Here is a 225,815-nt window from a genome sequence, read left to right as displayed (position 1 = left end):
GCGCACGTCGGCCGCCGTATCCACAAAGATCTTCAGCGACATCATCTTGCGCAAGTCGGGGTCGAACAGCGCAAACAGGCCTTCAATCACGATCACCGGCGCCGGGTTCACCACCACGGTGGTGGGCGCGCGGTTGTGCTTCACGAAATCGTAGGTGGGCATGTCAATGGCTTCGCCGCGGCGCAGGGCCTGCATGTGCTGCACCATCAGGGGCCAGTCGAAAGCGTCGGGGTGGTCGTAATTGGTTTTGACGCGCTCTTCGGGCGAGAGATGCGTCTGGTCGCAGTAGTAGTCGTCCTGGTACACCACCGAGGCCATCTCGGGGCCGATGGACGCCAGTACCTGGCGCGTTACCGTGGACTTGCCACTGCCACTGCCCCCGGCAACGCCGATCACGAAAGGTTTGTTATTGGTTTTAGGCATGGGTGAACTGGTTCCGTGACGACAAAGCGCGCTATTTTACGAGCGGGGCCTATGGGCCCACTGCAAGTAGCCGCGCGCTTACCTCGGCGGCATCGGGCGCTGTGAACTGCATGTTGTGCTGGTCAGTGAGCGGGCCCCCTCCGGGCTCCATGCCGCCGGCCGCGTCGTAGCCCATAGCCTTGAACTTCCAAACCGCGCCAATCTTCTTGAGCGAACCCACATGCGCACCATCTGCCGTGTGCACGGCCAGTACCTCGGCGTTTACGGGCAGCAGCTGTAAAGGGCCGGGCACAGGGCCATCGGGCAGGTGGATGAACTTGGGGGTTATGGACATGATGAGCAGTTGATTATGAATAAAAAGTGCCGTTAGCGCCCATGGAATATGCGCGAGCAGCTACCAAAAGCGTAGCAAATTTACTCACGCCTCAAGCCTCAAGCCTGCCAAACCCCGAACCCGGCGGAATGCAGGTCTATGGCGACTTCTATTTCTTTGTCTACCGCGTCGTCGTAGCTCATGGGGTTAAAGCCTTCGTACAAGTCGGGCAGCAGGCGCAGGCCGTATTGCTGGGCGAAGCGGTTGGCCTGGATGCCGGCTTTGTGTTTGTCGAAGCGAACATCCGGGTCCAGCCCGGTCATGCCCACGTACACGCAGGGCTTGCCTTCCACATAGCCCGGGTTGTTTTTGCGAAAGCGTGGCTCCAGCAGCACCTCTTTGTGCAGCTCAATCACATAGACGTGGTGGTGCTTGCGGCGGGCCATGGGGCGGGTTGCTTTTGCGCCGTTACAGCACCCAGTGCGTTTGCAGCATCTGCGCGGGGGTGCGTGGCTCGTCGGGGTCGGTCACCAGGGTGATCTGCCAGCCACCGTCTGCGGCTTGGGCGGCAATGCCCTCAACCTTGGGGGCGCCGGCCAGCAGCTGCAGCTTCACCTGACCATCTGGCGTGACGATGCCAATGGCGGAGCCTACGCAGGCGCCGTCGTGGTAGCTGTCGTCGGTGCTTTCGGCCACGGCGCAAAAGGCCCAGGCGCCGCCGTGCAGGGGCGTGCCATCGGTCAGGCTCAGGGGCACACCGGCTACCTCGCCCAAATCCATGGTTTGCACATGGTGGGGGGCGGGCGGCTGGGGCTGCAGGCCTGCCAGCCAAGGGGCGATGTGGCTCCATTCGTAGCGAATGCACGCGCTCAAGGCGTTGCCCTTGTTGCCCCGCTGCAGCAAGAGCAACTCGTTGCTCAGCACAAAAGCGCCTTCAATATTCAGGTCTGCAAACCGCTCGCGCAGCGGCGCATACAGCGGCGCCAGATCGATGGTGTCCACTTGCCCAAGCGGAGTTCCCTGCGCATCCAGCGGCAGCAGCACCGCGGTTTCACGCTGCGGCTTGGAGCCAGACCCCAAGGCCAGCAAGGCCCCGTGGGTGTGGCCGGGCAGAGGCGGCAGTTGGGCCAGGGTTTCGAGGTCGGGCTTGGCTTTTTTGCGCGCGCCCTTGTCGTGCGGCAAGTCGCCCTCCAGCAAGCGCAGCAGCGCGCCGGGGGCGTGCATGGCGCTGCTGTCAAACACGCCCAGGTGCACCTCGTCGTCGGCCACCACATACAGGCGCTCGCCCACGCGCACCAGGCCGCTGGCCGCACTCAAATGCGCCACACCACGGGGGTGGTCTGCCGGGTTAAGCGTTAGCTGGCGCAGCAGCTGTGGGGTGAGGGTGGGGCTACTGATTTGGGGCATGCGGCAGTATAGAGCGCACCACCGCGAAATCTAAGCAAAATAGGCCTCTAGCGCTTGTGGAATATGCGCGAGCAGCTACTAAAAGAGTAGCAAGCCTGCTGCCGAAAACCTAAAACGAAGACCCCGGTTCGCTCAGGAAAGCCAGCTCCTCGGGCGTGGAGGTCCGGCCCAGGATGGCGTTGCGGTGGGGGTAGCGGCCGAAGCGGTCGATGATCTCTTTGTGGCGCAGCTCAAAGCGCAGGGTGTCTTCCATGCCCGGCTGCGAAAACAGGGCCACGGCTTGCGCGTGCACCAGCGCGGACTCGCTGTGCATGTAGGGCATGTAGGCAAAGCTGCGCTGTGCCAGGGGCAGGCTGCGGTCCTGCCCACTGGCCACCAGCTCTTGCGCCAGCACCAGGGCCAGCGCGTCCTGCGCAAAGGCGCGGGCGGTGTCGCGGTACACATTGCGCGAGAACTGGTCCAGCACCAACACCTCCGCCAGCCGCCCCTCCGGCGTGGCGCGCCAGGCAAACAGCTCACACCGCGCCGCAGCTTCCAGCGTGGCGCCGAAGCGGGTGCGGATGGCTTCGTCCAAGGCAGCGTCTTTGGCGAAGTGCTGCTTGGGGGTTAGCTCGGTGAACCAGAAGTGGAGGATGGATTGGGGGGCCATTTGGTGCAAAGTGGAATCAGTAAGTTGCGCCTAATGGAATTTATTGACCAGCGGCTACTTGATTTTTCTTCTGTTGAACTTCTCCGTACAACAGTGCGAGTTCCTCATCTAGCGTGCGGGCCTCCGCGGAAAGTTGGTTAAGCCGCTCTATGGTGATCTGTTTTTCTTCGTCCTTCGAGCTTCGAAGCTCGATCTGCAGAAGCATTTGACCTTCTGCATTCGTATACACGTGCATCATCGGGCCGTTGTGTGCAACAAGATTACGGCTAGATGCCAACCCCTTGAGTTTCTTGAATGCTGCTTGAACGCGATTCTGCATTTCCGGTACAAGCCCAATTTCTAAAACCAGTGACTCGGCAACTGGTGCTCTTGAGTTGAGCATCAGGTCACTGGTAGCTCTACTTAGGCGATCGGAACCGAAAGTCTTGATGTACTGGTAAGTCCAGTATTCATAACTTGTGAACTGGACCATGAAGCGACCTATCGCGAGCGCCCATTCGTCCATCATTTCTTGATGCTTTGTGTAATCGACGGTGAATGGTTGTTTGGCCATACGCTTGATCGTAATTTGACTCGTCGCAAGAGTTTCCGCCACGCTTGGCAGTATCTGTCTGCAAGGTGCCACTTATCTACTTGGGGTGAAAGAAAGTCAAAAACAAAGGCCAGCACCGACGGGCGGTGTTGGCCTTCCTGGTAGCTTTTGGGTAGCTTACTTCCCCCAAGAATCCTTCAACCCCACCGCCAAGTTAAACACCGGCTTGTCCGTCTTGTGGTCCACGCGGTCGGCCACAAAGTAGCCGTGGCGTTCAAACTGAAACTTCTGGTCGGGCTGCGCGTTGGCCAGCGATGGCTCCACGATGGCGGTCACCACCTTCAGGCTGTTGGGGTTCAGGCTTTCCAGGAAGTCTTTGCCGCCCGCGTCGGGCTGGGCGTCGCTGAACAGGCGGTCGTACATGCGCACTTCGGCGTGCACGCCGTCGGCCACGCCCACCCAGGTGATGGCAGCTTTCACCTTCACCAGGTCGGCGCCGGGGGTGCCGCTCTTGGTGTCAGGCACCACGGTGGCCAGCACTTCGGTGATGACACCATTGGCATCTTTGGTGCAGCCGGTGCACTCGATCACGTGGCCGCCCTTCAGGCGCACCTTGTTGCCGGGGAACAGGCGCTTGTAGCCCTTGGGGGGCACTTCTTCAAAGTCTTCACGCTCGATCCACACCTCTTTGCCGATGGTGAAGTGGCGCGCCGGGCTTTCGACGCCTTCGGGCGGATGGGGCAGGGCGGGCAGGCTGCACGCGTCCAGATAAGCGTCGCCGCCTTGTGCGGCAAACACTTCGCCCCAGTTGGTCAGCACCAGCTTCACCGGGTTCAGCACGGCCATGCCGCGGTGGGCGGTGTTTTCCAGGTCTTCGCGCAGGCAGCCTTCCAGGGTGCTGTAGTCGATCCAGCTGTCGCTCTTGGTCACGCCAATGCGCTCGGCAAACAGTTGGATGGCGGCGGGCGTGTAGCCACGGCGGCGCAGGCCGACGATGGTGGGCATGCGCGGGTCGTCCCAGCCGCTGACCTTGCCTTCGTTCACCAGCGCGGCCAGCTTGCGTTTGCTGGTAATCACATAGGTGAGGTTCAGGCGGGCAAATTCATATTGCTTGGGCGCGGGGGCAGCCAGCAGGCCGCTCTCGCACAAGCGGTCCATCAGCCATTCGTAAAACGGGCGCTGGTCTTCAAACTCCAGCGTACAAATGCTGTGGGTGATTTGCTCCAGTGCGTCCTCAATCGGATGCGCAAAGGTGTACATGGGGTAGATGCACCAGGTGTCGCCCGTGTTGTGGTGCGTGGCGCGGCGAATGCGGTAGATGGCCGGGTCGCGCATGTTGATGTTGGGGCTGGCCATGTCGATCTTGGCGCGCAGCACCATCGATCCATCTTCATGCTTGCCGTCGCGCATTTCGCGGAAGCGGGCCAGGTTCTCGGCAGGTGTGCGGGTGCGGAATGGGCTGTCCACACCGGGCTTGCCAAAGTCGCCACGGTTCACGCGCATTTGCTCTGGCGTTTGCTCGTCCACATAGGCGTGGCCGGCTTCAATCAGCGCCTCGGCGGCGCGGTACATAAAGTCAAAGTAGTCGCTGGCCTGGTAGGGGGCCACGCTGTAGTCGCCCTGGCTGCCGTTCCAGTCAAAGCCCAGCCACTTCACCGCGTCGATGATGCTGTTGACGTATTCGGTGTCTTCTTTTTCGGGGTTGGTGTCGTCAAAGCGCAGGTGGCACACGCCACCGTAGTCGCGCGCCAGCCCGAAGTTGATGCAGATGCTCTTGGCGTGGCCTACGTGCAGGTAGCCGTTGGGCTCGGGCGGAAAGCGGGTGCGGATTTTGGCGGGGTCGGGCTCGCCGGCAGCGTGGTGCGCGGCGTCGCCGGGGGTGCCTGCCCAGCGGCGTTGGGCGTAAGTGCCTTTTTCCAGATCAGACTCGATGATCTGGCGCAAAAAATTGCTGGGCTTGACGGAATCAGTAGCTGTGTTCGCGGGGGTGGGGGTGCTCATTCGGTGATTTTAGACGCCGCATCTGCGCCGCCTGGGTTCCGCCGTGCGGCAGGGGTGTGCAGTGTCGGGGTGGATGTCTAAAATCGGCGCCACAACAATGATTTCTGCCCTCACAAGGGGCGCAACGTATGGCACACATCTCGGGTATCGCGGACAGCGCGGAGCTGACAAAACACTTCGCAAGCTTGTATGAGCACTCTCCGCTGCATGTGGTGCTGTACGACCCGCAAGACATGGTGCGCTATGCCAACCCCGCGCATTGCACCGATTTCGGCATGGCGCGAGATACGGTGATGTCGTGGTCCGACATGATGCGCCACAGCTACCACAACAAAGTGGGCGTCGCCATCAACACCGACGACCTTGAGGCCTGGCTGGTGTCTGCCAAGGCCCGCCGGGGCAAGCTGCCGTTTCGCGCCTTTGAGACCGACCTGCGCAACGGCCGCTGGATGTACATCACCGAGACCATGGACGACCAGGGCTGGATGCTGAGCGTGGGCTTTGACATTACCGCCCTGCGCGCCAACGACCGGTCTTTGCGCCAGGCGCGCGATGGCGCTTTGCGTGCCGCGCAGGTGGACACCCTCACCGGGGTGAGCAGCCGCGCCCACGTGCTGGAACAGCTGGATTTGCGCCTGAACCAGCTGCGCAGCACCCAGCAGCCTTGCGGGCTGGTACTGCTGGACCTGGACTACTTCAAGAAGATCAACGACACCTACGGCCACACCGCGGGCGACGAGGTGCTGCAACGCTTCTCACGACTGGTGGTGGGCACGCTGGGCCGCAACGACGGCTTCGGCCGCATTGGCGGAGAGGAGTTCATGCTGCTGTTCCCCATGGTCACCCCGCCTGAAATGGAGGCCAAGGTGCAGGGCATTCTGGAGCTGGTGCGCGAATCTTCGCCCCTGCCGGAGCTGCCCCGCTTTCACCACACCTGTTCGGCCGGCCTCACCATGTTGGACCGTGCCCTGAGCGCGGTAGAAAACATCCGCAACGCAGACCGCGCACTCTATGCCGCCAAGGGCGCCGGCCGTGACCGGCTGATGTGGGCCTGAGCCCGTTTTGGTCCTTTGCCGCTCAGGGTGAGGGCGGAACAATCTCGCGCACGGAGGGCAGCGCAAAGTCGATGCTGCGGTAGCCGTCCATGCGCAGGGTGGTTTGCCAGCCGCCCCAGTCGGCCAGCGTGTCGTAGTGGCGGCCGGTGCGTTTGCCTTGCACATCGGTGTATTCGCTGAGCAGCTGCCAGCCATTAGCGGGGCGGCCAGCCGAGTCAAAAGGTGCAGTGTCCAGGTAGAGCTGGTTCAGCACCTCGCCGGGCACGCCGGGGCGGCTGTAGCTGATGAGCTTGAGGCCATACCACTGCCCGGGCTGCAAGGCCACGTCCAGCAGGGGGCGCAGCACCACATAGTCGTACAGCGGGTGGGTGAGCTCTTTGGCAAAGCGGGTGATGCCGCTGGGCCCGCCGGGGCCGAAGGTCATCATGGTGCAGGAGGCAGCGTCGCCATCTTTCTCGCTGTGGTGGCCGCCGCGGATCTTGAGGGTGACTTGCGCATTCAGTGGCGTGAGCGGCTCATGCACCCGCACATACACCGTGAACTCCTGGTTGCGCACGTCTTGCGGGCTGCTGAGGTAGCCACGCTGGGTCTTCCAGTTGAACTGTTGTTTGCCGCCGCTGGCAAACAGGTGCAGACGCGCGGTGTAGCCATTGCCGCCGCTGCTGTAGGTGAGCGGGGTGGCAGGCAGATTCCAGTAGCGCAGCCCGCCTTCTTGCGCGGCGGTGGCAGCGGGTTTGTAGTCAAAGCCGAAGCGCTTGTCGGTGTTGGGGTTGCTGCTGCCCAGCGCCAGCGTACTGCCGCCGGGCTGGGCGGGCAGCAGGGCCTGCACGCCATCTGCATCCAAAGCGTTGCCATGTGCGGCTGCGCTTGCGCCCAGCAGGGTGGCTAGCAACAGGGTGGCGATCGCAGGGTGGTGGCGCATGTCAGGTGTGGTTCCAGCCGGTGAGCTGCACCAGGCGCTCCAGCGCAAAGGCACCCAGCACCGAGTTGCCTTTGGCGTCCAGCTCAGGCGCCCAAACGGCAATGGTGCCCACGCCGGGGGCTATGGCCACAATGCCGCCGCCCACCCCGGTTTTGACCGGCAGGCCGATGCGGTAGGCAAAGTCGCCAGCAGCGTCATAGGCGCCGCAGGTGAGCAGCAGGGCATTGACGCGCCGGGCGTCGTCAGCGCTCAAAAACTGTTCGTCGGGCCGGCCGTCGCGTCCCAGGTCGCGCCCGCCATTGGCCAGAAACATGGTGGCTTGGGCGAGCTGGGTGCAGTTCATTTCGGTGGCGCACTGGCGGCAGTAGTTGTCCAGCACCAGCTCGGGCGGGTTGGCAAAGTTGCCGTGGCTTTTCATGAAGTAGGCCATGGCCATGTTGCGGTGGGCCGTGTCGCGCTCGCTTTTGGCCACAGCCGCGTTCCAGCTCAGCTCGGGGTCGTCCGTCAGGCGGCGCAGGGCGCCGAGGAGCGCGTAGTCCAGGTGGGCGTAGCGGGTGGTGAGGATGTCGGTAATCACCAGCGCCCCCGCGTTGATGAAGGGGTTACGCGGAATGCCGTGCTCGGTTTCCAGTTGCACCATGGAGTTAAATGCGGCTCCTGAAGGCTCGCGGCCCACACGCTTCCACACGTCGTCGCCAATGGCTTTGAGGGCCAGCACAAAGGTGAACAGTTTGGTAATGCTTTGCAGCGAGAACGGCGTGTGCGCATCGCCCACTTGGTAGGTGCTGCCATCCACCAGCGCCACGGCCATGCCGAACTGGCGCGGCTGCACCTGGGCCAGTGCCGGTATGTAGTCCGCCACCTTGCCTTGGCCGAAGAGGGCGCGGGCTTCGGTGTCGATAAGGGCTAAGGCCGCTTGCAGCGATTCGGCAGCCGGCAGACCAGTGGTGGTGCGGGGGGTAAGCATGGTTTCATTCTAGAAGCGGCCCTGTGGTACATATGCAGCCAAACGACAGCGGGGATGCGCAATGGACATCAAGGACTTCACCGACACCAGCAATTTGACGTTTGAGCTGCGCCTGCAGGACTTGAAGCAGGCCGCACGCGATGGCCTGATCACCGAGCAGCAAGCCCAAGACTTATGGCAGCGCTGGAGCCAGGGGCAGCATTGGCAGGCCACCCGGCCTGTAGACCCCAATGCGCCCCAGCCCGCTCAGCCGGCCGTGGCGGGCGGCCCGCGTTTCAGCTTTGTGAATGTGCTGTATTACTTTGGCGGCCTGCTGGCCATTGGCGCCATGACGCTGTTCATGACACTGGGCTTCCAGCAGATGGGTCCGACCGCGCTGATGGTGCTGGGAGCTTTGTACCTGTTTGCTGCGCTGAAGGTGGCGGACTATTTCAAGGCGCGCAGCCTGCCGGTGCCTGCCGGTTTGATGGCTACGCTGGCGGTGTTTCTGGTGCCGCTGATTGTGTGGGGCGCACAGCACCTGATGGGCTGGTGGCCACCGGGCGGGCCGGACTCGCTGGCCAGCTACCACACGCGCATTGATTGGCGCTGGATCACACTGGAGTTCGCCACCTTGCTGGCCGGTGTGGTGATGCTGTGGCGCTACCGCTTGCCCTTTATGGTGATGCCGCTGGCGCTCACCCTTTGGTACATGAGCATGGACGTGGCCAACATGCTGCTGTTCGACCACCGCTGGGAATGGGAGTTCATGCGCGACATGTCGCTGGTGTTCGGTATTGGCACCGTGGCGGTAGCAATGTGGGTGGACGTGCGTACCCGTTTGTCCAAGACGGCGGAGTGGCGGCAGGACTTTGCCTTCTGGCTCTACATCTTCGGTACCACCATGTTCTGGTGCGGCCTGAGCCTGAACGACTCTGGCTCTGAGCTGGCCAAGCTGGGCTACTGCGCGCTGAATGTAGTGTTGGTGCTGATGGGCGCGGCCATCGGGCGGCGTGTGTTCACGGTGTATGGCGCCTTCGGGGTGATGTTCTATTTGGGCCACCTGTCGCATGAGGTGTTTCGCGACAGCTTTATGTTCCCGTTTGCACTCACGTTGCTGGGCTTGGGCCTGGTGGCGCTGGGCGTATGGTGGCAGCGCCATGAAAGCGCCATTGCGGCATATTTGAGCCGCTATGTGCCGCAAGGCTTGCAGCCCCGGGCCTGAGAGTTGAATGCCGCATGCAAGCGGCGCACATAAAAAAAGCGCACTGCATGCAGTGCGCTTTTTTGTCGTCTGGCAACTTGCGTTGCCGAGAGACCTGCGGTGATTAGCGGATCACAGCGATGTCAGACAGCTTGCCGCCCTTGACGGTCTTCAGTGTCAAAGCGCCGTTCAGGATGTCGCCCTTGTTGTCAAAGGAGATGGTGCCTGTCACGCCCTTGTAGTCCTTGGTAGCTGCCAAAACAGGCAGGTACTTGGCGGGGTCGGAAGAACCGGCCTTGACCATGGCAGCAACCATGACCTTCACGCCGTCGTACACGTAGGGTGCGTACACTTGAACTTCAGTACCGAACTTGGCCTTGAACTTCTTCTTGAAGTCTTCCATGCCGACCTTTTGCTGGCCTTCCACGCCACCGGCTTCCGCGCAGTAGACTTGGTTGTCAGCAATCGCGTCGCCACCCAACTTCACCAATTCGGTGGAGCAGATGCCGTCGCCGCCCATGAACTTGGCGTTGATGCCCAGGGACTTCATTTGACGCAGCATGGGGCCTGCAACAGCGTCCATACCGCCGAAGAACACGACGTCAGCTTTCTTGCCCTTGATGGTGGTCAGGATAGCGGAGAAGTCAGTTGCCTTGTCGGTGGTGAATTCCTTGGCAACCACGGTGCCGCCGGCAGCTTCAACAGCCTTGGTGAATTCTTGAGCAACGCCTTGGCCGTAAGCAGTACGGTCGTCGATCACGGCGATGGACTTGCCCTTCAATTCCTTGACAGCGTACTTGCCCAGTGTGCCGCCCAATTGAGCGTCGTCAGCCACCAAACGGAAGGCGGTCTTGAAGCCTTGGCGTGTGTACTTGGGGTTGGTAGCGGAAGGAGAAATCTGGGGGATGCCTGCATCGGAGTAGATGCTGGAAGCAGGGATGGTGGTGCCGGAGTTCAAGTGACCGATCACACCAGCAACTTTGGCGTCAGCCAGCTTCTGGGCCACAGCGGTACCTTGCTTGGGGTCAGCTGCGTCGTCTTCAGTCATCAGCTTGATGGTGACTTTCTTGCCACCGATGGTCACGCCAGCTGCGTTGAGTTCTTCCACGGCAAGGATGGCGCCGTTTTCGTTGTCCTTACCCAAGTGGGCGATAGCGCCACTGGTGGGGCCAACGTGAGCGATAGTGACAACCGCGTTTTGTGCGAAGGCCATACCGGTAGACAAGGCGATGGCTGCGGCTGCAACAATTTTCAACTTCATAAAAACTCCAAATTAAAAAAGTGTGAATAAATTTCTCACCGGGGCGAACATTAGCGCAAGTCTTGAAAGGTGAGCATCAGGCTTGTACTGATATGTTACTAGTATTTAAATCTCTAATGGGCCATGAATTAGATTGCTCCCAAAACAGGGATTTCCCCTCTGGAGAAAGTCTTTATTTGGTGCCATGAGAATACAAATGCACAGTTCTAGTGCGTGTAAACCACTAGAAATTGACCCCGGGCAAAACGGGGTGTGCCGGGCAGGAAGGCTCAGTCGAGCAGGGTGCGCGCGAAGGCGTTGATGGCGTCCACATCCGGCGCCAGGGAGGTGAAGTGCAGGCCTTCACGGACCAGGGTGGCACGCAGGCCGCGGTCGACCTCGCGGGCCTGTTCTTCATCCTGGAAGCGGCCGGTGTGCACGTATTTTTTCTCGCCGCGCTCGACCAGGATGTTGATGTTGTTGTGCTGCTTGTACCACTCCAGAATCTGCGCGCGGGTCTTGCCGACATCGCAAATGTTCTCGGGGTAGTGCTCGTTGTAGTAGAGCACCTGGGGCAGTGAGCACTCGGTGATCAGGAACTGCACCTGCCCGTCGAGCAGGTTCAGCATTTCATACTGGCGCTGGGCGATGAAGTACTGGTTTTTCAGCACCTCGAAGTTTTGTTGCCAGACCAGGGACTTGGCGTAGTCGGGAATGGTCTCCACGGTTTTGTTGTGGAGGTTGAGGAACAGGATGATGGCTGCAGAAAACAGCGACTTGTCGCTACCCGGCCCGCCGATGATGTTGATCACCTTGGTGGGGTACATGCGCATCTTGCTCTCGGGCAAGGTGTTGGGCACGGTGGTGTAGCGCAAAGTCATACTGTTCTCCTCAGTGGTCTTTGCCGGGAAGGTTTACCAGCTGTCGGACCGCATTTGGGATTCCCAGAGCCCGCCATTGGCACTGTACACCCCGATCACGCCGTAGCGCTGCTCGCCCTTGTCGTCCCACTTCATGGAGCCGGTTACTGGCGCGTAGCCGTCGATCTTCTTGAGCATGGCCACGATATCTTTGGGCTTGGCCGACTCCGCACGGCGGATGGCAGCAGCCACCACATACATGGCGTCGTAGGTGTAGTGGCCGGCGTAGGCGGGGTCTTTTTTGAACTTGGCGCGGTACTTGTCCAGGAAGGCGGCACCTGCGGTGAACTCGCGCGCGTCCAACACGGGGGAAGTCACGTAGAGGCCCTTGACCACACCAGTGCCTTTGAGCATATCAGTGGTCTTGATGGTGTCGGCCCCCAGGATGATGATCTTGGTGTAGTCAATTTTCTTGAGTGCCTCGATGAGCGCGATGATCTGGAAGTCGCTCACGGTGGACACCAGCACCTGCACGTTTTCTGCCTTGAGCTTGGCCGCGAAATCGTCAAACGCCACGGTCTTGTCGTCGAAGCTTTGTTTGAGGATGATTTCTTTTTTTGCGGCCTTGAGCTGAAGTTCGGCTCCGTCAGCGAGGTCTTTCCCGTAGGGGGTGCCATCATCCTGCAAGGCATAGCGTGTGCCGGTAAATTGCGAGGCAGAGTAGCTGCCAATGGCTTTGGCTTGCAAGGTGTCATTGGCCACCAGTCGGAACGTGGTTTCCAGACCCAGTTGCGTGAACTTGGGGTTGGTGGAAATAGCCAACTGCGGAATATTGGCTGCAGCGTAAATGGGGGCTGCAGCGATGCTGACGCCCGAGTTCAAATGGCCTATCACGACCGCCACGCCCGCGTTCACCAATTCCTGGGCGACTGCTTTGCCGGTTTCTGCATTGGCCTTGTCGTCCACAGCCACGATTTCAAAGGTGACGGTTTTGCCCTTGACCTTGTAGCCTTCCTTGTTGAGTTCTTCCACCGCCAGGGTTACGCCGTTGAGCAAGTCCTGCCCCAGTGCCGCGAGGTTGCCGCTCAGGGGCTGGGCCACGCCGATCTTGATGACGGAGGGGGTGGAGTCGCAGCCTTGCAGCAAAGCGGCAGGGGCGGCAGCGCCCACGGAGAGCAGGCGCAGGGTGTGGCGACGCGAGAGTTTCAATTGCATGGAAGGTGTCCTGGTGAATCGATGGCGCATTGTAGGGACCAATGCCCCGCAACACCCATGCCAGCAGCCACTGGTTTACCCGATGTGTCTGCCTGTGGCCACGCACCTTACATGGCTTTGAAGCGCTGGGCGTAGAGTCGGCTGACGGCGAGTTTGTCGTTCCGGTTGTGCAAACTCAAGGTGAGGCGGCCTGCATCGTCACGGCTGACGGTGTCGATGGCGGTGGCACGCACCACTGTGCCCCGGTGTACTTGCCAGAAGACCTGCGGGTCGAGTTGGGGCAGCAAGTCCTTGAGGGCGGTGCGCAGCAGGTGCTCGCGGTCGCGGGTGAGCACCCGCACGTATTTGTCGGCAGCTTCAAAGTACAGCACCTCTTCAATGGGCACCATGCGGATCTGGCTGCCTGCGCTCACTTGCAGCACCTGCAGCAGGGGTGTTGTGCCACCCGCGTCCGCCGCTTGCGCCGGCATGCCCGTGTGGGCTTGCAGCAGGCCGCGCAGCTGGCTGAGGGCGGCTTCCAGCGCCGGGTCCGTGGCCGGGTTTGCTATGGTTTCAGGAGCTGCCCGCGCAGATTCGGCAAGCGCCAGCTGCAGTTTTGACACAGTTTTTTGCAGGCGCGCAGGCTGCACGGGTTTGAGCAGGTAGTCCACCGCCTGGGCCTCAAAGGCTTGCACGGCGTATTGGTCATAGGCCGTCACAAACACCAGGGCCGGGAAGGGCTGCTGCGGGGCGTGGGCGGGCGGCCACCGATCGGCCAATTCGAGGGCGGCATCCAGTCCGCTTAGGCCCGGCATGCGGATGTCAAAAAACAGCAGTTGCGGCACCAGCTCCAGCGCGGCCTTCACGGCGGAGGCTCCGTCGCCCACGGTGCGCAGCACCTGCAGTTCCGGCCACGCACGTGCCAGCTCGGCTTGTAAGGCTTGGGCCAGCAGGGGTTCGTCTTCTGCGATCAGTGCGGTGGGCATGGTGTGCTTACGCTTTCAAGGGAAAAGTGATGCTGGCGCTCATGCCACCTGCGGGAGCAGCTACCAAAATCATAGCGCCACGCTCGCCGAAGGCGGTGGCCAACCGTTCGCGAACCTGTTGCAGCCCGAAACCGTGGCCGGTGGTATGGGGGGCCGGAGGCAGCAGTTCAGCGGGGTCTGCGCCCATGCCCGTGTCTTCCACATCGAGCTTCAGCACGCCGTCGGACGCGGAGGCGGCAATGCGGATGCTGCCGCCCTCCACCTTGGGCTCCAGCCCATGCTGGATGCTGTTTTCCACCAGCGGCTGCAGCAGCAAGGGGGGCACCGGTTGGGCGCGCAAGGCATCCGGCAGGTCCAGGCTGAATTGCAGGCGCGGACCCATGCGGATGGCCATGAGTTCCAGGTAGTCCTGCAGGCGGGCGAATTCGTCGGCCAGGGTGTGGGTGTTGCCGCCCGAGGGTGCGCGTGAGGCGGACAGCGTGGCGCGCAGGTAGGCAATCATGTGGTCCAGCATGGTCTGGGCCCGTTGCGGGTCTACCGCAATCAGGGCGCGCAGGTTGGCCAAGGTGTTGAACAGCATGTGCGGTTCCAGTTGCGCTTCCAGCAGTTTGAGCTGTGCCTCGCTGGCCTGGCGGCGCGCGACTTCGAGGTTCTGGCGCTCGGCGGCGAGCTGCTCGCGGCTCACAAACACCCAGCTGATCACCCCGCCGGCCACCAGGCTCACAAACAGCATGCCGAAGGCCATGCGCGGGGTTTGCTTCCAGTACTGGAACGAGGTGGTGCCCAGAATCAGGTCGGTCAGCAGGTGGCCGGTGAAGTAGCCCAGCACCACCGCCACCGGCACGATGAACAGCAGACGGTGCACATGCACCTGCCAGTTATCGACCAGGAAATGGTTGAAAACCTCGATGAAGGCCCAGATGCTGATGCCGATGCAGTGCGAATACACCAGGTTCAGGCCGAAGGAATGGTTGTCAAACAGCGTGATGGCAATGGCGATCACGGTGTTGAGCGCCAGGACTTTCAGGCCGCGCAGGACCATCGCGTGGGAAAAAAAGGAAGGCATAGAGCCCGCAGTATGCCGCGCTTACCAGGGGTCGCGCAGGGTTTCGAGGCGCTGGCGTTCGCGCTGCAGCAGGGTGTGAAAGAGGCTGAAGTTCTGCAGGCTCAGGTACACCACCACGCCGTGCACCGCCAGACCCAGGCCCCAACCCATGGTGGGAAACACCGCCCAGTGCTGGCCTTGCAGGGCCGACAAGGCCGCAAGTCCGGCATTGACCAGCACGAACACCAGGGCATGGATGTACCAGCCCATTTTGGCGCCGGCGCGTTTGCGGGCCAGACGGTCGAGTTCAGCAGGGGAGAGGTGGGTGAGTGCGTTCATGGTGTGCTCCTTGAGAGATGTAGTGGGTTACAGGAGGCCGAGCCACTGGCCCCAGACCAGTTGGCCCAGGTAGCGGCCGGGCAGCAGGGCGAAGGCACCTGCGCCTATGCAGGCCCCGAAGTACAGGCCTTGCATGATCTTGTGGTGGCGGCTGATGTCTTTCAGGTACAGCGCGCGGAAAGCCCCGAACAGACCTGCCAGCGTGAGCGGCACGAACAGGTGGATCCAGGTGTAGCCCGCGATGTTGAACTGCAGGTAATCGCGGATGAACAGGGCGCTGAGCGCGGTTGCCAGCATCAAGGTCACCCAGGCATAGCCAGCGGCACGGTGCAGATGAGTGCGCTGCACGCGGCCTTTGCGGGCCCAGAGGGCAACGGGGCCAATGGCCAGTGCGGCCAGCGCGGCGGTCATGTGGATGGCGATAACGGGGGTGAGTTGCATGGCGGGGGCTCCGTGGTCTGGTGGCGTGACTGTGCCGGCAGCACTTCGCCCTGCCCACCGGTTTGCGACGGAATGCAGAGCGGGAGGAGCGAAATGCAGCCGCGTGGCGTGAATGGCAGCCGGAAAAAGGGGGCTCTGCCGGCGTGCCACGTGCGTGCCACAGGGGCTTTCTAGAATCGGAGCATGAATAAACAACGCATAGGAGCCGCCGCTGTCCTGGTGGCTCTGCTGGCCGCCGGCGCTTGGTGGTGGACCCAGCAGTCCGGCACGGGCCGGGTCGAATACCGCACCGCGGCCATCACGCGGGGCAACCTGCAGGCCACGGTGGCCGCCAGTGGTGCTGTCAGCCCGGTGGCGCAGGTGAGTGTGGGCACCCAGGTGAGCGGGCAGATCCGCGACGTGCTGGTGGATTTCAATAGCGAAGTCAAAGCCGGCCAGCTGATCGCCCAGATCGACCCCGAGACCTTTGAATACCGCGTGCGCAGCGCGCAGGCCGATGTCGATGCCGCCCGCGCCGCCGTTCTGACGGCGCAGGCCAACGCGCTGGCCGCGCAAACGCAGGTATCTCGCGCGCAGGTGGACCTGGACGAAGCCCGCCGCGACTTTGATCGCAAGCAAAGCCTGGCGGACAAACAGTTCATCGCCGCCAGCGAGGCCGACAAGGCCCGTGCTTTGGTGAACACCAGCCTGGAGGCCATGAAGAGCGTGCAGGCCCAGGTAGGCGTGGCGCAAGCGCAGGTCAAAACTGCGCAGGCCAATGTGGCCCAGCGCGAGGCCGCGTTGGCGCAGGCACGCATTGACCTGGCCCGTACCCGCATTACGTCCCCCGTGAACGGCATTGTGATCAAGCGCACCATCGAGCGCGGCCAGACGGTGGCCAGCAGCCTGCAGGCGCCTGAGCTGTTTGTGATTGCCCAGAACCTCTCGGACATGCAGGTGGAAGCTGCGATTGACGAGAGCGATGTGGGTCGCCTGCAAACCGGCCAGAAGGCGAGCTTTACGGTGGATGCCTTCCCCGGCCAAACCTTTGAGGGCAGCATCCGCCAGGTGCGCAAGGCGGCCACCAATGTGGCGAATGTGGTGACCTATGTGGCCATCGTCGGCTTCAAAAACGAAGGCGGCAAGTTGCTGCCCGGTATGACGGCCAATGTGCGTGTGATTACCGACCAGCGTGACAAAGCGCTCAAGGTGCCCAACTCCGCTCTGCGCATGCGCATTGAGGGCGTGGACGCCCCGGCAGGCGCGCGTGGGCAAGGCAAGGGCCGCGTCTACACCCTGGGTGCGGATGGCAAACCTCAGGCCGTAGCCGTGCGCATCGGCGTCTCGGATGGCAGCAGCACCGAAGTGCTGGAGGGCGGTGAAGGCGGCCCGGCATTGCCAGAGGGCACCGAGGTGATCACCGGCATCAAGACCGCGGCGGCGGCCAAGGCCGGTGGGACCGGCAGCAATGGCCCGCGTCCGCCGTTCTGAGGCAAAAAGCATGCTGATTTCGGCCCGCGAGCTGACCAAAACCTACGCCATGGGCGACCAGACGGTGCACGCCCTGCGAGGCGTGTCGCTGGACATTGCCGAGGGCGAGATGGTGGCCATCATGGGCACTTCGGGCTCGGGCAAATCGACCTTGATGAACATTTTGGGCTGTCTGGACCAGCCCGGCAGCGGCAGCTATCGGTTGGCCGGCGAAGCCGTGCAGGGCATGGCGCCGGATGCGCTGGCCTCCATCCGCAACCGGCGCATCGGCTTTGTGTTCCAGCAGTTCAACCTGTTGGCCCGTACCAGCGCGCTGGAGAACGTGGAGCTGCCCATGGTGTACGCCGGCATCAAGGCGCCTGAGCGCCACGCCCGCGCGCTGGAAGCGCTACAGCGCGTGGGCCTCGGTGAGCGCGCGCATCACACACCCGCCGAGCTGTCGGGCGGACAGCAGCAGCGCGTGGCGATTGCGCGTGCGCTGGTGAACCGGCCGCAGCTCATCCTGGCCGATGAGCCCACCGGCGCGCTGGACTCTGAGACCAGCGAAGACATCATGCAGCTGCTCACCGACCTCAACCGCCAGGGCATGACCGTGGTGCTGGTGACCCACGAACCTGACATCGCCGCCTGGGCCCGCCGCAAGCTGGTCTTCAAGGACGGCCGCATGGTGGAAGACACGGTGCAGGCGGGGGCTCCGAAATGAATTTTTTTGCCGCATTGCGCAGCGCCTGGCGGTCCCTCGCGGCCAACACCCTGCGCAGCTTTTTGACCATGCTGGGCATCATCATCGGGGTGGCCGCGGTGATCACCATGATTGCGGTGGGCCGGGGTGCGACCGACCGGGTGCAGGAGCAGATGAAGGGGCTGGGCTCCAACATCATGCTGGTGCTGCCCGGTGGCGTGTCACAAGCCGGCGTGCGCCTGGGGGCACAGACCCGCCAGCGACTGACCGAAGAAGACGCTACCGCCATCGGACTCGAAATTCCCGAGGTGCAGGTGGCGGCCCCCACGTCGCGCACCAGCGGGCAATTGGTGTTTGGCAACACCAATTGGAGCTCCACCATCTTCGGGGTGAACAACGACTATCTGGAGGCGCGCGACTGGCCGCTGGCCACCGGCCGCATGTTCGATGCAGGCGAGCTGGCCGGCTCCGCCAAGGTGGCCTGGATAGGCAGCACGGTGGCGCGCGAGCTGTTCGGCGACCAGGATCCGGTGGAACAGGTCATCCGGGTGCGCAACATCCCGATGACGGTGATTGGCGTGTTGGCGCCCAAGGGCCAGAACTCTATGGGGCAGGATCAGGACGACGTGGTCATGGTGCCGCTGGGGACGCTGCGCAACCGTATCTGGGGCGGCGACGCCACGAGCCGGCTCAAGCGCGTGGGCAGCATCAGTGTGAAGGTGCGCGAGGGTCAGGACATGCGGGCGGTGGAAGACAGCATCAAGGACTTGCTGCGCCAGCGCTTCAAGGTGCAGGAAGGCACGGACGATCCCTTCGTGGTGCGCAACCTCACCGAGATCTTGCAGGCGCAGGAGGAGAGCAGCCGCGTCATGACACTCTTGCTGGCGGCAGTGGCGGGCATCAGCCTGGTAATTGGCGGCATTGGAATCATGAACATCATGCTGGTGAGCGTGACCGAGCGCACCCGCGAGATCGGGCTGCGCATGGCAGTGGGTGCGCGGGGGCGCGATATCTTGGCCCAGTTTTTGATTGAAGCCGTGACCTTGAGCCTCTTGGGGGGTGCCATCGGGGTGGCGTTCGGGGCGCTGGCGACCTGGGGTGTGGGACACTTCGCAGGTTGGCAAGTGACCTTGAGCGCCGGCTCGGTGCTGCTGTCCGTGGGCTTCTCGGCGGCGGTGGGCGTGTTTTTCGGCTACTACCCGGCGCGGCGTGCGGCGGGGCTGCTGCCTATCCAGGCGCTGCGCTACGAATAATTGCTATCAAAAGGTGAGCTGCTCGCGCATATTCGATGAGCGATAGCGGCCGATTTGGCTTGTATTTCAGGGAGAGTTGTTTTGGATATTGTGTTGTTGATCAAGGCCGCCATCATGGGTGTGGTGGAGGGGCTGACCGAGTTTTTGCCGATTTCCAGTACCGGCCACCTGATCCTGGCGGGCTCGCTCCTGGGTTTTGACGACGAGAAGGCCAAGGTGTTTGACATTGCCATCCAGACCGGTGCCATCTTTGCCGTGATTCTGGTGTACTGGCAAAAGATCCGTGACACGCTGGTGGCCCTGCCCACCGACAAGGCCGCCCAGCGGTTTGCGCTGAATGTGCTGATCGGTTTCTTCCCCGCTGTCATTCTGGGCCTGCTGTTCGGCAAGGCCATCAAGGCGCACCTGTTTACACCGGCCGTGGTGGCCACCACCTTCATCGTGGGCGGCTTCATCATTCTGTGGGCGGAACGCCGCCAGAGCGCGGGCGGCAATGCCGTGCGGGTGCACAGCGTGGACGACATGACTGTTTTGGACGCCCTCAAGGTGGGTCTGGTGCAGTGCCTGGCCATGATTCCGGGCACCAGCCGCAGTGGCTCCACCATCATCGGGGGCATGCTGCTTGGCTTGTCCCGCAAGGCGGCGACCGATTTTTCGTTCTTTCTCGCGATACCCACCCTGATAGGCGCGGGTGCCTATAGCCTCTACAAAGAGCGCGCGCTGCTGTCGATGGCAGATGCGCCCATGTTCCTTGTGGGGCTGGTGTTTTCGTTTATCAGTGCGTGGCTATGCGTGCGCTGGTTGCTCAAATTCATCTCCACCCACAGCTTTGTGGGTTTTGCGTACTACCGCATCGTGTTCGGGTGCGTGGTGCTGCTCACCGCGTGGACCGGGCTGGTAGTCTGGGCGGAATAAGCCTCAGATCACGGGGTCGCTGACAGCCGGATAGGTCGCAAAACCGGCAAACGCGGTGGCGGCCTGATCGGCGGGCACCGGTTTGCTGAACAGATAGCCCTGCACGTCCTCGCAGCCCAGAGCGCGCAGGAATTCCAGCTGTGCGATGGTTTCCACGCCTTCGGCGATCACGGACATGCCGAAGCTGTGGGCCATGGCCACGATGGCGCGGGTGATGGCCATGTCGCCCTGGTCCTGCGGGATGTTGCGCACAAAGGCCTGATCGATCTTCAAGGCATCCAGCGGGTAACGCTTGAGGTAGGACAAGCTGGAGTAACCGGTACCGAAATCGTCCATCGCCAGCTTCACGCCCAGCGACTTGCAGTCGTGCAGGATGGCCAGGGTGGTGGCTACGCTGTGCAAGGCCAGGCTTTCGGTCACTTCCAGCTCCAGCATATGGGGGGGCAAACCGGTTTCTTTGAGCACGGTGTCCACCAGCTGTGGCAGGTCCTGCCCCACGAATTGGCGCACCGAGATATTGACTGCGATGCGGAAGTTGCGGTGCCCGCGCGCGAGCCACTGGGCTGCCTGACGGGCCGCGGTGTGCATCACCCATTCACCGATCTGCACAATGATGCCGCTTTGTTCGGCGACCGGAATGAACTCGGCCGGCGAGATCCAGCCCATGGTGGCGTGCTGCCAGCGCAGCAGGGCTTCAAAGCCCACCACTTCGCCGGTGCTGATGCGCACTTGGGGCTGGTAGAACAGCTGCAAATCGCCGTTCTCCAGCGCGCGGTGCAACTCGTTGTGAATGAGGAGTGAGCGGGCCACGCGGCGGTTCATGGCCGCATCGAAATACACATAGGTGCCCGGTCCGTCGGGCTTGGCATGGTGCAGGGCAGACTCAGCATTGAGCAGCAGTGCGTGCACGCTGTCGGCCTGCTCAGGGTAAGCGCTACCGCCAATGCTGGCCGTCAAAAACAGGGTGTGTCCGGACACGTTGTAGGGCTGGGATAAGGCGCGCAGCAGGTTGCCCGCGTGGGCGGCCAGGGCTGCGGGGTCTGGCAAGTCAGCCAGGCATACTGCAAACTGGTCACCTCCCAAGCGGCCCACGGCGTCATAGGGCCGGGTACGATCGCTTTGCAGGGTGCACTGCTGCAGGCGCTTGCCCACCTCGCGCAACACCAGATCACCCACACCGGTGCCCAAGGATTCGTTGATCTTGGAAAAGCCATCCAGCCCGAGGCACAGCAAGGACACAGTGGGACAGGCATTGAGTGCGTTGTCCAGTTGCTGCTCGAACAGGTCACGGCCCGGCAAGGCGGTGAGCGTGTCAATTTGCATGGCCTGGCGCACTTCCATTTGCATGCGCTGTGCGGCCAGTTGCTGGATGCGGCTTCGCTCAAGCCGGGCGTGCACCGCCTCCAAAAGCTCTTCGCGCCGGCAGGGTTTGGTGAGGTAGTCGTCCGCACCCAAGTTCATGCCGGTGCGGGTGTCGGTCCGGTCCGCCCGCGCGGTCAGCATGATGATGGGCAGGGTCGAGCTGCCGGGGTTCTCGCGCAGCGCCTTGACCAGGCCGAATCCATCGAGTCCGGGCATCATCACATCGGTGAGCACCAGGTCCGGCTTGTGGGATTGCGCCATCGCCAGGGCTTCCAGCCCGTCGCAGGCGGCCAGCACCTCAAAGCCTTCGAGCTCCAGCATCCATTGCAGGTTCTCGCGCAGGGAGGGCTCGTCTTCAGCGATCAGGATCTTCACGGGGCACTCTCCTTGGGCGCTGCGGGGGCGGTCAAGATGACCGTGAATGTGCTTCCCTGACCGGTCGCGCTCTCCACAGAGATGCTGCCACCATGACATTGCACAGCCTCTCGAACGATGGACAAACCCAGGCCGGTGCCGGAGATGTTGCCCACGTTGCTGGCACGGTGAAAGCTCTCGAACAACTGGGGTTGGTCTGCGAGCGGGATGCCTATGCCCTGGTCCGAAACGCGCAGCAGCAGTTCGCCCGGACGTGGTTGCACCTGCAGCATGACTTGTCCGCCGTGGGGGGAGTATTTGATGGCGTTGGACAGCAGATTGCCCACGATGTTGCGCATCAGGGTCTCGTCCAACAGGTAGGTCTCGCTATCCGGTGGCAAGTCCATCGCCAAACGGATCCGGCTGAAGGGCTCCGCCATGGCACTGCGCAGCTCGTCCACCAGGCTTTTGCAAAACATCGAGACCTGTGAGGGTTGAGGTTTGAATTGCAAGCGCCCGGCATCCGAGCGGCCGATGACGAGCACGTTTTCCAGCATGTGGGTCATGCGCTCCACGGCATCGTCAATCTTCAGGAGAGTCAATCGCTTTTTGTCGGCCGGCATGCGATCTTGGTAGTGCATCAGCAAATCCACCGAGCCGTGGATGGTGGCCAGCGGTGTGCGGAACTCATGGGACGCCATAGTGATAAAGCGGCTCTTGAGGTCGTTAAGCTCTATCTGTTGCTGCAGGGCGCGCTTCTGGTTTTGCTCTGCTTCTACCCGTGCCGTGGCATCGACCACGAAGAGCAGGGTCGCATCCCGGTGGCCCCACTGCAGCAGGACTGCGGACAAATCCAGCGTGCGAATCTGGCCTTGGTCGGTAATGATGCGGAAGCTGTATGTTTCTTCCACAGGCTCCCCGCGCAGACGCTTCTGGTGCCGCTCCACCACAGCCGGTACATCGTCGGGGTGGATGGTGCCGGTGAAGGGCATGGCCATCAGGGCTTGGGTGGAGTGCCCCACGATGCGCTCCATGCTGGGGTTCACAAACACCATGCGCCCGTCTTGCACTACCACCACGCCGACGCCCACGTTTTCAATCACCGAGCGGTAGCGGGCTTCGGATTTGCGCAACTCTTCAATCGCTTGGTACCGCTCAATCGCAGCGCTGACGTGGTTGGCAAAAAAGCCGAGGATGTTCACGTCATCCTCGTCGTAAATCACATCCGGTGTATAGCCCTGCACGACCAGTACACCCCCCATGCGGCCGCGGATTTGCATGGGTACGCCCAGCCAGGAGCTGAAGGTCAAGTCACCCGTGGCTTCGGCCATCAAACCCTGGTGACGCAATTCCTGAAATCGGGCGGCGTCCATGAGCTGGGGTTTGCCGCTTTCCAGTACGTATTCCGTCATTCCGCGCTTGCAGGGCACCCCCTCGCGTTGCATCACGTCACCGTCTTTTTCATCCACGTAGTAGGGGTAGTCCATCAACCCTCTGTCGTGGTCATGCAGGGCCACATAAAAGTTGTCGGCAAACATCAACTCGCGCAGCAGCTGGTGCACCACCTGCAGAAAGTCATAAAACGACAAACCCGCCGTCGCCCGCTCTGCAATGCGGTAGAACACCCGCTGCAGGGTCTCTGCGCGTCGCTGCTCCTCCGCGTCGTACTGAATCTCAGTAGTCCGCCTCAGCAACCATTGCCTAGCCTGGATTTCTTGCTGGTTGAGCTGCGCGCGCAGCGCGGCGTTGTCAGCCTGCAGCGCCCCGATCTGAGATTGCAGCGAGGCAAGCAGGTCGGGTTCAGGCGTGCTCATGTCTGATCAATGCCCCATATTGCGAAGGGCCGCCTCGATGGCTGCCGCCGTCGCCAATGGTTTCTCCATCGGAAAAAGATGGGTGCCATCCAGCATCATGTTGCGCCCTTTGGTGATCTTGTTGGTCAGGTCCATGCCGACTTGCTTCATTTCGGCAGACTGGTCGCCGCCGATAAACGTCACCGGGCACTTCAAGGGGTGGCGCGCCAGCAGGCGGTCCAGGTTGTCGGGCAGGGTGTTGTAGAAAGCGGTTTCCACATCGCGGTCGAAGGCTAACACCCGTTTGCCGTCCGCGTCCTCAGGGAAATCATCTACATAGTCTTGCAGCACCTGCGGGTCCCAGCGGGCAAAAGCCTTTTTGTGCCGGAAGTGTTCGAGCGCAGCCTCGGCATCAGGCCAGCTATGGCGGCGTTTGCGGCTCACTGCGCCGGGGGAGATGGACCCCACCAGCTGGGTGGTTTTGGCCAAGCCCACCATGCGGGAGCGCCACCCACCCACCAGGGGGGAGTCAATCAGCACCACACCTTTGGCAAGTTCCGGGTGTTGGGCTGCCGCCATCAGACTCAAAAAACCGCCCAGGGAGTGACCCACCAGCCAGACAGGCGCACCCGCCTTGTCGACCACCTTGGAGGCAAAGTCCACCAATTGCTGCACGATGTGCGGCCAGTTGTCACTGACCGGGTAGCGCGCATCATGTCCGTACTTTTCTATGGCTTTGACGCTATAGCCGCGGGCCCGCAAGCTTTTGAAAAGCACCTTGTAGGTGGCTGCTGGAAAGCTGTTAGCGTGGGAAAAAACGATGGTCGACATGCAGGCGAGACTAAATCAGTTTCTCGTCGGGCGTGGTGATCTTCTTCAATGGCAGGCTGCGGGTGCTGGGTATCAACAGCGGCACCTCGGTCTGGCCGCCATTCCACATGGGGTCTTCGATGCTGTCGAACACCTCGCGCAGCTTCTGGCCCCAGTTGTTATGCAGCATCTTGAAGTAGGGGTTGTTCTCGTCGATGCACACCACCTTGTCGGTCTGGAAGCTATTGGCTTCGTATACCACCATGTCGAGCGGCAGGCCTACCGACAGGTTGGACTTGAGGGTGGAGTCCATGGACACCAGTGCGCACTTGGCGGCTTCGTCCAAGGGCGTGTTGGGCGTGATCACGCGGTCCAGCACCGGCTTGCCGTACTTGGATTCGCCCACCTGGAAGTAGGGCGTCTCGGGGGTGGCTTCTATGAAGTTGCCAGCCGAATAGACCTGGAACAGGCGCATGCCTTCGCCCTGGATCTGACCACCGAAGATCAGCGACACGTTGAAGTCCACGCCCGCGTTTTTGAGGGCGGCACCGTCGCGCTCCTGCACTTTGCGGATGGCCGAGCCCAGCACGCGGGCAGCGTCGAACATGCTCTTGGCGTTCCAGATGGTGATGCCTTCGTCATCCTCGTGGTCCTTGAGCTTTTCGATCTGCAGTATTTCGCGAACCGACTGGGAGATGCTGAGGTTGCCGGCAGAGAGCAGCACCATGAAGCGGTCTTGGGGCTTCTCGTACACGATCATCTTGCGGAAGGTGCTGATCTGGTCGAGTCCGGCGTTGGTGCGGGAGTCAGAGAGGAACACCAGGCCGGCGTTGAGTTTGATGGCGACGCAGTAGGTCATTTTTATTGTCGTTGAGGGCGAAACCTAGAGTGTATCGGGGTAGGTGGGGTGGTCCTTGCCGGGCGGGGAGGCGGTGTGCGGGCCGGGGGCTCATGAACCTTCGGTTTTTAAAATCGCCCCCAACCCGCACACCCCCTCCCCGCCCGCCAAGGACATGGGGTTTGCGGCACGCGCCCTTGGCGCTGCGAAAACGCTTCGCCTCTCCGGCGAGACGTGTCACGCCGCCAAAGCGGGTGTGGGGTATTCGGCTAGCGCGATTTCAAAAAGCAAGGCGTATGAGCGCTAGCCGAATGCCCCATACCCGCCCTGCCGGAGCGAGAGAGCTAAGCCTTGTTAGCCAGTGCTTTCAATTGGTACAGCGCGTCCATCGCTTCCCTGGGGCTCATGGCATCAGGGTTGATGGCTGCCAGCGCCGTCTCTACGGCGCTGGCAGCTACTATTTCTGTAGCGGGTGGCGCGGCGAACAGGTCCACTTGGGCTTGGGATTCACTGGCTTGGGCTTCCAGCGCGTCCAGGGTGTGGCGTGCGTGGTTCAGCACGGCGGCGGGCATGCCGGCCAGGCGGGCCACTTGCACGCCGTAGCTTTTGCTGGCCGGGCCGGGTTCTATGGCGTGAAGGAATACGATGTCCCGGCCCGCTTCAGCGGCGCTCACGTGCACGTTCAGCGCTGCATGGTGGGTGGCGGGGAACTCGGTGAGTTCGAAGTAGTGGGTCGCAAACAGGGTGAAGGCCTGCGTTTTGTCGTGCAGCTGGGTCGCAATGGCGCTGGCCAGGGCCAGGCCGTCGAAGGTGCTGGTGCCCCTGCCGATTTCGTCCATGAGCACCAGGCTGTGTGGTGTGGCGCTGTGCAAAATCTGCGCAGCCTCGGTCATTTCCAGCATGAAGGTGGACTGGGCGTTGGCCAAATCGTCTGCCGCACCGATGCGGGTGTGGATGGCGTCAATCGGCCCCAAGCGGCAAGCCTGCGCAGGCACGTAACTGCCGATGCTGGCCAGCAGAACAATCAGGGCAACCTGGCGCATATAGGTGGACTTACCGCCCATGTTGGGCCCGGTGATGACTTGCATGCGCTGCTTGAAACCGAGGCGCGTGTCATTCGCGATGAAATTTCCGCTGCTTAGTTCTGCCAAGCGCGCCTGGACCACGGGGTGGCGGCCTTGGGTGATGTCGATGCAGGGCTCGGTCACAAACTGCGGGGCGTTCCAGTCCAGCGTGAGGGATCGTTCGGTCAGGGCGCACAGGGTGTCCAGCGCGGCAAGCGACTGGGCCACGGCGGTGAGGGCGGGGATGTGTGCCTGCAATTGGTCCAGCACCTGCTCGAACAACCATTTCTCGCGGGCCAGGGCGCGCTCTTGGGCGCTCAGGGCTTTGTCTTCAAAGGCCTTGAGCTCGGGGGTGATGAAGCGCTCGGCATTTTTCAGCGTCTGGCGGCGGCGGTAGTCCTCAGGCACTTTGTCCACCTGGCCGGTGGTGACTTCGATGTAGAAGCCGTGCACCTTGTTGAACTGCACCCGCAGGTTGGCAATGCCAGTGCGGGCTTTTTCGCGGACTTCGAGGTCCAGCAAAAAGGCATCACAGTTGGTCTGGATGGCGCGCAGCTCGTCGAGCTCGGCGTCAAAGCCGTCGGCGATCACGCCGCCGTCGCGCACCAGTGCAGCAGGTTCGGGCGCGATGGCGTGCCCCAGCAGGGCAATGGCCTCTGCGGGTGGCTGCAGGTGGCTGAAAATATGCGCCAAATAGCCCTCTAGCGCCCGCAGATTGTGCGCGAGAAGCTCTGTTTTTTGTAGCGTTTGCACCAGCGCCACCAGCTCGCGCGGGCGCACCTGACGCAGCGCGATGCGGGCGGTGATGCGCTCTACGTCCGCACAGCCCTTGAGCTGGCCGCGCAGGGTTTGCCAGATATTGTTCCGCAGGGTGGCAATCGCCAGCAGGCGGTGCTGGGCCTCGGTGCGGTCGCGCAGGGGCTCCAGCAGCCAGCGTTTGAGCAGGCGGCTGCCCATGCCGGTCATGCAGGTGTCGAGCAGGCTGAACAGGGTGGGGCTGTCTTCGCCGCGCAGGGTCTGCACCAGCTCCAGGTTTCGGCGGGTGGTGGCGGGCAAGTCGATGAGCGCGTCGTCGCGCTGCACTTGCACGCTGTGGATGTGGGTGAGTGCGCGGCCCTGGGTGTGTTCCGCATAGCCGATCAGGGCGCCGGCCGCCGCGTGGGCCAGTGCCAGCTCTTGCGCGTTCCAGCTGGTCAGGCTCGCAGCTTGCAGCGCGTCCAGCAGTTTGCGCTGGCCCAATGCGCTGTCGAACTGCCATTCGGGGCGGGCGGTCAGGTAGACGGCCGTGCCGTGGCGCAGGCGCTTGAGGCGGTCTTCAAAGGTGGTGGTGCAGCCTGCGCTGTAGGCCAGTTCGCTGGGGGCAATGCGGCTCACCCAGTCGGGCACTTCGTCGGGCGTGCATTCGGCCAGAAACACCACGCCCTGGGTGACGGACAGCCAGGCCAAGCCGCAGCGGTTGCGCGGGCCCTGGTGTACAGCCATCAGCATGGACTCGGTTTTCTCAGACAGCAGTTCGGCGTCTGTCAGCGTGCCGGGGGTGACCACACGCACGACCTTGCGCTCGACCGGGCCTTTAGTGGCACCCACTTCGCCGGTTTGCTCGCAGATGGCCACCGACTCGCCGTGGCGTATCAATTTGGCCAGGTAGCCTTCCATCGAATGGAATGGCACGCCGGCCATGACCACCGGTTGACCGGCGGACTGGCCACGGGTGGTGACCGTAATGTCCAGAATGCGGGCCGCCTTCTCGGCATCGGCGTAAAACATCTCGTAGAAATCGCCCATGCGGTAGAACAGCAGCGTGTCTGGGTAGGCGGCTTTGAGCCCCAGATACTGCTGCATCATGGGGGTGTGCTGGTCAAGCGGAGCGGTTGCGAGGGGAGATGTCACGGCGGGGGAAATCGGGGTATTCGTGGAGCAGCCCATCTATGGCGCAGGCCTGCTACAGGCCCTATCATAAGGAGTCACACCTTATGGCCCATTCCCCTGTGCAACTTCCCCCGGTCTCCCGACCCGATGAGTCCGCTGCCCTTACTGCAGTGGCCGGTGCAGTGCCTGCGGAACTGGGGTTGTCGGTGTTTCAGTCCATCTTTGAAAGCAGCCCCGAAGCGATCGCGTTGACGCGTGTGCGCGACGGCGTGCTCGTCAAGGTCAACAGCGAATGGCTTTTCATGACCGGATACACCCGTGACGAAGTTCTGGGCCGCAGTGCCGTGGAACTGGGCCATTGGTTGGACCCGCAAGAGAGGGACCGGGTATTCGGCGACATGAAGGTGGGCAGCCGGGTAGTGGATACCGATGTCACGCTCGTCATGAAAGACCGCATTCCCCGCGTGGTGCGCTTGAATGCAACCATGTTGGAGGAATCTGGCGAGCGCTACCTGCTGATCTACCTGCGTGATGTCACCGCCGACCAAATGGCTCGTGACGCCTTGAAGGCCGGTGAGCAGGCCTTGGAACATGCCAACGAAACCATGAACCGCCAAGTCAAGCTGCATGAGCTGACTGAATCGGTGGCCAAGGTGGGGCACTGGGTGTCGTACCCGGGGGATGATCGGGTTCAGATATCCCGCGGTTTGGCACAGATGGCCGGTCTGGGTGACGCAGATTTGGTGGATCCGCATACCCTGTGGAGTGGCGTACACCCGGATGATCTGCCGAATTTGCTGGAGGCCCGCGCCCGCATGGATGGAAGCGTGGTTGAGTATCGCTGGCTCTCCACAGAAGGGCGGTCACGCTGGGTGCGCTCGCGCATGCACCGCCAGACATCTGAGGGGCGTGTGCTGGCAGACTTTGGTGTGGTCCAGGAATTCACCGAGGAGCGGGACGCACGTGATGCCTTGCAAACACAACTAGATTTCATCCACAAAATTACCGGTCGTGCGCCAGGCATGGTGTACGAATTCCAGATGTGGCCGGATGGCCAATTCAAGTTTCCTTTTGTGAGTGCGGGCGTCGCGCAGCTTTTTGGCGTGTCGATGGAGCAGGCGCGTGAAGATGCTAACGCCTTGATGCGGCGGATTCACCGCGAAGATGTCCCTCGCATCATTAAAACCAGCCTCGCCAGCCGCGACACCCTGCAACCTTGGAACTGCGAGTTCCGCACGCGGGATGCCGGCGCCGACATGCGTTGGCTGCTGGGCACCTCGGTGCCGGAGGCAAGGCCGGATGGATCGGTGCTGTTCACCGGTTCCATTACCGACATCACTGCACAAAAGAAGGCCTTGGCCCAGCTGCAGGAGAGCGAGGAGCGTTTCCGCAGCCTGTCCAGCCTGTCCTCGGACTGGTATTGGGAGCAGGACGCAGAATTCCGCTTTGTGCGCATCGACGGCAACGGGATTAACTCTGACCGGTTGGCGCCGCAAGGTGCATTGGGCCGCACCCGTTGGGACTCGGGTGGGCAAGGCGTTACTGCTGCCCAATGGATGGCTCACCGGGAAATGCTGGAGGCGCATCAGACGTTTCAGGACTTCGAGATGCAGCGTGTCCTCGCAGACGGCAGCTTCATGTGGGTGTCTATCAGCGGTGCGCCCATGTTTGATGCCAAAGGCAACTTTTGTGGCTACCGTGGAACCGGGCGCGATATTTCCGCCCGTAAAGCTGCCGAGGCGGAGATTGAACGCCTGGCCTTCTTTGATGCACTGACCGGATTGCCCAACCGACGCATGCTGATAGACCGTTTGAAGCACGCGCTGGAGTCGAGCACCCGCAATCGCCAACATGGAGCGCTGTTGTTCATTGACTTGGACAACTTCAAGGTCCTCAATGACACCCTGGGTCACCACATGGGGGACATGTTGCTGCAGCAAGTCGCCCAGCGCTTGCAAGAATGTGTACGCAGTGCCGACACCGTGGCGCGGCTGGGGGGCGATGAATTCGTGGTGATGTTGGAAGAGCTGGATGCCGACCCGCGCGTAGCCGCGACGCAAGCGGAGGTGGTTGCCAAAAAGGTATTGGGTTCGCTCAACAAGCAATTTGCGTTGGGCAACCACAATACGCACAGTTCTCCGAGCATAGGTGTGACCCTGTTCTTCCAGCGCAACGACAGCATCGAGGAGTTGCTCAAACGCGCTGACCTGGCCATGTACCAGGCGAAAGGGGCGGGGCGCAACACCTTGCGTTTTTTCGATCCCGCCATGCAAGCTGCGGCTTCAGAACGCGCCGACATGGAAGCTGACTTGCGCCGTGCGCTGCAAGAAGAGCAATTCACACTCCATTACCAACCCGTGGTGGACCATGCCGGCATGGTAACGGGGGTGGAGGCGCTGCTGCGCTGGCTGCACCCGGCAAAGGGCATGGTGTCACCGGCCGAATTCATACCGGTGGCAGAGCAGACCGGACTCATTCTTTCGCTGGGGCAATGGGTGCTCGAGGCGGCGTGCGCGCAATTGGTGGCTTGGAACGATAACCCGCAGACGCAAAAACTCAGCATTGCGGTGAATGTGAGTGCGCGTCAGTTCCGGCATCCTGATTTCTCCACCCATATTCTGGATTTGCTGCGCACCAGTGGCGCCAACCCCTATCGCCTGAAATTGGAGCTTACCGAGAGTTTGCTGCTCACCGATTTTGAAGAAGCGGTCATCAAAATGGGGGAGTTGCGCTCCATTGGCGTAAGTTTCTCTTTGGACGATTTTGGAACCGGTTACTCGTCCCTTGCCTATCTCAAGCGATTGCCCCTAGACCAGCTCAAGATTGATCAGTCGTTTGTGCGCGATGTGCTGACAGACCCCAACGACGCCGCCATCGCCAAGACTATACTGAATCTGGCCAACAGTCTTGATCTCGGGGTGGTTGCTGAAGGAGTCGAGACGGCGGGCCAGCGAGATTTCCTTCTTCGTGAGGGATGCAGGGCCTTTCAGGGATACTTTTTTGGACGCCCGGTGCCTGTTGAAATGTTGCATTTGTGAGGGCATAAATGACCGGAAAACGCTCATCTTCCGAGAAGCCGGACATGGATGCCATGCAGGCGGAACTGCGTTCTCTGGAACTGGCGAATCGCAGGCAGTACGACATGCTGGAAGCGCTTTTTGCCCAAAGCCCGGCAGCAATTTCGGTTCAACGTCTTGACGACGGTGCTTTCATTGATGTGAACGCCCGTTGGCAGCAACTCACGGGATACAGTTGGGAGGAGGCCACCCGCAGCACCTCCGTCTCTCTGGGGTTTTGGCCTGACATTGAAGCCCGCAATGCCGCTTTGCGGGAAATGCAAGCCAATCCGATGGCAGGGGGCGTGGAGATCAACTTCCGCACGCGGGACGGAGAGGAGCTCCTGCTTGAATGGCGCGGCTCCATCATGCAGATTGCCGGTGAGCCGCATTTGCTGGTGTATCTCTCGGACATCACCGCCCAGCGGATTGCGCAAGAGGCTGTGGCCGAGAGTGAGCAGGCCTTGCAGGATGCCAACGAAGAGCTGCGGGGACAGCTGGAATTGTTTGAAGAGACCGAAAATCTTGCGCAGGCCGGTCACTGGATTGTTCCTCAAGGCCAGACCGTGCCGAGATGGTCGAGGGGCCTGTTTCGCTTGACCCAGACCCCATGGACTGAAAAGCTCACTCTGGAAAGATCCCGTTCCGGCATTCACCCGGACGACAGGGAGACCTACATGAAGGCCCGCGAGGCGATGGATGGTCGCTTGCTGGAGTTCAGATGGATTCGTCGGGATGGCGACGTGCGTTGGGTGCGCAGCCGCATGCACCGCTACCACCGCCAGGACGACAGCTATGTGGACTTCGGGGTGGTGCAGGATTTCACGGAGGAAGCTGAAGCCAAGCTGGTGTTGCAGCGCCGGCTCGACGTGATCCAGCGACTGACCAGCCGCCTGCCTGAAATGGTGTTCCAGTTTGAGATGTTCAGCCGGGACAGTGGGCGTTTTTTGTTTGTGAGCGACGCCTGTACCGCCATATTCGGAGTGACGCCGGAAGATGCCCGCGCAGCGCCGGAAAACGTGTTCAGGCTGATCCATCCGGAAGACATCGTGCAGACCCTCAAATCCATGAATGCGGCAGCACAGGATGGCATGACCTGGGCGCAGGAATTTCGCATCATCGGCAAGGACGGTCAGGTGCGCACTTTGTTTGGCAAGGCAATCACGTACAAGGAGTTGGACGGCAAGTACAACGCCTATGGCTCGGTCACTGACATCACCCAACACAAAGAATCGCTTGCCATCTTGCAGCAAAGCGAGGCGCGCTTCCGGGCTTTGACGGAGCTGTCCTCTGACTGGTACTGGGAACAGGATGCAGACTATCGCTTCACCCGGTTTGATGGTGCGTTCGATACCGGGCGCACTAAAACCGGCCAAACCAGTCTGGGAAAAACCCGATGGGAAGTAGGTGCCCTTAACATGAGCGAGGCCGATTGGGCAGCACACCGTGGAGTCCTCGATGCGCGTCAGGAGTTCAGGGAGCTGGAGCTGCGGGACCGGGACGAGCAGGGCCGGGTGTACTGGGTCTCGACCAGTGGCGCGCCCATTTTTGACTCCCATGGCGTGTTCCAGGGCTATCGTGGAATCGGCAGGAACATTACCGAGCGCAAAGAGGCAGAAGAAAAAATCGAGCGTTTGGCCTTCTATGACGTGCTGACCGATTTGCCTAACCGCCGCTTGCTCATGGATCATCTGCAGTACGCCGTTGCATCTTGTGCACGGGGCCGCTTGCATGGTGCGTTGCTTTTCATTGATCTGGACAACTTCAAAGACCTCAACGACACGCGGGGCCACGATGTAGGCGACGGGCTGTTGCGCGTCGTGGCACAGAGGCTGAAGGACTGTGTCCGGGAATCAGACACGGTCGCCCGTTTTGGAGGTGACGAGTTTGTGGTTCTTTTGCAGGATCTCGACGGCACATTGGCTGATGCCGGCGTTCAAGCCGAATTAGTCGCCAGAAAGATACTTCAGCAGCTCAACATCCCTTACGAACTCCCCGGCGGCTCGCACCACAGTACGCCCAGCATCGGCGTGGTGTTGATTCACGGCGTGCGGCAGTCGGTGGACGAATTGTTGAAACAGGCTGACCTGGCCATGTATGAGGCCAAGTCAGCGGGCCGCAACACCTTGCGCTTCTTTGATCCCGCCATGCAGTCCATGGTGGCGGAACGGACCGAGCTCGAGTCTGATCTCCGCGCGGGCCTGCAGCGTGGCGAACTGATGTTGTATTACCAGCCGGTGGTGGATGCGGATTGTCGGGTGGTGGGCGCGGAGGCCTTGCTGCGCTGGCAGCACCCGGTGCGTGGCATGGTTTCCCCCATGCAGTTTGTCCCTTTGGCTGAACAAACCGGCCTCATTATTCCCTTGGGCGAATGGGTGCTGCAAACCGCATGTGCCCAGTTGGCCGCTTGGGCGCGCAGCCCGGACTGTGCCCAACTCACATTGGCCGTGAATGTAAGTGCCCGCCAGTTCCGAAGCCCGGAGTTTGTGGTTCAAGTACAAAACGCCATTCAACAGAATGGAGCGGACCCGAGGCTTTTGAAGCTCGAGCTCACCGAGAGCCTGTTGTTGACCGACAGCCAGGAAGCCATCATGAAGATGACAGCACTGCGCAGCCTGGGCGTGCGGTTCGCGTTGGATGACTTCGGTACCGGCTATTCGTCACTGTCTTACCTGAAGATGCTGCCTTTGCAGCAGCTCAAGATCGACCAGTCTTTTGTGCGGGATGTGCTCACCGACGTGAACGATGCAGCCATTGCCAGCACCGTGCTGGCGCTGGGGCGCAGCCTGGGCTTTGACGTGGTCGCCGAAGGCGTAGAGACGGAAGGGCAGCGCCAGTTTTTGCTCAATCAGGGCTGCGTCTTCTTCCAAGGCTACTTGTTCGGCCGACCGGTCCCGGTGACCGAATTCAGCGTAGGCTGATCAGAAGGGCGCGTCTTCAGCGCCGGCAGCAGTAGCGTCTTCTGTTGTCGTTTCCGGGTTGTCCGCAGCGATGGCGGCTTGGCGCAAAGCGGCCTTCTCGCCGGCGGGAGCGAATTTGCTGTACTTGCCCAAGAGGCTGACCAACTGGCCATAGATGCGCGGGTTGCCTGCGAGGCACTCATGCTGCTCCAGAAAGTCAGCCTCGCCCGTGAAGTTGCCCACCAGACCACCGGCTTCTGTGACCAGCAAGGAGCCGGCAGCCACATCCCAGGGTTGTAATCCGAGCTCGAAGAAACCTTCGGTATAACCGGCAGCCACATAGGCCAGGTCCAAAGCGGCAGCGCCGGGGCGGCGCAAGCCGGCGGTACGCTGCATCACGTCGCCCATCATCTGCAGGTACTGGTTGAAGTTGTCACCGGGACGGAAAGGGAAGCCGGTGGAGATGAGTGACTCTTTGAGCTGCGTACGCTTGGACACGCGGATACGGCGGTCGTTCAGGTACGCGCCACGGCCTTTGGTGGCGGTAAACAAGTCGTTGCGGGTGGGGTCATACACCACGGCTTGTTCGATCTTGCCGCGCACCGCCAGAGCGATGCTCACGCAGTACACAGGCAGGCCGTGGATGAAGTTGGTGGTGCCGTCCAGCGGGTCGATGATCCAGACGTATTCGGAGTCGCGGGCGCCGTATTCGCTGCCCGATTCTTCCGCCAGGATGCCGTGGCCGGGGTAGGCCGTCAGCAGGGTTTCTATGATCGCTTGCTCTGCCGCTTTGTCCACTTCGGTGACAAAGTCGTTGGCCTTCTTCTGGGAGACACGAACGGATTCGATGTCCAGTGCGGCACGGTTGATGATGGAACCGGCGGTGCGGGCGGCCTTGATGGCCACGTTGGCCATGGGGTGCAGATTGAGCGTCATAGATTGTGGGGGAAGAACTGGAAGGACCGGCTGGCGATGCAGGCGGCGACAATAGGCGTATTTTAACGGTTCGGCCTCGGTTGCGCACCCTATCTTTGTGCGGTTGCAGCAATTCGGCCACTTTCTGCCTGATGCACACCCGATTTATCCTTATCAACACCAGCCACGCGGGCAATGTGGGCGCTGCTGCCCGAGCCATGAAAACCATGGGTTTTGACGATCTGGTGCTGGTCGCACCCCGTTGGCCCAATGTGTTGCGCCGCGAAGAAACCATTCAGCGCGCCAGTGGTGCTCTGGATGTGCTGGACAAATGCCGCATTGTCGAAACGCTGGACGAAGCGCTCGATGGCATCACCCACTTGTGCGCCACGGCCATGACCCCGCGCGACTTCGGTCCCCCCACCACCACGCCGCGTGAGCATTTCGAGGCGCTATCAAAACAGGAGCTGCTTGCGCATATTCCATCGGCGCCAGATGCCGATTTGGTATCTGATTCCTCCTCGCAGGGGCAGCAGGGCATTGGCTTTTTGTTCGGTTCCGAGCGCTTCGGCATGCGCAATGAAGACGTCTATCGCTGCCATGTCTGCCTGTCCATTCCCAGTAATCCGAGCTTCGGTTCGCTCAATATCGGGGCGGCCCTGCAAGTCATTGCGTACGAGTGGCGTCTGGCCCTTGGCGGCTTTGGTGTGCAGGCTGCCACTACGCCTTCGCATCTGGCTGATGCCGCGCAGGTGACTGGCATGTTGAACCATCTCGAGCAATCGCTGGTGCATCTGGGTTTCCTGGACCCCGCGTCTCCCAAAAAGCTGATGCCCCGGATCAATGCTTTGTTCAACCGGGCGCAGGTGACGCAGGAGGAAATTCACATCCTGCGAGGTATTGCCAAAGCCATCCTGCAACAGGGCCCGCAATCGCCTGCCCGCAGTGCGGATTTGGCGGCTGTAGACGGCAAGCCGACGTTGAAGGGATAGACTGACACCATGTTTGCCCGCATCCGCTCCGACATCCAGTGCATTCTCGACCGCGACCCTGCTGCCCGCAGTACCTGGGAGGTCATTACCTGCTACCCCGGCTTGCATGCCGTGGTGTTGCACCGTCCTGCGCACTGGTTCTGGAACCACGGCCTGAAATGGCTGGGACGCTTTACCTCCCACATCGCCCGCTTTCTCACGGGGATTGAGATTCACCCGGGCGCCAAGCTCGGGGAACGCGTGTTTTTTGACCATGCCATGGGCACCGTGGTGGGCGAAACTGCCGAAATCGGTGATGGCTGCACGATCTACCAAGGCGTAACCCTGGGTGGCACCAGTCTGTACAAGGGCGCCAAGCGCCATCCCACACTGGGCCGGGACGTGGTCGTCAGCGCGGGAGCCAAAGTACTGGGCGGGTTTGAGGTGGGCGATGGCGCCAAGATCGGCAGCAATGCCGTTGTGATCAAGCCCGTGCCGGCCGGTGCCACGGCGGTGGGCATACCGGCGCGCATTATCCCCAGCAAAGAGGGTATGAGCGCGGATGTGACCACGCAAGACCGCAAATTCACCGCCTATGGCATTACCCAGGACGATGATCCGGTCAGTCAGGCTTTGCGAGGCTTGGTAGACAGCGCTTCCGGTCAGGACCATCAAATTGCCATGCTTTGGAAGGCCGTGGAGCAACTCTCAGCCCGTTTGGCAGACAGTGATTGCGTGCCCAAAGACGCTGCTCGCAAAGAATGCTTTGAGGCCGCAAAAATCAACGAGCTGATCGGGAAGTAGGGCTCAGCCCCGAGCGGCTTTGCCGCTTCCCCCTTGCAGGGGGCAACACCTGCAGGCTGGCGGAGCCAGACCTGCGGTGTTTTTGGGTTAAGGCACGTGCGCCGGACGGATGGCGCTTTTGGGGCGGAAGGCTTTGCAGACGGTGTCTACGGTGTCGATATAGGGGCCGCCGATCAGGTCTACGCAGTAAGGTACAGCCGCGAAGATGCCGGGTACCACTTGCTTGCCCTCGGCATCCTTCACACCTTCCAGCGTTTCTGCAATGGCTTTGGGTTGGCCGGGCAGGTTGATGATGAGGGTCTGGTCGCGGATGACGGCGACCTGACGCGACAGGATCGCTGTGGGCACAAAGTTCAGGCTGATGGCGCGCATCTGCTCGCCGAATCCCGGCATTTCCTTGTGTGCCACGGCCAGCGTGGCCTCAGGCGTCACGTCGCGCAGGGCAGGGCCGGTGCCACCGGTGGTGAGCACCAAGGCACAGCGCGCATCCACCAGCGCAATCAGGGTGTCCTGAATGGTCTGCTGGTCGTCCGCGATCAGGCGGGCCTCAAACACCACGGGGTTTTGCACGGCACGCAGCACCCATTCCTTCAGCGCGGGAATGCCTTTGTCTTCATACACTCCGGCCGATGCGCGGTCGCTGATAGAGACGATGCCGATGCGGACTTCATCCAACGCAGTGCTGCTCAATCTTCGTCTCCGTCTTCAATGTCGTTGTCTGAGGCAGCGGATTGGGACGCTTCCTGATTTGCAAGTAGCGCTTCTCGCACGAGTTGGAAAATTTCGCGGTACGAGCGTCCATGGCGGACAGCTTCACCCGGCTTCTCAGGCTTGGCATCTTTGCGTGCTTGGCGAACCAATGCACGCAACTGCTGGCTATCGGTGTCGGGACTGATGTTGAGCCACTGGCCCACCGCATCGTCGTCGGCAATCAGCCGGTCACGCCATTGTTCGGCCTGGTGCAGCACCATGGTCTCTTGCACCGAGGGCATGTGCTGTTCTTCCAGCGCTGCGCGGATCTCGTCCCATTTGGCGGGATCGAGCTTGCGCATCAGCTTGCCGATGAATTGCATCTGGCGGCGTTTGCCCTCGAAGTTGGTGATGCGTTTGGCTTCCGCCACGCCTTCCACCAGCCGGTCAGGCAGTTCCAACTTGGTCATCAGGTCGGCGCGCAGCGTGAGCAGGTCTTCCCCCAGCTTTTGCAGTGCATCGCTTTCCTTCTTGAGATCGGTGCGGGTCGGTTCATCCGTGCCCTTGAGTTCGCGCTTGTACTCCAGATCGAGCGCGCTGCCTTCGGCAACGAACAAGCCCCGGACGTAATAGCCCTTTTTTAGTTTGCGTGACATAGCCAAGTATCATAGCCGTCGCCATGAAGAAACCCACCTCCGCCCGTCCCCCGTCTTCCCCTGAATCCACCAAACCGGCCGACAGCGGCTTTGCGTACACCCGGGCTTTTTTTGAAACCCGTGTAGACGCTGCCCTGGCCCATGCCAAAAAATTGGGCGCCAGCGATGCAGGCGCCGAAGTGTCCGAAGGCTGTGGCTTGAGTGTTTCGGTGCGCAATGGTGAGCTGGAAAATGTGGAGCGCAACCGCGACAAATCTCTGGGTGTGACCGTCTACATCGGCAACCGCCGGGGCAATGCGAGCACTTCCGACTTTTCGGATGCGGCGATTGAACAAACTGTGCGCGCCGCCTACGACATTGCCCGATTCACTGCCGAAGACCCTTTTGCCAGCCTGCCGGATGCGGACGACATCGTCCCCGTCGACGAGCGTGAGCGGAATCTGGACCTGTTTTTTCCCTGGGCCGTGACCAGTGAAGAAGCTGCTGTTTTGGCTTTGGAGTGCGAAGCAGCAGCGCTGGGTGTGAGCAAGCGCATCACCAATAGTGAAGGCGCTGCGGTGTCCGCACAGCAATCGCATTTTTTCAGTGCACATACCCGCGGCTTCCGGGGCGGCTACGCCTCTTCACGCCATTCGTTCTCGGTGTCTCCCATTGCCGGCAAGGGCCGTGACATGCAGCGCGACGCGTGGTACAGCTCCATGCGCTCCGCCGATGAGCTGGCGTCGCCCCAGGCGGTGGGCCGCTACGCCGCAGAGCGTGCCCTGAGCCGCCTCAAGGCCCGCAAAATCGCCACGGTGGAGTGCCCGGTGTTGTTTGAGTCGCCTTTGGCCGCCGGTTTGTTGGGGGCCTTTGTGCAAGCAGTGAGTGGTGGCGCCCTGTACCGCAAGAGCACCTTCCTGCTGGATTCCTTGGGCAAACAAGTGCTACCCAAACACATCGACATTCAGGAGGATCCCTTTGTACTCCGTGGCAAAGGCAGCTCTCCATTTGACGATGAAGGCGTGCGCGTGCGCTCCCGCAAGGTGGTGGATGCCGGCCGCGTGCAGGGCTACTTTTTGAGCAGCTACTCCGCCCGCAAACTGGGTATGCGCACGACCGGCAATTCCGGTGGTTCGCATAATCTGACATTTACCTCGCGCCTGACCAAAGCAGGCGACAACCTGGATGCCATGTTGCAAAAGCTGGGCACCGGCCTTTTTGTGACCGAGTTGATGGGCCAGGGCGTGAATTACGTTACCGGTGACTATTCCCGCGGCGCCAGCGGTTTCTGGGTGGAGAACGGCCGCATTGCTTACCCGGTGCATGAAATCACCATCGCTGGCAACATGAAAGACATGCTCAAGGGCATTGAAGCGGTGGGCGCTGACACCTACAACTACGGCGCGAAGACCGTAGGCTCTATTTTGATCAACCGGATGAAGGTGGCCGGTAGCTGATTGCAGCCCCAAGCCGGAAAAACAAATGGGGCCCTCGGGCCCCTTTTTGATGGTTTTGGGTCGATTAACCGGCCAGTGCTGCCTTGACTGCAGCTGACACCGTGCCCATTTCGGCTTTCCCAGCCAACTTGGTTTTGACCACGCCCATCACCTTGCCCATGTCGCCGGGGCCGGAGGCACCCAGTTCGGCCACGATGGCCTTGACTTCGGCCAGGACCTCATCAGCGCTCATGCGCTGGGGCAGGTAAGTTTGCAGGACCTTCATCTCGGCTTCTTCCTTGTCCGCCAGATCCGCACGCTCTGCTTTTTTGAAGGCTTCGATGCTGTCTTTGCGCTGCTTGATCAGCTTGTCGACGATGGTCACCACCATGGCGTCGTCCAGCACCACGCGCTCATCGACCTCTTTCTGTTTCATCGCCGACAGCAGCAGGCGGATGGTGCCCAGGCGCTCGCTGTCTTTGGCGCGCATGGCAGTTTTCATGTCTTCGGTGATCTGGTCTTTGAGGGACATAGCGTTGCTTCCTGAGAGTGGAACAAAAATGTGGGGTCACAATGAAAAAAGCCCGCCGGAGCGTCCCCAGGCGAGCTTGTGTGGGCTGGGTGGCTCGTGAGAGCGACCGTGCCGCGAAGCTTAGTACAGCTTCTTAGGGAGTTGCATGCTGCGGATGCGCTTGTAGTTGCGCTTCACAGCGGCTGCCTTCTTGCGCTTGCGCTCAGCAGTGGGCTTCTCGTAGAACTCGCGTGCACGCAGGTCAGTCAGCAAGCCCAACTTTTCGATGGTGCGCTTGAAGCGACGCAGTGCTACGTCAAAGGGTTCGTTTTCTTTTACACGGATCGTTGTCATTACGTAATGAATTCCAAAATATGCCGGCGGATTGCTTGGGGGAAGATCGGGCCCCACATGCCTCGCTCGGCGGTTTCCCCGTCTTTAACTAGTATTGGCCGACGGGGGTTCTGCCAGAATAGCCCGCGATTATAGCGTCTTCAGGCGGGCTGCCAAGCCGTGGGCGCACGCAAACGCACTGGCCCAGGCCCATTGGAAGTTGTATCCGCCCAGCCAACCGGTCACATCCATCACTTCGCCGATGAAAAACAGGCCAGGCTGCTTGCTTTCCATGGTCTGGCTGGAGAGCACTTTGGTGTCCACCCCGCCTGCGGTGACCTCTGCCTTCCGGTAGCCCTCGGTGCCGGTGGGCGTGAGTTCCCAGCGGGAAAGACGCTCTGCCAATGCGTTCAGCGCCTTGTCGCTCGCTTCATTCACGGGGCGCTGCCAGTCGTGGCCCCAAGCCTGCCCCTGGGCGACCCAGGTGTCCGCCAAGCGGCTGGGGACGATGCCCGCCAGTTCATTGGCAATGCGTTTTCGGGAGCTGCCTTTGGCCTGCGTCAGATGTTGTGCCAAGTCCACAGTGGGTGCCAGATTGAGCCGGATGGGGGTGCCCTCTGCCCAGTAGCTGGAGATCTGCAGGACGCCAGGGCCCGAGAGCCCGCGGTGCGTAAACAGCAAGTCTTCGCGGAAGGACATGCTGTTTTTCTTGGCTCCTGTGGCAATGTCGACCGGCAGTGACAGGCCTGAGAGTTCCGCAAACGGTGCCCATGCCGCCTCGTCAAACGTCAGCGGCACCAGCGCGGGGCGGGGCGTGACCACAGGCAAGTCGAATTGCTTGGCAATCCGGTAGCCAAAGTCGGTGGCGCCTATCTTGGGAATGGACAAACCCCCAGTGGCAATCACCACGGCTGCACAATGGATGGTGCCGCGATCACTATCGATTTCATAGCTGCTCGCGCTGATTCCATGGGCGCTGGAGGCCAAAAATCGTAGGGCTTTGACGGCGCAGGGCTGCCATCGCTCTACGCCACCTGCCGCACATTCAGCCAGCAGCATGGCAATCAGGTCTTCGGCCGAGCGGTCGCAAAAAAGCTGGCCTTTGTGTTTCTCGTGGAAAGCGATTCCATGCTTTTTGACCAAGCCGATAAAGTCCGCTGGCGTGTACCGGGAGAGCGCAGACTTGGCAAAGCGCGGGTTCTCGCTGATGAAGTTGGCCGCACTCACATCCAGGTTGGTGAAATTGCTGCGACCGCCGCCGGAGATGCGAATTTTTTCGGCCACTTTCTCGCTGTGGTCCAGCACCAGCACCTTCAGGCCCAACTGGCCCGCGACTCCGGCACAAAACAAGCCGGCAGCCCCGGCTCCCACGATCACGACATCAAAACTATGCATAGGCGCGCAGTGTAGGCGACGGTGACGTCCGCCAAGTAGCCGGGCTGTGGTGCCCGCCACCCGCCGTTTTGCGCCCTCACAGGGGTGTCAAGCGTGCTGCTTGCGATCCGCCAGATGCAAGGCCTTCTTCGTCAGTCCATCAATCTCGGTGCTGATACCTGACAGCACGTTCGCCACCACCGCAAATTCGCGACCGTGGTTGCCTGCGCGCGCCGCGATGACTTGGGCGTTGAAGCTGACGATTTTGGCTTCGCGTGCAATGGTATGGATGTCAGAGACGATGGTGCCCAGTTCCTTGAACAGACGTTCAGATTTGGCTTTGGCAATGGCGTCAAACGTGCTCGTGGCCTTGTTCAACGCCTCCAGAACTTCATCGGTAGAGCCCACGATGTCACTCAGCAACGGCTGCACCTGGCCACCACGTTCAATAGCCTCCAGGGTGCGGCGCATGCGGTCCATGAAGGTTTCTATCGTGACGCCTATGCCTTGGGGGCCTTCATAAACAGCTCGCAGTTGGCGCGCACTGGCCTCGTCGTAATGGGACAGGGTGGCAAGCAGCTGGGCTTCGCTGTCGCAAAAAAGTTGGAAAGTTTTGCAGGCAGCTGCCAGTTGGGGCTTGTCACCGGATGCTGCCAGCAAGGTTTGCATCACAACCCTTTGGGAAAGCATGCGTTGGCGGGCAGCCAGATTGAGGTCGGACAGGGGCGCTTGGGAGCTGGGGGTAGCCACCACAGCGGGCGCGGAGACCGACCGGGTGGCAACTACGGGAACTGAATTTGGCATGGCGCAATTCCTGCAGGGTGGCAATGCGCTGGGCGCCGCAAGTTGCGTGCCGGTGTCAGCGTACCTGGCGTGTGGGGGCAGCGTCGTTCAGGTCGGCCGCGGCCAGCATGCCGCTCATCACATCGCCGACCACGATGACGCTGGGGCTCGCAAGCCCCTCGCGGGTGATTGTGGCTTGTAGCTCGCCCAAGGTGCAGACGGCATGGCGCTGCCGGGGCAGGCTGGCATTCTGGATTACGGCGACCGGTGTGGCGGCATCCAGACCTTGCAGCAGTCCGGCCTGGATGTCGGCCGCACCGCTTACGCCCATGTAGACCACCAGCGTGAGCTTGGCCTGGCGTGCAGCGCTGGCCAATGCGGGCCAGTCGGTGCCGCTGTCGCCGGGCTTGGCGTGGCCGGTGACAAAGACTACTCCGTGTGCATGCTCGCGGTGGGTCAGCGGTACGTTCAGGGAGGTGACCGCGGCCAGCCCGGCGGTGATGCCGTTGATGACCGACACGCGGATACCCGCTTCTTCGAGGTGCTCCACCTCTTCGCCGCCCCGGCCGAAGATGAATGGATCCCCACCCTTGAGACGCACCACGTTTTCGCCTTCTTGAGCGGCGGTGATCATGAGGCGTTCAATGAAAGACTGGGGGGTGGACTTGCAGCCGCCACGTTTGCCCACATGGACGATGCGGGCCGCCGGGTTGGCATGGGCCACGATAGCGTCGTTCACCAGGTCGTCCACCAGCAGCACGGTGGCTAGTTGGATGGCTTTGAGGGCTTTGAGGGTGAGCAGCTCCGGGTCGCCGGGGCCTGCGCCTACCAGGGTGACGTGGCCGGAAGCCGGGGAATGAAGACTGTTTTTCATGGTGCGCAGAGTAAAGCTTGGTGCAGATGCGTATGCAGGTGCAGGATGTGTGCCACCTGTTCGGCAATGGGTGGCGGAACAGGACTGTGGCCCTGCAATACGGATTGAATGTAGGCGGCAGTGCTGGCCGGGTCAATGGATGTGGGCAGCTCAGGCAGCGTGGTCAATGAACCCGCTTGGTAAGCCTGCAGGTCTGTCGCCTGGCCTGCCACAAAAGCTTGCATTTTGGGGGTGCGGCGGGCGTCGGCGACCGCTTCGCCCTCCGTGCCGCGGATCAACAGGGCATGGGCTTGCACCAAGGCAAAGGTGTCGGCCATGGACACGGCGTATTCAGGGTGGGTGTAGCTGCTCACCAGCAGGGCGGGGCCGTCCACCGGATTCATGAGCTTGACCAGGCTGTGGGCCGGGTTGCGCAGGTTTACTACCCGACGCACATCCAGCAGGCGCTGCAGGCCGGGCAGCAGGGTGCCGGTAGGCACAAACGCCACGCTGCTGTTTGCTATCTTTTTAGTAGCTTCCTGCGCATGTATATCGAGGGCTGCAAGCACTTCCGACACAAATACACGCTTGTCCTCGGTGGCGGTACCATGGATCAGAACGGGCAGGCCTTCGCGGGCCAGCAACAGGGCCAGCAGTGGCGTCAGCAGCGGCAGCTTGCGCGCACCGTTGTAGCTGGGGATGACCACTACCGGCACATCGCTGGCGGGCAACAGGGCCATGCGGCTGCGCACAGCGTCCAGAAAACCGGCCATCTCTTCGGCGGTTTCGCCCTTGATGCGCATCGCCAGACAAAAAGCGCCCACCTCCAGGTCGGTCACCGTGCCGTCCAGCACCTGGCCCAGCAGGTCAGCCGCCTGCTCGCGGTTGAGCGCGCGCGCGCCGTCTTTGCCGCGACCGATTTCCTTGATGTAGTTGCCAATAGCCATCTGCTGATTGTCGGTGAAGCCAGATAACTTTCGGCTATGTCCTTATGCCGCAGCCACGGACGCGGTGGCAGGCGTGGCTTTGACCATGCGTTGCAGCTGCGGAATGCAAGAGCCGCAGTTGGTTCCACATTGCAAGGCCTTTTGCAACTGACCCAAGCGCTCGGTGTCGCTGCCGGTGCAGCGCAAAAGCGTGTCGGTGATGGCAAGGTCGCTCACGTTGAAGCAGGTGCAGACGGTTTTGCCCTTGCTGAGCACCGGCAGGGGTGGTTGGGCGCCGCCAGCCAACAGGGCGCGGCCGTAGTTTTGTGCAGGTTGTTCTTCCCGCAGCAGGGCCGCCATCCACTCGCGGGCCTGGGTATCGCCACTGAGCAAAAAGCCCTCCAGTGTGGCGTTCACGGTGCTGCGCTGCAGCCGCACCGCACGGCGCTGGCCGCGCTTGGGGTCGGCATAGCGCACGGCGTCCTGCCCGTGCAGGTCCAACAGGGCTTCGATCTGCGCCAGCAGTGCATCGTCCGCAGGGGCACTGCCGGCCGCGCGGAACATCACACCGGTGCGACCGGCTTGGCCCAGCGCAGCGTCGTTGCCAAAGAGCACGCAGCTGGCGAACTCAAAGCGCGCCATCAGGGCCTGCAACTCGGTGCGGCGCTCCAGTACCTTGTCGGCGGGCAACCAGGCCAGCGCTGTCACGCCCCAGGGCATGTCGGCTTTGAGCACTTTGACGGCCGCGTGTTTGAGCTCGGGTTGTTTGGAGTCGGGGCAGAACACGGGGCTGGTCAACGCGTTCACGCCACCCAAGCGCTCGCCAGTGTTGCTGTGGCCGCTCAAAAATTCGTCTCCCCAGTGCATGGGCAGAAACACTTGGCTCAAGCCCACTTCGGTGCTGGCCTGCACCGGCGCGAGGATGGAACCACGCTTGCTGGTGATGTGCACCAAGTCACCCTCAGCCAATAGGCGGCGCGCCATGTCTTGCGGGTGCATGTGCAAGGCAGGCTCGCGCACATGGCCGAACAGGCGGCCCAGCGTGCCGGTGCGGCTCATGCCGTGCCACTGGTCACGCAGGCGGCCGGTGGTCAGGGCAAAGGGGTAGCGCGCCTCGCGTGGTTCGGCCACCGGGGTGTAGGGCGCAGCCACAAAACGGGCACGGCCCGTAGGCGTGGGGAATACGCCATCCTCATACAAACGCACTTTGCCGCTGGCGGCGCCTTCGGGCATAGGCCATTGCAGCGGAGTCGCCTCCAGCTGCGCGTAGCTCATGCCGGTGATGTCCAAGTCCCGGCCCCGGGTGCTTTCGCGGTGCTCGTTCCACACCGATTCGGGCGTGGGGTAGGGGAACAGCGTTGGCAGGGCAGGGGTGCGGCCCAGGGCCGATTCCAAGCGCTGCGCGAAATCCACGGCAATCGCCCAGTCGTGGCGCGGACCGTTGTCTTGCGGTCCGGGTGCAGCGACAGCGGCGCGCACTCGGGAGATGCGGCGCTCGCTGTTGGTGACCGTGCCTTCCTTCTCTCCCCAGGTGGTGGCGGGCAGCAGCAGGTCCGCGTAGCGGGCGGTGGCGGTGGTGGCAAAGGCCTCTTGCAGGACCACAAATTCGGCGCGTTCGAGGGCACGGCGCACGGTGGCCTGGTCGGGCAGGCTCTGAGCCGGGTTGGTGCAGGCAATCCACAGCGCCCGGATCTCGCCATCGGCAGCGGCCTGGAACATTTCGATGGCGGTTTTGCCCGGCTTCTCGGGCACGGCGGGCACGCCCCAGAGGGACGCCACTTCGGCGCGGTGGGCAGGGTTGGCGAGGTCGCGGTGACCAGAGAGTAGGTTGGCCAAGCCACCTACTTCGCGCCCGCCCATGGCATTGGGTTGGCCGGTCAGGCTGAAAGGGCCGGCGCCCGGCTTGCCGATCTGGCCGGTGGCCAGGTGCAGGTTGATGAGGGCGGTGTTTTTGGCGGTGCCGGCGCTGGACTGGTTCAGCCCCATGCAATACAGGCTCAGCGTAGCGGGTGATTGCGCAAACAGCCGTGTGGCCTCCATCAGCTCGGCCTTGCGGATGCCGCAGACGGCGGCCACCGCGTCAGGCGTGCAGTCGCGCACCAGGGCCTTGAGCGCATCAAAGCCCTCGGTGTGGGCGGCCATATAGGCTGCGTCCGTCCAGCCTTCCCACAGCATGAGGTGCAGCATGCCGTTGAACAGCATCACATCGGTGCCGGGCTGGATTTGCAGGAAGAGGTCTGCGGCCTCGGCCGTGTCGGTGCGGCGTACATCCACCACCACGATTTTCAGCGCGGGGTTGGCGGCCTTGGCGTCTTCAATGCGGCGGAACAGGATGGGGTGGGCATAGGCCGCATTCGAACCGGCGATGAATAGCGTGCTGGCCAGCCCCAAGTCTTCGTAGCTGGCAGGTGGCGAGTCCGCGCCCAGTGTTTTTTTGTAGCCGGCCACTGCGCTGCTCATGCAGAGGCGGGAGTTGGTGTCGATGTTGTTGGTGCCGATCAGGCCCTTGGCCAGTTTGTTGAAGGCGTAGTAGTCCTCGGTAAGCAACTGGCCGCTCACATAAAAGCCCACGGCGTCCGGCCCGTGGTCGCGGATGACCTGGGCAAACTTCGTGGTGGCGGTGTGCAGCGCACTGTCCCACGTCACCGCCTCCGGTGTGCTACCCCGTTGCAGCCGCTGCAGGGGCTGCAGCAGGCGGGTTTGCAGGGTGACTTCAGCGGTGGCCGTCAGGTGCAGCGTGCTGCCCTTGGAGCACAGCCGCCCGAAGTTGGCGGGATGTTGCGGGTCGCCCTTGACGCCGGTAATCTGATTGCCAGAGCTCTGGATGATGACGCCACAGCCCACACCGCAGTAGGGGCAGGTGGAGCGGGTTTCCTTGGGGCTGAACACAGGCTAGGGCCTAGACGGAAGCAGTACGACGGGCGGGCCCCGCAATGGGGCGCACCAGATCGGTGCCGTGGCTTTGGAGCTCTGCGGCATCCAGATACACCACGCCATCCTCCAGCTTGACGCTGAATTTGGGCGTGCAGCCCTCATCGGGCGCACTGGCCTGGCCGTCACACAGGCCTATGGTCCAGTTATGCAGGGGGCAGGCCACGCTGGTGCCGAACACAATGCCTTGGGAGAGCGGGCCACCCTTGTGCGGGCAGCGGTCCAGCAAGGCGAACACTTCGTCCTGGCTGTTGCGGAAGATGGCGACATCGAGTCCGGTGCGGCGCTCCACGCGGCGGGAGCCGAGTACGGGGATGTCTTCAAGGGTGCAGATGCGGGTCCATTCGGTCATTTCTGTCTTCCGGTTTGCTATGGTTTCAGTAGCTGCTTGCGCACATTCAATCGGCGCTACAGCATGATTTTGTATGTCATCACACCTTGACGGCAGCGTACAGGCCGGTTACCCGGTCCATCACGCTGAGCAGGTTCTCGCTGGCCAGAAACACGTCGGCCATGGGGCGGGGGCGTTGGGCGCCTTCTTGCAGGTTGTTCAGGGCGCTGTCAAAGAACACCCACTGCGCTTCACCCAATGCCAATTCGCTCTTGATGCGGTCAGTGGCCTCTGGCGCATTTTTCAGGAGGCCCATGGCGGCGGTGAACTCGCCACGGGCTTTGGTGATTTCCACACCGGCCGTGGCAGCGTCCACCGGCAAGGTGGTGGCCAGGTAAAACTTGGCCATGCGCTGACTCAGCATGCGCTGGCGTCCTGCGATGTTCACCAGTTTGCCTACCGGCTTGGCCAGCGCCGCCTCGTATTGCTGGGTGCCCTGGTGGGCCAGTGCGAGCACCTTGGCATCCTGCTGCAACAGGGCCGCTGCGGTCTCGCGGGATGGCGCTTTGCCGACCAACAGGCCTTTGTAGTCGCTCCAGGCGCTCTCCAGCTTGGTGTAGGTGGCCAGCACCTCGGGGTTGGGTGCGAAGGCCTTGAGTTCCACCAATTGCCGGTCAAACAACGCGATGGACTTGTCCAGTACCGTTTGGGCACTGGTTTTCTCTACATTGAGCAGCAAGGCCAGCCAGGCCTTGCCCATGCGCTGGCTCAGCATGCGCTGGCGGCCGGCTTTGTTGATGGCGTCGCTCAGGTCTACGACCTGCGCTGTGGCGGTCGGCAAGGCCAGCACCAAGGCGCTGGCGCCTGCAGCAGTGATCAAGCTTCGGCGTTGCATGTCGGTTCCTCCCCAGCTCAGGCCACGGCCACTGGCGCGAACTGGCGGGTGTCCACCTGGGCATCCTGAAAATCGAACCACGGGTCGGGCTCGCCGTCCAAAGCGAACAGTAGCTCTTCGTTCAGGGCTTTGCGGCCTTCGGCGTCTTCGAGGATGCGCTTCTTGATGTAGTCCAGGCCCACACGGCTCACAAAGTGCACGGTGCGTTCCAGGTACCAGCCCTCCTTGCGGTAGAGCTGCATGAAGGCGCCGGTGTACTCCAGCACTTCTTCACGGGTCTTGAGCTTGACCAAAAAGTGCGCCACCTCGGTTTTGATGCCACCGTTCCCGGCGATGTACATCTCCCAGCCGCTGTCCACACCGATGATGCCTACGTCCTTGATGCCGGCCTCCGCGCAGTTGCGCGGGCAGCCGGACACGGCGTACTTCACCTTGTGCGGTGCATACATGCGCCAGTGGGCGCGCTCCAGGTCTTTGCCCATTTGGGTGCTGTCCTGGGTGCCCATGCGGCACCACTCTGAGCCCACGCAGGTCTTCACGGTGCGCAGGGCCTTGGCGTAGGCGTGGCCGCTGGGCATGCCGATGTCTTGCCACACGGCTTGCAGGTCTTCCTTCTTCACGCCCAGCAAGTCGATACGCTGGCCGCCGGTGACCTTGACCGTGGGGATCTTGAACTTGTCCACCGCGTTGGCAATGCGGCGGAGCTCGTCGGCTGTGGTCTCGCCACCCCACATGCGCGGGATAACGGAATAGGTGCCGTCCTTCTGGATGTTGGCGTGGCTGCGCTCGTTGATAAAGCGGCTTTGCGGGTCATCCTTGGCGAGCTTGGGCCAGCTGCTGATGAGGTAGTAGTTCAGCGCGGGGCGGCAGCTGGAGCAGCCGTTGGGCGTCTTCCAGCCCATGCCTTGTTGCACCTCGGCAATGGTGAGGTACTTGTTGGCGAAGATGGCGTCGCGCACCTCCTGGTGGCTGTGGTCAGTGCAGCCGCACATAGCTTTTTTCTTGGGCGTGGCGGAGTAGTCGCCGCCCGCGGTGAACATGATGATCTGCTCCACCAAGCCGGTGCAGGAGCCGCAGGATGCGCTGGCCTTGGTGTGTTTTTTCACCTCGTCCAGGGTGAACAGGCCTTTTTCCTTGATGGCCTTGCAGATGGTGCCTTTGGTGACCCCGTTGCAGCCGCAGACCTCGTCGCTGTCTGCCATGGCTGCTGCTTTGTTTTGGCCCTGGTGGCCCACGTCCCCGATGTTCGCGCCGCTCTCGCCGAACATCAGCTTGTCGCGGATGTCGGCCACGTTGCGGCCTTCGCGCAGCAGCTTGAAGTACCAGCTACCGTCCACCGTGTCGCCGTACATGCAGGCGCCCACCAGCTTGTCATCCTTGATCACGAGCTTTTTGTACACGCCGCCGAAGGGGTCGCTCATCACGATCTCTTCAAACCCTTCGCCGCCGGTGAAGTTGCCGGCAGAGAACAGGTCGATGCCGGTGACCTTGAGCTTGGTAGAGGTCAGCGAGCCCTGGTAGCGGCCAATGCCGTACTCCGCTAGATGGTTAGCCGCCACCTTGGCCTGCTCAAACAAAGGGGCGACCAAGCCATAGGCAATGCCGCGGTGAGCGGCACATTCGCCCACGCTGTAGATGCGGGCGTCGGTCACGGTTTGCATGGTGTCGGTGACTACGATGCCGCGGTCCACATGCAGGCGCATGCTCTGCGCCAATTCCGTGTTGGGACGGATGCCCACGGCCATGACCACGAGGTCGGCAGGCACCTCGGTACCATCTTTGAACTTGATGGCTTTGACGCGACCGTCCTCACCACCCACCAGCTCTTGGGTTTGGGCCCCCATCAGGAACTGCAGGCCGCGTTCTTCCAGTGACTTTTGCAGCAGGCCGCCGGCCACGGTGTCGAGCTGGCGCTCCATCAACGTGGGCTGCACGTGCACCACGGTGACTTGCATGCCACGCAGCATCAGGCCGTTGGCCGCTTCCAGTCCCAGCAACCCGCCGCCGATGACGACAGCGTGTTTGTATTGGGTGGCCGCCTCGATCATGGCGTTGGTGTCGGCGATGTCGCGGTAGGCGATCACGCCTTGCAGGTCCTTGCCGGGCACGGGCAGGATGAAAGGGTTGGAGCCGGTGCAAATCAGCAATCGGTCGTACTCGGCCTCGGTGCCGTCGGACGCCTTCACCACACGTTTGACGCGGTCTACCTCGGTCACTTTTTTGCCGGCGTGAAGCGCGATGTTGTTCTCTGCGTACCACTCAAAGGAGTTGAGCACGATCTCGTCAAGAGTCTGCTCACCTGCGAGAACGGGGCTGAGCAAAATGCGGTTGTAGTTGGGGTAGGGCTCAGCCCCGAATACGGTGATGTCGTAAAGGTCCGGCGCGACCTTGAGCAGTTCTTCAATGGTCCGCACACCGGCCATGCCGTTGCCGATCATGACCAGCTTTTGTTTTTGTTTGATTCTCATGTCCATGGTGCTCTCCAAACTGCGGCGACAGAAAACAGGCGTTTCAAGGAACCTTCACGGTCCGTAGAAGCCTGGTCGACGCGAACAAATCAAATGTGGCTGTTAGCCCCCCCTTTCCGCCCCGGAGGGGGTGGAAAGGGGCTGGGGGATAGGGGGGGAAATCCGCCTTAAGCGGCTTTCTCCACATGCCCCTGCCGCGTATACAAAAAGTCAATCACCGCCTTGCGATAACCCAGATATTCGGGGCTGTCGGCCAAAGCCACACGGTTACGGGGGCGGGGCAGGTCCATGCTCAGCACTTCGCCGATAGTGGCGGCTGGGCCATTGGTCATCATCACGATCTTGTCGGACAGCAGCACGGCTTCGTCCACATCGTGGGTCACCATGACCACCGTACTCTCGGTGCGGGCCACGATCTCCAGCAGCTCGTCTTGCAGCTTGGCGCGGGTCAGCGCATCCAGCGCGCCGAAGGGCTCGTCCATCAACAAGACTTTGGGCTCCATGGCCAGCGCACGGGCAATGCCCACGCGCTGCTTCATGCCACCGCTGATTTCACCGGGGCGCTTTTGGGCAGCTGCTGTGAGGCCCACCAAGGCCAGTGCAGCATCCGTGCGTGCCATGAGCTGGGCTTTGGTCTCTGCCGGTGCGCCAGGGTTGCGGGTGCCGAACACGCGCTCCACGCCGATGTAGATGTTCTCGAAACAGGTCAGCCAGGGCAGCAGCGAGTGGTTTTGAAACACCACCGCGCGCTCGGGGCCGGGGCCAGCAATCTCGCGGCCGGCGCAGATCAGCGAGCCTTGGGTCGGCATGGTCAGGCCCGCAATCAGGTTCAACAAGGTGGACTTGCCGCAACCGCTGTGGCCGATAAGGGCCACAAACTCGCCCTTGGCCACGTTGAGGTTGATATTACGCAGTGCGGGAAACAAGCCCTTCTTGGTCTTGAAGGTCTGGTCCACGCCCTGGATTTCGATGTATTTCGAGTTCATGGATTCGATGCTCATGACTTCACCTCTTCAAATGTGAATGCAGTTGCCAACTTGATGAGCGCGTACTCGAGCAGCAGACCTACGATGCCGATCACGAAGATGGCGATGATGATGTTCTTGACGTTGAGGTTGTTCCACTCGTCCCACACCCAGAAGCCGATGCCCACGCCGCCGGTCAGCATCTCGGCGGCGACGATCACCAACCAGGCCGTACCGACCGCCAGACGCACACCAGTCAGCATGTAGGGCAGCACGGAGGGAAAGAGGATCTTGGTGACGATCTTCCACTCGCTGAGGTTGAGCACGCGGGCCACGTTCATGTAGTCCTGTGGCACGCGCTGCACGCCTACCGCGGTGTTGATGATCATGGGCCAGATGGAGCAGATAAAGATGGTCCAGATCGCAGCAGGGTTCGCACCCTTGAACACCAGCAAACCAATCGGTAACCAGGCCAGTGGTGATACCGGGCGCAGCAGGCTGATCAGCGGGTTGAACATGCGGCTCAAAAACTCAAACCGCCCGATCATGAAACCGACCGGAATACCCACCACCGCCGCCAGACCGAAGCCCACGGCCACGCGCTTGAGCGAGAACAGGATGTTCCAGCCCACGCCCTGGTCGTTGGGACCTTTGCTGTAGAACGGGTCACTAAAGATCACGACCGCCTGCTTCCAGGTCTCCAGCGGGCTGGGAATGGAACTGGCGGTGCCTATGCTCACCATGGCCCAGATGCCGATGAGCAAGGCGATCCCGAAGATAGGTGGCAAGACCTTGAGCAGCAGGCCGCTCCAGTCGAAGCCTGGTGTCGGCTGTTCCTGCCAAGCCGGTGTTGCAGTTTTGGCATCTTTCAGCTTGCTAGCGCCCGTGGAATTTGCGGGAGAAGCTTCTGTTTTGATAGCAGAGCCTTCGGCCGCTGCAATCGGTGAGTGGAATACGGCGCTGACCATGTCGGCTCCTTAGGCTTTGATTTTGAAACCGTCGGCGTATTTCTTGGGGTCCTTGCCGTCCCACACCACACCGTCGATCAGCTTGCTGCTGCGCATGTCGCTCTTGGGCAGGGGTGTCTTGGTAGCGGCTGCGGCTTGCTTGTAGATCTCGATCTGGTTGATCTGTTTGGCCACGGCGAGGTAGTCAGGATGGTCTTTGAGCAAGCCCCAACGCTTGTGCTGGGTCAGGAACCACATGCCATCCGACAGGTAGGGGAAGTTCACCGCGCCGTCGTTGTAGAACTTCATGAAGTTCGGGTCATCCCAGGTCTTGCCCAGACCGTTCTGGTAGCGGCCCAGAATGCGCTGGTTGATGGCGTCCACGCTGGTGTTCACGTAGCTCTTGTCGGCAATGGTTTCAGCCATCTTGTTCTTGTTGGACAAGCCGGCGTCAATCCACTTGCTGGCTTCCAGAATGGCGGCGGTCACCGCGCGGGCGGTGTTGGGGTACTTCTTCACAAAGTCACCGGTTGTGCCCAGCACCTTTTCAGGATGGTCTTTCCAGATGTCCTGGGTGGTAGTCGCCGTGATGCCGATGCCATCGATGATGGCGCGGTGGTTCCAGGGTTCGCCGACGCAGAAGCCATCCATGTTACCCACACGCATGTTGGCAACCATCTGGGGTGGGGGCACGGTGATGGCCTTGGCATCTTGCAGCGGGTTGATGCCGTTGGCCGCGAGCCAGTAGTACAGCCACATGGCGTGGGTGCCGGTGGGGAAGGTTTGCGCAAAGGTGTATTCACGCTTCTCGCTGGCCATCAACTTGGCCAGACCTGCACCGTCCACAGCGCCTTTCTCAGCCAGCTTTTTGGACAGGGTGATCGCCTGGCCGTTGTTGTTCAGGGTTGCCAGCACCGCCATGTCTTTCTTGGGGCCGCCGATGCCGAGGTGCACGCCATAGACCAGGCCGTAGAGTACATGGGCAAAGTCCAGCTCGCCGTTGACCAGCTTGTCACGCACGCCGGCCCAGCTGGCTTCCTTGGTGGGGATGATCTTGACGCCGTATTTCTGGTCGATACCCAGGACGGAGGCCATCACCACGCTGGCGCAGTCGGTCAGCGGGATGAAGCCGATTTTGACTTCTGTTTTCTCAGGAGCGTCGGAACCTGCGGCATACACCGCAGCGCGCAGCGCAGGGTCAATGCCGATGGCGCCCACGGCAGCGGTTTGCAGAACAGCGCGGCGGCTGAGTTTGGCTTTCAGAAGATCCGTCATGTCAGTAGCTCCAGAAGGTTTAAACACACAAAACAAAGGCAGAAAACAAAAAAGGCGTCCACACGGGGTTCGACGCGCTGTGCGCAATCGAACCCGTGGGGACGCCTTTGTCCTTTTGCATTCACCCAGCCCGCCGTTGGACGGGGCGTTTGCATGACCGTTGCCGGTCTTGTCAGGACTAATGCAATGTCTGTGCCAGGTGTTTTATGCCGCTTCGAACATGTGGGCTTCCATGGTGCGGGCCTGAATTGCTATGAAATACATAGCTGCTTGCGCAATAGACATCGGCGCTAGGGGTGTTTCTATCTATGAAGGCCGAAAGAAAGGTCGGGTGCGGGGTGCGCGTGCACTGCAATTGTGCAGCGCACCAAATCAGGTTGTGCTGTGGCGTCAGCCCAGTAAGTCCGCCACGTCCAGCATGCGCTGGGCGACTTCCACGATCTTCAGGTTCTTGTCCATCGCGGTTTTGCGCAGTTTGGCGTAAGCGGCCTCTTCGCTGAGCTGCTGCCGCTGCATCAGCAGGGTTTTGGCCCGGTCTATGACCTTGCGGTCTTTCAGGGCGGTGGAGAGTTCGTTCAGCTCATTGCGGGTGTCTGCCAGTTCGCGGCGCAGCGCCTGGTCCTGCTCAAAGCGGGCCATGGCCACATCCAGAATCGGCCGGATGCGCTCGGCTTGCAGGCCAGCCACGATGTAGGCCGACACACCCGCTGCCACGGCTTCGCGGGCGGTACGGGTGTCGTGATCATTGGTGAACATGACGATGGGGCGGCGCTCATCGCGGGTGGCCATCACCACGTGTTCCAGGGCATCCCGTGCGTCGCTCTCCGCGTCCACGATGATCATGTCAGGCTGCAACTGCGCGAGCCTTTCCGTCAAAAACACGTCAGCAGGCAGGGAGGCGATCAGGTTAAAGCCGCTTTCCAGCAGGCCTATGCGCAAGCTGCGCGAACGTTCGGCCTGGTCCAGCGCGTGGGTGTCCTCCGGGTCTTCGACGACCAGGTCAGAGGTGATCACAACAATACGCAGGGGCTCAGACATGGGAATTAATTGACGCAAGATTCACGCCAAAGATGGGCTGGGGTGCGGTGTCATGCTCGCCAATAGTGGTAGGTCCACGCCGTGGCGAAGCCGTTTTGGGCATAGAGCGCGCGGGCTCCTGCGTTCTCTGCCTCGACTTGCAAAAACGCGTCTTCGATACCTCTGCGCAATCCTTCCTGTGCCAATGCCGCGAGGATGGCGCTGGCCATGCCGCGTTGGCGTTGCGTCAGCACGGTGCGCATGCCGTGGATCCCCATCCAGCCGCGACTGAAACTGGCAGTGCCAGCGGCGCAGGCCTGATTGCCATCTACGACCGTGGCATACATCACCACTTCACTGCGACTCAGGGCGGCAATACGGGCCTCCCCATCCAGCCTGTCAAAGCCCGGTGCTGTGTAGACCGAGCGCCATGCGGCATCCGGCGCGTGCCGCAGCACGACGGTGTGTCGATATGGCGTACGCGCCAAGGTGCCGGTTTTCCCGGTTTGAACGAGTGTGGGTTGCTGGGGGCTGTATCCCTGTCGGCGCAAGGCGTACAGCAAAGGCTGCAGACCGGGTGTGACCGCCAAGCGCCACGCGGGGGCGAGTTGGTGCTGGCGATAGCGCTGGGCGATGTGTGTGATGTCGTCAACGGACAGCCCCTCGTGCTGCAGCGGGACGGCACTTTTCGCGCGGCCTATGGTGGTGGCTTCAAAAGGCAGCAACCAGCCGGGCAGGGTGTCGTCCACCACCTGCGGGGCCACGGCATCGAGGGTGGCACGTTCGATGTTGGCAATGTCAGCGGGGAGGAGCAGGTCTGGCATGGGGTCATTGTGCCGCCTGAACAACCCCATCCTCTACACTCGGCGCCTCTGAAGGAAACAAGCATGCTGGTGTTGGGGATCGAGTCGTCGTGTGATGAAACAGGTGTGGCCATGGTGCAGTTGCAGGGCGATGCGGTGCCCACGCTGCTGGCGCACGCCCTGCACAGCCAGATCGAGATGCACCAAGCCTTCGGTGGCGTGGTGCCCGAGCTGGCCAGCCGCGACCACATCCGCCGCGTGCTGCCCCTGACCCGCCAGGTGTTGAATGAGAGCGGCCGTACTTTGCAAGAGGTGGATGTGGTGGCCTACACGCGTGGTCCGGGTCTGGCCGGCGCCTTGCTGGTGGGGGCCGGTGTGGCCTGCGCGCTGGGTGCCGCCTTGGGCAAGCCCGTGCTGGGAGTGCACCATCTGGAAGGTCATTTGCTGTCGCCGTTTTTGAGCCAAGACCCGCCTGAATTTCCGTTTGTGGCCTTGCTGGTCTCCGGTGGGCACACCCAATTGATGCGGGTCGATGGCGTCGGGCGCTACGAATTGCTGGGAGAAACCATCGATGACGCGGCGGGCGAGGCCTTTGACAAATCCGCCAAGCTGATGGGGCTGGCGTATCCCGGCGGGCCTTTGCTCTCCAAGCTCGCGGAGTCGGGCGACCCCAAAGCGTATGCACTGCCGCGGCCGCTGTTGCACAGCGGTAATCTGGATTTCTCGTTCGCCGGGCTTAAAACCGCAGTACTGGTGCAGAGCCAGCGCATGCTGGCGGCAGGTGGTGTCACCAGCTTTCAGGATTTGCCTTTGCAACAGCAGGCCGATCTGGCGGCGTCTACCCAAGCAGCCATCGTGGAAGTCTTGCTGAAGAAGTCCGTTACCGCCCTGAAGCAGACCGGGCTCAAGCGCTTGGTCGTGGCGGGTGGCGTGGGCGCCAACCGCCAATTGCGCGAGCAGCTCAATGCCGAATGTGCCAAGCGGGGCGTGCGGGTGCATTACCCAGAGTTGCATCTGTGCACCGACAACGGCGCCATGATTGCCATGGCGGCCGCCATGCGCCTGCAAAGCGGCCTGCAGCAGGCTGTGACCGACTACGCTTTTGACGTGAAGCCGCGCTGGCCCCTGCATTCACTGTAAATAGTGCTGCCAGCGCCCATCCATGGTGCGCGAGCAGCTCCTTATTGGATAGCGGATGCAGCGCTCTGCGGCGAATGCACTTACTGGATGCTGAGTTCGACGGAGCTGTCAACCGGCACTTTTTTGGCCAGCTTGAGGGTCAGAACGCCGTTTTCCAGCTTGGCTTCGCTCAGGGCGCTGTCCACCTCTTGGGGGAATTCGTAGGCAGCGCGGTAGCGGCGGGGGGCGTCGTCTTTGCTCTGGATGCGAACCACAGCGCTGTCTATCGTGATGCGCAAATGTTCTTTGGTGATGCCGGGCACGTCCAGGCTCAGGGTGAAGCTGGTTTCGTCCTGGGTGTAGGCGGTCCCGGACTGGCGGGCGGATAGCAGGGCGTCATTCAAAAAACGTTCTACGGTACGTCCGCTGTGGCCGTAGGCTGGGCGACGCAGGGAAGCTGGGAAGGCGGCAGGGGCAGTAGCGAAAAACATGGTGGATTCCTTTTTGAGGGCGGCGTTCACTGTGATCACCGTATGGACCCTAACTGTGTTCCCCTGCCGGCATTTCAAGCAAAAAATGGCAACTTTATTCTTGGCCCAAAGCCCTTGAAAAACCGCGCAGAGCCGTTATTTGGTGCGGGCTTCGGGGGGGAGAACCGTGCAGCCTGCACCGGGATGGCTTAAGGGGTAGGAGGCTGATTTCGCCTGTAGCTCGCTTCGGGATATAATCGACGGGCTTTGCATTGGGCAAGGCGCACGCCAAGAGCCGTTCCAGCACCTGGCGCAAGTCAAAACACCATAAGGAAAAACACATGATCGCTTCCAGCATCAAAGCTGCTGTTGTCAAAGACAACGCCCGTTCCGCTGCCGACACAGGTAGCCCAGAAGTGCAAGTGGCACTGCTGACAGCCCGTATCAACGAGCTGACTCCTCACTTCAAGACCCACGCCAAAGACCACCATGGTCGTCGCGGTTTGCTGCGCATGGTGAGCCGTCGCCGCAAGTTGTTGGACTACTTGAACTCCAAGGACCACGACCGTTATGTGGCCCTGATCACCAAGTTGGGTCTGCGCAAGTAAGCGACTGACTGAATGACGAACGCCTGAGTTAGGTCACTAGCTCAGGCGTTTTTTACTTCGGAGACTGCAAAAACAGAACGAAGCTGTGTCATTCCAAAGCCGTTGCCCGGAAAAGGGCAGTGTTTCTGGAATGGCATCGTGGACTGTGTTGTGGAATCCGGGCTGTGGCGGGATGGCCTGCATCCCCCAATAAATCCGAAACTCACAGGAGATTCACCATGAGCATTTTCAACAAAGTTACCAAGACCTTCCAATGGGGTCAGCACACTGTAACCATGGAAACCGGCGAAATCGCTCGCCAATCCACAGGCGCCGTGTTGCTGGATATGGACGGTACCGTCGTCTTGGCCACTGTGGTCGGCAAAACTGAAGGCAAGCCCGGACAGGATTTCTTCCCTCTGACAGTTGACTATCTCGAAAAGTCCTATGCCGCCGGCAAGATTCCCGGCAGCTTTTTCAAGCGCGAAGGCCGTCCCAGCGAGTACGAGACGCTGACCAGCCGTCTGATTGACCGTCCCATTCGTCCCCTGTTCCCCGAAGGCTTCTTCAACGAAGTTCACGTGGTGGTGCACACCGTGTCCCTGAACCCCGAAGTGGATGCGGACATTGCCTCCATGATCGCGGTGAGCGCGGCCCTGTCCATCTCCGGCATCCCGTTCAACGGCCCTATCGGCGCTGCCCGCGTGGGTTACGTCAATGGTGAGTACGTGTTGAACCCCGGCCAGTCTGCACGCAAAGATTCCTTGATGGACCTAGTGGTTGCAGGTACCGAGGCCGCTGTGTTGATGGTGGAGTCTGAAGCGCAACAGCTGTCTGAAGAGGTGATGCTGGGCGCCGTGGTTTACGGCCATGAGCAGAGCAAGATTGCGATCAATGCCATCCATGAACTGGTGCGAGACGCCGGCAAGCCCGTGTGGGACTGGAAGGCGCCTGCCCGTGACGAGGCCCTGATTGCCAAGGTAGAAGCCTTGGGCAAAGACAAGCTGGTTGCTGCCTACCAGATCCGCAACAAGCAAGCCCGTACCCAAGCCTGCCGCGCTGCCTATGCAGACGTGTTTGCCGGTTTGAAGGCTGACGGCGTTGAGTTCGACAGCGTCAAGGTCGAAGGACTGCTGTTCGACATTGAAGCCAAGATCGTGCGCGGCCAAATTCTGGCAGGCGAACCCCGTATCGATGGTCGCGATACACGCACTGTGCGCGCTATCGAAATCCGTAACGGCGTGCTGCCCCGCACCCACGGTTCCTCCTTGTTCACCCGTGGCGAAACCCAGGCTTTGGTGATCGCCACTTTGGGTACCGAGCGTGATGCACAGCGTATCGACGCCTTGAGCGGCGAGTACGAAGACCGTTTCATGCTGCACTACAACATGCCTCCCTTCGCCACTGGCGAAACTGGCCGCGTGGGTACGCCCAAGCGCCGCGAAATCGGTCACGGCCGTTTGGCCAAGCGCGCTTTGGTCGCCGTTTTGCCGACCAAAGAAGAGTTCCCTTACTCCCTGCGCGTCGTGTCGGAAATCACTGAGTCCAACGGTTCGTCTTCCATGGCTTCCGTGTGCGGCGGCTGCTTGTCCCTGATGGACGCAGGTGTGCCTTTGAAGGCGCACGTGGCTGGTATCGCCATGGGCCTGATCAAGGAAGACAACCGCTTCGCGGTGTTGACCGACATTCTGGGTGATGAAGATCACCTGGGCGACATGGACTTCAAGGTGGCTGGTACCACCAACGGTATTACCGCGCTGCAGATGGACATCAAAATCCAGGGCATCACCAAGGAAATCATGCAAGTGGCGTTGGCTCAGGCCAAGGAAGCGCGCGTGCACATCCTGGGCGAAATGCAAAAGTCCATGGCGGAAGCTCGTACCGAAGTGTCCAACTTCGCGCCCCGTTTGTTCAGCTTCAAGATCAACCCTGAAAAGATCCGCGACGTGATCGGCAAGGGCGGCTCTGTAATTCGTGCGCTGACCGAAGAAACCGGCACCCAGATCAACATCGAAGAAGACGGCACCATCACCATCGCTTCCAGCGATCCAGCCAAGGCTGAAGAAGCCAAGCGCCGCATCGAGCAGATCACCGCAGAAGTCGAAATCGGCAAGGTGTACGAAGGCCCGATCACCAAGATCCTGGACTTCGGTGCACTGGTGAACCTGCTGCCCGGCAAGGACGGCTTGTTGCACATCAGCCAGATCGCCCATGAGCGCGTCGAGAAGGTCACTGACTACCTGTCAGAAGGCCAGATCGTGAAGGTCAAGGTTCTGGAAACCGATGAAAAAGGCCGCATCAAGCTGTCCATGAAGGCTTTGATCGAGCGTCCTGCGCAAGAGTAAACCTTTCGTCTGCTATTGATTTGGTAGCTGCTCGCGCACATTTGGCGCGCGCTACCGGTCAATTCGATATGAGAGCATTTGAAATCACATCTCCCGGTGCACCGGACGTTTTGCGTCTGGTGGATCGTCCTGCGCCGAAGTTCGGGGCAGGGGAGTTGTGCATCCGTGTGAGCGCCAGTGGCGTCAACCGGCCGGATGTGTTGCAGCGATTAGGCAAGTACCCGGCACCAGCAGGCGCATCCGACATCCCGGGTCTGGAAGTGGCGGGCACGATTGTCGAAGGGGATGCTGAGGCGTTGGAGCGAGCCGGTTTTCGTCTCGGAGATCGTGTGTGTGCGCTGGTCGCGGGTGGAGGCTACGCAGAGTTATGTGTAGCACCCGTGGCCCAGTGTCTGCCCGTGCCGGAGGGTTGGTCTGACGTGGAGGCAGCGGGTCTACCGGAAACCTACTTCACGGTGTGGAGCAACGTGTTCGAGCGTGGCCGCTTGCAATCCGGTGAGGTCTTGCTGGTGCAGGGCGGTACCAGTGGCATTGGCGTTACGGCAATCCAGCTGGCCAAGGCCCTGGGTGCCACCGTTATAGCAACCGCCGGATCGGATCAGAAGTGCGCGGCGTGCCTCAAACTGGGTGCCGACTGGGCGATCAACTATCGCACCCAGGATTTCGAGGCGGAAGCAATGCGAATCACGGATGGGCGCGGTGTTGATGTCATCCTGGACATGGTGGCCGGCGCTTATGTGGCCAAGGAGGTCCAGTGCCTCGCTGATGATGGTCGTTTGGTCATCATCGCCGTGCAGGGTGGTGTGCAGTCTGAAGTCAATGCCGGTTTGATACTGCGCAAGCGGTTGACAGTCACGGGTTCCACTCTGCGCGCGCGATCGGTTGCTTTCAAGGCTGCGATTGCAAGCGCATTACGCGAACGTGTCTGGCCACTCTTGTCTGGCGCACGCGTGAATCCGGTCGTGCATCAGGTGTTCACGGTGGGCTCTTCGCAAACGTCAGATGCAGCGGCTCAGGCGCACGCAGTGATGGAGAGCAATGAACATATCGGGAAGCTTGTTTTGAATTGGGAACCTGCATGAAAAAGAAACTGATTGCCGGCAACTGGAAGATGAATGGCAGCCTGGCTGCGAATACTGCTCTTCTGGAGCAACTGCACATTGGTATGCCGGTGGCCCCATGTCTTGTGGCCGTATGTGTACCTGCGGCTTATTTGCATCAGGTCGCGGCTGCCGTCAAGCCCGTAGGTGCTATTGCTGTGGGGGCGCAGGACGTATCAGCTTTTGACTCTGGCGCGTATACCGGTGAGATTTCTGCAGCCATGTTGCGTGATCTCGGTGTCCGTTATGCCATTGTCGGTCACTCTGAGCGTCGCCAGTACCATGGTGAAAGCGATGCTCTCGTTGCGACCAAAGCGCAAAAAGCCCTGGCCTGTGGTGTGACGCCCATTGTGTGCGTGGGCGAAACATTGGAAGAGCGTGAAGCCGGCAAAACAGTGGATGTGGTGAAACGTCAATTGGCTGCTGTGATTCATGCCAATGGCCATTGCATCAGCGAAATCGTGGTCGCTTACGAGCCTGTTTGGGCCATTGGCACGGGCAAGACAGCCACACCTGAGCAGGCGCAAGAAGTCCATGCCGTGTTGCGTGGGCAACTGGCTGCTGCCACGCCGCACGCAGATCGCGTTCACATTCTGTACGGTGGCAGCATGAACGCAGCAAACGCGCAGCAACTTCTTGCACAGAAAGATATTGACGGCGGCTTGGTGGGCGGCGCTTCGCTCAAAGCGGCTGACTTTTTGACCATCATCACTGCCGCGTCGGCAGTCTGATTGAATTTGAATTTAGGAGTAGTTTATGAACATCGTTATCACCATCATTTTAACCGTCCAATTGCTGGCTGCAGTAGCCATGATTGGGTTGATCCTTGTACAGCACGGCAAGGGTGCTGACATGGGTGCTGCTTTTGGCAGCGGCGGCTCCGGCAGCTTGTTTGGTGCCAGTGGAAGTGCCAACTTCCTTTCCCGCACCACCGCCGTATTGGCAACAGTGTTTTTTGTCTGCACGCTGGCGCTGGCGTACTTTGGCAATTTGCGCCCAACCAGCTCCGGCTCGGTGTTGGAGGGCGCTGCTGTGGTGGCTCCAGCCGCTGTGCCCGCTGCTCAGACGGTGCCTGCCACACCTGCATCCGGCGCAGCACAGATTCCAGCGAAATAAACCTCCCTTTAAATCCCATCCCCCCGCTGTGAAGGGGGGAAATTCAGGGTAAACTCTAGGGCTGGTGAATAAGCAAATGCCGAAAGGCTCCTCACGCAAATTCATCAGCTGAGAGCCGCCGTCGTGGTGAAATTGGTAGACACGCTATCTTGAGGGGGTAGTGGCGAAAGCTGTGCGAGTTCGAGTCTCGCCGACGGCACCAGAAAAAATCAGCTTGCACAGGTTCCACTCCTGTAGCAGGTCTTCACGGTGATCAGAATTTCAAGATGAACCTCGATCAATATCTCCCCGTTCTGCTGTTCATCTTGGTCGGTATCGGCATCGGTGTGTTGCCCCAGGTGCTCGGCTACATACTCGGGCCCAACAAGCCCGATGCGGCAAAAAACTCCCCCTACGAATGTGGTTTCGAGGCATTTGAAGATGCCCGGATGAAGTTCGACGTTCGGTACTACCTCGTCGCCATCCTGTTCATCTTGTTTGACTTGGAGACAGCCTTCCTGTTTCCATGGGCAGTATCTCTCAAGGAGCTTGGTTTATTCGGGTTCCTGATCGGTGTCGAATTTGTGGTTATCTTGACCATCGGATTCGTCTACATGTGGAAAAAAGGCGCTCTGGACTGGGAGTAACGCAATGATTGAAGGCGTTTTGAATGAAGGCTTCGTCACGACGAGTTACGACTCGGTTGTGAATTGGGCAAAAACCGGTTCTATCTGGCCCATGACCTTCGGCTTGGCCTGCTGTGCTGTGGAGATGATGCATGCCGCTGCAGCGCGCTATGACATCAGCCGTTTCGGCTCTGAAGTGTTTCGCGCGAGCCCCCGTCAATCCGATTTGATGATCGTGGCGGGTACGCTTTGCAATAAGATGGCTCCAGCGCTGCGCAAGGTGTACGACCAGATGTCGGAACCCCGTTGGGTTCTCAGCATGGGCTCATGTGCCAATGGCGGTGGCTACTACCACTACAGCTACTCAGTTGTTCGCGGATGCGATCGTATCGTTCCGGTGGATGTGTACGTGCCCGGCTGTCCCCCCACTGCAGAGGCACTGCTTTACGGCATTTTGCAATTGCAGCAAAAAATTCGTCGTACTCAGACGATTGCCCGCGCTTGAGGCTGCCAATGACTACTTTTGCAATTCATCCCGAAGTCACCAAGGCCGCTGTGGAAGCGGCCTTGGGCGACAAAGTCAAGGACATTGATATCGCGCTGAACGAGGTGACGGTTCTGGTCTCTGCCCAGAACTACCACGCCGCTGCCGAAATTCTGCGTACTGCGCCAGGATGCCAGTTTGAGCAATTGATAGACCTCTGCGGCGTCGATTACTCTGAATACAAAGAGGGTGCCTATGATGGTCCCCGCTATGCAGTCGTCAGTCACTTGCTGTCCATCAGCTTGAACCAGCGACTGCGCCTCAAAGTGATGGCGTCTGATGACGACATGCCCTTGGTGGCTTCCGTGAACGATATCTGGAATTCGGCCAACTGGTTTGAGCGCGAGGCATTCGATCTGTTTGGCATCATTTTTGAAGGGCATGACGACTTGCGCCGTATCCTGACGGATTACGGCTTCATTGGTCACCCCTTCCGTAAAGATTTTCCTATGACCGGTCACGTGGAAATGCGCTATGACGCGGAGCAGGCGCGAGTGGTGTATCAGCCGGTCACGATTGAAGCGCGTGAAATCACACCTCGCATCATTCGTGAAGACAAATACGGAGGCCTGCAGTAAGCAGTTGACGCATGGCTGAAATTAAGAACTACACATTGAACTTCGGCCCGCAGCACCCTGCGGCGCACGGAGTTTTGCGCTTGGTGCTCGAGTTGGATGGCGAAGTTATCCAGCGCGCTGATCCGCACATTGGCTTGTTGCATCGGGCTACTGAAAAGCTGGCCGAAAGCAAGACCTATATCCAATCGCTTCCCTACATGGACCGATTGGATTACGTGTCAATGATGTGCAATGAGCATGCTTATTGCCTGGCCATCGAAAAGTTGCTGGGTATTGAAGTGCCTATTCGTGCGCAGTACATCCGCGTCATGTATTCCGAAATCACCCGTTTGCTGAACCATCTGATGTGGTTGGGTTCGCACGGAAATGACTGTGGCAGCTCGACCATCCTCATCTACACCTTCCGTGAGCGCGAAGACCTGTTTGACATGTACGAGGCAGCCAGTGGCGCCCGTATGCATGCGGCGTATTTCCGCCCGGGCGGCGTCTATCGTGATCTGCCTGAAACGATGCCGCAATTCAAGGCCAGCAAGGTGCGGAATGCGAAAGGAGTTGAGGAACTCAACCGCAACCGCCAAGGCTCGCTGTTGGACTTCATCGATGACTTCGCTCAACGCTTCCCAGCGTGCCTAGACGAGTACCACACGCTACTGACCGAGAACCGTATCTGGAAGCAGCGTACCGTCAATATTGGTATCGTTGCGCCAGAGCGCGCTTTGAACATGGGCTTTTCCGGCCCGATGTTGCGTGGTTCCGGCATCGCTTGGGATCTGCGCAAGAAGCAACCGTACGATGCCTACGACAAAGTGGAATTTGATATTCCAGTGGGGAAAACAGGTGACGTGTACGACCGTTACCTCGTGCGCATGGAAGAAATGAAGCAATCCAATCGCATCATCAAGCAATGCGTCGATTGGTTGAAAGCCAACCCCGGTCCGGTGATTACTGACAACCACAAGGTTGCACCTCCATCGCGCGAAGCGATGAAGACCAGCATGGAAGAGCTGATTCACCACTTCAAGTTGTTCACCGAAGGCTTCCGCGTTCCCGAAGGTGAGGCCTACGCAGCTGTAGAACACCCGAAGGGTGAATTTGGCATCTACATCGTGAGCGATGGAGCCAACAAACCCTATCGTTTGAAGATCCGTCCACCGGGCTTTGTGCATCTCGCCGCCTTGAACGAGATGGCCAAGGGTCACATGATCGCTGACGCCGTTTCCATTATTGGAACCATGGATATCGTTTTTGGAGAGATTGATCGATGATCTCCGCTGCCACCAAATCGCGCTTTGATCGCGAAGTCGCCAAGTACCCTGCAGATCAAAAGCAATCTGCAGTGATGGCTTGTTTGGCCATCGTTCAACAAGAACTGGGTTTCGTCAGTGCCGAGAGCGAGAAAGTGATTGCCGAGCATCTCGGCATGGCACCTATGGCTGTCCATGAGGTGACCACTTTTTACAACATGTACAACCAACGTCCCGTTGGTAAATTCAAACTGAACGTTTGCACAAACCTGCCGTGTCAACTGCGTGACGGGCAAAAGGCACTGCACCATCTGGAATCCAAATTGGGTATTCAAATGGGAGAGACAACACCCGACGGTCTGTTCACTCTGCAACAGAGTGAATGTTTGGGTGCCTGCGCAGATTCCCCAGTGATGTTGGTGAACGATCGTGCAATGTGCAGCTTTATGTCGAACGACAAGCTGGACCAACTGGTCGACGAACTGCGTGCCTCGGAAGGACAAGCATGAGCGCAGATACGATATTGGCAAAGTTCAGTGCCAAGGGTACTGAAACCTGTTTTCATGACCGGCACATCAATCCACAAATTTATGCAGGATTGAATGGATCCAATTGGAGCTTACAGGACTACGTTGCACGTGGTGGCTATCAGGCGCTTCGCAAGATTCTGGGCAAGGATGGCGGTGAGGGTCTGACACAAGACCAGGTCATTGCCACTGTCAAAGAGTCCGGCTTGCGCGGTCGAGGCGGAGCCGGTTTCCCGACTGGACTGAAATGGAGCTTCATGCCCCGCCAATTCCCTGGGCAGAAGTACTTGGTTTGTAATTCGGATGAAGGCGAGCCCGGCACCTGCAAGGATCGAGACATCCTGCAATTCAATCCGCACATTGTGATTGAAGGTATGGCCATTGCCGCTTATGCGATGGGCATCACGGTGGGTTACAACTATATCCACGGTGAAATCTTCGCTTCCTATGATCGCTTCGAAGCGGCTTTGGAAGAAGCAAGGGCAGCAGGCTTTTTGGGCGACAACATTCTCGGCAGCAACTTCAGCTTTCAGTTGCATGCGGCCCACGGATTCGGGGCTTACATTTGCGGCGAGGAGACCGCGTTGCTGGAGTCCTTGGAAGGGAAAAAGGGCCAACCACGATTCAAGCCACCGTTCCCGGCCAGTTTTGGTTTGTACGGCAAGCCGACGACCATTAACAACACAGAGACATTTGCGGCTGTACCTTGGATCATTCGCAATGGTGGCCAGGCCTACCTCGAGTGTGGAAAGCCCAATAACGGTGGCACGAAGATTTACTCTGTGAGTGGTGACGTGGAGCGCCCCGGAAACTACGAAATTCCGATGGGAACCCCGTTTTCCAAACTATTGGAGTTAGCCGGCGGTGTGCGCGGTGGTAGAAAGCTTAAGGCTGTTATTCCCGGGGGATCTTCATCGCCGGTATTGCCAGCCTCCATCATGATGGATTGCACAATGGACTATGACTCGATTGCAAAAGCCGGATCCATGTTGGGTTCAGGTGCTGTGATCGTCATGGATGAGACCCGTTGTATGGTCAAAGCGCTTCAGCGTCTGAGCTACTTTTACATGCATGAATCTTGCGGACAATGTACGCCTTGCCGCGAAGGTACGGGTTGGTTATCTCGCATGGTTGACCGCATCGAAGGTGGACAAGGTCGTCCTAGCGATATGGATTTGCTGGATAACGTTGCAGAGAACATCCAAGGCCGAACGATTTGTGCGTTGGGTGATGCTGCGGCGATGCCTGTGCGCGCCATGATCAAGCATTTCCGTCATGAATTTGAGTATCACGTAGAGCACAAGACCTGCATGGTCCCGGCTTACGTTTGAGCGAGTCCACAAGATGATTGAAATCGAACTCGACGGCAAAAAGGTGGAAATTGCTGAAGGCAGCATGGTGATGCATGCTGCGGACAAGGCTGGCACCTATATCCCCCATTTTTGTTATCACAAAAAGCTGAGCATTGCGGCGAACTGCCGTATGTGTCTGGTGGACGTGGAAAAAATGCCCAAGCCCATGCCGGCATGTGCAACGCCTGTCACCAATGGAATGATCGTCCGAACCAAGAGTGACAAAGCTATCAAGGCGCAGAAGTCTGTGATGGAATTCCTCTTGATCAATCACCCGCTGGATTGCCCGATCTGCGATCAAGGTGGTGAATGCCAACTGCAGGATTTGGCTGTAGGTTACGGTGGTTCATCTTCCCGATACGAAGAAGAGAAACGTGTCGTGTTCCACAAAGACGTGGGCCCCCTCATTTCTATGGAAGAAATGAGCCGATGCATCCATTGCACACGTTGCGTGCGCTTCGGTCAGGAAGTGGCCGGCGTCATGGAATTGGGTATGTCACACCGCGGGGAACATGCCGAAATTGAAACGTTCATCGGTCAAAGTGTTGATTCCGAACTTTCCGGCAACATGATCGATATCTGCCCTGTCGGTGCATTGACCAGCAAGCCGTTCAGATACAGCGCACGGACGTGGGAATTGTCTCGACGCAAATCAGTGAGTCCCCATGATTCGACGGGTGCCAATCTGATTGTTCAGGTCAAGAATAACCAGGTAATGCGGGTAGTCCCGCTGGAAAACGAAGCGGTCAACGAGTGCTGGATAGCGGATCGGGATCGGTTTTCTTACGAAGCTTTGAACGGTGCTGACCGTTTGACATCGCCCATGATCAAGCAGGGTGGTGAATGGAAGGCGGTCGACTGGCAGACCGCCCTCGAGTATGTCGCCAATGGCATGAAGCAGATCAAGGCTAACCATGGAGCGAACACTGTGGGCGCTTTGGTAAGCCCGCATAGCACGCTGGAGGAGCTTTTCTTGGCGAAAAGCCTCATGAATGGCTTCGGATCCGACAGTGTGGATTTCCGTTTGCGCCACGCAGAGTTTGCACGTCCAAATGGTGTTCCTTATTTGGGTACCTCTATCTCGGCTTTGAGCACTTTGCAGCGTGTGTTAGTTGTGGGCGCAAATCTCCGCAAGGATCACCCCTTGTTTGCTCAACGCATCCGCCAAGCTTGCAAGGCAGGAGCCCGTGTACATGCGATTGCAGATTCTGTTCAAGACTGGGCTATGCCACTTGCTTCCATGCAAGTGATTGAGTCCGCGGTGTGGGCTCAAGCCCTGGCCGACATTGCTACAGCAGTCGGCGAGCAGGCTGGCGTACAAGCACCCGTATCGGGAACCGCAACAGACGCTGCGCGAGCTGTTGCTGCTTCGCTGTTGGGTGGGGAACGCAAGGCTATTCTTCTGGGCAATGCGGTTGCGCACCATGCCAAATCCAGCAGCTTGGCGACCATTGCCAATTGGATTGGTGCTCAGACAGGTGCGACAGTTGGGTTCTTGACGGAAGCCGCCAACACAGTGGGTGCCTATGCCGTTGGTGCATTGCCAGCTGCTGATGGCTTTAGTGCAGGCCAGATGCTGACCGGTGCACTCAAGGCAGCAATCTTGTTGAATGTGGAGCCTGAGTTTGATTCAGCAACCGGTGCAGCTGCGAAGCAAGGTCTGATGGGTGCTGAAATGGTTGTGACTTTGAGCCCTTTCAAATCGAACATGTCCTTCAGTGATGTGTTGCTCCCCATTGCGCCCTTCACTGAGACATCCGGTTCTTTCGCAAATGCTGAAGGACGTGTTCAAAGCTTCCATGCGGTAGTCAAACCGCTGGGTGAGACCCGTCCCGCATGGAAGGTTTTGCGCGTGTTGGCTAATTTGCTGGATGTGCCGGGAATGAGTTTTGAATCTACGCAGGACGTACTGTCTGCGATGGCCACGACCGGAATTGATAGCAAAGCCGTCGCCTCAGATCGGCTCAACAATACCTTCAACGGCAGTATCGATTTGACTCCTGCTGAAGTCCGACCGGCGGTTGCCAGTATTTATCAGTTGGACGGCATGGTGCGCCGCTCCGGATCATTGCAGTTGACTGCCGATGCGCGCGCTGTACAAGAGGTGGCCGCATGATCGATGCAATCTACAACTTCGGATTGGGCTTGTTTGCGGCTCCTGCCTGGGCTGCTGCGATATGGCCGGTAATTTGGACACTCATCAAGATTGTCGTGTTGGTTTTGCCGCTGATGGGTGCCGTCGCGTATCTCACTTTGTGGGAGCGAAAATATTTGGGATGGATGCAGGTACGTCTCGGGCCGAACCGTGTGGGCCCGGGTGGTCTGTTACAACCTATTGCCGACGCCCTCAAGCTCCTGACCAAGGAAATCTTGGTGCCGACCGCTGCGAGCAAGGGGTTGTTTTTCATCGGCCCCATTCTCACTATCATGCCCGCTTTGGCTGCCTGGGCGGTGGTTCCGTTTGGTCCCGATGTGGCCCTGGCAAATATTAATGCCGGCTTACTTTTCTTGATGGCCATCACCTCGCTTGAGGTGTACGGTGTGGTAATCGCCGGGTGGGCCTCCAACTCCAAGTACTCCTTTCTGGGGGCTTTGCGCGCGTCTGCGCAAATGGTGAGCTATGAAATCGCGATGGGGTTTTGCTTGGTCATCGTGCTGATGGTCGCGGGTTCCATGAACATGACTGAAATCGTGCTGGGTCAAGGCAAAGGTTATTTCGCCGACAAAGGTCTGAGTTTCTTGTCTTGGAATTGGCTGCCTTTGCTGCCAGTGTTCGTGGTGTATTTCATTTCCGGCCTGGCCGAGACCAACCGCCACCCGTTTGACGTCGTCGAAGGTGAGGCTGAGATCGTTGCGGGACACATGGTCGAGTATTCGGGTATGTCCTTTGCCATGTTTTATTTGGCCGAGTACGTCAACATGTGGCTGGTCTCCATTTTGGCGGTGGTGATGTTCTTGGGCGGCTGGTATTCACCGGTGGCTGCCCTGGATTTCATCCCCGGATGGATCTGGTTGGGTGCCAAAACATTTTTCATGGTTAGCCTGTTCATCTGGATTCGCGCGACTTTTCCCCGATTCCGGTACGACCAAATCATGCGTCTGGGCTGGAAAGTGTTTATTCCTGTGACTCTGGTCTGGCTGCTGGTGGTTGGCGTCTGGATGCAGACACCTTTCAACATCTGGAATTGAAAGGGCAATCGAAATGACCGCAACTATTCAACGTTCTACACCTGCGTTTTCTTTGAAGGATTTCCTGAGCAGCTTCCTTTTGTTGGAACTGATGAAGGGAATGGCTTTAACGGGCCGCTACTTGTTCCGTCGCAAGGTAACCGTTCAATTCCCTGAAGAGAAAACTCCTCTTTCTCCACGTTTTCGCGGATTGCACGCTTTGCGACGCTATGAAAACGGCGAAGAGCGATGCATCGCATGTAAGCTGTGTGAGGCTGTTTGTCCAGCCATGGCGATCACGATTGAATCGGATGTTCGCGATGACGGTTCCCGTCGTACAACACGGTACGACATCGACTTGACCAAGTGCATCTTCTGCGGCTTTTGTGAAGAAAGCTGTCCAGTCGACTCCATTGTGGAAACCCACATTTTGGAATACCACGGCGAGAAGCGTGGCGACTTGTACTTCACCAAGGACATGTTGCTGGCAGTCGGTGATCGCTACGAATCCGAGATTGCTGCCAACAAGCAGGCTGACGCCAAATACCGATGAATTGCCGCAAGAAAGCCCTTGAATCATGAACGTAACGACTGGACTTTTTTACGTCTTTTCTGCGGTGTTGCTATTCGCCGCGTTCCGCGTAATTACAGCGCGGAATCCGGTGCATGCAGCCCTGTATCTGGTCCTGACCTTTTTCCAAGCCGCCATGATCTGGATGCTGTTGAAGGCCGAGTTCCTGTCCATCACGCTGGTGCTGGTATACGTGGGTGCTGTCATGGTGTTGTTCCTGTTCGTCGTGATGATGATGGATATCAACGTTGAGAACCTGCGCGTCGGCTTCTGGAAGCATTTCCCTCTGGCTGCCATCGTCGGTGTAGTGATCGCACTGGAAATGGCCGCAGTCTTGATGGGCGGATTCCGCGTCGTCGATGATCCCAATGCTGTAGCGGCCGCTGCCGAAGCGAACAATGCCAAGGAACTGGGCAAGTTGCTTTTCACGCAATATCTGGTGCAGCTTGAGGTGGCAGCTGCCATTTTGTTGGTAGCGATGATTGCTGCGATCGCTTTGACATTGCGTGCGCGCAAGGACAGCAAATACGTCTCCCCTGGCGATCAGGTCCGTGTTCGTTCTGCAGACCGTATGACCGTCGTCAAAATGGACGCAACCCAAGCAGCGGTTGCGCCAGTTGCTGAAGTTTCGGAGCCAAAAGCATGATCTTGACCCTTGGACATTTTCTTTCGTTGGGCGCGATGCTGTTCGCGCTGTCCGTGGTCGGAATTTTTCTGAATCGGCGGAACCTGATCGTGTTGCTGATGGCAATCGAACTGATGTTGTTGGCTGTCAATACCAACTTTGTGGCTTTCTCTCACTACCTGCATGACATGCACGGTCAGATTTTTGTTTTCTTCATCTTGACCGTTGCTGCTGCTGAGTCTGCCATCGGACTTGCGATTTTGGTCTTGTTGTTTCGTAACAAGTCCAGTATCAGCGTGGATGAGCTCAATACCTTGAAGGGCTAATCGAATGAGCCAGACCCTTTCTGCTTCCACATTGCTGGCGGTGCCTCTTGCACCGTTGGCAGGTGCGGTTCTCGCCGGTGTGTTCGGTACTAAATTTGGTGGTAATTGGATTGGCCGCAAGCTCAGTCACAGCCTCACCATTCTGGGTGTTTTCGTTGCATTCGTCTTGTCTGTCATGACCTTGATGTCTGTGGTGAACGACGGTGCACGTTTTAACGAAACGATCTATACGTGGATGGTCGTCGGCGGTTTGAAGATGGAGATCGGCTTCCTGATCGACTCCTTGACTGCCATGATGATGTGTGTGGTTACCTTCGTTTCGCTGATGGTGCACCTCTACACCGTCGGTTACATGGAGGAGGATGAGGGATACAACCGCTTCTTTGCCTACATTTCCCTGTTCACTTTCTCCATGTTGATGCTCGTCATGAGCAACAACCTGTTGCAGTTGTTTTTCGGTTGGGAAGCAGTGGGCCTGGTGTCTTATTTGTTGATCGGATTCTGGTTCAACAAGCCGACAGCCATCTTTGCCAACATGAAGGCCTTCCTGGTCAACCGGGTAGGCGACTTTGGCTTCATTCTTGGCATTGGTTTGATTGGTGCCTATACCGGTAGCCTCAATTACTCTGAGGTATTCGCAAAATCAGCTGATCTGTCAGCGCTGGTGTTTCCGGGTACCGATTGGATGTTGGTCACGGTGATTTGCATCTGCCTTTTCATTGGGGCCATGGGTAAATCTGCGCAGTTTCCACTGCATGTGTGGTTGCCTGACTCCATGGAGGGTCCCACACCCATTTCTGCGTTGATTCACGCGGCAACCATGGTGACCGCCGGCATCTTTATGGTGTCCCGCATGTCTCCTTTGTTCGAGCTAAGCGATACGGCCCTCAACTTTATCTTGGTGATCGGATCCATCACTGCGCTTTTCATGGGTTTCCTCGGGATCATCCAAAACGATATCAAGCGTGTGGTGGCCTATTCCACGCTTTCCCAGCTCGGGTACATGACGGTTGCCCTTGGCGTCTCGGCCTACTCGGTTGCCGTATTCCATTTGATGACCCACGCGTTCTTCAAGGCGTTACTATTTTTGGGTGCGGGTTCTGTGATCATGGGCGTCCACCACAATCAGGACATTCGTTGGATGGGTGGTCTGCGTAAATACATGCCTGTGACTTGGATCACTTCCTTGCTGGGATCGCTGGCCTTGATTGGTACGCCTTTCTTCTCGGGCTTCTACTCCAAGGACAGCATCATTGAGGCTGTCCATGCAAGTCACTTGCCAGGAGCTGGATTTGCGAATTTCGCTGTCCTCGCCGGTGTGTTCGTGACAGCGTTCTATTCCTTCCGGATGTATTTCTTGGTGTTTCATGGCAAGGAAAGATTCGACCAGAACCCCGACGCGCACCATGATGACCATCACGGCCATGATCATCACCATGACGCGAAGCCACATGAATCTCCTTGGGTGGTGTGGGTACCTCTTGTGCTACTGGCGATTCCGTCAGTCTTGATTGGTTATTTCACGATTGAGCCCATGTTGCATGGGGACTTCTTCAAGGGTGTGATTTTTGTTAACCACGAGCTGCATCCTGCAATGGAAGAATTGTCCGCCGAGTTCCATGGAGCCGCAGCGATGGCGATGCACTCGCTCACAACCCTGCCACTGTGGTTGGCGATTGCCGGTGTGGTGACGTCGTATGTTTTTTACATGATGTTTCCAGCCATACCTGCGGCCATCAAGCGTGCGGTCCAGCCGGTCTACACCCTGTTGGAGAACAAGTATTACCTCGACTGGATCAACGAAAACATTCTGGCACGTGGTGCGCGCTTGCTCGGTACCGGGCTTTGGAAGGTTGGTGACCAGGCGTTGATTGACGGTGCTGTTGTCAATGGTTCCTGGAAGCTGGTGGGGCTCTTTTCCGGTGTAGTGCGCAAGGCTCAGTCCGGATATCTGTACCACTACGCGCTGATCATGATTATCGGCGTGTTTGTGTTGATGACATATTTCGTCTGGCTCAAGTAGGAGAAAAAGAATATGGGTTTGTTGAGCCTTTCTATTTGGGTGCCGATTGCCTTTGGTGTCTTGCTGCTTGCGCTCGGGCGTGATGAGCAGGCCAATGCAGTGCGATGGGTGGCGTTGATCGGTGCTGTTGTGAGCTTGTTGTTGACCCTGCCTTTGTACGGACAGTTCGACAACAGCACAGCTGCCATGCAGTTTGTCGAAAACGTTCCTTGGATTGAACGTTTCAATGTCAATTACCACCTCGGGTTGGATGGCATTTCGTTCTGGTTTGTGCCCTTGACCGCATTCATCACGGTGATCGTCGTGATTGCCGCATGGGAAGTGATTACCCACCGCGTCAATCAATACATGGGCGCGTTCCTCATATTGAGTGGGCTCATGATCGGTGTGTTTTCCGCGTTGGACGGCATGCTGTTTTATGTGTTCTTTGAGGCAACCTTGATCCCGATGTACCTGATCATCGGTATCTGGGGTGGTCCCAACAAGATCTATGCAGCGTTCAAGTTTTTCTTGTACACGCTTCTGGGTTCATTGTTGATGCTGATTGCGTTGATTTTCCTGTACACCCAGTCCGGCGGTAGTTTTGATCTGACGAAGTGGCATGCGCTGCCCTTGGGGCAGACGGCCCAAACGTTGCTGTTCTTTGCATTTTTTGCGGCCTTCGCAGTGAAGGTCCCCATGTGGCCCGTCCACACTTGGCTGCCTGACGTGCACGTGGAAGCTCCTACGGGAGGCTCTGCAGTGCTAGCGGCGATCATGTTGAAGCTTGGCGCCTACGGTTTCTTGCGTTTTTCAATGCCTATCGCTCCTGATGCTGCGCATGCCTATGGCGGCTTCATGGTGGCGCTGTCGTTGATTGCCGTCGTGTATGTGGGCCTGGTCGCGATGGTGCAACAGGACATGAAAAAGCTTGTAGCCTATTCGTCAGTTGCGCACATGGGTTTCGTGACTCTCGGCTTTTTCATCTTCAATGACTTGGGCGTTTCAGGCGGATTGGTGCAGATGATTGCGCACGGTTTTGTGTCCGGCGCCATGTTCTTGTCTATTGGTGTGTTGTACGACCGTGTTCACTCCCGCGAAATTGCCAGCTACGGCGGTGTAGTGAACACCATGCCCAAGTTTGCAGCTTTTGCTTTGCTGTTTGCCATGGCGAACTGCGGCTTGCCGGGAACTGCAGGTTTCGTCGGTGAGTGGATGGTCATTCTGGGTGCAGTCAAGTTCAATTTCTGGATTGGTTTTGCGGCAGCCAGTGCCCTTATTTTCGGTGCGGCATACACGCTTTGGATGTTCAAACGCGTGTACCTGGGCCCTGTGACCAACGATGATGTCAAAGAACTCACAGACATCAACGCCCGTGAATTTCTGATGCTCGGCTTGCTGGCGATTGCGGTGCTCGTCATGGGCTTGTATCCCAAGCCCTTCACGGATGTGATGGACGTGTCGGTGGCAGAACTGCTGAAGCATGTTGCCATTTCCAAATTGAACTGATCAAACTGAATTGAGAGACGAAAGATGATTGACACAATCAGTTGGATCACGGTGTATCCAGAGATCGTTTTGATGGTGATGGCGTGCGCCATCCTGTTGATCGATCTGGGAGTAAAGACGCCCCTGCGCAACCTCACCTATGTCCTGACCATGTTGACGCTGGCGGTGGTTGCCGCCTTGGAAGCTCACTTGGCGATGGCCGGACAGACCTACTATGGTTTTGGAAACATGGTCGTGAGCGATGCAATGGGCAATTGGCTGAAGTGCTTCGCAGCGATTGCCGTCATGGTGTCTCTGGTGTACGGGCGTCCTTACGCAGGCCATCGCGACATGCTTCGTGGCGGCGAATTGTTCACACTGAACATGCTATCTCTGCTCGGCATGTTCATCATGATTTCGTCTAACAATCTGTTGTTGACGTACATGGGTTTGGAGTTGTTGACTTTGTCCAGCTATGCATTGGTTGCCTTACGTCGGGACCATGTGGCGGCCACTGAAGCGGCGATGAAATACTTTGTTCTGGGTGCCATGGCTTCCGGTTTTCTGCTGTACGGCATGTCCATGTTGTATGGTGCCACCGGCACGCTGGATATCACACAGTTGTTCAAGTCCATCTCCAGTGGGCAGATCCGTCCGGATGTTTTGGTTTTCGGTTTGGTGTTCATCGTTGCCGGTCTCGCGTTCAAGTTGGGTGTAGTGCCATTCCACATGTGGATTCCCGACGTTTATCAGGGGGCGCCTACGGCAGTCACCTTGATGATCGGTGGTGCACCCAAACTAGCCGCTTTTGCTATCTGCATCCGTTTGTTGGTGGAAGGCATGCGTCCATTGGCTGGCGACTGGCAGCAGATGTTGATGGTTCTGTCGGTAGGCTCCTTGTTGATCGGCAACTTGGCTGCCATTGCCCAGACCAACCTGAAACGCATGTTGGCGTTTTCCACGATTTCCCAAATGGGTTTCGTATTGTTGGGTTTGATGTCCGGCGTAGTGAACGGTGATGCAGTGACCTTTGCCGCCAACGCCTACAGCTCTTCGATGTTTTATGTCATCACTTATGTGCTGACTACGCTGGCTACTTTTGGTGTCATCCTGCTCTTGTCCCGTGAAGGTTTCGAAAGCGAAGAAATTTCTGACTTTGCAGGCTTGAATCAGCGTAGCCCGCTGTATGCCGCCGTCATGGCGATTTGCGCATTCTCTCTGGCAGGTATTCCTCCGATGGTCGGGTTCTATGCCAAGCTCTCAGTGTTGCAAGCCTTGGTGGTTTCCGGTCAGCCACTTTATGTGGGAATGGCGGTCTTTGCAGTCTTGATGTCGCTAGTGGGTGCTTTCTACTACCTGCGTTTGGTCAAGGTCATGTATTTCGATGAGCCGATTACCGCGACAACGGTTAACGCGCCCGCTGACGTGCGCGTAGTGCTCTCCATCAATGGTGCATTGGTCCTGGTTCTCGGATTGGCCCCTGGCAGCCTGATGGCCCTGTGTGCATCATCGGTGCGGCAAATGCTGGGCATGTGATCGCAGCCAGTTTTCCTCCCGGGTCTTGCAAATGATGGGTAATTCGCCGTACGTCCTGGTCCTGTTGTCGGCCGGGCTGATCGCGGCGAATTTGCCGTTCGCGACCTCCCGCTTTTTCGGCTTCTTTGGTTCAGCTTCCAAGTCGCTCGCTCTGCGTTTGGTCGAATTGGTGGTCCTCTATTTTTTGGTCGGTGGTTTGGGGCTGCTTCTGGAAAAGAATGCCGGTCAGATTGCTCCCCAAGGCTGGGAGTTTTATGCCATCACCGCGACGCTTTTCCTTACTTTCTCGTTTCCGGGATTTGTTTATCGTTACCTCCTCAAGCACCATGACTGATGTCAGTGGGATTTCCCACCTGCTGGAAACTCAGGTATCAAGTGAAGATATGGTCCGGGGCAGCTTCTTGCATGCTCGGCGTGACATAGTTTCCTTGCCAGATGGGAACCACGCTACTCGTGAGTATGTGGTGCATCCTGGGGCTGTCATGGTCGTCCCATTGCTCGAGATTCCAGGACAAGATTTGCGCGTAGTGCTGGAGCGCCAGTATCGATACCCCGTGCAACGGGTCATGATTGAGTTTCCTGCGGGTAAATTGGATGCCGGTGAGAGTACAGCCCACTGTGCACAGCGGGAGCTTTTTGAAGAAACCGGCTATCGAGCTTCAGAGTGGTCCAAGGCAGGAGTTATTCACCCCGTCATCGCTTATTCGACCGAATTCATTGAAGTTTGGTTTGCCAAAGGACTTGTTGCCGGCGAGCGCAAATTGGACAAAGGCGAGTTTTTGGATGTCTTTACAGCAACCGCAAACGAATTAATCGCATGGTGTCTGGATGGCAGGGTGACGGATACCAAGACAGTAGCCGCTGCCCTATGGCTTCAGGGTTATCAAGCGGGAACTTGGAAGCCGGTTTGGTCGTCATCCACCGCAAACTAGAGTTTTTGCAACGCTATGAAAGTGTTGGACTTGCAGTGTTCCGCCGGACACTCCTTTGAAGGGTGGTTCGGCTCGGAGCAAGATTTTCTCTCGCAATTGCAGCGCGCACTGGTTCAGTGTCCGCTGTGTGGGGATGCTTCGGTTCAAAAAAAACTCAGTGCTCCGAGGTTGAATCTATCGGGTGCCAAACCTCCGCTGGAGCCAACAACATCGAATGTTCCGGCTTCGGATACGGTCGCAGCCGGCGCCCCCCCGGCCCTGAATCCGGAGTTGCAAAATGCGTTGCATCAAGCATGGGTTCATATGGCCAAGCAGGTGCTGGCCAATACCGAGGATGTGGGCGACCGGTTCGCCGATGAAGCCCGGCGCATCCATTACGGTGAGGTCGAAGAGCGCGGCATTCGCGGCAAGACAACGCCCACCGAAGCGCGTGAATTGATGGAGGAGGGCATCGATCTGGTGGCCCTCCCCATTCCTGAACACCTCAAAAAGCCGCTGCAGTAAGCTTCACCGCAAGGGCTTCTTCGCGCTTATCAGGGGTACAGACCGCGCAATTCGCGGGCGTGCAGAATCCGCTTACACGCGACAATGAACGTAGCGGTGCGCAGGCTCACCTTGTAGTCCTGGGCCACTTCCCAGACGGCTGCAAACGCATCTTTCATGATGCGCACCAGGCGTGCATTGATTTCATCCTCACTCCAGAAGAAGCTGGAGAAATCCTGCACCCACTCGAAATAGCTCACCGTCACCCCCCCGGCGTTGGCAATCACATCCGGTACCACCAGAATATTGCGTTCCTGGAGGATGTCGTCTGCTGCAGGCGTCGTAGGGCCATTTGCACCTTCGATGATCAGTTTGGCCTGGATGCGATTGGCATTGGCTGCTGTGATCTGTTGCTCCAAGGCGGCAGGGATCAGGATTTCGCATGGAATATCCCAAAACGCGTTGGCATCCAACGCTTCCGCGCCGGCAAAGCCGCCCACCGTGCCGTGACGGGAAACGTGGGTCAACAGGGCGGGCACATCAATCCCTGCTTCGCGATAGACCGTGCCGCCATGGTCTTGCACGACAACTACCTTGGCACCGGCTTGTGCGAACAGTTTGGCCGCAATGCCGCCCACGTTGCCGAAGCCTTGTACAGCCACACGGGCCGTGCTGATATCCATCCCGAGGTGGCGCGCCGCTTCTACGCCCACGGTGTACACACCGCGTCCGGTGGCTTCCCGACGACCCAGCGAGCCGCCCAGGTCAATCGGTTTGCCGGTCACCACGCCCGTTGCGGTGGCGCCTTCATTCATGGAGTAGGTGTCCATCATCCACGCCATGATCTGCTCATTGGTGTTCACGTCCGGAGCTGGAATGTCTTTGGACGGTCCGATGATGATGCCGATCTCGCTGGTGTAGCGGCGGGTCAGGCGTTCCAGTTCTCCCATGGACAGGGTCTTGGGATCGACACGGATGCCGCCCTTGGCACCGCCGTAGGGCACATTGACTGCCGCGTTCTTCACCGACATCCAGGCCGACAGGGCCATGACTTCAGACAGCGTGACATCCTGATGGAAACGTACGCCACCTTTACCGGGTCCGCGGGAAGTATTGTGCTGAACACGATAGCCTTCAAAGTGGGCCACGGTGCCATTGTCCAGTTGGATGGGTACGTCAACGATCAGCGCGCGCTTGGGGCGCTTGAGCGTCTCAGCCCAACGGGCGAGGTGTCCCAGGTAAGGTGTGACGCGATCCACCTGCTGGAGGTAGATGCCCCAAGGACCGAGGTGATCGGCCTGAAGGTAGGAAGGCAGCGCATGGGTAGTGGCTGCGGGTTGCACGGGAAGCGTCGGGTGGACGCCGGGGTGTTGCGACATGAATGCTCCTTATGGTTGTCGTCAAGGCCCGCAATGTAGGCCTGCGCCGACGACCTGTCCAAGGCCGCTTCATATGCAAACTATGCAAAAAATTAATAGCTCGTCAAATGCTCAGGTTGACGATGCGACCGGTGGGCTCTCCCAGGGTGTTGATAAATGGCCGCCCATGGAGGCTGGACTTGAGTGCATTCCCGCTGGCGGCAAACTTCGCAGAGGTAGCTGCATACATCCGTACCAAAAAATCCTGGGTGGCCGGCGCTACGGCCGAACGTGCGGCGCGCAGCTGGCCCATGTACGTGGTGTCTTCCAGTGCAGTGCGGGTGCTGAGCTCGCGCACGTTTTCCCTTTTTGCCTGCACTTCCCGCTCAGCTTGCTCTGTTTGCTGCTGCAACGCCTCCACCTTGGATTCGGCGTTTTCAGCCTCGCGCTTGGCCTGCTCCAAGCGCGCCTTGCTCAGCGTCGCCTGTAGCGACGGTGTTGCGCTGGTGGTTGCAGTTATCGCCATGGCGCGAGCAAAGGGCTTTCAGGCGCTTACATTGAGGCGGGTGCCGATGACCTGCCCTTGGCCATTGACGACTGGCTTGCGTTCCGCCTCTTGTGGCTTGGGAGGCTTCTGCTCGCGGGCTGCAGCCTCACGTACGGCTTCGCGTTGGATAGCCTCGGTTCGCTTGGCAGCTTGCACCTGTTCGGGTTGCTGCACTTTGGCGCGGGTAATTTCCATACGGGCCTCCTGGGTCAGAAAGCCCGATTTTAGGAGGTGTATGCCCCGTTGATCAACCGAATAAAGGAGGGCGCTTCATGCTATGCATGCGCACCCGTCAGAGGTTCAGGCGTTGAATTGCAGCGCTGCCAGTCCTGCATACACGCCCCCACGGGCCACCAACTCGGCATGTGTGCCTTGTTCGACCAGCACGCCGTGGTCCAGCACCACGATCAGGTCTGCCTTTTGCACCGTAGCCAAGCGGTGGGCAATGACCAGAGTGGTGCGGTCGCGCATGGCGCTCTCCAATGCGGCTTGCACCATGCGTTCGCTCTCAGCGTCCAGCGCGCTGGTCGCTTCGTCCAACAACAGCAGGGGAGGGTTCTTCAGCATCGCGCGAGCGATGGCAATGCGCTGGCGCTGACCACCTGACAGACGCACCCCTCGCTCACCCAGGAAGGTGTCGTATCCCTCAGGCAATGCTTCAATAAACTCGTGTGCAAAGGCAGCATGTGCGGCGGCCTTCACCTCGGCATCGCTAGCGTCAGGCTTGCCGTAACGTATGTTCTCCATCGCAGAGCTGGAAAAAATGACCGCATCCTGCGGCACGATGCCCACGCGTTGTCGCAAGGCGTCCAGTGCTTGCGAACGCGTCTCCACGCCATCCAAGGCGATGCTTCCGCTTTGCGGGTCGTAATAGCGCAGCAGTAGCTGGAACACCGTGCTCTTGCCGGCACCGCTTGGGCCCACGATGGCCACGGTCTGGCCGGGCTTCACATCGAGGCTGAAGTTCTGCAAAGCTTGCTGGTGCGGTCGAGAGGGGTAGTGAAAATTGATTGCTTCAAATTTAATAGCGCTTCCCGCAGAAGGCATGGGCGCCAGCACAGGATTTGAAGGTGAAGTGATGGGCGACTGGGTCCCCAGAAGTTCCATGAGCCGCTCTGTCGCACCCGCGGCACGCAGCAGGTCGCCATAGACCTCGCCCAGCACGGCGAAAGCACTGGCCAGAATGATTACGTACACCACTGTCTGTCCCAAGTGGCCCGCGGTAATGCGCCCTTCGGCTACCGCTTGCGTGCCCTGGTACAAGCCCCACAACAAAGCTGCGGAAGTGGCAATGATGATGAATGCCACCAGGCCTGAGCGCATCAAGCTGCGCTTGGTGGCAGTGGCAAACGCGTTGTCGGTAGATGCCACAAAGCGCCCGGTTTCACGGCCCTCGGCGGTGTAGCTTTGCACCACGGGGATGGCGTTAAGCACCTCAGCGGCAATCGCGCTGGAGTCTGCCACGCGGTCCTGCGACGCGCGGGAGAGCTTGCGCACCCGCCGGCCGAACCACAAGCTGGGCAGCACGATGAGTACCAACACCACCAAGACCTGCAACATGACCACCGGGTTGGTCCACACCAGCACTCCTAGCGCGCCTATGCCCATCACCGCATTGCGCAAGCCCATGGACAGGGAAGACCCCACTACGGTTTGCACCAGGGTGGTGTCGGCCGACAAGCGGGAGAGCACTTCGCCGGTCTGGGTGGTCTCAAAAAACTCGGGGCTTTGTTGGAGCACGTGGCCGTAGACCGCGTTGCGCAGGTCAGCCGTTACCCGCTCGCCCAACCAGCTCACCATGTAGAAGCGCGCCGCCGAAAACAGGCCCAGGGCCACCGCTACCCCGAACAGGGCTGCAAAGTGGCCACGCAGCGCCATCATCTGAGCGCCCTTGTCGGTCTGCACCAGGCCCCCGTCGATCAGGCTGCGCAGGGCCACCGGAAACGCCAGCGTCGCACCGGCCGCCAGCACCAGAAACACCAGTGCCATGCCAATGCGGGCCCGGTATGGCCGCAAAAAGGGCAGCAAGCCGGAGAGCGATTTGGGGTTAGTCGATTTGGGGCGGTCGGAGGAGCTCATGGAGATTCAGGTGAGGGTGGGAGGCACGGCTGCAAGGCGGGGCGAAAAAATAAAGAGTATGCGTGCCTGGCGCCCGTAAGTATTGCGCAAGTAGCTATTGGTTTTATAGCGCCTGATTTTCGGTTTGTTTCACTTTGTTGCATAACTGCCGAGGTAAGCTCTAGGAAAAAAATTCAGGAGGACAGATGGCATCCCAGGAAATCCAAGTTAACGGCATCACCGTACACATCGAAGGTCAGGGGCCGCGTACCGTGCTGATGCTGCATGGCTGGCCTGACACTTTGCGTGTCTGGGACGGCACGGTACAAGCTCTGCAGGCCCACCATCGCTGTGTGCGCTTGACCTTGCCGGGATTTGGTACCGCCGAAGGTGCGGCACCTACACCCACGGTGGACGAGATGGTGGCCTCGTTGCTGGCAGTTATCAACGCCGTCAGCCCCGGCGAGCCTGTGACACTGCTGCTGCACGACTGGGGTTGTATCTTCGGCTATGAACTGGCCATGCGCCATCCGGAGCGGGTGGCTGCCATCGTGGCGGTGGACATCGGTGATTACAACGCAGGTGCTTTTCTGGCGTCGCTGTCAGTCCGTCAAAAGCTGTTTGTCGCCAGTTACCAGCTCTGGTTGGCGACCGCATGGGCCCTTGGCCGCTATGTTCATGGCGGCTTGGCCGACCGCATGACCCGCTTTATGGCGCGGACCATGCGCTGCCCTGTGCCTCCCGATCAGCTGCGCTGGACCATGAATTTTCCCTACGCCATGAGCTGGTTTGGTCTGCGCGGCGGTCTCAAAACGAGTCCGGTGAAACCCACGTGCCCGGTGCTCTACGTATTCGGGGAGCGCAAGCCCTTTATGTTCCACTCACCACGCTGGGTGCACACCCTGCGTGCCTCGGAGGATGGTGCGGCGCACGCACTGCGTTGCGGTCACTGGGTCATGCTGGACCAGCCTGAGGCCTTCCATGCCTTGCTATTGCGTTGGCTGGCAGGACGCGAGCGCCGCAAATCCAGCCGCTGAGCCTACAGCTTCAAGGTGGCGGCGTAACCCGTCATTTCCAGGTAACCGCGGCCGACCAAGCGGTTGTTACTGTCCCACACCTCGCTCAGGCCTTCCCAGTAAATGGCGCCGGTGGAGCCCCGGCTGTCAAGCTCCTGGTTGTCCAACACAGCCCTCACGGTGTAGTAGTCCGCCGGCGTACGCACCATCCACTCCACCGGATAGCTGGCCTGGCTGAGAGGGCTGGTCCAGCGCCTCAGCGGCTTGAACATTACTTCTCCACGTGTGAATCCAAAGCGCTGTCCGCTCCCGCTGCGAAACGACCCGCCATCCCACATCGCGTTGCCTGCCTGGTCCCTGAGTTGAAAGGCGGTGAGTGCACTTCCGTCAAAGAGGTTGATGCCTATCCAATCCCAGCCTACCGCCTGCGGGTGCAGCACTTCCTGGCTCCACTCGTGGTCCATCCAGGCGACGCTACCGCTTTGCAGCGTGTGGGCCTGGCCCTGCACTCGGATGCTGCCGCTGGTTTGCAACTGCGGCTGGCTGTAGTAGTAGCTGGCTTGTTTCTCTTCCGGGCCCTTGCGGGACAGCCCGTCCACCCCTTGCAGGAGAACAGGCTGGGTAGCCTGAAAGCGGAGTTGGATCGCAAAGTCTTTGCCCGCAATGTCCGCCTGCAAACCAGTCCCGGTGCGTCTAAGGCTCCAGTCGCGCAGGGTCACGTTGGTGTCTGTGCTGCTGGCGTGCGCCGTGTCTGCCGGGTTGGTGCCCGGCGCGTCGCCGGACCATCGAGCAATGCGCTGGTCGTGCCAGAGTTTTTTCCCGTCCACATCCGTCACCGCCGCATGGGCAAACAGCAGTTGCCGTGCAGCGAGTCGCGACTGCATGCCTTGGGTCGGGTTCACCCGGCTGCGAAAGAAAGTGACCTGAAAGCCCAGAAGGCGTGGCTTGCCTTTAGCGTCGCCTGGAGTGCCGGGCACCTGAGCCACCCCGGTCACGTACCACCACTCTGTCTTGAAATCGTTGTGGCTGCCGGCGTCCCGCGGAAAGCGCAGGGTGGTCCGCGGCAATGCCTGTGCGGCGGGCAACAGGCCAGCCAACGCAGGTGCCAGCAGCAGTTGCCGGCGACACAATCCGTGGTGCTTCATGCGGTGTGCCGCTTTACCGCCCTACGCCCCGCGCCAGGCGCTGGGCGATGGTGAGCGAGGGCTTGCCGGAATAGGCATCCAGACGCTGCCCCATGGCCAGTTCCAGTTGGTCCAGGCGCACCTGGGTGGGCGGGTGGGTGCTGAGCTGCAGGCTGAAGATCGGGTTGTCCGGTGCAGCGGTTCGCAGTCCCTGCAAGACGGCCACCAAACCATAAGGATCAAAGCCTGCGCGCGCAGCCAATGCGACGCCCACGCGGTCGGCTTCGAGTTCGTCACTCTGGTCCAGGCCTTTGGAATACATGTCTTTGCCCAACATCAACAGCTGCCCGTGCAACGCACCATTGCTTCGCTCACTGAGGCGGGCAGCGATGAGGCTGGTCAGCAAACCTGCCTGGGCACTTTTGCGCATGGCTTTAAGGTGGTGCTTGCCCACCACGTGCTGGATTTCATGCGCCAGAATGCCGGCCAGTTCGGACTCGTCGTTCAGGGCGTCCACCAGTCCTTTGGTCACAAACACATAGCCCCCGGGAGCCGCGAAGGCATTGAAGCCCGCGTCGTCCAGTACCCCGAAAGTCCAAGGCAGGTCCGGCCGGGCAGATTGCAGGGCAATCCAGCGACCCAGCCGGTTCACGTAGCGTTGCAACGCCAAGTTGGGTAGCAGTGGTTTCGCGCCAAGCAAAACAGCAGCCAGTTGCTTGCCCATTTCGATTTCTTTGGCTTCGTCAATCTGCTCGATGGATTGGCTGAACAGACTTGCAAGATCCCCTGAGTTGGTCGCTACTGAGTGTTGGGCCCCCGTTGCAGGGGCAGGTGCCGCAGTGCCTTGCTTCAGCAGGTTTTGAAACAGATTGCCCAGCGCCTTTCCGGGCTCCTCAGCATGTACAGCAGGCAGGGCACAAAGTAACGAAAGAGCCGCCACGCCGAGCGCGCGCGCGATGGTGCCGTAGTGAGTCGTGCGCATCAGTTGTTGCTCTCCATACGACGGCCTGCAGGACCTGCCGGTGGTGCCGGCGGAGCGGGGATTGGCAAGGGTTCTACCGCTTGCACCTGCAAGGCAGCGCTGTCCGCAAATCTCCGGGCTTGGGTGGCGTCCTGGCGCTGGCCTTCCAGCTGTGCCAGCGCCGCCGTGTTGGGCTGTGCGTTGGCAATATCTTCTGCGCCCAATCCCCGGATACCTACGGTGGTCGAGGCGGTGCTGTTGTGGGACTGCGCGCTACCGCGGTTGAAAAAGTTGGTCAGCCCCCGTAGCGCGCCCGTTGCAGTGGCGGCCACGCTGCTTTGTTCGGAAGGGCTGCTCACATCAAACAAATGCATCCAACCGGTGGTGCCATTGGCCGTGCGTACTTGCACATAGGGGCCTTGGCGTACCGGCAGGCGTGTGAGTGGGGTTTGTGCAGGCAGGCTGGCCAAAGTGCCCGCAGTATCTGCGGGCGCATCCCGCAAGGTGCTGGGCCGCTTGGTGATCAGTGCGTCGTTCTGCGCCAGGGTCGGGAATGCGATTGCACCGGCCAAGGCCAGTAGCAATGCGCGTACGAATGTGATGTGTGACATGGAAAGCATTGTCAGGGATGCGTTGCTGCACCGCAATCCGCGGTTGATTCCTTTTGCTCGCCCTCAGTCAGGGTGCGCCTGGGTTTCGGGGTCCGGTACCTCGCCGATGGCTTTGCGCGTAATAGCGGCTTGGGCCAGCAGCCAGTCGCAAAAAGCCTGAATCTCCGGACGGCTGCTGTTGCGAGCGCCCACCAGAAGCCAATAGACCATGGGCGTGTCAATGCGGCCGCCGGGCAGTACCTCCACCAAGTCGCCACTCGCCAGGCTGTCCGCCACCAGCGGCATGCGTGCCAGCGCGATGCCTTGTCCGGTCAGTGCGGCCTGAGCGATCTGGTGGGCGTAGTTGAAATACATCCAGCGCTTGGGCTCCAGCCGGGGTTGTTGGTTGAGCTCCAGCCAACGCCTCCAAGTGAGCCACTCCAGGTTTTGCACGCGGTGGGTGTCGCTGGCCTCCAGCAGGGCAAAGCGGGCCAGGTCCGCCGCCTTGCGCAAGGGAGCGCCGCTTTTTAGCAACCATGGGCTGGCTACCGGGGTGAGCTGCTCGCCGAACAGGCGCACTGCGTCGGAGTTCACCCCGCCAGGCTGGGTGTAGCGGATGGCGAGGTCCACATCGCTGGTGTCCAGATCCACGGGGTTGTCCGTGGCGTCGATGCGGATGTCGATGTCGGGATATTCCGCCTGAAAGGCCTCCAGACGCGGAATGAGCCACATGGAGGCGAATGAGGCCCACGTCGAAATGGCCACACTTTTGCGCCCCGCGGTGCGCCGGATTTGCCGCACGGCGGAGTCGATGCGCTCCAGGGAAGGCACTGCTGCACGCAACAATTGCCCCCCCGCTCCGGTGAGCTCCACAGCCCTCGTGTGGCGCAAAAACAGGGGTACCCCCACCTCATCCTCCAGTGCCTGGATCTGCCGGCTCACGGCACTCTGCGTGAGTGCCAATTCCTCGGCAGCCGCCCTGAAATTCAGGTGTCGGGCCACGGCTTCCAGTGCGCGCAGGTGGCCGACAGCGATCGGGCGGGTACGCAGGCGGATCTCGGTATTCGGGGCGATGGCATCAGACATGGCAGCAGGCTCGCAAAATGCAATTCATGCGTAAATGGAATGAATAGCATAGCCCGATTTCATTGGACGGGGAAGGCGGGGCGGGAGGATCATCCGTTTGCCCATCCACACTTTTCAAGGAGTTCTCCATGTCATCGCAAAGCCCGTTTTCCCCTTCCTCGCTGCAAGCATTCGTGTCTGCCTCCCTGTCCGGCGTGAACCTCGGCGCACCGGCAGCACCCGGTGTGGATGTCGAAATGGGCAAGGTAGCGCTCTGCGAGAACACCCCCTGGACTCTGCCGCAAGGCCGCGCGGTGACCTTGAAGCCCCGCACCGCCGGCGTGCTGCGCGTTATCAGTGGTCGCGCCTGGGCGACGCTGGACGTGTCGCGCAACACACCGCTTACAGAGACCGGTGACCACTTTGTGGCGCTGGGCCATGATCTGCAACTGCGTGCCGGGCAGCGCGTGGTGGTGGAAGCTTGGGCCTACAAAGGGCAGGATGGCATTCAGCTGCAATGGGTGCCAGCGCCGGAAAATTGCGCGGCCAGCCGTTGGCAAGTGGCCGTCGTGGACCCGGTGCGTGACATCGGTCATGGCATGGCTTTGGTCGCTCGTGCCATGTGGCGACTGGTGGCAGGTTTGGCCGGTTATGCCGAATACCTGACGGCAGGCCGCGGCCGGGTGTTGCGCGGTTTGGAGTCCAACGCTCCCTGAGCGCTTGCGACGCCGGTGCGCTTCAGGTGCTTTGCCGTACCTGGAGCGCGTAGCCCAGGTTCACCGCTTCGCTGGGCACGGTATCGCCCTGCATCAGTCGGATCAGCATTTGCGCAGCTGCATGGCCGATTTCGGCACGCGGGGTGCGCACGGTGGTGAGTGGCGGCACCATCTGGTCACTGCCGGTCAGGTCATTGAAGCCGGCAATGGCCACACGCTGCGGGACTGCAACGCCCGTACGCATGGCCGCCAGCAAAGCGCCTTGTGCCAGGTCGTCGTTACAGAAGAATATGGCGTCCACCGGTGGCGTCTGCCCCATGATCTGCTCAAACATGCGAGCCCCCAAGCCCAACGAAGAGGGGGCTGGGTTGAGCCATTCCAGTACTTCGTCATACAGACCGGCCTCTTGCAAGGCACTGCGCCAGCCCTGCAGGCGTTGCAGGGTCCGCGGGTCCAGCTGGGCCGCGGCAAAGGCAATGCGCCGGTAACCCTTGCTTATCAGGTGGCGGGCCATGTCGCGGCCGGCATCCATTTGCGAAAAGCCTACGCAATGGGCGCCTTGCGGGGCCTCGGTGGTCATCAGGTGGACGCAGGGCACCCCGCTTTGTGCGATCAACTGTCGGGTGGTGTCATGGCGCTCCAGTCCGGTCACGATCAGGCCGGCGGGGCGGTGCAGCAGCTGCTCGCGCAACAAACTTTCTTCTTCACTGGGGTCGTAGTGGGTAATACCGATCAGGGTTTGAAAACCGGCTTGCCTGAGCGTTTGCTGCAATGCCTCCAGCAAGTCCACAAACAAGGCGTTGGACAGCATGGGGATAAGCACAGCCACATGGCTGCTCTGGCCTGAGGCGAGGGCGCGCGCGGCAGGGTTGGGCACATAGCCCAGCGTGTCTGCTGCAGCGCGCACTTTGGCCACCAGGTCGGGCGCCACCGCACGCTCACCCCGCAATGCGCGCGACACGGTGATGGGGCTGACGCCGGCCAACTGCGCCACATCGGACAAGGTGACGCGGCCTGTGGCGCGCGGCCGGAGAGGGTTGTTCATGGCCTAGGGAAACTACTGAATGGGTTTTTGAAATCTTCTCATAGGATAGCGCTATCCGAAAGCGATGGATCAGGGTAGTAACCCGCATCGTTCTATGTAGCGGCACTTTGCGCATGTATTTGTGGAATGCCGCCATTTTTTGAAGACTATTGGATAGCGCTATCCAAAAAAAATGGAAGCTATGAAATCAATTGTGATCATGGGGGTGGCCGGGTGCGGCAAGTCCAGCGTCGGTGCCCGGGTGGCAGCGGCGACCGGCATGCCGTTGGTGGAGGGGGACGACCACCACAGCCCGGCCAACCGCAGCAAGATGCAGCAGGGCATTGCGTTGACGGATGCCGACCGCGAAGGCTGGCTCGCCACCTTGAGCGAGCAGATCCGCCTGCACCCGCAGGGTGCGGTGGTGACCTGCTCTGCGCTCAAGCGCACGTACCGTGACCGGCTGCGCGCGGCAGCCCCCGATTTGCTGTTTGCATTTCTCGAGATCAGCCGCACGGATGCCCAAGCCCGCGTGACCGCCCGGGCAGCCAGCCACTTCTTCTCTACCAGCCTGGTGGACAACCAATTTGCCACTTTGCAGTCCCCCACCGGTGAAGCCGGTGTGTTGACCCTGAACGCCATGCAACCCTTGGACGACTTGCAGGCTGCCGTGACTGCATGGCTCGCAACCTACGAGGAAACTTTATGAGTGCCCCCCATACGCCGGACACACCGGTCCGCAACAGCGGCTTTGTCCGTACCACCAATGTGCTGATGGCGATCTGCCTCGGTGTTATGGCTTTGGCGGTGTTCGTCAACGTCGTATTGCGTTATGGCTTTGGCAGTGGGGTGGCTGCGAGCGAAGAGTTGTCGCGCCTGCTGTTTGTCTGGATGGTGTTCATTGGTGCCACGGCGGCCTACCCGGCCGGTGAACACATGGCATTCACCAGTCTGTTGGCAGTATTGCAAAAACGACCCAAAGCACTGGCCTTTATGACCCTGTTGATTCGTCTGTTGGTGTTGCTGGCTTGCGGGTTGTTGGGCCGTGGTGCCTGGCAGCAGGTGGTGGTCGGGATGGACAGCACCTCGGTCGTGCTGGGCTATCCGAATGCATTGCTGCCGCTGCCCGCGCTTTTGTGCTCCTTGTCCATCGGCGCCATGGCGCTGTGGGAGTTGATTCAACGTGCCCCGCTGGACCTGGGCCACACCGCCGACGTGGAGTAAGGCCATGAGCAACGAAGGACTCTCATTTATTGTTTTCTCCGTAGGCATGCTGGCCCTCATGGGTATCGGCATGAACATGGGCTTGGCGCTGGTACTGACTGGTGCCGGCATGGCTTGGGTGCTGGATTTCTGGGACACCCAGCTGCTCGCGCAAAACCTGGTGGCAGGGGTGGATAGCTTCCCCCTGTTGGCGGTGCCTTTTTTCATTCTGGCTGGTGAGCTGATGAACAGCGGCGGCATCAGCCGGCGCATCATCACCATGGCCCAGGCGTGGGTGGGGCATATCCGCGGCGGTTTGGGCTTTGTGGCCATCGGTGCGGCGGTCATGATGGCCAGCATGAGTGGCTCGGCCTTGGCCGACACTGCAGCACTCGCCACCATCCTGATGCCCATGATGCGCCAGCAGGGTTACCCCATGCACACCTCTGCGGGGCTGTTGGCGTCGGGCGGCATCATCGCGCCCATCATTCCGCCCAGCATGCCGTTTGTGATTTATGGCGTGACTACCAACACGTCCATCTCGGCCCTGTTCCTCTCCGGCATCGTGCCCGGTTTGATCATGGGCGCGGGATTGATCGTGGCCTGGAAGCTGGTGCTGCGCAACATTGAGTTGCCCGAAGGCCAGCCGCTGCCCATGCGTGAACGGCTGCAGGCCACGCTGAAAGCCTTCTGGGCCATGTTGATGCCCGTCATCATCATCGGCGGCATGAAGTCGGGTGTGTTTACGCCCACCGAAGCTGCCGTCGTGGCGGCGTTTTATGCCCTGGTGGTGGCCTTGTTTGTTCACCGCGAAATGAAGGTCGCCGAGGTCTACGGGGTGCTGGTCCGGGCTGCCAAGACCACTGCCATCGTGATGTTCCTGTGCGCAGGGGCTCAGGTGGCCAGCTACATGATCACCCTGGCGGATTTGCCCAGTGTGCTTTCCGGCTGGTTGGGCCCCTTGGTGGAGAGCCCGCGCCTGTTGATGCTGGTGATGATGTTGGTGTTGATCCTCGTGGGTACCGCACTGGACTTGACGCCCACCATCCTGATTTTTGCGCCGGTGATGTTGCCCATCGCCGTCAAGGCCGGTATTGACCCCGTGTACTTCGGGCTGATGTTCGTGCTCAACGGCGCCATCGGACTGATTACACCGCCCGTGGGCACGGTGCTCAACGTGGTGGCCGGGGTAGGGCGTTTGCCGCTGCACCGCGTGGTGCAGGGTGTGAATCCGTTCCTGATCACCTACACGCTGATTTTGTTTCTCTTCGTGCTTTTCCCGCAGATCGTGACCGCGCCGGTGGCGTGGATGCGCTAAGCGTTCTTCCCTTTCGCAACACAACAACACTTACTCTGGAGACATACCATGAAAGCTTCCCCCTCAATGTTCCGTCGCGCCGTTCTGGCCGTGGCTGGTGCTGCGGTATTCAGTGCCGCGCTGCCTGCACTGGCCCAAGACATCAAGCCCCGCCTGATTCGCTTTGGCTACGGCCTCAATGAGCAGAGCAACCAGGGCCGCGCTGCCAAGGTGTTTGCCGAGGCCGTGGAGAAAGCGTCCGGCGGCAAAATGAAGGTTCGCACCATCGGTGCCGCCGCCCTCGGACCCGACGTCCAGATGCAAAACTCCCTGATCGGTGGCGCGCAGGAAATGATGGTCGGTTCCACCGCCACGCTGGTCGGCATCACCAAAGAAATGGCACTGTGGGACACCCCTTTCCTGATCAGCAACGCCAAGGAAGCGGACGCACTGCTGGATGGCCCGGTCGGCGACAAGATCCGCAATAAGCTCCAGGACAAAGGCCTGGTCGGTCTGGCCTATTGGGAAAATGGTTTCCGTAACCTGACCAACAGCAAACGCGCCATCAACAAGGTGGAAGACCTGGAAGGCATCAAATTGCGTGTGATGCAGAACAACGTCTTCCTCAACAGCTTCAAGACGCTGGGTGCCAACGCCGTGCCCATGGCTTTCTCAGAGCTCTTCAGCGCGCTGGAAACCAACACGGTAGACGGCCAGGAAAACCCCTTCAACACCATCTTGTCGAGCAAGTTCTACGAGGTGCAGAAGTACGTGACCGTGACCAACCACGTCTACAGCCCCTGGATCGTGCTGGTGAGCAAAAAGTGGTGGGATCAGCTGTCCAAGGATGAGCAAAAAATCCTGAGCGATGCTGCCAAACTGAGCCGCGACTTCGAGCGCAAAGACACCCGCGAGGAAGCCGCCAAGGCCGTGGCTGACTTGAAGGCCAAGGGCATGCAGATCAACGAGTTGTCGCCCGCCGAGTCTGCCCGTATGCGCGACAAGCTCACCCGTGTGTACGCCTCCATTGGCGCAGATATCGGCATGGATTTGTGGAATGAAGCGCAGGCCGAGCTGGTGAAAATCCGCGCCAAGAAGTAAGTGTTGTCAGTGGGCGGTGAAGGCCGGCTTACCAGTCTTCCTTCACCGCCATCACTGCGTCCCGCCCGGCAGCAGCGCGACCGGACAACCAGGCGGTCAGCGTCCCCGCCGCAATCACGGCAGCCCCCAGTGCTGCCAGCCGGCCCCAAGGCAGGGCCAGCTCCATGGTCCAGTGGAAGCTCTGCGGGTTGACCACATGCACCAACACCACGGCGACTGCCAGGCCAAGCGCAATGCCGGCCAATGCGCCCAGTGATGTCCACGCAGCGCCCTCCATGGCCACCACCCGCAGAATCTGCCGGCGTGTGAGCCCCAGATGCACCAGCAGCCCGAACTCCTTGCGGCGCGCCAGCACTTGCGCGCTGAAACTGGCCGCCACCCCGAAGAGCCCGATGGCAATGGCCACAGCCTGCAGCCAGTAGGTCACCGCAAAACTCCGGTCAAAAATCTTCAAGCTGGTGGCGCGTATCTCGCGGGCGGAGCCGAATTCCAGCAGCCTGCCGGCCTCGCCACCGGGCGTGCCGGCCAGGCGGTCGGCCAGGCTGCGCATGGCGCTCTGCAGGGCCTCGGGGGACGCGCCTTCCTCCAGCCAGAAGGCCATGTCATTGACCCGCGTGTCCCGGGTCCAATGCAAGTAATCCGCGCGGTCCAGGGTGATAGCGCCGCTCTGGCGTGCATAGTCCCGCCAGATTCCTGCTACAAAAAAAGGAGCTGCTTGCGCATATTCCGCGGGCGCCAAGGCCTGATTTGGCTTGAAGGCCAGAGAAAGGGCCGGGAAAGGTTCCCCGACCCTGGCGCCGTACAAATCCACCATCGCCTCACTCACATAAATGGCAATGCTCCCCTGTGGGACCTTGGCTACGCCTCCCACCAGGGGCAGATTCAGCTGGCTACTCTGCGGGTCCCGCAAGGGGCGGGCAATCAGCGCAACGGGAGGTTTGGCAGAGTCCAGGGAAAGATTCTGGATACGTTGGGTGGTAGCGCGTGCCACGCCGGGCAGGGCGCTGGCTTGGTCCACAAAGGCGGGGTCCAGATACGCGGTGTCCAGCGCGCTGCTGCTGATGGCGGTGCGCAGGTACAGGTCGGCGGGCAGCACCTGGTCCAGCCAGTCCATCACCGAGCCGCGAAAGCTGGCCACCATCACGGTAAGTGCCACCGCCAGGCTCAGGGCCGCGACAACGCCACTCACGGCAACCGCCGCACTCTCGCGCACGCGCCGGGCGCGCTCTACTGCCAGCAGAGGCAGCAGCTGGCGTGCCAGAAGCGGTGCCACGCGGTTGAGCACCACGCCCACGAGCGCAGGCAGGCTCACAATACCGCCCAGCAGCAGGGCCGCCACACTCAGGTAGGCGGCCAGCGGCATGTCCCACACCGGGGGCAAGAGGGCCAGCAGACCGCCGGCCGCCAGCAACGCTACGCCCCAACGCACACCGCTGCCACCGCCTTGGCTGTGCCCCAATCCCTTCAGGGTTTGGGCGGGTGGCAAGGCTTGCGCCAGTCGGGCAGGGCCCCATGCGCCGAGCAAAGCTGCGGCAGTGCCCAGTGCCCCGAACACCAGCGCAGCCCAAGGGCTCCATTGCAAGGCCGGTGTGGCGCCGCTGAAGTAACCGCCACCCAAGTCGCCACCCAACAAGCGCAGGGCCAGGGCCGCCAATGCAGTGCCCAGCAGCAAGCCCAGCGCACTGCCGAAGGCACCCAAAGCAGCGGCTTCCCACAACACCAGTTGCAGGCGCTGCCGACCGGTCAGGCCCAGCACCGCCAGCAAGGCAAACTGCTGCGAGCGCCGCGTCACGCTCAAGGCGAGCACCGAAAACACCAGAAAGCCGCCGGTAAACAAGGCCACCAGCGCCAGCACCGTGAGGTTCACCCGATAGGCGCGTGAGAGATTGCTGACCCGGGTGACGGCATCGCCGGGCTCGCGCAGTGTGGCACCTGCCGGCCAATCGGCCTCGCTTTGCAGTCGTTGCACCAAAGCCTTGCGGTCAACCCCGGCGCGCAGACGCAGGTCGACCCGCGTGATGCGTTCGCCCAAGCCGAACAGGTCTTGGACCGCGGCAATGTCCATCACGGCCAGCGCGGCGCCGCCCGCCGCCACGCTGCCCGCCACCCGCACCGCTTGCATGCGCAAGCCAATCTGCAATAGCAGCGTGTCGTCACCGAGAGACTGGCGTGCCAGCGGATTCAAAAAAACGGCATCGGGCGCGAAGAAGGACAGTCTGTCTGCGCCTTCGGCCTTGTCCGGCCGCGGCAGCAAGTCCGGGGCCATGGCGGCCACTTGCAGAGGGTCGATGCCGATCACCCGCAGCAGCGTGCGCTTGGGCTCGGCGCTGGTGTTCGTACTGGGGATGGGTGAGGCGGGCAGGGCGTACGTGCTGATTTCCAGCACTGGCGAGGCCAGCACAATGTCCGGATCGCGCTGCAAGCGGCCCCATAGTTCCAGAGGCACGCCCTCGGTGCTGTTGGCGCTGCGCAGCTCCAGGTCGGGCTGGCCGCCCACCGAACGCACCGCCTGCGAAAACTCGTCCAAGGCAGAGGCGTTGATCAGGTGCACCGAAAACGCCAGCGCCACCCCCAGCATCACCGACACCACCGCTGCCGCATTGCGCCAAGGGTGCTGGCGCAGCTCTTGCCAGGAGAAGCTGCAAAGTAGGGGCCACAAGGGCCCGGCGGGGCGCCGGTAGTTCTGGAACATGGGGCGATTGTGCGTCTGCTGGCGATGGATGTACGCCGGCGCCTACAATCACGGCTTCCACCGGGGGTGTCCGTCACAGGACTGAGAAATACCCCATGTACCTGATCTGGGTTATGCCAGCGTAGGAAGCGTGAGAGGCCAGAGTCCCGTTTGCGGGTGCCGGTTTTTGATGCAGCCGTCGCCGGCGCATTGAAAGAGAGCACACCATGCAACACGGGATTTTTTCGTTTCTGAAGACCACTTTGGGCGTTGCGCTACTGACAGCGGGGCTGTCTGCGACGCAAGCGCAAGCGCAAGAGCTGCGTGTACTGACCCACAGCTCCTTCACCGTCCCCAAGCCATTGCTGGCCCAGTTTGAAAAAGAGAACGGTGTAAAGCTGCGAATCACCAAAGCGGGTGATGCCGGCGAAATGCTCAACAAGCTCATCCTCACCAAGGCCAACCCGATTGCCGACGTGGTGTATGGCATTGACAACGCTTTGGCCCCCAAGGCACTGGCGGCTGACGTGTTGGAAGCCGGTGCTCCCGCTGCGGCCGGCCGCAAACCCGTGGCTGAACTGCCCGCGCCCCTGGTGCCGGTGGACTACGGCTATGTCACCCTGAACTACGACAAAGCATGGTTCGCCAAAAACGGTGTGGCCTTGCCCAAGACGCTGGACGACTTGACCCAGCCCGCCTATGCCAAATTGCTGGTCGTGCAAAACCCGGCCACCAGCAGCCCCGGCTATGCGTTTTTGCTTTCTACCATCGCCACCTTGGGCGAAGACAAGGCCTTTGATTTCTGGGCCAAGCTGCGCGCCAATGGCCTGAAAGTGGCCAAAGGCTGGACTGAGGCCTACTACACCGAGTTCAGCCAGAACGGCGGCAAGCACCCCCTCGTGGTCAGCTATGCCACCAGCCCGGCGGCCGAGCTGTTTTACAGCAAGACCAAATTGGCCGAACCACCCACAGGCTCCTTGAGCTTGCCCGGTGCGGTGTTCCGCCAAGTCGAAGGCGTGGCGCTGGTCAAGGGCGGCAAAAACCGCGCCGCCGCCGAGAAGTTTGTGGACTTCATGCGTTCTGCCCCCGTTCAAACCGGCATGCAAACCGAAATGTGGATGTTCCCTGCCGAAGCGGGTGTGGCCAAGGCTGAGGCCTTCAAGTTCGCGCCTGAGCCCACGGCGTTTAGTGCCCCTTCGGATGCGGACATTGCGGCCAAGGGCGCAGAGTGGGTGGCACGTTGGACCAAGGTGGTCTTGAAGTAAGTGCTGTCGCGGCGCGCGGTGCGTGGAGCGTAAAGGCGGGATGCAAGCTGTAGCGAGGCGGACCGGCGTCTTTGCGCGCTGGTGGCTGGCGGCAGTGCCCTTGGCGTTTCTCGCGGTGGTCTTGGTAGCGCCGGCGCTGCGCTTGCTCGCAGAGGGTTGGGGTGCGGAGAGCTTGTGGGCACCTTGGCAGGACGACTATTTGCGCGGGCGTCTGCTCTGGTCGCTGGCGCAAGCGGCCATGACCTGTGTGGCTACTTTGCTGCTCGGCTTGCCCATGGCTTGGGTGCTGGCACGCTGGGAGTTTCCCGGCCGGGCACTCCTGTTGCGAGGGCTGATGCTGCCCTTTGTGGTACCGACTTTGGTGGCAGCCATGGGCGTGTTGGCGTTTGCAGGACCGAACGGTTGGCTCTCGCGCTGGGGTGGGCCGGACCTGCAAGGCACACCCTGGCTGCTGCTGTACGGCAACCTGTTCTTCAACCTGTGTGTGGTGGTGCGTGCCGGCGTCGATGCGCTTTCCAGTGTGAGTGCCGCGCGAGTGGCCGCGGCCCGCAGTCTGGGGGCCACACCCTGGCGGGCTTTCTGGCGGGTGGAGTGGCCGGCCGTTGCGCCGTGGTTGGCCTCCGCCCTGTGCCTGGTGTTTCTGTATTGCTTCTCGGGGTTTGGTCTGGCCTTGGTGCTGGGCGGGCAGAACTACGCCACCGCCGAGGTCGAGATCTACACCTTGGTCGCCCACGAGCTGCAGCTCGGGCAGGCCGGTGTGCTGTCTTTGTGGATGCTGGCACTCACCGCCATCGTGGCCTGGGGCTATGCCTTCATGGAGCGCCGTTTGGCTACACCCGCGCGTGCCGACGCCATACTCCGCCGCTGCCCGCAAGGCTGGGTCGCTTGGGGGGCAGTGGTCGCTGTTGTGTTGATTTGGATGCTTATTTGTGCTGCGCCGCTCGTCAGCATTGCGCGAGGCGCTATGAATTCAGGAGCTATGGCTTGGGCCGTGTTGACCGATGAAGACACGCTCTCGGCCTTGTCCAACACCGCGCAATTCTCAGCACTGGCGCTGGCGCTGGCTACCGGCTTGGGGCTGGCACACGCCTTGGCCGCGCAGCGCGTGCTGTGGCTGCGTACGCTGGTGTTTCTGCCATTTATTGTGTCGCCGGTGATGGTGGCATTTGGTTTGCTGCTGCTGTACCCGCAGTGGAGCAGCAGTTTCGGGGTGTTGGTGGCGGCGTATGCGTTGTTGGCTTATCCCTTCGTCGCCAAGTCGCTGGCCGCGAGGCTGGACAGCCTGCCCGCGCACTACTTGGAGGCCGCGCGCAGCTTGGGCGCAAGTCCGTGGCGCTGCTTCTGGCGGGTGACCTTGCCATTGCTGGCACCGGCCTTGCGCCGGGGAATGGCATTTGCCGCTGCCACCGCAGTGGGGGAATTTGCGGTGAGCTTGTTTCTGTCGCGCCCTGAGTGGGCCACGCTCACCACCCTGATCTACCAGCACCTGGGCAAACCGGGGGCGGACAATCTGGCAGCTGCGCAAGTGTTGGCCTGTGTGCTGATGGGGCTGGCTTTGCTGGCCTTTGTGTTGATTGAATGGCCGACTGGCGAGGACGAAGCGCGTGCTTGAGCTGCTGAACATTTCCAAACAATGGGTGCCACCGACTGGTGCGCCCAAGGCCTTGCTGCGTGGCGCAACAGTATCGGTAAGTGCTGGCGAAACCGTGGCCTTGTTGGGCCCCAGCGGCAGCGGCAAAAGCACCCTGTTGCGCATTGCCGCCGGGCTGGAGCAGGCGGATGCCGGCATGGTGCGCATGGATGGCGCAGACATCTCTGCCACACCGCCCGAGCGGCGCGGCTTTGCGCTTATGTTCCAGGATTTCGCCCTGTTCCCGCACCTCAACGTGCAGGACAACGTAGCGTTCGGGCTGGTCGAGCAGCGCATACCCAAAGCGGCTGCGCGCGATCAAGCGCGGGCCATGCTGGCGCGCTTCGGCTTATCGGCCTACGCTTTGTCCAAAGTCTGGCAACTCTCTGGCGGCGAGCAGCAGCGCGTGGCGCTCGCCCGTGCGCTGATCACCCGCCCCCGAGCCCTGCTGCTGGACGAGCCTTTCTCAGCGCTGGATGCTGACTTGCGCTTGCAACTGCGGGAAGAGTTCAAAGCCCATATCGCCGAACACCGCATGGCTACTTTGTGGGTCACGCATGACGAATCGGAGGCGCGTGCCATGGCCGCTCGTGGGTATCGGCTGTTAGAAGGCACTTTATTGCGAATTTGGTGAAATAGTTCCGGGGAGTAGTCCGACCGGCCTATCGCAGTGTGGCCCGAGTCAATGTATCTTCCAGTTACAAATTTAAGGGTGTAAAAATGAAAATTTCCTCCGCAAAAACAGGCCTCGCCTTGCTCATCATGGGTTTAGCGAGCTTTGTCGCACACGCCACGCCGGTTGTCGTGCTGACCAAACCCAATACCTACGACACCATCTATGGCGTCAACTTCGGCACTTCCAGCACTTACACCACCAGTTTCTTGGGGGGGTAACTGCGAGCTTTTCTGCGCTGAAGGGCAATGCTGCTGCAAAGTTCAGCTTCAAGTCTGCGCAGGATGGCTTCCAAGGGGTGGGCGTTTCACCTCTGTCTGGTAGCGAGCGAACCCCCGGAGAAATCGACATTGGCGAGAGCATCAAGGGCTCCTTCTCGCATGCCGTTCAGATTAAGAATTTCTCGGTTGGTCTCCTGTTCAATGGCCCTGAGTACAAGGACGTGAAAGAGAAAGCGGTTGTTTCGGTGGTCTATGCCGACAACAGCAAAGCATCGTTCAGCCTGATTGCGACTGGTGACACCAATGCCACATGGAGCGTCTCCGGGTCCACCGTCAACATGTTGAGTCAAGCGACCCTCGGCAAGGGCGGAGCTTGGTCGGTGGTCAATCCGTTCGGCAACAAGTTGGTCAAATCCATCGCGTTTGGCGCTGATTACGGCACGCCATCTTGCAAGGGATGCACCAACCAATCGGATTACACGTTCATGAGCATCACAGCTGCTGTTCCCGAACCCGAAACCTACGCCATGTTGTTGGCTGGTCTGGCGGCCATTGGTGCGATGGTGCGGCGCAAGAAGAAGGTCTGATTTCCTCTTGCATGCGAAAAGCCTCTGTGAACCACAGAGGCTTTTTTTATGGTGTTTTATCCAAGGGTCTGATGCTGTCTTTGAGTACCTGCGGGGGGTAGTAGGCCGCAAAGCCTTTGTGTACGGTACCGGCCTGTGCGGTGCGTTGCATAGCAGACTGTAGGAACTTCATCAGGCCGGGTTCCAGTGAGGTCTTGGAGAGGTACACGCCACTCTCGCCCCAAGGCATGTTGTCCAGCGGTTCAAAACGCAGTTTGTCCAGAAGATCTGCCAGCCGTGCATCCTCTTGCATGGCACCGTAGATGATGGTGGGCACCATGATGGTCACATCGTTGGGGTTGGTCTTCATGAGCCGCGCTACCGCGTTGGGATCGGCCTCTAGAAGAACCCGGTTCTCTTTGGCCATGGCCTCGATCAGTTCGTGGTACGCACTGCCGTAGTCGTAGCCGCGCACCACCACCAAGCGGACCTCTTTGTTGTTGAGTACGTCTTGGGTCGTTCTGAACGCTGCGCGTTGCATGTCGCCCAAGGAAATCACCATGGCCCGGCTCCGCACCATAGGCACGAATACGCCGAACTCATCCCGCCTTACCGATCGGGTGCTCGCCACAATCATGTCGGCTTTGCCGGTCTCGTACAGCTTCTCAAGTCTCGCGCGAGGGACCGGTGTGACCACAAAGCGGCAGTTCTCCTTGACGGAGATGGCCTTGAGGATGTCGGGGTAAATGCCGCGCACGGTGTCGCCATCAATCACGACGCTTTGACCCGTGGCAGACACAGGCACTTGGATGGCGCGGTTGCAATGTGCCCATGCAAGGCCAGACATGCTGATGCCCACGCTTGCCATGGCGACGCGACGATTGATGCCTGCGGGGTTTTTCAAGATGTGGACTGCTTGGTTGCGCTTTGTTACAAATTTGAAAACCAGTCTAACTCAGCGCCCGGCGTTTGTCAGCCACGGGCGTCCGTCATGCCTTCGGAGCGCAAATGCAGTACCCGGTTGGCCTGTTCAGTTGCGGCCAGTGAGTGGGTGACCAGCACCAGTGCGCTGCCATGCTTGCGGGACTGGTGCACCAGGGCCTCCATCACTTTGGCGGCTGTGCCGGGGTCCAGGTTGCCGGTGGGTTCGTCCGCCAAAATAAGCGCCGGCTGATGCACCAAAGCTCGGGCGATAGCCACGCGCTGTAACTGCCCGCCGCTGAGTTGTTGGGGCAATCGTGCGCCCAGATCGCCCAAGCCCACGGCCTGCAGCATGGCGCTTACACGGTCCGGGGCGTGGCGTCCCAGAAGCAGCAACGGGAGAGCCACATTCTGGGCGACGTCGAGGTGCGGCAATACATGGAAGGCCTGGAATACAAAACCCACGCTCTCCCGGCGCAGCAGCGCGCGGCCGTCGTCGGAAAGGGTGCCTAGGTTCTGGCCCGCGAGCTCCACAGTACCGCTGTCCCAGTTGTCCAAGCCCGCCATGCAGTTGAGCAAGGTGGACTTGCCCACGCCGGATTCGCCCACGATAGCGACAAACTCACCAGGCTTCACGTCCAGATGGACGTTCTTGAACACCGGCATGGTGCCGTAGTGCTTGGCCAAACCGGATATGCGCAGAATCATGGGGTCTTCCGTTGACGTAGCATGACGCGTACAGCAGCCAGCAGTGCGCTTTGCGCGTCGGACCGGTCTGCCGCAATCACTTGGCGCTGTGGCATGGAGCGCAACCACGTAATCTGCCGTTTGGCGAGCTGGCGTGTCGCGAAGATACCTTTGTCGCGCAGCTCGGCCATGTGCGAGGTGCCGGCCAACGCTTCCCATGCCTGGCGGTAGCCCACACAACGCATGCTGGGCAGGTCTGGGTGCAGGTCGCCCCGGGCCATGAGGGTTTTGACTTCATCCAGAAAACCGCCTTGCAGCATCAGGTCAAAGCGCTGGGCGATGCGCGCATGCAGCCAGGCGCGATCTTCCGGTTCCAAGGAAAAAGGGCGCTGGCGCCCGTGTTATCTGCGCGAGCAGCTTCTTTTTTGATAGCGTCCTGCTGCACATGAAAGGTGGAGAGTGGCTTGCCCGAGACACGGTACACCTCCAGCGCACGCTGGATACGCTGGCTGTCGGCTGGTGCCAAGCGGGCTGCGGTTACGGGGTCTACCGCAGCCAGTTGGGCGTGCATGGCAGGCCAACCCAGCGCTGCAGCTTCGGCCTCCAGCGCGGCACGGACCTCGGGGCTGGCTGCGGGCATGTCATCCAGCCCGTCCAACAAGGCTTTGAAGTACAGCATGGTGCCGCCCACCAGCAGCGGCAGTTTGCCGCGGACGTGGATGTCTGTGATCAATGCCTTCGCGTCCTTGACAAACTCGGCGGCGCTGTAGGCCTCCAAGGGATCGCGGATGTTGATCAGGTGGTGGGGCACGGCGGCCAGCTCATGGGCTTCGGGTTTGGCAGTGCCGATGTCCATGCCCCGGTAGACCAGGGCGGAATCTACGCTGATGATTTCGGCGTCATGCTCCGCTGCGATGGCCAATGCGGCGGCGGTTTTGCCGGCAGCCGTGGGGCCGGCCAGGCACAGGTAGAAAGGCAAAACCTGGCTCATGCACGGGCCCCCGCTTGGATACGCGACCGCGTCACGCGCTGCAGCAAGAGCAGCAGTCCGACGGCTGCCACGGTGAGACCCACCACCAACGCGATCCAGAACCCTTGGGCGCCCATGGCCTGCGCAGGCCGCCATGGCAGCCACTGTGGCGCCAGACCCAGCACGCAACCCAGGGGCAGTGAGAAACCCCAGAACGCGGTGAGGTGAATCACCATGGGGCTGCGGGTGACCTTGTAGCCCCGGATGGCACTGCTGATGACGACCTGCGCAGAGTCCGACATCTGGAACACTGCCGCCAAGAACAGCAACTGGGCAGCCAGAGCCGCCACGTTCGCATCGTTCGTGTAAGCCCAAGCAATCTGGTGTGCGCCTGCTGCAATGCCGATGGCAGACATCAGCCCGAAGCCCAGCCCGGCCTTCACGCCCACCCAGGCCCGGAACTTTGCAGCGACTGGATCGCCGGCGCCCAGGCTTTGCCCGACGCGGGTGAGCAGGGCAATGCCCAGACTCAGGGGCGCCATGAACACCAGTGAGGTGAAGTTCAGGGCAATCTGGTGGGCGGCCACTTCCCGGCTGCCGAAGCCGGCAATCAGCAGGGCGATCAGGCCGAAAGCACTGGTCTCGGCAAAGTAGGTCACCCCGATGGGGAAGCCCAGTCTCCACAAAGCGGCAAGTTTTTCGGGATGCGGGCCTTCCCATTGGGCGAAAGGCCAGGTGCTGCGGTAGGCGGGTGCCAAGCGCATCCACACCAGCAGCCCCAGGAAGTTGAACCACACGCAGATGAGCGTGGCCCAGGCACAGCCCAGGCCCCCCAGCCGTGGGAAGCCCCAGCTGCCGAACACCAGCAGCCAGTTCACCAGAATGTTGAGCAGCAGTGCCGCCACCGACAAGACCATGAGCGGCTTGGTCTGGTTCAGGCTGGCGCTGTAGCCGTACAGCACCCGGTAGCAGGCAAACGCCGGAAGTGCGAAGCTGATGATGAACACAAAACCGGAGGCCACCTCGTGCACGTGGGGCTCGATGTCCATGTAATCGAACACCAGTGCGGAGAGCTGGGTCAGCACCATGGCCACGGTGCCCACGCCCAGTGCTTTCCACATGCCTTGGCGTACCAGATGCGGCACCAGCGTGAACTCTCGAGCACCCACATGGTGGGCCACCATGGGGGCCACGGACATCATCAGGCCCATGAGCGTGATGATGACGATGTTCCAGATCGACACCCCCAGCGATATGCCCGCCAGATCGTGGGCCGACGCATGGCCTGCCATGGCCACGTCCACCACCGACATGCCCACATTCGCCAGCTGCCCGATCAGGATGGGCCAGGCCAAAGCCCAGAGAGCCGCGAGTTCACTGCGGGTGTTGGTGCGGGGGGGACTGATTCAGGCGGGAGGGGGCTTGCAAGCGGGGCGGTCATGTGCCGGCCATTTTACGGGGCACCTTCCGCTTTGTAGGTGCCGGCATGAGTGGCCTTTCGACGCGCTTGCCTCGAAGCTTTTTCTGCCAAAAAAAACAGCGCCGTAGCGCTGTTTTTGTGAGGTCTGGCGGATGCTTACTTGCCGTCGCGCGCGGACACTGCGGTATCCGGGAAGTCGCTGAACAAGCCATCCACGCCGAGGGCATAAAAACGCTTGTATTCGGCCTTGGGGTCACCCTTGTAGTCAGACAGCAAGCCGGGGGCTTCGCTGCGGAAGGTGTAGGCGTGCACGAACAAGCCGGCGGCGTGGGCGTTTTTCACCACGTCAGTCGGGGGCAGGGCCACGCGATCAGCGTCGGTGATCTTGCCGTCGCCATTGAGGTCGCGGGGTTTGCCGTCAGCACCCATCACATGGGCGGCGCTGGCCAGATAGGGCTTCCAGGGGCCGATGCCATCTGCGTAGGTTTTGACTTCCGCCAGACCTTTGGGCGTCAGCAGGTCGGGGAAGGTGCGGCTGTCTTTGGCTACAGCAAAGTCATACGGCTTGTCGAACGGTGCGACCAGGGTCACATTGCCTTTGGAGTCCACATCGTCCGCATCCACCAATTGGACCAGGCGCACCTGGGTGAGCTTGCGCAGGGCTTTGAGGTTGGAGACTTCAAACGACTGGATGATGACCGGAGAGTCTTTCTTGGTGTAACCGTATTCGGCCAGCAGGGCCAACAAGCGCGGCTCGATGGGCAGACCGGCATCCACGTGGTAAGTGGGGTGCTTGGTCTCTGGGTACACGCCGATGGTGCGGCCGGTGCGGGCCGACTCGGTTTTGGCAAGCTCCAGAATTTCGCGGAAGGTCGGGATCTGGAATTGGCCGTCGAACGACTTGTCGCGCGCAGCATTCGGCTGCTTGGCGCGCAGGGTGCGCAGTTCGGCCAGGGTGAAGTCGGTGACGAACCAGCCGGTCTCGTTCACGCCGTCGACCTTGCGAGTGGTTTTGCGGCTGGCAAATTCGGCGCGGGTGGAGACGTCGGTGGTGGCGGTGATGTTGGGTTCGTGGCGGGCTACCAGCTCACCGTCTTTGGTGACGACCAGATCAGGCTCGATGAAATCGGCACCCATTTCAATGGCCTTTTTGTAAGACGCCAGGGTGTGTTCGGGCAAGTAGCCGCTGGCACCACGGTGGCCGATGACCAGGGGCTTGGCGCCATTCAAGGTGGGGTAGCCGCTGGTGGCTGTACCCATGGTGGTGCAAGCAGCGAGCAAGGTCGCGATCGACACAGCGACGGCAGTTGCTGCAAAACGGATGGTTTTCATGAAGGTCCCTTGTTGTGAAATAAACCAACGCGGGATCATGGTGGGGCCGGATGACTGTTGCGTGACAAGGCCTAGGGCTTGGCGTCAATCAGGTCCAGCCAACGTTGCAGCGGGTTGAAGCCGGTGATCAGCGCGCTGGCCACCAGCACCAGGCTGCCGCCCAGCAGCAAGCCGTGCCCGAGTTCTTCACCCAAAAAGAGATGTCCCCACAGCACTCCGAACACCGGCACCATGAAGATGGGGCTCATCGCAGCGACCGGTGTGACGTGACGCAGGATCCGCAAATGGGCCCAGTAGGCCAGGCCCGAGGTGGCGATGCCCATCACCGCCACGGCGCCCAATGCCTGCCAGCTGAAGCGGGCATCCGGCAGGCTGTAGGCCGCGCCGGGGAGCAGCATTGCCAAAGACAAGACGTGAATGCCTGCTGCAATTTGCAGAGGCTGCATGTGGCCCACGGCGCGTTTGGTGATCGGGGTGGAAAAGCCATAACAGGCTGACGCCGCTATACAGGCCAGCACCGCCAGCACCACTTTGAGCGAGGGCTCCACAGGCCCCAGGCTCACGATCAGCGCCACCCCCGTAAAGCCGCAGGCGCAGCCCAGGAGCTTTTTGAAGGTGATGGTGTCCTCGCCCATGCGGGCGGACGCAAACATGCCAAAGATCACCGCCGTGGAGTTCAGCAGCGCGCTGTAGCCCGCAGGCAGTTGCAGCCCGGCCCACGCGAATAGCAAGAACGGCATGGCCACTGACAAGGCGCCGATGGCGGCCAGGGAACGCCAGTGTTGCCATGCCCAGCGCTGGCCCATCCAACGCATCAGCACAGCCAGTGTGGCAGTCGCCATGGCCACCCGCATCAGGGCGAGCAGGTTGGGGCCGAACACCGGGCTGGCAATGCGGATAAACAGGAAGGACGCGCCCCAGAGTGATGACAGCGCCAGCAGCTGCAGGAAATATTTGGTTTTCATGGGTGCTGACATTGTGCGTTGCTTGATGTGCCCCTGGCGCGCCGAACGCTTCCTGACCGTGATCGCGCCAGCTGCATCAGCCGCTTCGCTAGGGTAGATTGCTATATTTTTAGGAGCTGCTTGTGCACATCTGGTGTGTGCCAGAGCTTATTTTTGGCTACGGTTCGCTGCGCTCCGGCTGCCAACCGTCGCTGCCAGCCAGGTAGCGGTTAGCGCTGGAGATAGTGTGTAGCTGCGCTGCATCCAGTGTGTGCATATGAGGCTGACGGGTGCCCGGCGGCACAGCCCCTGCGCCCCGTGAGTTCACTTCGGCATAGCGGGTGGTGGGCAAGCGGTTTTCCTGGTTCCAGTCGATAAAGCCGGCGGAAATGACCCGGCCATCCAGCTCGCTGTCCAAAAAAGTGACCGTCGACAGGGCACGCCATGGGCGCCCCAGCACGATGTGCTGGACGGCCGCGTCAGCGTGGACGCGGCTGTTGCGGAACACATAGCCGCAGACTTCGCCCTCCGTTTGGCAGCTTTGGGCGGTGACGATGACTTGGGGGCGTTCTATGCCGTAGATGTCCAGGCCATCGAAGTAGGCCAGTGCGTTGCCAAAGATGAAATCCACCGCACCGATGACGACGGTGTCCCGGTAGAACTGGCGCGCCGGCGGGCAGGCCGCGCCGCTGTTGCAGGCCCGGCGTGCGGCATACAGCGTGTCTTGAAAGCTGATCAGGCGCAGGCCCACAAAACGCTGGCGGTCGCCACTGGCGTACAGCGCCACGGCTTGGGCGCCTTGGGTGACCTGCGGGTGCTCTTCGTGAAAGCGGTTGGCGATGCTGAGGTTGTGGATCTCAATGCCATCGGCCTCCGCAAACACCACGGCAGACTTGCTGGTGGTGCCCGTGTCTGCGGCACTGCGGCTTTCTTCAAGCACCACGTCCTGCGGTGTGGCACCTTCGCCCAGCAAGCGCAGGCCCGGCAGCTGCAGGCGTACGACTTCGCGGTAGGTGCCGGGGGCAATGCGCACCGTGGCGCCAGCACGCGCATCGGCCAGCGCTGCGGTCACGCTGGCATAGGGCCGGCCGGGGCCTACCAGCAGCACCTGGCCAGTGGGTGCAGGAAGCGCGCTGTCTTTGGCTTCGGGAAAAGGGAGCCAGCGCGCAGTGCAATCGGGCAGGGGGCTGGCGGGCGTGGCGGTGTCCAGACGGGTGTGCCTCACCTTCCAGGGGGCCGCGCCCTCGATGTGTACACCGTCCAGCAGCACCTGGTGCGCATGGGCCTCGTCAAAGCCCTGCAGCTCGGGCTGGCCACCCTGGCCGCGCACGCTTTGGAAGCGTATGTCGCGGTACTGCGGAATGGACGTGCCCACGGCGCCCTTGGCGTATTGCGTTGTCAGGCTGAGGGGCCAGCGGTTGTTGCGCAGGCACACATCTTCATAGCGCACCCGCTCGACCAGCCCGCCCCGGTCTGCATCGCTCTTGATGCGCAGGCCCCAGGTGGTGCCGTCCAGGGTGAGGCCGCGCACCAGCACATCGCTGACGCCGGCATTGGTTTCGCTGCCAATGGACATGCCGTGCCCGCTGTAGAAGTGGTTGTCCAGCACGGAGATGAAACGGCTGGGGCCGCGCAGTGCCTTGATGGCGATGTTGTCATCCCCCGTGCGGATAAAGCTGTGCGCGATGGTGATGTCTTCGGACGCGCCGGGGTCTATGCCGTCGGTGTTGCGGGCATCGGCCGGGGTGTCAATGACCACGCCCCACGCAGTGAAGCCCTGCACCCGGTCCAGCACCACATGAAAGTTGGGCGCGTTGCGCAGCCGGATTTTGTACAGCACGACATTGCGCGATTGGTTGATTTGGATGAGACGCGGATTGTTTTGCTTGCCGCCTTCGCGCTGGGCGCGGCGCGCCAGCTGCCACCAGGTCTCGGTGCTGCCCTCCATGCGCTGGTCGCCCTGGCCCAGGATTTCTCCCTCGCCCATGACGCTGCTGTACTCGGTGTTCTCCAGGGTGAGCAGGGCCTGGCAACCCTTGCCCAGCGCGTCGATTCGGCCGCATTGGCCACTGCCCGTGTCGAAGTCCGCCGGCCGGGTGCTGGCGGCCAAGGTGGTGCCCGCATCGATCCACAAGGTGACGCCGGAAGGTATGCGCAAGGGGCCGGACATGAACCGGTCGCCCAGCGGTCCACGTTGCAGCTTCAGGGCCTGGCCGGCAGGGCAAGCGTTGAGGGCGGCTTGCAGCCTTGCTGCCTCGTTGCCGGTGCTACGAGGCTCCAGCGTCGTGCACACGGTGGTGGGCAGAGTGGGTTCGGTGACGCTGCGTCTGTCCTGGGCGTGGCTGCTCAGAGTGCAGCACAAGAGTGCGCAGAGGGCGGCTTTTCGGAAGGGGCGGAGCCCCTCGGCGAGAAAGAAAAGGCAAGCGTACATGGGGTAGCCTGAAGACGTCAGACGTCTAGCATACCGTGGTTGTAAGGGTGCAGCTTGGGTGTGCGGCTTAGCGGATCGGGAAGTCACCCTTGAGCATCGCGCTACGCTGCTCCGGGGGAAATTTCTCAATCGCGTAGCGCAACGTGGTGCGCGGCAGGGCGGCGTAGTGGGTGTGCAAGAAACCTAACAGTCGCGCCTCGTCCCGTTTGCCCAGCTCTCGCAGCATCCAGCCGCAGGCCTTGTGCATCAGGTCGTGCGGGTCAGTGAGAAGCTGTGCGTAAAGTTTCAGCGCATCGTCAAAGTCGCCTGCACGGATAAAGGCGAAGGTGCTGAGCACTGCGATGCGCCGGTCCCACAGTACGGGGGAGTTTGCGAGTTCCCATAGGATGCCCCGGTCGCGTTTCAGCAGATACGGGCCGCTGATATAGGGCGCTGAGCCGTCCACCAGATTCCAGTTGTTGATGCGGTCGCGGTGCTGCATGAAGCATGCATACACGGCGGTCTGCACATCCACCTTGCCTTTGGCGAAGCGCCGCACCATCACGTCCAGCGCCAGGACGCGCACCTCGTTGTAAGGGGACTGCAGCAGGGCTGCGCAGTCGGCTAGCGTGAGGGTGTTGAACTGCCGTGCGGTTTCGCGGATCACCGGCACGCGGATGCCCAGAAACTGGTCGCCTTCGCCATACTGGCCCGGTCCGCTTTGGAAGTAGCGTGCAGCCGTGGCAGCTTTGCCGGTGTCGGCCAGTGCGAACAAGGCACTCTGGGCCGCGCAAGCCTCAGAGCTCAGGCCTGGCACCGGGGTGTGCATTTACCGTCCGCGCAAAAACAGGCTGTCCAGCTCTTTGAGTGTTAGCTGTCGCCAGGTGGGGCGGCCGTGGTTGCATTGGTCGCTGCGTTCGGTGGCTTCCATGTCGCGCAGGAGCGCGTTCATTTCCTCCAGCGTGAGCTTGCGGTTGGCGCGCACCGCGCCGTGGCAGGCCATGGTGCCCAGGATTTCGTTTTGGGCGCGCTGGATCACGGTGCTGGCGTCGTGCTGGGCCAGCTCGGCCAGCACGCTGCGCGCCAGTTCCACCGCATCGCCTTGTGCCAAGGTGGTGGGTACGGCGCGCACGGCCAGGGTTTTGGGTGAGAAGGGGCTGATCTCCAAGCCCAGGGTGTTGAGCGTGCCCACATGGGCTTCGGCGGTGGCTACTTCGTCGGGGGTGGCGGCGAAGGTGGCGGGGATCAGCAGGGGCTGGCTGGCCAGTGGGTGCACGGTGCCGTCGGGGGCGGTGAGGCTGATTTGCTGTTTGAGTCGCTCGTAAACGATGCGTTCGTGGGCGGCGTGCATGTCCACGATGACCAAGCCTTGGTTGTTTTCGGCGAGGATGTAGACGCCTTGGAGTTGGGCAATCGCGCGGCCTAAGGGCCAAGCATTTTCGTTGCCGTCGCGGCTCACGGACCACGCTTTTTCGATTGCAGGAAGGCGGGATGGCTGAGCGCTTTGCTCCGTGTCCTCCGCCCGCTGTGCGGGCTCCCCCTTGACCTGCGCAAAACGCTCAGCCATCCCGCCTTCTGGGTTGGCGCTACGTTGCCAGAGCAGGCTGATGTCGTTGACGCGGTGGCCTATCAAACCCTCTTCTGCTTCGAATTTGATAGCTGGTTGCGCACTGTACATGGGCGCTACTGGCCTGTTGGGCACATAAGTACCCGGTGTGGGTAGGGCGCTGGCTTCGCTGGTGGTGCCGAAAAGGCTGGGCGCTTGGGGCTGGCCGGCTGTGGCGCCGGCTGCGGCTGCAGCACGCGGTGCGGCCAATGTGTCCTCCACCGCATGGCGCACGGCCTGGTGCACTTCGCGGCTGTCGCGGAAGCGCACTTCAATTTTGGTGGGATGCACGTTCACGTCTACGCGCGTAGGGTCCATGGCGACATACAGGGCATAGACCGGTTGGCGGTTGCCGTGCAGCACGTCTTCATAGGCGCTGCGCGCCGCGTGAGTGAGGACCTTGTCGCGCACAAAGCGGCCGTTGACGTAGCAGAACTGCTGGTCGGCGCGCGAGCGGGCGGCGTCGGGCACGCCGGCACGGCCCCAGACGCGAAGGGCCGGTTGGCCGAATTCGTTGGCTTGCTTGCTGTGCCAATCGACCCGTACGCTCTGGGCAAGAAACTCGGGGCCCAACACATCAGACAGACGTTGGTCGAGAGCAGCGAGTGCGGCTTCGGACGTGGCTTCGGCCAGCGGAGTGTCCAGGCAGCGGCGCCATTGCTCCACCAACTTGCCTTCATGCCAGATGGCAAAGCCCACATCGGGACGGGCGAGGGCATGGCGGCGCACAGACTCTATGCAATGGGCCAGTTCGGTGGCGTCGGTCTTGAGGAACTTGCGGCGCGCCGGGGTGCTGTAAAACAGCTCTTTGACTTCCACGGTGGTGCCCTGGCCCCGCGCCACCGGGCGCAGTTCGCCGGTCCGGCCATCGAGCAGATAGGCGTCATTCAGGCCGCTGGCGCGCGACAGGATTGCGCAATCAGCTATGGAATTAATAGCGGCCAATGCCTCACCCCGAAAGCCCATGGTGGCCACGCTTTCCAAGTCCTGCAGGTTGCCGATCTTGCTGGTGGCGTGGCGCTTGAAGGCAATGGGCAGCTCGTCGCGCAGGATGCCCTGGCCGTCGTCTTCCACGCTGATAAGGCGCACACCACCGGCCAGCAGGCGCAGGGTGACTTGGGTGGCACCGGCGTCCAGCGCGTTATCCACCAGCTCACGCACCACGCTGGCGGGACGCTCCACCACCTCACCGGCCGCTATCTGGCTGATGAGTTCGTCGGGCAGTTCGCGGATGGGGCGGCGGGGGGCAGTGGTCAGTGGAGCGTTCACCAAGGCATTTTAGGCGCCCGGCCCTGTAGCGGGCGCGTCCAGTCGTCTCTATCCGGAATGTGAGCCTCCCGGGCGGTTCACTGTGGAAGCTATGCATGAAGCATCGGCAGCAGGTGTCTGCCAAGGTGCGTTGCTGGATGTTTAGGTCGCTCCCTGCCAGAAGCGTGGGCAACAACATCTGCGTTTTGCTGATGTGACCGGCAGGGCACCGCCATAATCAGGTCATGGACATCATCACGACCCTTCTTGATTTCATCCTGCATGTCGACAAACACCTGGAGGTCTTTGTGCAGACCTATGGTCTGTGGGTCTACGCCTTGTTGTTCGCCATCATTTTTGTGGAAACCGGCGTGGTGGTCATGCCGTTTCTGCCGGGTGACTCATTGTTGTTTGTCGTGGGCGCCATGTGCGGTGTGGGCTTGATGGACTACACCGTGTCCGTCAGCCTATTGTTCGCGGCGGCCGTGTTGGGCAACCAGAGCAATTACACGATAGGGCGCTTTATCGGGCCCAAAGTGTTCCAGTGGGAGGACTCCCGCTTCTTCAACAAGCAGGCTTTCAATCAGGCGCATGCGTTTTATGAAAAGTACGGCGGCATCACGATCGTGGCAGCACGCTTCATGCCTTTTCTGAGAACTTTTGCGCCTTTTGTGGCCGGAGTGGCACAAATGACACGCTCGAAGTTCACTTTTTTTGATGTGGCTGGTGGCGCCCTGTGGGTAGGCGGTATTGTCACGGTAGGCTACTTTTTCGGGAATTTCCCTTGGGTGAAGGCGCACTTGGACAAAATCATCTGGGCCATGATCCTGATTCCCGGTTTCTTCGTCATGTTGGGAGCGCTCAAGAGCCGCGTCAAACGGCCTGCCTGAATTTATCGGACCACTGTGCAAAAACTTGTTGGACCTCTGCTGGAGCGACTGACGACTTTCGTCTTTCCTGTCTTGTTGATCGGACTGGCCGCGGTTGCGTTGCTAACGCATTCTGGCCGATTTGAAAACAATGCGGGTCGCCAGCTTGAGTTGAGAGTCTGGGAGGACAGTAGTCCCTCAGGCACTTCGAGTGCGCAATTGGCTTCAGCCATGCTGAATGCTGTTTCGCCCTCAAAACTCTTGGAGACCCATCTTTCCGCACGGCCATTCTGGATTGCTTTGAGCGTTTACAGCGATGCTCCTGTGATTGATTTTCCCTCCCGGCATGCGATGTCGTTGTCTTGTTGGGATGCCGAATCAGGCGTGGTTCTGGGAACTGGAAATCGATCTTCAACGGACGGACGCATGGCGATCAGTAGAGCCGGTTTCTCGTTGGACTTGGAAGGACTAGCAACCCATTCGCTACTTTGCAAAGCAAGTTTCCGGGGGCCAGCGAAGATATCAGCTGAAGGCTGGACGCATGAGTCGTTGGAAAGGAGCCAATTCGCGCATTACCGCTCGGGAATCATGATTGAGTCGGCGATTGGAATTCTGGCTGTTTTCATGCTTTTGACCGCGATAGTCAACAGAAGCCGGTTGTACCTTACGTTTGTGGGCTGGTTGCTCCTGAACATGCGGATGGCAGGTATCTCTGCAGGAACCGATTTCGAGTTTTTCGGTTATCAGATACCTGCGGACTACTTGATAGCGATAAGACAATTCACGGTTTGCTCGTACTTTGCAATCACCATCGTTTTGTTCAACTTGCTATTCAGCAAGGAGCTGAGAAAGTTCGCTTTTCAGCAGCCACTCAATATCTTGCAAGTGTCTGCATTGGCTGCGCTTGTCTTGGGCCCCCTTCTTCCATTTGAGGTGATGTTGGTAGGGGTCTGGCTGGGTACAGCGATTGGTGTCGCGGTCATTTTTTGTTACTTGATACTCATTCTGGTCGGCAACCATTCACGGGTTGCTGGGTGGTATGTCGCTTCTATGGCAGTGACCTTGGGCGCCAGCCTTAACGAAGTGGTTGCCGCTGCTTTAGACCAGCGGGCATTGCTTGTTGGGCTAAACAGTGTTTCTGCGGCGATCGCCTCTGCGCTTTTAGCATCCGCTGCAGTTGCCGAGCACATGCGAACGCATCGTCTTCAGACGTTGAAAGCCCAGCAATTGCTTGAGGCAGCCTACCAAGACTCTCCAATAGGCTTGTTTTCCGTGGGTGACGGCGTCCTCATCAGCAAGATGAATCCCGCATTTGAATCATTGATGAGGGCAGAGCTACAAAGTAGCCACATCCGGTTGTCGGATTTTTTTGATTCCGTGACAGTAGAAAGAATTGCTGCTCTGCACCTTGAAAAAGCAGGTGGAACCCTCGAATTACAAACCAGCGTTGAGAGCGAGGACGGTCTCACACGACGTTGGTTTGCGATCCGCGCATCCACGGTAGACGGCAGCATTATCGAATGCTCCTTGCAGGACATCACAGAGCGTGTTTCCGCCACAGAGCGGCTGGAATATTTGGCCAGCCATGATCCCCTTACCGGGTGCCTGAATTTGCGGGGCTTGGGGCTGAAAGCTGGTGCCGCCCAACAACGTCCGGTGGCCTTGGCATATTTTGATCTGGACAGGTTTAAGCTGATCAATGATCTGTACGGTCACACTGCAGGGGACTTGGTTCTGAAGCAGGTGGCCGAGCGCATGCAGCGTGTTTTGCAGCCGGGAGACTTGTTGGCCCGCATAGGCGGTGATGAATTCGTTGTTGTTTTCTATCAAGGCTACATGGCGGAGTGTGAGATCAAGTGCAACACCATCACGACGCTGATCGGCTCGGCACCTTTCCAGATGGAAAGCCAAAGTTTTGCGTTGGATGTGTCTGCCGGCTTGGTGGGTACTGAACAGTTCAAGAACTCCGAACTCAAAGACATTGTTTCCGCTGCTGACACCTTGTGTCGGATGGCCAAAAAGCGCCCGCATCAGCGCATGGTGGTGATGCAGTCCGGCGACCGGTTTTTCCAACAGCATCAGGACGAGTTGGACCTCATCAATTGTCTGGAGCGTGGAGAGACTCCGGAAGGCTTGTTCCTCGTAATGCAACCGGAGGTGTCGCTCAGCCGACCCTTCGACTCTTTGAACTTTGAGATGCTGGTTCGCCTTCGCAAGGCGGATGGCTTAATAGTGCCTGCGGGCACCATCATTGAAGCCGCAGAGGCTCATGGCAAAACCGCCATCATTGACCGATGGGTAGTGAATACGGCGATCCGTTGGCTAGAGGCTCACACGCACGAACTGCGCAACACCCATTTCGTGGGGGTGAACCTTTCCGGGGGCTCACTGAATGACGAGCAGTTCACCGAAGAGTTGTTTGCTTTGTTCAAGCAGCACCCCGTGGCACTTGAGAAAATCTGTATCGAGATTACCGAGACCGTGGCTATCACCGATATGCGCAACATGCAGCGTTTCATTGACCGGGTGCGCTCCATGGGGGGCAAGGTCGCACTGGATGACTTCGGAGCCGGATACTCGTCTTTCGGTTATCTCAAAGGTCTGTCGGTCGATTCTCTAAAGCTCGATGGTTCGTTGGTCCGCGATGCTGTCAGAAGCCAGGCGGGACAGGCCATTATTGTGTCCATCGCCGGATTGGTGCGTAGTCTGGGAATGAAGTCGGTCGGCGAATTCGCGGAGGACCTCCCCACCATCAAGGTCCTCTACGAGGCAGGCATTGACTATGCCCAAGGTTATGGCATCAGCAAGCCTGTCGAGGGGGACCAGATCCTAGCTGCAAGAAGTGGTGCAGATTTCGTGGAAGACCCTGAAATACTCGCGTTCCTGAAGCAATTGCAAAGTCAAGAAGAACCTAGCATGCGCTTGTTTTCTGATTCGGCATTTTCTTCTATTCAGTAGCTACTGACGGCAATCATTGGGCTCTGTTGAAAGCCGCTGCAACGGGCTCTATTGCGGGTGTAAAAAGAGTTGAATACTCGGGAGTGATGGCTAAAGGTCGCGCTTTGGAAAGATCGATATCAGGATGAACAGTTTCAAATACGAAGCTGTGAAGCGGGTGCTGATGGGTCAGCCAAAGTGCGTTGGCTTCTTGAGGTGAAAAATACATCACGCGGTGTGGAACCATTCCGGCATGTTGCATGGGAAAGAACATCGACTTTTCCGTAACGTCAGAGAAAAGTAGCCAGTCATAAATCTTGTCTACGGGTTTCCGGCCGGCAGCTAGCATCCAATTCACGCCCTGTTCCATGCAGTACTGATGAAGTGCTTTAAACAGTGCGGACCTGACTAGTGATCCCTGAGAACTACCTTTGATGCAAAGGCGAGTAGTTTCGACCATCAATGTATCGTCGAACTTTTCAGGGAGAGTCATCGAAGCCTCCAAGGGCAGCGGTGCCACCACATTGGCATGGGTGCGCAAGGTGCCGAGTACGGAGCCGTCGAGTTTGGAGGTGGCGACCAGTACTTCGCAGCCGAGTTCAAAATCGGCGGCCTCGGCCTCTCTCAATTTGGCGCCGAGCTCCGGCAGATGTTTCCCGTAAGAAGCAGCCCGCAATTGGATGACTCCATCCATCTGTGCCTCCGTGGCGATTTCAACCCTGAACGGCAGCGTCTCGGTGCGCGCGACTGCTGCCTGAATTCTCTCCACCAAAGCCATGACAACCTCCCTTCCAACGTGTTGAAGAAGAGGTCAGTCTAGGGTTCCTACTAGGTCTCAAATAGTCAATCAATACCTGATTCAGACCGCAGTTTCGCGCAAAAAACAAAATAATCAATAATTTGTTTTTCGATTTGATTGAATTTCGAGGTCAGCTCGTGGTCCGGTTACGGGACAGGGGTGGATTCTTGGCGAAGTAGGCCTCAATGCCCCGCATCAAGGCATCAGCCAGTTGGTTTTGGTAATCCTCGCTGTTGAGCTTGGTCTCTTCCGTGGGGTTGCTGATGAAGGCAGCCTCCACCAGCACACTGGGAATGTCCGGTGCCTTGAGGACCGCAAACGACGCCTGCTCCACACGGGGTTTATGCAGCTTACCCACGCGCTTGATTTCGCCCAGCAGGTTGCCGCCCAGCTTCAGGCTATCGTTGATCTGGGCCGTGGTGCTCATGTCCAGCAGGGCGCGTTGCACCGTCGCATCCTTGGCTTTGACGTTGAGGCCACCAATCATGTCCGCCTTGTTTTCTTTGGCCGCCATCCAGCGTGCTGCACTGCTGGTGGCTCCCCCCTGGCTGAGCGCGAATACGCTGGCCCCTTGGGGGTCCGGGGTGAAAAATGCGTCAGCGTGGATGCTGATGAACAAGTCGGCCTGTACCCGGCGGGCCTTTTGAACACGGGTGCCCAGTGGGACAAAAAAATCGGCATCCCGTGTCAGGAAAGCGCGCATGGCGTTTCCGTTGACGCTGGCCGCGTTGATACGCGCTCGCAGCAGGTGTGCCAGCTTGAGCACCACATCTTTTTCTTTGGTGCCGCCCGGGCCGATGGCACCGGGGTCCTCGCCCCCATGGCCGGGGTCCAGGGCAATGATGATGAGCCGGTCGGTGGTGGTGCCTGCTGCAGGTGAATTGGAGTCTTTTTGGTTGCTAGCGCCCGTGGAATCTGCGCGGGTAGCTCCTGTTTTTGTAGCGTCTTGCGCTTTGGGACTACTGGCGGCCATGGCGGGGCTGTTGGTAGCGGGGCGCTGGCTGTGCTGCGCAATCAGCAGTTCCAGCGGGTCCTGGGCCGCAGCTTTGGCGGCCTGCGCAGCCTTGCTCTCTACCGCCCGGTCAGCAATCAGCGCTTCGAGCGGGTCGATTTCGGCGACAGGGTACAAATCCAGCACCAGCCGGTGCTGGTAGGCCGCCACCGGCGCGAGGCTGAAGACCTGGGGGCGGATAGGGTGCTTGAGGTCGACTACCAGGCGAACGATGTCGGGGGTGAACTGACCTACCCGGATGCCGGCAATGTTGGGGTCATCAGGTTTGACCTTGGCCACCAGCTCTTTGAGCGCGGGGTTCAGGGTGATGCCCTGAATGTCCACCGCCAGCCGGGGGGGCTGGGCACAAACAATTGCTTTGCGCTGAGCGCGGTATCCGACTCGATGGTGACCCGCGAATACTCAGGCGCGGGCCAGACGCGTACCGTCATGATGGCTGCACCCTTGGCAATCTCGGCCGCGCCCAGCGTGAGCACCAGGCCACCGGCTTGCAGCAGGGTGCGGCGCTTCACGCGCGGGCCTCCAGCGCGCTGCGCACCAGCGTCTGACCACGGGCAGTACCGGGCATGAGGGTGACCTCGCGGCGCTGGTCGTCCAGGGTGCGCAGGTGCAGGGTGACATCGGCCGCGGGCAGCACGCTGGCGGCCTTGTCCGGCCACTCCGCCAGCTTGAGGCCGGGGCTGGCGAAGATGTCGCGAAAGCCCGCTTCTTCCCATTCGCGCGGGTCGTTGAAACGGTAGAAGTCGAAATGCCAGATGTTCAGGGCGGGCAGCTCGTAGGGCTCCACCACCGCATAGGTCGGGCTCTTGATGCGGCCGGTCACGCCCAGCGCCTGCAAGAGGTGGCGCACCAGCGTAGTTTTGCCGGCCCCCAGATCGCCATGCAGCGCGATGAAGGCATGGGCCAGTTCGGGCTGTGTCGCCCAGTGCGCAGCGAAGGCGGCGGTGGCGGCTTCATCTGCCCACACCAGCACAGGGGCGGGGGCAGCGCTTTCTACAATGGGGTCGTGACGATCAACAGCACTCAAATCAAGGCTCAATTCGATGGCGACCATGTGGTCGCCTTGATGCAGGGCTGGGCCCGGGAACTTGGATTCTCCCAAATTGGCGTGGCCGGTGTGGATTTGTCCTCTGCGGAGGCCGGTTTATTGGCGTGGTTGTCGCACGGTTTCCACGGTGAGATGGGCTACATGGCCCACCACGGTCTCAAACGTGCCCGCCCCGCCGAGCTGGTGCCCGGCACATTGAGCGTGATCACCACCCGCATGGACTACTTGCCCATGGGCACGACCGACGGATGGGCGGATGTGGAGTTGGCCCGCCTGCAGCGTCCGCAGGAGGGCATTGTGTCGCTCTATGCCCGCGGGCGGGACTACCACAAGGTGCTGCGCAACCGCCTGCAAAAGCTTGCCGACCAACTCTACGCCCACATGGGCCCTTTGGGCTATCGCGTGTTCACGGATAGCGCCCCGGTGCTGGAGGCCGAGCTGGCTGCGCGCAGCGGCCAGGGCTGGCGCGGCAAGCACACGTTGCTACTGAACCGCGAGGCCGGCTCCATGTTCTTTCTGGGTGAAATCTATGTGGACGTGGCCCTACCGGCGACAGCGCCCACCGAGGCGCACTGTGGCAGCTGCAATGCCTGCATCACAGCCTGCCCCACCCAGGCCATCATCGCGCCGCACCGCTTGGATGCCCGGCGTTGCATCTCTTACCTCACCATCGAGCACGACGGGCCTATTCCGCTGGAGCTGCGCCCGCTGATCGGCAACCGCATTTACGGCTGCGACGATTGCCAGCTGGTCTGCCCTTGGAACAAATTCGCCAAGCGCAGCAGCCTGCCGGATTTTGATGCCCGCGAGGGGCTGGCCGGCCAGGCGCTGGCTACTCTGCTGGACTGGACAGAAGACACGTTTTTGAAGCGGACGGAAGGCAGCCCTATACGCCGTATCGGCCATGTGCGCTGGTTGCGCAATGTGTCTGTTGCGATGGGAAACGCCCTGCGTTCAGAGCGCTTGGGGGACATGGAGCGCGATACGCTGGTCCGGTCCTTGCAACACCGCATCCATCATCCCGACCCGCTGGTGCAAGAGCACGTCCAGTGGGCCTTGCAAGCCTTGCAACCTGTTTCACCTGACTGAGATTCCGCCATGTCTGATTACGACCTGTTGATCATTGACCCCCAGAACGACTTTTTGGACATTGAGGGTGCGGCTTTGCCGGTGCCCGGTGCAAATGCAGATATGCACCGGCTCGCAGACTGGCTGATCCAGCACGCAGAGCGAGTTCGCGACATCACCGTAACCCTCGATTCGCACGCCAGTGTGGGTGTGGAGCGCACCACGTTCTGGCAGCAGGCGGATGGCGGTGATGTGGCTCCATTCACACTGATCACAGCCGCACAGGTTCAGCAGGGTGTGTACCGTCCGCGGCATGCTGCGTTAACCGATGAGGTGCTCAGTTATCTGCATGCTTTGGAGGCGACAGGCCAGCGCCAACTCATCGTCTGGCCGGTGCATTGTGTGCTGGGCACCTGGGGTCACAACATCCACAGTGGATTGAGCGAGGCCATCGCCGCCTGGGAACTGCAGACCGGGCGGGTGTGCCACAAGGTGCTCAAAGGCCAGAATCCGCTGACTGAGCAGTACAGTGCCTTCAAGGCCGAGGTGCCGCGACCGGACGACGAACGTACCTTGCTCAATCGGCCGCTGATGCAGGCGCTGTCTGCGCAAGGCGCTACGCTTTTGGTAGCGGGGGAGGCATTGAGTCATTGCGTGGCGGCTTCGGTGACGGATCTGATGCAAGAGTTGCCAGTAGAGCGTCTGCGTCAGACGGTGCTCCTCATCGATTGCATGAGTTCCGTCTCCGGCTTTGAGACCGCCGGCGCCGACTTCCTGGAGGGAGCCCGGGGTGCGGGGTTACAAACACGGTCCTTGGTGGAGTTGGCATAAGCAAACTTGTCGCGCATCAGCGCTTCAAATCTTCCCAGAGGTCCATCGGCGTCCAAGCCGCGGGCATGCGGATATCGACCCCTTGCGTTGCGCCTTGGTTTTGCAGGAAAGCCATGGATGCATCAAAGTCATCCAGTGGTTTGGGCATAGGCTGCATGGGCAAGGTGGAGGGAATCCAGAAATCATCCCAATGGATGGGAATCACGCGCTTGGCCCCGACCGCAGCCACCGTTTCGTTCCAGTAGGCGAGTTTGTGCTCCGCGCTGCGCGGCCCCATGGCACCAATTCCGAGCAGCACCACATCAGCCTTTACGCCTTGCAAGGCGCCCGGCACAAAGCCGGCGGTGCCAGTGATCAGCAGCGTGTGTCCATCGTGCTCTACCACCATCGCGTAGCTTTGTCCTTCTTTGTAGTCTGTGGCTCGCACAGGCGGGACCAGGGGGCTCTCGATGACGCCACCTGTGAAGCCGGTGGGCGTGTGCAGGGCAGGGTAGAGCGTCACGGTGAAGCGGCCGAAGCGGTAGGGCTTGCTCAGTTCAGCCTGTTGCATCTGTTTGTCGTCGAGGCCCCAGCCTTTCCCCACCATGAGGGTGGAACTGGAGCCCATCAACAAAGCGCCGGTAAGTTTGGCAACTTCGGGCGCATCCATGGCGTGGTCGTAGTGGGAGTGCAGGGGGATGATTGCTGCCAACTTGCTGCCTGTGGCTCCAGCCAGCGTGATTCGTGCGCGTTGCAAACCGTCTGCAATCGCCTGCGTGTCAGGTGACACTTTGCGCAGTAAGACGGTCATTTTGTCGGGGCGGGAGAAGAAGCCATCGGTCAGCAGAGCCGTCTCACCATCGTCCAGCAAGACGGTCGCGACGCCCAGAAAACTGACTTTGAGAGGAGAGCCGGCCGGAGCGGCCTTCTGCCAAAAAAGGCTTTGAACTGCAGCGAGTCCGGGGGGATGGCTCAGTTGCCACGCCAAGGTGGCGGCTGCCGCTATCAGGGTCGCGGGAATCAGCCAAAGAAGTTGTCGTTTGCGCATGCGCTCAGTCTAGGCGCGCTGCGCCCGGCGGTTAATGGTGCTTACGCCGAAGTGCCAGAAATTCGGAAGCACCCTGCAGCATGGCCAGCGTCAAGGCCAGCCATGTTTTGGCGCTGCGGCGCGTGGCCGAGTGGCGCGTTTTCATACTTCGATCAACGCAATGGGGTCCAGCCATTCGTCGTCAAAGAGTTCATCCAACAGTCGTTGCAAGCCCAGCAGTTTGAGGATCATGACAGCTCCCGGTTACGTTTTGCTGAAACGAATTTATGCCCTTTGTGTGACTGTTTGATGGCACTGTGGCGTAAACGATGCAGGCCTTTGAATTGAGTGTTCCGCTGTGTAAGCTCAGGCCTTCAGGAGACATTCTTGCTGCATTCCCCCTTGCCGGCTCTGGCAGAACTTGAACGTATTCTTCAGCTCGCGGGTGACCGGGTAGACGTGCGGGTGGCCCACGAAGTCGCGCTCGATGGCAGCACCTTGCCGGTGTATGTGGTCTCCATGGGCAACCCTGCTCCGGAGGTGCCCGCCATCGGTTTCTTCGGTGGCGTCCATGGCCTGGAGCGCATCGGCACCGAAGTGGTGTTGGAGTTTCTCAACAGCCTCGTCATGCGCATGGCGTGGGATCACACCCTTCACCAACAGTTGGAAACCATGCGTATGGTCTTCATGCCCCTGGTCAATCCGGGCGGCATGCAACGCGGCACCCGTGCCAACCCCGCCGGTGTGGACTTGATGCGCAACGCTCCGCTCGATGCGATGGAGCCTGTGCCCACGTGGGTAGGCGGTCAGCGTGTCAGCGCGCGATTGCCCTGGTATCGGGGCGCCGAAGGCCAGGCGATGCAACCGGAGGCTGCCGCCCTGTGTGAAGTCGTTGAGCGGGAGCTCAGCCACCGGGCGTTCAGCATGTCGGTGGACTGCCATTCCGGTTTCGGGGTGAGGGACCGTTTGTGGTTTCCGTATGCCCACACGCGACAGCCCATGTCGCACTTGGCGGAAATGTATGTGCTGCAACGCATGTACCGCCAGAGCTACACCCATCACCCCTATGTGTTCGAGCCCCAAAGCCTGCAGTACCTCACCCATGGAGACCTGTGGGACCATTTGCACACGCGACTTGCAGACCCAGTGCAACAGGTGTTTTTGCCACTGACGTTGGAGATGGGTTCCTGGCTATGGATCAAGAAGAACCCGCGCCAGATCTTCAGCCGATACGGCATCTTCAATCCACTCATAGGGCATCGCCAGCAGCGGGTGCTGCGCCGGCACGTGACCCTGCTGGACTTTCTGGCTCGTGCTGCTTGCAGTGCCTCTAGCTGGTTGCCTCAGAGGAGCTATCGCCATGCCATGCATGCCGAAGCCTTACAACTCTGGTACGAGTAAATCCAGTCTAAAGGGCTCGCAACACGCCCAAGGCAAAGGGAAGGCTTACCACCCCGAGCAGGGTTGATAGGGTGACCAACCCAGCGACATAAGCACCGTCGTAACCCATGCGTGCGGCGAGCACATAGCAGCTGGATGCGGTGGGTAGCGCGGAAAAAGCGAGAAGCATGGTGGTTTGTGTGGTGTCAAGTGCAAACAAACGGGACACCATCAGGGCGATCGCCGGGGTAATCAGGTGACGGATCGTCAACACGGATACGGCGAGGGTCTTGGCCCGCGCCAGAGCGCCGAATTGCATGCCTGCACCTGCGGCCATCAATCCCATGGCCAAAGATGCAGCACCCAGACGGGTGACGGTGGGTTCCAACCACACCGGCATGCGAAAGCCGGCGAGGTTGCTGATCAGTCCGGCGACCGTAGCAACTATGAGGGGGTTGCGCACCAGTTCACTCAAAAAGCCACGCTGAGCGTGACGGGCCATGGGCCAGACGGCGGCTACGTTAAACAGGGGGACGCAGACACCGATCAATACCGCGATCAGTTGCAACCCCTGTGGACCTGCAAGACGTTCTGCAATGGCCAAGCCTATGAAAGAATTGAATCGGAATGCAATTTGGGCACTGGCCGCATGGTCCTGGCCGGGGATGTAGCGCTTCAAGAAGGGGGTGTGGGGCAACCAGTAAGCCAGTGCAATACCGGCAAAGCCCAAGGTCCAGCCGGCAGCCATCAGTTTGGAGGCCAGTTGCAAATCCAGCGGGCTTTTCACAATGGAGTGAAACAGCAGCACCGGAAACAACAGGTAGTACACCAGAGCCTCTACCTTTTCCCAAAGCGGGCGGTTGAGCTGGGTAAACCGGCACACCAGATATCCGAGAAGAATGAGCGAAAAATCGGGGAAAAGGAGCTGTGCGTAGTTCACACCAAGAGGATACCAGCCGCCTAATGGTTCTACCGCATAGACCGGTTGAGTGGCCCCGCATTACCATTACTCCATGGCGTGCCGGGTAGGCATGCTTCCACCCTGACTGAGGAGTATCAAAAGATGTACCGTAGAGTGTTGCTGGCGTGTGGTCTGGTGGCTGTTTCTGGAGCAGTCATGGCGCAGGGTTATCCCAACAAGGTGATCAAACTCCAGGTGCCTTTTGCGCCGGGCGGGACGACGGACATTGTGGCGCGCATCATTGCGGACCCATTGGGCAAAGTGCTCGGGCAAAGCGTGATCGTGGAAAACAAGGCAGGCGGAGGTGGCGTCGTTGGTGCGAACGAAACCGCAAAGTCAGCTCCGGATGGCTATTCGCTGGGCGTGGCAACGGTATCTACAGTGGCGGCCAATCCCGCCATCAATCCTAAAAATCCGTACAACCCTTTGACGGATTTCACCCCCATCATCAATGTGGCGGCAACACCTAATGTGATTGCGGTGCACCCTAGTTTCCCCGCCAAGGATTACAAGTCCTTTTTGGAAGAAATCAAGAAAAACCCGGGCAAGTACTCTTATTCCTCGTCAGGCACGGGCGGTATCGGCCACATGCAGACCGAATTGTTCAAGAATCTGACCGGTTCATTTATTACCCATATTCCTTACCGCGGCGCGGGCCCGGCCCTCAATGACACCGTGGGTGGACAGGTTCCGATGATTTTCGATAACCTGCCCTCCGCGCTCCCATTCATCACCTCAAACCGCTTGGTTCCCATTGTGGTGGCTGCTCCGCAGCGCCTGAGCCAAATGCCCAATGTGCCCACTTTCAAGGAAGTCGGGCTGGAACCGGTAAACCGCATGGCCTTTTACGGTATTTACGGGCCCAAGGGATTGCCGAAAGAGGTGGTGGACAAGGTGAATGCTGGTGTGCGCAAAGTGTTGGAAGATCCCGCTGTGCGCAAGCGCATCGAGGATACCGGCTCGCTGGTCGTCGGAAATACGCCTGAGCAATTCACCGCGCAGATCAAGGCAGAGTATGAGGTTTACAAAAAAGTGGTGGATTCCGCCAAGTTGCGTTTGGACTGATGGAGCTATTTGGTGAGTGACACGGCATCTGTGGATGCATTCATTGATGCCCTGTGGCTGGAGGAGGGGCTCTCCAAAAACACCTTGCAGGCTTACCGGCGTGATCTGACCCTTTTTGCGGGGCATTTGGCAACAAAGCCCTTGTATGGCGCTCAGGAGCATGACCTGCAAGGTTATTTCGCGGCACGGCATGCCGAGACGAAAGCCACAACTGCAAATCGCCGGCTGACGGTTCTCAAACGGTTCTACCGTTGGGCATTGCGGGAAGGGCACATCGCCCAAGATCCGACGTTGAAGTTGCAAGCCGCCAAACAAGCCCTGCGCGTACCCAAGACCTTGACGGAGGCACAGGTTGAAGCCCTGTTGAATGCTCCAGACACCAACGAGGCACTGGGAATACGGGACAAAGCCATGTTGGAGCTCCTCTACGCCAGCGGCTTGCGCGTGAGTGAATTGGTGACTTTGAGGATGGTGCAACTGGGTCTGAACGAAGGCGTGTTGCGGGTGATCGGCAAAGGTTCAAAAGAGCGCTTGGTGCCCTTTGGTGAAGTCGCCGGCCTGTGGCTGAGTCGCTATCTGGCTGGTCCCCGGGCGGAGCTGCTTGCAGGCAAGCAAAGCGCAGATGTTTTTGTGACCGTGCGGGGCTCCAAATCCGGCACCGCCATGTCTCGCATCATGTTCTGGGGTCTGGTCAAGCGCTACGCTCTGCAGGCCGGTATACGGGTGCCGCTGTCACCACACACCCTGCGCCACGCTTTTGCGACGCACCTTTTGAACCATGGAGCAGACTTGCGTTCGGTGCAGATGCTCCTGGGTCATGCTGATATCTCTACGACCACCATTTACACACACATTGCCCGGGACCGTTTGGCTTCGCTGCACGCGCAGCACCATCCCAGGGGCTAACTCCGTCGCTTATTCTTGCCCCAGCGTTTCCGCCCAAGCCAACGCTTGGAGATGGGCCCAATTAATTTGCTTTTCGGTCAATTGCAATGCCTGGGCCGCTTTGGCGAAAGCTTCATCGTCACCGTTCTCGCAGGCTAGTGTGAGCTTCAAGTAGTCGGCTAACGGACCTGTTTGGTAAAGCAAGGCATGGGTTACGGAGTTGGGCAAGGAGAGGTTTGCCAGAGCTGCAGGCATCGGCATGCCCAACAGGCTATCCAGCAAGGAAAAGACACCGATGACAAATGCATGGTCGCATTCCTCGGGGGGCAAAGCTTCGGCGGCTAGCAATTCCATCAGTCGGCCACGGACCACAGCGGTAGTGCCCACCGCCGGTGCCACGCCGCCACCCGTCGAGGTCGTCATCAACAGAGCCGCCCATTTGAAGAGCTTTTTGAGCCCCAGCAGCATCACCGCGTGTTTGAAGGATGTGACTTCAGTACGCAATCCGAATCCCGCTGAATTGATGAATCTCAACAGGTTGAAGGACAGGGTCGGATCTCGCTTGAGGACTTCTTCAATCTCTGCTGTACTGGCTTGCTTGCGAACGAGATTGATGAGCTGGAGGATGGCAGCCTGGCTGGGGCGCAGTGTTTGGCCTTCTATGATGGTTGGTTGCGCGAACCAGTAACCCTGAAACAGGCCTACACCCAGGTCCTTGAGTTGCTTGTACTGGATTTCAGTTTCAACTTTCTCTGCAATCAGCTTGGCCTTGGTCTTGACTTGCGCAAGTTGCACAAACGACGCCAGTGAAGGTGGTTTGAGAATGCTGACATCAAACTTGATATAGGAAGCCAAAGGCAACCAGTCTTCGTACGAGCGGGTCAACACCGAATAGTCGAACGCCAGCTTGAAGCCCCGTGTATGGATGGCTTGCAAGGTGGGAAGGCGCAAGGCGATCTGCTCCACTTGCGAGGCGGGCAAGGAAGGAATTTCCAGCACTACATGTTCCGGCTCCACGAGGTCCAAATGGCCTCCGGCAAGACTATCGTGCGTGCAATTGACGAACAGCAGCGTTTTGCCGATCAGCGTCTCCCCTTCGGCCAAGGACAGCAAATTGAAGAGCATCTGCGCATCGGAGGAGGCGGTGTGAGCGTCTGCGTTGACACTACGGTCAAACAGCTCATACCCCATGATGGAGCCCGAGTCATTGACGATGGCTTGCCGGGCCATCGATATGGCGGACGAGGTGGGTTCCGGAGTTGGCGGGTGTTCGGTGGACATCAGTGATTCGCGAATCCTGTGGTTGAGCCTGACTCAAGGCATTCTAGGTTGAATGGGCGGCAATCTCTGTGAGACCAGAGTCAGAATCCAGCTTCTCCAACTCTTGGGGGCTGAAGCCGGCAGCCAGTCTGGCGGCGTAGTTAAAGGGCGGCTTGGGCCGAGGAGCCGCGTATTGAATCGCTGCCGATGCATAAAAAGCAGCAGGGTCTAACTCATGCCGGGCACACAGCCAGTGGTACCAGTGATTCCCTGCGGCGACATGTCCCACTTCCTCGGTGAGGATGACTTGCAGGATCGCTTGTGCCTCCAATGCCGCTGGACTGCCAACTTTGGCGAGCTTGGCTTGAATCAGGGGTGTTGCATCCAGCCCGCGTGCTTCCATGGTTCGAGGCACCAAGGCCATGCGGGCAACGATATCGTCAGCTGTGTTGGCGCACATCGTCCACAGGCCTGTGTGGGCAGGAAAGTCGCCGTAGCGATAGCCTTGTGCACTCAGGTGTTCCTCCAGCAGCATGAAGTGCTTGGCTTCTTCAGTGGCAACCAAGAGCCAGTCCCTGTAGAAAGCTTCAGGCATTCCGGCGTAGCGCCAAACGCAATCCAGTGCCAGATCAATGGCGTTGAACTCAATATGGGCGATAGAGTGCATCAAGGCAGCGTGACCTGCTGCAGTGAAAGGGGAGCGACGGGGTACCTCTTTAGGTTCAACCAAGATAGGCAGGTCAGGCCGGCCTGGGCCGGCATCATGAAAAAGAAGCCGTTCGCAGTCGAGCTTTCCCTCTTTCAACAAAGGTCCAATGGCCAAAGTTGCCTCCACCTTGCTGCGGGGTGAGGAGGTCTTGAAGGCTGACAAAGCCCGTTCTCGGAGTTCCATCCTTACAATTCTAGTTTTGACGGCCTGAGGGGCAACGATGGCAGTGTACGAATTGGATGGTGTGGCTCCTAAATTAGATGTGGGGGCTTGGGTCGCTGACAGCGCAGAAGTCATAGGCGCTGTTGAAATCGGCTCAGATGCCAGCATATGGTTCGGAGCAGTCGTTCGTGGCGATACCGAGACCATCCGGATTGGTGCCGGTACCAATATCCAAGACGCGAGTGTGTTGCATGCGGATGTCGGCAAGCCGTTGACGATTGGTGAGAACGTGACGGTAGGGCACCAGGTCATGCTCCATGGCTGCTCCATTGGCGATGGTTCCCTGATTGGAATCGGAGCCATCGTCCTGAACGGGGCGCGTATCGGCAAGGGGTGCTTGGTCGGAGCTGGTGCATTGGTGACCGAGGGCAAGGAGTTTCCGGATGGCAGCATGATCATCGGTAGCCCGGCCAAAGCGGTTCGGGAGTTGACCGAGGAACAGAAGCAAGGCTTGCTTGCCAGTGCGCGTCACTATGTGGTCAACGCGCATCGATTCAGGTCAGGCCTCAAGAAGATCGCCTAATTTTCGCCCCGCAAGGGGCCTATTTTTTTTGGAGAGTGTGCATGTCAGAGTTGCACAAGTTTTTGTTCGATGGCTTGCCGGTGCGTGGTGCGATTGTCCGATTGACGGACTCCTGGCAGGAAATTTTGCGCCGACGAGCATCGAATACCGAGCATGGTCCCTACCCGGCAGAGGTTCAGTCTCTTTTGGGTGAAATCACAGCCGCAGCGGCGTTGATGCAATCGAATATCAAGTTCGATGGTGCATTGGTGTTGCAAATTTTTGGCGATGGACCGGTCAAGTTGGCAGTCACTGAAGTGCAGCCCGATTTCAGTCTCCGGTCTACCGCCACGGTGGTGGGCGACGTGCCGAACGGCACCCCCTTGAGCCAGATGGTAAACGCCACCAATAAAGGCCGATGTGCGATTACTCTGGACCCCAAGACGAAGTTCCCGGGCCAACAACCCTACCAAGGTGTAGTTCCCTTGTTTGACGACGCGGGCGCCCCTTTGGAACGCATCAGTGAGGTTCTGGAACATTACATGTTGCAGAGCGAACAATTGGACACTACGCTCGTGCTGGCGGCAGACGACAAAGTAGCAGCAGGACTGCTGATACAGCGTCTCCCCTTGGAGGGCGCAGGCAATCTGGCCGGCAGTATGGTGTCGCGCGAAAACGAAGAGCAGATTGGTTTGAATGAGCACTACAACCGCATCGCTATTCTGGCCAAGAGTCTGAAATCCGAAGAACTATTGCAGCTTGATGTGGATACCGTGCTGCGCCGCTTGTACTGGGAAGAGCCGTTAACCCGTTTCGAACCACTCATAGGCGAGACAGGGCCGAAATTTCAATGCAACTGCAGCCGTGAGCGTGTTGGAAAAATGATTGTCAGTTTGGGTCGAGAAGAGGCCGAGAGCATTCTGATGGAACGCAATGACATTGAAGTGGGATGCGAATTCTGTGGCGTGCAGTACCGGTTTGACCCTGTGGATGCCGCACAGTTGTTTACGGATGCAGTCCTATTGCAGCAGGGGAATACGGGGACGCATTAACCGTCTGTGAGCTCGCGGAACAGGCGGTGCTCGCAACTTGCGTCCGAGCACTTTTCACATCGAGCCATCCAGCGGTTGTAGGTTTCTGAATCGGCATTGGCACTGAACTGGGATGGCATGATTGCAGCTATCGCTGCCTGAGTGCGCTGTTCGCCATTGCCGTACACCATGGAGTACGCGATTTCATGGTTCCTGAGTACTGCCTGCAGTCGTAGGTGGATGGCTTGCTGCCCTTGGGGGCTATCACGAAAAAAACCATCTGCAATCCACGGCAAGTCTGTGGCCGTTACCAGTACGTGTTGAAAACGCCTGATGTCCTCAATGGCCAAGGGATAGAGGCTGTCGTCTTGGAAGAGTACATCACTGTAAATGGCAGTCATGAGAGCCGTAGTGTCTGCAACCACTGTCGGGCTTCGCACGGTATCAATGCGCCGGATTTGTTCCAGTGCAATACCTCCCTGTTCTTGTGGCAGGGGCGTGCGCATCATCTCCGCGCACCACTCACGCAAATACTCGCCTACTACGGTGACATCAGCACCCGTCTCACGCATACGGGCAGCAAGGGAGTGACAAAGGGTGCTTTTGCCAGTGGATTCCGCACCCAGAATCGCAATTCTCATCGGATGTGCGGACGCTTAACGGGCAATCTGAACGTAAATCTCGTTCGCCTTGACCATTCCCAGCTCAGATCGCGCTTTCTCTTCCACAATTTCCAAACCCTCTTTCAGGTCATGGATTTCCGCTTCCAGGCGCTCATTGGCGAGTGAGGCTTGGGCATTGCGCTGCTTTTGATCTTCCAGCTCACGGGAGAGCTTAGAAACATTGGGAATGCTTCCACGACCGAACCACAGCTGTCCATGCAGGATGAGCAGAAGCGCAATCAACACGGCGGGGACCCAGCGGTTACCCATGGCAGTGGTTCGGTTGGTGGCGGTGATTAACGCAGGTTGTAGAAAGCTGCGCGGCCGGGGTACACGGCCACATCACCCAAGTCTTCTTCGATACGCAGCAATTGGTTGTATTTGGCCATGCGGTCAGAGCGGCTCAGAGAGCCGGTTTTGATTTGGCCTGCATTCGTGCCCACCGCGATATCAGAAATGGTGGAATCTTCGGTTTCACCCGAGCGATGGCTGATCACCGCAGTGTAGCCGGCACGCTTGGCCATTTCGATCGCAGCAAATGTCTCGGACAAGGTGCCGATCTGGTTGATCTTGATCAGGATCGAATTGGCGATACCCTTGTCGATGCCTTCTTTCAGAATCTTGGTGTTGGTCACAAAAAGGTCGTCACCCACGATCTGAACTTTTTTGCCCAAACGATCGGTCAGCAATTTCCAGCCGTCCCAGTCCCCTTCGGCCATGCCGTCTTCGATGCTGATGATGGGGTACTTGTTGACCCAGGTGTCCAGCATGTCTGTCCACTCCTGCGCAGTCAGGCTCAGGCCTTCACCTTCGAGTTCGTATTTGCCTTCTTTGTAAAACTCAGAAGCTGCGCAATCCAGGCCCAGTGCAATCTGCTCGCCCGCCACATAGCCGGCTTTGTCAATCGCTTGAAGGATCATTTGGATGGCGGCTTCGTGGTTGGCCACGTTAGGGGCAAAACCACCTTCGTCACCGACGGCAGTGCTGATGCCTTGGTCATGCAAAATTTTCTTGAGCGCGTGGAACACTTCAGCACCCCAGCGCAGGGCTTCGCGGAAGCTGGGTGCGCCCACGGGGATGATCATCAACTCTTGCAGGTCGAGGTTGTTGTTGGCGTGTTCGCCGCCGTTCATGACGTTCATCATGGGCACGGGCATCTGCACGCTGCCCATGCCGCCGAAGTAGCGGTACAAAGGCAGGCCAGCTTCTTCGGCTGCAGCCCGGGCCACGGCCATGGACACAGCCAACATGGCGTTGGCACCCAAGCGGGACTTGTTCTCAGTGCCGTCCAAGTCAATCAATGTCTTGTCCAAGAACGCTTGCTCGGAAGCGTCCAGACCCAACACGGCTTCAGAAATTTCGGTGTTGATGTGTTCAACCGCCTTCAGCACGCCCTTGCCGAGGTAGCGTTTCTTGTCGCCATCACGCAATTCAATGGCTTCACGGGAACCGGTGGATGCGCCAGAGGGAACGGCCGCACGGCCCATGGTGCCGGATTCCAGCAACACGTCGCATTCAACGGTAGGGTTGCCACGGGAGTCCAGAATCTCGCGGCCGACGATGTCAACAATAGCGCTCATTAGTTTCTTTCCAGTTCAAAAACACACAAACAAAAAAAGTCAGGGTCCATCATGTCGCCGTTCACTGGAAATCATTTTCCAGGAACGGATTTTTTTTGGTTACGGAATCCAGCGAGACCAAGGTTTCCAACAACGCTTTCATGTGGTGCAGAGGTACTGCGTTCGGGCCATCGGACCAGGCTTCCGATGGACGAGGGTGGGTTTCCATAAACAGGCCCGCCACTCCGGCCGCAACGCCAGCGCGGGCCAACACGGGCACCATTTCGCGAGCGCCGCCGCTGCTGCCTCCCAAGCCGCCCGGCTTTTGCACCGAATGTGTCACGTCGAATACGACGGGTGCACCTGAATTGCGCATTTCAGCCAAGCTGGTCATGTCAGCGACCAAGTTGTTGTATCCAAAGCTGACGCCCCTTTCGCAAGCCAGAAAACGGTCAGGAGAAAGCCCGGCCTCTTCAGCAGCGGCTCGTGCCTTGTCAATCACGTTTTTCATGTCCCACGGAGCGAGGAATTGCCCCTTTTTGATATTCACAGGCTTGCCGCTTTGGGCGACTGCACGAATGAAATCCGTTTGTCGGCACAAGAACGCGGGGGTCTGCAATACGTCCACCACGCTGGCGACTTCAGCGACATGGGACTCGTCATGCACATCCGTCAGGATGGGCAGCTGGAGTTGACGCCGTACTTCATCCAGAATCTTCAAACCGGCATCCAGACCGACGCCGCGCTTGCTGGTGCCCGACGAGCGGTTAGCCTTGTCGAAGGAGCCTTTGTAGATCAGAGGGATGCCCAAGGATGCGCAGGCCTCTTTCAGCCGGCCAGCCACTTCCACGGACATTTCAAGTCCCTCGATGGAACACGTGCCGGCAATCAGGAAAAAGCGTTGATCCAAGCCAACGTCGAAGCCACACAGTTTCATCAGGCGACTGCTTTCAGGTTTTTACCACCGTTCTGATGCTCAACAGCTGCCTTGATAAAGGCGTTGAACAGAGGGTGGCCGTCCCATGGAGTGGACTTGAACTCGGGGTGGAATTGCACACCCACAAACCAAGGGTGAACGCTTTGAGGCAGTTCCACAATCTCAGTGAGTTGCTCGCGCTGGGTCAGGGCCGAGATCACCAAGCCAGAAGCCCTCAACGTGTCCAGATAGTTGACGTTTGCTTCATAGCGATGGCGATGACGCTCAGTCACGACGTCGCCATAGATCTGGTGCGCCAGTGTGTCTTTGGCTACATCAGAGCTTTGCGCGCCCAGGCGCATGGTGCCGCCTAAATCCGAGTTGGCATCGCGTGTTTTGATGGTGCCGTCAGCATCTCTCCATTCGGTGATCAGCGCGATCACGGGGTTCGGGCTTTCGGGTTCGAATTCTGTGCTGTTAGCGTCCTTCAAGCCGGCCACGTGGCGTGCGAATTCGATGGTGGCCACTTGCATACCCAAGCAGATGCCGAGGTAGGGCACTTTGTTTTCACGGGCAAAACGTGCGGTGCTGATCTTGCCTTCAATACCGCGCTTGCCGAAGCCACCGGGTACCAGAATCGCATCGTACTTGGCTAGCTGATTGACGCTACTGCTGTCGATGGTCTCGGAATCCACATGCTCAATTTTGACGCGCACGTGGTTCTTCATGCCAGCGTGGCGCAGGGCTTCGTTCACCGATTTGTAGCTATCCGTCAGATCCACATATTTGCCGACCATGGCAATGGTGACTTCACCTTGGGGATGTTCGGTCTCGTAGACCAAGTCATCCCAACGCTTGAGGTTGGCTGGGGGCGTATTCAGGCGCAACTTGTCGCAGATCAGGCCGTCCAGACCTTGTTCGTGCAACATGCGGGGCACCTTGTAGATGGTGTCCACATCCCACATGGAGATCACACCCCACTCAGGCACGTTGGAGAACAAAGAAATCTTGGCCCGCTCCTCGTCGGGAATCGGGCGGTCGGCGCGGCACAGCAGCGCATCCGCCTGAATGCCGATTTCCCGCAGCTGCTTGGCCGTGTGTTGGGTGGGCTTGGTCTTGAGTTCGCCAGCCGCTGCAATCCAGGGCAAGTAGCTCAGGTGCACAAATGCGCTGTTGTTGGGGCCGAGCTTGAGGCTCATCTGGCGCACGGCTTCGAGGAAGGGCAGCGATTCAATGTCGCCCACGGTTCCACCGATTTCGACAATCGCCACGTCTACTGCATCGGCCTCGCCGAAGCGTGCACCACGCTTGACGAACTCCTGAATTTCATTGGTGACGTGGGGAATGACCTGTACGGTCTTGCCCAGGTAGTCGCCACGACGCTCTTTGTCGAGCACGCTCTTGTAAATCTGTCCTGTAGTGAAGTTGTTGGACTTGCGCATGCGCGTTTCAATGAAACGCTCATAGTGGCCGAGGTCGAGGTCGGTTTCCGCGCCGTCGTCGGTGACAAACACCTCGCCATGCTGCAGGGGCGACATGGTCCCGGGGTCAACGTTGAGGTAAGGGTCCAGCTTGATGAGGGTGACTGTCAGGCCCCGCGATTCCAGGATCGCAGCAAGGGAGGCTGAGGCGATTCCCTTTCCAAGGGAAGACACCACACCGCCGGTGACGAAGACAAATTTGGTCATGTCAGGGGCGAACCTGTGGGTTCGATGAGGTGGTAAAGCGAGATTATAGGCGTCTGCTACATTGCGGCGGTCTGCGGTGGCACCATCGTGCTTGCCGTCATCACGAAATGAGTACGACATGGACCTTTCCGGTAAGCACATTGTTCTGGGTTTGACAGGTGGAATTGCCTGCTACAAAGCAGCCGAGCTTTGCCGCGCACTGATCAAGCAGGGCGCCACGGTGCAGGTGGTCATGACAGAAGCAGCCGCGCAATTCATTACGCCCGTGACCATGCAGGCATTGAGTAACCGCACTGTCTACGACTCCCAGTGGGATGCGCGGGAGCGGAACAACATGCCGCATATCAATCTAAGCCGGGAAGCTGATGCCATTCTAATCGCGCCCTGCAGCGCCGATTTCATGGCCAAGTTGTTGCACGGTCGCGCTGACGATCTTTTAAGCCTGATGTGCCTGGCGCGCCCCATTGAAACGGTGCCGCTGCTGATTGCACCTGCCATGAACCGAGAGATGTGGGCCCACCCCGCGACGCAGCGCAATCTCTCGCAGTTGCGCGCCGATGGCACCCATGTATTGGGCGTAGGCAATGGTGACCAGGCCTGCGGCGAGACGGGCGACGGACGCATGTTGGAGCCCGAAGAGCTGCTGCAGGAAGTCATTGCATTTTTCCAGCCCAAGTTGCTTGCGGGGCAGAGAGTGGTGGTCACTGCTGGTCCTACCTTTGAGGCTATCGACCCTGTACGTGGAATCACCAACCTTTCCAGCGGAAAGATGGGCTTTGCGATTGCACGTGCCGCGCAGGATGCGGGTGCGGAAGTGACCTTGATCGCCGGTCCGGTGTCGTTGCCTACACCACGAGGCGTCAGGCGTGTGGATGTCAAGTCGGCATTAAATATGCGGTTGGCCGCCGTGGAATACGCGCAAGCAGCTACTGTTTTTATAGCAACTGCGGCAGTAGCTGATTGGCGACCTGCAACGGCGGCGGACCAAAAACTCAAGAAGGATGGCAGTGGTGCAACGCCGCAGCTGGAGTTTGTGGAGAACCCGGACATCTTGGCGGAAGTGGCATCCGGTCCACGTGCTATCGAGGGGAAGTTATTCTGCGTGGGTTTCGCAGCCGAAAGCCATGATCTATTGGCTCACGCGACAGCCAAGCGGCTCCGCAAAAAAGTGCCCCTGCTGGTCGGTAACATCGGACCCGCAACCTTCGGCCAAGACGACAATGCCCTGCTATTGGTGGACGCCCAAGGCGCCACCGAACTTCCCAGAAACACCAAGCTTCAACTCGCGCGCCAATTGGTGGCCGAGATCGCCAAGCGCTTGCATTCCCATTGAAAGAATTTAATGAAAATCGACGTCAAGATCATTGATCCCCGCCTGACCAACAATCTGCCTACCTACGCCACCCCGGGCAGCGCTGGGCTGGACCTGCGCGCTTGCCTGGATGCGCCGCTCACTTTAGCCCCCAATGCATGGCAACTGGTGCCCACCGGTATGGCGATCTACCTCGAAGATCCAGCCTACGCCGCTTTGATCCTGCCGCGCTCCGGCTTGGGGCACAAACATGGCATCGTGTTGGGTAACTTGGTGGGTCTGATCGACAGCGATTACCAAGGGCAGCTGATGGTGAGTGCCTGGAACCGCAGTGAGGTCCCGTTCACTATCGAGCCGATGGAGAGAATTGCTCAGCTGGTGATCGTGCCGGTGGTGCAAGCCCAGTTCAATGTGGTCACCGAGTTCCCCGCGTCACAACGCGGGGAGGGCGGCTACGGCTCTACCGGAAAAGCTTGATCGGCTCAGTGCAGGTGTCCGCTCCCGGGCCCTTGCTCATGCAAGGGCTGGATGCGGAAAAAACCTGTACCGAGCGTGCCGGAGCCGATTTCTTCCTCCGTCGCTTCGCGCACTGACTCCACCTTCATCTGGATGCGAATCGCAATACCCGCTAGCGGGTGATTGCCGTCCAGCACCACGTGCTCGGGGTAAATGTCGGTGATCGTGTAAAGCGCGTCTTTGGGCGCATCCGGGTTGCAGCCCTCCGGCAAGGCATAGCCTTCCATGGTCAGGCCCTCTTGCAAGTCTGCCGGGAACAGGGTGCGTGGCTCGAGAAAGATCAGCTGGTCATTGAAGTCGCCAAATGCTTGGTCCGGCTCAATCTGCAACTGCACCTTGTCGCCAGCTACATGGCCTTGCAAGGCGGCTTCAATCGAAGGCAGCAAGTCACTGCCGCCCAACAAAAACTCGACCGGCTCGTCCAAAACGTCCAGTTCTTCGCCCAAAGTGTCTTTCAGCGTCCATGTCAGGGCAACGACGCATTGTGTGGTGATTTCCATAGGCGAGAATTGTCCCATGAACATTCAAACTCCTCTCCAGCTGCTAGGCGGCATCAGCCCGGAAACCTTCATGCAACGCTATTGGCACAAAAAGCCTTTGGTGATCCGGCAGGCCATTCCCGGGTTTGCACCTTTGTTGGAGCGCATCGAGTTGCTGGAACTGGCGGCACAAGAAGACGTGGAATCGCGTCTGGTGGTGCAGGATGCTTTGGGCAAAGGCACAGGATGGAAGTTCAAGCACGGGCCGTTTGCACGCAAAGCCTTGCCACCTTTCAAGCAAGCAGGCTGGACCCTGCTGGTGCAGGGCGTGGACATGCTTGACGAGCGCGTTCACAGCCTCATCAACCAGTTCAGGTTTGTGCCGGATGCGCGACTGGACGATCTCATGATCAGCTACGCCACGGACCAAGGGGGCGTGGGTCCCCATTTTGACAGCTATGACGTGTTTCTCTTGCAGGCGCATGGGCGGCGCCGCTGGCGCATCGGTCGCCAGAAAGACTTGTCTCTGAAGCTGGACATGCCGCTGAAAATCCTCGCGAATTTTGAGCCGGAAGAGGAGTTTGTGCTCGAGCCCGGCGATATGCTGTACCTCCCGCCCAAATACGCACACGACGGTATCGCGGAAGGTGAGTGCATGACTTATTCCATTGGCTTTCGCTCGCCATCCCAGTCGGAGCTGGCTCAGGAAGTGCTGCAGCGGCTCGCGGATCAGGCGCTGGATGAGCTACCTTCAACCCTGTATGCCGATCCCAAGCAGCGTGCGGTGGAAGCGCATGCAGCCTTGCCAGTCGATATGTTGGAATTTGCGCAATCTGCGGTGCAGGCAGCACTCAAGGATTCGAAGGCAGTGGCGCGAGCATTGGGGGAATATTTGACCGAGCCCAAAGCGAATGTCTGGTTCGAAGGGGCGCAACAGGATATCGTCGGTGGCGTCCGTTTGGACCGCCGTACCCGCATGCTGTACGACGCGGATCACGTGTTTATCAATGGCGAGAGTTTCAACGCTGGGGGGCGAGATGCGCAGCTGATCAAACGGCTTGCCGACGACCGTAGCCTGGAAGCCAAAGATGTGCGCCGTCTCAGTGACGGCGCTCTGGCACTCGTTCAAGATTGGTGCGATGCAGGGTGGTTACATGTCGACCAATGACCCTGTCTCGCTGGTCGCCGGTGCTTTTTCCGGACCTGCGGAGTTCGCGCAAGGGATTCGTGACTTCATCACCCTCGCAGCCGATCAAAAATGGCCTCACATGGTTTGGAGTGACATTGATTTTGAAGATTGGCCCCTCCGAGAGCGATCAGTGGTCGAGGCTTTGAACAAGTGGGCGGGTCCGGGTCGAACTTTGACTATGCTCGCCAAGCGCTACAACCGCGTGACCCTTTTGCACCCCCGGTTCGTGCAGTGGCGCGTTACCTGGAGTCATCTGGTTGACTGCCGAGTAGTAAAGCACCTAGATGATAGTGAAATGCCTAGTGCACTTCTGGGGTCCGAGTGGTTTTTGCACAGGCGAGAGCTTACGCGGTCCATCGGAGTTGGTGGCCGCGACGTACGTGCAAGGGTGGCGTTGACAGAACTGTTGGACGAATGCAAGCGCCAAAGTTCGCCCGGATTTCCTGCCACTACTTTAGGGCTTTAACGCTTCAAGAGGGGTTTACCCGAATGCATGGTTTTTGGTCTTGTATAATTTAAAGCTCTGGTGGAAAGAGACCGAATGCTTTTCGTCAGGGCTGGCTGGCTTGCCATCCAGACAATTTCCGGAAATTGTTTCGTTAACTCACTGAAGTCTTTAAAAATGAACAAGTCTCTCGTTTTGGCAGCTTTGATCGCTGCTGCTGCTTTGGCTGCTTGCGGTAAAAAAGAAGAAGCCGCTGCTCCCGCCGCCGCTCCTGCTGCTGCCGCTCCTGCCGCCGCCGCTCCTGCTGCTGACGCTTCTGCTCCTGCTGCTCCCGCAGCTGCTGCTTCCGAGCCAGCCAAGCAGTAATCTGCTTGCAGACGAAAAAAACCACCGCAAGGTGGTTTTTTTTCGTCTTCGCATCACCCGCCAAGGTGATGTAAAAAATTACTTGATGTCGTCCGCAATCACTTTCACGATGCGTTGCGCCGTCGCAGAACTTTCGGCGTTGCCGTCGGCGTCCAGAACGCTGACGGTGGATTTCTCCCCCACGCTACGCACCGCAATGCGGTATTTGGTGGCTTCATTGGCTTTTTTGGAGCCACTGAACATCTTGCTGAAGAACCCAGGCTCAGAGTTCTCCGAGGTCAGGTTCTGGTACCGTACAAAATAGATGCCTTGCTTGCGATCTCGGTCCTCTACGGTGAATCCTGTCCGGTCCAGGGCCAGGCCGGTGCGGCGCCAAGCCCGGTCAAAGCCTTCTTCCAGCTGCACAACAGGTTGCCCATTCACATTGCCAACCACGGCCACGGGTTTGGGAGTGCTGTTGGCCACCAAGGCTTTGGACTGCTCTTGGGAGACGCCCAGCTTCACCATCAGTCGACGCAAGAACTCGGCTTCCAGCTCGGGGTCAGCCGGGCGAGGCTGCCACACGGTCTGGTTGCTACGGTCTGCGGTATACACCTCGGCCATGCCGCGGTGGCTAATAAAGATTTCTGTGTTTCCGTTCGCGTCCCGCTCCAGGCGTGTACGGAACTTGTCGCGTTCCGGGGTGGAGTAGAACGAATCCAGCAGTTTGCCCAAAGAGGCTCGGATGAAGTCTTGTGGAATCTTGGCCCGGTTTTCCGCCCAGTCAGTTTCCATAATGCCCAATTTATCCTGGTCCATGGCAAGCAAAAATCCGTTTTCCTGCCAGAAGTCCTTGACTGGTTCCCACAGCTTTTCAGCTGGGCGGTTCACAACAAGCCAACGCTGGTTGCCGGCACGCTCAATGCGCACGTCACCCACTGCGACCGCGGCGATTACTGCCTTGGATGTCTCAACCTGCCCCGCTTTGGACGCATTGGCAGAGACTGCGCCGCCCACTACGGTGTAAGGCGTTTCCTTGCTGAGTTGGGTCAAGTCCGGTGGCACGTCCAGCTTGGGAGCTTTGGCCGCGGATCGGTAATCCACTTTGTCAGTTTCGAGCGCAGAGCAGGCCCCAAGGGCCACGGTCGCGCCTAGCAAAATCACTTTAGAAATGGAATTCACGGATTTCCTCAAAAAAGGGTCAGGAGCTCAGATCAGTCCGGTGGACTGCAGGGCACGCTCAAGAACCGGTTGGCTCGCGTCCGTCAAAGGCGTCAAAGGCAAACGTAACGCAGGCTTGCTCAGGCCCATGCGCGACACAGCCCATTTCACCGGGATCGGGTTGGACTCAACGAATAGAGCCTTGTGCACCGGCAAAAGTTTCATTTGAATTTCCATCGCGCGGGCCACATCGCCTGCAATGGCGGCTGTGCACATTTCGTGCATCAGGCGAGGAGCCACGTTCGCAGTGACGCTCACGTTGCCATGTCCACCGCACAGCATCAATGCCACGGCTGTGGGGTCATCACCGCTGTAAATGGAGAACTCTTTGGGGGCGTCCTTGATCAACCATTGCGCACGTTCGATATTGCCGGTGGCCTCCTTGATGCCCACAATGCCTGGCACCTGTGTCAAACGCAACACGGTATCGTGGGCCATATCGGCCACAGAGCGCCCGGGCACGTTGTAGAGCACGATCGGCAAATCGCCGGTGGCTTCAGCAATGGCCTTGAAGTGCTGGTATTGGCCCTCTTGCGTAGGCTTGTTGTAGTAAGGCACGACTTGCAGTTGGCAATCGGCGCCCACCTGTTTTGCAAATTTCGCCAAGGCGATTGCCTCGCGGGTGGAGTTGCCGCCGCAACCTGCCATGATCGGTACGCGACCCGCGGATTGCTCGACGGACACGCGGATGATTTCGCAATGTTCTTCAACACTGACAGTGGGGGATTCACCCGTCGTACCCACCACGCCGATGCAGTCGGTGCCTTCGGCGATATGCCAATCGATGAGTTTGCGCAGCGCGGGGTAATCCACGGAGCCGTCATCAAGCATCGGAGTGATAAGGGCTACGATGCTGCCCCGGATTGGACCTTTAGAAGCGTTCATGTCGAGTGTTGAAACAGTAAACAAACATTTTAACTAGAGTGCATAACGCGCTGGAGTGGCATTGTGTGCACCGGGGGTAAAGTTTCGCAGGGCCGCAATGCGCTGAACGAACCGGTCGGGCTGTTCCAAAAAACCGTTTTCATACGCCACGATGTGCAAGTCTTTGCACATGTCTAGCAGCTCTCCATTTTTCAGCAGAAAGTCGGGCCGGGCCGGGCGCCCCACTGTTTCGTTGCCAGTGGCAAATGTCTCATAAAGCAGAACACCGCCCGGAGCGAGGCTGGCAAGCAAAGTGCCCATCAGGGGACGCCATAGGTAGTTGGTCACCACCACGGCATCGAACAGTTCGGGTTCAGAAGCTCCATCTCTGGCAAGTGGCCACGGCCCGTTCTCGATATCAGCTTCTATCAGTCTGGCAAGGGGTACCAATTGGCGCGCGCCGCTTATGTCTTTATCGACACCCGTAACCATGCAACTGCGCCTCGCAAACCATTCCAAATGGCGGCCGCTCCCGCAGGCTACGTCCAAAACCGAGGCGCTTGAGGGAATCAGGTGGCTCCAGCGCTGAATCCAAGGTGATGGCGCAGACAGCTGTAGATGCGATGTGTTCATCACTTGGGTTTCACTTCATCTTTCAGCGCCGCCATGGCCATGTTCTCCACAACGCCTGGCAAAAGGAGTTTGAGGAAACGCCCCAGCTTGCCTTGGGCCGTCATCACCACTTCACGTTGGCGCTTTTGCATTCCTGTGGCAATCAGGTAGGCGCACTCGGAGACGGTCATGGCCTTGTCTTCCTTAAGGCCACTCGATCCGGCTACTTCGCCCTTGGCATTCAGTCCGTGGGCACGTATGTCAGTCAGCACCACGCCGGGGAAAGCCGTGGTTACGCTGACGCCGGAAGGTTTGAGTTCTGCACGCAACGCTTCGAAAAAGCCTGTCATCGCAAACTTGGAGGCACTGTAAGCCGTGCGCCCGGGCACGCCGATCAGCCCCGCCAGAGACGACACGGCCACGATGCGCCCTTGGGTTTGCTTGATGTGCGGTAGCGCAGCGTGGGTGCACCACACGCTGCCCCACAGGTTGATACGCATGAGGTCTTCATACCAATGCAGGTCTTGGGCATCCACATCCTGAAAAAGCGCTTGGGCAGAGACGCCCGCGTTGTTGACCAAGGTGTCAATGCGTCCGAAAGCATTAATCGTGGCTTGAATCAGGCTGCGGCATTGTGCTTCGATCGACACATCCGTAGGCACCACCAGAACCTCGCTTCCTTTGGTGCGGCACACATCGGCCACTGCCTCCAAGGCCTCGCGCTTTCGCGCGGCCAACACCAAGTTCATTTCAGCGCCATACCGCGAAGCCAGTTGACGCGCGAGCTCGGCACCTATGCCCTCAGAAGCGCCGGTAATGATGGTGACAGGAAAGTTTTTGGTCATGGCAGGGAAACTCAAAAGCAGGCCCAAAGTTGATTGGCCATCTGCACCATGAAATCAGGCTGGGCGTACAAGGTGAAAACAGCGGTCAGCAGCAGGCACAAGGCCAGTGTGATCGCAGTTTTTTTGAGCATGGTGGTTGGTTTCAAGCGGCTTGAGGCGCACGGGCAATAGGCGCTTCACGCACCGGCAGATTTACCAGCGCAGCGGCTACCCCCAGTGCGATGGCGATGTACCAGACGATGTCATAACTTCCGGTGCGGTCATACAGGTAGCCACCCAGCCACACGCCCATGAAGGATCCGATCTGGTGGCTGAAGAATACAAATCCTCCCAGCATGGACAAATGCGCCACACCGAAAATCTGGGCAATGGTTGCATTCGTGGGTGGAATGGTGGATAGCCACAGCACCCCCATGACAGAAGCAAATACATACACACTCATGGGGGACAGCGGCACCAGCAAAAACAGGCTGATGGCTACCGCCCGCGCGAAGTAGATAAATGCCAAGATGTACTTTTTCGGCAGCTTCTGGCCCAGCACACCTGCTGCATAAGTGCCGAACACATTGAACAGGCCGATCAAGGCCAATGCATAACTCGCCACTTGAGGTGACAGGCCTTTGTCTTTCAGGTAGCTGGGCATGTGCACTCCGATAAACACCACTTGGAAGCCGCACACAAAGTAACCTGCCATCAGCAATTGAAAGCTCGGGTACTTGAAGGCCTCGCGCAGCGCTTGGCCAATGCTTTGCTGACGCGCCGGGGCTGAAGCTCCGCCGAATGCGGGCTCTTTCAGCCCGCTCGCCAGCGGAATCATCAGCAGAGTGGCCGCTGCCAAGGCCAGCAAGGCCTGTTGCCAGCCAAAGTAGCTGATCAAAAAGCCTTCCGTCGGCATCATCAAAAACTGGCCGAACGAGCCTGCTGCCGCTGCGACCCCCATGGCCCAGGAACGCTTTTCTGCTGGCACATTGCGACCGATCACGCCGTAAATCACGGCGTACGTGGTACCGGCCTGCGCCATGCCGATCAAGGTGCCGGTGGCCAATGTGAACATCAGTGGCGACTTAGCCAACGCCATTCCGCACAGACCCAAGGCATACAGCAGAGACCCGATGATGATCACCCGGAATGCCCCGAACCTGTCGGCGGCCATGCCCGCAAAAATGCCGCTTAAGCCCCACGCCAGGTTCTGGATGGCGATGGCAAAAGCAAAAGTCTCGCGCGTCCAGCCCTGGGCCTGGGTGATAGGCTGCAGCCAGAGGCCGAAACCGTGACGGATGCCCATGGACAATGTCACGATGGTGGCGCCGCACACCAGCACCTGGGACATGGAGAGGGTTTTAGGGGAAGAGCTCATCCTGCAAATGTAGCCAGTTTCGGCGGATCGTTTGCAGCGGGCGGGACACAGAGCGCCCCTGTCTCGGGTCTAAGAATTGGTATTTGCATGTATGCATATACAGTGGATTGCCGCAGTTCCCCTACAATCCGCCGCTATGGCTGTCAAACCCACCCCCGAATATTCTGAATCGTCGATCCGCGTGCTCAAGGGCTTGGAGCCCGTCAAACAGCGCCCGGGCATGTACACCCGCACCGACAACCCCCTGCACATCATCCAGGAAGTGCTGGACAACGCCGCCGACGAAGCCTTGGCCGGCCACGGCAAGAAAATCAAGGTCACCCTGCATGCGGACGGCTCCGTCAGCGTGGAAGACGATGGCCGCGGCATCCCGTTCGGCATGCATCCTGAGGAAAAAGCCCCGGTGATCGAGCTGGTGTTCACCCGCCTGCATGCGGGCGGCAAGTTCGACAAAGGCAAGGGCGGCGCCTACAGCTTCTCGGGCGGCTTGCACGGCGTCGGTGTGTCGGTGACCAACGCGCTGGGCAAGCGCCTGGAAGCCACCAGTTACCGCGAAGGTTCCGTCGCTCATCTGGTGTTTGAAGGCGGCGACGTGACCGAGGCCCTGCAGGTGCGCAAGGCTGGGGACGGCGACCGCAAGCAGGGCACCACCGTGCGGGTGTGGCCGGACGCCAAGTATTTTGAATCCGCAGCGCTGCCCATGGGTGAGCTCACCCACCTGCTGCGCAGCAAGGCGGTGCTGATGCCCGGCGTCAGCGTCACGCTGGTCAATGAAAAAGCCAAGGAAAGCCAGAACTGGCTCTACAAGGGCGGCCTCAAAGACTATCTGGGCCAGACCCTGAGCGCAGACCCCGTCATTCCCATGTTTGACGGCGAAGGCTTTGCCGATGGCAACAACGACACCTTTGCTGAAGGCGAGGGCGCAACCTGGTGCGTGGCGTTTACTGAAGACGGCGCTCCGGTGCGCGAGAGCTATGTGAACCTGATTCCCACCAGCGCGGGCGGCACGCACGAAAGCGGCTTGCGCGATGGCTTGTTCCAAGCTGTCAAAAGCTTTATCGAGTTCCACAGCCTGCTGCCCAAGGGCGTGAAGCTCATGCCCGAAGACGTGTTCGCACGCGCCAACTATGTGCTGAGCGCCAAGGTGCTGGACCCGCAGTTTCAAGGTCAGATCAAAGAGCGCCTGAACTCGCGCGACGCGGTGCGCTTGGTGAGCAGCTTTGTGCGGCCCGCGCTCGAACTCTGGCTGAACCAGCATGTGGACTACGGCAAAAAGCTGGCTGAGCTGGCCATCAAAGCCGCCCAAACCCGCCAGAAGGCCGGCCAGAAGGTCGAAAAGCGCAAGAGCAGCGGTGTAGCCGTGCTGCCCGGCAAGCTCACCGACTGCGAGAGCCGCGACATTGCCTACAACGAGGTGTTTCTGGTCGAGGGTGATTCCGCCGGTGGCAGCGCCAAAATGGGCCGCGACAAAGAAAACCAAGCCATACTTCCCCTGCGCGGCAAGGTGCTCAACACCTGGGAGGTGGACCGCGACCGCCTGTTTGCCAACACTGAAATCCACGATATCTCGGTCGCTATCGGCGTAGACCCGCACGGCCCCAACGACACGCCCGATCTGAGCGGCCTGCGCTACGGCAAGGTTTGCATCTTGAGTGATGCGGATGTGGACGGCTCGCACATCCAGGTGCTGCTGCTCACGCTGTTCTTCCGCCACTTTCCCAAGCTCATCGAGACCGGGCACGTGTATGTGGCCCGGCCCCCGCTGTTCCGGGTGGATGCGCCAGCCCGTGGCAAAAAGCCTGCCAGCAAGGCCTATGCGCTGGACGAAGGCGAGCTCACCGCCATCCTCGACAAGCTGCGCAAAGAGGGTGTGCGCGAGGGCGCCTGGTCCATCAGCCGCTTCAAAGGCCTGGGCGAAATGAATGCCGAGCAGCTGTGGGACACCACCCTCAACCCCGACACCCGCCGCCTGCTGCCGGTCACGCTGGGCGCCATCAACTTCGGCGACACCGAAGCGCTGATCACCAAGCTCATGGGCAAGGGCGAGGCGTCCTCCCGCCGCGAGCTGATGGAATTGCATGGCGACTCGGTAGAGATCGACGTCTGATGCAACTGCGTGCCGCTATGTCTCGTTTTGCTATGAAAAAAGTAGCTGCTTGCGCATTATTTATGTGCGCTACAGCCGCTTTTGATGCCAAAGCCGACGTGTGGGTCTATGTGGATCCGCAGGGCAAGACGCATCTTTCCACCGAGCAAGTGGACGAGCGCAACACGCTGTTTTTCCGCGCCTCTATCCGTGGCCTGCAGTCGGGCGCTGATGCCACTGCCCCGCAGGTCGTGGTGCCGGATGCGCCCGAGCTGTCCCCCAAACTGGCGGCGTTTTTTGACAATTCCCCGCGCTACCGCAAAGCCCAGCCCTTGTTGCAAGAGGCCGCCCGCAAGTACCGCCTGGACTACGAGCTGCTCAAAGCGTTGGTGACGACCGAGTCCGGCTTTGAGCCTGCCGCCGTGTCACCCAAAGGCGCTATCGGGCTCATGCAAGTCATGCCCGATACTGCACGCCGCTTCGGTGTGGACAGCGATCGCTGGATGTCGGTGGAGGCCAAGCTGGCTGATCCCAAGATCAACGTAGGCATCGGTGCGCGCTATCTGCGCTTGTTGCTCGACATGTTTCCCGGTCGCACCGATCTGGCACTTGCGGCGTACAACGCCGGCGAAGGCGCGGTGCAAAAGGCGGGCAACAAAGTGCCCAATTTCAAAGAAACCCAGAACTACGTCGCCACCGTCACGGAGCTCTACGCCGCGCTCAAACCACCCGCCACAACCAGTACGTCCGTGCCGCAAGTGGTGGGCGTCAAGCCGGTGCTCAACCCCTATGGCGACGGCTATGTGTTGTCCGGCTCCCGCACGGCCTATGTGCTGGCACCCGGCGCTATGCCCGGTGGAGCCATCGGGCGCGGCAACATGATCACCCCGGCCCTGCCTGTGGCCCCTGAAGATTCCCGGATTGCAGTGGACTGAACTGAAGAAACATGACTGACCAAACCACGCTTGATTTGATCCCCGACCCCGCTGAACCGACAGGCCCCGTACCGCCCGGCGACGATGGCGAACTGAACCTGGCCACCTACGCCCAGCGCGCCTACCTGGAATACGCGCTGTCCGTTGTCAAAGGCCGAGCCTTGCCCGATGTTTGCGATGGCCTCAAGCCCGTACAGCGCCGCATTCTGTACAGCATGGGCCGCATGGGCCTGGGCTTTGGGGGCGCCAATGGCAACGCCGGTGCCAAGCCGGTCAAAAGCGCCCGCGTGGTGGGCGATGTGCTGGGCCGCTTCCACCCGCACGGCGACCAATCCGCCTACGACGCCTTGGTGCGCATGGCGCAAGACTTTTCGCAGCGCTACCCGCTGGTCGATGGTCAAGGCAACTTCGGCAGCCGGGACGGCGACGGTGCCGCTGCCATGCGCTACACCGAAGCCCGCCTGGCCAAAATCACCACGCTGCTGCTCGACGAAATTGACCAGGGCACAGTGGACTTCCAGCCTAACTACGACGGATCTACTGAGGAGCCCAAGCAGTTGCCCGCGCGCCTGCCGTTCAGCTTGCTAAATGGCGCCAGCGGAATTGCTGTGGGTTTGGCGACCGAGATCCCCAGCCACAACCTGCGCGAGGTGGCCGACGCTTGCGTGGCACTCATCAAGAACGACAAGCTCTCCGACGACGAACTGTTCGCCCTGATCCCCGGCCCGGACTTTCCCGGTGGCGGCCAGATCATCAGCAGCGCCAGCGATATTGCCGATGCCTACCGTAGCGGCCGCGGCAGCCTCAAGGTGCGCGCCCGCTGGAAAATTGAAGACCTGGCCCGTGGCCAATGGCAACTGGTGGTCACCGAGCTGCCGCCCGGCGTGAGCAGCCAGCGCGTGCTGGAAGAAATTGAAGAACTCACCAACCCCAAGGTCAAGGCCGGCAAAAAGGCCCTGAGCCAGGAGCAAACCCAGCTCAAGGCCAGCATCCTGAGCGTGCTGGACGTGGTGCGTGATGAGTCCAACAAAGACGCCTTGGTGCGCTTGGTGTTTGAGCCCAAGAGCCGCACGGTCGAGCAACAGGAGCTGATCACCGCGCTCTTGGCCCACACCAGCCTGGAAACCTCCTCGCCCATCAACCTCACTATGGTGGGGCTGGACGGTAAGCCGGTGCAAAAATCACTGCGCCAGATGTTGGTGGAGTGGGTGGCCTTCCGCGCCAGCACCATCGAGCGCCGCAGCCGCCACCGCCTGGGCAAGGTGCTGGACCGCATCCACATCCTGGAAGGCCGCCAGACGGTGTTGCTCAACATCGACGAGGTGATTGCCATCATCCGCAACAGCGACGAGCCCAAGGCTGCGCTGATTGCCCGCTTCAACTTGAGCGACCGCCAGGCTGAAGACATCTTGGAAATCCGCCTGCGCCAATTGGCGCGGCTGGAAGCCATCAAGATCGAGCAAGAGCTGTCGGAGCTGCGCACCGAGCAAGGCAAGCTGGAAGAAATTCTAGGCAGCCCCGCCGCACTGCGCCGCTTGATGGTGAAAGAGATTGAGGCGGACGCCAAAGTGTTTGCCGACTCGCGCCGCACGCTCATTCAGGCCGAGAAAAAGGCTGTGGCCGAGGTGAAGGTGGTGGACGAGCCGGTGACGGTGGTGGTGTCTGAAAAAGGCTGGGTGCGTGCTCGCACCGGCCACGGCCATGAGGCGTCTACCTTTGCCTTCAAGGCGGGTGACGGCCTGTATGGCACCTTCGAGTGCCGCACGGTGGACACGCTCTTGGTGTTCGGCTCCAACGGGCGCATCTACACCGTGCCGGTGTCTGCACTGCCCGGCGGGCGGGGCGATGGCCAGCCGGTTACCACGCTGCTGGAGCTGGAAAGCGGCACACAAATTCTGTATTACTTTGCTGGCCCGGCAAGCGCGCAGTTGCTACTGTCCAGCAGTGGCGGCTACGGCTTTATCGCCAGCGTGGAGAACATGACCTCGCGCCAGAAGGCCGGCAAGGCCTTTGTGGGCGTTGGCGAGGGCGAGACCCTGTGTGCCCCCTCGGTGGTGTCGGGTGCGCAAGGCAAGGTCACCGTGGCGGGTACCCCCGCGACCGTGGTGGCGCCTGCGACCCACGTGGCCTGCGCGTCCACCGGTGGGCGCATCCTCACCTTTGAGATCACCGAACTCAAAACCATGGCCAACGGTGGACGCGGCTTGATGCTGATCGACCTGGAAGCCAAAGACACCCTGGCCGGCGCTGCCGCCTACACCCGCAGCATCCGCATCGACGGTATCGGCCGCGGTGGCAAAGAGCGCGACGAAACCCTGGAAATCCGCAGCCTCAACAACGCCCGCACAGCCCGTGGCCGCAAGGGCAAAGCGGCGGATTTAGGCTTCAAGCCGAACCGGATCACGCGGGTGGAGTGATGGAGGAAGCAGCCGGGTAGCCGGCTGCTTTGCAGCGGAAGCAGACCCTCGCGAAATCACCCGAACAGGGGATATTCATAAGCCGATGTAGACGTGAGAGTCGGCTAATGTTCGCCAAATTTCAATACTTACGACGTGCGGGGATTGTCGGAATTTTTATACCTGTACAAATGTACATGGAAATTACTTCAATCAAGGCAGCAAGCGGATTTCTAGCCTTTTCACCAAAGTATGTATCGTCATTGCCTGGATGTATCAACCGGGTTTTGCTGTCTACATTACGTTAGAAATTTATAGAGCAACTGATGCGTAGAAAAATAGAAGGTTTAGTGCTGCTCGGCAGCGCACTATTGGCATTGAAATGGATCATGGACCCTTCCGGACCATATGAGCCATTTCTTGCATTTATTGGGGCCGCGTGGGCTTTTCTCGACTTCTTCTTTGGAAAGCGCGAAGGTGCGCCGTCATACGCACCGAGTCGAATTGAACACACCCCCGCTCAGTCAAACAGCACGATCACCACAACGAAGCCCAGCATTCCGGCTCTTCCTCTTTTCACGTGGAATTCCACGTCTGATTTTTTTGCGGATCGATTCGCAAATGCCTTTCCAGGCCTACGCTCTACCGGATGGTTCAATGGACAGGAAGCGGTCGATCGGCTTGCGCTACTGCTTCAATCGCCGCTCACCTTCAAAAGCAAAGATCATGGCGTGACGAGCCCTATTTGGTGGTTTGGGCGCGGAAATCTTCAAGTTGAGGAATTCAAGCGAATTGATGCCAGAACTGTGTTGATAAACTTTGATGAATACAAGGTATCACGCTTGGCTGCAATCTACTCAACCAGCTGTAGACGGTTGTGGGTGTACGTAGAAACTGAGCCAATGGCACCAACAGGCCTATACCCAAAAACCCCGCAATATCTCGAAGCAGCAATAGCAAACTCTGAGACATACGCAGAGGAGTATGCAATTTTCGATGGTCAGCACAAAGTGACTCGCTCCGAATACGATGACGGTCACGCAAACATTGGTGGGAAAATCACTCCAATTGCAGGAAGCGCAGAGCTTAGGGTTCGACAGCTTCGCCCATATAACTTTGTGCTCTGCAGCCACGACTCACCAATAAACAACATCAACTTCGATTCAGAGCTCGAAAACTTCCTAGACGAGATGTTGCTTGACCCGTCAGCTTTTGATAAGTACTCAAGCCTAATTTCAAGGCTGCCCATCACTCGAAATGCGTAGCAAATGCAAAAATTCTAACTGTCGGTTCAACGCGGACGCCAACACTGGCCATGGCTTCGCCATTTTTATGGCCAGTGTTGGTGCCCTACGGCCTTCGGGCTCCGGCGCCGGTTAACCCGGGCGTTAACGTGCCATTCGGGTGACTGCTTCGAGGTGGTGGCAAAGACGGCTTCCAGCCTAAAGCCGACGCTCTTGCCCCCCCGCAACTTGCTCCCAAATCAATAGCTACTAGCGCAAACCCTGCCTGCGCTGGAGCCCAATTTCAATAAGAACAAACCCCCACCATACGCCCCGTCCACTTGCCGTACAGCTTCACAGGAACTGCCTGTCCACCGGCTGCGGGGGGCATCATGATGGTGCTGGTGGAGACGAGGTCGATGTCGTAACTCCGGTTGTCGTAGCGGCCGTCGACTTTCATCTGCACTTGGTTTTCGTTGGCGCAACTTATGGTGCCGCTGATCTTGCCCATGCTCACGGTCAAGCTTTGTACCGAGCATTGCGCAGCTGCAATTTGCTGGCGTGCATTGCTCTCCCAATCTGTCGCATCTTCTTTGGTCATGCAGCCCCGTGTGTCGCTCATGGTGCGCCAGTTGGTGCGGTCGACCGATAGTTTGGTGACACCCACCCACATGCCGGGGTCGGGGCGGATGTTGTCACCTGCGTGGGCAAAGGTGCTCACCAGGAGCAGGGCGAGGGCGGTGGGGGCGATGCGTGTCATGCGTGCAATTACTTCCGGCAAAAAGAAAGCCCGCAGTCTATGGACTGCGGGCTTGGGTGCCTATCCCCCAAACGGGTGATTTACGCCTGCTCACACTTGCTCCTGATTCAGGAGCTGCTCGCGCATATTCGACGGGCGCTAGCGCCCGATTTTTCTTTAAGGTTGGGCTGCCTTTTGCTGATCGTTAGCTTCGGTCCATCCACCGCCCAGCACTTTGTACAAGGTCACCAGGTTTTGCAGTTGCTGGGTTTGCACCTGCACTTGTGCCTGTTGAGCTGCGAATAAAGAGCGCTGAGCTTCCAGCACATCGAACGAGCTGGCCGCACCGGCTTTGAAGCGCAGGTCGGTCAGTTGCATGGTGGTCTGGGTAGCGACGAGCTGCGCGGTCTGGGCTTGCAGTTGCTCGCCCAGGGTGGCGCGGCCGGCCAAAGCATCGGCCACTTCCTTGAAGCCGGTCTGGATGGCTTTTTCGTACTGGGCGATGGCGATGTCCTTGTTGACCTTGGCAGCTTCCAAGTTGGCCTTGTTGCGGCCCGCATCAAAGATGGGCATCAGCAACTGTGGCGCAAAGCTCCAGGCGCTGGTGCCGTTGTTGAACAGCTGCTCAAGATCGTTGCTGGCCACGCCCGCGCTGGCAGTGAGCGTGATGCGCGGGAAGAAGGCTGCGCGTGCTGCACCGATGTTGGCGTTCAGCGCCAGCAAGTTTTGCTCGGCCTGGCGGACATCGGGGCGGCGCACCAGCAACTCGGACGGCACCCCGGCCGGCAGGTCACTCAAGAAGCCTTGTTCTGCCAGACCCAAGCCCGCAGGCAGGTCCGCCGGCAAGGGCTGGCCTACCAGCAGTACCAGCGCGCTTTCATCCGTGGCGCGTTGGCGGGTCAGTTGCGCCAATGACACTTTGGCAGCTTCCAGCTGGCTCTGGGCGGTGCTCAGGTCCAGCTTGGAGGCCGAATCGTTGTCGTACTTGAGCTGCATCAGGCGCAGGCTCGCTTGGCGAGTCATGAGGGTGTCGCGGGTAATGCGCAGCAACTCGTCGTCGGCCAACAGCGTCAAGTAGGTGTTGGCCACCGACGCAATCAGGCTGATTTGCACGGTCTTGCGGGCTTCCTCGGTCGCCAGCAGTTGCGCCTGGGCTGCTTGGCTTAGCGCGCGCACGCGGCCGAAGAAATCCAGCTCATAGGCCGTGACGCTCAGGCCGGCGGTGTAGCTGCTGGTGATGGCGCCGCTGGCAGCCGGGCCGCGGCTGCCGTTGATGCCAGCATTCACGCTGGGCAGCTGGTCAGCGCGTGCCACTTGCAGCTTGGCCCGGGTCGCGTCGATGTTGAGGGCTGCCACGCGCAGGTCGCGGTTGTTCTCCAAAGACAGCTCAATGAGGCGCTTGAGGCGCGCGTCTTTGAAAAAGCTTTGCCACTCAATGTCTGCTGCCGCTTTGATGTCGGCAGAGGGAGTGCTGGCTACCGCCACTTGGGGGAAGGCAGGCGCCACCGGAGCCGCGGGCCGGGTGAAGGTAGGGATAAAGCTGCAACCAGCCAGCCACAGCGCCGCCGACAGGGTGGCCAGATGCAGGGCAGGGCGTTGGAAAGAATGCTTACTCATGGGATTGCGCTCCGATCTGGTGTCCGTGTTCAACGTCGAATTGGTGTTGGCGTTCGCTGCCCTTGAAGATGCTGCGCACCACCACGAAGAAGATCGGCACGAAGAACACCGCCAGTATGGTGCCCGCTACCATGCCGCCGATCACGCCTGTGCCGATGGCACGTTGGCTGGCCGAGCCCGCACCGCTGGCAATCGCCAGAGGCAACACACCCAACATGAACGCCAGCGACGTCATGACGATGGGTCGGAAGCGCAGATGCGCTGCCGACAAGGCGGACTCGATCACGCTCTTGCCTTGGGCTTGCAAGTCCTTGGCGAACTCGATAATCAAAATCGCATTCTTGGCCGACAAACCGATGATGGTGATCAGACCCACCTGGAAGTAGACGTCGTTCGCGTAGCCGCGGAACAAAGTGGCCAACACGACACCGAACACACCCAAGGGCACGACCAGAATCACCGCCAGGGGGATGGACCAGCTCTCGTACAACGCAGCCAGGCACAAGAACACCGCCAGGATCGCGAAGGCATACAACACAGTCGCTTGCGAGCCGGCCTTCTTCTCTTCGCGGGACTGGCCAGTCCACTCAAAGCCGAAGCCTTCGGGCAGCTTTGCTGCCAGTTGCTCCATTTCGGCCATGGCCTCGCCGGTGCTGAAGCCGGGAGCTGCTGCACCGCTGATGCGCACGGCGGAGTAGCCGTTGTAGCGCACGGTTTGCATCGCGCCGGTCACCCATTGTGTGGTGGCAAAGGCAGACAAGGGCACTGCTTTGCCGCTGCTGTTGATGGCGTTGAACTTCAGGATGTCATCCGGCTGCATACGCGCCGTGCCTTCAGCTTGCACCACCACCCGTTGCAGGCGGCCCGCATTCGGGAAGTCGTTCACATAGCTCGAACCCAGCGCCGTGGAGATGGTGCTGTTGATGGCGCTGAAGCTCACACCCAAAGCGCTCGCTTTGTCGCGGTCGATGTCGATTTGCAGCTGCGGCGCATCTTCCAGACCATCAGGGCGCACTTGGGTGAGCACCTTGCTCTTGGACGCCATACCCAGCAGCTGGTTGCGTGCTCCGATGAGCGCCGCGTGGCCCTTGCCTCCGCGGTCTTGCAGGCGGAAGGTAAAGCCGGTGGCATTGCCCAATTCAGGAATGGGAGGCGGCGCCAGCGGGAAAATGAATGCATCACGGATACCCATGAGTGCGCCGAAGGCGCGGCCGGCCAATGCCTGCGCCGAATGCTCGGGGCCCACGCGCTGCGACCAGTCTTTCAGGGTCACGAAAGCCAATGCGGCATTCTGGCCCTGGCCGGAAAAGCTGAAGCCCAACACCGCCACCATGCCTTCGACTTCAGGTTGCTTGAGGATGAAGCCTTCCACTTGCTCCATCACTTTCAAGGTGCGCTGTTGGGTGGCACCCGGGGGCAGTTGCACGTTCACGATGATGTTGCCCTGGTCTTCACCCGGCAGGAAGGAAGTGGGCAAGCGCAGGTACACCACAGCCACACCGGCAATGATGGCTACATAAATCACCAGGTAGCGGCCGGCTTTTTTCAGCAAGCGGGCCACCAGGCTTTCGTAGCCTTTGGCGGTGGAGTCAAAGCGGCGGTTAAACCAGCCGAAGAAGCCGGTCTTGGCGTGCGCGTGGCCGGCCTCGACAGGCTTGAGCAGCGTGGCGCACAAGGCGGGGGTCAGCGACAAGGCCAGGAAGGCCGAGAACGCAATGGAGCTCACCATTACCGCCGAGAACTGGCGGTAGATGTTGCCCACCGAGCCGGCAAAGAAAGCCAGCGGCACGAACACGGCAATCAACACCACGGTCACACCGATGATGGCGCCCGAGATCTGGCCCATGGCCTTCTTGGTGGCTTGCAGTGGTGGCAAGCCTTCCTCGCTCATGATGCGCTCGACGTTTTCCACCACCACGATGGCATCGTCCACCACGATACCGATCACCAGCACCATGCCGAACATGGTGAGCACGTTGATCGAGAAGCCCAGCGCGAGCAGGGTGGCAAAAGTACCGAGCAGCGCCACCGGCACCACGATGGTCGGGATGATGGTGTAACGCCAGTTCTGCAAGAACAGGAACATCACCAGGAACACCAGCACCACGGCTTCGACCAGGGTTTCAGCCACTTGCTTGATCGAAATATTTACAAAGCGCGAGCTGTCGTAAGGAATGCTCCAGCTCATGCCTTTGGGGAAGTAGGCCTGCAGCTCGGTCATGCGGGCACGCACGGCTTTGGCTGCGGCCATGGCGTTGCCGCTGGGGGCCAGCTGCACGCCGATACCGATGGCAGGCTTGCCATTCAACCGGGCGGAGGTGGCATACGCCTGGGCGCCGAGCTCAATGCGAGCCACGTCTTTCAGACGCACGGCCGAGCCGTCGGCGTTGCTGCGCAGCGCGATATTGCCGAACTGCGCCACGCTGGCGAGCTGGCCTTTGACCACCACGGTCGCTGCGATGCTTTGGCCTGTGATGTTGGGCAGGTCGCCGATGGCACCGGCAGACACCTGCGCGTTTTGTGCGCTGATGGCGGCGTTGACTTCTGCGGTAGACAGGTTGAACGAGGCCAGCTTGGCCGGGTCCAGCCAGATGCGCATGGCGCGCTCGGTTCCGAAGAGCTGGGCCTGGCCGATACCGGGCAAGCGTTGCAACTCGGGCACGATGTTGCGCGAGGCGTAGTCGCCCAGTTCAATCGTGCTGGTCTCCGGGTCGTCAGAGGACAGCATGGTGAACATCAGAAAGTTGGAGCGCGATTTGTCCACGCGCACGCCTTGCTGCGTGACCGCTGCTGGCAAGCGCGGTGTGGCGCGTGACAAGCGGTTTTGCACATCTACCTGCGCGAGGTCGGCGTTGGTGCCTGTCTCGAAGGTCAGGGTGATGCTGCCGGAGCCGTCCGCTTGCGCGACCGACTCCATGTAGATCAGGCCGGGCGAGCCGTTCATTTCGCGCTCGATGACGGACAGCACGCTGTCCTCCAGCGTTTGGGCCGATGCACCGGGGTACGCAGTGTTCACGACGATGGACGGTGGCGCCACCGGCGGGTACTGCGAGATCGGCAGCTGGGTGATGGCCACGCCGCCCATCACCAAGATGAACAGCGAGATCACCCACGCAAAGATGGGGCGGTTGATAAAAAACTGAGCCATGGAATGTGCCTCTAGCGATTTATTTGGCAGCTGCAGATGCGGCTGCAGCGGGGGCGGAAGCGGATGCGGATGCGGATGCGCCCGGGGCGCCAGCGGGTGCGGCACCGGGAGTCCATGGCACGGGCTTCACGGGGGCGCCGGGCACCATCATTTTCTGGAAGCCGTCCACGATGACCTGGTCGCCTTCTTTCAAGCCGTCCAGAATCACCCACTGGTTGTTGATGGCATTGCCACCGAGCTTCACGGGGCGCGGGCCGGGCTTGCCGCCTTCGCCGACCACCAGCACGGTGTCGCCCTGGTTGGTGCGGGTCACCGCTTGCTGCGGAACCATGATGCCGGAGGGCAGCTCTGCCTGGGACAAGCGCACGCGCACGTACTGGCCTGGCAACAGCAGGCCGTCGGCGTTGGGCACTTCGGCGCGCAGGGTGATCTGGCCGCTGGTGGCGTCCACTGTCAGGTCGCTGAACAGCAGCTTGCCGGCCTTGGGCAGCTCGCTGCCGTCTTCCAGCACGATGCGCACCGGCACTGAGCCGTCGCCCGAAGCGCGCAATTGCTTGGAGGCAATGGCTTTGCGCAGGCGCAGCACTTCGGTGCTGGACTGGGTGAAGTTCACGTAGACCGAGTTGGTCTGCTGAATGGTGGCCAGGGCAGTGGTGTCAGAGGCTCCTACCAGTGCACCCTCGGTCACGGACGATTGGCCGATGCGACCGGAGATGGGGGCCGTGATGGTGGCGTAAGCCAGGTTGATGCGCGCGGTCTCCACTGCGGCTTTGGCCACACCCAGATCGGCTTCTGCCTGACGCTGGGCGGTTTGCAGGGTGGTGAATTCCTGCTTGCTGATGGCGTTGGCTTCTACCAGCGCCTTGTTGCGCTCCACTTGGGCGGTGGCTTGCGCCAGCGTGGCCTGGGCTTTCACCACGGTAGCTTGGGCGCTCTCGAACGCAGCGCGGTAGGGGGCAGAGTCCAGTTGGTACAGCACCTGGCCGGCTTTTACTTCGCTGCCTTCGCGGAAGGCACGTTGCAGCACCACGCCACTTACCCGGGCGCGCACTTGGGCCACGCGCAGGGCGCTGACGCGGCCGGGCAACTCCGACTGCAAAGCCACCACTTGGCTGGACACGGTCACTACACCGACTTCAGCAGGGGGCATGCCGCCACCGGGCGGGCCGCCGGCGCCCTGAGCGCCGTCTTTGGCGCCGCAGGCCACCAGGGCTACAGCCAATGGAATGGCCAACAAGGCCACACGGCCGGAGGAGAGAGCGGGTGAGGCACCCTGGGTCTGACGGAACAGCGACATACAGATTTCCCTTGTGACAGAGGTAGTTGGGGCGGTAATCGGGGGTGAGACTTGCCGGCGGCTTGATCTAGGGCAAACCCTCAAGAAATAGCGAAGCAGACCGCGACAATGGAGGTTAGTATACATACATGCACGAATGTATGTTTCGAAAAAACTACAATACCCGCACATTTTTATGAGGTCAATCCATGGCCCGCCGCACCAAAGAAGAAGCCTTAGCCACCCGCGAACTGATCCTAGACGCTGCTGAACGCGTGTTTCACCAGCGCGGGGTTTCGCGCACTTCCTTGCAGGAAATTGCCAAGGACGCGGGTCTGACCCGGGGCGCGATTTATTGGCATTTTGAGAATAAGGGCGAGCTCTTTCACGCCATGATGGAGCGGGTCACCCTGCCGATGATGGCCCGCTTGACCGAAATCACCCAGGACGACGAAGCCCGGCCACTGGACAAAATCCGCCGCAATACCGCTACCGCCTTGCGCCAGGTTGCCAACGATGCACAAGTTCGCCGCGTATTTGAAATCGCGATGCAGAAGGTGGAGTACGTCGATGAAATGCAGGAGATGCAGCAGCGCAAGATCAGCGGCCGCAACGAGTGCATGGATGACATGCAGCGCCTGCTCCAGATCGCCCAACAGTTGGGCCATATCAAGGCCGACGCACACCTGCGCAACGCCACCATTGGCCTGTTTGCGCTGGTGGGGGGCATCAAATACAACTGGCTGCTGGACCCGGAGGCCTTTGACCTCGAAGCTGTGGGCTTGGCTACGCTGGACGCCTACCTGGCCGGCTTGAAGACTTCGCCGGTGGTGTGATTGCTATCAAAAGAATAGCTGCTCGCGCATATTCCACCAGCGCAAGATGCGCTTTTTACTTGAAAAGTCCCTGCAAGGCGTCACCCGCACGGTTCAGTGCGCCGCCTACGGATTGAAGCAACTTGTCAAAGCTGACCGCAGCGGTCAGCCGCTTTTCCATGGCAGCCGCAATCCTCTGGCCCAGCTGCGCCGGGGTCAGGCCACCTTCGGCTTTGCCCAAGTCACGCAGTTGCAAGTCGGGCAATGCCACGGTGACGGTCTTTCCGTTCATGAAGGCCGCGCTGGCTTGCGCGCGGGCATTGCGCACCACCAGCTCCTGCACGATCAGCTTCTTGCCGGGGCTCGTGTTGGAAGACTGGCCTACGGCCTTGGCAATCTGGGCTTGTAGCGCATCAAAGTTGGTTTGCCGCTCGCCCTTTTCATAAATCACATCCGGTGCAATGACTGCAATTTTGCGGATCACCACCACGTCCGAGGCGAGTGAGCTGAGATCCAGCTCCAGCTCTATGCGGTCTGCCTGCACTGCATAGGGCGTTTTGAAGCCGGCGGGGTTACCGATGCGCAAGCCCCGCAGCTCGCCGCGGCCATTGGTGGGCTCCAGCCTGGCGGCTGCCACACTGACTGGCGCACCGGTGATCTCGCTGCCATAGCGGGTAATGGCTTGCTGCACCAGCCGGTCCAGGTTGCCATGCAGCCAATAGGCGCCACCGGCCAGAGCCGCCAGGAGCAAGATGGTCAGGGCCAGCAGAAACCGGGTGCGACGGGTCATGGATAGGGTTACGAAGGAAAAGGACGGTGCAGGCGGAATCTACACTCCGGTCATGGCGCACACGATAGCAAAACCCAGCAACAGCGAACTCATCGTCAAAAAGAGCCGGTTTATCGGCCGGGTGCAAGCGGTGGCGGATCGCGCTGCAGCGCAAAAGGTGGTAGCGGACTTGTGGGCCGAGCACCCCACCGCCACGCACGTGTGTTGGGCGCTGATGGCGGGTGGGCATTCGGCGGCCGTGGACGACGGTGAGCCTAGCGGCACTGCCGGACGGCCCATGCTGGACGTGCTGCGCCATCAGGATCTGGAAGGAGTGCTGGCCACGGTAGTGCGTTACTACGGTGGCGTGAACCTGGGCGCCGGCGGGCTGGTGCGGGCCTACACCGACACGGTGGCGCAGGCTTTGCTGCAAGCCGAGAAGGTGCCGATTGTGAAAATGCAGGCGCTGAAGTGCGCGGTGCCTTACCCTCTGGAAGGCCGCGTGCGCCGCGAGCTGGACGCTGCGGGTGCCACCTTGGGTGAGGTGCGCCATGGCGAGCGGGTGGAGCTGGTGTTCGCGCTGCCCGCCCACGCTGCTGCTGCTTTGGTGGCCCGCCTCAACGAGGCGGGTAGCGGGCAAGTGGAATGGATAGACCAGACCGATGCAGAACCGGCAGAGTGAGCTGCCTGCAGGCATTGGCGTTCAAGCTGCCATGAACACGCCCGCAACCACTGCGACCAACAGGCCCAACACCGGCAGGGCGCTGAGGGAATAACCCAAAGCGCGGGTTTTAGGGTCGGCGACATAGGCGCGCAAATAGATGAAGCGGCCCACCACGTAGACGGCGCCCGCGGCTGCCACCCACACCGGCGACCAGTAGCGCGCCGCCAGGTACATGGCGGGCACCAGGGGCACCAGCAGCTCCAGGGTATTCATCTGCACGCGGTAATAGCGCTCAAACGTTTCGTGGCCGGTGACGGCCGGCGCATGCACCCCGTAACGTCCACGGGCTTGGCCTACCAGCACTCCAAACCAGATGTACTGCGCGATCGCCACTGCGGTGACCAGATCCAACCAATTCATATGTGTCTCCTTGATGAAAGAGCGCTGAGCCTACAGCACTGTCGCTTGCGACCACAAGCTGTAGGCGATATGGCCCATCATCGCTGCGACCAGGAGGTCCAGCACCCGCCAGGCCACGGGGCGTTCAAACAGCGGGCTGAGAAGCCGCGCGCCGAAGCCCAGGGTGATGAACCACAGCGCGCTGGCGCCACCGGCTCCCACCAGAAACCAGCCCTGGGTGCCGGCAGCCTGCTTGGCACCGACCGCACCCACCAGAATCACGGTGTCCAGATACACATGCGGGTTCAACAAGCTGATGGTCAAAACCTGAATGACGGTTTTACGCAGCGTTTGCGGCGCGCCCTGGAGCTGCGCATGCATGGCATGCGGTGCCAGCGCCCGGCGCAATGCCGAGAGTCCGTACCAGCCCACCACGGCAGCGCCGGCCAGTGCCAGCGCGTTCAAGGCACGCGGATAGTTGCCCAGGGTAGCGGCCAGCCCGCTCACGCCGATGGTCATCAAGGTGATATCCAGCAGGGCGCATACGGCCACCACCGCAGCCACATGCTCGCGGCGCAGCCCTTGGCGCAGCACAAAGGTGTTTTGGGCACCGATGGCCATGATGAGTGACAGGCTGAGCGTCAGGCCGGTCATGACGCTGGGCAGTGCGGTGGTAAGCGTAGCCAGGAAGGCGGAGGGTTCTTGCATGGCGCAAGTATCGGATTGAAGTGCAGAAAATCACATGAAATCTGCTACGCTGGAATTAGCCATACTTCATTAAACCTGACCATGCTGGAATCCACATTGCTTGCCACTGTCGCCGCTGTGGTGCGCGAAGGCAGCTTCGAGCGCGCCGCGCGGGTACTGCACATCACGCCGTCGGCGGTGTCACAGCGCATCCGCCAGATGGAAGAGCGGGTGGGGGCGGTGCTTATCGTGCGGGGGCAGCCTTGCACCGCTACCGAGGCAGGTGCCCGCATCTGCCGCCACGCGGATTCGGTGGCCATGCTGGAGCACGATCTGCGGCGTGACCTGCCGGCCTTGGCCCCGGAAGACGCGCAAGCCGAGCACACCACCATCCGCATTGCCATCAATGCAGACAGCCTGAGTACCTGGTTCGTGACTGCCATGCGCGACTTCTGCGCGCAGAGCCAGGTGCTGCTGGATGTGGCGGTGGACGATCAGGACCAGACCAACGAATGGCTGCGCCGTGGCCATGTGTTGGCCGCGGTGACCTCGCACGCCAAGGCGGTGCAGGGCTGCAAAGTGCGCAAGCTGGGCACCTTGCGCTATTGCGCCACGGCCTCGCCTGCCTTCATGCAACAGCACTTCGCCGGGGGGGTGAATGCCGACACCCTGGCCCGCGCACCCAGTATCGTGTTTGACCGTAACGACCGCCTGCAGGAGCGATGGGTGCGCCGCCAGCTGCGCCGCGATGTGATGCTGCCGGCCCACCGCTTGCCTTCATCGCAGGCTTTTGTGGATGCTGCGCTGGCCGATGTGGGCTGGGGCATGAACCCGCTGCTCTCGGTGCAAGAGCATATGGACAAGCGCCGCCTGGTGGAGCTGGTGCCGGGTCGCGCGCTGGATGTGCCGCTGTATTGGCAAGTCGCCCAGCAGCCCTTGCCGGAACTGGAGCGCCTCACCCGCAGTGTGGTGGCTGCTGCAGGGCAGGCACTGCTCTAGGCGTTCTATGGAGCGAGGCAGGCTCTCGCGCCGGAAGGAGTCCGGGGCGTGTCAGCGTACAGAACGCTCTACGCCATATTTTTTGAAGATCCGGTCATACGTGCCATTGGCTTTGATGACCTCCAGCCCCTTGTTGAAGGCACTGATGATTTCGTGAGCCAACGGGTTTTGTATTCCCGCGGTGATGTAGAGGGGGTTGACTGCCAGAGGCGTTTTCACGAATTCAATCTGTTCCAGCATGTCGGGGCCGTCTGCAAAAAGGGCCGCGCGAGCCACGGTTTCGTCTTCGATGGTCAGGTCCAGGCGCTTTAGCAGGAGCTTCTGGACGTTGGTGGGGAGGTCTTTCCCGTTCTCCCGCACGAAGCTGCTGGACTGCCCGAAGGTTTCGCTGTACGCATATCCTTGGATAACGCCGATGCGCTTGCCCTCCAGGCTTTCCATTCCCTGAAAATTGAAGGGGTCGCCCTTGCGCTTGATGAAGCGGACATGGCCCACGGCAAACGGGGCGCTGAACAGCAGCACTTTCTCTCGGGCATCCGTTCGCCATGTGAAGGGGAGGATGTCGTAGGTCCCGTTCTTGACGCCCGCTTCGGCCCGGGCCCAAGGCACATACTCCATCGTCATGTCGTGGCCCTGCGTCTTGAAGGCCGCGCGGATGATCTCGATGCCCAAGCCGCCATCGGGATGCTTGGGGTCACCATAGGGTGGGTAAGGATCGCTCGCTGCGCGGAACGTCAGGGCGTGGGCGGCCAGCGTCAGGGACATGACCAGACAAGCCGTAGCCAAACGCAACGCTATTCTCATGGGGCTTTCCATCCTGTTCTTGAAGAGTCCGGACATCCTAAATGCCTTTTCAACCTGAGAATAGAGTCCGCCCCTCCAATCTTGACTATCTGGCCCCGGTCACCTTCATGCAGCTTCCATGGTGATGGCCACGCCGCCCAGCACGGCGTTGCCCGACAGCGGGTCGCGCAGTTGGTCATCGAGCAAGGCATTGATGTTGGCGCCCGGGCGCTCCGCCGCTACCCGCAGCTGCGCGCCCGGCAGGTTGTGGCCCCAGCCGTGCGGCAGGCTGACCACGCCGGGCATCATGTCGCTGCTGACCTGCACTTGCGCCTGCACACTGCGGTGCCCGTTGCGCAGGGTGGCCATGCCGCCGTCTTGCACTCCGAAGCGCACAGCATCGTCAGGGTGGATCAGCGCCGTGCAGCGGAAAGGACCTTTGGTCAGCGTGGGCAGGTTGTGCATCCAGCTGTTGTTGGTGCGCACATCCCGCCGGCCGATGATGACCAAATCGGGTGCTGGCGCCCGCAGATCCTGCGCGGCGCGCTCCAAATCTTGTAGCAAGAGCGGAGGCGCGAGCTCCACTTTGCCGCTGGGGGTGCGCAGCATTTCGGGAATGCGAGGTTGCAGCTCGCCCAGGTCAATGCCACCGCTGTCGCTGGCGGCCATGACCTTTTTCAGATTCAAACCTTCAGGTTTCAGGCCGAACTGGTCGCCGTAGGGGCCGCTGCGCAGTGCCACGTCCAGCCCGCGCTGGGGGCCGCGCAAGCTGCCGGTTGCTGCGATCACAGCAGCGGCATGGGGGCCGAACAGGCGGTTAGCGTCATCGGCAAACTGCTGGTCGTCGAGCAGGTTGGCGTCCTGCCGGGCGCCCTGGCCTTGCACGATGGCGGTCAGCTTGAGCAGGGTTTGCCACTCTTCGGGCTGGCCTTCGGGGCGGAGCAACACGGGTGCGCTGTAGCGCGCGTGGTTGCGCCACGAGAGTTGGGGGAAAGCCACGTCGTAGTGCAAGTCTTCGAGCGGCGAGAGGCCGGGCAGGATCACATCCGCATGGCGGGTGGTTTCGTTCAGGTAGATGTCCAGGCTGACCATGAAGTCCAGCGAGTCCAACGCTTTGGCAAGGCGCGGGCCGTCCGGGCTGGAGAGTACCGGGTTGGTAGCCACGGTAATCAGTGCACGCACCTGGCCCTCACCGGGTGTTTCGATCTCTTCGGCCATGCAGGTGATGGGCAGTTCGCCATACACCTCGGGTGCGCCGCTCACGCGGGCATGGTGGCGGCCTGTGCTCACGCCTTTGCCAATGCCGGGTTTGCCCATGGTGTTGCTGGCAAAAGCGGCAGACTTGGCGAACAGCATGCCGCCTTCCATGTCCAGGTGGCCGGTCAGGGTGTTGAGCACATCCACCAGCCAGCTGGCCAGCGTGCCGTACAGCTGGGTGCAGGTGCCAATGCGGGCATACACCGCCGCCTTGGGCGTGCTGGCAATCTGGCGCGCCAGGCTGCGGATGGTGTCGGCCGGCATGCCGCAACGAGACGCCGCAGCTTCCGGCGTGAAGCCGGCGACCGCTGCGCGAACCTCTTCGGTGCCTTGCACCCATGGCGCCACGCGTCCCAGGTTCACCAGGTTTTCGGCAAACAGCACCTGTACCATGGCCGCCAGCAAAAACACGTCGGCCCCCGGGCGGATGAAGTGGTGCGCGTCGGCCACGGCGGCTGTTTCTGTGCGGCGCGGGTCGATCACGATGAGCTGACCGCCCCGGGCCTGCAGCGCTTTGGCCTTGCCCTTGAAGTCGGGCACGGTCCACATGCTGCCGTTGCTGGCCAGCGGGTTAGCGCCAATCACCACCAGCAAATCGGTGCGGCTGATGTCGGGCAGGGCGGTGGAGAGCCAGTGGCCGAACATCAGGCCGCTGGCCAGTTGCTTGGGCATCTGATCCAGGGTGGAGGCGGAAAACACGTTGCGGCTGCCGATGGCGCGCGCCAGCTTTCCGAAGTAGGTGAGCAGGCCGATCTTGTGGGCAGACGGGTTGCCCACGGCCATGGCCACAGCGTGCTTGCCGTGCGCGGCCATGAGCGGCGGCAGGCGCTTCTCAATCTCGGCAAAGGCCTCGTCCCAGGTCGCGGGTTCGTGTTTGCCGTTGCGCTTGATCAGCGGAGTGCGCAGCCGGTCCGGGTCTTCATGCAGGTCTTTGAGGGCAATCGCCTTGGGGCAGATATAGCCGCGGCTCAGCACATCGGCCTCGTGCCCGCGGATGCTGATGACCTTCTGGTCCTGGACCTTGATTTCCAGCCCGCAGCAGGCCTCGCACAGAGGGCAGATACGGTGGTGGGTGTGCACGGGGTGGTTTGTCTCGCTCATGGTGCTGCTGCTTGGGGTTGCGGATGGTGCTTTATGGCCTGTGCAGAAGGCGGTGTCCAGTACGCACGTGACAAGTGGGTGCACACGCCCCTCGCCAGTGAAAAGCCACTGGTCACAGAACAGTCATTGTGCTGCTGACAGAATGTTTCTTTCATGTCCTTGGGGAGCCCCTAGTGCCACACGCATTCGCATCCACCCTCCGGCCTTTTGAAACGGCTGCCGGCAAAGCCGGGCAGCTTTACTCCTTGCCGCATCTGGCGCGGCAGTTTCCCAACATCCGGCGTTTGCCGCTGTCCTTGCGCATCGTGCTGGAGAGCCTGCTGCGCAACTGCGATGGCCGCAAGCTCACGCCCGCCCATGTGGCCCGACTCGCCAACTGGCAGCCCCAGGCGGAGCGCACTGCCGAGATTCCGTTTGTGGTCAGCCGCGTGGTGCTGCAAGACTTTACCGGCGTGCCTTTGCTGGCCGACTTGGCCGCCATGCGCAGCACCGCCGCCGCGCTGGGCGCGGACCCGGCGCGCATCGAGCCGCTGGTGCCGGTGGACCTGGTGGTGGACCACTCCATCATGGTCGATGACTACGGCCACAAAAATTCGCTGGACCTGAACATGAAGCTGGAATTCCAGCGCAACCGCGAGCGCTACGAATTCATGAAGTGGGGCATGCAGGCCTTTGACACTTTTGGCGTGGTGCCGCCGGGCTTCGGCATCGTGCACCAGGTGAACCTGGAGTTTCTGGCGCGCGGCGTGCACAAGGCCAAGCAGCCCCGCGCGGCCGATGGCAGCAAGCAAGCCGCCATCTACTACCCCGACACCCTGGTGGGTACCGACAGCCACACCACCATGATCAACGGCATCGGTGTGGTGGGCTGGGGAGTGGGTGGCATCGAGGCCGAGGCCGCCATGCTTGGTCAACCGGTGTACTTTTTGACGCCGGACGTGGTGGGCTTTGAGCTCACCGGCGCGCTGTGCGAGGGCGTCACCGCCACTGACTTGGTGTTGCGGGTAACGGAGATGTTGCGCCGCGAAAAAGTAGTGGGCAGTTTTGTGGAGTTTTTTGGCGAAGGCACCGAAAACCTGGCCCTGCCGGACCGCGCCACCATTGCGAATATGGCGCCCGAGTACGGTGCGACCATGGGCTTCTTTCCGGTGGACGCGCGCACCTTGGATTACTTCAAGGGCACAGGCCGTACCAAAGCAGAGATTGAGGCGTTTGAAGCCTATTTCCGCGCCCAAGGGCTGTTTGGCGTGCCGGGCGGCAAGAGCGCGTCTTCGGAAATGAAAAACATCGCCTACACCCGTGTGGTCAAGCTGGACCTGCGCGATGTAACGCCCAGCCTGGCCGGCCCCAAACGCCCGCAAGACCGCATTGAGCTGGGCTATGTGGCGGACAAGTTCACCGAGCTGTTCAGCCTGCCGGGCACGGCTAACGGCTTCAACAAAGACGCAGCCACCCTGCACACCCTGTACCCCGCGCCAGTGCCAGCAACTGCCAAAGCGGAGAAGCCTGCCAAAAAAGGCAAGGCGGAGCCCACGCCGCTGCTGGTGCAAAACGGCGATGTGCTGATTGCCGCCATCACCAGCTGCACCAACACCAGCAACCCCAGCGTGCTGCTGGCCGCTGGCCTGCTCGCCAAAAAGGCGGTCAAGGCGGGACTGACGGTGGCGCCGCACATCAAGACCAGCCTGGCTCCCGGCTCGCGCATCGTGACCGAATATCTGCAGGAAACCGGCCTCTTGCCTTACCTGGAGAAGCTGGGCTTTTCGCTGGCGGGCTACGGCTGCACCACCTGCATCGGCAATGCCGGTGACCTGGCGCCCGAGCTCAACGCGGTGATTACCGAAAACGACCTGGTTTGCGCGGCAGTGCTGTCGGGCAACCGCAACTTCGAGGCGCGCATTCACCCCAACCTGAAGGCCAACTTCCTGGCCAGCCCGCCGCTGGTGGTGGCCTATGCGATTGCCGGCAACGTGACCCGCGACCTGATGACCCAGCCGGTGGGGAGGGGCTTGGGTGGCAAGGACGTGTACCTTGGCGATATCTGGCCCAGCAGCGACGAGATCTACAAGATGCTCAAATTTGCGATGAACGGCAAAGCCTTCCGCGCCAACTACGCCAAAGTGAAGTCAGAGCCGGGCAAGCTGTGGGAAAAAATCAAGGGCGTGAGCGGCCAGACCTACACCTGGCCGGCCAGCACCTACATTGCCAAGCCGCCCTTCTTTGACAACTTTGCTATGGAAAAAGGAGCTGCTCGCGCAGATTCCACGGGCGCTAAGGCCTCAAAAGGTTCCAAAGTGTCGGCAGAGGCGGTGCAGGGTGCGCGCATCATGGCGCTGTTCGGGGACTCGATCACTACCGACCATATCTCGCCCGCGGGCAACATCAAAGAGAGCTCGCCCGCCGGCCAGTGGTTGCTCGCGAACGGCGTGCAAAAAGCGGACTTCAACTCCTACGGCGCGCGCCGCGGCAACCACGAGGTGATGGTGCGAGGCACCTTTGCCAATGTGCGCATCAAGAACCTGATGGTTCCGCCCAAAGAAGATGGTTCCCGCGAGGAAGGCGGTGTCACCGTGTACCAGGGCGCTGACGGCAGGGTAGAAAAGCTCTCCATTTTCGATGCTGCCACCCGCTACCAGGCGGCCGGCATTCCCACCGTGGTGTTCGCGGGCGAAGAGTACGGCACCGGCTCCAGCCGGGACTGGGCGGCCAAGGGCACGCAGTTACTGGGCATCAAGGCGGTGGTGGCGCAGAGCTTTGAGCGCATTCACCGCTCCAACCTGGTGGGCATGGGTGTGCTGCCCTTGCAGTTCAAGGCCGGCGAGAGCTGGAAAAGCCTGGGGCTGACCGGTGTTGAAACCATCAGCATCATCCCCGATGCCGACCTCACCCCCCAAAGCGAGGCGCAGCTGCTGGTAACCCGGGCAGACGGCACCCAAACCCACCACACCCTGCTGCTGCGCATAGACACCCCGGTGGAGGTGGACTACTACCGCGCCGGCGGCATTCTGCCCTTTGTGTTGCGGCAGTTGCTGGCGGGCTGAGTCCACCCCCTTTCCGGTTTAGCCAGCGAAGGCGGCCTTGTTGGCTTCCAGCCACTGCGCAAACGGCAGGGGGGTCTTGCCGCTCAGCTTCTGGAAATCGCCAGTCAGGTCTGCCACGCGGCCGGCCGCAGTGTTGGTGTCGAAAGACGCGAACACGGCTGCCAATGGCTCGGGGAAGCCGGCGCCCACCATGCCTTGAATCAGGCCTTCCAGAGGCACGTGCACCACTTGCAAGGCCTTGCCGGTGGCTTGGCTCACGGCAGCAGCGATGTCTTCGGTCGTGAAAGCTTGGGCGCCGCTCAGGGTGTAGGTGTTTTTGCCTTCGTCTTTCAGCAGGGCGGTGGCAGCCGCCAAGGCCAGGTCGTCACGGGCAATGTGCGCGACCTTGCCCTGGCCTGCGGCGGAGTACCACTGACCGCTGGCCAATGCGGAAGGCAAGGACATGAACAGGTTCTCAAAGTACCAGTGGTTGCGCAGAATGGTCCAACCGGCCAAGGGGCTAGCGGCAATGGCCTTTTCCGTGCCGGCATGGTCAGGGGCGATCAAGAGGGGTGAGTTGTCCGGCAGGGGCATGGAGGTGTAGGCCAGGTGCTGCACACCGGCGCTCACTGCGGCAGACACGGCGGCTTGGTGCTGTGCCAGGCGGCGGCCGGGGCGGTCCAGCGCGTCGGTGCTGATGAGCAACACACGTTGTGCCCCCGCAAACGCGGCTTGCAGGGAGGCCGCATCGTCAAAGTCGGCTGCGCGAACGGTCACGCCCAAAGCCGCCAGATTCTGCAAGCTGTCCACTTTACGGCTGGTGGCAATGATGCGCTCAGGCGCCACCTGGAGGGTGTTCAACAAATGATGGATGACGCGCTGGCCGAGGTGTCCGGATGCGCCGGTAACGAGAAGTTTGGAGCTCATGGTTTTGTCCTTGATAACGATGGAAATTAACGAATGCACCCGAGTGAATAGGTATTTAATAAATACCAACATTCACTTTTATCGTTGCTATTGGAATGGTACTCATGCGAAAATCAAGCACAAGTAGGGTGTGCAAAGTCACCTGGTTACCTTGAAGTAACCTGTTCAAAGCCTTTCAAGGCCATGAAGGAGAAACGATGTCCGTCCACAAATCCAAGGTTGACTGGGCCGAACGTTGCCCGATTCGTGATGTGCTGGAGCGCATGGGCGACCGTTGGAGCATGCTGGTGTTGCTGATGCTCAACGATCACCAGACCATGCGTTTCAGTGTGCTCAAAAATGCCATTGGCGACATTTCCCAGCGCATGCTTTCGCAAACGCTGCGCCGGCTGGAGCAAGACGGTCTGGTGCTGCGCACGGCCCATGCGACGGTGCCGCCACGGGTGGATTACTCACTGACTTCGCTGGGCGAGTCTTTCATGCAGCCCATGCGGCAGTTGCTGAATTGGGCGGACGAAAACCACCAGCTGGTGCGCGATGCCCGGGTGGCCTATGTGCCACCGCCCAAGCACGAGGCGCTTTAGCCCGCCAACTCCCGGCGGGCCTGGCGCATCACCAGCCAGCCGCCGTGCAGGGCCAGCGCAGCCATGCCGGCGGCCACCAGCAAATCCGGCCAGCCGCTGCCGGTACCGAGTACCCCTGCCGCGGCCAGCATGACCAGCACATTGCCGATCGCGTCATTGCGTGAGCACAACCACACGCTGCGCATATTGGCGTCGCCCTCGCGAAAGGCATAGAGCATCCACGCCACCGCTACGTTGGCCACCAATGCCAGCAGGCCGACCACGCCCATGGTGGTGGCATCGGGCACGGTGCCGGTGTACAAACCCCAGATGGCGCGGCCCAATACCAGGGCGCCAAAGCCCATCATGCACAGCGCCTTGACCACGGCCGCGCGGGCCCGCCAAGCCAGGGCGGCAGACAGCACTGCGAGTGATACGCCGTAGTTCAGCGCATCGCCCGCAAAGTCAATCGAGTCCGCCAAAAGGGATAGCGAGCCCGAGTGCCAGCCGCTGAACAGTTCCACGCCGAACATGGCCGCATTGATCCACAAGGCTGCCCACAAGACCCTTCGGTAGCGGGGCAAGTCAAGAATGCTGTGGGCAGCAGGGGTGTGGTGTTCGCAAGCGTGAGACATGGTGTTTCCTTTCAATGTTGCCATTGGAAACCCTGTAGCCACTTCAGGGTCAAGCGCTACACTGCAGCAAGGTTATTGCAGGGCACATCATGAAAATCGGCGATCTGGCCAAGGCCACCTGCACCCCGGTGGAAACCATCCGCTACTACGAGCGCGAGGGCTTGCTGCCCGCTGCCGCCCGCACTGATGCCAACTACCGTCACTACTCGGACGCCCACACCCGGCGCCTGCAGTTTGTCCGCCACTGCCGCAGCCTGGACATGAGTCTGGACGAGATCCGCGCACTGCTGGCGTTTCAGGATGCGCCGGGCGACAACTGCGCGGATGTGAATGCCTTGCTGGACGCCCACATCGGCCATGTGGCACAGCGTATTCGCGAGCTGCGGGCCCTGGAAAAACAGCTCAAGGGCTTGCGTGCACAGTGCCAGGGCGCACTCGATGCCGAGCATTGCGGCATTCTGGAAGGCCTCTCCACGCAAGCGCCCAACCCGGCAGGGCACGGGCATCTGCAAGGCACCCACCGCAAAGGGCAGGGGCACATCGCCTAGTTGCTGCGTCGCTCCAGCTTGGCTTCTTCGTAGAAGCGTCGCTTGGCGGCGTACATGCGCTGGTCCGCCAGTTGGGCGGTTTCCTCCACCTCAGCCGCACTATGGCAACTCGCCACGCCAATGGACAGGCTGATCTTCTGGCCGGGGTAGAACTGGTTGTTCATCTCCAGCATGGAGTCAATACGCTCTTTCAGGGCCTGGGCTGCGCGCTCGTCATGGCCTGCCATGAGGATCACAAACTCATCTCCCCCGGTGCGTGCCACACAGAGTGCCTGGCCTGCCGTGGCCTTGGACAGTACTTCGCCCGTGCGGCGCAGCATGGCGTCGCCGGCGGCGTGGCCGTGGTTGTCGTTCACATGCTTGAGCCCATTGAGGTCCATGGCCATCACGCTGAGTGGCCAGGGGCCTTTGCGGGAGATGCGGTTGAGTTCCTCGACAAAGAAAGCCCGATTGCGTAACTGGGTGAGTGCATCGTGCTTGCCCAAGTACTCCAGATAGGCCTCAGCCTTTTTGCGGGCGGTAATGTCCACCAGCGAGACCAGCACTTGGCTCCAATCCTGCTCATAGCCCGGTAGCACGGAGAACTGCATATGGATGTTGATCGGTTCCCCGTTGAGCGAGTAGTTGATCACTTCGCGGGTTTGAACAGTCTTGCCGTTCCACAAGTCCAGCAATTGCTCTGCAAACGAATGCTGCATCTCGTCGCGGAATACGCGCTCGAGTTGGCCCAATAGTTCCTGTCGGGAGCCGGCAGAAAACATTTGCAGGGTGTGCTGGTTCACATCCAGTACCCGGATGCGTTCCATGCAGCGGTGCACAAATTCCTGGTGCACGCTCAAAAAGGTCTTGAAGTCGCTGATGCCCGAAGACCGAACTTCATCCAGCAGACTTTTGACAGCGCTGAAATCTTCCACCCATATAGAAACGGGGGAAAACTCAAACAGGTTGCGCGCATACCGCTCGCTGGATTCGAGTAAGCCCTGTGCCTGGGTGTGTTCGGTGACATCTTCAATCGCTACCATGGCGCGACTCCAAGTGTCCTCATGGCCTTCCATGATCCGGATATTGATGCGCACATTGATGCGTCTGCCGTCCAATCCGTAGTTGACGGTGACACCCGAAAATTGCAAGTGTCCCTGCCAAAACGCCAGCAACTCGGGCAGCATGCGGGTGTAAGTGTCACCGCGCAGCACCTCCCCCAAGCGGTTGATCAGTTCCTCCTGACTATGGGCCGCAAATACTGCCAAGGTCTGGTGATTGACGCGAAGTACCCGATAGCAGTCCGCACAGGCTTGGGCACGGCGCGGGTCCGCGTGCAAGTGGGCTTCAAGGTCGGTAACGCCCTCCGCGCGCCACTGGTCGAATAGCTTCTTGAGCAAGCTGTAGTCTTCCAGCCAAAGGGAGATGGGGGCGGAGTCGAAGAGCAACTCAAAATCAGTTTGGCCGGCCATGGTTTTTATGGATGGGTTCAACGACGACCCCACTATAGCGCCGCAAGCCGCCTGCACGTGATTTGCGCTGCCTCAGTGTTTTCGCGGGGGCAACACGGCAGAATCCATGCCCATGAAAGACAACATGGTCATCGTGGGTGGGGGCATAGGCGGCTTGGCAGCGGCGTTGGCGTGCGGTCGGGACGAGGCTTTCGGCCCGCGAGGCCCAAGCCTGCGGCTCGTCGAGCAGGCTCCCGCATTCGGTGAAGTAGGCGCCGGCGTGCAGCTCGGCCCCAATGTGACCCGCATCCTCCACGGCTGGGGTCTGCAGCAGGCGGTGGCGGACGTCGCTGCTTTCCCGGACAGGCTGGAAGTGCGCAGTGCCCTCAGCGGTCAATTGCTGGGTACCTTGCCCTTGGGCGAAAGGGCCTTGGCCGTCTATGGCGCACCCTACGCCACCATTGCCAGGCAGGATTTGCACGCTCTTTTGCGCCAGGCCGTGGAGTCCCTTGGCGGTATCGACATCGACCTCAACACCCGGATTGCCAGTGTGGCCCCGGTGGGCGAGCGAGTGCAGATGCTCACCCATGACGGCCGCGAGCTGGACGCCAGCGGCGTGCTCGGTGCCGATGGCGTGTGGAGCGCACTGCGTCGCCAGCTGGTAGATGACGGGGCGCCCCGCGTGACTGGCCATCTGGCATTCCGGGCCATGGTGCCGCAGAGTGATTTACCCGCTGGTGTTCGCTCGCAGGTAGTCACTGCGTGGATGGGGCCGCACTTCCATGCCGTGCAATATCCGGTGCGCCGTGGCGAATGGCTGAACGTGGTCGTCATCGTGCACGGTTCGGTAGTGGGCGACCCATCGGTGTGGGACCACAGTGCCAACGCGGGCGAGCTGCGTGTTCGGCTGGCAAATGCCGGTGGCCCCTTGCTGGACCTGGTGCATGCCATAGACGATTGGCGCCTCTGGGCCCTGAGTGACCGCCCGCCCATGCGCAGCGCGCAAGACATGGCGCTGGGCCGACTCGCCCTGCTGGGCGATGCCGCGCACCCCATGCGCCCTTACCTGGCCCAAGGCGCAGGCATGGCCATTGAAGATGCGCAGCAACTCAGCTTGTCACTGCGATCCCACGCGGGCGATATGCCCGCCGGATTCAGCCACTACGCTGCGGCACGTTGGCAGCGCAATGCGCGGGTGCAAGCCCGCGCCATCCGCAATGGCGAGATTTTTCACCTGCGGGGCCCCATGCGCATGGCCCGCGATGTGTCGATGAAGTTGCTGGGCCAAAAGCTGCTGGATGTGCCTTGGCTGTATGCCTATAACATCAGTTGATGCATGTCGAGCATATGTCTAAATTATTTACAATTTTTAACAAGCAAATTGTAAAAATCACTCTTTCGGGTGAGGTCCGAATGGACTACATCCAGCTATAGTCCGCGCACTTTTGCGCAGTCCTCCGTCGTTGGTGGGTGCCTTTTGACCCCTCCATTCACAAACGCCGGACATGCCAACCGACTTCATACGGCCGCGCCAAGTCAGATATTCGCTGGTCGCTTCCTGTCTCCTTGCTGCCTCCCTGGACCTGTATGCGCAGACATTGACCAATGCCCAGCGCGACGCTGAAGAGCAGCGTCGCATTCAGGAACGTGAGACCCAATTGCGGGAGCAGCAGGAGCGCGGCCGCGATGTCCGCACCGACGCACAAAGCCCCAGTGCGCAGCGCTTGCCAGACATCGAATCCCCATGCTTCCCGATCCGCCAGCTCGAACTCCGCGGTGAAGACGCTGGTCGATTCGGTTGGGTATTGGACAGTTTGTCCGGCACGCAAAAAGCGGATAGCCCACTGCGCAAGTGTCTGGGCACCCAAGGCATCGGCATCTTGCTGGAGCGGGCACAAAACGCGCTGGTAGCTAAAGGCTTTGTCACAACCCGTGTGTTGACGGAGCCGCAAGATCTATCCACGGGCAGTTTGATGCTAACTGTGGTGCCAGGCCGTGTTCGTGCAGTTCGCTTTGCAGACAAAGATGGCCAGACCACCACAGCGTCCACGTCGCTGGCTACCGCCGTACCGGCTCAACCGGGCGATATCCTCAACTTGCGTGACATCGAGCAAGCACTTGAAAACCTCAAGCGGGTGCCTACTGCGGACGCCGATATCCAGATCGTCCCCGCCGACCAGCCTGACCACAGCGACCTGGTTATTGCCTACCAGCGCACTACTCCGGCAAGACTTTCATTGGCATTGGACGACAGCGGCGGCAAGAGCACGGGCCGCTACCAGACCAGTGCCACATTCTCTTGGGACAACCCGCTGGGGTTGAACGACCTCTTTTATGTGTCCCAGAACCACGATGCCGGTGGTGGCGATCCCGGCCCACGCGGCACACAGGGCTACACCGTGCATTACTCAGTGCCCTATGGCTACTGGACGCTGGGCGCCACCCTGAGTGAAAGCCGCTACCACCAGACAGTGACCGGATCCACCCAAAACTACGTCTACAGCGGTACGAGCGGCAATACCGAAATCAAGGCCTCACACCTCTTCTATCGGGACGCTACACGCAAAAGCACTGTCCACCTCAAAGCCTTTGAGCGGCACTCGAACAACTATGTAGACGATACCGAAGTGCAAATCCAGCGTCGCGTGGTCGGTGGCTGGGAAATGGGTCTTGGGCACAAGGAATTCTTGGGAAGCGCCACCGTGGATGCGAACCTGGCCTACAAGCGTGGAACCCGAGACTTTGCAGCCCTGGACGCCCCAGAGGAGTCCACTGGTCAAGGTACTGCGCGCTTCAATCTGTGGGTAGCAGATGTCACACTGAATCAGCCATTCAAACTACTAACCCAGTCACTGCGCTACCAGGCCACCTTGCGGGTGCAGGGCAATGAGACACCACTCACCCCGCAAGACCGTTTTAGCATTGGCGGGCGCTACACCGTGCGCGGTTTCGATGGAGAAAGCAGCCTGACGGGCGACAACGGTTGGCTCTTGAGTCAGGACCTGGCCTGGTCGCTGGGAGGCAGTGGCCAAGAGTTGTACATCGGCATCGACGCCGGTGGCGTCAATGGCCAGAGTGCCGAACAACTTGCAGGCAAAGCCCTGAGCGGCGGCGTTATCGGCTTGCGAGGCAACTTCCGAAAGTTGCAGTACGACGTATTTGTTGGCGCACCGCTGTACCAACCGTCTGGTTTCAGAACGGCAGAGACCTCGGCTGGGTTCAACATGAGCTTGGCGTTTTAACCCCAAGCCCTTTAACTATGAATTCCTCTGAGTTCCATATTGTTGCGCCTGCATTCAACTTGCCGGCACAAAGTGATGCAGAGTCGTTTGGTTCCGCTGTGTGGCTTTTCATGCATGGAGGCCGGCACAACAGCCAACCCCTATTTGCTCTGGAACACACCCTCCTGCCAGCTATCCAGCTAGGGCAATACATCCTAGTCCTTGAAAAAAACGCATCAAACGGTCCGGGCCGGCCAGTGGGCTACTTGGGATGGGCCAATCTCAGTGCAGAGGTCGAAGCTAGGTATGTACAAAACCCGGTCACAGGTCTGACCCGGGATGACTGGAACAGTGGCGACCGCATGTGGTTTACCGACTTCATTGCTCCATTTGGTCAGGCCGCCAAAGTCCATGGCAGTTGGAAGCCACTTTTTGCAAACATCAGTAGCAGGTATCTGTATCACCGAAGCAATGAGCGGGGCCTCCAAGTTCGACAGTTCGTAGGAGCAAAGGTAGCACCCGACACCGCCCGTGCCTGGTGGGCGCAACGCCCCATCCTGGCCGCATGACGCACTGACTTCTCATATCTCTCCATTTTCACAACCTACCTAAAAGGAAACTTTATGAAGCACACATCTCTCGCAATAGCTGCAGCAACATTGCTCGCCGGCGCTGGAACTGCCTTTGCGCAGACCGCTCAACAAAACTTTGTAGGCCCCGCCATCGGTCTGACAGTCTCTTCCGTCCAAAACAAGGTGGACTACGAGAGCACCATTGCCTCCATCAATGGTCAATCCACCCAGGTCAATGACACTGAGGCATCGTTGATTGCGTCTTACGGCTTCGCTATGTCCCAGAACTGGGTCGGCACCTTCGGTATTGCGTATAGCGTGAAGTCCTCCGATGCTGGTTCCGTCAACTACACAGCCGGAACTGCACAGTCGTTCTCCGGTAAGTTCAAGGACCACCTGGCGCTCTCCTTTGCCCCCGGCTATCGCGTGGGCGCCAACACTTTGGTTTACGGCAAATTGGCCTATCACCAACTCAAATCAGAGTTCACCGATACCGCCTCATCCGGTGGCTCCAACACCCATAGCGGTACCGGGATTGGCTTCGGTGTTGCATTTGCAGTGACTCCCAAGGTAGAGCTCCGCACTGAGTACGAGGTGGTCAATTACTCCAGCGAAAAAACTCAGCTCACGACCGGCAAGCCCGAAATTTCGGGCCTGACCTTGGGGCTGCTCTACAAGTTCTAAGCGTCGTTCTCACCCACGGCCTTTACCCATCGCATTCATCTCCTGAAGCCTAGTCTGTCATGAATCAGAACTTATTCCGTCTCGTCTTCAACGCAGCCCGAGGCCAGGTGATGGCAGTGAGTGAAGTGGCCGTGGGTAAGGGGAAGGCCGCCAGCGGCGAGCTCAGAGGCCACAAGGTGGCAGCAGCATTGTTTGCATTTGCGCTGTCGCCTTTGGCCTGGTCACAAATCGTCGCAGACCCCAATGCGGCGGGAAACCTCAAACCGCAGATACTGCCAACAGCAAACGGTGTGACGCAGGTCAACATTCAGACACCCAGCGCTGCAGGCGTAAGTCGCAACGTCTATAGCCAGTTTGATGTGAATGCCCAAGGGGCCATTCTCAACAATGCAACCGGCAACGTGCAAACACAACTTGGAGGGTGGGTCCAGGGCAATAGCAACCTCGCAGGAGGAAGTGCCCGGGTCATTCTCAACGAGGTCAATTCCAGCAACCCCAGCCAGTTACGAGGCTATGTCGAGGTGGCAGGCCAACGCGCTGAGGTGATCATCGCCAACCCGGCGGGCATTGCGGTCAATGGTGGGGGTTTCATTAACGCCAGCGGCGTGACCCTCACCACCGGCACGCCCCTCATGAATACTGGCAACCTCGAGGGCTACCGCGTACAGCGCGGAACGGTCACCGTAGACGGTGCAGGCCTGGACACGAATGCTGCCGACTACACCCACATCATTGCCCGCGCCGTGCAGGTCAACGCCGGCATCTGGGCCAAAGACCTCAAGGTCACCACCGGTGCCAACGAGATCAACGCGGGCAACACCAGCGCCACAGCCATTACCGGCACAGGCACTGCCCCCACCGTAGCCCTGGACGTGGCAGCGCTGGGCGGCATGTACGCCGGCAAGATCACCCTAGTGGGCACTGAGGCGGGTGCGGGGGTCAACAACAGGGGCAGCATCGTGGCCCGCGGCGGCGATATGGTGCTCCAGGCCAACGGCACGCTCACCAATCGTGGCCTGATTGACGCAGGGAATGCTGGCGGTACAGCGCAGTCACGCATCACCGCCACCACCGTTGACAACATAGGCACAGGCGCCATCTTTGGCGACAAGCTCGCCATCAGTGCCACTACGCTCAACAACCAGGCCGAAAGCGTGAATGGCACGGTCAAGGGCGCCACCATCGGGGCACGCACCAGTTTGAATCTGGGCGTGCAGACCCTGAACAACTCGGACGCGGGCCTGGATACACCGGGCAACCCATCCACGAACACGACGGCAACACCCAGCGTCAACATCTTGAGCCTGGGCAATATCAACATAGGTGGCAACATCGATGCAGCAGGCCAGGCGCAAGGCACAGCCGCCAGCATCAACAACACCTCCGCCACGATTCAGGCAGGCGGCAGCGTCAGCATCAACGCCACGGCGGTGAACAACACTGACGCGCATTTCGCCTCGACAACACAAAACACCACCACCGCAGTCAGCGAAACCATCGGCTCTGCAGGAGCCGGCTACTACGTCAACGTCACCCAGAAAACGGTAGACGGCCCTATCGTGACATCAGCGCTGCCGGGGACTATTTCTGCTGGAGGCAACCTCACGGTTCAGGCGAATACCATCAACAACGCCAACAGTCGCATGCTGGCGGGCGGCACCGTGAGCATCCCTATTGGCGCCAGCATCGATAACGCCGGTGTCACCGCGACAAAAACAACCACAAAAACGGGCACGGCCTACTCACTCAGCCATGACCGAAGCTGCCAGTTGCTGGTCAAAGGCAGTTGCCTTGCCTGGGGGCCATGGTATGACGTATGGACTCCGTCCGCCTACTCCAGTGCCGTCAATGAAACCGTAACGGTGGGCGCCGGTAGTGCTACCAGCAATGCGATTACCGGTACACCCAACACCCCGGGTGCCAACGTACCCAACAGCAGCCTGTTTCAAATCAACACCAACCCATCGGCTAACTACGTAGTGGCCACCAACCCGGCCTTCACCAACTACAACACCTGGTTGGGCAGCGACTACATCACCAGCCGGATCAGCCTGGACCCCAGCGTCACCCAAAAGCGCCTGGGTGATGGTTTTTATGAACAACGCCTGCTCAACGAACAAGTGGCCCAGCTTACCGGCCGGCGCTTCCTGGGCAATTTCACCAGCGACGACCAGCAATACCGCGCCCTGATGAATGCGGGTGTTACCTATGCCCAAACCTTCAACCTCCGCCCCGGCATTGCACTAACGGCGGAACAGGTCGCCCGCCTGACCAGCGACATCGTCTGGCTGCAGCAAGAAACGGTAACCCTGCCCGATGGCAGCCAAACGGTAGCCCTGGTGCCCCAGATCTACCTGAAGCCCCGCAGCGGTGACCTCTCCCCCAGCGGTGGCCTTATCAGCGGCGCCGTTGTCAACATTGACACCAAAGACCTGAACAACTCCGGCACCATCCTTGGGCGTCAAGTGGTGCAGATCAACGCCAACACCATCAACAACCTTGGTGGTCGTGTGGGTGGCGATGCGGTAGGCCTCACCGCTGCGCAAGACATCAACAACACCGGCGGCACCATCACCGCCAAGGATGAGCTCACCCTGCAAGCCGGGCGCGATATCAACAACACCTCCACCACGGCCACCGCCAGCACCGGGGACAGCCGCAATGGCATCACCAACACCACGGTAGACCGGGTGGCCGGCCTGTATGTCACGGGCGACAACGGCGTCTTGCTTGCCAGTGCCGGGCGCGATATCAACATCATTGCCGGCCAGATCAAAAACACAGGACAGGACGGGCAAACCGTCTTGGTCGCCAAAAACGACATCAACCTCACCACGCTGCAGACCCGCCAGACCAACAACCTGGAGTTTGATGCCGGCAACTACCGCCGTGCCACCAGCACTGCAGAGGCCGGCAGCAGCATACAAGGCACGGGCAACGTCACCCTCTCCGCAGGTAACGACGTGAACGCCCGCGCAGCCCGTGTCGAGGCGGGCAAGACCCTGGACGTAGCCGCTGCCAACAACATCATCCTGCAAGCTGGCCAGGCCACCACCAACGTGGACCAGATGGCCAGCGCATCCGGCAAAGACCTGTTCTTGAGCAGCAGCATCCAAACCCGCCGCCAGGAGCAAAGTGCCACCGCCCAGGTCAGCAGCTTGAGCGGCCAAAGCACCCAGCTCGTGGCCAACAACAACCTGGTCAGCATAGGCGCCAAGCTGGGAGCCACCGGTGTAGACACCGGAACCGGCACCCTGCGCGTAGAGGGCAAGAACAACACCGCCCTGTATGAAGTGCAAAACTTCAGCCAGACCAGCGTCACCACCCAGACCCAAACCGGCCTGGGTGCCATGTTCAACCCGCTGGGCATAGACGTTGCGCTGGAAGACAAAACAGTAACGGACTCCCGCGCCAGCAGCACCGCGATGGGTACCAAACTGGTCTCCACGCAAAGAATAGAGATTGGTGTGGGCAACAAAACCGAGCTGCGCGGCACCGAGGTAGAAGCCCCCCAGATCGCCTTCGTCAAAACAGACCCCAGCAAAAAGGGCGAACTCATCCTGGGCGGCAGCACCAACACCACTCAAACTAGCCATACCGAGAAGACAGAAACCGCAGGCGTCTACCAGGAGATGAAGGGCCATGGCAGCACCACCCAAACCCTGAACCAGACCAGCCTCAAGGGCAACGTCACGTTTGACAGTGCCTTGAAGATCAGCGCCCAGATCCCCGACACCAAGGGCGGGCAGACGCTCAAGAGCCAGATCAATGCCTTGGTGGACCAAAGCGGCGGCACAGGACTGGAGTATCTGAACCAACTGGTCAGCAACCCCAACGTCCAATGGGACAAGGTGGCCCTGGCTCAAGAAAAGTGGAGCTATGACCAAGCGGGCCTGACACCTGCGGGGGCTGCACTGCTGACCATTGCGGTAGCGGCCTACACCGGAGGCATGGGCTCCCAACTGCTGGGAGGCACAGCCGCCACCACTACCAGTGCCGCCACCCTGGCGGGCAGTACAACACTGGCAACCGCGGTTAATGCCGGATTTGCCTCTCTGGCAAGCCAAGCCGCCGTGAGCCTAGTCAACAACGGAGGCGACATCGGCAAAACCCTGGAGCAACTGGGCAAGGAAGAGAGCATCAAGAACCTGCTGCTCACCATGGCCACAGCAGGCGCATTGGACAAGCTCAATGCCAACTATTTCAAAGGAATCGATGCCAAGAGCCCCTTCATTGATCAGCTCCAGAAGAACCTGACCAACAACATTGCCACGGACTTGATGAACAGTGCGTTGGCGGGCAAGCCGTTTGATGAAAACACGTTTGCCAATTCGCTCAAGGGGGCGTTGATCAATACGGGGATGGCGCAGGGGGCCAACGCTATCGGAGACGGCCTTGTAGCCAAAAACCTCAACGAATTCACCCACAAGCTAGCACACGCCGTCTTGGGCTGTGCGGGCGCTGAAGCCTCCGGAGGAGACTGCAGGACTGGTGCAGTCGGAGCCGTGGTGGGAGAGCTCACAGCGGAATACGCCATTAAGAGCGGAATGAATAATTCTGACGCTCTGGCACTGGCCAAGGTATTGGCGGCAACCTCCGGGGTGATGACGGGTGGCGGTGGCGACAACGCAGCGGCGGTGAACACAGCGGCGACTGCGGGGGCGAATGCGGCGGAGAACAATTACCTCAAGCACGCAGAAGCCCTTCGCCGGGCCAGACTTGAAAAGGATCTGGAAGCCGGTACTTGCGGCACCCAGTGCAAACAGGACCTCGCTGACCTGAAGGCTTTGGACGAAGCCAGGAACAAGCAATTGGCAGCCTGCCAGGGCAAGAACACTCCTGATTGCAATACGGCCCGCCAAGATGTGCGTACCGCGGCAGCTGACTACATACGCAATGGACAAGTATTGAATACCCGAGGGGCAAGTTACGCAGGTGAGTACAACGAGACCACTGAACTCGCCTACGCCACCATCGACAACAAACGTAGCGGTGCACTCAAAGCCGTTGCAGACAGGGCGAGTGACTTTGTGTCTGCGCTGGTCACTGGATACAAAGCCAAAGACGGCGCCCCGGCAGCTATCCAACAGGTAGTAGCTAGCAGCAAAGCGGTGAAGGAATTCGTGAGCGACACGAGCAATCTGCCGTACCTACTGGGATTCATGACACCGGGGCAGCGCCAGGAGTTTGCAGCCGCAGTTGAAAGTAACGACGGCACCAAGGTTGGCAAGATGCTCACCGACCAGACACTGGCGTTAGTGGGAACGATCAGCACGGTGGGTGGGGCCGCTAAGGCTACTTCATTGACTGCTACTGCGCTTAGAGAGGCAGCGGTTGCCAGTGCGGCAGCACGCGCGGCCAAGTTGGAAGAGGCGGCTGCGGTAGCTGCAGCCAAGGTGGAAAACGGCGCTACTGCAGATGCAACGTTTGCTGGGGGCGTACCAATACGACCAAGGGATGGCATGGTTACACCGGGTACTGCGCAACTGGACACGCCTATCGCTCAGCACTTAATTGACGCGGGGGTCAAAGTTGACAGGAGAAGCGGGCTTGCGAACGAAATTACTGGCGGGCACAACATGGACAACTTCAACAGCACCTTGCAGGCCAATGGCGGACAGGTTATTGGTACACCGGTAGAAGTGGCTCCTGGCATTTATCAGGTGGAATACCGGTTGCCGGGAACCACTGGCAAGAATCAACTCAAGACTGTTTACGACACTGCTAGATACAGTGATCAGCAAATGGCTTCCATGGCGAATGATGCCGCATCTCAGGCAATCTATCAGTGGAACAAGACAGGCAATGGAAAAGTTCCAGCTACACAATATGTGACCGTCAACGGAGTCAAGTTTGTTGTCCCAATCAGTAGCTATCAAGGAAAAGTCTATGTACCGACAGCCTACCCAGCGGGGAAGAAATAGTGATGTATCTTTCTTTTGATGATGCCGAGAATGACGAACATTTCCCACTTGTTTATTGCGTGGCCTTTGCTTTCCCGGCTCTTGATGCAATACAAATTGACCATCACGTAGAAGGGCTCTTTGAGCTTGGCGGTGCTGGCGGTGATCCTTGGTGGAAAATCAGTCGCTTCGTGAACGACGCAGGCCAGATCATGTATTCAGCGGAGTACGAAACATACATCGATGGCGTCGCACCACCCTACGGTGAGTACGATGAAGCTACTGTGAAACGTTACTTTGCTAGAGTCATGCGCGAATACGTGCGGGTGCACCCGGAATCCAAAACACATATTGGCCAACTCATCCAGAAGTACCAATTGGAGCCGAAGCCAACTGGCATCTGAAATCCACGGATGTGCTCCGCTATGACTCATGCTGACTAGCTCAAATGTTGGTTTTTACGATAAAGCCACCTTGTGAACGTCCGCTTCCACTGTCTGGTTTTTAACCCCAATCGAGGTTGCTTCATGGCGGCGGACGAAACCAGCCTCGGCAACGGGAGATCTCGTGTATCAGGCGCAACCCACCCACGGGGCGCATACACCACACATCTTGCTTTTTTCGCGCAGGCACTTGTGCATCAAATTGGCCTGTCGCGCAGGCAAATAATGCGCAATCAGCTCCTAGAAAAATAGCACTCAACAGCAACCCCTCCAGTCACTACCTGGTGGAAACCGACCCACGCTTTACCAACTACCGCGCCTGGCTGAGCTCGGACTACATCACGACCAAGCTCGCCTTAGACCCCACCGTCACTCAAAAGCGACTGGGCGACGGTTTCTATGAACAAAAGCTTATCCGCGAGCAAGTAGCCCAACTCACCGGTCGCCGCTTCCTGGGCGACTACACCAGTGACCAGCAGCAGTACCAAGCCCTGATGGACTCCGGCCTCACGTTTGCCAAAACGTTCAACCTGCGCCCCGGCATAGCGCTCACCGCCAACCAACTGGCCTTGCTCACCACCGACATCGTCTGGTTGCAGCAAGAAACAGTCACTCTGGCCGATGGCACCCAAACCCAAGTACTGGTCCCCCACGTCTACGCCGCAGTAAAAGCCGGAGACCTGACTCCCAATGGTGCCCTGCTCAGTGGCGACAGCGTAGCCATCCAAACCACAGGCGACATCACCAACGCCGGCACCATCCTGGGCCGCAAAGTCGTCCAGATTGAAGCCGGCAACATCCACAACCTCGCAGGCCTCATCCAAGCCCAGGATGTCGCCTTGCAAGCGACGCAAGACATCAACAACACCGGTGGCAGCGTAGTGGCCGGCAACAGCCTGGTGGCATTAGCCGGGCGGGACTTGAATGTAGCGAGCACCACCGCCAGCAGTTCAGGCAGCTCCGGCGCCTACAGCTACACCCAAACCGGCATAGACCGCATTGCCGGCTTCTACGTCCAAGGCAAGGGCGTGCTGTATGCCAGTGCAGGCAACGACTTCAATGCCACCGCTGCCCAGATAGCCGGCAATGGCGCCGTGCAGCTCAGTGCCGCCAACAACGTCAATATCAACGCACTCAAAACCAGCCAGACCAACAACCTCAACGCCGGTGACGCCAAGAACCACCTGCTTACCAGCCAGACCAGCGACGCAGGCAGCACCATCAGTAGCGGCACCACCCTCACTGTGAACGCCGGCAACAGCATCAACGCCAAAGCCGCCAGCCTGAGTGCCGCAGACACCGCAACGCTGGCCGCCAAAGGCAACATCGTGCTGGACGCCGGACAAACCCAAAGCAGCTATGAGAGTGTGCAGACCAGCACCAGCTCAGGCCTCTTGAGTTCTACGACCACCAGCACCCAAACCCAAGCCAGTGCCGCCACCGCACAGGTCAGCACCATTAACGCCAAGAACATCAGCGTCATCGCAGAGCAGAACCTGGTGAGCGTGGGCACCGAGTTCAAGGGAAGCAACAGCGTCACCGTAGAAGGCAAAGACACCACCACCCTGTATGCGGCTACCAACACCCGCCAGAGCACGACGACTACCCAGAGCACCACGACCCTGGGTGGTGCCTTCAGTGCCATCGCAGGCGGCATCACCCTGGAAGACAAAACCAGCACCGACAGCACAGCCACGGCCAGCAGCATAGGCACCCGCCTGATCTCCAACCAGAAGGTGGTGATCGGTGTGGGCAACAAGACCGAGCTGCGCGGCACCGAGGTAGAAGCCCCCCAGATCGCTTTCGTTAAAACAGACCCCGGCAAGAAAGGCGAACTGATCCTGGGCGGCAGCATTGACACCACCCAGACCAGCCATACCGAGAAGACAGAAACCGCAGGCGTCTACCAGGAGATGAAGGGCCATGGCTCGACCACACAAACCCTGAACCAGACCAGCCTCAAGGGCAACGTGGCGTTTGACAGTGCCTTGAAGATCAGCGCCCAGATCCCCGACACCAAGGGCGGACAGGCGCTCAAGAGCCAGATCAATGCGCTGGCGTCACAAAGCGGCGGTACAGGACTGGAATACCTGAACCAACTGGCCCAGCGCACCGACATCCAATGGGACAAAGTGGCCCTGGCCAATGAGAAGTGGAGCTACAGCCAAGCGGGGCTTACACCAGCAGGGGCTGCACTCTTAAGTATTGCGGTAGCGGCCTACATGCCCGGAGCCAGCGGCATGTTTGGCACCACCACGGCCACCGGTACCACGCTGGGAGGCGTGGCGCTGACCACCACCACCGCAGCAGGTGTTACCACCGCCACCTTTGCAGGGGCTGCACTGAACGCGGGCTTCACAGCGCTGGCCAGCCAAGCGGCGGTAGCCATGGTGAACAACAAGGGCGACATCGGCAAGACCCTGGAGCAACTGGGCAAGGAAGAAAGCATCAAGAACTTGCTGACCACCATGGTGACGGCGGGGGCGTTGGACAAGCTCAATAGCACCATGGGCTGGAACAGTATCAATGCCAAGAGTACGTTTGTGGACCAGTTCCAGAAGAACCTGGGCAACAACCTAGCCACCGACATGATGAACAGTGCGCTGGCGGGTAAGCCGTTTGATGAAAACACGTTGGCCAACTCGCTCAAGGGGGCGTTGATCAATACAGGTATGGCACAAGGAGCTAATGAGATTGGCAATGCTTATTCAAGCCAACAGAGCGTACTACCCAACCTGAATGACTTTACCCACAAACTGGCTCATGCGGTTCTTGGTTGTGCAGCGGGTGCGGCCACGGCGGGCAATGGCAGCGGGTGTACACCTGGTGCTGTGGGGGCGGTGGTGGGGGAGCTCACTGCGGAGTATGCGAAGAAGAATGGCTTGAATGACACCCAAGCACTGGGGCTTGCCAAGATCATTGCAGCCACGTCGGGCGTGATCGTGGGTGGGCGCGGGGATAACGCAGCTGCGGTCAACATTGCGGCGCTGACAGGCGAGAACGCTGCGCAAAACAACTACCTTAACCACGCTGAAATCTTGCGCAAGAAAAAACTGCAAGCGGACATTACGGCTTGCGGAGCCAATACAGACTGCGCGGCGCCCCTACAAGTCGAAATCAACAAAATTGAGGAAGAAGACAAGAAACGCGATGCGGCGTTGGCTGCAGCCTGCGGCGGCAAAACCCCGGACATAAGCACCATAGAGCAAAAGAAAGTACGTAGCTTTGCGGCAGACGTCATTCTCAAAGGCGACAAAGACATCATCTTCGGCGCTGACGGGAAGCACACCCTTTCGGAGGCAATGGGTACCTTTGACAAAGGTCGGCTTCTAGTGCAAACCGCCAAAGGAACCTTTGTTTCCGTATGGGATGGATACATTGAGACCCTGAAGACCGGACTGGAGATTGCGCAAGACCCTGTGGGCAGCGCCAAGAAGCTTGGTGCCCAAGCCCAAGTGGCAGCCCAGGACGCCAAAGAAGCGCTGGAGTGGATAGCCAACAATCCCATCAAGTTCAAGGAGATTGCGCAAGCCGCCGAGAACCAGCTGCGCAACGACTTGGCCAATGCCATACAAAACGGCGATGAATCCTCGATCGGTCAGATGCTGGGCGACGTCCTCGCCAACTTCAGCCCTGATCCGCTCAAAAAGGTCAAAGCGCTGAACAAGGTTGTTGATGAGGTTAAGCTGGCGAAGAAGGCGGAGGCACTGGCGGCGCGCGCGGATGTCGATAAGGCGGTTGTCATTCCAGCTGGCTCGAAAGGCAACTGGAGTCCGCAAGCCAACGGAAGGTTGGATGCCAAAACCGCCTACATCATGGACAATGGCCACTCTTACATCACCGACGCTTCGGGGCGAGTAAAGGGCGTTGAGGCCGATTTAACCGGAATAAAAAGTGACCGCAATGGCTACCAGCAAGCCTGCGTAGGAAAGTGTGGCAACCCCGGTGATGAAGGCGGGCATTTGATCGCAGCCTCTTTGGGCGGTGCCGGAGACCGCATCAACATCGTGCCGCAAGCGTCCACCTTGAATCGGGGCGAATGGAAAGCGATGGAGGCCATGTTGAAGAATGAAATTGATGCAGGCAAGAAGGTGAGCGTGAAGATTGATGTGGGGTATCCCAGCGGAAATGGCGCAAGACCGAATGTTTTCTTGGTGACAGCCACGATCAATGGAAAAATTGAGAGATTTCCCTTTACCCAATAGTTCAGCAAGATTACGAATGACAACACCTGAGGTCGCTTATCAAAAAATCGGGGCGTGTTTGGCAGAAGCCGCACGTTCTGGTTGGGGCGTGATTCGCTTTAGCACGTTCATTCTCAATAGAGACTGCAGTCGGATGGTCACTGAGCAAATTCACTCAAACTCAGATAGGAGCGATATTGAAATTGAATTCACCAGGGTATTTGAGTTAAACGATGCATGTATCGCACTCCGCGACGAATACCTCCGCACCACCGGCAAACGCATCTGGGGCCTGACCTTCACCCTGTACCCTGACGGCAAATACGACATCGCCTACGACTACAACAAGCCAGCCGAATACGACGACAGCGACGAAGTGGGAGACTCTGCCAACATTGGCCCCGTCGCGGAGGTACTCGGTGGTTTGGTGGACACCCCGCAAGCGCCAAGTGCCGAGTCCTTCCTGCAACAAGCCATGGTGGCCTTGCAGGCCCAAACGGCGCACAACACCGAAGCCTGGGGGTTGGGAACTGAGGCGCAGTGGAACCTGGACATGAATGCAGGTAGTCTGCACTTCACCTTTGCCGATGGACGCAAGCTAAGCGCAGCAGTGCAAGTGGTGGGAACCTACAACACCGCCAACGGCAGTTTTTTGTGGGGCTGGGACCACCCATCGGTGCCTGAGCCCTTGCGCCGTGCTGCTCGCCGTGTGTACGACTACGGTCAAACCCAAGCAATAGACGCATTCACCACGCGCAGCATCCATTGCAGCGAGAGCGATGCATGGGCCTACACCGCCGCTGCAGCTCAACTAGATGGTGCAGACGGTGCCTACAGAGGCGATGCGGGGGGAACATGGGTCTATATGGTCTTCGAGAAGCCGACCGGTAGGCGGGCGAACTGATCCTGGGCGGCAGCACCAACACCACCCAGACCAGTCATACCGAGAAGTCTGAGACCGCAGGCCTCTACCAGGAGATGAAGGGCCATGGCTCGACCACCCAGACCCTGAACCAGACCAAGATAACGGGCAACGTCAGCTTCGACAATGCTTTGAAGATCAGCGCCCAAATCCCCGACACCAAGGGCGGGCAGACGCTCAAGAGCCAGATCAATGCCTTGGTGGACCAAAGCGGCGGCACAGGACTGGAATACCTGAACCAACTCGCTGCCAACCCCAACGTCCAATGGGACAAAGTGGCCCTGGCTCAAGAAAAGTGGAGTTATGACCAAGCGGGATTGACACCTGCGGGGGCGGCACTCTTAAGTATTGCGGTAGCGGCCTACATGCCCGGAGCCAGCGGCATGTTTGGCACCACCACGGCAACTGGTACCACGCTGGGAGGCGTGGCGCTGACCACCACCACCGCAGCAGGTGTTACCACCGCCACCTTTGCAGGGGCTGCACTGAACGCGGGCTTCACAGCGCTGGCCAGCCAAGCGGCGGTGGCTTTGGTGAACAACGGGGGCGACATCGGCAAGACCCTGGAGCAACTGGGTAGTGAGCAAAGCATCAAGAACTTGCTGACCACCATGGTGACTGCGGGGGCGTTGGACAAGCTCAATGCCAGCTACTTCAAGGGGGTGGATGCCAAGAGCAGCTTCATCGACCAGCTCCAGAAGAACCTGGGCAACAACGTCGCCACGGACATGATGAACAGTGCGCTGGCAGGCAAGCCGTTTGATGAAAACACGTTGGCCAACTCGCTCAAAGGAGCGTTGATCAACACGGGGACCGCACAAGGAGCCAACGCTATCGGCGACGGTCTCGTAGCGAAAAACCTCAACGAATTCACCCACAAGCTAGTCCACGCCGTGCTGGGGTGTGCGGGCGCTGAAGCTTCAGGTGGTGACTGCAGGTCTGGTGCAGTGGGCGCGGTAGTGGGAGAACTCACGGCTGAATACGCCGTCAAGAGCGGGATGAACAATGCGGACGCTCTGGCACTGGCCAAGGTGCTCGCCGCACTGCCGGAGTTGCTAAAGAACTGACCCCGGTTCGCCTTGTGCCGCCTGCCACTCCGTTAGCATCACCCCCATGAAAACCAGCTTTATCTTTATCGCCATTCTGGTGTGCAGCGTTGCGGGCACACTCACCAGCAACCGCGCTGTGAAAACCGGCATGCTTGTCGTGTGTGGTGCCTTGTCGCTTTACGGGATGCTGCGGTTTCTGGGCTAGTACTGCAGTGCCAGCATGCCGGGGCTTGCGGCATGGCCGATTGACAGGCTCTGCGCGTCGTGCGGGTTGAGCTTGAAGCGGGCTACGACTTGCACCAAATCGCGGGATTGGCTGCTCAAGCTGCTGGCAGCGGCGGCCATTTCCTCGACCAAGGCGGCATTCTGTTGCGTGACCTGGTCCATTTGCTGGATCGCCACATCAATTTGGGCGACCCCGTCACTTTGCTCGCGGCTCGCCATCGATATCTCGGTAATCACAGTGTTGAGGCCACTGATGCTGCTGACCACCTCGGACATGATGGTGCCCGCGCGCTCGGCATGAACCCCGCCTTGCTCGATACGCTGCACGTTGTCGCCAATGAGCTTTTTGATTTCTTTGGCCGCCTCTGCCGACCGGCTGGCCAAGGTGCGCACCTCACTGGCCACCACCGCAAAGCCCCGGCCTTGTTCGCCTGCCCGGGCCGCTTCTACCGCGGCATTGAGCGCGAGGATGTTGGTCTGGAAGGCGATGCCGTCAATGATGCTGGTGATGTCTGAAATCCGCTTGGAGCTTTCACTGATGCCGCGCATGGTACTGACCACGTCGGTCACCGTGCTGCCGCCCTGCGAGGCAATTTGCGAGGCATCTGCTGCCAGTTGTCTGGCCTGTTGGGAGTTATCGGCGTTCTGACGGATGGAGGAATTGACTTCTTCCATGCTCGCCGATGTTTGCTCCAAGGCGCTGGCCTGGTTCTCAGTGCGGCCGGACAAGTCGTGGTTACCGGTGGCGATTTCCGCACTCGCATTGGAGACGGTTTCGGCACTCTGACGCACTGCCGCCACGATGCCGGACAGCTCCAGCCGCATCGCTTCCAGTTCCTGCACAAGTTGCGCGATTTCGTCTTTGCCCTCTGCCACGAGTGCGGTGCTCAGGTCGCCGTGGGCAAACGCATTGGCTGCCGACCGGGCGATAAGCAAGGGGCGTGTGATGGAGCGGGTGGTACCCACGCCCATCGTGATGGCAATGGCCAAGCCCAGAAGAGTGAGCGTGATCAGGGTGTTGCGCAGCTCTACGAAATCTTGGGCCGCCTCGACCACATTGGCCTGGCCCGCAGCCTCGGTGAGTTTGCTGAATTCGTGAAGGTCAGCCAGGAGCTGGTCCAGCAAGGGACGGCATTTGGCGTTGATGCCTGCAATCGCCTCCTCACGCTTGCCGGCTACACCCAACGCGGTGATCTCCAGCGCGACCGGGCCGTAGACCGATTCGGTTTTTTGACGGTTTCAAAGGCACGGGCGAGTTCAGAGCCCTTGAAGTTGTCCTGGGCAAGCATGCTGTCGATGTCTGCAATATGCTTTTGAACGGCTGCATGCGCCTTTTCAATCGCCGCCTTGTCGCGCTCAATACCGGCTTGGGGCGTGCTGATGACCAGATTGCGCGCACCCACGGCGCGGGCGTTGGTGGCATCGAGGGTTTGGTTGCTGAGCTGGGTGAGTTTGTTGAGCTGGAGTACCTGTCGCTCGAAGTCTGACTTGGCATTGGAGAGGGCCACCAGGCCCTCTGCTGCAATCAAGACCACGATGAGAGTCATGACCCAGTAACCGACACTTAGCCGCGCTTTGACGCTCCACCGATTCAGAAAGCTCATGATTGACCCCTCGAAGGTTTTGCAAGAAATATTAGTGTAAATATTTTATTGCTTTGGTGTTTTATAACAAATTAAATAAAGTTTGTTTGAAAATTCCTGCGATAACCGATTTTTCATGGTGCATTCCACCGCTGACCTGCCGCTTACCCGCCACATAGACTTCATCGATCGCCGCGTGATTGCAGGCAAACACCAAGGCATCGAGCGTGTGTGTGTGCGGAATGCCGAGCAAACCCGGGGTGTTCATGTCGAGCACCACCATGTCCGCCCTTGCACCTGTCTGCAGGCCCCATTGCTTGAAGCCTGCTGCTGCAGCGCCGCTTCTGATCGCCTGGTCCAACAAGCGCGCGGCTGTGGAGGGCTGATAACCGGGGAGCGCTGCCACGTTGCGCTGCTGCAGTCGCAGGCGCTGGCCGTATTCCAGCCAGCGGATTTCTTCGTTCCATTGCCGGCCTACATGGCTGTCGGAGCCCAGCGCTATGGGTACGCCTGCGGCCAGCCAGCCGGGCAGGTCCGCAAAGCCGTCGCCCAGGTTGCCTTCGGTGCTCGGGCAGATCACGATGCCGGCACCACTGCGGGCCACGGCGTCTATCTCAGTAGCCTCGGTGTGGGTGGCATGCACCAGTTGCCAGCGGGAGTCCATGGAAAAGCGATGCGCCAGGTGGGCGATGGGGCGCTGGCCGGTGGCGGCCAAGCAGTCGCGCACTTCTTGCATTTGTTCAGCCACGTGAATGTGGATGGGCATGTCTGCACCACGCACGTGGGCCAGCAAGGCGTCAATGGATGCCGCTGACGCAGCCCGTAGCGAATGGATGGCCACGCCCGCATTCAGCAGCGGGCGGCTGCTGGCCTGCACCGTGGCCTGCAGGCGGGCGATGAAGTCCGGAGTGCCCGCAAAACGCCGCTGGTCCGGTCGCAGATTCGATTGCTGAAAGCCGGCCCGCTCATACAGCACGGGCAGCAGGGTGAGGCCCATGCCTGCGTCCTGCGCGGCGTCGGCGAGGGCCCAGGCCATGGTGGCCTCATCCGCGTAGGGCTGGCCGTCTTCCTGGTGGTGCAGGTAATGGAACTCACACACTTGCGTGTAGCCGCCTTGCAGCAGCTCCACATAAAGCTGGGCCGCCACGGCCCGCATCTGAGCGGGGGTGATGCGCAGGGCCACACCGTACATGCGGTCACGCCAGGACCAGAAGTCGTCCGCCTCGGATTCACGCCGCTCGGCGAGCCCGACAAATGCGCGCTGGAAGGCGTGGCTGTGTGCATTGACCAAGCCCGGCAACACCGGCCCCTGCAGCACCGTGGCGTGGGCCGGTGGCGGAGTGATGCCGGGGGTGATGGCCGCCCAGTGGCCGCGTGCATCAACTCCCAGGCACACATCGTGTTCCCAGCGGCCATCCACCCAGGCCTGCGGCGCCCAAAAAACGTGCTCGCTCATGCGGGCCTCCAGTCGGTCATGGTGCGCACCAGCGCGTGCAGCATGGGCAGCACGCGGGCTGCGCGGTCGGGTGCTACTGCGTAGGGCGGCTCCTCCGCCATGTAGCAGCGCCAGCACATTTCCAGCTGGATGGCGTGCACCTGCTCGGCCGGGTGGCCGTAGTTGCGGGTGATGTGGCCGCCTTTGAAGCGGCCATCCACCACCTGCGTGAATTCAGACTGGCTTTGCAATACTTTTGATAGCTGCTCGCGCAGAGCTGGTGCGGCGCTGGTGCCATTCACGGTGCCCAGGTTCAGGTCCGGCAGGCGGCCCTCAAACAGCCAGGGCAGCACCGAGCAGATGCTATGCGCATCAAACAGCACGGCGTGGCCGTGCAGCGTGCGCAGGCGCTGTAATTCGCCGTCCAGCGCGTCGTGGTAAGGGCGCCAATAGTCCGTCACGCGCTGAGCGACTTCGGATTCGGTGGGCTCCTGGCCCGGCAGGTACAGCGGTTCGCCGCTGAAAAAGCGGGTGGGGCACAGCTCGGTGTTGTTCACGCCGGGGTACATGGGTGCGTTCTCGGGCGGACGGTTCAGGTCCACCACGTAGCGTGCATGGCGCGGGACGATGGTGCCGGCACCCATGTCGCGCACAAAGGCGTAGAGGGCCTCGAGGTGCCAGTCGGTGTCTTCTACCTTGTGTGCGCGGGGCACCAGGCGGCTGCGAATGGCGTCGGGGATGTCGGTGCCCACATGCGGAAAACTCACCAGTAGCGGGCTGCTGCCGGGCGTGAGGGTGTAGGTCGGGTGGTGGGTGATCGCTTGTGTCACAGGGTGCGCTCCAGTCCGCCTACGATGGTGCGGCGGCAAGGGTTGTGGCCGAACCAGTAGGCCAATTCGCGGGGGTGGTCCAGGTCCCACACACAGAAGTCGGCCCGCTGGCCGGCAGCCAAGGTGCCCCGGTCGTGCAGGCCCAAGGCGCGTGCGCCGTGTACCGTGGCGCCACGCAGGGCTTCTTCGGGTGTCAGGCGGAACAAGGTGCAGGCCATGTTGAGCATGAGCAGCATGGACAAGCCGGGCGAGGTGCCGGGGTTGTGGTCGGTGGCGATGGCCATGGGCACGCCGTGGGCGCGCAGGGCGTCTATGGGCGGCAGCTTGGTCTCGCGCAAAAAGTAATAGGCGCCGGGCAGCAGCACGGCCACGGTGCCAGCGGCTTGCATGGCGCGTATGCCAGCGTCGCTGAGGTGCTCCAGGTGGTCGCACGAGAGGGCGCCGAACTCTGCTGCCAGCCCCGCGCCGCCCTGGTCGCTGAGCTGCTCGGCATGCAGTTTGACGGGTAGCCCCAAGGCCCGTGCCGCCTCAAACACGCTGCGCGTTTGGGCCGGGGTGAAGCCTATGGTTTCGCAGAATGCGTCTACGGCATCGACCAGCCCTCGGGCGTGCAGCTCGGGCATCCAGGCGCAAACGGCATCCACATATTCGTCGTTACGCCCGGCAAATTCGGGCGGCACGGCGTGGGCGCCCAGGTAGGTGGTGCGCACGCTCAAGGGCAGGCGCACGCCCAGAGTGCGCGCCACGCGCAGGCAGCGTGCCTCGTCCTCCAGGCTCAGGCCGTAGCCCGACTTGATCTCGATGGTGGTGACTCCCTCAGCCATCAGGCTCCGGGCGCGGCGGGTGGCGCCGGCGAGCAAGGTGGCTTCGCTGGCGGCTCGGGTGGCGGCCACGCTGGAGCGTATGCCACCGCCTGCTTGCGCAATCTGTTCGTAGCTGGCGCCTTGCAAGCGCATTTCGAACTCGGCTGCGCGGTCGCCGCCGTACACCAAGTGGGTGTGGCAGTCCACCAGGCCGGGAGTGACCAAGGCACCATCAAAATCTACCTCTTGCGTGATGCTTTGCTTGTGCTCGGCAGGCAGCTCAGTGCGCGGGCCACACCAGATGATGTGTTCTCCACGGGTCAGCATGGCGCCGTCTTCCAGCCACCCCCAGGGTTCGCTGCCATGCAGGCTGGCGATGCGGGCGTGGTGCCAAAGCGTGGTGGCGGTGTGGGTAAGGCTCATGGTGTGGCTCCATCCGATGTGTGCGGGGTAAAGCCCAGCCAGTACGCCGGTGCGATGTGCGTGGGCGCTGCGCAGGTGTCCGGGGTAAACGTCCACTGGGCAGTGTCAGTCGTTTCGTTCCACAGCAGGGTGTGGGCGCTGATAGGTACTTGACGTGCGCCGTCGCTCCATGTCCCGGCGCCGGTGCTGTACAGGCCGCGCATGGCCAGCGGGCTGTGCCACGCTTGCCCCGCAATGACTATCTGCATGAAGCCTCGGCCTTGCCGCGCCATCAGGTTCAGGTCTTGGGTGGGGCCGTCCAGCAGGCGGCAGTGGGGCGCAGCGGCACCGTCAAATTCCAGCGGCGCATCGCCGGCACGCAATGTCTGCGGTTTGGCTAGCGCCAATGCAACCCCCGCGCCTTGCAATACGGCAAACCAGCGTTGCACACCGGGGAAGGCAGAAAAGGGGCCGTCAGCCGCGATGTCGGCCCGGCTGATGCGCAGCTGCCAGTCGCCCCCGGGCGGCCACACCAGCAACTCGCGGGTTTGGCCGCCGCCGTTGCGCCAAGGCTGGGGTGGGCATTCCTGCGCGTGGATGAGGCGCAGCGTCATGGCTTGAACTGCCCTTGAATCTGGTAGCGGGTGCCGGGGTGCACCAAGCGCGCCAGGGTGATGGGCACATCGCGGTTCATGGTGCGGCGCACGATGATGAGGCAGGGGTCCTGCGGGGTGATGCCCAGCAGCTCTGCCTCTTGCGGGCTGGGTGGGCCAGCCTCGATGGAGTATTGCGCCTCCCACAAGGGGGCGACTTCCAGCAGGTAGTGGGTGGGCGTGGTCTGGCTGAAGTCCACGTTCAAATAGTCGGGCACGCAGGCGGGGTTCACATAGCGGTCTTCGCACTGCAGCGGCACGCCGTTCTCGGAGTGCACGATCAGGGTGTGAAACACCGGCGCCCCCAGCGGCAGGCCCAGTTGCTGGGCCAAGCCATCTACTGCCAACTCTTCACGTAACAGCACGACCCGTGCCTGGTGCTGGTGGCCGCGCGCTGCAATTTCTTCGTGCAAGTCTTTGATAGTCAGGGTGGACGACACCCGGGCCAAGTGCGCCGCAAAGGTGCCCACGCCCTGCACCCGAGTCACAAAGCCTTCGGCCTGCAACTCGCGGATGGCGCGGCCCACCGTCATGCGGCTGACCTTGAACTGCTGCACCAGCTCGGATTCGGAGGGCATCTGGCTGCCCGGCGTCCAGCGGCCTTGCGACAGGCCTTCCATCAAAAAGTTTTTGACGTGGGTGTAGGGCGCCGCAGCGCCTGAGGGGGTCGGTGTGGTGGAAACCATCAGCAAATTGTAGTTGCATAGGCATGTCTAGACAAGTAGACTCAGCGACATTGAATTTTTGCTGAAAGCGAGTTTGAAGATGTCTGCACCCTCCCAAGCCCGGCCTGTGCGCGCACCCCATGGCACCACCCTGCATTGCAAAAACTGGCTGATTGAGGCCGCCTACCGCATGCTGCAAAACAACCTGGATCCTGAGGTGGCAGAAGACCCCGACGCGCTGGTGGTGTACGGCGGTATCGGCAAGGCCGCACGCAACTGGGAATGCTTTGATGCCATCCTGGAGAGCCTGCGTAACTTGAATGACGACGAGACCCTGTTGGTGCAAAGCGGCAAGCCGGTGGGCGTGTTCCGCAGCCATGCCGACGCGCCGCGCGTGCTGATCGCCAACTCCAACCTGGTGCCCAAGTGGGCGACCTGGGAGCACTTTCATGAGCTGGATAAAAAGGGCCTGATGATGTACGGCCAGATGACGGCCGGCAGCTGGATCTACATCGGCAGCCAGGGCATCGTGCAAGGCACTTACGAGACGTTTGTGGAAGCCGGCAAGCAGCACTTTGGTGGCAATCTGAAGGGCAAATGGATTTTGACGGCAGGCTTGGGCGGCATGGGTGGCGCGCAGCCGCTGGCGGCCAGCTTTGCAGGAGCTTCGTCCCTGAATATCGAGTGCCAGCAAAGCCGTATCGACTTTCGCCTCAAGACCCGCTATGTGGACGAACAAGCCACGGATCTGGACGACGCGCTGCAGCGCATGGCCCGCTATGCGGCCGAGGGTAAAGCCGTGTCGGTGGCCCTGCTGGGCAATGCCGCTGAGCTGCTGCCCGAGATGGTGCGCCGCGCGCGCGCCGGTGGCCCGCGCCCCGATATGGTGACCGACCAGACCTCCGCACACGACCTGGTGCACGGCTACCTGCCGCCCGGCTGGTCGGTAGAGCAGTGGCGCGCCGCGCAGGCGGACGATACCCAGCACGCTGCGCTGCGCCTGGCGGCTGCGCAAGGCTGCGCGGTGCATGTGCAGGCCATGCTGGATTTCCAGGCCATGGGCATTCCCACCGTGGACTACGGCAACAACATCCGCCAGGTGGCGCTGGACCAGGGCGTGAAAAATGCATTTGACTTCCCCGGTTTTGTGCCCGCCTATGTCCGCCCTCTGTTCTGCCGCGGCAAGGGTCCGTTCCGCTGGGTGGCCTTGAGTGGCGACCCGGAAGACATCCGCAAGACGGACGCGAAGATGAAAGAGTTGTTCCCCGAAGACGCGCACCTGCACCGTTGGCTGGACATGGCGGGCGAGCGCATTGCCTTCCAGGGCCTGCCGGCACGCATCTGCTGGATCGGCCTGGGTGAGCGCCACCGCGCCGGCTTGGCCTTTAACGAGATGGTGAAAAACGGCGAGCTCAAAGCCCCCATCGTCATCGGGCGTGACCACCTGGACAGCGGCTCGGTCGCATCACCCAACCGCGAGACCGAAAGCATGCAAGACGGCTCAGACGCGGTGAGCGACTGGCCTTTGTTGAACGCACTGCTGAACACCGCCGGTGGCGCCACTTGGGTGAGCTTGCACCATGGCGGTGGCGTGGGCATGGGCTACAGCCAGCACAGCGGCGTGGTCATCGTGGCCGACGGCACGGACGCTGCCGCCAAGCGCCTGGAGCGCGTGCTCTGGAACGACCCCGGCACCGGCGTGATGCGCCATGCGGATGCCGGGTATGAAATTGCAAAGCAATGCGCACGCGAGCAAGGTATGAACCTGCCCATGTTGAAAAGTTAAGAAACACCCCTGAGCGCCTTCGGCGCCTCCCCTCCAGGGGACGACACCAGCAGCCTGGCGGAGCCAGTTCTGCGGTGTCCCTGGTTGAACCCCTCCCTCCGGAAATATTTATGACTTCATTGATTCTCAACCCCGGCAAGATCACGCTGGATGAACTCGGCCTCATTCACGCCGGCGTGTGCCAGCTGAGCTTGCCCGAATCTGCCCGCGTCAATATCCGCGCCGCCCATGCGCTGGTCAAGGCGGCCGCTGATGGCGACGCGCCGGTTTATGGCGTGAACACCGGCTTCGGCAAGCTGGCGAACAAGCGCATCGACAAAGACCAGCTCGACACCTTGCAGCGCAACCTGATCCGCAGCCACAGCGTGGGCGTGGGCGAGCCTTTGGCAGCACCCATCATGCGGCTGATGATGGCGACCAAGGCTGCCAGTCTTGCGCGCGGCTACTCGGGCTGCCGCGAGGTGGTGGTGGACACCATTCTGGCGGTGCACAACGCGGGCCTCGTGCCCTGCGTGCCCTCACAAGGCTCGGTGGGCGCCTCGGGCGATTTGGCGCCGTTGTCGCACATGACGCTGGCATTGATGGGCGAGGGCGACATGCTGTTGGATGGCAAGCGCGTGCCCGCACTGCAGGCCCTGCAAGCCGCTGGCATTGCCCCGCTGACGCTGGAAGCCAAAGAAGGCCTGGCCCTGATCAACGGCACCCAAACGTCCACCGCGCTGGCCTTGCACGGCTTGCTGGCCTTCGAGCCGGTGCTGGAGGCTGCGCTGGTGATTGGCGCCCTCACGCTGGACGCCGCCCGCGGGAGCGACGGCCCGTTTGATCCGCGCATCCATGCGGTACGCGGCCAGCCCGGCCAGATCGACGTGGCCCAGTACTACCGCGAGCTGCTTAAGGGCAGTGCCATCCGCGCCAGCCACGCCGAAGGCGATGACCGCGTGCAAGACCCGTATTGCCTGCGCTGCCAGCCGCAGGTGGTGGGTGCGGCGCTTGACCAACTGCGCCACGCGGCACGCGTGCTGCTGATTGAGGCGAATGCGGTCACCGACAACCCGTTGGTGTTCCCCGAAGACGGCGCCATGATTTCCGGTGGCAACTTCCACGCCGAACCCGTGGCCCTGGCGGCGGACGGCATGGCCCTGGCCATAGCCGAAGTGGGCGCGATCGCCGAGCGCCGCATTGCCATGTTGATCGACAGCAGCGTGTCGCGCCTGCCGCCTTTCCTGACGGCGGATGCGGGCCTGAACAGCGGCTTCATGATCGCGCACGTCACCGCTGCCGCGCTGGCGTCCGAGAACAAATCGCTGGCCCACCCCGCCAGTGTGGACAGCCTGCCCACCAGCGCCAACCAGGAAGACCATGTGTCCATGGCCACATTTGCCGCGCGACGTTTGCAAAACATGATCCACAACACCGCGCACATCCTCGGGATTGAGTTGCTGGCGGCGGCGCAAGGCATTGAATTTTTGCGCCCGCTGACCAGCTCGCCCATCCTGGAAGAGGTGCACGCACTCTTGCGCCAGGACATCGCAGCCCACCATGTGGACCGCTACCTGGCGCCTGACATTGCGCATGCGACCCAACTGGTACAGGGCGGCGCGGTGGCCCGGCTGTTGAAGCCCTTGGGCGGCTTGCCGGCCCTCTGGATTCCGGGTTAAAGCCCGGTTTTCAATGCGAGCGGCCAGTGCGATACTGGCCACCATGCACACGCCTGAAGCTCCCCACTGCGTTCGCCATTTCGGTCAAATCTTGTTGTGGCCCCTGCGGCTGATGCCGGTACGGGGGGGCGAGGGCAGGCACGCCAAACCGTGGGAAATCTTGTCCGCCATGGGCGACGCCAGTCCGTGGCGCGAGGTGGTGGACGAGTACACCGGCGACGCCTGCAACTTTCATGAGCGGCATTACAACGAGTTCGTGACCTTTCTGCCCTATGTGCAGCGCTTTCTGTACGGCGAAGGCCATGCAAAAGGTGGCGGGCAGGTGCACGGCTCGCCCATGCGGGTGTTCCGCCGGCACGACGTGAGCGCGGTGCGCGTGGTGTTGCGGCCCGGGGCTGAGCCCATCACCCTGAGCGTGGTGCACGTCGACCTGTATTTCTTTTTGGATCTGGACCTGGTGCTGCTCAATGTGGAGGTGGCGGGCGACAACCTGCCGCTCACCCACGCACAAGAGCTGCTTTACCGCTTCGGCCGCGGCTACCCCTCGGGCTGGGATGCGCAGGGGCAGGCACAGCATTGCTTGCACCAGGCCGAGTGGCTGGGCGCACAAGGCCAGGTGCTGGCGCAGTCGGATGCGGGCCAGCCCGATCTGTTCATGTCGCATGTGGCCCGCCACCGCGCACCCCGCATTGCCGCCCACTGGGATTGGCTGCTACAACCCTTGGTGAGCGACCATTCAGATCACGTGGGCGCATTGCGTTACCGGCAAATCGAGTACTACCGCATGCCCCTGCTGGGCTACCTGGCGGTGGACGAGCCCCAGATGCTGAGCCGCAGCGATTTTGTGCGCCTCGGCTTGGTCACCGGTGCGGGTAGTGCGGATGGCGAAGCGGCGCTGCCTTTTGCCAACGACCACTTGCAGGACTTTGAGGAGCGCTATTGCTACGACCGCTTCTGGACCGCCGGTGGCGCCGCGCCCCACACCCGCTACCTTTGCACCGGCCATTCGCTGGTGGTGGTGGGGGATGCCAACAGCCAGTTTTTCACGTGCCGGGACCGGGGGGTGCTGGCGCAGTTCAGGCACCAGCATTTCCTGCTGTTTTTGATTGCGCACTTTCAGAAGGCTGCGCTCTTGATGTTTTCAGACCGGCTGGCTGAGACGCTGCGCAACCTCAACATCAGCGACCCCGGCAGCGTGCGCACCTTCAAGCGCAGCATCCGCAGCAGCTTTGCCGGCTTTTTGCGCTTTACCCACCGCTATTGGTTTCATGAAATTTCGGAGCAAGCACAGACCCGCGCACTGTTTGCCAAGTGTGCGCAGCACCTCGGGCTGGACCCGCTGTACTCGGAAGTCAAAGAGCGCATCGCCGACATGAACAACTACCTCGAGGCCGACAGCCTGCGCCGCCAGGCCAACACGGTGGTGCGCCTGACGGTGGTCACCATCCTGGGTTTGATCGGCACCATCACCACCGGCTTCCTGGGCATGAACCTGTTGGCCGAGGCAGACGCCCCCATGTCCCGCAAGGTGCTGGTGTTCGCCGTGGTGTTCGTGGTCACCATCGCGCTCACCGTGTACACCATGGCCAAGTCCAAGCGCTTGTCGGATTTTCTGGATGTGCTGTCCGAAGAGCGGGTGGGTGCCTGGACGAAGTTGAAGGCCTTTGCTGCCATCTGGGCGCGCGATCGGGACCGCGACTGAGTGGCTTGGACAGACGTTTTGCTATCAAAATAGAAGCTGCTCCCGCATATTCCACGTGCGTTGGAAGCCTATTTGATGCCGAAAGTGCCTGTGGAAGGCGGTAGCGGGTCACTACAGGCGGCAGAATGCGGCCCATGGATTCACAAGGAAAACGACATGTTGCTAACTGATATCGCCGTCGAGCACACGCTGGCGCCCCCCAAAGGGGGCCTCCGTGTGACCTTGGTGGTACATCCCTTTACGAATACCCAGCGGGACTCGCTGGGAAAGTTCGAGATCGTTCGCAGCGTCCGTGAGCCGAACGGAAAAGACGTGAGGCGTTCCACCTTTGTATCGTTTCAGCAATTGGCAGAGCTGTATGCCAAAGGGGTGCTTGAGGAATCCGGATTTGGTGTGCGCATGTGCCCCGCCGATGGCAAGCACCCCAATGTGACTCCCGTCAAAAAACTGCTCCCTGCCTGCATCAAGCCGGGCTCACCATTCGACCTCGCGGTGCAGGGCGTGGATGTTTCAATTCCAGCCACCCGCGAGTTGCGAACCGCATTGCTGCGCACGAGCGTCAAGGTGTAATGGACTGACGGGCCGGGCCGCAAGCACTTTCAGAGGTTACTGGGGTGTGACGGGCAAGAAGTGGAGTGTCTGGCTATCATGAATTGAACCAAGGACGCCAACACCCATGCTCATCCAGCTCACCTACGCAAGCCGCACTGCCGCCATCCTCGGCCCGGGCGATGTCAAAGACATCTTGCAGAGTTCTGCGCGCAACAACCAGTCTGCGGGCATCACGGGCGCATTGTGCTTGTCCAATGGCATCTTCCTGCAGCAGCTGGAGAGGGACCGGACCGCCGTGAATGCGCTGTACCACCGTATCCTGAAAGACTCCCGGCACAAAGACTCCGCCATTCTGTAATGGGCCGGATCAGGCGCCTGCTTCAGCAAGAGCGGGTTCAGGAAGTGCCTGCGGATTTCAGGTGCCCGCTGTGTGAACGCAAGATTCCACTCGCGCAGCGCGACGCACACCATTTGATTCCGAAGTCCAAGGGCGGCAGGCACACCGAATGCCTGCACCGGATATGCCACCGCCAGATTCACGCGCTATTCACTGAAACCGAGTTGGCCAGACAGTTCAACTCGGTGGATGCCTTGCTGGCTCACCCGGACATGGCGTCTTTTGTGGCCTGGGTCAAAACCAAGCCCGATGACTTCATGGAGCGCACGCGAAAGAGCCAGCGCATCCGTAGCAAGTAAGGGGGCGCTTTATGCCTTGGGGGTCTCTGCCTTCGGGGTGCTTGCGGCGGCCGGCTTCTTGAGCTTGAACCTTGCTGCCGCAGCTTCCTTGTTGCGGGCTCGCTCAGCCATGATGCGGTCCAACTCCTCCCGGCTACCTTTTCGCTTCATGTTGGGGTCTTTGCCAAATACGCCGGCCATAGTGATGTTTCCTTTGGCCCAGTCTAACTGACGGTAGATTCGTTCCGGCAACGAAGGGCGGCAGATAAACTGCTTTCCATTCATCATTCGCCTCTGCATCCCATGCGCTACACCCTGCCGCCCGACACCGTTCACGATTACGCCCGCTACGGCGCAGTGGTGCTTCGCGGTGTGCTCACGCCCGCTGAGGTGGCGCAGCTGGAGCGGGGCATCGAGCACAACCTGGCGCATCTGAGCCCGCTGGCCTTGGTGGCCAGCCAGCCGGACGACCCGGGCCGCTTTGTCGAAGATTTTTGCACCTGGCAGCACAACCCGGACTACACCGCTGTGATGCAGCGCAGCGCCTTGCCCTTGGTCGCCGCGCAGCTGATGCAAAGCGACACGGTGCGCATCTACCACGACCACCTTCTGGTCAAGGAGCCGGGCACCCGCCAACCCACCCCCTGGCACCAGGACCAGCCTTACTACAACGTGGCCGGCCGGCAGAACGTGAGCTTCTGGATACCCGTGGACCCTGTGCCCCTGGAGAGCACCCTGCGCTTTGTAGCCGGCTCGCACGCGGGCACCTGGTACATGCCGCGCACCTTCCGCGATCAGCAGGCCAAGTGGTTTCCTGAAGGCACGCTGGCCGAGCTGCCCGCCATTGATGCCCAGCCCGAACGATTTGAGCAACTCGCTTGGGCCTTGCAGCCCGGCGATGCCGTTGCATTCCACATGTTGGCCCTGCACGCCAGCAGCGGGGTAGGGCCAGGCACGCGGCGCCGCGTGTTCTCTGCCCGCTATCTGGGCGACGATGCCCGCCACGCGGTGCGCAGCTGGCGCACCTCGCCCCCGTTTGCCGGGCTGGCAGACCGTTTGCCGGATGGCGCGGAGATGGACGATGCGCTGTTTCCCTTGCTAAACCTCGGCTAAAGCTGATGGACTTGCTGCCCCACTGGCGTCTGCTGCGCGCGCTGGCTGCTGTGGTGGAGACCGGCAGCACCCAGCGGGCCGGCGCCCTGTTGCATGTGGCGCAGTCCTCGGTGGCCCGAGCGGTGCAGCAGCTCGAGGCGGTGGCCGATACCGCCTTGTTCGAGCGGGCTGGTCGCGGCATGCTGCCCACGGCGGCGGGCCAACAACTCGCTTTGCGTGCGGCGCGAGCTTTGCAGCTCTTTGCGGATGCGGACAAGCACCGGACCCGGCATGCAACGACGCGCTGGCACGAGAGCCCACTGGCCCCTGATCGTCTGATGGATGCAGAGTTGATAGAGCGCATTGTGGCCATGTTCGCGCGCAAAAGTGCCGAGGTGTTTGCGGCCCAGATCCAAGCCTTGCTGCACCGGCCGGATGCCAGCGAGGTGCTGCGCAGCGTAGCCGTGCAGACCTTGCTGCAATGTGGCGCGCAAGACGCGTGGTCCCCGCCTGCGCAGCACGAAGCCATGCGCGTTTTTGTGCCGCACGCGGCCTTGGACTTGATTGAAAACGCCGGCCATATGGCACCCATGGAGCAGCCGCATGCAGTGGCGGCCAGCCTGTCACGCTGGCTGATGCAAACCGGGGAGGGCGCATGAACGCCATGGAAAGCTACGCCGCAGAGGCCGATTGCCGTGCGCTGGTGCTGCAAGCGGCAGACGCGGTGGACCGTGCAGATGCAAATGCGTTCGCCGCACTCTTTGTGGCTGATGGCACCTTGGTGCGCCCGGATGGCAGCCTGTTGCAAGGCCGGGCCGCCATCGCCGCAGCCTATGCCGCCCGCGATCCGGACCGGCTGACCCAGCACCTGGTGAGCAACCAGTTGGTGACACTGCAGCCGGATGGCGCTGCAGCCTTGGTCCGCAGCAAGGTGTTGCTTTGGTCCGGCCGCCATAGCGCGCCGCTCACGCCCCAAGGGCGGGCAGCCGATGCGCTCAGTCAGGTGGGGGAGTTCGTGGATGCGATGGAGTTCAGTGCTGAAGGGTGGCGCATCCGCCGGCGGGAGGCGCATTTTGTCTTGTTCCGGCGTGAAGTTTGACGCTATCAATTTGATAGCTTCTCGCGCATATTCCACGGGCGCCAACCACCTATTTGTCTCGCAAATGGTTGGTGTGATGTGCCAGGGGCAAGCACTGTGTCAGTTACAGGGCCAAGAATGGGTGGATTCTAAAAATTCAACCCATTCGCAGGCCCCCCCATGACGCACCAGCAGTCTTACGAACACAAGCGCACATCTGCCGACCAAGCCATCCGGCAGGTGCGTGATGGCGACACCATCATCGTCCCCACCGGTGTGGGGGAGCCACCCAGTTTGCTGACCGCGCTGTCGGAACAGCGGCGCAGCTTTCGCGATGTGAAGGTGTGCCAGATTCTGGCCATGCGCAAGTACGGCTACATCGACCCCGCCACCACCGAACACGTGCGCCATGTCGCCTTCTTTTTTGGCGGGGCCACACGGGCTGGCGGGCAAGAGGGGTGGATTGACTTCATCCCCAATTACTTCTCGGAAATTCCGGCGCAAATCGAGCGTGGGCAGATGCCGGCAGACGTGGTGTTTGCCATGGCGTCGCCCATGGACGAGCACGGCTTTTTTGCTCTGAGCCTGGGTGCGGACTACACCATGGCGGCCGTCAAAAAAGCCCGCGCCGTGGTGCTGGAGGTCAACCCCAACGTGCCATTTGCCTTTGGCAACTGCCATGTGCACATCTCGCAAGTGGCGGCGCTGGTGGAGAGCGATGCGCCGGTCATGGAGGTGGGCCTGCCGAAGATCGGGCCGGTGCAGCAGGCCATCGGCAAGTACGTGGCTGATTTGATTGACGATGGCTCTACCCTGCAGATCGGCTACGGCGGCATCCCCGACGCGGTGGTGATGCAGCTCACCGGCAAAATGGATTTGGGCATCCACACCGAGATGATTGGCGACGGCATCATGACGCTGGTGGAGGCGGGCGCCGTGACCAACCGGCGCAAGAACTTCATGCCCGGAAAAATGGTGGCCACCTTCGGTCTGGGTTCAGCCAAGCTCTATCGCTTTATGCACCGCAACCCGGGGCTGGAGATGCACCCGGTGGAGTTCACCAACGATCCGGCCATTGCCGGCCTGAACGACAACTTGGTGGCCATCAACGCCACCTTGCAGATCGACTTTCTGGGCCAGTGCGGCTCCGAGAGCCTGGGCCACGCGCCGTATTCCGGCACCGGCGGGCAATCAGACTTTGTGCGCGCGGCTAACCGGTCCAAGGGCGGCAAGGCCTTCATCGTGCTGCCATCTACCGCCAAGGACGACACCATTTCCCGCATCGTGCCTTCGCTGTCGCCGTGCACCCATGTCACCACCAGCAAGAACGACATCAACTATGTGGTCACCGAATACGGCGTGGCCCAGCTGCGCGGCAAGTCCATGAAGCAGCGCACGCAAGCGCTCATCGCCATTGCACACCCCAAGTTCCGCGATGAGCTGACCGCGCAGGCCAAGCAACTCAAGATTTTGTAAGACCCTAACCGGCGGGGCGCTTCAGAACTCGGTGATCACGGTCACGCCGGCCACCTCGAACTTGTCCATGTTCATCAGCGCATCGATCGACTGTTGCAGGTTGATCTTTTTGCCCACCAGCTTTTCAGGCGCCAGCTTGCCGGTGCGCACCATATCCAGCATGGCACCGTAGCGGTGGGCCTGCATGCCGTGGCTGCCCAGAATCTCCAGCTCATGGGCGATGACCTTGGCCATGGGAATGGCCGGCGTGCTGTTCTCGGCCAACATCAACCCCACCTGAATGTGTTTGCCCCGTCGGCGCAGATTGCTGATGGAGTTGAAGCAGGTGGTGGGGTGGCCCAGCGCATCCAGCGACACATGGGCGCCGCCTTTTGTGATCTCCATCACCGCTTCCACCACGTTGGCCACCTGGGTGGCATTGACCGTGGCCACTGCACCCATGGCACGCGCCATGGAGAGCTTGTCTTCCGAGATGTCGATGGCCACCACATTGGCGCCCACCGCGTGGGCAATCATGATGGCTGACAGTCCCACGCCGCCACAGCCGTGCACCGCCACCCATTGGCCCGCAGAGGTCTTGCCCTGATCGACCACCGCGCGGAAGGAGGTCACAAAGCGGCAGCCCAGGCTGGCGGCGGTGGCAAAGTCCAGCGTCTCGGGCAGAGCCACGAGGTTCAGGTCTGCCTTGTGAATGGACACGTATTGCGCGAACGAACCCCAGTGCGTGAACCCGGGCTGGAACTGCTTTTCGCACACCTGCTGGTTGCCGGAGTGGCACTCCGGGCAACTGCCGCAGCCGCCCACGAAGGGTACGGTGACGCGGTCGCCCACCTTCCAGCGGGTCACGTCTTTGCCCACGGCTTCCACTGTGCCTGCCAGCTCGTGGCCGGGCACGTGGGGCAGCACGATGTCGGTGTCATGCCCCACCCAGCCATGCCAGTCACTGCGGCATACGCCCGTGGCCTGCACCTTGACGACCACGCCATGCGTCTCGGGTGTCGGGTCCGGCACGGTTTGCAGACGGGGTGGGGCGGAGAAGGCTTCGTAGACAACGGCTTGCATGGGGGGTCCTTGTGGGGGCTTGGGGAGAACTCACATGCTATCAAATGAATAGCTGCTTGCGCACATACGGTGTGCGCGAGAGGCCAATTTCATTCATAAGGCGTTGACCGAAGGCAGCAAGCCCGCCAGGTGCTTGCGCCCCAGCGGCGTGACCTCCAGCGCGCGTTCGCCCTCATGGCGGCGCAGCCAGCCTTGTTGCAGGCAGTGAGCCAGCAACGCCTTGGGTAGTTTGCCCGCCATGTGGTCACGGCGTTCGGACCAATCGAGGCAGCGGTAGGCCACGCGGGTGGGGGCGGACGGCTTGGCGTTGTCCATGCCGTCCACAGCAAAGCCCAGCGTACTCAGAGAGGCCTTGCCCTGCGCGGTGAGCAGGTAGCCATCGCCCACGGGGCTCAGCCATTCTTTGGACAGCAGCTGCGAAAACATCTCCACGCCCAGTTGCCCCGCCAGGTGCCCGTAGCAGCAGCGGGCAAAGCGCAGCCGCTGGCGCGTGGGGTTGGCCCAGGTGGCGGTGTGGGTGCGGCGCTCGGCCATCAGCGCCAGTGCCTCCAGCGCGTGGGCCACCTCGTCGTCGGCCAACTTGTAGTAGCGGTGTCGCCCGCGCTGCTCGCACACCAGCAGCTCGGCCACCATCAGCTTGCCCAGGTGCCCGCTGGCCGTGGCTGGCGATACCGATGCAGCCCGCGCCAGCTCGCCCGCGCTGGCGTAGTCGCCTGCCAGCAGGTAGCTGAGCATGCGCGCACGCGTGGCGTCGGCAATCACGGCGGCCATGCTGGCCAGCCGGGGTTCAAACGGGGCGGGGGAAGGGGAAGTCATGCAGGTGGGTGATGTGGGCTGTGAGGGGGCGTCAGCAGTGCCGCGTTGGAATCGTGGGGCGCCTCGTCACGCTGCGTTTGAGTGTAGTCGCGCAGCACCTGCGCCACACGGATGCGGTAGTCGGCAAACACGGCCCCTCGCCCCTCGGCCTGCCCGGTGCGGTGGTCGGCCTGGTTGCGCCAGGCGCGCACAGCGGCTTCGTCGCGCCAGTAGCTCAAAGACAAATAGGTACCGGGCCGCGTCAGGCTTTCAAACCGCTCTACCGACTCAAAGCCGTCGATGGTTTGCAGGTGCTCGCGCAGCGTGGTGGCGATGTCAAAGTAACGCGTCTCTTGCCCGGGCAGGGGTGTCACTTCAAACAGCACGGCAATCATGCGGCCTCCAGATAACCCGTGGGCGATTGCAGGTAACTCGCGGGCACCGGCTGGGGGAAGGTGCGTTCTTCTTTGAGGATGAAGCGCTCGCGCTGCGCAAACGCAAAGTTGGCAATAGCCTCGTCATCCGCACGCAGGCGCTGGCGGTAAGCCTCATACGCCGCCAGACTGGGGAAGGAAATCAGCCCCCACGCCTCGTAGTTGCTACCCTCGTGCGGCGCAAAGTAGCCCAGCAAATGCCCACCCAGGCGGGGAATGATGCGGGCCCAGTTGTTGGCGTAGGCCGTGAATTGGCCTTTCTGGAACGGGTCGATTTCGTAGCGGATGAAGCAGGTGATAGTCATGGCGGCTCCTTCTGTGTGGTGATGAAAAGGAGTTTGGGGTAGGAGTCTTGGGGATGCTTTGGTGTGTGACGAAATGAGGGCACAACGTCCCCCTCCACGATAATCATCCACCCCACAGCCACCCCACCCCAAAGCCCGCCATGTCCCTCGCCACTCTCAAAACCCTGTTCGCCCAGAAGACGTGGGCCAATGCCGAGTTGTTTGATGCCATGCATCTGGTGGACGCGGTGCAGCATGCCGAACCGCTGCACACGGCCACCCGCACGCTGAACCACATCTACGTGGTGGACCGAATCTTCCGCGCGCACTTGTTGGGCGAGGTGCATGGCTACACACAGACCAATACCGACGACACGCCCGCGTTGGGTGACTTGCAGTTCGCCGCTGCCGAGACGGACCACTGGTTTGAGGCCTATGTGGCGGGGCTGGGTGAAGCTGCACTGGCCGAGAGCCTGAGCTTTCAGTTTACTGATGGGGATGCCGGCCGCATGACGCGCGAGGAGATGCTCTTCCACGTGTTGGCGCACGGCTCGTACCACCGTGGCAATGTGGGGCAGGTGCTCAAGGGCATAGGCATGGCGCCGCCGCGCGACTTGCTCACCAAGTTTTTGCACCAGCGCGAGCCGGCACGGCGCCAGCCCGCTTGACCATCCATGGATCGCTATTGATTTGATAGCTGCTAGCGAATATTCCACGTGCGCTAGCAGCCCATTTGGCTTGCAACTGGCCTAGAGCGCAGTTCGCAGCGTCCAGATCTCGGGGAACAGCACCACGTCCAGCATCTTGCGCAAGTAGCTCACGCCGCCGGTGCCACCGGTGCCACGCTTGAAGCCGATGACGCGCTCCACGGTGGTGACGTGGCGGAAACGCCAGAGGCGGAAGGCGTCTTCCAGGTCGGTCAGCTCCTCGGCCAGTTGGTACAGGTCCCAGTGGGCCTTGGGGTCGCGGTAGACCTGCAGCCAGGCGGCTTCCACTTCGGGGCTGGCGGTGTAGGGCTGGGTCCAGTCGCGCTGCAGGTGGCTGGCAGGCACGGCGATGCCACGGCGGGCCATGAGTTGGAGCGCTTCGTCGTACAAAGACGGCGCTTCATACGCCGCTTGCACCAGCGCCAGCCGTTCGGGCGCATGGGCGTGGGGCTTGAGCATGGCGGCGTTTTTGTTGCCCAGCGAAAACTCAATGCACCGGTACTGAAAGCTCTGGAACCCGCTGCTCTGTCCCAGGTAGGGCCGCATGGCGGTGTACTCGGGTGGGGTCATGGTGGCCAGCACGTCCCAGGCGTGCACCAGCTGCTCCATGATTTTGCTGACACGCGCCAGCATCTTGAAAGCGGGTGGCAGGTCGTCCTGTGCGATGCGGCGTATGGCAGCCGTCAGCTCATGCAGCATGAGCTTCATCCACAGCTCGCTGGTCTGGTGTTGGATGATGAAGAGCAGCTCGTCGTGCGTGGGGGACAGCGGCTTTTGCGCCGACAGGATGGCGTCGATCTGCAGGTAGTCGCCATAGCTCATGGTCTTGCTGAAGTCGAGCTGGGCCTTTTCTTCGGCGACGATTTTTTCGGTAGGGTTCATAAGCAACTCAAGAGGTAGACGGGGGGCGCAGGTTGGGGCCGATTTGCTGACCCGAAGGGTCTGATGAGGCCCCGGCCTGTGCCGCCCGGCCGCCTCGTGCAAGCGCAAACCAATGTCAGGTCACCGCATGCTTGCGGTTGAACTCAGGCTTTTGCCACTCTCCACTCTCCAGCACTTGGCGCAAATGCTCCACCGCATTCCACACATCTTCAAACCCGATGTACAGCGGCGTAAACCCGAAGCGCAAGATATCTTTGTGGATGCCGCCATCGCCCGCGCGGTAGTCGCCAATCACACCCCGCGCGATCAGCGCTTGCACGATGGCAAAGGCGCCGGAGCCCAAGTCGCCACCAGCAGCGTGCTCACGGGTCAGGCACACCTGTGAGCCCCGCTGGGCGTGATCGCGCGGGGTGGCCAAGCCCAGGCCATAGCCTTGGCAGCGCTCTTCCACGAGCTGGATAAACAGGTCGGTCAGCGCCAGTGATTTGGCGCGCAGGGCCGCCATGCCGCCCAGTTTTTCGGCCGCCTCAAAGCCGTCCAGACCGCAGCCCAGGAGCGACATGCTGACGATGGGCTGGGTCCCGCACAGGTAGCGGGTGATGCCGGGGGCGGGTTGGTAATCAGGTGTGAAAGCGAAAGGTGCTGCGTGGCCCCACCAGCCGGCCAGGGGCTGCCAGAAGCGGTCGGCGTGCTTGGGGTGCACCCACACAAAGGCCGGTGCGCCGGGGCCGCCGTTCAGGTACTTGTAGCCGCAGCCGACAGCAAAATCGGCAGATTTTGATGATCCTGATTCCTTGAAGTCGGCGCCCGATGCCTTGAGCGTGACCGGCACGGCGCCCGCGCTGTGCGCTAGGTCCCAGATCATCAAAGCACCGGCGGCGTGGGCCGCAGCGGTTACGGCGGGCATGTCGTGCATGGCGCCGGTGCGGTAGTTCACGTGCGTCAACATCAGCACGGCCACGTCGGCGGTGAGTGCGGCGGCAATCTCTTCGGGCTCCACCAGCTTCAGCGTGTAGCCGCGCTCTTTGCACAGGCCTTCGGCGATGTAGAGGTCGGTGGGGAAGTTGCTGCGCTCGCTCACGATGAGCTTGCGTTCAGGCGCGTCCTGCGCGGTGATCGACAGGGCAGCAGACAGCACCTTGAACAGGTTGATGGAGGTGCTGTCGGTGGCCACCACTTCATCCGCGTCGGCACCGATCAGAGGGGCGATGCGGTTGCCTAGGCGCTGCGGCATGCTGAACCAGCCGGCCGTGTTCCAGGAACGGTTCAGGCCTTGGCCCCATTCCTGGGTGACGACTTCAGCAGCGCGCGCAGCGGCCGTCTTGGGCATCACGCCCAGCGAGTTGCCGTCGAGGTAGATCACGCCTTCGGGAATGTCGAACAGGTCGCGCAGCGGGCGCAAGGTGTCGGCCGCATCACGGGCGCGGCAGTCGTTCAGGGTGAGGGGAGTGGACATGGTGTGGATGGATTGTTGGATGGGGAAATTATGTGTTGAGGTGGTTGAAATGTTGATATCTAATCGTCTCTATTCAAAAAATAGACTAAGTTAGTCTTTGAATCGAGTTTGGAGAAAAACTTATGCAGCAAGTCACCGATAAAGCCGACCGTCTGCTGCTGCGGGCTTTGCAAGACAACGCGCGCCTGACCTCTGGCGAGCTGGCGCAGGTGGCCCATTTGTCGCAGTCGCCCACCTGGCGGCGCGTCAAGCAGCTTGAAGAGACTGGCACCATCAAGGGCTACCACGCTGCGCTGGACCGCCGGGCGCTGGGCTACAGCGTGCTGGCCTTTGTGTTGATCGGCATTGACCACCAGAACGAAGCTTCGTCGCAAGCCTTTGTGCAGGCGGTGTCCGAGATTCCGGAGGTGGTGCAGTTCCACGCCATCTCGGGGCAGGCGGACTTTTTGGTGGGGCTGGTGGCCCGCGACCTGGACCACTATTCCGAGCTGTTGCAACGCAAGCTGCACCGCTTGCCGGGGGTGCGGCAGGTGCAGTCGCACTTCTCGTTACAAGAATTCAAGGGCCAGATGGCCGATTTGCCGGTGCCCTTGGACTAGGGTACGTTTACCATGTCATTCACAGTGAACCCACTGCCAACACATAAGGATTCGTCATGACACATCGTTCACCTGTGGTCCGCGCATGGGCTCGGGCCACAACTCTGGGCTTGGTTTTCTCTGTTGTGAGTTGCACCGCATGGGCCGGCAAACCCGAGTGGGCCGGCAAAGGCAAGGGCAAACACGAGGAGGAATCCCATGCCCAAAACCAGCAAGGCGGCTCGGTAGAGATTCGTATCGGCGGCTACTTTGGCGATGACCAACGCCGCGCTGCACAAGACTATTACGGCACCCAGCAGGCCCAAGGAAAATGCCCGCCCGGCTTGGCCAAGAAGAACAACGGCTGCCAGCCACCCGGCCAGGCCAAGAAGTGGTCCCGTGGTCAGCCGCTCCCGAGAGATGTGGTGTTCTATCCGGTGCCGCGTGACATATCGGTGCGTATCGGATTGCCGCCTGCTGGCTACAAATACGTGCGGGTGGCCAATGACATTTTGCTGATCGCCATCGGCACCAGCATGGTGGTGGATGCGATTGAAGACCTGATGCGCTAAGGCGCTAATGCGTTCCCAGGGCGGGGAGCCCGAGCTTGCTGCGTGCACGTGCGCAGGCTTCGCTGCCCTCGGTCAGTTCGTGGCAGGGGGCAGGGCGCAAAGGGTAAATGCTGCAGCCCACCTGTTCACCCACCGTGCTGGTAAGCGCCGTGCAGCGAATCGGCACCGCACCCGTGCCATTCATGCGCCAAGTGTTGCCATTGAGCTCGTGCGCCAAGCTGGCAGGCACGGTGCCACCGGCCAAGTCCATCTCGTAGACCGAAAACTCCACCCGGAAGCACGCGCAGCAAGCACCGCAGGAGGTGCAGGCTGACATGTGCGTTCAGAGCTTGCCGAGCAGCAGGTACTCCATCAGCGCCTTCTGCACGTGCATGCGGTTTTCAGCTTCATCCCAGACCACGCTTTGCGGGCCGTCGATGACTTCGGCTTCTACCTCTTCGCCACGGTGGGCGGGCAGGCAGTGCATGAAGATGGCGTCGGGTGCGGCCACCGCCATCATCTTGCGGTCCACGCACCAGGCGGCAAAGGCCTTGCGGCGGACTTCGTTCTCGGCCTCGAAGCCCATGCTGGTCCACACATCGGTGGTGATCAGGTCGGCATCCTGGCAGGCTTCCATCGGGTCGCTATAGGTTTTATAGCTGCCCGCGCCCATTCCACCGGCGCTGGCAGCCAATTTTTCATTGACTTCATAGCCGCTGGGGGTGGACACGCGCAGGTGGAAGCCCAGCTTGGCGGCGGCCTGCAGCCAGGTGTTGGCCATGTTGTTACCGTCACCCACCCAGGTCACAGTCTTGCCCTGGATGGGGCCGCGGTGCTCGATGTAGGTGAAGATGTCCGCCAGGATCTGGCAGGGGTGGAATTCGTTGGTCAGGCCGTTGATGACGGGCACGCGCGAGTTGGCGGCAAAAGCCTGCAGCTTGGTTTGCTCGTAGGTGCGGATCATCACGATGTCGGTCATGCGGCTGATGACCTTGGCGCTGTCCTCAATCGGCTCAGAGCGGCCGAGCTGGCTGTCGCCGGTGGTCAGGTGCACCACGCTGCCGCCCAGTTGGTACATGCCCGCTTCAAAGCTCACGCGGGTGCGGGTGGAGGCCTTCTCGAAAATCATGGCCAGCGTGCGATCCACCAGGGTGTGGTGGCGCTCAAAGGTCTTGAACTTGCGCTTGATAAAGGCCGCGCGCTCCAGCAGGTAGGCGTACTCGTCGGCGCTGAAGTCGTCGAACTGCAGGTAGTGCCGCACGGGCGGCGCGCCTTGGGGCAGGGTGCTGGGGACGGCGTTGCTGGAGAGGCTCATGCGGTTTCTTTCAAAAAGGCAGCAATCAGGGGCGCGAGGATGGCGACGATCTCGTCGGCCTCGGCCACGCTCAAGATCAGGGGGGGCACCAGACGGACCACGCTGTCAGCCGTCACGCTGATCAGCAGGCCGGCGTCAGCGGCGCGTTGCACCAGGGCGCCGCAGGGCTTGGACAGGTCCACGCCCATCATCAGGCCTTGGCCGCGCACTTCTTTCACGCCGCCATTGGCAATTTCAGCTTTGAGGGCGGCTTCCAGGCCTGCTTTCAGGTGGGCGCCCACCTTCTCGGCATTGGCCAGCAGACCTTCCGCTTCCATGATGCGGATGGTTTCGACCCCGGCGCGCATGGACAGCGGGTTGCCGCCGAAGGTGGAGCCGTGGTTGCCGGGTTGGAAGATGGTGGCGGCTTTGGGGCCCACCACCACAGCGCCCACCGGCACGCCGGAGCCCAGGCCCTTGGCCAGGGGCATCACGTCGGGCTTAATGCCCGCCCACTGGTGGGCAAACCACTTGCCGGTGCGGCCCATGCCGCACTGCACTTCGTCAATCATCAACAGCCAGTCGCGCTGGTCGCACAGGGCGCGCACGTCGCGCAGGTAGTCCATGTGCATGGGGTTCACGCCGCCTTCGCCCTGGATGGCTTCAAAAAACACGGCCACCACATTCGGGTTGCCTTCGGTGGCTGCTTTGAGTGCGGCTATGTTGTTGACCGGCACGCGGATAAAGCCTTCCACCAGCGGGCCGAAACCGGCTTGCACCTTGGGGTTGCCGGTGGCGCTCAGGGTGGCGATGGAGCGGCCGTGGAACGCTTTTTCATACACCACAACCTCGGGGCGTTCGATGCCTTTGTCATGGCCGAACTTGCGGGCCAGCTTGAGGGCGGCCTCGTTGGCTTCCAGGCCGGTGGAACAGAAGAACACATTGCTCATGCCCGAGCGCTCTACCAGCAGTTTGGCGAGATCTTCCTGCAGGGGGATGTGGTAGTAGTTGGAGGTGTGGATCAGCTTGGTCAGCTGATCCTGCAGCGCGGGCACGAGCTGGGGGTGGTTGTGGCCCAGGGTGTTGACGGCGATGCCGCCCAGGGCGTCCAAGTATTCCTTGCCGTTCACGTCCCACACGCGGCAGCCTTGTCCATGGCTCAGGGCGATGGGCAGTCGGCCGTAGGTGTTCATCACGTGGGGTGAAGACGGCGTGGTAACGGTGGCGGCGGTCATGTCATAACTCCGGGGTTGGCTACAAAACAGATCGGCCCGACTGCTGCAAAGGCCAGTCGGGCCGTTGAAGCCTGATTTTAGGCGCACTGGGCATGGCGGTTTCGTGACAAATCCACATCACACTGATGCGCATGCGCATAGCTGGTTTGTCATCTCCATGACAGCGGAGCGGGTAGAATTCTTGTGCGGCGCAGCACCTGCTTTTCATGGTGCGGCGTGCACCCCGAAATTTCGCACGTACTGATGGCCACCACTCCTCCAAAAGAACTCTACATCCTGGGAATCACGCGGCAAGGCAAGACCTTTCGCCCCAGTGACTGGGCGGAGCGTCTGGCCGGTGTGATGAGCCAGTTCCGCCCCGGTGGCGCCACTCGTGGCAGCCACCTCGGCTATTCGCCCTGGTGCGTGCCCACCTCGATCGGGCAGGTGAAATGCGTCATCGTGCACCCCGACTTGCGGGACTATGACGTCATGGCTTGGGATTTCTGCCTCAACTTCGCCCGTGACAACGAGCTGCAGGTCAGTGAGACCCGCCCTGAGGCGCCTGCTGCGCCCGCCGCCCGTCCGGCATCTCCCGAATAATTTTTTGTCCTGACGACAGAAACAAAAAAGCCGTTCAGTTGAACGGCTTTTTTGCTTTTGCTGACAGCGCACCCTAACAAACGGCGAACCTTGTTGCCAAAGTCCGTGCGATTGCCTAAATGATTAGGCTGCGAGTGCCAAGGCTTTCACCTTGGAAGCCAAACGGCTCTTGTCGCGTGCTGCCTTGTTCTTGTGGAAGATGCCCTTGTCAGCCACAGTGTCCACCACGGCTTGCATCTTGGCAAACAATTCTGCGGCTTTGGTCTTGTCACCGGCCACAACTGCCTTTTCCACGTTCTTCACCGCAGTGCGGTACTTGGAACGCAAAGAAGTGTTTGCTGCATTGATTTTGATGTCCTGACGGACGCGTTTACGGCCCGACGCCAGGCGCGGGTTCTTTTTCTTGGGTTTACCAGATGCCATGATTAATATTCCTTGTGTTGGAGGATGTTGTCAGCAAAGCCGATGATTATATACCGGAGTACTGGAACTACCCCTCCAGACGGTTCCGTCCGTTGGCTTTGGCTTCGTACAGGCGCTTGTCCGCTGCGCGCAGCAGGGCATTCATCTCAGGATGGTGGCCGCCGTGCACCCCTATGCTGATGCTGATCGGCACGCCGGCCGGCGCATCCTCGCTGCTGTGGCGTGGCAGAGCTTCCCGGAATGTCTCCAGGCGATCGCGCATGGCGGGCAGGGCCTGCTGGTCGCACAGCATGGCAAATTCTTCCCCTCCGATGCGGGCTACCAGGGTGTCTGGAAAATGTTTGAGCAGGCAACTGGCGACATGGCGGATCACTTTGTCGCCATGGGCATGGCCGTATTGGTCATTGATGGACTTGAAGTGGTCGATGTCCAACATGGCCACCACGACCGGGTGACCTTGTCTGTGGGCTTGCTGATGACGCAGGTATCCTTGCTCAAAGAAAAACCGCCGGTTGTACAGGCCCGTCAGTTCGTCCACATTGGCCAGGTGGTGGAGGTTGTCCATCAGCTCCAGCATTTCCAGGTTCTGGTTCACCCGGCAGGTCATCTCTTCAAACGAGTAGGGTTTGGAGATGAAGTCGTTTGCCCCGTGCTTGAGGAAGCGGGCGGAAATGTCCGAGTGATCCTCCCCCGAGATTCCGATGATGGCCAAGCGCTCCTTACCCATCATCCGGCGGGCCTCCATGACGAACTCAAAGCCGTCTACCAAGGGCATGTTGTAGTCCACCAGGACCAGTTTGATGTCGGGTTGTGCCTGCAGGGCGGCAAGGGCCTCGCGCCCGTTGTGGGCCACCTGGACATTCAGACCCTGCATGCCCAGCATGCGACGGATGATTTCCAGCGAAGAGGGTGAGTCGTCGGCCACTAGCACTTTCAGGCCTGTATTGCGCAGCAGCCGGCCGACCCACTGCACCACATAGTCAAAAGACGGCAGGCCTTTTTTAAGTACGTAATCCACGATCTGCCCCTGCATCATCATCTGGCGAATGTCATTGGTGATGGTGCCCGTCAGCGCAATGGCAGGGATGTGCTGGGCCGCCACGAGATCAATGACTTCCCCGTAGGGGGCGTCCGGCAGGTTCACATCGCACACTGCGGCAAATATTTCATCGGCGCGGGTGTCCAGGAGCTGCCGGGCTTCGGTGAAGGTGGCGGCAATCAGTGTCGGGCATTGCCAGTTGGCTTGCAGCAGGCTGGCCAGCATTTCTGAGAGGGAACGTTGGTCTTCGATGATCAACACGTGGCGGCGGGCGCCTTGGGGTGCCGACGGGCGTTGGCCCCGGTCCGAGTAGCGTAATTTGGTGTTCATGGCAATTCCTGGGCTCCGCACACGGGCGCATATTCCATCATGAAATGGATGGCCCCGCTGCATTTCATCGGGTTTTCCTTGGCGGCGGCTACACTCCCGCCGGTGAGCCTTATCAAATCTGTATCTACGGTGTCTCTCTGGACACTGGCCTCCCGGGTGACCGGCCTGGCGCGTGAGTTGTTGGTGGCGGCAGCCTTCGGGGCCAGTGCCATGACGGACGCATTCAACGTCGCATTCCGCATTCCCAACCTGTTCAGACGCCTGTTTGCCGAAGGGGCTTTCAGCCAAGCTTTTGTACCAGTGCTGGCGGCCAGCAAGGCACGGGACGGTGAGGAATCCACCAAGTTGTTGGTGGACAAGGTCGCCAGCTTGTTGGCCTGCGCCTTGGTGCTTACGTGCATGGTCGGGGTAGCCGCAGCCCCCTTGCTCGTTTGGGCCATGGCCAGTGGCTTGCAAAAAGACCCCGCCGGATACGATGCTGCGGTGTTCATGACGCGCTTCATGTTCCCCTACATCGGCTTCATGTCGCTCGTGGCTTTGTCGTCCGGCGTGCTCAATACCTGGAAGCGCTTTGCGGTTCCCGCCGCAACGCCGGTACTGCTCAATATCAGTTCCATCGCGGCTGCCTGGCTGCTGGTGCCCTGGTTCCGGGAGCAAGGCATTCAACCGATTTACGCGATGGCGGTGGGTGTCATGGTGGGTGGTTTGCTCCAGCTGCTGGTGCAGATTCCCGCCCTGAACCGTATCGGCATGTTGCCGCGCTTCGGGCTGACGGTGACGGCCCTGCGCGAGGCCATGGCCGACCCGGAAACCCGGCGTATCGGCAAGCTCATGCTGCCGGCCCTGTTGGGGGTGAGCGTGGCCCAGATTTCCTTGCTGATCAACACCCAGATTGCCTCCCACTTGCCCACGGGCAGCGTGAGCTGGTTGACCTACGCAGACCGCTTGATGGAGTTCCCCACCGCCATGCTGGGTGTGGCACTGGGCGTGGTGCTGATGCCGCAGCTGGCCGGTGCCCGCGCCAAGGACGATGCCGCCGGCTATTCCGCCTTGCTCGACTGGGGTCTGCGGATTGTGGTGTTGTTGGCGGTGCCGTGTTCCATCGGCTTGCTCACGTTTTCCAAGCCTATCGTGTCGGTGCTTTACCACTATGGTGCGTTTTCGGCCACCGATGTGCAGCAAACGACGTGGGCGCTGATGGGATGGGGCGCTGGTTTGGTGGGCATTGTGGCCATCAAAGTGTTGGCCCCCGGCTATTACGCAAGCCAAGACATCAAAACCCCTGTCCGGATTGCCGTGGTGGTGCTCATTGCCACTCAGCTGATGAATCTGGCACTGGTGCCCATCTTTAAACAGGCCGGCTTGTCTTTGTCTATCAGCTTGGGTGCCATGCTGAATGCAGGTTGGCTGTTGGTAGGCTTGATGCGTCGGGGCAGTTTTCAGCCGCTGGCAGGTTGGGGACGGTTTTTGCTTCAGGTGCTTGCCGCGGCTGCGGTCCTGGTGGTGTACTTGTTGTGGGCCGCAGGTCTGGTGGACTGGGTGGCGCTTCGCGCCCAGCCATGGCTGCGTATCGGCTGGTTGACTTTGTTGATGGGTGGTGCCGGGGTGGTGTATTTCGGCGCCTTGTGGGCAGCGGGTCTGAATGTGCGCCAGTTTTTGCGGCGCTGAACCGGGAGGTGAGCCATGAAGCTGGATATGTCCCTACCTTCTCCATTGGAGTATTTCGCCAGCCTGGTGCAGGACGACGACGACTTTGCGTTGTTTGAAGCCGCGCTCTCGCTGGCGCAGGATGAATACCCCGATCTCGACCTTCAAGCCAGTTTGGGCGAGGTGGATCAGCTATTGGCCCGCGTGCGCCGGCGCTTGGCCGACGATGCGTCTGCCCTGCAACGGGTGCGGGTGCTGAACCAGTTTTTCTTTACCGATCTCGGCTTCGCCGGCAACGTCAACAACTATTACGACCCGGACAACAGTTTTGTGCCGGTCATGCTGCGCACCCGCCGGGGTATTCCGATTTCTTTGGCCGTGCTGTGGATGGAACTGGCCCAGGGCCTGAACCTGGATGCGCAAGGAGTGAGTTTCCCCGGGCACTTCATGGTGAAGGTCAGCCTGCCCATGGGGCAGGCGGTGATTGACCCTATGTCCGGCCGGTCACTCAGCCGGGAAGAATTGTCCGAGTTGCTGGAACCCTACCGCCGTCGTAGCGGGTTGGTGGATGAGTTTGAAGCACCTTTGGGCTTGTACCTGCAATCTGCCACTCCGCGGGATATCGTGGCCCGCATGCTGCGCAACCTCAAGGAAATCTACCGATCCCAGCAGGACTGGCAGCGCTTGTTGGCGGTGCAAGAGCGCTTGGTCGTGCTGCTGCCGGAGTCCTGGTCTGAGTACCGGGATCGCGGCCTCGCCCATGCAGAACTCGGGCACCACCGCGAAGCCTTGGCGGACCTGGAACTCTATTTGGAGCATGCCGACAAAGTCGTCGATGTGGACCAGGTGGTCGATCAGGTCAAAGCCATCCGGACACAAACCGGTCTTTGAGAGTCCCTGCCTGACGGCAGAGATGTTCAGGCGACAGGTTGGCGCAGCAGGTATTGCGGCAAGGCTTGGGAGCCCGCTGCTCTTACCGGTGAAGCCGGAGGGTGGTCCTCATTCGCCGGCTTGGGGTTGTGTGCGAATACCGTCAGGCGGCTGCCGTGCACCATGGACTCCTGGGCGGGCATCAGGCTGGGCGCGCGGGGCGCCGCAATAGCCCGCTTTTCGGCAGGCGCCGGCGCTGCTTCTTTGGTCACGGTCGATGGCGCTGCAACCTTGTTCATCGTCCAGTTCAGAATCGGTTCCCACTGCGCTATATCCGCGCTTTGCAGGAGCTTGTGAGGGTCGAAGATCGTAAAGCCGCTCTCCAGGCTGCGCACATACACCTGGGTTTCTCGCAGTACCCCCACAAACTCCACCGCATGCGCCTCTGCCCAGGCGCGCAGCGTTTCGGCACCTTTGGTGCGGGCATCCAGCCGCATGCCCACCACCCCCACACGGCAACGGCCGGAGGCGATGCGGGGCAGGGCACGCAGTTCCTGCAGGCAGGCGCTGGCAGATTCACGGTCGAAAAGGGAGTTGCACACCGGCATCAGCACGGTATCGGTCGACATGATGACTTTGGCGAGCTCAAATCCGTGCATGCCGCCGGGGGTATCCAGCACCACATGGGTGATACCGGCAGGTGCCTTGAGGGTGTTTTTTTGGTCTACCGCCCAACCCGCAATGGGAGCGAGCTGCGGAGGGCGCCGCTTGAGCCAGGTGCGGGTGGATTGCTGCCGGTCCACATCGCCCAGCATGACGGCAATTTTCTGGTTGGAAAGCCACGCGGCCAAATGGGTGGCCATGGTGCTTTTTCCACTGCCACCTTTGCGGTTGATGACTGCAATAACCGGCATACACACTACCCCGGAGCCAACGATGCCTCCAGTTTGAGCCTAAAAAGCCCAAAAGTCCACAGCTGCTGTGCGCGAGCAGCTATAAATTTACTAGCAGATAGAGGATTCGGAGCCGCTGCCGGCGACTCCGGATGGCACCAGGATCAGGCGACGACGACTTGTTCGCCTGCGCCTTGGGCTGCAATCACGCCTACGGTGTACACGGTTTCACCGCTGGCGCGTAGGGTCGCTGCAGTGGCTTCTGCGTGGGCTGCGTCCACCACCACCACCATGCCGATGCCATTGTTGAAGGTGCGGTTCATCTCGATGTCGTCAATACCAGCGGTTTTCTGCAACCAGGCAAACAACTCAGTTTGGGGCCAGCTGCCCTTGACCAGATGTGCCGCCAGGCCTTCGGGCAGCACACGGGGAATGTTTTCCAGCAGGCCGCCACCGGTGATGTGGGCCAGCGCCTTGATGGGGTGGATAGTCAGCGCGGCCAACACATTCTTCACGTACAAGCGGGTGGGCTCCATGACGGCTTGCTTGAAGGGCTTGCCGTCCAGCGTGGCAGGGACGGTGCCTGCGGCTTCAGCGCGCTCGATGCATTTGCGCACCAGGCTGAATCCGTTGGAGTGCACGCCGGCAGAGGCCAGACCCAGCACCACGTCACCGGCTTTCACGTCGGCGCCGGTCAGGATCTTGGATTTTTCAACCGCGCCCACGGCAAAACCCGCCAGGTCGTATTCCCCTGCGGGGTACATGCCGGGCATTTCGGCGGTTTCGCCACCGATCAGTGCGCAGCCGGAGAGCTCACAGCCTTTTGCAATGCCGCCCACTACAGCGGCAGCGGTGTCCACGTTCAACTTGCCGCAGGCAAAGTAGTCCAGAAAGAACAGGGGCTCAGCGCCCTGCACCAGCACGTCGTTCACGCTCATGGCCACCAGGTCAATGCCCACGGTGTCGTGCATGTTCCACTCAAAGGCCAGTTTCAGTTTGGTGCCTACGCCGTCGGTGCCGCTCACCAGCACAGGTTCTTTGTAGCGCTTGGGCACTTCAAACAGGGCACCGAAACCGCCGATACCGGCCAGCACGCCTTCGCGCATGGTCTTTTTCGCCAACGGCTTGATGCGTTCAACCAGCGCGTCACCGGCAACGATATCGACACCGGCGTCTTTGTAGGAAAGGGGAGTGGAAGCAGAAGATTGGGTCATGGGAAGTAGCTTTTGGGGTGGAGCAGAGGCAGACCCCGATAGAATTTGCCTAGATTTTAAGGGTTTGCCCCTTCTCTTTCCCGAATGCAATTCACCCCCACCCAAAAAAGATTCCTCGCCTGGGCCCTCATTGCGCTGTTTGCCGTGCTCGCGCTGTGGCTGCTGGCGCCTGTGTTGGCCCCCTTCGCGGTGGCGGCCGTACTGGCTTATGCGCTCACGCCGGTGGTCGATTGGATTGACGATGTGGGCCTGGGGCGTGTCCCCCGCGTAGTGGCGGTGGTGCTCGTCGAGGTGCTGTTCCTGGTCGCGTTGCTGAGTGTGTTGCTCTTGATCGTGCCCATTCTGGCCAAAGAGCTGCCGCTCATGCGCGAGCAGTTCCCGGTGCTGCTGGACAGTCTGAACGAAGCCCTCAAACCTTTGCTGGCTCAATGGGGCATCAAGCTCAACCTCGATGTGGCCAGCATCAAGGGCTTTGTCATGAAGTACCTGAACGCCAATGTGGAGGACGCGTTCGGCTCAGTGCTGGCGTCCGTCAAGCTGGGCGGCAGCGTCGCGTTTGCGCTTATTGGCAACGCCATCCTGATCCCGGTGGCCTTGTTTTACATGCTGATGGACTGGAGTCGGTTCATGGGCCAGTTGCGCCAGATGGTTCCTCCCCGCCTGCGGGCGCCCACGGACAGTTTTCTGCGGGAGTCTGACGAGGTGTTGGGCCAGTACCTGCGCGGCCAGTTGCTCGTGATGGTGATTCTGGCTGCGGCCTACAGCATCGGTCTTGCACTCTTCGGCTTGGACCTGGCATTGCCTATCGGCATCTTCACGGGCCTGGCGATTTTTGTGCCTTATCTGGGCTTCGGCGTAGGGCTGGTGCTGGCCTTGTTTGCGGGACTGCTGGAGTTTTCGTCTTCTCACGGCATCGGCTACCCCCTGGTCATGGTGGCCGTGGTGTATGGCCTGGGGCAAGTCGTCGAGAGCTTTTTGCTCACGCCGCGCCTGGTGGGTGAGCGCATCGGCTTGCACCCGCTGGCGGTGATTTTTGCCTTGCTGGCATTCGGCCAGCTGTTCGGCTTTGTGGGTGTGCTGGTGGCCTTGCCCGCCAGCGCGGTGCTGCTGGTAGCAATACGTCGCGTCCGTGCGGGTTACCTGTCCAGCCGCTTGTACCTTGGTTGATTTTTTGCGTATGAAACAGATCGCGTTGGACATCGGCTTGTCCACCGGCCCCACGGTGGCCAATTTTTTTGCTGGCCCCAACGAAGCAGCCCTCAAGCATCTGGTGCTCTGGATCGGTGACAAAAGCAGTGCCTCCAGCCGCTCGCCGGTTCCCACGTATCTGTGGGGCCCGGAGGGGAGTGGCAAAACCCATTTGCTCAAAGCCGCCCGTGAAGGCCTGCGCGAGCAGGGCGCCCGCATCGGCTGGCTGGGTGCCAATGATGAGCCCTCGGAGTTTGACGACAGCTGGGCCGCTGTGGTGCTGGATGATGTGCACCTGTTCACGGCGGAACAACAACACGCGGCATTCAACTGGTTTGTGAACGCCCAGACGCACCACAAGCCGGTGTTGGCGGCCGGAGAATTCGCCCCGGTGGAGCTCAAGCTGCGCGATGACTTGCGCACCCGCCTGGGCTGGGGCCATATCTTCGGCTTGCAGCTCCTGAGCGAACCCGAGCGTCGCAGCGTGCTGCGGCAAGCGGCGGATGCACGCGGTGTTTTTCTGGGCGATGAAGTCATGGACTTCATGCTCAACCGGTTCAGCCGCGATCTGGGCAGCCTCATGGAGCTGCTGGACCTGATGGACGGCTATGCCCTGCAGACCCAGCGTGCCATCACCATTCCACTGATCAAATCCATGCTGGAAAACACATGACTGTCAACAAGATTGTCCTCTTTGATCTGGATCACACCTTGATCCCGCTGGACTCCGACTACGCCTGGGGCGAGTTCACCACCGCGCTGGGGTGGACCGATGCCGAACTCTTCAAGCAGAAGAACCAGGAGTTTTATGAGCACTACAAGGCGGGCACGCTCGATATCCACGCGTACATCCGGTTTGCTACTGCAGCAGTTATCCGTGAGGGCGCTACTAAATCGATAGCTGCTCACGCAGATTTCATGAGCGCCATCATCCAAAAAGCCATCCAACCCCAAGCCCTGAAGCTGGTGAGGGACCACCAGGCTGCGGGAGATGTGGTGGTCATCGTCACCGCAACCAACGCCTTTGTGACCCGCCCGATTGCCACGGCGTTCGGTGTGGAAGACCTGATTGCGGTGGATCTGGTGAAAGACGAAACCCCCGGCGGCACCGGCTGGTACACCGGCGAGATTGCCGGTGTACCCTCCTTCCGCGAGGGCAAAGTCACCCGGGTGAACCAGTGGCTCACCGATCGGGGCTGGAGCTGGGAGACGGTGCACACCACCTTCTACTCCGACTCCATCAACGACGTCCCCCTGATGGAAAAAGCCGATGTGGCGGTCGCCACCAACCCCGACCCGCGCTTGCGCGCACTGGCCGAGCAGCGTGGATGGCGCATACTCGAGCTCTTCTCCTGACCCCCGGGCAGGACCGCTAGGAACAAGAACTTGATCAAAAAATTTATCGACAAATTGCTGGGCAAAAGCCCAGCAGGCACCAGCAAAAAGCCGCAGTTTGGCAAACGGGTGGAGATTCCCGTGTCGGTGCATGGCATAGACCCCAGCCTGGTGGACGAGCGCGCCGTCAATGTGGTGCGCACTCTCAAACAGGCCGGTTTTGAGGCCTATGTGGTGGGCGGTGCGGTGCGTGACCTGCTGGTCGGTTTGCGCCCCAAAGACTTTGATGTGGCGACCAACGCCACCCCTGAGCAGGTCAAGGGCCTGTTCCGCCGTGCATTCATCATCGGGCGGCGATTCCGCATCGTGCACGTGGTGTACGGCCGAGGGCGCGAGCACGAGGTGATTGAAGTCTCGACCTTCCGCGCGTATCTGGATAACGCCGCCGCTGAGCAAGTGGCCGGGAATGAGCGCACCAGCAAGAGTGAACTGGCTGGCATGAAGCACGCGGTAGACAGCACCGGCCGGGTGCTGCGCGACAACGTCTGGGGCCCCCAGGAAGAAGACGCGGTGCGCCGCGACTTCACCATCAACGCCATGTACTACGACCCTGAAACCCAGATCGTGGTCGACTATCACCATGGCCTGAAAGACTCCAAGAGCCGCACCCTTCGCATGATTGGCGACGCGGCCACTCGCTACCGGGAAGACCCGGTGCGCATCATCCGCGCCGTGCGTTTTGCCGCCAAGCTGAGCCCGCTGGGTTTCAAGCTGGAGCCCAAAACTGCAGGCCCCCTGGTCAAGAGCCAGAAGCTCTTGAACGACGTGCCGCAGAGCCGCTTGTTCGACGAAATGCTCAAGCTGCTGCAAACCGGCCACGCGTTGGCCTCCATCGAGCAGCTCAAGGTCTTGGGTTTGGCGACCGGCATCTACCCGTTGTTGGATGTGGTGGTGGAGCGCGGCGAGCAGCCTTTTGTGGCCGCAGCCCTCAAAGATACCGACCGTCGCGTGGGCGAGGGCAAGCCAGTGGCGCCTAGTTTCCTGCTGGCCTGTGTGTTGTGGGCCGATGTGCGCGACGGTTGGGCCCAGCGCCTCCAAAGCGGTCAGCACAGCCATCCGGCTTTGCAGGACGCAATTGAAGACGTGTTCCATGCCCGCATCGGGGACGTGTCCGGCCGCGGCAAGCTGGCCGGAGACATGCGCGAGATCTGGCTGATGCAACCCCGCTTTGACAAGCGTGTGGGCAGCACCCCCTTTGGCATGGTGGAGCAACCCCGCTTCCGCGCCTCCTTCGACTTCATGCGCTTGCGTGCAGATGCGGGGGAGATTGACGAAACCCTGGCCGACTGGTGGCAAGAGTTCAGCATGGCCAGTGACGAAGTGCGCCAGGACATGGTGGACCAGGTGCGCGCCGAGCAGCAGCAGCAACGCAAGCAGGCCCCCAAAGGCCCGCGTGCGGCCAAGCCGGCGCGTGACCCGCGGCCGATCCCGACTGGCAGCCAGTCCGGTGACCAGTCATCCGAGCCGGAGTTTCCGGAATCTGCTGCGGACTCGACCGGGGATGCGCCGCGCAAGCGTCGCCGCCGTCGCCGCGGTGGCGCGGCCCGTGGCGCGGGTGAGGGCGGATCAGCCCCCTCGGCCGGGTAAGCCATGGTCCTGCGCGATCCGGTCCGCGCCTACATCGGCCTGGGAGCCAATCTGGGTGACCCCATGGTTGCTTTGCGCACCGCGCTGGAAGGGCTGGAGCGCCTGCCCGCCAGCCGTCTGGTGCGTGCCTCCGGTTTTTTTGGCAGCACGCCGGTGGACTCCACCGGGCCGGACTATGTGAACGCGGTGGCTGAGATCAGCACCTGCCTGAGCGCGCCGGACCTGCTGGTGGCTCTGCAACAGCAAGAATTGCAGGCCGGACGTGAGCGCCCCTACCGCAATGCCCCGCGCACCCTGGACCTGGATATCTTGCTCTACGGTAGTGCACGCATAGCCAGTCCCGCATTGACCGTTCCCCACCCCCGCATGAGGGAACGTGCCTTTGTGTTGATGCCTTTGGCCGAGCTTGATCCTGAGCGGGTTACGCCCGCCGAACTGGACGCCGTGCGCGACCAGGCCATCTGGAGGTTGGCAGGGTAAATCCGGTCTTTTCTCCATTCTGTAACCGGGTACGGCGTGTTTAAATTACAGAATAATTAAAGGAGATTGGAATGCAGTTCAACCGGATGCGGCTGGCCACCAAGCTGTGGTCTGCCATGGTGCTGATGGTGGTGTCGTTGGGAATCATCATCGCGCTGACCGCCTGGCAATCCCGTAAGTCCCGCGAGGCTTATGGCGCGCTGAATACCGCCTTGGCGACCCAAATCAAGCAAGCCAATCAGTGGGCCGCCCTCGAAGACGTGAACGCCACCCGGGCTTATGCGGTGGTCGTGTCCATAGATCCCGGCGTGGCCAATGCGTTCAAGGACGAAATCGCAGCCAGCAATAGCCGGATTGAAGAGTTTCAAAAACTGATCGAATCTGCCAGCCCGACTGAGCAGGACCGGCAACAAATCACCAAGATCACGGATCTGCGCAAAAAGCTGCAAGACCTGACCAGCCAGACCGCGCTGCTCAAAGTCACCAAGCCCGGTGACATGCCGGCTTTTGTGGAAACGCAATACCGCCCTGCCGTGCTGGCACTGCAACAGGCCCA

General features: G+C 60.4%; 209 protein-coding genes, 1 tRNA gene, 2 pseudogenes and 1 riboswitch (2 of these 213 cut by a window edge). Of the genes and pseudogenes, 101 read left to right on the top strand and 111 right to left on the bottom strand.

The window, feature by feature from the left end; all coding sequences use genetic code 11:
* From udk to RAN89_RS15975, 7 genes are all read right to left on the bottom strand, one after another.
* Positions 1–423 carry the 5' portion of a uridine kinase gene (gene udk / locus RAN89_RS16005; protein ID WP_087494591.1) on the bottom strand. 219 nt of this gene lie to the left of the window's left edge, so the window shows 423 of its 642 coding nt (coding positions 1–423); the start codon lies at positions 421–423; its stop codon lies beyond the left edge, outside the window.
* 49 nt (positions 424–472) lie between these two features.
* Positions 473–757, bottom strand: a complete 285-nt coding sequence (locus RAN89_RS16000) for a hypothetical protein (RefSeq protein WP_313867232.1) — start codon at positions 755–757, stop codon at positions 473–475.
* 98 nt (positions 758–855) lie between these two features.
* A complete protein-coding gene (locus tag RAN89_RS15995; RefSeq protein WP_313867231.1) occupies positions 856–1,182 on the bottom strand; it encodes a hypothetical protein in 327 nt (108 codons plus the stop codon).
* A gap of 22 nt (positions 1,183–1,204) precedes the next feature.
* On the bottom strand, positions 1,205–2,143 hold the full coding sequence (locus tag RAN89_RS15990) for a DUF6929 family protein (RefSeq protein WP_313867230.1): 939 nt from the start codon (positions 2,141–2,143) through the stop codon (positions 1,205–1,207).
* A 109-nt stretch (positions 2,144–2,252) separates the two neighbouring features.
* A complete protein-coding gene (locus RAN89_RS15985) occupies positions 2,253–2,792 on the bottom strand; it encodes a DUF924 family protein (RefSeq protein WP_313867229.1) in 540 nt (179 codons plus the stop codon).
* A 40-nt stretch (positions 2,793–2,832) separates the two neighbouring features.
* Entirely contained in the window at positions 2,833–3,345 is a 513-nt protein-coding gene (locus tag RAN89_RS15980) for a hypothetical protein (RefSeq protein WP_313867228.1), read from the bottom strand.
* 156 nt (positions 3,346–3,501) lie between these two features.
* The gene (locus tag RAN89_RS15975) at positions 3,502–5,325 is read right to left on the bottom strand and encodes a glutamine--tRNA ligase/YqeY domain fusion protein (RefSeq protein ID WP_313867227.1); all 1,824 of its coding nucleotides are present in this window, start codon (positions 5,323–5,325) and stop codon (positions 3,502–3,504) included.
* Positions 5,326–5,453: 128 nt separating this feature from the next.
* On the opposite strand from RAN89_RS15975, the gene RAN89_RS15970 reads away from it, so the two are divergent.
* Positions 5,454–6,380, top strand: a complete 927-nt coding sequence (locus RAN89_RS15970) for a sensor domain-containing diguanylate cyclase (protein WP_313867226.1) — start codon at positions 5,454–5,456, stop codon at positions 6,378–6,380.
* A gap of 22 nt (positions 6,381–6,402) precedes the next feature.
* On the opposite strand, the gene RAN89_RS15965 is transcribed toward RAN89_RS15970, so the two are convergent.
* Both RAN89_RS15965 and RAN89_RS15960 read right to left on the bottom strand, forming a co-directional pair.
* On the bottom strand, positions 6,403–7,302 hold the full coding sequence (locus RAN89_RS15965; protein ID WP_313867225.1) for a hypothetical protein: 900 nt from the start codon (positions 7,300–7,302) through the stop codon (positions 6,403–6,405).
* Between the two features lies 1 nt (position 7,303).
* On the bottom strand, positions 7,304–8,269 hold the full coding sequence (locus RAN89_RS15960) for a glutaminase (protein WP_313867224.1): 966 nt from the start codon (positions 8,267–8,269) through the stop codon (positions 7,304–7,306).
* Between the two features lie 61 nt (positions 8,270–8,330).
* Here RAN89_RS15960 and RAN89_RS15955 point away from each other — a divergent pair, with 61 nt between their 5' ends.
* Positions 8,331–9,473, top strand: a complete 1,143-nt coding sequence (locus tag RAN89_RS15955) for a DUF2157 domain-containing protein (protein WP_313867223.1) — start codon at positions 8,331–8,333, stop codon at positions 9,471–9,473.
* A gap of 103 nt (positions 9,474–9,576) precedes the next feature.
* Here the strand turns inward: RAN89_RS15955 and RAN89_RS15950 are convergent, their stop codons facing one another.
* The 7 genes from RAN89_RS15950 to RAN89_RS15920 all read right to left on the bottom strand — a co-directional run bounded on the left by RAN89_RS15950 (position 9,577) and on the right by RAN89_RS15920 (position 15,557).
* Entirely contained in the window at positions 9,577–10,713 is a 1,137-nt protein-coding gene (locus tag RAN89_RS15950; protein WP_313867222.1) for a branched-chain amino acid ABC transporter substrate-binding protein, read from the bottom strand.
* A 269-nt stretch (positions 10,714–10,982) separates the two neighbouring features.
* On the bottom strand, positions 10,983–11,573 hold the full coding sequence (locus RAN89_RS15945; protein WP_313867221.1) for a hypothetical protein: 591 nt from the start codon (positions 11,571–11,573) through the stop codon (positions 10,983–10,985).
* Positions 11,574–11,606: 33 nt separating this feature from the next.
* The gene (locus RAN89_RS15940; protein WP_313867220.1) at positions 11,607–12,767 is read right to left on the bottom strand and encodes a branched-chain amino acid ABC transporter substrate-binding protein; all 1,161 of its coding nucleotides are present in this window, start codon (positions 12,765–12,767) and stop codon (positions 11,607–11,609) included.
* A 107-nt stretch (positions 12,768–12,874) separates the two neighbouring features.
* On the bottom strand, positions 12,875–13,732 hold the full coding sequence (locus RAN89_RS15935; protein ID WP_313867219.1) for a LytR/AlgR family response regulator transcription factor: 858 nt from the start codon (positions 13,730–13,732) through the stop codon (positions 12,875–12,877).
* A gap of 7 nt (positions 13,733–13,739) precedes the next feature.
* On the bottom strand, positions 13,740–14,798 hold the full coding sequence (locus tag RAN89_RS15930; RefSeq protein ID WP_313867218.1) for a sensor histidine kinase: 1,059 nt from the start codon (positions 14,796–14,798) through the stop codon (positions 13,740–13,742).
* Between the two features lie 21 nt (positions 14,799–14,819).
* The gene (locus RAN89_RS15925; protein ID WP_313867217.1) at positions 14,820–15,116 is read right to left on the bottom strand and encodes a 2TM domain-containing protein; all 297 of its coding nucleotides are present in this window, start codon (positions 15,114–15,116) and stop codon (positions 14,820–14,822) included.
* A gap of 27 nt (positions 15,117–15,143) precedes the next feature.
* Positions 15,144–15,557 (bottom strand): DUF2306 domain-containing protein, encoded by a 414-nt coding sequence (locus tag RAN89_RS15920; protein ID WP_313867216.1) that lies wholly within the window; start codon positions 15,555–15,557, stop codon positions 15,144–15,146.
* A 183-nt stretch (positions 15,558–15,740) separates the two neighbouring features.
* On the opposite strand from RAN89_RS15920, the gene RAN89_RS15915 reads away from it, so the two are divergent.
* The 4 genes from RAN89_RS15915 to RAN89_RS15900 all read left to right on the top strand — a co-directional run bounded on the left by RAN89_RS15915 (position 15,741) and on the right by RAN89_RS15900 (position 19,877).
* Positions 15,741–17,027 (top strand): efflux RND transporter periplasmic adaptor subunit, encoded by a 1,287-nt coding sequence (locus RAN89_RS15915; protein WP_313867215.1) that lies wholly within the window; start codon positions 15,741–15,743, stop codon positions 17,025–17,027.
* A 10-nt stretch (positions 17,028–17,037) separates the two neighbouring features.
* Complete coding sequence (locus RAN89_RS15910; RefSeq protein ID WP_313867214.1) at positions 17,038–17,730, top strand: ABC transporter ATP-binding protein; 693 nt, start codon at positions 17,038–17,040, stop codon at positions 17,728–17,730.
* Complete coding sequence (locus RAN89_RS15905; protein ID WP_313867213.1) at positions 17,727–18,962, top strand: ABC transporter permease; 1,236 nt, start codon at positions 17,727–17,729, stop codon at positions 18,960–18,962. Before RAN89_RS15910 ends, RAN89_RS15905 begins: the two co-directional genes overlap by 4 nt.
* Before the next feature lie 81 nt (positions 18,963–19,043).
* Positions 19,044–19,877, top strand: a complete 834-nt coding sequence (locus RAN89_RS15900) for an undecaprenyl-diphosphate phosphatase (RefSeq protein WP_313867212.1) — start codon at positions 19,044–19,046, stop codon at positions 19,875–19,877.
* A gap of 3 nt (positions 19,878–19,880) precedes the next feature.
* Here RAN89_RS15900 and RAN89_RS15895 read toward each other — a convergent pair whose 3' ends face one another.
* The 5 genes from RAN89_RS15895 to mutS form a co-directional block, all read right to left on the bottom strand.
* Complete coding sequence (locus RAN89_RS15895) at positions 19,881–21,614, bottom strand: putative bifunctional diguanylate cyclase/phosphodiesterase (RefSeq protein ID WP_313867211.1); 1,734 nt, start codon at positions 21,612–21,614, stop codon at positions 19,881–19,883.
* Positions 21,611–23,407, bottom strand: coding sequence for a sensor histidine kinase (locus RAN89_RS15890; protein WP_313867210.1), 1,797 nt, complete (start codon positions 23,405–23,407; stop codon positions 21,611–21,613). Before RAN89_RS15890 ends, RAN89_RS15895 begins: the two co-directional genes overlap by 4 nt.
* A 6-nt stretch (positions 23,408–23,413) precedes the next feature.
* Positions 23,414–24,217 carry an alpha/beta hydrolase gene (locus tag RAN89_RS15885; protein ID WP_313867209.1) on the bottom strand — a complete coding sequence of 268 codons (804 nt, stop codon included), beginning with the start codon at positions 24,215–24,217 and terminating at the stop codon, positions 23,414–23,416.
* Between the two features lie 10 nt (positions 24,218–24,227).
* Positions 24,228–25,055: a proteasome-type protease gene (locus RAN89_RS15880; RefSeq protein ID WP_313867208.1), complete on the bottom strand. Its 828-nt coding sequence runs from the start codon at positions 25,053–25,055 to the stop codon at positions 24,228–24,230.
* A 323-nt stretch (positions 25,056–25,378) separates the two neighbouring features.
* Positions 25,379–27,943, bottom strand: a complete 2,565-nt coding sequence (gene mutS, locus RAN89_RS15875) for a DNA mismatch repair protein MutS (protein WP_313869418.1) — start codon at positions 27,941–27,943, stop codon at positions 25,379–25,381.
* 128 nt (positions 27,944–28,071) lie between these two features.
* Here mutS and RAN89_RS15870 point away from each other — a divergent pair, with 128 nt between their 5' ends.
* Positions 28,072–31,005 (top strand): sensor domain-containing protein, encoded by a 2,934-nt coding sequence (locus tag RAN89_RS15870; protein ID WP_313867207.1) that lies wholly within the window; start codon positions 28,072–28,074, stop codon positions 31,003–31,005.
* Between the two features lie 8 nt (positions 31,006–31,013).
* Entirely contained in the window at positions 31,014–33,944 is a 2,931-nt protein-coding gene (locus tag RAN89_RS15865) for a sensor domain-containing protein (protein WP_313867206.1), read from the top strand.
* Here the strand turns inward: RAN89_RS15865 and RAN89_RS15860 are convergent, their stop codons facing one another.
* Complete coding sequence (locus RAN89_RS15860) at positions 33,945–34,859, bottom strand: inositol monophosphatase family protein (protein ID WP_313867205.1); 915 nt, start codon at positions 34,857–34,859, stop codon at positions 33,945–33,947.
* A 131-nt stretch (positions 34,860–34,990) separates the two neighbouring features.
* Here RAN89_RS15860 and RAN89_RS15855 point away from each other — a divergent pair, with 131 nt between their 5' ends.
* Positions 34,991–35,830, top strand: a complete 840-nt coding sequence (locus tag RAN89_RS15855; protein WP_313867204.1) for an RNA methyltransferase — start codon at positions 34,991–34,993, stop codon at positions 35,828–35,830.
* A 9-nt stretch (positions 35,831–35,839) separates the two neighbouring features.
* Positions 35,840–36,613, top strand: coding sequence for a serine O-acetyltransferase (gene cysE / locus RAN89_RS15850; RefSeq protein WP_087494559.1), 774 nt, complete (start codon positions 35,840–35,842; stop codon positions 36,611–36,613).
* A gap of 87 nt (positions 36,614–36,700) precedes the next feature.
* Here cysE and mog read toward each other — a convergent pair whose 3' ends face one another.
* Entirely contained in the window at positions 36,701–37,303 is a 603-nt protein-coding gene (mog, locus tag RAN89_RS15845; protein WP_313867203.1) for a molybdopterin adenylyltransferase, read from the bottom strand.
* Positions 37,300–37,959 carry a ribosome biogenesis factor YjgA gene (gene yjgA, locus RAN89_RS15840; protein ID WP_313867202.1) on the bottom strand — a complete coding sequence of 220 codons (660 nt, stop codon included), beginning with the start codon at positions 37,957–37,959 and terminating at the stop codon, positions 37,300–37,302. Before yjgA ends, mog begins: the two co-directional genes overlap by 4 nt.
* Positions 37,960–37,982: 23 nt before the next feature.
* Between yjgA and pmbA the strand changes: the two genes are divergently transcribed.
* On the top strand, positions 37,983–39,395 hold the full coding sequence (gene pmbA / locus RAN89_RS15835; RefSeq protein ID WP_313867201.1) for a metalloprotease PmbA: 1,413 nt from the start codon (positions 37,983–37,985) through the stop codon (positions 39,393–39,395).
* 64 nt (positions 39,396–39,459) lie between these two features.
* Here the strand turns inward: pmbA and RAN89_RS15830 are convergent, their stop codons facing one another.
* From RAN89_RS15830 to RAN89_RS15760, 15 genes are all read right to left on the bottom strand, one after another.
* Positions 39,460–39,906, bottom strand: a complete 447-nt coding sequence (locus RAN89_RS15830) for a GatB/YqeY domain-containing protein (protein ID WP_313867200.1) — start codon at positions 39,904–39,906, stop codon at positions 39,460–39,462.
* A gap of 120 nt (positions 39,907–40,026) precedes the next feature.
* Positions 40,027–40,239, bottom strand: a complete 213-nt coding sequence (gene rpsU / locus RAN89_RS15825) for a 30S ribosomal protein S21 (RefSeq protein ID WP_006296472.1) — start codon at positions 40,237–40,239, stop codon at positions 40,027–40,029.
* A 129-nt stretch (positions 40,240–40,368) separates the two neighbouring features.
* Positions 40,369–41,613, bottom strand: coding sequence for a BaiN/RdsA family NAD(P)/FAD-dependent oxidoreductase (locus RAN89_RS15820; protein WP_313867199.1), 1,245 nt, complete (start codon positions 41,611–41,613; stop codon positions 40,369–40,371).
* An 87-nt stretch (positions 41,614–41,700) separates the two neighbouring features.
* Positions 41,701–42,396 (bottom strand): methyl-accepting chemotaxis protein, encoded by a 696-nt coding sequence (locus RAN89_RS15815; protein ID WP_313867198.1) that lies wholly within the window; start codon positions 42,394–42,396, stop codon positions 41,701–41,703.
* A gap of 55 nt (positions 42,397–42,451) precedes the next feature.
* On the bottom strand, positions 42,452–43,249 hold the full coding sequence (gene cobA, locus RAN89_RS15810; RefSeq protein ID WP_313867197.1) for a uroporphyrinogen-III C-methyltransferase: 798 nt from the start codon (positions 43,247–43,249) through the stop codon (positions 42,452–42,454).
* Positions 43,246–44,175: a DNA-binding protein YbiB gene (ybiB, locus tag RAN89_RS15805; RefSeq protein ID WP_313867196.1), complete on the bottom strand. Its 930-nt coding sequence runs from the start codon at positions 44,173–44,175 to the stop codon at positions 43,246–43,248. The genes cobA and ybiB overlap by 4 nt, the downstream gene beginning before the upstream one ends.
* Positions 44,176–44,217: 42 nt before the next feature.
* A complete protein-coding gene (locus RAN89_RS15800; protein ID WP_313867195.1) occupies positions 44,218–47,043 on the bottom strand; it encodes a nitrate reductase in 2,826 nt (941 codons plus the stop codon).
* 10 nt (positions 47,044–47,053) lie between these two features.
* Positions 47,054–47,437 carry a nitrite reductase small subunit NirD gene (nirD, locus tag RAN89_RS15795; protein WP_313867194.1) on the bottom strand — a complete coding sequence of 128 codons (384 nt, stop codon included), beginning with the start codon at positions 47,435–47,437 and terminating at the stop codon, positions 47,054–47,056.
* A 79-nt stretch (positions 47,438–47,516) separates the two neighbouring features.
* Entirely contained in the window at positions 47,517–48,311 is a 795-nt protein-coding gene (locus RAN89_RS15790; protein WP_313867193.1) for a type IV pili methyl-accepting chemotaxis transducer N-terminal domain-containing protein, read from the bottom strand.
* Between the two features lie 17 nt (positions 48,312–48,328).
* Complete coding sequence (nirB, locus tag RAN89_RS15785; protein ID WP_313867192.1) at positions 48,329–50,785, bottom strand: nitrite reductase large subunit NirB; 2,457 nt, start codon at positions 50,783–50,785, stop codon at positions 48,329–48,331.
* A gap of 161 nt (positions 50,786–50,946) precedes the next feature.
* Complete coding sequence (locus tag RAN89_RS15780; RefSeq protein ID WP_313869417.1) at positions 50,947–51,765, bottom strand: ABC transporter ATP-binding protein; 819 nt, start codon at positions 51,763–51,765, stop codon at positions 50,947–50,949.
* A gap of 11 nt (positions 51,766–51,776) precedes the next feature.
* A complete protein-coding gene (ntrB, locus tag RAN89_RS15775; RefSeq protein WP_313867191.1) occupies positions 51,777–52,712 on the bottom strand; it encodes a nitrate ABC transporter permease in 936 nt (311 codons plus the stop codon).
* Between the two features lie 9 nt (positions 52,713–52,721).
* Entirely contained in the window at positions 52,722–53,966 is a 1,245-nt protein-coding gene (locus RAN89_RS15770; protein ID WP_313867190.1) for a CmpA/NrtA family ABC transporter substrate-binding protein, read from the bottom strand.
* A gap of 390 nt (positions 53,967–54,356) precedes the next feature.
* Positions 54,357–55,004, bottom strand: coding sequence for an ANTAR domain-containing response regulator (locus RAN89_RS15765; RefSeq protein WP_313867189.1), 648 nt, complete (start codon positions 55,002–55,004; stop codon positions 54,357–54,359).
* Positions 55,005–55,054: 50 nt separating this feature from the next.
* Positions 55,055–55,807, bottom strand: coding sequence for a GNAT family N-acetyltransferase (locus tag RAN89_RS15760; protein ID WP_313867188.1), 753 nt, complete (start codon positions 55,805–55,807; stop codon positions 55,055–55,057).
* Between the two features lie 63 nt (positions 55,808–55,870).
* On the opposite strand from RAN89_RS15760, the gene tsaD reads away from it, so the two are divergent.
* Positions 55,871–56,926, top strand: coding sequence for a tRNA (adenosine(37)-N6)-threonylcarbamoyltransferase complex transferase subunit TsaD (tsaD, locus tag RAN89_RS15755; RefSeq protein ID WP_313867187.1), 1,056 nt, complete (start codon positions 55,871–55,873; stop codon positions 56,924–56,926).
* 80 nt (positions 56,927–57,006) lie between these two features.
* Here the strand turns inward: tsaD and RAN89_RS15750 are convergent, their stop codons facing one another.
* On the bottom strand, positions 57,007–57,396 hold the full coding sequence (locus RAN89_RS15750) for an Hsp20/alpha crystallin family protein (RefSeq protein WP_313867186.1): 390 nt from the start codon (positions 57,394–57,396) through the stop codon (positions 57,007–57,009).
* Positions 57,397–57,716: 320 nt separating this feature from the next.
* On the opposite strand from RAN89_RS15750, the gene rpsO reads away from it, so the two are divergent.
* From rpsO to RAN89_RS15635, 23 genes are all read left to right on the top strand, one after another.
* Positions 57,717–57,983, top strand: coding sequence for a 30S ribosomal protein S15 (gene rpsO, locus RAN89_RS15745; protein WP_313867185.1), 267 nt, complete (start codon positions 57,717–57,719; stop codon positions 57,981–57,983).
* Between the two features lie 218 nt (positions 57,984–58,201).
* Complete coding sequence (gene pnp / locus RAN89_RS15740) at positions 58,202–60,307, top strand: polyribonucleotide nucleotidyltransferase (RefSeq protein WP_313867184.1); 2,106 nt, start codon at positions 58,202–58,204, stop codon at positions 60,305–60,307.
* Positions 60,308–60,375: 68 nt separating this feature from the next.
* Positions 60,376–61,389: an NAD(P)H-quinone oxidoreductase gene (locus tag RAN89_RS15735; protein WP_313867183.1), complete on the top strand. Its 1,014-nt coding sequence runs from the start codon at positions 60,376–60,378 to the stop codon at positions 61,387–61,389.
* Positions 61,386–62,138: a triose-phosphate isomerase gene (gene tpiA / locus RAN89_RS15730; protein ID WP_313867182.1), complete on the top strand. Its 753-nt coding sequence runs from the start codon at positions 61,386–61,388 to the stop codon at positions 62,136–62,138. The genes RAN89_RS15735 and tpiA overlap by 4 nt, the downstream gene beginning before the upstream one ends.
* 25 nt (positions 62,139–62,163) lie before the next feature.
* Positions 62,164–62,523, top strand: coding sequence for a preprotein translocase subunit SecG (gene secG, locus RAN89_RS15725; protein ID WP_313867181.1), 360 nt, complete (start codon positions 62,164–62,166; stop codon positions 62,521–62,523).
* Between the two features lie 117 nt (positions 62,524–62,640).
* Positions 62,641–62,725: transfer RNA gene (locus RAN89_RS15720), tRNA-Leu, on the top strand.
* Between the two features lie 64 nt (positions 62,726–62,789).
* On the top strand, positions 62,790–63,149 hold the full coding sequence (locus tag RAN89_RS15715; RefSeq protein ID WP_313867180.1) for an NADH-quinone oxidoreductase subunit A: 360 nt from the start codon (positions 62,790–62,792) through the stop codon (positions 63,147–63,149).
* Between the two features lie 4 nt (positions 63,150–63,153).
* Positions 63,154–63,633, top strand: a complete 480-nt coding sequence (locus tag RAN89_RS15710; protein ID WP_087494533.1) for a NuoB/complex I 20 kDa subunit family protein — start codon at positions 63,154–63,156, stop codon at positions 63,631–63,633.
* An 8-nt stretch (positions 63,634–63,641) separates the two neighbouring features.
* Positions 63,642–64,250: an NADH-quinone oxidoreductase subunit C gene (locus tag RAN89_RS15705; protein WP_313867179.1), complete on the top strand. Its 609-nt coding sequence runs from the start codon at positions 63,642–63,644 to the stop codon at positions 64,248–64,250.
* A gap of 11 nt (positions 64,251–64,261) precedes the next feature.
* A complete protein-coding gene (locus RAN89_RS15700) occupies positions 64,262–65,515 on the top strand; it encodes an NADH-quinone oxidoreductase subunit D (protein WP_313867178.1) in 1,254 nt (417 codons plus the stop codon).
* Positions 65,512–66,003 carry an NADH-quinone oxidoreductase subunit NuoE gene (nuoE, locus tag RAN89_RS15695; protein ID WP_313867177.1) on the top strand — a complete coding sequence of 164 codons (492 nt, stop codon included), beginning with the start codon at positions 65,512–65,514 and terminating at the stop codon, positions 66,001–66,003. Before RAN89_RS15700 ends, nuoE begins: the two co-directional genes overlap by 4 nt.
* The gene (nuoF, locus tag RAN89_RS15690) at positions 66,000–67,352 is read left to right on the top strand and encodes an NADH-quinone oxidoreductase subunit NuoF (RefSeq protein WP_313867176.1); all 1,353 of its coding nucleotides are present in this window, start codon (positions 66,000–66,002) and stop codon (positions 67,350–67,352) included. The genes nuoE and nuoF overlap by 4 nt, the downstream gene beginning before the upstream one ends.
* Before the next feature lie 13 nt (positions 67,353–67,365).
* Positions 67,366–69,489: an NADH-quinone oxidoreductase subunit NuoG gene (gene nuoG / locus RAN89_RS15685; RefSeq protein ID WP_313867175.1), complete on the top strand. Its 2,124-nt coding sequence runs from the start codon at positions 67,366–67,368 to the stop codon at positions 69,487–69,489.
* Positions 69,486–70,562: an NADH-quinone oxidoreductase subunit NuoH gene (gene nuoH / locus RAN89_RS15680; protein WP_087494527.1), complete on the top strand. Its 1,077-nt coding sequence runs from the start codon at positions 69,486–69,488 to the stop codon at positions 70,560–70,562. Before nuoG ends, nuoH begins: the two co-directional genes overlap by 4 nt.
* Before the next feature lie 13 nt (positions 70,563–70,575).
* Positions 70,576–71,094 carry an NADH-quinone oxidoreductase subunit NuoI gene (gene nuoI, locus RAN89_RS15675; protein ID WP_313867174.1) on the top strand — a complete coding sequence of 173 codons (519 nt, stop codon included), beginning with the start codon at positions 70,576–70,578 and terminating at the stop codon, positions 71,092–71,094.
* A gap of 25 nt (positions 71,095–71,119) precedes the next feature.
* Positions 71,120–71,758: an NADH-quinone oxidoreductase subunit J gene (locus RAN89_RS15670; RefSeq protein ID WP_313867173.1), complete on the top strand. Its 639-nt coding sequence runs from the start codon at positions 71,120–71,122 to the stop codon at positions 71,756–71,758.
* Positions 71,755–72,063, top strand: a complete 309-nt coding sequence (nuoK, locus tag RAN89_RS15665) for an NADH-quinone oxidoreductase subunit NuoK (protein ID WP_087494524.1) — start codon at positions 71,755–71,757, stop codon at positions 72,061–72,063. Before RAN89_RS15670 ends, nuoK begins: the two co-directional genes overlap by 4 nt.
* Before the next feature lie 4 nt (positions 72,064–72,067).
* The gene (gene nuoL, locus RAN89_RS15660) at positions 72,068–74,086 is read left to right on the top strand and encodes an NADH-quinone oxidoreductase subunit L (protein ID WP_313867172.1); all 2,019 of its coding nucleotides are present in this window, start codon (positions 72,068–72,070) and stop codon (positions 74,084–74,086) included.
* A gap of 12 nt (positions 74,087–74,098) precedes the next feature.
* Positions 74,099–75,574 carry an NADH-quinone oxidoreductase subunit M gene (locus RAN89_RS15655; protein WP_313867171.1) on the top strand — a complete coding sequence of 492 codons (1,476 nt, stop codon included), beginning with the start codon at positions 74,099–74,101 and terminating at the stop codon, positions 75,572–75,574.
* A 24-nt stretch (positions 75,575–75,598) separates the two neighbouring features.
* Positions 75,599–77,089: an NADH-quinone oxidoreductase subunit NuoN gene (gene nuoN / locus RAN89_RS15650; protein ID WP_313867170.1), complete on the top strand. Its 1,491-nt coding sequence runs from the start codon at positions 75,599–75,601 to the stop codon at positions 77,087–77,089.
* A gap of 34 nt (positions 77,090–77,123) precedes the next feature.
* Complete coding sequence (locus RAN89_RS15645) at positions 77,124–77,423, top strand: DUF2818 family protein (RefSeq protein ID WP_313869416.1); 300 nt, start codon at positions 77,124–77,126, stop codon at positions 77,421–77,423.
* Positions 77,416–78,021, top strand: coding sequence for an NUDIX hydrolase (locus tag RAN89_RS15640; RefSeq protein ID WP_313867169.1), 606 nt, complete (start codon positions 77,416–77,418; stop codon positions 78,019–78,021). Before RAN89_RS15645 ends, RAN89_RS15640 begins: the two co-directional genes overlap by 8 nt.
* Before the next feature lie 15 nt (positions 78,022–78,036).
* A complete protein-coding gene (locus RAN89_RS15635) occupies positions 78,037–78,525 on the top strand; it encodes a DUF1178 family protein (RefSeq protein WP_313867168.1) in 489 nt (162 codons plus the stop codon).
* Between the two features lie 29 nt (positions 78,526–78,554).
* Here RAN89_RS15635 and RAN89_RS15630 read toward each other — a convergent pair whose 3' ends face one another.
* The 4 genes from RAN89_RS15630 to RAN89_RS15615 all read right to left on the bottom strand — a co-directional run bounded on the left by RAN89_RS15630 (position 78,555) and on the right by RAN89_RS15615 (position 82,488).
* Positions 78,555–79,883: a Glu/Leu/Phe/Val family dehydrogenase gene (locus RAN89_RS15630; protein WP_087494518.1), complete on the bottom strand. Its 1,329-nt coding sequence runs from the start codon at positions 79,881–79,883 to the stop codon at positions 78,555–78,557.
* Positions 79,884–79,986: 103 nt separating this feature from the next.
* Positions 79,987–80,388 carry a hypothetical protein gene (locus tag RAN89_RS15625; protein ID WP_313867167.1) on the bottom strand — a complete coding sequence of 134 codons (402 nt, stop codon included), beginning with the start codon at positions 80,386–80,388 and terminating at the stop codon, positions 79,987–79,989.
* An 18-nt stretch (positions 80,389–80,406) separates the two neighbouring features.
* On the bottom strand, positions 80,407–80,604 hold the full coding sequence (locus tag RAN89_RS15620; protein WP_313867166.1) for a hypothetical protein: 198 nt from the start codon (positions 80,602–80,604) through the stop codon (positions 80,407–80,409).
* Between the two features lie 105 nt (positions 80,605–80,709).
* Positions 80,710–82,488 (bottom strand): ABC transporter transmembrane domain-containing protein, encoded by a 1,779-nt coding sequence (locus tag RAN89_RS15615; protein WP_313867165.1) that lies wholly within the window; start codon positions 82,486–82,488, stop codon positions 80,710–80,712.
* A 185-nt stretch (positions 82,489–82,673) separates the two neighbouring features.
* On the opposite strand from RAN89_RS15615, the gene RAN89_RS15610 reads away from it, so the two are divergent.
* Entirely contained in the window at positions 82,674–83,504 is an 831-nt protein-coding gene (locus tag RAN89_RS15610) for an alpha/beta fold hydrolase (RefSeq protein ID WP_313867164.1), read from the top strand.
* 2 nt (positions 83,505–83,506) lie between these two features.
* Here RAN89_RS15610 and RAN89_RS15605 read toward each other — a convergent pair whose 3' ends face one another.
* The 4 genes from RAN89_RS15605 to RAN89_RS15590 form a co-directional block, all read right to left on the bottom strand.
* On the bottom strand, positions 83,507–84,628 hold the full coding sequence (locus RAN89_RS15605; protein WP_313867163.1) for a lipocalin-like domain-containing protein: 1,122 nt from the start codon (positions 84,626–84,628) through the stop codon (positions 83,507–83,509).
* Positions 84,629–84,641: 13 nt separating this feature from the next.
* Entirely contained in the window at positions 84,642–85,589 is a 948-nt protein-coding gene (locus RAN89_RS15600) for a M48 family metalloprotease (RefSeq protein ID WP_313867162.1), read from the bottom strand.
* The gene (locus RAN89_RS15595; protein WP_313867161.1) at positions 85,589–86,179 is read right to left on the bottom strand and encodes an SH3 domain-containing protein; all 591 of its coding nucleotides are present in this window, start codon (positions 86,177–86,179) and stop codon (positions 85,589–85,591) included. The genes RAN89_RS15600 and RAN89_RS15595 overlap by 1 nt, the downstream gene beginning before the upstream one ends.
* 63 nt (positions 86,180–86,242) lie before the next feature.
* The gene (locus tag RAN89_RS15590) at positions 86,243–87,244 is read right to left on the bottom strand and encodes a LysR substrate-binding domain-containing protein (RefSeq protein WP_313867160.1); all 1,002 of its coding nucleotides are present in this window, start codon (positions 87,242–87,244) and stop codon (positions 86,243–86,245) included.
* Positions 87,245–87,372: 128 nt separating this feature from the next.
* On the opposite strand from RAN89_RS15590, the gene RAN89_RS15585 reads away from it, so the two are divergent.
* Positions 87,373–87,939 (top strand): DUF2917 domain-containing protein, encoded by a 567-nt coding sequence (locus RAN89_RS15585; protein WP_313867159.1) that lies wholly within the window; start codon positions 87,373–87,375, stop codon positions 87,937–87,939.
* Positions 87,940–87,961: 22 nt separating this feature from the next.
* Here the strand turns inward: RAN89_RS15585 and gntR are convergent, their stop codons facing one another.
* The gene (gntR, locus tag RAN89_RS15580) at positions 87,962–88,984 is read right to left on the bottom strand and encodes an HTH-type transcriptional regulator GntR (RefSeq protein ID WP_087494508.1); all 1,023 of its coding nucleotides are present in this window, start codon (positions 88,982–88,984) and stop codon (positions 87,962–87,964) included.
* 181 nt (positions 88,985–89,165) lie between these two features.
* On the opposite strand from gntR, the gene RAN89_RS15575 reads away from it, so the two are divergent.
* From RAN89_RS15575 to RAN89_RS15560, 4 genes are read left to right on the top strand one after another with little or no spacing between them, the layout of a single operon-like run.
* Entirely contained in the window at positions 89,166–89,672 is a 507-nt protein-coding gene (locus RAN89_RS15575; protein WP_313867158.1) for a gluconokinase, read from the top strand.
* A complete protein-coding gene (locus tag RAN89_RS15570; RefSeq protein ID WP_313867157.1) occupies positions 89,669–90,187 on the top strand; it encodes a TRAP transporter small permease in 519 nt (172 codons plus the stop codon). The genes RAN89_RS15575 and RAN89_RS15570 overlap by 4 nt, the downstream gene beginning before the upstream one ends.
* Positions 90,188–90,191: 4 nt before the next feature.
* Positions 90,192–91,484 carry a TRAP transporter large permease gene (locus RAN89_RS15565; protein ID WP_313867156.1) on the top strand — a complete coding sequence of 431 codons (1,293 nt, stop codon included), beginning with the start codon at positions 90,192–90,194 and terminating at the stop codon, positions 91,482–91,484.
* Positions 91,485–91,532: 48 nt separating this feature from the next.
* Positions 91,533–92,564, top strand: coding sequence for a TRAP transporter substrate-binding protein (locus tag RAN89_RS15560; RefSeq protein WP_313867155.1), 1,032 nt, complete (start codon positions 91,533–91,535; stop codon positions 92,562–92,564).
* 28 nt (positions 92,565–92,592) lie between these two features.
* Here RAN89_RS15560 and RAN89_RS15555 read toward each other — a convergent pair whose 3' ends face one another.
* The gene (locus tag RAN89_RS15555) at positions 92,593–95,256 is read right to left on the bottom strand and encodes an ABC transporter permease (RefSeq protein ID WP_313867154.1); all 2,664 of its coding nucleotides are present in this window, start codon (positions 95,254–95,256) and stop codon (positions 92,593–92,595) included.
* Positions 95,257–95,308: 52 nt separating this feature from the next.
* Positions 95,309–95,402, top strand: a riboswitch (TPP riboswitch).
* 60 nt (positions 95,403–95,462) lie between these two features.
* On the opposite strand from RAN89_RS15555, the gene RAN89_RS15550 reads away from it, so the two are divergent.
* The 5 genes and pseudogenes from RAN89_RS15550 to RAN89_RS18645 all read left to right on the top strand — a co-directional run.
* The gene (locus tag RAN89_RS15550) at positions 95,463–96,500 is read left to right on the top strand and encodes a thiamine ABC transporter substrate-binding protein (protein WP_313867153.1); all 1,038 of its coding nucleotides are present in this window, start codon (positions 95,463–95,465) and stop codon (positions 96,498–96,500) included.
* Between the two features lie 40 nt (positions 96,501–96,540).
* On the top strand, positions 96,541–98,112 hold the full coding sequence (locus tag RAN89_RS15545) for an ABC transporter permease (protein WP_313867152.1): 1,572 nt from the start codon (positions 96,541–96,543) through the stop codon (positions 98,110–98,112).
* Positions 98,105–98,764, top strand: a complete 660-nt coding sequence (locus tag RAN89_RS15540; RefSeq protein WP_313867151.1) for an ABC transporter ATP-binding protein — start codon at positions 98,105–98,107, stop codon at positions 98,762–98,764. Before RAN89_RS15545 ends, RAN89_RS15540 begins: the two co-directional genes overlap by 8 nt.
* An 86-nt stretch (positions 98,765–98,850) precedes the next feature.
* The gene (locus tag RAN89_RS15535) at positions 98,851–99,024 is read left to right on the top strand and encodes a hypothetical protein (protein ID WP_313867150.1); all 174 of its coding nucleotides are present in this window, start codon (positions 98,851–98,853) and stop codon (positions 99,022–99,024) included.
* A gap of 485 nt (positions 99,025–99,509) precedes the next feature.
* A pseudogene (locus RAN89_RS18645) lies at positions 99,510–99,611 on the top strand (PEPxxWA-CTERM sorting domain-containing protein); the annotation flags it as partial.
* Positions 99,612–99,657: 46 nt separating this feature from the next.
* Here the strand turns inward: RAN89_RS18645 and RAN89_RS15525 are convergent.
* From RAN89_RS15525 to mutL, 9 genes and pseudogenes are all read right to left on the bottom strand, one after another.
* Positions 99,658–100,494, bottom strand: coding sequence for a substrate-binding periplasmic protein (locus RAN89_RS15525; protein WP_313867148.1), 837 nt, complete (start codon positions 100,492–100,494; stop codon positions 99,658–99,660).
* Positions 100,495–100,562: 68 nt separating this feature from the next.
* Entirely contained in the window at positions 100,563–101,219 is a 657-nt protein-coding gene (locus RAN89_RS15520) for an ABC transporter ATP-binding protein (protein WP_313867147.1), read from the bottom strand.
* Positions 101,216–102,189 (bottom strand): annotated as a pseudogene (gene miaA, locus RAN89_RS15515) (tRNA (adenosine(37)-N6)-dimethylallyltransferase MiaA). Before miaA ends, RAN89_RS15520 begins: the two are co-directional and overlap by 4 nt.
* Positions 102,186–103,523: an MATE family efflux transporter gene (locus RAN89_RS15510; protein ID WP_313867146.1), complete on the bottom strand. Its 1,338-nt coding sequence runs from the start codon at positions 103,521–103,523 to the stop codon at positions 102,186–102,188. The pseudogene miaA and the gene RAN89_RS15510 overlap by 4 nt, the downstream one beginning before the upstream one ends.
* 221 nt (positions 103,524–103,744) lie before the next feature.
* A complete protein-coding gene (locus tag RAN89_RS15505) occupies positions 103,745–104,920 on the bottom strand; it encodes a glycerophosphodiester phosphodiesterase (protein ID WP_313867145.1) in 1,176 nt (391 codons plus the stop codon).
* A 71-nt stretch (positions 104,921–104,991) separates the two neighbouring features.
* Positions 104,992–105,885, bottom strand: a complete 894-nt coding sequence (locus RAN89_RS15500) for a DMT family transporter (RefSeq protein ID WP_313867144.1) — start codon at positions 105,883–105,885, stop codon at positions 104,992–104,994.
* Between the two features lie 157 nt (positions 105,886–106,042).
* The gene (locus RAN89_RS15495) at positions 106,043–108,295 is read right to left on the bottom strand and encodes a pectinesterase family protein (RefSeq protein WP_313867143.1); all 2,253 of its coding nucleotides are present in this window, start codon (positions 108,293–108,295) and stop codon (positions 106,043–106,045) included.
* Between the two features lie 67 nt (positions 108,296–108,362).
* Positions 108,363–109,103 carry a DNA alkylation repair protein gene (locus RAN89_RS15490; RefSeq protein WP_313867142.1) on the bottom strand — a complete coding sequence of 247 codons (741 nt, stop codon included), beginning with the start codon at positions 109,101–109,103 and terminating at the stop codon, positions 108,363–108,365.
* Positions 109,104–111,149, bottom strand: a complete 2,046-nt coding sequence (gene mutL / locus RAN89_RS15485; protein WP_313867141.1) for a DNA mismatch repair endonuclease MutL — start codon at positions 111,147–111,149, stop codon at positions 109,104–109,106.
* Positions 111,150–111,373: 224 nt separating this feature from the next.
* On the opposite strand from mutL, the gene RAN89_RS15480 reads away from it, so the two are divergent.
* The gene (locus tag RAN89_RS15480) at positions 111,374–112,018 is read left to right on the top strand and encodes a VTT domain-containing protein (RefSeq protein WP_313867140.1); all 645 of its coding nucleotides are present in this window, start codon (positions 111,374–111,376) and stop codon (positions 112,016–112,018) included.
* A 15-nt stretch (positions 112,019–112,033) separates the two neighbouring features.
* Positions 112,034–114,955 carry an EAL domain-containing protein gene (locus tag RAN89_RS15475; RefSeq protein WP_313867139.1) on the top strand — a complete coding sequence of 974 codons (2,922 nt, stop codon included), beginning with the start codon at positions 112,034–112,036 and terminating at the stop codon, positions 114,953–114,955.
* A gap of 13 nt (positions 114,956–114,968) precedes the next feature.
* Here the strand turns inward: RAN89_RS15475 and RAN89_RS15470 are convergent, their stop codons facing one another.
* The 4 genes from RAN89_RS15470 to tsaE all read right to left on the bottom strand — a co-directional run bounded on the left by RAN89_RS15470 (position 114,969) and on the right by tsaE (position 117,772).
* Complete coding sequence (locus tag RAN89_RS15470; RefSeq protein ID WP_313867138.1) at positions 114,969–115,712, bottom strand: N-acyl amino acid synthase FeeM domain-containing protein; 744 nt, start codon at positions 115,710–115,712, stop codon at positions 114,969–114,971.
* A 151-nt stretch (positions 115,713–115,863) separates the two neighbouring features.
* The gene (locus RAN89_RS15465; protein WP_428984461.1) at positions 115,864–117,069 is read right to left on the bottom strand and encodes an N-acetylmuramoyl-L-alanine amidase; all 1,206 of its coding nucleotides are present in this window, start codon (positions 117,067–117,069) and stop codon (positions 115,864–115,866) included.
* Positions 117,045–117,257, bottom strand: coding sequence for a hypothetical protein (locus RAN89_RS18640; protein ID WP_428984460.1), 213 nt, complete (start codon positions 117,255–117,257; stop codon positions 117,045–117,047). Before RAN89_RS18640 ends, RAN89_RS15465 begins: the two co-directional genes overlap by 25 nt.
* Complete coding sequence (tsaE, locus tag RAN89_RS15460; RefSeq protein WP_428984459.1) at positions 117,254–117,772, bottom strand: tRNA (adenosine(37)-N6)-threonylcarbamoyltransferase complex ATPase subunit type 1 TsaE; 519 nt, start codon at positions 117,770–117,772, stop codon at positions 117,254–117,256. The genes RAN89_RS18640 and tsaE overlap by 4 nt, the downstream gene beginning before the upstream one ends.
* 39 nt (positions 117,773–117,811) lie before the next feature.
* On the opposite strand from tsaE, the gene queG reads away from it, so the two are divergent.
* Positions 117,812–118,882, top strand: a complete 1,071-nt coding sequence (gene queG / locus RAN89_RS15455; protein ID WP_313869414.1) for a tRNA epoxyqueuosine(34) reductase QueG — start codon at positions 117,812–117,814, stop codon at positions 118,880–118,882.
* Between the two features lie 9 nt (positions 118,883–118,891).
* The gene (locus RAN89_RS15450) at positions 118,892–119,692 is read left to right on the top strand and encodes a cysteine hydrolase family protein (protein ID WP_313867137.1); all 801 of its coding nucleotides are present in this window, start codon (positions 118,892–118,894) and stop codon (positions 119,690–119,692) included.
* Between the two features lie 16 nt (positions 119,693–119,708).
* On the opposite strand, the gene RAN89_RS15445 is transcribed toward RAN89_RS15450, so the two are convergent.
* On the bottom strand, positions 119,709–120,719 hold the full coding sequence (locus RAN89_RS15445; protein WP_313867136.1) for an MBL fold metallo-hydrolase: 1,011 nt from the start codon (positions 120,717–120,719) through the stop codon (positions 119,709–119,711).
* Between the two features lie 366 nt (positions 120,720–121,085).
* On the opposite strand from RAN89_RS15445, the gene RAN89_RS15440 reads away from it, so the two are divergent.
* Positions 121,086–122,099 (top strand): M14 family zinc carboxypeptidase, encoded by a 1,014-nt coding sequence (locus tag RAN89_RS15440; protein ID WP_313867135.1) that lies wholly within the window; start codon positions 121,086–121,088, stop codon positions 122,097–122,099.
* 7 nt (positions 122,100–122,106) lie between these two features.
* On the opposite strand, the gene RAN89_RS15435 is transcribed toward RAN89_RS15440, so the two are convergent.
* The gene (locus tag RAN89_RS15435; protein ID WP_313867134.1) at positions 122,107–123,018 is read right to left on the bottom strand and encodes an AEC family transporter; all 912 of its coding nucleotides are present in this window, start codon (positions 123,016–123,018) and stop codon (positions 122,107–122,109) included.
* A 123-nt stretch (positions 123,019–123,141) separates the two neighbouring features.
* Here RAN89_RS15435 and RAN89_RS15430 point away from each other — a divergent pair, with 123 nt between their 5' ends.
* A complete protein-coding gene (locus RAN89_RS15430; protein ID WP_313867133.1) occupies positions 123,142–124,104 on the top strand; it encodes a tripartite tricarboxylate transporter substrate binding protein BugE in 963 nt (320 codons plus the stop codon).
* Between the two features lie 9 nt (positions 124,105–124,113).
* Entirely contained in the window at positions 124,114–125,010 is an 897-nt protein-coding gene (gene xerD / locus RAN89_RS15425; protein ID WP_428984458.1) for a site-specific tyrosine recombinase XerD, read from the top strand.
* 9 nt (positions 125,011–125,019) lie between these two features.
* Here the strand turns inward: xerD and RAN89_RS15420 are convergent, their stop codons facing one another.
* Entirely contained in the window at positions 125,020–126,270 is a 1,251-nt protein-coding gene (locus tag RAN89_RS15420) for an EAL and HDOD domain-containing protein (protein WP_313867131.1), read from the bottom strand.
* Positions 126,271–126,313: 43 nt separating this feature from the next.
* On the bottom strand, positions 126,314–127,141 hold the full coding sequence (locus RAN89_RS15415; RefSeq protein ID WP_313867130.1) for a ferritin-like domain-containing protein: 828 nt from the start codon (positions 127,139–127,141) through the stop codon (positions 126,314–126,316).
* A gap of 37 nt (positions 127,142–127,178) precedes the next feature.
* Between RAN89_RS15415 and RAN89_RS15410 the strand changes: the two genes are divergently transcribed.
* Complete coding sequence (locus tag RAN89_RS15410) at positions 127,179–127,703, top strand: gamma carbonic anhydrase family protein (RefSeq protein ID WP_313867129.1); 525 nt, start codon at positions 127,179–127,181, stop codon at positions 127,701–127,703.
* Positions 127,704–127,744: 41 nt separating this feature from the next.
* A complete protein-coding gene (gene hslO, locus RAN89_RS15405; RefSeq protein ID WP_313867128.1) occupies positions 127,745–128,734 on the top strand; it encodes an Hsp33 family molecular chaperone HslO in 990 nt (329 codons plus the stop codon).
* On the opposite strand, the gene RAN89_RS15400 is transcribed toward hslO, so the two are convergent.
* From RAN89_RS15400 to pyrG, 5 genes are all read right to left on the bottom strand, one after another.
* On the bottom strand, positions 128,731–129,354 hold the full coding sequence (locus RAN89_RS15400) for an AAA family ATPase (protein ID WP_313867127.1): 624 nt from the start codon (positions 129,352–129,354) through the stop codon (positions 128,731–128,733). The genes hslO and RAN89_RS15400 overlap by 4 nt on opposite strands.
* Positions 129,355–129,369: 15 nt before the next feature.
* Positions 129,370–129,645 carry a septum formation initiator family protein gene (locus RAN89_RS15395; protein ID WP_313867126.1) on the bottom strand — a complete coding sequence of 92 codons (276 nt, stop codon included), beginning with the start codon at positions 129,643–129,645 and terminating at the stop codon, positions 129,370–129,372.
* Between the two features lie 26 nt (positions 129,646–129,671).
* The gene (gene eno / locus RAN89_RS15390) at positions 129,672–130,955 is read right to left on the bottom strand and encodes a phosphopyruvate hydratase (RefSeq protein ID WP_313867125.1); all 1,284 of its coding nucleotides are present in this window, start codon (positions 130,953–130,955) and stop codon (positions 129,672–129,674) included.
* Between the two features lie 61 nt (positions 130,956–131,016).
* Entirely contained in the window at positions 131,017–131,871 is an 855-nt protein-coding gene (kdsA, locus tag RAN89_RS15385) for a 3-deoxy-8-phosphooctulonate synthase (RefSeq protein ID WP_313867124.1), read from the bottom strand.
* A complete protein-coding gene (gene pyrG / locus RAN89_RS15380; protein ID WP_313867123.1) occupies positions 131,871–133,538 on the bottom strand; it encodes a CTP synthase in 1,668 nt (555 codons plus the stop codon). The genes kdsA and pyrG overlap by 1 nt, the downstream gene beginning before the upstream one ends.
* Before the next feature lie 118 nt (positions 133,539–133,656).
* On the opposite strand from pyrG, the gene coaBC reads away from it, so the two are divergent.
* Positions 133,657–134,871, top strand: coding sequence for a bifunctional phosphopantothenoylcysteine decarboxylase/phosphopantothenate--cysteine ligase CoaBC (gene coaBC / locus RAN89_RS15375; RefSeq protein WP_313867122.1), 1,215 nt, complete (start codon positions 133,657–133,659; stop codon positions 134,869–134,871).
* A 9-nt stretch (positions 134,872–134,880) separates the two neighbouring features.
* Positions 134,881–135,327, top strand: a complete 447-nt coding sequence (gene dut / locus RAN89_RS15370) for a dUTP diphosphatase (protein WP_313867121.1) — start codon at positions 134,881–134,883, stop codon at positions 135,325–135,327.
* 5 nt (positions 135,328–135,332) lie between these two features.
* On the opposite strand, the gene RAN89_RS15365 is transcribed toward dut, so the two are convergent.
* Complete coding sequence (locus tag RAN89_RS15365; protein WP_313869413.1) at positions 135,333–135,866, bottom strand: FKBP-type peptidyl-prolyl cis-trans isomerase; 534 nt, start codon at positions 135,864–135,866, stop codon at positions 135,333–135,335.
* Positions 135,867–135,882: 16 nt separating this feature from the next.
* On the opposite strand from RAN89_RS15365, the gene RAN89_RS15360 reads away from it, so the two are divergent.
* Complete coding sequence (locus RAN89_RS15360) at positions 135,883–137,013, top strand: cupin domain-containing protein (protein WP_313867120.1); 1,131 nt, start codon at positions 135,883–135,885, stop codon at positions 137,011–137,013.
* A gap of 643 nt (positions 137,014–137,656) precedes the next feature.
* Positions 137,657–137,845 (top strand): hypothetical protein, encoded by a 189-nt coding sequence (locus RAN89_RS15355; RefSeq protein ID WP_313867119.1) that lies wholly within the window; start codon positions 137,657–137,659, stop codon positions 137,843–137,845.
* A 78-nt stretch (positions 137,846–137,923) separates the two neighbouring features.
* Here RAN89_RS15355 and bamC read toward each other — a convergent pair whose 3' ends face one another.
* The 5 genes from bamC to RAN89_RS15330 all read right to left on the bottom strand — a co-directional run bounded on the left by bamC (position 137,924) and on the right by RAN89_RS15330 (position 142,723).
* A complete protein-coding gene (bamC, locus tag RAN89_RS15350; protein WP_313867118.1) occupies positions 137,924–139,006 on the bottom strand; it encodes an NlpB/DapX family lipoprotein in 1,083 nt (360 codons plus the stop codon).
* Between the two features lie 27 nt (positions 139,007–139,033).
* Positions 139,034–139,930, bottom strand: a complete 897-nt coding sequence (gene dapA, locus RAN89_RS15345; protein ID WP_313867117.1) for a 4-hydroxy-tetrahydrodipicolinate synthase — start codon at positions 139,928–139,930, stop codon at positions 139,034–139,036.
* A 33-nt stretch (positions 139,931–139,963) separates the two neighbouring features.
* Positions 139,964–140,542 (bottom strand): class I SAM-dependent methyltransferase, encoded by a 579-nt coding sequence (locus RAN89_RS15340; RefSeq protein WP_313867116.1) that lies wholly within the window; start codon positions 140,540–140,542, stop codon positions 139,964–139,966.
* Positions 140,542–141,366, bottom strand: a complete 825-nt coding sequence (locus RAN89_RS15335) for an SDR family oxidoreductase (RefSeq protein ID WP_313867115.1) — start codon at positions 141,364–141,366, stop codon at positions 140,542–140,544. The genes RAN89_RS15340 and RAN89_RS15335 overlap by 1 nt, the downstream gene beginning before the upstream one ends.
* 142 nt (positions 141,367–141,508) lie before the next feature.
* Positions 141,509–142,723 carry an MFS transporter gene (locus RAN89_RS15330; RefSeq protein WP_313867114.1) on the bottom strand — a complete coding sequence of 405 codons (1,215 nt, stop codon included), beginning with the start codon at positions 142,721–142,723 and terminating at the stop codon, positions 141,509–141,511.
* Between the two features lie 136 nt (positions 142,724–142,859).
* Here RAN89_RS15330 and RAN89_RS15325 point away from each other — a divergent pair, with 136 nt between their 5' ends.
* The 4 genes from RAN89_RS15325 (at position 142,860) to RAN89_RS15310 (ending at position 149,405) form a co-directional block, all read left to right on the top strand.
* On the top strand, positions 142,860–144,830 hold the full coding sequence (locus RAN89_RS15325) for a DNA topoisomerase IV subunit B (protein WP_313867113.1): 1,971 nt from the start codon (positions 142,860–142,862) through the stop codon (positions 144,828–144,830).
* Between the two features lie 62 nt (positions 144,831–144,892).
* A complete protein-coding gene (locus RAN89_RS15320; RefSeq protein ID WP_313867112.1) occupies positions 144,893–145,744 on the top strand; it encodes a lytic transglycosylase domain-containing protein in 852 nt (283 codons plus the stop codon).
* Between the two features lie 11 nt (positions 145,745–145,755).
* Positions 145,756–148,161 (top strand): DNA topoisomerase IV subunit A, encoded by a 2,406-nt coding sequence (parC, locus tag RAN89_RS15315; protein ID WP_313867111.1) that lies wholly within the window; start codon positions 145,756–145,758, stop codon positions 148,159–148,161.
* A 305-nt stretch (positions 148,162–148,466) separates the two neighbouring features.
* Positions 148,467–149,405 carry a hypothetical protein gene (locus RAN89_RS15310; protein ID WP_313867110.1) on the top strand — a complete coding sequence of 313 codons (939 nt, stop codon included), beginning with the start codon at positions 148,467–148,469 and terminating at the stop codon, positions 149,403–149,405.
* A gap of 262 nt (positions 149,406–149,667) precedes the next feature.
* On the opposite strand, the gene RAN89_RS15305 is transcribed toward RAN89_RS15310, so the two are convergent.
* From RAN89_RS15305 to RAN89_RS15290, 4 genes are all read right to left on the bottom strand, one after another.
* Positions 149,668–150,123 (bottom strand): DUF3617 domain-containing protein, encoded by a 456-nt coding sequence (locus RAN89_RS15305; RefSeq protein WP_313867109.1) that lies wholly within the window; start codon positions 150,121–150,123, stop codon positions 149,668–149,670.
* Between the two features lie 156 nt (positions 150,124–150,279).
* Positions 150,280–151,719 carry an efflux transporter outer membrane subunit gene (locus RAN89_RS15300; RefSeq protein ID WP_313867108.1) on the bottom strand — a complete coding sequence of 480 codons (1,440 nt, stop codon included), beginning with the start codon at positions 151,717–151,719 and terminating at the stop codon, positions 150,280–150,282.
* The gene (locus RAN89_RS15295; protein WP_313867107.1) at positions 151,712–154,867 is read right to left on the bottom strand and encodes an efflux RND transporter permease subunit; all 3,156 of its coding nucleotides are present in this window, start codon (positions 154,865–154,867) and stop codon (positions 151,712–151,714) included. Before RAN89_RS15295 ends, RAN89_RS15300 begins: the two co-directional genes overlap by 8 nt.
* A 19-nt stretch (positions 154,868–154,886) precedes the next feature.
* Positions 154,887–156,164, bottom strand: coding sequence for an efflux RND transporter periplasmic adaptor subunit (locus RAN89_RS15290; protein WP_313867106.1), 1,278 nt, complete (start codon positions 156,162–156,164; stop codon positions 154,887–154,889).
* 188 nt (positions 156,165–156,352) lie between these two features.
* On the opposite strand from RAN89_RS15290, the gene RAN89_RS15285 reads away from it, so the two are divergent.
* Positions 156,353–156,979, top strand: a complete 627-nt coding sequence (locus RAN89_RS15285; protein WP_313867105.1) for a TetR family transcriptional regulator — start codon at positions 156,353–156,355, stop codon at positions 156,977–156,979.
* Positions 156,980–157,034: 55 nt separating this feature from the next.
* Here the strand turns inward: RAN89_RS15285 and RAN89_RS15280 are convergent, their stop codons facing one another.
* Positions 157,035–157,748, bottom strand: a complete 714-nt coding sequence (locus RAN89_RS15280; protein WP_313867104.1) for an AsmA family protein — start codon at positions 157,746–157,748, stop codon at positions 157,035–157,037.
* 52 nt (positions 157,749–157,800) lie between these two features.
* Here RAN89_RS15280 and RAN89_RS15275 point away from each other — a divergent pair, with 52 nt between their 5' ends.
* Entirely contained in the window at positions 157,801–158,409 is a 609-nt protein-coding gene (locus RAN89_RS15275; protein WP_313867103.1) for an IMPACT family protein, read from the top strand.
* A 21-nt stretch (positions 158,410–158,430) separates the two neighbouring features.
* Here the strand turns inward: RAN89_RS15275 and RAN89_RS15270 are convergent, their stop codons facing one another.
* Positions 158,431–158,811, bottom strand: coding sequence for an MAPEG family protein (locus RAN89_RS15270; protein WP_313867102.1), 381 nt, complete (start codon positions 158,809–158,811; stop codon positions 158,431–158,433).
* 30 nt (positions 158,812–158,841) lie between these two features.
* On the bottom strand, positions 158,842–159,498 hold the full coding sequence (locus tag RAN89_RS15265; RefSeq protein ID WP_313867101.1) for a LysE/ArgO family amino acid transporter: 657 nt from the start codon (positions 159,496–159,498) through the stop codon (positions 158,842–158,844).
* An 81-nt stretch (positions 159,499–159,579) separates the two neighbouring features.
* Between RAN89_RS15265 and RAN89_RS15260 the strand changes: the two genes are divergently transcribed.
* Positions 159,580–160,476 (top strand): LysR family transcriptional regulator ArgP, encoded by an 897-nt coding sequence (locus RAN89_RS15260; protein WP_313867100.1) that lies wholly within the window; start codon positions 159,580–159,582, stop codon positions 160,474–160,476.
* Positions 160,477–160,527: 51 nt separating this feature from the next.
* Here RAN89_RS15260 and RAN89_RS15255 read toward each other — a convergent pair whose 3' ends face one another.
* Positions 160,528–161,280 (bottom strand): substrate-binding periplasmic protein, encoded by a 753-nt coding sequence (locus tag RAN89_RS15255; RefSeq protein WP_313867099.1) that lies wholly within the window; start codon positions 161,278–161,280, stop codon positions 160,528–160,530.
* 105 nt (positions 161,281–161,385) lie between these two features.
* On the bottom strand, positions 161,386–163,617 hold the full coding sequence (locus tag RAN89_RS15250; protein ID WP_313867098.1) for a molybdopterin-dependent oxidoreductase: 2,232 nt from the start codon (positions 163,615–163,617) through the stop codon (positions 161,386–161,388).
* Between the two features lie 173 nt (positions 163,618–163,790).
* Here RAN89_RS15250 and acnA point away from each other — a divergent pair, with 173 nt between their 5' ends.
* Entirely contained in the window at positions 163,791–166,658 is a 2,868-nt protein-coding gene (acnA, locus tag RAN89_RS15245; protein WP_313867097.1) for an aconitate hydratase AcnA, read from the top strand.
* Positions 166,659–166,676: 18 nt separating this feature from the next.
* Here the strand turns inward: acnA and RAN89_RS15240 are convergent, their stop codons facing one another.
* Positions 166,677–167,564: an SDR family oxidoreductase gene (locus tag RAN89_RS15240; protein ID WP_313867096.1), complete on the bottom strand. Its 888-nt coding sequence runs from the start codon at positions 167,562–167,564 to the stop codon at positions 166,677–166,679.
* Positions 167,565–167,761: 197 nt separating this feature from the next.
* Between RAN89_RS15240 and RAN89_RS15235 the strand changes: the two genes are divergently transcribed.
* Positions 167,762–168,148 (top strand): winged helix-turn-helix transcriptional regulator, encoded by a 387-nt coding sequence (locus RAN89_RS15235; protein WP_313867095.1) that lies wholly within the window; start codon positions 167,762–167,764, stop codon positions 168,146–168,148.
* Here RAN89_RS15235 and RAN89_RS15230 read toward each other — a convergent pair.
* The gene (locus tag RAN89_RS15230) at positions 168,145–168,762 is read right to left on the bottom strand and encodes a cation efflux transmembrane domain-containing protein (RefSeq protein ID WP_313867094.1); all 618 of its coding nucleotides are present in this window, start codon (positions 168,760–168,762) and stop codon (positions 168,145–168,147) included. The two genes, RAN89_RS15235 and RAN89_RS15230, sit on opposite strands and share 4 nt — an antisense overlap.
* An 89-nt stretch (positions 168,763–168,851) precedes the next feature.
* Here RAN89_RS15230 and cadR point away from each other — a divergent pair, with 89 nt between their 5' ends.
* The gene (cadR, locus tag RAN89_RS15225) at positions 168,852–169,310 is read left to right on the top strand and encodes a Cd(II)/Pb(II)-responsive transcriptional regulator (protein ID WP_313867093.1); all 459 of its coding nucleotides are present in this window, start codon (positions 168,852–168,854) and stop codon (positions 169,308–169,310) included.
* Here cadR and RAN89_RS15220 read toward each other — a convergent pair.
* Positions 169,307–170,761: a sensor domain-containing diguanylate cyclase gene (locus RAN89_RS15220; RefSeq protein WP_313867092.1), complete on the bottom strand. Its 1,455-nt coding sequence runs from the start codon at positions 170,759–170,761 to the stop codon at positions 169,307–169,309. The two genes, cadR and RAN89_RS15220, sit on opposite strands and share 4 nt — an antisense overlap.
* A 112-nt stretch (positions 170,762–170,873) precedes the next feature.
* Between RAN89_RS15220 and RAN89_RS15215 the strand changes: the two genes are divergently transcribed.
* From RAN89_RS15215 to RAN89_RS15170, 10 genes are all read left to right on the top strand, one after another.
* Positions 170,874–172,073 carry an FAD-dependent monooxygenase gene (locus RAN89_RS15215; RefSeq protein WP_313869412.1) on the top strand — a complete coding sequence of 400 codons (1,200 nt, stop codon included), beginning with the start codon at positions 170,874–170,876 and terminating at the stop codon, positions 172,071–172,073.
* A gap of 172 nt (positions 172,074–172,245) precedes the next feature.
* Positions 172,246–173,982, top strand: coding sequence for a ShlB/FhaC/HecB family hemolysin secretion/activation protein (locus tag RAN89_RS15210; RefSeq protein ID WP_313867091.1), 1,737 nt, complete (start codon positions 172,246–172,248; stop codon positions 173,980–173,982).
* A 17-nt stretch (positions 173,983–173,999) separates the two neighbouring features.
* Entirely contained in the window at positions 174,000–174,530 is a 531-nt protein-coding gene (locus RAN89_RS15205) for a toxin-activating lysine-acyltransferase (protein ID WP_313867090.1), read from the top strand.
* A gap of 54 nt (positions 174,531–174,584) precedes the next feature.
* On the top strand, positions 174,585–175,217 hold the full coding sequence (locus RAN89_RS15200; protein WP_313867089.1) for an outer membrane protein: 633 nt from the start codon (positions 174,585–174,587) through the stop codon (positions 175,215–175,217).
* Between the two features lie 59 nt (positions 175,218–175,276).
* A complete protein-coding gene (locus tag RAN89_RS15195) occupies positions 175,277–181,141 on the top strand; it encodes a two-partner secretion domain-containing protein (protein WP_313867088.1) in 5,865 nt (1,954 codons plus the stop codon).
* Between the two features lie 2 nt (positions 181,142–181,143).
* On the top strand, positions 181,144–181,524 hold the full coding sequence (locus tag RAN89_RS15190) for a hypothetical protein (RefSeq protein ID WP_313867087.1): 381 nt from the start codon (positions 181,144–181,146) through the stop codon (positions 181,522–181,524).
* A 323-nt stretch (positions 181,525–181,847) separates the two neighbouring features.
* Entirely contained in the window at positions 181,848–185,768 is a 3,921-nt protein-coding gene (locus tag RAN89_RS15185; protein WP_313867086.1) for a DUF637 domain-containing protein, read from the top strand.
* Between the two features lie 133 nt (positions 185,769–185,901).
* Positions 185,902–186,651, top strand: a complete 750-nt coding sequence (locus RAN89_RS15180) for a DUF6882 domain-containing protein (protein ID WP_313867085.1) — start codon at positions 185,902–185,904, stop codon at positions 186,649–186,651.
* Between the two features lie 74 nt (positions 186,652–186,725).
* Complete coding sequence (locus RAN89_RS15175; protein WP_313867084.1) at positions 186,726–187,736, top strand: DUF637 domain-containing protein; 1,011 nt, start codon at positions 186,726–186,728, stop codon at positions 187,734–187,736.
* Between the two features lie 46 nt (positions 187,737–187,782).
* On the top strand, positions 187,783–187,923 hold the full coding sequence (locus RAN89_RS15170; RefSeq protein WP_157673055.1) for a hypothetical protein: 141 nt from the start codon (positions 187,783–187,785) through the stop codon (positions 187,921–187,923).
* On the opposite strand, the gene RAN89_RS15165 is transcribed toward RAN89_RS15170, so the two are convergent.
* From RAN89_RS15165 to hutC, 7 genes are all read right to left on the bottom strand, one after another.
* Positions 187,920–189,128 carry a methyl-accepting chemotaxis protein gene (locus tag RAN89_RS15165; protein WP_313867083.1) on the bottom strand — a complete coding sequence of 403 codons (1,209 nt, stop codon included), beginning with the start codon at positions 189,126–189,128 and terminating at the stop codon, positions 187,920–187,922. The genes RAN89_RS15170 and RAN89_RS15165 overlap by 4 nt on opposite strands.
* On the bottom strand, positions 189,119–189,547 hold the full coding sequence (locus RAN89_RS15160) for an MCP four helix bundle domain-containing protein (RefSeq protein WP_313867082.1): 429 nt from the start codon (positions 189,545–189,547) through the stop codon (positions 189,119–189,121). The genes RAN89_RS15165 and RAN89_RS15160 overlap by 10 nt, the downstream gene beginning before the upstream one ends.
* A gap of 61 nt (positions 189,548–189,608) precedes the next feature.
* On the bottom strand, positions 189,609–190,982 hold the full coding sequence (locus tag RAN89_RS15155) for a formimidoylglutamate deiminase (RefSeq protein WP_313867081.1): 1,374 nt from the start codon (positions 190,980–190,982) through the stop codon (positions 189,609–189,611).
* Entirely contained in the window at positions 190,979–191,791 is an 813-nt protein-coding gene (gene hutG / locus RAN89_RS15150; protein WP_313867080.1) for an N-formylglutamate deformylase, read from the bottom strand. Before hutG ends, RAN89_RS15155 begins: the two co-directional genes overlap by 4 nt.
* Positions 191,788–193,017 carry an imidazolonepropionase gene (gene hutI / locus RAN89_RS15145; RefSeq protein WP_313867079.1) on the bottom strand — a complete coding sequence of 410 codons (1,230 nt, stop codon included), beginning with the start codon at positions 193,015–193,017 and terminating at the stop codon, positions 191,788–191,790. The genes hutG and hutI overlap by 4 nt, the downstream gene beginning before the upstream one ends.
* Positions 193,014–193,610: a HutD/Ves family protein gene (locus tag RAN89_RS15140; protein ID WP_313867078.1), complete on the bottom strand. Its 597-nt coding sequence runs from the start codon at positions 193,608–193,610 to the stop codon at positions 193,014–193,016. The genes hutI and RAN89_RS15140 overlap by 4 nt, the downstream gene beginning before the upstream one ends.
* Complete coding sequence (gene hutC, locus RAN89_RS15135) at positions 193,607–194,335, bottom strand: histidine utilization transcriptional repressor HutC (RefSeq protein WP_313867077.1); 729 nt, start codon at positions 194,333–194,335, stop codon at positions 193,607–193,609. The genes RAN89_RS15140 and hutC overlap by 4 nt, the downstream gene beginning before the upstream one ends.
* A 79-nt stretch (positions 194,336–194,414) precedes the next feature.
* Here hutC and hutU point away from each other — a divergent pair, with 79 nt between their 5' ends.
* The 6 genes from hutU to RAN89_RS15105 all read left to right on the top strand — a co-directional run bounded on the left by hutU (position 194,415) and on the right by RAN89_RS15105 (position 200,708).
* A complete protein-coding gene (hutU, locus tag RAN89_RS15130; protein ID WP_313867076.1) occupies positions 194,415–196,100 on the top strand; it encodes a urocanate hydratase in 1,686 nt (561 codons plus the stop codon).
* 110 nt (positions 196,101–196,210) lie between these two features.
* The gene (gene hutH, locus RAN89_RS15125; RefSeq protein ID WP_313867075.1) at positions 196,211–197,758 is read left to right on the top strand and encodes a histidine ammonia-lyase; all 1,548 of its coding nucleotides are present in this window, start codon (positions 196,211–196,213) and stop codon (positions 197,756–197,758) included.
* 43 nt (positions 197,759–197,801) lie between these two features.
* Entirely contained in the window at positions 197,802–199,460 is a 1,659-nt protein-coding gene (locus tag RAN89_RS15120; RefSeq protein ID WP_313867074.1) for a hypothetical protein, read from the top strand.
* 156 nt (positions 199,461–199,616) lie between these two features.
* Positions 199,617–200,030 carry a hypothetical protein gene (locus RAN89_RS15115; RefSeq protein ID WP_313867073.1) on the top strand — a complete coding sequence of 138 codons (414 nt, stop codon included), beginning with the start codon at positions 199,617–199,619 and terminating at the stop codon, positions 200,028–200,030.
* Between the two features lie 106 nt (positions 200,031–200,136).
* A complete protein-coding gene (locus tag RAN89_RS15110) occupies positions 200,137–200,370 on the top strand; it encodes a BLUF domain-containing protein (RefSeq protein WP_313867072.1) in 234 nt (77 codons plus the stop codon).
* A complete protein-coding gene (locus RAN89_RS15105) occupies positions 200,370–200,708 on the top strand; it encodes an HNH endonuclease (protein ID WP_313867071.1) in 339 nt (112 codons plus the stop codon). Before RAN89_RS15110 ends, RAN89_RS15105 begins: the two co-directional genes overlap by 1 nt.
* Before the next feature lie 9 nt (positions 200,709–200,717).
* Here the strand turns inward: RAN89_RS15105 and RAN89_RS15100 are convergent, their stop codons facing one another.
* On the bottom strand, positions 200,718–200,888 hold the full coding sequence (locus tag RAN89_RS15100; protein ID WP_157673054.1) for a hypothetical protein: 171 nt from the start codon (positions 200,886–200,888) through the stop codon (positions 200,718–200,720).
* Positions 200,889–200,990: 102 nt separating this feature from the next.
* Between RAN89_RS15100 and RAN89_RS15095 the strand changes: the two genes are divergently transcribed.
* From RAN89_RS15095 to RAN89_RS15080, 4 genes are all read left to right on the top strand, one after another.
* On the top strand, positions 200,991–201,800 hold the full coding sequence (locus RAN89_RS15095; RefSeq protein WP_313867070.1) for a phytanoyl-CoA dioxygenase family protein: 810 nt from the start codon (positions 200,991–200,993) through the stop codon (positions 201,798–201,800).
* 5 nt (positions 201,801–201,805) lie between these two features.
* On the top strand, positions 201,806–202,438 hold the full coding sequence (locus RAN89_RS15090) for a LysR family transcriptional regulator (RefSeq protein WP_313867069.1): 633 nt from the start codon (positions 201,806–201,808) through the stop codon (positions 202,436–202,438).
* Entirely contained in the window at positions 202,435–202,878 is a 444-nt protein-coding gene (locus RAN89_RS15085) for an SgcJ/EcaC family oxidoreductase (protein WP_313867068.1), read from the top strand. Before RAN89_RS15090 ends, RAN89_RS15085 begins: the two co-directional genes overlap by 4 nt.
* A 159-nt stretch (positions 202,879–203,037) precedes the next feature.
* Positions 203,038–204,333, top strand: coding sequence for an acetyl-CoA hydrolase/transferase family protein (locus RAN89_RS15080; protein ID WP_313867067.1), 1,296 nt, complete (start codon positions 203,038–203,040; stop codon positions 204,331–204,333).
* Between the two features lie 21 nt (positions 204,334–204,354).
* Here the strand turns inward: RAN89_RS15080 and RAN89_RS15075 are convergent, their stop codons facing one another.
* The 4 genes from RAN89_RS15075 to RAN89_RS15060 all read right to left on the bottom strand — a co-directional run bounded on the left by RAN89_RS15075 (position 204,355) and on the right by RAN89_RS15060 (position 206,929).
* On the bottom strand, positions 204,355–205,395 hold the full coding sequence (locus RAN89_RS15075; RefSeq protein WP_313867066.1) for a zinc-dependent alcohol dehydrogenase family protein: 1,041 nt from the start codon (positions 205,393–205,395) through the stop codon (positions 204,355–204,357).
* A gap of 93 nt (positions 205,396–205,488) precedes the next feature.
* Positions 205,489–206,211 carry an ArsR/SmtB family transcription factor gene (locus tag RAN89_RS15070; protein WP_313867065.1) on the bottom strand — a complete coding sequence of 241 codons (723 nt, stop codon included), beginning with the start codon at positions 206,209–206,211 and terminating at the stop codon, positions 205,489–205,491.
* The gene (locus RAN89_RS15065) at positions 206,208–206,585 is read right to left on the bottom strand and encodes an antibiotic biosynthesis monooxygenase family protein (RefSeq protein WP_313867064.1); all 378 of its coding nucleotides are present in this window, start codon (positions 206,583–206,585) and stop codon (positions 206,208–206,210) included. The genes RAN89_RS15070 and RAN89_RS15065 overlap by 4 nt, the downstream gene beginning before the upstream one ends.
* On the bottom strand, positions 206,582–206,929 hold the full coding sequence (locus RAN89_RS15060) for an NIPSNAP family protein (RefSeq protein WP_313867063.1): 348 nt from the start codon (positions 206,927–206,929) through the stop codon (positions 206,582–206,584). Before RAN89_RS15060 ends, RAN89_RS15065 begins: the two co-directional genes overlap by 4 nt.
* A gap of 140 nt (positions 206,930–207,069) precedes the next feature.
* On the opposite strand from RAN89_RS15060, the gene RAN89_RS15055 reads away from it, so the two are divergent.
* Positions 207,070–207,576 carry a DinB family protein gene (locus RAN89_RS15055; protein ID WP_313867062.1) on the top strand — a complete coding sequence of 169 codons (507 nt, stop codon included), beginning with the start codon at positions 207,070–207,072 and terminating at the stop codon, positions 207,574–207,576.
* Between the two features lie 81 nt (positions 207,577–207,657).
* Here the strand turns inward: RAN89_RS15055 and kynA are convergent, their stop codons facing one another.
* Positions 207,658–208,497 (bottom strand): tryptophan 2,3-dioxygenase, encoded by an 840-nt coding sequence (gene kynA / locus RAN89_RS15050; RefSeq protein ID WP_313867061.1) that lies wholly within the window; start codon positions 208,495–208,497, stop codon positions 207,658–207,660.
* A 115-nt stretch (positions 208,498–208,612) separates the two neighbouring features.
* Complete coding sequence (kynU, locus tag RAN89_RS15045; RefSeq protein ID WP_313867060.1) at positions 208,613–209,953, bottom strand: kynureninase; 1,341 nt, start codon at positions 209,951–209,953, stop codon at positions 208,613–208,615.
* A 122-nt stretch (positions 209,954–210,075) separates the two neighbouring features.
* On the opposite strand from kynU, the gene RAN89_RS15040 reads away from it, so the two are divergent.
* Positions 210,076–210,552, top strand: coding sequence for an Lrp/AsnC family transcriptional regulator (locus RAN89_RS15040; protein WP_313867059.1), 477 nt, complete (start codon positions 210,076–210,078; stop codon positions 210,550–210,552).
* Positions 210,553–210,608: 56 nt separating this feature from the next.
* A complete protein-coding gene (locus RAN89_RS15035; protein WP_313867058.1) occupies positions 210,609–211,103 on the top strand; it encodes a hypothetical protein in 495 nt (164 codons plus the stop codon).
* Between the two features lie 4 nt (positions 211,104–211,107).
* Here RAN89_RS15035 and RAN89_RS15030 read toward each other — a convergent pair whose 3' ends face one another.
* From RAN89_RS15030 to RAN89_RS15020, 3 genes are read right to left on the bottom strand one after another with little or no spacing between them, the layout of a single operon-like run.
* Positions 211,108–211,419 carry a YkgJ family cysteine cluster protein gene (locus tag RAN89_RS15030; protein WP_313867057.1) on the bottom strand — a complete coding sequence of 104 codons (312 nt, stop codon included), beginning with the start codon at positions 211,417–211,419 and terminating at the stop codon, positions 211,108–211,110.
* Positions 211,420–211,425: 6 nt separating this feature from the next.
* The gene (gene argF / locus RAN89_RS15025; RefSeq protein ID WP_313867056.1) at positions 211,426–212,397 is read right to left on the bottom strand and encodes an ornithine carbamoyltransferase; all 972 of its coding nucleotides are present in this window, start codon (positions 212,395–212,397) and stop codon (positions 211,426–211,428) included.
* Positions 212,394–213,611 (bottom strand): aspartate aminotransferase family protein, encoded by a 1,218-nt coding sequence (locus RAN89_RS15020; protein ID WP_313867055.1) that lies wholly within the window; start codon positions 213,609–213,611, stop codon positions 212,394–212,396. The genes argF and RAN89_RS15020 overlap by 4 nt, the downstream gene beginning before the upstream one ends.
* Before the next feature lie 243 nt (positions 213,612–213,854).
* On the opposite strand from RAN89_RS15020, the gene RAN89_RS15015 reads away from it, so the two are divergent.
* Positions 213,855–214,193, top strand: coding sequence for a DUF3579 domain-containing protein (locus RAN89_RS15015; protein ID WP_313867054.1), 339 nt, complete (start codon positions 213,855–213,857; stop codon positions 214,191–214,193).
* Between the two features lie 123 nt (positions 214,194–214,316).
* Here RAN89_RS15015 and rpsT read toward each other — a convergent pair whose 3' ends face one another.
* Both rpsT and RAN89_RS15005 read right to left on the bottom strand, forming a co-directional pair.
* Entirely contained in the window at positions 214,317–214,616 is a 300-nt protein-coding gene (gene rpsT, locus RAN89_RS15010; RefSeq protein ID WP_087494412.1) for a 30S ribosomal protein S20, read from the bottom strand.
* A gap of 67 nt (positions 214,617–214,683) precedes the next feature.
* A complete protein-coding gene (locus tag RAN89_RS15005) occupies positions 214,684–215,985 on the bottom strand; it encodes a GGDEF domain-containing response regulator (protein ID WP_313867053.1) in 1,302 nt (433 codons plus the stop codon).
* A gap of 48 nt (positions 215,986–216,033) precedes the next feature.
* Here RAN89_RS15005 and murJ point away from each other — a divergent pair, with 48 nt between their 5' ends.
* Both murJ and RAN89_RS14995 read left to right on the top strand, forming a co-directional pair.
* The gene (gene murJ, locus RAN89_RS15000) at positions 216,034–217,653 is read left to right on the top strand and encodes a murein biosynthesis integral membrane protein MurJ (protein ID WP_313869411.1); all 1,620 of its coding nucleotides are present in this window, start codon (positions 216,034–216,036) and stop codon (positions 217,651–217,653) included.
* Positions 217,654–217,668: 15 nt separating this feature from the next.
* Positions 217,669–218,523, top strand: coding sequence for a SirB1 family protein (locus tag RAN89_RS14995; protein WP_313867052.1), 855 nt, complete (start codon positions 217,669–217,671; stop codon positions 218,521–218,523).
* A 26-nt stretch (positions 218,524–218,549) separates the two neighbouring features.
* Here the strand turns inward: RAN89_RS14995 and RAN89_RS14990 are convergent, their stop codons facing one another.
* Together RAN89_RS14990 and purM are read right to left on the bottom strand one after the other, a co-directional pair.
* Positions 218,550–219,416, bottom strand: a complete 867-nt coding sequence (locus tag RAN89_RS14990; protein WP_313867051.1) for a ParA family protein — start codon at positions 219,414–219,416, stop codon at positions 218,550–218,552.
* A gap of 143 nt (positions 219,417–219,559) precedes the next feature.
* Positions 219,560–220,609, bottom strand: coding sequence for a phosphoribosylformylglycinamidine cyclo-ligase (purM, locus tag RAN89_RS14985; protein WP_313867050.1), 1,050 nt, complete (start codon positions 220,607–220,609; stop codon positions 219,560–219,562).
* An 84-nt stretch (positions 220,610–220,693) separates the two neighbouring features.
* Here purM and RAN89_RS14980 point away from each other — a divergent pair, with 84 nt between their 5' ends.
* The 6 genes from RAN89_RS14980 to RAN89_RS14955 form a co-directional block, all read left to right on the top strand.
* Complete coding sequence (locus RAN89_RS14980; protein WP_313867049.1) at positions 220,694–221,776, top strand: AI-2E family transporter; 1,083 nt, start codon at positions 220,694–220,696, stop codon at positions 221,774–221,776.
* A gap of 10 nt (positions 221,777–221,786) precedes the next feature.
* Positions 221,787–222,470, top strand: a complete 684-nt coding sequence (hda, locus tag RAN89_RS14975; protein ID WP_313867048.1) for a DnaA regulatory inactivator Hda — start codon at positions 221,787–221,789, stop codon at positions 222,468–222,470.
* Positions 222,467–223,153, top strand: a complete 687-nt coding sequence (locus tag RAN89_RS14970; protein ID WP_313867047.1) for an HAD family hydrolase — start codon at positions 222,467–222,469, stop codon at positions 223,151–223,153. Before hda ends, RAN89_RS14970 begins: the two co-directional genes overlap by 4 nt.
* A 30-nt stretch (positions 223,154–223,183) precedes the next feature.
* Positions 223,184–224,779, top strand: coding sequence for a polynucleotide adenylyltransferase PcnB (gene pcnB / locus RAN89_RS14965; protein WP_313867046.1), 1,596 nt, complete (start codon positions 223,184–223,186; stop codon positions 224,777–224,779).
* Positions 224,780–224,782: 3 nt separating this feature from the next.
* A complete protein-coding gene (gene folK / locus RAN89_RS14960) occupies positions 224,783–225,259 on the top strand; it encodes a 2-amino-4-hydroxy-6-hydroxymethyldihydropteridine diphosphokinase (protein WP_313867045.1) in 477 nt (158 codons plus the stop codon).
* A gap of 71 nt (positions 225,260–225,330) precedes the next feature.
* Positions 225,331–225,815: the 5' end (the start) of a methyl-accepting chemotaxis protein gene (locus RAN89_RS14955; protein ID WP_313867044.1), read on the top strand. Its footprint extends 1,114 nt past the window's final position; only the first 485 of its 1,599 coding nucleotides appear in the window; the start codon lies at positions 225,331–225,333; the stop codon falls past the right edge of the window.

It is taken from the genome of Rhodoferax mekongensis, assembly GCF_032191775.1.
GTDB lineage: Bacteria > Pseudomonadota > Gammaproteobacteria > Burkholderiales > Burkholderiaceae_C > Allorhodoferax > Allorhodoferax mekongensis.
The sequence above is the reverse complement of the archived record's forward strand: the minus strand, read 5'-3'. Positions and strand labels throughout refer to the sequence as shown.

Excerpts from the sequence above, each read along its gene's own strand:
- RAN89_RS16000 (WP_313867232.1), bottom strand. The coding sequence starts at position 757 with ATGTCCATAACCCCCAAGTTCATCCACCTGCCCGATGGCCCTGTGCCC.
- RAN89_RS15995 (WP_313867231.1), bottom strand. The coding sequence starts at position 1,182 with ATGGCCCGCCGCAAGCACCACCACGTCTATGTGATTGAGCTGCACAAA.
- RAN89_RS15990 (WP_313867230.1), bottom strand. The coding sequence starts at position 2,143 with ATGCCCCAAATCAGTAGCCCCACCCTCACCCCACAGCTGCTGCGCCAG.
- RAN89_RS15985 (WP_313867229.1), bottom strand. The coding sequence starts at position 2,792 with ATGGCCCCCCAATCCATCCTCCACTTCTGGTTCACCGAGCTAACCCCC.
- RAN89_RS15980 (WP_313867228.1), bottom strand. The coding sequence starts at position 3,345 with ATGGCCAAACAACCATTCACCGTCGATTACACAAAGCATCAAGAAATG.
- RAN89_RS15975 (WP_313867227.1), bottom strand. The coding sequence starts at position 5,325 with ATGAGCACCCCCACCCCCGCGAACACAGCTACTGATTCCGTCAAGCCC.
- RAN89_RS15970 (WP_313867226.1), top strand. The coding sequence starts at position 5,454 with ATGGCACACATCTCGGGTATCGCGGACAGCGCGGAGCTGACAAAACAC.
- RAN89_RS15965 (WP_313867225.1), bottom strand. The coding sequence starts at position 7,302 with ATGCGCCACCACCCTGCGATCGCCACCCTGTTGCTAGCCACCCTGCTG.
- RAN89_RS15960 (WP_313867224.1), bottom strand. The coding sequence starts at position 8,269 with ATGCTTACCCCCCGCACCACCACTGGTCTGCCGGCTGCCGAATCGCTG.
- RAN89_RS15955 (WP_313867223.1), top strand. The coding sequence starts at position 8,331 with ATGGACATCAAGGACTTCACCGACACCAGCAATTTGACGTTTGAGCTG.
- RAN89_RS15950 (WP_313867222.1), bottom strand. The coding sequence starts at position 10,713 with ATGAAGTTGAAAATTGTTGCAGCCGCAGCCATCGCCTTGTCTACCGGT.
- RAN89_RS15945 (WP_313867221.1), bottom strand. The coding sequence starts at position 11,573 with ATGACTTTGCGCTACACCACCGTGCCCAACACCTTGCCCGAGAGCAAG.
- RAN89_RS15940 (WP_313867220.1), bottom strand. The coding sequence starts at position 12,767 with ATGCAATTGAAACTCTCGCGTCGCCACACCCTGCGCCTGCTCTCCGTG.
- RAN89_RS15935 (WP_313867219.1), bottom strand. The coding sequence starts at position 13,732 with ATGCCCACCGCACTGATCGCAGAAGACGAACCCCTGCTGGCCCAAGCC.
- RAN89_RS15930 (WP_313867218.1), bottom strand. The coding sequence starts at position 14,798 with ATGCCTTCCTTTTTTTCCCACGCGATGGTCCTGCGCGGCCTGAAAGTC.
- RAN89_RS15925 (WP_313867217.1), bottom strand. The coding sequence starts at position 15,116 with ATGAACGCACTCACCCACCTCTCCCCTGCTGAACTCGACCGTCTGGCC.
- RAN89_RS15920 (WP_313867216.1), bottom strand. The coding sequence starts at position 15,557 with ATGCAACTCACCCCCGTTATCGCCATCCACATGACCGCCGCGCTGGCC.
- RAN89_RS15915 (WP_313867215.1), top strand. The coding sequence starts at position 15,741 with ATGAATAAACAACGCATAGGAGCCGCCGCTGTCCTGGTGGCTCTGCTG.
- RAN89_RS15910 (WP_313867214.1), top strand. The coding sequence starts at position 17,038 with ATGCTGATTTCGGCCCGCGAGCTGACCAAAACCTACGCCATGGGCGAC.
- RAN89_RS15905 (WP_313867213.1), top strand. The coding sequence starts at position 17,727 with ATGAATTTTTTTGCCGCATTGCGCAGCGCCTGGCGGTCCCTCGCGGCC.
- RAN89_RS15890 (WP_313867210.1), bottom strand. The coding sequence starts at position 23,407 with ATGAGCACGCCTGAACCCGACCTGCTTGCCTCGCTGCAATCTCAGATC.
- RAN89_RS15885 (WP_313867209.1), bottom strand. The coding sequence starts at position 24,217 with ATGTCGACCATCGTTTTTTCCCACGCTAACAGCTTTCCAGCAGCCACC.
- RAN89_RS15880 (WP_313867208.1), bottom strand. The coding sequence starts at position 25,055 with ATGACCTACTGCGTCGCCATCAAACTCAACGCCGGCCTGGTGTTCCTC.
- mutS (WP_313869418.1), bottom strand. The coding sequence starts at position 27,943 with ATGATGCAGCAGTATCTGGGGCTCAAAGCCGCCTACCCAGACACGCTG.
- RAN89_RS15870 (WP_313867207.1), top strand. The coding sequence starts at position 28,072 with ATGGCCCATTCCCCTGTGCAACTTCCCCCGGTCTCCCGACCCGATGAG.
- RAN89_RS15865 (WP_313867206.1), top strand. The coding sequence starts at position 31,014 with ATGACCGGAAAACGCTCATCTTCCGAGAAGCCGGACATGGATGCCATG.
- RAN89_RS15860 (WP_313867205.1), bottom strand. The coding sequence starts at position 34,859 with ATGACGCTCAATCTGCACCCCATGGCCAACGTGGCCATCAAGGCCGCC.
- RAN89_RS15855 (WP_313867204.1), top strand. The coding sequence starts at position 34,991 with ATGCACACCCGATTTATCCTTATCAACACCAGCCACGCGGGCAATGTG.
- cysE (WP_087494559.1), top strand. The coding sequence starts at position 35,840 with ATGTTTGCCCGCATCCGCTCCGACATCCAGTGCATTCTCGACCGCGAC.
- yjgA (WP_313867202.1), bottom strand. The coding sequence starts at position 37,959 with ATGTCACGCAAACTAAAAAAGGGCTATTACGTCCGGGGCTTGTTCGTT.
- pmbA (WP_313867201.1), top strand. The coding sequence starts at position 37,983 with ATGAAGAAACCCACCTCCGCCCGTCCCCCGTCTTCCCCTGAATCCACC.
- RAN89_RS15830 (WP_313867200.1), bottom strand. The coding sequence starts at position 39,906 with ATGTCCCTCAAAGACCAGATCACCGAAGACATGAAAACTGCCATGCGC.
- rpsU (WP_006296472.1), bottom strand. The coding sequence starts at position 40,239 with ATGACAACGATCCGTGTAAAAGAAAACGAACCCTTTGACGTAGCACTG.
- RAN89_RS15820 (WP_313867199.1), bottom strand. The coding sequence starts at position 41,613 with ATGCATAGTTTTGATGTCGTGATCGTGGGAGCCGGGGCTGCCGGCTTG.
- RAN89_RS15815 (WP_313867198.1), bottom strand. The coding sequence starts at position 42,396 with ATGCCAAATTCAGTTCCCGTAGTTGCCACCCGGTCGGTCTCCGCGCCC.
- cobA (WP_313867197.1), bottom strand. The coding sequence starts at position 43,249 with ATGAAAAACAGTCTTCATTCCCCGGCTTCCGGCCACGTCACCCTGGTA.
- ybiB (WP_313867196.1), bottom strand. The coding sequence starts at position 44,175 with ATGGCTATTGGCAACTACATCAAGGAAATCGGTCGCGGCAAAGACGGC.
- nirD (WP_313867194.1), bottom strand. The coding sequence starts at position 47,437 with ATGACCGAATGGACCCGCATCTGCACCCTTGAAGACATCCCCGTACTC.
- RAN89_RS15790 (WP_313867193.1), bottom strand. The coding sequence starts at position 48,311 with ATGCAACGCCGAAGCTTGATCACTGCTGCAGGCGCCAGCGCCTTGGTG.
- nirB (WP_313867192.1), bottom strand. The coding sequence starts at position 50,785 with ATGGACATGAGAATCAAACAAAAACAAAAGCTGGTCATGATCGGCAAC.
- RAN89_RS15780 (WP_313869417.1), bottom strand. The coding sequence starts at position 51,765 with ATGAACTCGAAATACATCGAAATCCAGGGCGTGGACCAGACCTTCAAG.
- ntrB (WP_313867191.1), bottom strand. The coding sequence starts at position 52,712 with ATGGTCAGCGCCGTATTCCACTCACCGATTGCAGCGGCCGAAGGCTCT.
- RAN89_RS15770 (WP_313867190.1), bottom strand. The coding sequence starts at position 53,966 with ATGACGGATCTTCTGAAAGCCAAACTCAGCCGCCGCGCTGTTCTGCAA.
- RAN89_RS15765 (WP_313867189.1), bottom strand. The coding sequence starts at position 55,004 with ATGTCTGAGCCCCTGCGTATTGTTGTGATCACCTCTGACCTGGTCGTC.
- RAN89_RS15760 (WP_313867188.1), bottom strand. The coding sequence starts at position 55,807 with ATGCCAGACCTGCTCCTCCCCGCTGACATTGCCAACATCGAACGTGCC.
- tsaD (WP_313867187.1), top strand. The coding sequence starts at position 55,871 with ATGCTGGTGTTGGGGATCGAGTCGTCGTGTGATGAAACAGGTGTGGCC.
- RAN89_RS15750 (WP_313867186.1), bottom strand. The coding sequence starts at position 57,396 with ATGTTTTTCGCTACTGCCCCTGCCGCCTTCCCAGCTTCCCTGCGTCGC.
- rpsO (WP_313867185.1), top strand. The coding sequence starts at position 57,717 with ATGATCGCTTCCAGCATCAAAGCTGCTGTTGTCAAAGACAACGCCCGT.
- pnp (WP_313867184.1), top strand. The coding sequence starts at position 58,202 with ATGAGCATTTTCAACAAAGTTACCAAGACCTTCCAATGGGGTCAGCAC.
- RAN89_RS15735 (WP_313867183.1), top strand. The coding sequence starts at position 60,376 with ATGAGAGCATTTGAAATCACATCTCCCGGTGCACCGGACGTTTTGCGT.
- tpiA (WP_313867182.1), top strand. The coding sequence starts at position 61,386 with ATGAAAAAGAAACTGATTGCCGGCAACTGGAAGATGAATGGCAGCCTG.
- secG (WP_313867181.1), top strand. The coding sequence starts at position 62,164 with ATGAACATCGTTATCACCATCATTTTAACCGTCCAATTGCTGGCTGCA.
- RAN89_RS15715 (WP_313867180.1), top strand. The coding sequence starts at position 62,790 with ATGAACCTCGATCAATATCTCCCCGTTCTGCTGTTCATCTTGGTCGGT.
- RAN89_RS15710 (WP_087494533.1), top strand. The coding sequence starts at position 63,154 with ATGATTGAAGGCGTTTTGAATGAAGGCTTCGTCACGACGAGTTACGAC.
- RAN89_RS15705 (WP_313867179.1), top strand. The coding sequence starts at position 63,642 with ATGACTACTTTTGCAATTCATCCCGAAGTCACCAAGGCCGCTGTGGAA.
- RAN89_RS15700 (WP_313867178.1), top strand. The coding sequence starts at position 64,262 with ATGGCTGAAATTAAGAACTACACATTGAACTTCGGCCCGCAGCACCCT.
- nuoE (WP_313867177.1), top strand. The coding sequence starts at position 65,512 with ATGATCTCCGCTGCCACCAAATCGCGCTTTGATCGCGAAGTCGCCAAG.
- nuoF (WP_313867176.1), top strand. The coding sequence starts at position 66,000 with ATGAGCGCAGATACGATATTGGCAAAGTTCAGTGCCAAGGGTACTGAA.
- nuoG (WP_313867175.1), top strand. The coding sequence starts at position 67,366 with ATGATTGAAATCGAACTCGACGGCAAAAAGGTGGAAATTGCTGAAGGC.
- nuoH (WP_087494527.1), top strand. The coding sequence starts at position 69,486 with ATGATCGATGCAATCTACAACTTCGGATTGGGCTTGTTTGCGGCTCCT.
- nuoI (WP_313867174.1), top strand. The coding sequence starts at position 70,576 with ATGACCGCAACTATTCAACGTTCTACACCTGCGTTTTCTTTGAAGGAT.
- RAN89_RS15670 (WP_313867173.1), top strand. The coding sequence starts at position 71,120 with ATGAACGTAACGACTGGACTTTTTTACGTCTTTTCTGCGGTGTTGCTA.
- nuoK (WP_087494524.1), top strand. The coding sequence starts at position 71,755 with ATGATCTTGACCCTTGGACATTTTCTTTCGTTGGGCGCGATGCTGTTC.
- nuoL (WP_313867172.1), top strand. The coding sequence starts at position 72,068 with ATGAGCCAGACCCTTTCTGCTTCCACATTGCTGGCGGTGCCTCTTGCA.
- RAN89_RS15655 (WP_313867171.1), top strand. The coding sequence starts at position 74,099 with ATGGGTTTGTTGAGCCTTTCTATTTGGGTGCCGATTGCCTTTGGTGTC.
- nuoN (WP_313867170.1), top strand. The coding sequence starts at position 75,599 with ATGATTGACACAATCAGTTGGATCACGGTGTATCCAGAGATCGTTTTG.
- RAN89_RS15645 (WP_313869416.1), top strand. The coding sequence starts at position 77,124 with ATGGGTAATTCGCCGTACGTCCTGGTCCTGTTGTCGGCCGGGCTGATC.
- RAN89_RS15640 (WP_313867169.1), top strand. The coding sequence starts at position 77,416 with ATGACTGATGTCAGTGGGATTTCCCACCTGCTGGAAACTCAGGTATCA.
- RAN89_RS15635 (WP_313867168.1), top strand. The coding sequence starts at position 78,037 with ATGAAAGTGTTGGACTTGCAGTGTTCCGCCGGACACTCCTTTGAAGGG.
- RAN89_RS15630 (WP_087494518.1), bottom strand. The coding sequence starts at position 79,883 with ATGTCGCAACACCCCGGCGTCCACCCGACGCTTCCCGTGCAACCCGCA.
- RAN89_RS15625 (WP_313867167.1), bottom strand. The coding sequence starts at position 80,388 with ATGGCGATAACTGCAACCACCAGCGCAACACCGTCGCTACAGGCGACG.
- RAN89_RS15620 (WP_313867166.1), bottom strand. The coding sequence starts at position 80,604 with ATGGAAATTACCCGCGCCAAAGTGCAGCAACCCGAACAGGTGCAAGCT.
- RAN89_RS15615 (WP_313867165.1), bottom strand. The coding sequence starts at position 82,488 with ATGAGCTCCTCCGACCGCCCCAAATCGACTAACCCCAAATCGCTCTCC.
- RAN89_RS15610 (WP_313867164.1), top strand. The coding sequence starts at position 82,674 with ATGGCATCCCAGGAAATCCAAGTTAACGGCATCACCGTACACATCGAA.
- RAN89_RS15605 (WP_313867163.1), bottom strand. The coding sequence starts at position 84,628 with ATGAAGCACCACGGATTGTGTCGCCGGCAACTGCTGCTGGCACCTGCG.
- RAN89_RS15600 (WP_313867162.1), bottom strand. The coding sequence starts at position 85,589 with ATGCGCACGACTCACTACGGCACCATCGCGCGCGCGCTCGGCGTGGCG.
- RAN89_RS15595 (WP_313867161.1), bottom strand. The coding sequence starts at position 86,179 with ATGTCACACATCACATTCGTACGCGCATTGCTACTGGCCTTGGCCGGT.
- RAN89_RS15590 (WP_313867160.1), bottom strand. The coding sequence starts at position 87,244 with ATGTCTGATGCCATCGCCCCGAATACCGAGATCCGCCTGCGTACCCGC.
- RAN89_RS15585 (WP_313867159.1), top strand. The coding sequence starts at position 87,373 with ATGTCATCGCAAAGCCCGTTTTCCCCTTCCTCGCTGCAAGCATTCGTG.
- gntR (WP_087494508.1), bottom strand. The coding sequence starts at position 88,984 with ATGAACAACCCTCTCCGGCCGCGCGCCACAGGCCGCGTCACCTTGTCC.
- RAN89_RS15575 (WP_313867158.1), top strand. The coding sequence starts at position 89,166 with ATGAAATCAATTGTGATCATGGGGGTGGCCGGGTGCGGCAAGTCCAGC.
- RAN89_RS15570 (WP_313867157.1), top strand. The coding sequence starts at position 89,669 with ATGAGTGCCCCCCATACGCCGGACACACCGGTCCGCAACAGCGGCTTT.
- RAN89_RS15565 (WP_313867156.1), top strand. The coding sequence starts at position 90,192 with ATGAGCAACGAAGGACTCTCATTTATTGTTTTCTCCGTAGGCATGCTG.
- RAN89_RS15560 (WP_313867155.1), top strand. The coding sequence starts at position 91,533 with ATGAAAGCTTCCCCCTCAATGTTCCGTCGCGCCGTTCTGGCCGTGGCT.
- RAN89_RS15555 (WP_313867154.1), bottom strand. The coding sequence starts at position 95,256 with ATGTTCCAGAACTACCGGCGCCCCGCCGGGCCCTTGTGGCCCCTACTT.
- RAN89_RS15550 (WP_313867153.1), top strand. The coding sequence starts at position 95,463 with ATGCAACACGGGATTTTTTCGTTTCTGAAGACCACTTTGGGCGTTGCG.
- RAN89_RS15545 (WP_313867152.1), top strand. The coding sequence starts at position 96,541 with ATGCAAGCTGTAGCGAGGCGGACCGGCGTCTTTGCGCGCTGGTGGCTG.
- RAN89_RS15535 (WP_313867150.1), top strand. The coding sequence starts at position 98,851 with ATGAAAATTTCCTCCGCAAAAACAGGCCTCGCCTTGCTCATCATGGGT.
- RAN89_RS15520 (WP_313867147.1), bottom strand. The coding sequence starts at position 101,219 with ATGATTCTGCGCATATCCGGTTTGGCCAAGCACTACGGCACCATGCCG.
- RAN89_RS15505 (WP_313867145.1), bottom strand. The coding sequence starts at position 104,920 with ATGAAAACCATCCGTTTTGCAGCAACTGCCGTCGCTGTGTCGATCGCG.
- RAN89_RS15500 (WP_313867144.1), bottom strand. The coding sequence starts at position 105,885 with ATGAAAACCAAATATTTCCTGCAGCTGCTGGCGCTGTCATCACTCTGG.
- RAN89_RS15495 (WP_313867143.1), bottom strand. The coding sequence starts at position 108,295 with ATGTACGCTTGCCTTTTCTTTCTCGCCGAGGGGCTCCGCCCCTTCCGA.
- RAN89_RS15490 (WP_313867142.1), bottom strand. The coding sequence starts at position 109,103 with ATGCACACCCCGGTGCCAGGCCTGAGCTCTGAGGCTTGCGCGGCCCAG.
- RAN89_RS15480 (WP_313867140.1), top strand. The coding sequence starts at position 111,374 with ATGGACATCATCACGACCCTTCTTGATTTCATCCTGCATGTCGACAAA.
- RAN89_RS15470 (WP_313867138.1), bottom strand. The coding sequence starts at position 115,712 with ATGGCTTTGGTGGAGAGAATTCAGGCAGCAGTCGCGCGCACCGAGACG.
- queG (WP_313869414.1), top strand. The coding sequence starts at position 117,812 with ATGCAGGGCTGGGCCCGGGAACTTGGATTCTCCCAAATTGGCGTGGCC.
- RAN89_RS15450 (WP_313867137.1), top strand. The coding sequence starts at position 118,892 with ATGTCTGATTACGACCTGTTGATCATTGACCCCCAGAACGACTTTTTG.
- RAN89_RS15445 (WP_313867136.1), bottom strand. The coding sequence starts at position 120,719 with ATGCGCAAACGACAACTTCTTTGGCTGATTCCCGCGACCCTGATAGCG.
- RAN89_RS15430 (WP_313867133.1), top strand. The coding sequence starts at position 123,142 with ATGTACCGTAGAGTGTTGCTGGCGTGTGGTCTGGTGGCTGTTTCTGGA.
- RAN89_RS15420 (WP_313867131.1), bottom strand. The coding sequence starts at position 126,270 with ATGTCCACCGAACACCCGCCAACTCCGGAACCCACCTCGTCCGCCATA.
- RAN89_RS15415 (WP_313867130.1), bottom strand. The coding sequence starts at position 127,141 with ATGGAACTCCGAGAACGGGCTTTGTCAGCCTTCAAGACCTCCTCACCC.
- RAN89_RS15410 (WP_313867129.1), top strand. The coding sequence starts at position 127,179 with ATGGCAGTGTACGAATTGGATGGTGTGGCTCCTAAATTAGATGTGGGG.
- hslO (WP_313867128.1), top strand. The coding sequence starts at position 127,745 with ATGTCAGAGTTGCACAAGTTTTTGTTCGATGGCTTGCCGGTGCGTGGT.
- RAN89_RS15400 (WP_313867127.1), bottom strand. The coding sequence starts at position 129,354 with ATGAGAATTGCGATTCTGGGTGCGGAATCCACTGGCAAAAGCACCCTT.
- RAN89_RS15395 (WP_313867126.1), bottom strand. The coding sequence starts at position 129,645 with ATGGGTAACCGCTGGGTCCCCGCCGTGTTGATTGCGCTTCTGCTCATC.
- eno (WP_313867125.1), bottom strand. The coding sequence starts at position 130,955 with ATGAGCGCTATTGTTGACATCGTCGGCCGCGAGATTCTGGACTCCCGT.
- kdsA (WP_313867124.1), bottom strand. The coding sequence starts at position 131,871 with ATGAAACTGTGTGGCTTCGACGTTGGCTTGGATCAACGCTTTTTCCTG.
- pyrG (WP_313867123.1), bottom strand. The coding sequence starts at position 133,538 with ATGACCAAATTTGTCTTCGTCACCGGCGGTGTGGTGTCTTCCCTTGGA.
- coaBC (WP_313867122.1), top strand. The coding sequence starts at position 133,657 with ATGGACCTTTCCGGTAAGCACATTGTTCTGGGTTTGACAGGTGGAATT.
- dut (WP_313867121.1), top strand. The coding sequence starts at position 134,881 with ATGAAAATCGACGTCAAGATCATTGATCCCCGCCTGACCAACAATCTG.
- RAN89_RS15365 (WP_313869413.1), bottom strand. The coding sequence starts at position 135,866 with ATGGAAATCACCACACAATGCGTCGTTGCCCTGACATGGACGCTGAAA.
- RAN89_RS15360 (WP_313867120.1), top strand. The coding sequence starts at position 135,883 with ATGAACATTCAAACTCCTCTCCAGCTGCTAGGCGGCATCAGCCCGGAA.
- RAN89_RS15355 (WP_313867119.1), top strand. The coding sequence starts at position 137,657 with ATGAACAAGTCTCTCGTTTTGGCAGCTTTGATCGCTGCTGCTGCTTTG.
- dapA (WP_313867117.1), bottom strand. The coding sequence starts at position 139,930 with ATGAACGCTTCTAAAGGTCCAATCCGGGGCAGCATCGTAGCCCTTATC.
- RAN89_RS15340 (WP_313867116.1), bottom strand. The coding sequence starts at position 140,542 with ATGAACACATCGCATCTACAGCTGTCTGCGCCATCACCTTGGATTCAG.
- RAN89_RS15335 (WP_313867115.1), bottom strand. The coding sequence starts at position 141,366 with ATGACCAAAAACTTTCCTGTCACCATCATTACCGGCGCTTCTGAGGGC.
- RAN89_RS15330 (WP_313867114.1), bottom strand. The coding sequence starts at position 142,723 with ATGAGCTCTTCCCCTAAAACCCTCTCCATGTCCCAGGTGCTGGTGTGC.
- RAN89_RS15325 (WP_313867113.1), top strand. The coding sequence starts at position 142,860 with ATGGCTGTCAAACCCACCCCCGAATATTCTGAATCGTCGATCCGCGTG.
- RAN89_RS15320 (WP_313867112.1), top strand. The coding sequence starts at position 144,893 with ATGTGCGCTACAGCCGCTTTTGATGCCAAAGCCGACGTGTGGGTCTAT.
- parC (WP_313867111.1), top strand. The coding sequence starts at position 145,756 with ATGACTGACCAAACCACGCTTGATTTGATCCCCGACCCCGCTGAACCG.
- RAN89_RS15310 (WP_313867110.1), top strand. The coding sequence starts at position 148,467 with ATGCGTAGAAAAATAGAAGGTTTAGTGCTGCTCGGCAGCGCACTATTG.
- RAN89_RS15305 (WP_313867109.1), bottom strand. The coding sequence starts at position 150,123 with ATGACACGCATCGCCCCCACCGCCCTCGCCCTGCTCCTGGTGAGCACC.
- RAN89_RS15300 (WP_313867108.1), bottom strand. The coding sequence starts at position 151,719 with ATGAGTAAGCATTCTTTCCAACGCCCTGCCCTGCATCTGGCCACCCTG.
- RAN89_RS15295 (WP_313867107.1), bottom strand. The coding sequence starts at position 154,867 with ATGGCTCAGTTTTTTATCAACCGCCCCATCTTTGCGTGGGTGATCTCG.
- RAN89_RS15290 (WP_313867106.1), bottom strand. The coding sequence starts at position 156,164 with ATGTCGCTGTTCCGTCAGACCCAGGGTGCCTCACCCGCTCTCTCCTCC.
- RAN89_RS15285 (WP_313867105.1), top strand. The coding sequence starts at position 156,353 with ATGGCCCGCCGCACCAAAGAAGAAGCCTTAGCCACCCGCGAACTGATC.
- RAN89_RS15280 (WP_313867104.1), bottom strand. The coding sequence starts at position 157,748 with ATGACCCGTCGCACCCGGTTTCTGCTGGCCCTGACCATCTTGCTCCTG.
- RAN89_RS15275 (WP_313867103.1), top strand. The coding sequence starts at position 157,801 with ATGGCGCACACGATAGCAAAACCCAGCAACAGCGAACTCATCGTCAAA.
- RAN89_RS15270 (WP_313867102.1), bottom strand. The coding sequence starts at position 158,811 with ATGAATTGGTTGGATCTGGTCACCGCAGTGGCGATCGCGCAGTACATC.
- RAN89_RS15265 (WP_313867101.1), bottom strand. The coding sequence starts at position 159,498 with ATGCAAGAACCCTCCGCCTTCCTGGCTACGCTTACCACCGCACTGCCC.
- RAN89_RS15260 (WP_313867100.1), top strand. The coding sequence starts at position 159,580 with ATGCTGGAATCCACATTGCTTGCCACTGTCGCCGCTGTGGTGCGCGAA.
- RAN89_RS15255 (WP_313867099.1), bottom strand. The coding sequence starts at position 161,280 with ATGAGAATAGCGTTGCGTTTGGCTACGGCTTGTCTGGTCATGTCCCTG.
- RAN89_RS15250 (WP_313867098.1), bottom strand. The coding sequence starts at position 163,617 with ATGAGCGAGACAAACCACCCCGTGCACACCCACCACCGTATCTGCCCT.
- RAN89_RS15240 (WP_313867096.1), bottom strand. The coding sequence starts at position 167,564 with ATGAGCTCCAAACTTCTCGTTACCGGCGCATCCGGACACCTCGGCCAG.
- RAN89_RS15235 (WP_313867095.1), top strand. The coding sequence starts at position 167,762 with ATGTCCGTCCACAAATCCAAGGTTGACTGGGCCGAACGTTGCCCGATT.
- RAN89_RS15230 (WP_313867094.1), bottom strand. The coding sequence starts at position 168,762 with ATGTCTCACGCTTGCGAACACCACACCCCTGCTGCCCACAGCATTCTT.
- cadR (WP_313867093.1), top strand. The coding sequence starts at position 168,852 with ATGAAAATCGGCGATCTGGCCAAGGCCACCTGCACCCCGGTGGAAACC.
- RAN89_RS15220 (WP_313867092.1), bottom strand. The coding sequence starts at position 170,761 with ATGGCCGGCCAAACTGATTTTGAGTTGCTCTTCGACTCCGCCCCCATC.
- RAN89_RS15215 (WP_313869412.1), top strand. The coding sequence starts at position 170,874 with ATGAAAGACAACATGGTCATCGTGGGTGGGGGCATAGGCGGCTTGGCA.
- RAN89_RS15210 (WP_313867091.1), top strand. The coding sequence starts at position 172,246 with ATGCCAACCGACTTCATACGGCCGCGCCAAGTCAGATATTCGCTGGTC.
- RAN89_RS15205 (WP_313867090.1), top strand. The coding sequence starts at position 174,000 with ATGAATTCCTCTGAGTTCCATATTGTTGCGCCTGCATTCAACTTGCCG.
- RAN89_RS15200 (WP_313867089.1), top strand. The coding sequence starts at position 174,585 with ATGAAGCACACATCTCTCGCAATAGCTGCAGCAACATTGCTCGCCGGC.
- RAN89_RS15195 (WP_313867088.1), top strand. The coding sequence starts at position 175,277 with ATGAATCAGAACTTATTCCGTCTCGTCTTCAACGCAGCCCGAGGCCAG.
- RAN89_RS15190 (WP_313867087.1), top strand. The coding sequence starts at position 181,144 with ATGTATCTTTCTTTTGATGATGCCGAGAATGACGAACATTTCCCACTT.
- RAN89_RS15180 (WP_313867085.1), top strand. The coding sequence starts at position 185,902 with ATGGTCACTGAGCAAATTCACTCAAACTCAGATAGGAGCGATATTGAA.
- RAN89_RS15175 (WP_313867084.1), top strand. The coding sequence starts at position 186,726 with ATGAAGGGCCATGGCTCGACCACCCAGACCCTGAACCAGACCAAGATA.
- RAN89_RS15170 (WP_157673055.1), top strand. The coding sequence starts at position 187,783 with ATGAAAACCAGCTTTATCTTTATCGCCATTCTGGTGTGCAGCGTTGCG.
- RAN89_RS15160 (WP_313867082.1), bottom strand. The coding sequence starts at position 189,547 with ATGAGCTTTCTGAATCGGTGGAGCGTCAAAGCGCGGCTAAGTGTCGGT.
- RAN89_RS15155 (WP_313867081.1), bottom strand. The coding sequence starts at position 190,982 with ATGAGCGAGCACGTTTTTTGGGCGCCGCAGGCCTGGGTGGATGGCCGC.
- hutI (WP_313867079.1), bottom strand. The coding sequence starts at position 193,017 with ATGAGCCTTACCCACACCGCCACCACGCTTTGGCACCACGCCCGCATC.
- RAN89_RS15140 (WP_313867078.1), bottom strand. The coding sequence starts at position 193,610 with ATGACGCTGCGCCTCATCCACGCGCAGGAATGCCCACCCCAGCCTTGG.
- hutC (WP_313867077.1), bottom strand. The coding sequence starts at position 194,335 with ATGGTTTCCACCACACCGACCCCCTCAGGCGCTGCGGCGCCCTACACC.
- hutU (WP_313867076.1), top strand. The coding sequence starts at position 194,415 with ATGTCTGCACCCTCCCAAGCCCGGCCTGTGCGCGCACCCCATGGCACC.
- hutH (WP_313867075.1), top strand. The coding sequence starts at position 196,211 with ATGACTTCATTGATTCTCAACCCCGGCAAGATCACGCTGGATGAACTC.
- RAN89_RS15120 (WP_313867074.1), top strand. The coding sequence starts at position 197,802 with ATGCACACGCCTGAAGCTCCCCACTGCGTTCGCCATTTCGGTCAAATC.
- RAN89_RS15115 (WP_313867073.1), top strand. The coding sequence starts at position 199,617 with ATGTTGCTAACTGATATCGCCGTCGAGCACACGCTGGCGCCCCCCAAA.
- RAN89_RS15110 (WP_313867072.1), top strand. The coding sequence starts at position 200,137 with ATGCTCATCCAGCTCACCTACGCAAGCCGCACTGCCGCCATCCTCGGC.
- RAN89_RS15105 (WP_313867071.1), top strand. The coding sequence starts at position 200,370 with ATGGGCCGGATCAGGCGCCTGCTTCAGCAAGAGCGGGTTCAGGAAGTG.
- RAN89_RS15100 (WP_157673054.1), bottom strand. The coding sequence starts at position 200,888 with ATGGCCGGCGTATTTGGCAAAGACCCCAACATGAAGCGAAAAGGTAGC.
- RAN89_RS15095 (WP_313867070.1), top strand. The coding sequence starts at position 200,991 with ATGCGCTACACCCTGCCGCCCGACACCGTTCACGATTACGCCCGCTAC.
- RAN89_RS15090 (WP_313867069.1), top strand. The coding sequence starts at position 201,806 with ATGGACTTGCTGCCCCACTGGCGTCTGCTGCGCGCGCTGGCTGCTGTG.
- RAN89_RS15085 (WP_313867068.1), top strand. The coding sequence starts at position 202,435 with ATGAACGCCATGGAAAGCTACGCCGCAGAGGCCGATTGCCGTGCGCTG.
- RAN89_RS15080 (WP_313867067.1), top strand. The coding sequence starts at position 203,038 with ATGACGCACCAGCAGTCTTACGAACACAAGCGCACATCTGCCGACCAA.
- RAN89_RS15075 (WP_313867066.1), bottom strand. The coding sequence starts at position 205,395 with ATGCAAGCCGTTGTCTACGAAGCCTTCTCCGCCCCACCCCGTCTGCAA.
- RAN89_RS15070 (WP_313867065.1), bottom strand. The coding sequence starts at position 206,211 with ATGACTTCCCCTTCCCCCGCCCCGTTTGAACCCCGGCTGGCCAGCATG.
- RAN89_RS15065 (WP_313867064.1), bottom strand. The coding sequence starts at position 206,585 with ATGATTGCCGTGCTGTTTGAAGTGACACCCCTGCCCGGGCAAGAGACG.
- RAN89_RS15060 (WP_313867063.1), bottom strand. The coding sequence starts at position 206,929 with ATGACTATCACCTGCTTCATCCGCTACGAAATCGACCCGTTCCAGAAA.
- RAN89_RS15055 (WP_313867062.1), top strand. The coding sequence starts at position 207,070 with ATGTCCCTCGCCACTCTCAAAACCCTGTTCGCCCAGAAGACGTGGGCC.
- kynA (WP_313867061.1), bottom strand. The coding sequence starts at position 208,497 with ATGAACCCTACCGAAAAAATCGTCGCCGAAGAAAAGGCCCAGCTCGAC.
- kynU (WP_313867060.1), bottom strand. The coding sequence starts at position 209,953 with ATGTCCACTCCCCTCACCCTGAACGACTGCCGCGCCCGTGATGCGGCC.
- RAN89_RS15040 (WP_313867059.1), top strand. The coding sequence starts at position 210,076 with ATGCAGCAAGTCACCGATAAAGCCGACCGTCTGCTGCTGCGGGCTTTG.
- RAN89_RS15035 (WP_313867058.1), top strand. The coding sequence starts at position 210,609 with ATGACACATCGTTCACCTGTGGTCCGCGCATGGGCTCGGGCCACAACT.
- RAN89_RS15030 (WP_313867057.1), bottom strand. The coding sequence starts at position 211,419 with ATGTCAGCCTGCACCTCCTGCGGTGCTTGCTGCGCGTGCTTCCGGGTG.
- argF (WP_313867056.1), bottom strand. The coding sequence starts at position 212,397 with ATGAGCCTCTCCAGCAACGCCGTCCCCAGCACCCTGCCCCAAGGCGCG.
- RAN89_RS15020 (WP_313867055.1), bottom strand. The coding sequence starts at position 213,611 with ATGACCGCCGCCACCGTTACCACGCCGTCTTCACCCCACGTGATGAAC.
- RAN89_RS15015 (WP_313867054.1), top strand. The coding sequence starts at position 213,855 with ATGGCCACCACTCCTCCAAAAGAACTCTACATCCTGGGAATCACGCGG.
- rpsT (WP_087494412.1), bottom strand. The coding sequence starts at position 214,616 with ATGGCATCTGGTAAACCCAAGAAAAAGAACCCGCGCCTGGCGTCGGGC.
- RAN89_RS15005 (WP_313867053.1), bottom strand. The coding sequence starts at position 215,985 with ATGAACACCAAATTACGCTACTCGGACCGGGGCCAACGCCCGTCGGCA.
- murJ (WP_313869411.1), top strand. The coding sequence starts at position 216,034 with ATGGCCCCGCTGCATTTCATCGGGTTTTCCTTGGCGGCGGCTACACTC.
- RAN89_RS14995 (WP_313867052.1), top strand. The coding sequence starts at position 217,669 with ATGAAGCTGGATATGTCCCTACCTTCTCCATTGGAGTATTTCGCCAGC.
- RAN89_RS14990 (WP_313867051.1), bottom strand. The coding sequence starts at position 219,416 with ATGCCGGTTATTGCAGTCATCAACCGCAAAGGTGGCAGTGGAAAAAGC.
- purM (WP_313867050.1), bottom strand. The coding sequence starts at position 220,609 with ATGACCCAATCTTCTGCTTCCACTCCCCTTTCCTACAAAGACGCCGGT.
- RAN89_RS14980 (WP_313867049.1), top strand. The coding sequence starts at position 220,694 with ATGCAATTCACCCCCACCCAAAAAAGATTCCTCGCCTGGGCCCTCATT.
- hda (WP_313867048.1), top strand. The coding sequence starts at position 221,787 with ATGAAACAGATCGCGTTGGACATCGGCTTGTCCACCGGCCCCACGGTG.
- RAN89_RS14970 (WP_313867047.1), top strand. The coding sequence starts at position 222,467 with ATGACTGTCAACAAGATTGTCCTCTTTGATCTGGATCACACCTTGATC.
- folK (WP_313867045.1), top strand. The coding sequence starts at position 224,783 with ATGGTCCTGCGCGATCCGGTCCGCGCCTACATCGGCCTGGGAGCCAAT.